The following is a 230,686-nucleotide window of genomic DNA, read 5'->3' as shown; positions in this document are numbered from 1 at the left end:
CAACATGAACTGCATCGGGCATATCAACCACGGCCTGTGGACTCATCCACGGGACACCTCGACCCAATACAAAACCCTCGAATACTGGACTGAACTGGCGCAACTGCTGGAGCGTGGCCTGTTCGACGGTTTGTTTATCGCCGATATCGTTGGCGTGTACGACGTCTATCAAGGCTCGGTCGACGTGCCGCTCAAGGAGTCCATCCAACTGCCGGTCAACGACCCGCTGCTGCTGGTCTCGGCCATGGCCGCCGTGACCAGGAACCTGGGTTTCGGCCTGACCGCCAACCTGACCTATGAGCCGCCGTATCTGTTCGCCCGGCGCATGTCCACCCTGGATCACCTGAGCCGTGGCCGGGTGGGCTGGAACATCGTCACCGGCTACCTGGACAGCGCCGCCAAGGCCATGGGCCTCACCGAACAGGTCGAGCATGACCGGCGCTACGACCAGGCCGACGAGTACTTGGAGGTGCTGTACAAGCTCTGGGAAGGCAGCTGGGAAGACGACGCGGTACTCAACGACCCGCAACAACGCATCTATGCCCAGCCGGGCAAGGTGCACAAGGTCGAGCACCATGGCGAGTTCTATCAGGTGGAGGGCTATCACCTCTGCGAGCCCTCGCCGCAGCGCACGCCGGTGCTGTTCCAGGCCGGTAGCTCGGAGCGCGGCCTGCTGTTCGCCGGGCGCCATGCCGAGTGTGTATTTATCAGCGGGCAGAACAAGGCCGCGACCAAGGTGCAAGTGGACAAGGTGCGCGCCAGCGCGGTCGAGGCCGGGCGCAACCCGCACGACATCAAGGTGTTCATGGGGCTCAACGTGATTGTCGGCGCCACCGAGGCACTGGCCTGGGCCAAGCATGCCGAGTACCTGAGCTACGCCAGTGCCGAAGCCGGCGTGGCGCACTTCAGTGCGTCTACCGCCATCGACTTTTCGCAATACGAACTGGATGAACCGATCCAGTACGTGAAGAGCAACGCCATCCAGTCAGCCACCAAGGCCTTGCAAAACAACGACTGGACCCGTCGAAAACTGCTGGAGCAGCACGCTTTGGGCGGGCGCTATATCACCCTGGTGGGTTCGCCTGCGCAGGTGGCCGATGAGCTGGAGTCCTGGATCGCCGAGACCGGCCTGGATGGCTTCAACCTGACGCGCATTGTGACGCCGGAGAGCTATGTGGATTTTATCGAGCTGGTGATTCCCGAGTTGCAAAGGCGTGGGTCGTACAAGACGGCTTATGACGCGGGCACCCTGCGCGAAAAAGTGTTCCACGGCGATGCCCATTTACCCAAACAACACACCGGCTCTCACTACCGCCACTAACCCAAAAATGTGGGAGCGGGCTTGCTCGCGAATGCGGTGTGCCAGTCACCGAATTTGCTAGCTGACACACCGCATTCGCGAGCAAGCCCGCTCCCACATTTAGATTTTTATTGCTCATACCTACACGTTACGACTGGAAATCGACCATGAAAAAAATACTGCTCTCCCACCCAGTCAAGGCACTGGCCCTGGCCCTCGGCCTGTTCAGCTCGGCGGTTTTTGCCGCCGATGCGCCGCTCAAAGTCGGCACCACCGCCGCCTTCGCCATTCCCCTGGAGGCCGCCGTCGAAGAGGCCGGCAAGCAGGGCCTGAAAGTCGAGCTGGTGGAGTTCACCGACTGGATCGCGCCCAACGTCAGCCTCGCCGCCGGCGATATCGACGTGAACTACTTCCAGCACATCCCTTTCCTGGAAAACGCCAAGGCCGCTGCCGGTTTTGACTTGGTGCCATTCAAGCCCGGGATCATCAACAACGTGGGCCTGTACTCGAAAAAATACAAAAGCTTCGATGAACTGCCCCAAGGCGCCAGCGTGGCCATCGCCAACGACCCGATCAACAGCGGGCGCGGCCTGCAACTGCTGGCCAAGGCAGGCTTGATCACCCTCAAGCCGGGCGTGGGCTACAAGGCCACCGAAGAAGACATCGTCGCCAACCCGAAAAAAATCAAGATCCTGCAAGTCGAAGCGGTGCAGCTGGTGCGCGCCTATGACGATGCCGACCTGGTGCAGGGCTACCCGGCCTATATCCGCCTGTCCAAGACCTTCAATGCCGAGTCGGCGCTGCTGTTCGACGGCCTCGACCACCCGGAATACGTGATCCAGTTCGTGACCCAGCCCAAAGGCACCAGCGACCCACGGGTGATCAAGTTCGTCGAGATCTACCAGCACTCGCCGGTGGTCCGCGCAGCCCTGGATAAATCCCTGGGCAAGCTCTACCAAGTCGGCTGGGAAGGCTGAATATGAGCGCCGCCAACGCCCAACTGCGCGACCTCGGCACACCGCCCGCGGACGCCCGGCAGACAGAGCTGCATCCGGACTTGAACCACGCCCATGTGCGTTTTATCAACCTGGGCAAAACCTATGACGGCACGGTGCACGCGCTGCAAGGCATCGACCTGGCGATCCAGCGCGGCGAAGTGTTCGGCATCATCGGCCGCAGCGGCGCTGGCAAGTCGTCGCTGATCCGCACCATCAACCGCCTGGAACAACCCAGCAGCGGCCGGGTGTTGATCGACCAGGTGGATATCGGCGACTTCGACGAAGACCGCCTGGTGGCCCTGCGGCGGCGCATCGGCATGATCTTCCAGCACTTCAACCTGATGTCGGCCAAGACCGTGTGGCAGAACGTCGAACTGCCGCTGAAAGTGGCCGGTGTGCCCAAGCCACAGCGCGAGCAAAAAGTGCGTGAGCTCCTGGAATTGGTCGGTTTGCAGGACAAGCACAAGGCGTACCCGGCGCAGTTGTCCGGCGGCCAGAAGCAACGGGTGGGCATCGCCCGCTCGCTGGTGCACGACCCGCAGATCCTGCTGTGCGACGAAGCCACCTCGGCCCTGGACCCGGAAACCACCCAGTCGATCCTCGGCCTGTTGCGCGAGATCAACCAGCGCCTGGGCCTGACCATCGTGCTGATCACCCATGAGATGGCCGTGATCCGCGAAATCTGCGACCGCGTGGTGGTGCTCGAACATGGGCGGATCGTCGAGCAAGGCCCGGTGTGGGAGGTGTTTGGCAACCCTCGGCACGAGGTCAGCAAAACCCTGCTGGCGCCCCTGCAACACGGCTTGCCCGACGAGTTGCAAAAACGCCTGCAGGCCACGCCGCAGTCGGCGCATGCGGCGGTAGTGCTGCGCCTGCAGTTTACCGGCGCCAGTGCCGATGAACCGGACCTCGCCGCGCTGTTCAGCGCCCTGGGTGGGCGCGTGCGCCTGCTGCAAGGTGGGGTCGAACGCATCCAGGGCCACGCCCTGGGGCAATTGCTGCTGGCGGTGACGGGCTCAACCCTGGACGCCGACACATTACGCACCCGCGCCACGCGCTGGGCACAACAGGTCGAGGTGCTGGGTTATGTGGTTTGATCGTTTATTGCAGGGCGCCATCGACACCTTGTTGATGGTGGGCGTGTCATCGTTGATCGCGTTGCTGGTGGGGATCCCGCTGGCGGTGTTCCTGGTGACCAGCGACAAGGGCGGCATCTACCAGGCCCCGGCGTTGAACCGGGTGCTGGGAGCGTTCGTCAATCTGTTCCGCTCCATCCCGTTCCTGATTCTGATGGTGGCGCTGATCCCCTTCACCCGGCTGATCGTCGGCACCACCTATGGCGTGTGGGCAGCGGTGGTACCGCTGACCATCGCCGCCACGCCGTTCTTTGCGCGGATCGCCGAAGTCAGCCTGCGTGAAGTCGACTACGGCCTGATCGAAGCGGCGCAGGCCATGGGCTGCCGGCGCTGGCATATCGTCTGGCATGTGCTGTTGCCGGAAGCGCTGCCGGGGATTGTCGGCGGGTTCACCATTACCCTGGTGACCATGATCAACTCCTCGGCCATGGCCGGGGCGATTGGCGCCGGTGGCCTGGGGGACATCGCCTACCGCTACGGCTACCAACGCTTCGACAGCCAGATCATGCTCACGGTGATTGTGCTGCTGGTGATTCTGGTGGCGGTGATCCAACTGGGCGGCGATCGCCTGGCGCGCGGGCTCAACAAGCGCTGAGGTATAGTCGGCACCTCTCTTTGCCCTGGTGCCGACTGCCATGAAACTCGCCCCCGACGACCTCCACCAGATTACTTCCACCACCCTGGGCCACTACAACCAGGTGGCCGAGGATTTTCGCGAAGGCACCCGCGACCATGATGTGAGCCAAAACATCGACGCGTTGCTGCGGCATATCCAGGGTGATGCACCGTTTACCGTGCTGGATTTCGGCTGTGGGCCGGGGCGCGATTTGCAGACGTTTACCCGCCTGGGACATACCGCCGTCGGGCTCGATGGCGCCGAGCGGTTTGCACAGATGGCGCGCCAGGACAGCGGCTGCGAGGTACTGCACCAGGACTTCCTCAAACTCGACCTACCGGCCGGGCGGTTCGATGGGATCTTTGCCAATGCGGTGCTGTTTCATATTCCCAAGCAGGAATTGCCGCGCATTCTCAGGCAGCTGCATGGGGCGTTGAAGCCGGGTGGCGTCTTGTTCAGCTCCAACCCCCGAGGGGAAAACCAGGAGGGCTGGAACGGGCCGCGGTATGGCTCGTACCACGACATTGCGGCCTGGCAGGGGCTGCTGACGACGGCGGGGTTTGAGGAGCTGGAGCACTACTATCGCCCGGCAGGCCTGCCGCTCGAGCAGCAGCCTTGGTTGGCCAGTGTGTGGCGTAAGGTTGGGGTTGTCTGAGCGGATGCTATCGCGGGCAAGTCGAGGCTGTTACCGACTTTCTGAATAGTCAGTAAGCTCGCCCCTAATGTCACGTCGGACACTTCCGGATTTACCTCTCTCCCGCCTATTCATCCCTTGCTGCGACATAACATCTCGCCTGTCATTTACGAACAGGGATTACGTCATGCAGGAAAGCGATCTTCATGCGGCAATCATGCGAAGCCAACTTGAGCTAGACCGAAATGGCATAGATTTCGGCTCGACTGCCAGCATGGCATTTCATCTAGGAAATACGATGACAAGCTGCCCGGCAGTCATGGCTTTGCCTAATACACCAGGCTGGACCCATGGCGCCAAGTACAAGTTACTCACACCCACCCATGCCGACTCTTCTGTACCGAACACTACTTTTGAAGAGCTCTGGAAATGCACACAGCAACACTACGGCTTGACAGCAGCAACGGTTATAACCGGCATGGCGGGCATACCTATCAGCAAAATTGCCGTGGGAACCTGGGTTCACGTTGGCTCCAGCAAAACAACAAACTTGGCTAGCCTTATTGGAATGCGCTTTTTCCCTCGGACACTGATCAGGCAGCCGACATTGGCCAGCATGGCGAAAGCTACTTTTGGTACCGTCCGGGTATTTGGCATTCTCGGGCGAGGCATTCCCTTCGTTGCTGCAGGTTTGGCTGTTTTTGATCTTATTAGTATTGGTAAGTGTGCCTATGAGGCAAGAAATGGAAAGTAACCTGACCAGGGCCGAGATCAGTGAAAAAGTGATCCGGCTTTTCGTCGATATCATTGGCTTTATCGACCTAAGCCAGGTGACAGAACAAACGGACTTCATCCACGACTTTAAGATCATTGATGAAGATCTGACCTGCTTTGTCATGCAGATCAAATGGCAATTCAAATTGCAGGCAACTCAGGATGATTGGGATCACATCACGACTATCCAGCAAGTTGTCGATTTGATAGTTCAATCTCGGCGGGGAGGCAACTGACGCCATCGCTAATCCACCTGATACACCACCGGCCCTGCCCCCACCACCAACGCCGTCACACTGCGCCCCGCATAGCCTTCCCTTTGCTCCTGCGCAAAATTGGCCACCAACCGCGTGCCATCGGCAAAGGTCGTCTGCTGCACCAGCCGGTCGCTGCTCAGCCAGCGGAAATCCGTCAGTGCCTGGGTCGCGAGGCGCTCATGCAATGGGCGAAAGAACCCATCCTGGCGCTGGATCATTGGCAAGCGCTGCTTCAACGTAGCGGCACTCAGGTGATAGAGCGGCGGCACGTTGTAAAGCAGTTGGGTCAGCTCGTTCTGCGCCTGCACATTGCTCAGTTTCAGGCTGTCGAACAACCAGTGATGGGTGGTGATGACCGAGCCATGAAAGACCGCCTGATACAACGGCAGGCGCATCGCCGGGGCGAAGTACAAGGTGCGCAGCGGCTCTTTGAGTGGCACGCGCTTGAAGAATACCGCTGGCTGTTCCGGTGGGTACCAGGCCCCAACGTAGTAAGACGATTGTTTGTCCTGGGTCATCTCGCGGTCGCCCCAGCCCATGACCGGCGTCTGCATGCCATGGGCGAACAACACACCCCGGGCGGTGGTGGCGTTGCCGTCTTCAGAGCCCACCGGCACCTGGAGGTGGCTGCCGATCCAGCGTGCCGCATCGACATTGCCTTCAGCGTTCTGCGCCTGGGTCATGCCCAGCACTGAGCGGTAGCTGTCAAACAGCATGCCGGTGGCATAGGCATCGAGAAACCAGGCATTGAAACCGGCCGCGGCCTGCACCGCTGTCACCCGCGCCTGCAGCAACGGGCGCACGCAGCGCGGGTCGGTGTAGTGCCCGGATTTCTGGAAACCCGTCTTGAGCTGGCCGTTCTTGAGCATGATCGCGCAGTCTCGGTAGGCGCGGCTGCCCAGGTGCGCGGTGATCCAATCGGGGTTTTCGCTATCCGCCAGCGCGGTTTCATAAGAGTCATAGGGCGCCATCAAGTATCCGGCCTCGACCCCCTTGCGCACAGCCTCGGGGTGCCAGAGCCCGCCTTCCCAGCCCTCCCCCAGGGTCAACAGCAGGCGTTGCAGGCCGCTGTCCTGCAGGGTCTTTATCGTGGCTGTCGACAACGTGCTGCCCCAGGCTTGAGGGGGGGAGTTCAAGGCGCTGGCAAACGCCAACGCCAGTTCCTCACGGACTGCGCCGTAGCCGGCGACGAGTGCCTGCATATCGGGCTGCACCTGGGCCTGCCAGTTCAGCCGCGCCTTTTTGTTCAGCGCCGCGTTAAGCCCTCTGAGCAGCACGCCTTGCTGATAGCGGTCCAGAAACGGCAGGGTGACTTGCACCACCTGCGCCGCTTGCGGGTCCAGCAGGCCATTGAGTTGCGCGCCCAGCCCGTCAGGGGCGCGCAGCAATGTGCGTAACTGCGCCCAATCGCGCACATCGCCCAGCCCCAGCAGGTCATTGCCCCACAGGTACACATGGCTGGCGCCCAACAGTTTTTTGCCGGCGGGGATCTGTTGCAGCTTGTCTGCCAAAGGCTCGTAGCGCCCCTGCTCTATCAGCCATTGGCGATAGCGTTTGGCGCCGGCCAGCACGTCGGCCTCGCCCAGGTTCAGGCGCAGGGTCATGGGCGCGGTGGGGTCAAGGCCGGTGAATTCATGGTGCAGCGACAAGCCCAGGCGCGAGCCCTCGGCCTGCCACTGCAAGCGATTGTTGTAGGGGTTGGTCAGCAGCCAGTTGAGGGTAAAGCTGCCGTGGTCGACGCCCCATAACGGCAGGCTCAGGTCCTGGGTGCTGTTCACGTCGCCCTGTTCGAGCAGGAAGTCTTGCCAGAGACGATTGCCGGCAGGGATGTAATGCCCCTCGGCCAAGGGCCAGATCAAACCATTGCCCATGGCGCTGGCAGGCTGGCGGATAAGCTCAAGCTCCGCGGCCTCGCGTGCGCTGACGGTGAGGATCAGGTCGCGCTGGTCGAGGGTGGCGCTGAGGCGATAGGCGCCGTTGTCCCATTGCCAATCGGCCTGTTGTTTGGACTTTTTCAACTGGCTGACCTGATGGGCCGCCACGCCACTGGCAGCTTGCACCGGTTCGTCGCCCGCCGGAGTCACGCGCACGGCCAGGGTGGCCGCGTCGAGTTCAATACGCCAATGGGGGTTTTCCAGAACGGTGCTGGCAACTGCCAGTGGCGACAGCAGCAGCACACAGATGCACAAGGCACGGCGCAAGTTAAGGGGCATGACGTGGGCCTTCACAGGAGCGAAAGCCCGAGGGTAAAACATTTCGTTGATCGGAACTTTTCCGAGGCCCATTTAAAGATTTTTCCCACTGCCAGCCCCTGTGGCAAGGGGGCTTGTCCCCTCACCACAGTTTGCGTTACGGCGCGGTCTTGGGCTCGCGGATTTTGTACCAGGCCACATACAGCGCCGGTAAAAACAGCAACGTCAGCAAGGTCGCGATGATAATGCCGCCGATCATCGCGTAAGCCATCGGCCCCCAGAACACCTCCCGCGCGATGGGGATCATGCCCAGGCTGGCCGCGGCTGCCGTCAGCAGGATCGGCCGACGCCGGTGTTCGGTGGCTTGCACCACCGCGTCCCACGGCGTGTAGCCATCACGCTCATAGGCGTCGATCTGGGTCACCAGGATCACCGAGTTGCGGATGATGATGCCGATCAGCGCCAGGATCCCCAGGATCGCCACAAAGCCCATGGGCGTGCCGGTGGGAATCAGCGCCAGCACCACGCCGATCAAGCCCAGCGGGGCCACACTGGCCACCAGGAACATCTTCTGCACGCTGTGCAACTGGATCATCAGGAAGGTCGCCATCAAGAACAGCATCAACGGCACCACGCTGGCGATCGGGCCCTGGGCCTTGCCGCTTTCTTCCACGGTACCGCCGGTTGCGACCTTGTAGCCCACCGGCAACGCGGCGCTGAACTTGTCGATTTCAGGCTTGAGCTGCTTGACCAGGTCGGTCGGCTGCATCTCGTCGCGCACGGCGGCCTTGATGGTGATGGTTGGCTTGCGATCGCGCCGCCACACCAGCGGCTGCTCCAACTCGTAGCGCACGGTGGCAAAGGCCAACAGCGGGATCGAGGTACCGCTCGGCGTGACAATCTGCAGGTTCTGCAAGGTTTCCGGGGTACCGCGTTCGGCGTCTTCGGCGCGGCCGACCACGTTGATCAAGTAGATATCGTCGTGCACCTGGGTCACGGCCGAGCCGCTGACCACGCTGTTCATCAACTGCGCCACATCTTCGGACGACAGCCCGAGCTGGCGCGCCTTGTCCTGGGCGATATCGACCCGCAGCACTTTGCCCGGCTCGTTCCAGTCGTAGATGATCTCGCCCAGGTGGCTGTTTTTATCCAGCAGTGTCGCCAGTTCGATGGCGTGTTTGCGCACCTGGTCGATGTCCTTGCCCGATACCCGGTACTGGATCGGGCGCCCGACCGGCGGGCCCATTTCCAGGGGTTGGACAAAACTGCCGACACCCACGAAGTCATCGCGCAAACGTTTTTGCAGGCGCTCGATCAACGCGCCGCGCTCTTCCAGGCCTTTGCTGACGATCACCAACTGCGCGTAGTACGGGTTCTCCAGTTGCTGGTCCAGGGGCAGGTAGAAACGGATCGCACCCTGGCCGATGTAGGTGCTCCAGCGTGCGATGTCCGGGTCGTCCTTGATGATCGCTTCAAGCCGGTCCACCGCCTTGCGGGTTTCATTGATCGAGGCATTTTGCGGCAGGTTGAGGTCGACGAGGATTTCCGGGCGATCGGACGACGGGAAAAACTGGTTCTGCACAAACTGCATGGAAAACACCGACGCCACGAACAGCAGCACCGTGAGGCCGATCGCCCACCAGCGATTGCGCATGGCCCACAACATGCCGCCATTGAATGCCCGGCCAATGCGCCCCGGCTCTTCATTGTGCGGTTTGACCTTGCTGCTGAGGATATGCACGCCAATCACCGGCGCAAACAACACGGCCACTACCCACGACACCAGCATCGCCACCGCAATCACCGCAAACAGGGTGAAGGTGTATTCGCCGGCCGAGCTGGCGTTGAGGCCAATGGGCACAAACCCGGCCACGGTCACCAGGGTGCCGGTGAGCATTGGGAACGCGGTGGAGGTGTAGGCGTAGGTCGCAGCCTGCTCCAGGGTCTCGCCTTTTTCCAGGCGGGTGATCATCATTTCCACGGTGATCATCGCGTCGTCCACCAGCAAACCAAGGGCGATGATCAACGCGCCCAGCGACACCCGCTGCATGGTGATGCCGCTGTACTCCATAAACACAAACACCAGCGCCAGCACCAGCGGGATCGAGCATGCCACCACCAACCCGGCACGCAGGCCGAGGCTGATAAAGCTCACCACCAGCACGATGATCACCGCTTCGAACAGCGCACTGGTGAAGCCGCCGACCGCTTCCTCCACCACCTCTGCCTGGTCCGACACCTTGTGCACGCCAATGCCCACCGGCAGGTCGGCCGTCAGCTCGTCCATGCGCTGGTGCAGCGCCTTGCCAAATTCCTGGATGTTGCCGCCCTTCTGCATGGCGATGGCCAGGCCGATGGCTTGCTGACCGTTGAAACGAAACATCGGCCGCGCCGGATCCACATAGCCACGGCTGATATCAGCGATATCCGCCAACCGATAGAAACGATCATTGAGCCGCAGATTGACGTCGGCCAGATCCTTTTCCGAGGCGAATTGCCCCGAGGTACGCACCGAAATCCGCTCCGGCCCGGCCTCGATCACCCCGGCCGGGGTCACCGCGTTCTGCGATTGCAGGCTCTGCACCACCTGGCGCTGGTCAATCCCCAGGGCGGCCAGTTTGCGCGTGGAAAAATTCAGGTAAATCACTTCGTCCTGCTGGCCGATCATCTCGACCTTGCCCAACCCCGGCACAGCCCGGATCTCGGCGCGCACCTGCTCGACGTAATCGCGCAACTGGCGCATCGACATGCCGTCGGCGGTAAAGGCATACACCGAGCCAAACACGTCACCAAACTCGTCGTTGAACGAAGGCCCCTGCAAGCCCTGGGGGAAGGTGCCGCGGATGTCGTCGATTTTCTTGCGCACCTGGTACCAGATCTCGGGGATCGCCTTGGCGCTGGTGGTGTCCTTGAGGAACACGAAAACCGTGGATTCACCAGGCCGGGTGTAGCTTTTCACATAGTCCAGCGAGTCCAGTTCTTCGAGCTTTTTCTCGATGCGGTCGGTGACCTGCTTGAGGGTTTCTTCCTGGGTCGCGCCCGGCCAGCGGGTCTGGATCACCATGGTCTTGATGGTGAAGGACGGATCTTCCTCGCGCCCCAGGTTCATGTAGGAAAACACGCCCATCAGCAGCGCGACGAACATCAGGTACCAGACGAAGGACTGATGCTTGAGTGCCCAGTCGGATAAGTTGAAGCTCCCTTTCATCGCGGGCTGTCCTCGTCGGTTTTGACTTTTTGTCCGGGTTTGAGGCTGTTGACGCCGGCGCTGACCACACGCTCCCCAGGCTGCACCCCGCCGTTAAGCACGACACGGCTGGCATCGCGGCTGACCAGGGTTACATCACGGGGCTGCACGCTCTGCTGCTGCGTATCGATGACCCAGATACGGGCCTTGCCTTCGACATCCTGCACCGCGCTGGCGGGCAACTCGATACGCGGGGCGATGGCCGAGCTCAAGGTCACGCTGATCGCCGTGCCCAGGCGGAACGCCGGCGGCGTCTGGGCCAGGGTCAGGCGTGCGCGCCGGGTGCGGGTTGCACTCTGCGCCTGGGGCTCGATCTCGCGCACGGTGGCGGTGGTGTTGATGCCGGGGTCCAACTGGCTGGCCACCAGAAACACCACATCGCTCGGCAGGCGCTCGGCGAGGCCGGCGGGCAGGTCGATCACCGCTTCCTTGATATCCGGGCGGGCCAGCGTCACCACTTGCTGACCGGCACTCACTACTTGGCCGGCCTCGGCATTCCAAGCGGTGACGATGCCGCCATGGTCGGTGCGCAACTCGGCGTAGTTGAGCTGATCCCTGGCCTGGTCCACCGCCGCCTTGGCCTGGTCGAGTGAGGCCTGGGTGGTTTTCAGGTCGGTCTGGGCAACGTCCAGTTGTGCCTGGGCGCCAACACCACGGTTGAACAATTCCTGCTGGCGACGGGCATTGGCCTGGGCATTGATAAATTGCGCCTGGATCCGCGCCAGGTCGCCCTGGGCGGCGCGCAGCTGGTTCTGCTGGTCAGTGGGGTCGAGCACCGCCAGCAGGGCGCCCTTGTCGACTTCGGCGCCCACATCTACCGCACGCCGCGCAATGCGCCCCGGCACCCGGAAGCCCAGGTTGCTTTCATAGCGCGCCTGGATACTGCCGGCGAAGCGCCCAAGGTGCTCCTGGTCTTCGGCTTTTACCTCGACCCAAAGCACCGGGCGCACCGGTTCCGGCGCCGGTTCTTCCTTGGAACAGGCGATCAGCAACAGGCTGCTGGCGAGGATCAGCGTCTGGCGTTTCATGGCTGCACTCCCTGGGCCTGGGCCTGGTCCGGCGCCTGGGCGATCTCCACGAGCATGCCCGGATGCAGCAATTGCCCACCGGCCACCACGACGTTTTCGCCGCCCTTGAGGCCATCGCCGATGATCACCTTACCGGTCAGGTAGCGGGCGACGGTGACCTTGTGCAGTTGCGCCTTGCCGTCGCCATCCACCAGCCACACAGCGGGCTCGCTTAGATCCTTGGTCAACGCGGCCCAAGGCAGCTCGATGCTGGCCTTGGCTTGCCCGTTGGCGGTGGCACTGACCACCGAGCCCAGTTGCATGCCCGTGGGCAAGGCATCCAGGGCGATCTTCACCTGCACGGTGCCGCTGTTGGCCGCAACGGCCGGGGTCACTTCACGCACCCGGCCCACGGCCTTGATGCTCGGGTTATCCAACAAGCTGACGGTGATCGGTACATCCGGCGCAGGTTCGGCCAGCAGCGACTCGTAGACGTTGAACACCGCGTCGCGCTCGCCATCGCGGGCCAGGCTGAAGATCGGTACGGTGGCCTGCACCACCTGGCCCACTTCGGCCTGGCGCGCGGTAATCACCCCCGGCGCTTCGGCGATCAACGCCGTATAGCCCAACTGCTCGCGGGCATTGGCCAACTGCGCCTGCGCGGCAGCCAGGGCGCTTTGACTGCTGCGCAATGCGGCCTGGGCGGCATCGTATTCACTGCGACTGGTGTAGCCCTTGGGCAGGAGTTTTTCCTGGCGCACAAAAGCCGCCGCCGTCTGTTTGACCCGCGCCTGTTCCGCCACCACCTGGGCCTGGGCGGAATCGACATTGGTCTGCAAATCCTTGGGATCGAGCTTGGCCAGCACTTGCCGGGCCGTCACGCGGTCGCCGACATCGACCATGCGCTGGATAATCTTGCCGCCCACGCGAAATGACAAATCGGTCTGCACCCGCGCCTGGATATCCCCGGTGAGGGTCACCGCCGCTGCAAAGTCGGTCGGCTGCACCGTTTGCACAAACACCCTGGAATGGGCCTTGGGCTCAGGTTTTTCCTGGCCGCAGCCGCTCAGCAGCACCAGCAGGGCAACGCTACAAATAACTGTTGAGGTGGGACCGCCCATGCAGACTCCTTTCGCGTGATACCGACGTGCCAGTGTGTATGCGACTGTGAGCTTAGTTCAGGGTTCCTTACCTGCACGCAGACGCCTGATAGTTTGCGCGCCGACCTACCCTGTTAGTTCTGACAGTAGACAGCCCTTTGCCCCCTTGTAGTCATTGAGTTCGGTCTTGCTGCGCGGGCATGCGCACGCGCTGCTGTGCAAGCACACAATGACCAACGTCGAGGTAGACGCTATGAGCAACCCAAGGCCAACAAAGCTCCCACCGCTAGTAATTGCCGAAGCCAAGCCCGTGTCGGCACCGTCCCATCAATATGAATGATCGTTAAAAGACGTCCCCAGCGACGGGGCAAACGCCAGCATTGAGCCTACCGATATAGGGACAAGCAAAGACCGCCTTCAGATCTACATCAATGGCAAGGTAGTAGTGGATGAGGAATTCAACAACAAACCGCCACAGACCATTCATGCGCGCATTCCCAGGTCTGAACTGCTTAAGAGCACCTGGGTACATCGGCAATCCACTATATGATCCGAATCGGCCAGGGAAATGGCGAGATGGGTGAATCACAAACGTACCTGATTACCCATTGATCATGGCATTGCGCCAAAGTGCTGGGGAGGTTCGATTGTGCTGGATGAGCCGGCCTGGCACTGGCCGAGTCAGGCGGTGCCTACGCAGGCAGCACAGGCTTTCAGACATTGACGAAATCCCCTGTGGCGAGCGGGCTCGCCCCGCGCTGGGCTGCGAAGCAGCCCAAAAACCAGCCGCTGCGGTGTATCTGATACACCGCATTCGGCTCACTGGGGCCGCTTCGCAGCCCAGCGCGGGGCGAGCCCGCTCGCCACAACAGCCCTATCTGCCTGGTTTTAAAATGTGTAGATATTCAATACAAGATCAACCCTGCCACTTACCCCCCTCAACAATCACACTCTCAGGCTTGGTGTCATCGCTCAGTTCTTTACGCACGTACTGGTCATACAGCTTGAGCAAGAACTTCTCTTCACCCAACTTCGCCAACTCGGCATTCACCCAGTCGCGCAGTTCGATATTGCCCTTCTTCACCGCCGGCGCAATCGGCGCTTCATCACCCAGCTTCTCTTCGAGCACGCGGTAGCCCGGGTTCTGCTTGGCCCAGCTGAACAGCACCAGGTTGTCTTGCGCATAGGCATCGCCACGCCCAGCCGACAGGGCTTGCAGCGACTCGGAGTTTTTTTCGAACTTGAGCAGTTTCCAATCCGGGTGGTTCTTGGTCAGCCAGATATCAGCCGTGGTGCCAGTGGTGACGATGGTGGTGCGGGTCGCCAGGTCGTCGAGGCTTTTGACCACGCTGTCGTTAGGCACCAGGGCCTGGACCGCGACTTTCAGGTTGGGGTTGGTGAATTCCACCGCTTCCTTGCGCTCGGGGGTCACGGTCATGTTGGCCAGGATCAGGTCGACCTTGTCGCTCTGCAGGAACGGGATGCGGCTGGCCGGCTCCACGGCCACGAACTCGACTTTGTTCTCGTCGCCCAGCAGGTCCTTGGCAAACTGGCGGCCGATGTCGGTATCAAAACCCACGTAGCGCCCGGCTTCATCGACAAAGCCAAACGGCGGCTTATCGGTAAATACGCCGACGATCAGCTTGTCGCGAGCCTTGATCTTGTCGATATAGCTCACCGCCGCCGGCACGGCAGCGGCGGGTTTGGCCGGTTCTTCGGTTTTGTTGCAGCCGGCCAGTAAGGCGAGGCCGAGCAGCGGCAGTAACAACTTGGCAGTTTTCATGACAGCTCCAGTTCCTTGATTTTCTTGGGCAGTGTTGAAACAAACGAGAATTTCTCGAGGAACTGCTGCGCGCGTGCGGTCTGCGGGTTCGTAAAGAAGGCCTCGGGGGTGTTGTGTTCGAGGATGCGGCCAGCCTCCATAAACACCACGCGGTCGGCGACGGCGCGGGCGAAGGCCATTTCATGGGTGACGATCAGCAGGGTCATGCCATCGCGCGCCAGGTCCTGGATCACCTCCAGCACTTCCTTGACCATTTCCGGGTCAAGGGCGGCGGTGACCTCATCAAACAGCATGACCTGGGGGTTCATGCACAACGAGCGGACGATGGCGATGCGTTGCTGCTGACCACCGGACAACTGGCGCGGGAACGCATCGCGCTTGTCGGCGAGCCCTACCCGCTCCAGCAGTTTTTCGGCCTGATGACGGGCCTCGCGGGGTTCGCGTTTTTGCACTTTCAGCGGGCCCAGCAGGATGTTGTCGAGCACGCTCATATGGGGGAACAGGTGATAACTCTGGAACACCATGCCCACGTCCTGGCGCACCTGGCGCCAGTCGGTGTGCTTATCCAGCAGCTCTTTGCCGGCCAGCCGCAGGCTGCCGCTGTGGGCCACTTCCAGGCCGTTCAGGCACCGCAGCAAAGTGCTTTTGCCGCAGCCGCTGGGGCCGAGGATTACCACCACTTCGCCGCTTTGCACACTCAGGTCGATGCCGTTGAGCACCTGCTGTTCGCCGAAGAATTTATTGAAACCCTGGAACTCGATCAATGCGCTCATGCTTGGGCCCAGCGCCGTTCCAGCACCTTGGAGGCGGCCGACAACGGGTAGCAGATAAAGAAGAAAAACAGGAACAGCGCGCCGTAGATCAATACCGACTCATAAGTGCGCTCGATGATTTGCTGGCCGACCTTGATCACATCCACCACGCCGATCAGCACCGCCAGGGAGCTGGTCTTGATGATCCGCGTGTAGACGTTGATGGTCGGCGGCGTCATGCGTTTGAGCGCCTGGGGCAACAGCACATAGCCGTAGAGTTGCGGCGCCGACAAACCAATCGACAGCCCCGCCTCCCGCTGCCCACGTGGCAGCGAATGCAACGCGCCGCGCACCACTTCGCCCACTTCACTGGCGCCCCACAGCGACAGCACCAGCACTGCACACCAGAAACTGGGGATGCTCAGGCCGGTAAAAATCGGCAGGCCAAAGAACAGCAGATACAGCCACACCAGCACCGGGATCGCGCGGAACAACTCCAGGTAAATGCGCAGCAGCAGGTTGATCGCACGCACATTCAACGTGCGCAGCACCCCATACGCCACCCCGCCAAGGGTGCTGAAGGCGATGCTCAAAAATGAAATCGACAGGGTTTGCGCAGCGCCCTTGCCCAGTTGCGGCAACGACACCCACAACAACTCAAGACCCGAACTGGCCATGCTGGAGCCTCCTTTCCAGGCGGCTGAGCAGCAGCGACAGCGGCAAGAACAACAACACGCAGATCAGCGTGAGCACGGCGAGCATCTCGTAAGTCTTGTAGTAGAGGGCGATGTAGCTTTTGGTGGTGTAGAGAATCTCCGGCACCGCCACCGCCGAGACCACAGTGGTCTCCTTGAGCAGGAAAATGAAATTGGCGAACAGCGCCGGCAGGCTGAGGATCCCGGCCTGGGGCAGGATCACATGGCGCAGCAGTTGCCAGTCGGACAGGCCGATGGACTTGCCCGACTCGATCTGCGCCAGCGGCACCGCCTCCACACCGGCGCGCAGCACTTCGGTGAGGTAGGCACCGCCCAAAAAGGTCATGGTGATAATCGCCGCCCAGAACCCGGAGATATTGAAACCCAGGGCCGGCAAGGCGAAGTACACGAAGAACAGCTGGATCAGCAGCGGCGTGTTACGCGCCAGCTCCACATACAACGCCACCAGGCGCGACAGGTAGGGCGTACGGAACACCAGCAAGGCTGAGTTGATCAGCGCCACCAGCAGCGAGGTGCCGATGGCGATCAAGCCCACTTGCAGAGTCACCCCAACGGCCTTGAGAAACGCCGGCAGGGTGCTGAGGATAAACGCGTAGTCAAAAGTCATTTCAAGTCCTGGGCGCCGCAGGGGTAATGCGGCGTAAACGCAGTCCGGTCCAGCGTGGGTAACGCCGGGAAGCGCTGACTTTAAAGGTATAAAAACCAAAATTTAAATACCGAAATAGCATATTGATATCACCCAAAAAGCTAACCGGTGAATTCGCCGGGTTGGCAGGTGACAGCTATGGTTCTTGGGCGTGTAGGAAGGGTCTTTTTTTCAGCGCTGAACGACAGGGATGGGCAGCGCGTGGCCAGACTGAGGGCCATTTAATCAGCGAGGGAATGACAGATGAGCGAAACCAAACCGATCGACCCGCAGGACTTGGTGAAGTGGTTGGTGGCGTTGCGCCGGGCGATCAACAGCCGGGATTAACAGGCATGACACCCAATGTGGGAGCGGGCTTGTGTGGGAGCCGGGCTTGCCCGCGATAGCATCACCTCTGTGTCACTGACACACCGAGGTGCCTGCATCGCGGGCAAGCCCAGCTCCCACAATTTTGGCCATCATTGCCCAATAAAAAACGCCAACGCTATATCAGCCGTCGGCGTTCAAACCTTGAAGGGGGTTTGGGCAATCAGAACGCTGGGACCACCGCGCCGCTGTATTTCTTCTCGATGAAGGCTTTGACTTCCGGGCTGGTCAGGGCCTTGGACAGCTTCTGGATCGCGACGCTGTCCTTGTTGTCTGGACGGGCCACCAGGAAGTTCACGTACGGCGAATCGGACGATTCAATGATCAGCGCATCCTTGGCCGGGTTCAGGCCGGCTTCCAGGGCGTAGTTGGTGTTGATCAAGTCCAGGTCAACCTGGTCGAGGACGCGGGGCAGCAGGGCCGATTCCAGTTCCTTGAACTTCAGGTTCTTCGGGTTGCTGGCGATGTCTTTTGGCGTGGCCAGGGCATTGGTCGGGTCTTTGAGAGTGATCACACCGGCCTTCTGCAGCAGCAACAGCGCGCGGCCGCTGTTGGAGCCTTCATTGGGAATGGCAACAGTGGCGCCATCTTTCAGGTCTTCGATTTTCTTGATCTTTTTCGAGTAGCCGCCAAACGGTTCAACGTGCACGCCAACGACCGTGACCAGGTTGGTGCCTTTACCCTTGTTGAAGTTTTCCAGGTACGGCAGGGTCTGGAAGTAGTTGGCATCCAGGCGCTTCTCGGCCACTTGCACGTTCGGTTGCACGTAGTCGGTGAAGACCTTGATTTCCAGGTCCACGCCTTCTTTGGCCAGGGTCGGCTTGATCAGCTCAAGGATCTCGGCGTGGGGCACTGGAGTGGCCGCGACCACCAGTTTTTCGTTGGCTTGAGCGATACCGGCAGTCAGGGCAGCCGCCAGGGCGGTGAACAACAGAACCTTTTTCATGCAGTGTCCTTAATCGAAAATCCGGGGCGTCGGTGACGACCACTTCTTATGGGGGTGCCAGCGATGTGCTATCGCGGCGTGGGATGGACAATACCGATATTTTTTATTCCCGAACAATACCTTTTATTCACTTTGATATTCCATTTTGCTCATACAGAGCCCAACCCCCCAAACAGACGCGTCAACGCTGCGCGCTCGATTTCGCTGCCGTTGCTCAGGATCTGTCGCACCTGATGCTCAATCTGCGCCACCGACACCACCGGCAGGTTCAAATGCTCCGGCAAGATTTCATCGCCGCTGCTGACCAGCAGCGCAAAGTGGATCACGTTCTCTAGCTCGCGGGTATTACCCGGCCAACTGTGCTGCTCCAGCACGCGCTGCGCGTCCTCGCTGATCAATGGCACCGGCAGGTCCAGGCGCTGGCTGTAGATACCCAGGAAGTACTCGGCCAACGACAGGATGTCACCCACCCGCTCGCGCAGGGCCGGCAGTTCCAGTTGGCCTTCGCTGAGGTAATGGAACAGGCGCTCATGGAACTTACCCACGGCCACGGCCTGGGCCAGGTCGATGCTGGTAGCGGCGACCAGGCGCACGTCCACCGGGCTCGGCTGATGGGCGCCGACACGGGTGACTTCGTGGTTTTCCAGGGCGGCGAGCAGCTTGACCTGGATCGGCAACGGCAGGTCGCCGATCTCATCGAGGTACAAGGTGCCGCCGTTGGCCGAGCCGAACCAGCCAGCCCGGCTGCTGGCCGCGCCGCTGTGGCTGCCTGCGGCATAGCCGAACAATTCAGCATCGGCATAGGTCGGGCTGATGGCGCCGCAGTTGACCGACACAAACAGGCCGCTGCGGTCACTGCCGCGATGGATATGGCGCGCCAGCAATTCCTTGCCGCTGCCGGTTTCGCCGCGAATCAACACGGGCAAGGCTCGCGGGGCCAGGCTTTCGAGGTCTTCGCGCAGCTGTCTTGAGCGGGGGTCGACAAACACCAGTGCCTTGGCGCGGATGCTCAGGGGGCTTTTTTCGGCGTCGGGGAAGGTCAGCAGTGGCTGGCCAAAGGTTTCATGCAGGCTCATGGCAGGCTCCCGCCCCAATTCCACTTAAGGGACGGGGCGTTGAAAAGGTATTAGGCGCGGCGCCGGGAGTGATGCTCCAGACGGTTTTGCAGGCGATAGAGATAGGCGAAACCCTGCTCCCAACGCTGGTGGCCGGACTTCACGTTGATATGCCCGGCCCCCGCGAGAATCCCGGCTTCAGCCCCCCAGTTACGCGCCAGTTCCAGGGCCCGAGGGGCACTGACGGCGCTGTCGTTGTCGGAGCTGACGATCTGGCTGGGGAACGGCAACAGGTCGCGGGGGATCGGCGCAAAGTTGCGCAAGGCAGGCGCACACGCCGGGCGCTCGACATCCGCCGGGGCCACCAGCAACGCACCGCGCACCTGACGCAAGAACTGCAACGGCGCGCTGGCCGCCCAGTGCGCCACGGTGATGCAACCCAGGCTATGGGCGATAAGGATCACCGGAGTGCTGTCGGCCGCAATGGCTTCGGCCAAGGCCGCCACCCAGTCTTCACGGCGCGGGGTCAGCCAGTCGGCCTGCTCCACGCGAGCGCTGTTGGGCAGGCTGTTCTGCCAATGGGTTTGCCAATGATCTTCTGGCGATCCTTGCCAGCCCGGCACGATCAGGTAACGGATCAACTCGCTGTGCATGGGTGTGCCCTCCTGCAGCGTTTAACGTTGCTGACCAGTATAGGGACGGGGCATATATTCGTTAAGGAATAAGAAGCTATTTGTTAATAACCAAAAACACAGTCCCATCAATCAAATAATGTGGGAGCGGGCTTGCCCGCGATGGCGGTGGTTCAGGCAATGCACGGGCAGCTGACACACCGTCATCGCAGGCAAGCCAGCTCCCACATTTATTTTGTGGTGTATCCAACCGATAAACCCAAGCAGCTAGTGCTCTGTGGCGAGCGGGCTTGTCGGAACGCCGCAGGCAAAAAAAAGGCCGCACCCTGCCAAGGAGACGGCCAAAAAATTGTCGAGGCTTTTGACACTAACGCGCAGTAATCACCGACAGCTTGGTAATCCCCGCTCGCTCAATCGACGCCATGGCCCGAGCCACTTCGCCATAATTCACACCATCGTCAGCCTGCAGTTGCACCCGTACCTCAGGGTCCTTCGCCTTGGCGGCCTGCAGGTTGAACTCCAGCAGGTCCGGCTGGATTTCATCCTTGTTGATAAACACCTTGCCGGCACCGTCGATGCTCACCACCAGCGGGTCTTTCTGCTCCACCGGGGCCACGGCCTCGGTCTTGGGCAGGTTGATCGGAATCGCGTTGGTCAACAGCGGGGCGGTGACGATAAACACCACCAGCAGTACCAGCATCACGTCCACCAGGGGCGTGACGTTGATCTCACTGAGTACCTCGTCGCTGTCTTGGGTAGAGAAGGCCATATCAGGACGCCTCCTTCACTTTTTGCGCGCTGCCCTGGGCAGCGTTTTTATGCAGCGCCGGGTGGACCAGCACGCGGAACGAATTTTTCTGCGCCAGGCTGTAGAAGTCATGGGCGAAGTCGTCCAGGTCGGCAGCCGTGAGCTTCAGGCGACGCAGGAAGTAGTTGTAGACCAGCACCGCGGGCACGGCGACGGCGATCCCCACACCGGTCGCGACCAGCGCCGCGCCGATCGGGCCGGCCACGGTTTCCAGGCTGGCGGAACCGGCAGCGCTGATCCCTTTCAATGCTTCCATGATCCCCCACACGGTGCCGAACAGGCCGATAAAGGGCGAGGTGCTGCCGATACTCGCGACCACAGCCAGGCCGGTTTCCAGGGAGCGCCGTTCACGCACGATCTGCTGGCGCAGGGCACGTTCGAGGCGGTCCTGATGGTTGATCGCCTGGCTCAGGTCAGCGGCGTGCGGCGCATCCCCCACCTGGATCGCGGCGTAGCCAGCCTGGGCCACACGGGCGGCGGCGCCGGGGTGGGTTTCGCTCAGCTCGGCGGCCGAATCCAGGCTCGACGCCGCCCAGAACTGTTTGTGGAACTTGCGATCCTGAGCCTTGAGGCGGGCGAACTGCACGCCCTTGAGCAGAGCCAGACCCCAGGTGGCGACGGAAAAAACCACCAGCAGCCAGATCACCGCGCTTTCGATGGATTCAAGTGGAGATGCCAGTAACGTCATGATGTGTACCTCGGTGTAAGCGATAGGGTGTCGAGCAAAGGCTCAATGAATCTTGAAATCGATGGGCACGCTGACCCAGCCATCCTGTGCCACGTCGCCCTGCTTGGCGGGCACGAAGCTCCAGCGCTTCACGGCGCTGAGGGCGGCGTCGTCGAGTTGCTGGCGACCGCTGCTCTTCTGCACCTGGATCTCACCGGGCTTGCCGCTGGCCAATACATGCACCCGCAACAACACAGTGCCTTCCCAGCCACGGCGCTGGGCCAGTGATGGGTACTCGGGCGCCGGGTTCTTCAGGTACGCGGCGTTGGCCGAAGCAGGTGTTACCGGTGCCGGCGCAGGCGGGGCTGGCGTGGGCGCCGGTGGTGCCGGCTGGGGTGGCGCGGGCGGTTGTTCGACGGCTTTTGGCGCAGGCTTGGGTTCGGGCTTGGGCACCGGTTTGGGCTTTGGTTTGGGGATCGGCTTGGGTGGCGCCGGCTTGGCCGCCAACTCATCCACCACAGGCGGCGGTGGTTCCACGACCGGTGGCGGCGGCGGTACAGGCGGCGGCGGTTCCACCACCGGTGGCGCTGGCTGGGAAAACTCGATGGTCATTGGTGGAATTTCCGGCGGCACAATCGGCAGCACCGGCACCGGTTTCTGGCTGACCCAATAGATCACCGCGCCATGCAGCGCCAGTGCCAACAGGCCCAATAAAATGCCTTCACGGCGGCTCAAGATCCCCTTGGGGGTTTTCTGCAAACGCAACTGCCCCAAGGGCGCGCGGTGCGGCCGGCCAAGGTCGACCAACTCACCACTCGGTGCCTGGCGCCACAGCGCCTCATGTGCACTGGCGGCGGTCTGGACATTGCCCATTGATTCACTCCCTGCTGTCTTCAGCGAAAAAACCGACGGGCCTGCGGGGGCGACCGTCGAGAGCTGAATCATCGGGGGCAGACGCTTATCTCTTAAAGTAATCTTTAAAGTTATACATAGACCGAACAGGAATATAAAAACTCAGCCAACCCAGCAAAGCCACGCCCCACGCGGCCTGGCGGCGAGGGGCAAAATCATGATGCTTTGCCGGCATGCAAAATATTCCTCAAAGGCATGGCTCAGCGCGGGTTGGCCTCGCATAAATCCCATAATTGACGCTGCAGGCTCTGGCCCGCCGCCCCCATCCCACTGCGCCCATACAGCGCCAGTCGCACGCCCTGCACCGCAGGTAAACCACTGTCGGCGCCGAGCACCACGTGCCCGGTCTGCACCACCCGCTCCGGCAACAGGCTGATACCCAACCCCGCCGCCACCGCAGAACACACACTGGCCAGGCTCGCGCTGGAATAGCCAATGCGCCAGCGCCAGCCACCCACCTCCAGGTGCTGGAGCATTTCATTGCGGTACAGGCCGCCCACCGGGAACGCGACCAGGGGCAATGGGTCACGGCCCAGGGCCGGCATGCGGCGGCTGTCGACCCAGCACAACGGCTCCGGCCAGGAGGCCAGGCAGTCATCGCTGTCGCCCATCTGCTTGACCAGCAACACATCGAATTCGCCGCCGCGATACTGGCGCAGCAGCGCCGGCCCCAGGCCGCTGGTGACCTCCAGGCGTACCCGTGGATAGGCCACGACAAACGCCGAAAGCAATGGCATCAAGCGCTCGGCGGCGAAGTCCTCGGGCACGCCCAGGCGTAGCACGCCATCGCTCTGCTGGTTGATCAACACATCGGCGGCTTCTTCGTTCAGCGCCAGGATGCGCCGCGCATAGGCCAGCAGGCGCTCACCCTCGACCGTCGCCACCACCCGGCGCTGATCGCGGTCAAGCAAGCGGCAGCCGACGCTGTCTTCCAGGCGGCGCAATTGCTGGCTGACGGTGGATTGGGTGAGGTGCAGGCGTTCGGCGGCGCGGGTGAAATTGGCGCAGTCGACGACGGCGATAAAACTGCGCAACAGCACGGGATCGAACATGAACACCACCATCGTGTTTGCCACTGGTTGGCATGGTTATATTTAATTTCAGAATACCCCAGGCGGTGGCCATACTTCCCGTTCATTGCACTGAAACGAGGTTCCCATGGCATGGCCTACTCCTTTCAAAACCGCCGTCCTGGCATTGGGGTTGATGGTGGCAAGTAACAGCATGGCCGCCGATAAAGGTTTGCTCGACGCCGTGCGTGCCGGGCAATTGGCGCAGGTCGAGCAACTGCTGGCCAAGGGTGCCGATCTGGATACCCGCGCCATCGATGGCAGCACGCCGCTGTTGCTGGCCACCCAGGCCAATCGCGTCGATATCGCCCGCGCGCTGATCGAGGCCGGGGCCGATGTGAACCGCAAGAACCTGATGCAAGACAGCCCTTACCTGCTGGCCGGCGCCAGCGGCCACAATCAAATCCTGGCCATGACCCTGGCCCATGGCGCCGACCTCAAGAGCACCAATCGCTACGGCGGCACCGCCCTGATCCCGGCGTGCGAGCGCGGGCACGTGGAAACGGTGCGCCTGCTGATCGATGCTGGTGTCGACGTCAACCACGTCAACCGCCTGGGCTGGACCGGGCTCATGGAAGCCATCGTGCTCTCGGATGGCGGCCTCGCCCATCAGCAAATCGTCGCCATGCTGATCGGCGCCGGTGCCAATGTGAACCTGCCCGACCGCGACGGCATCAGCCCCCTGCAACAGGCGCAAAAGCGCGGCCAGGTGGCCATCGCCAAACTGCTGCAAGAAGCAGGTGCCCAATGAGCCCACAACACGATCAAGCCTGGCTGCAACGTGCCGTCGCCCTGGCGCAGGACAACGTGGCCCGGGGCGGGCGACCGTTTGGCGCCGTGCTGGTCAAGGACGGTGCTGTGCTGGTGGAGGCGGTCAACCAGATCCACCTCGACCAGGACCCCACCGCCCATGCCGAAATGCTCGCCATCCGCCGTGCCAGCCAACAGCTCGGCCCACGCCTTGAAGGCTGTGTGATCTACGCCAGCGGCCAGCCGTGCCCAATGTGCCTGGGCGCCATGTACTTGTGTGGCGTGGCCCGCGTGGTGTTTGCCGCGAGCAATGAAATGGCCGCGCCGTTCGGGCTGTCGACTGCCGCGGTTTACCAGCAGATGAGCCTGCCGCTGACCGCCCAGCAACTGCCCGTCGAGCACCTGCCGATGCCGGCCATGCAAGCCCTTTACCGTCAATGGAAGACCCTGCATGACCCTGAATAAATCCCTCGCCGGCTGGGGCCTACTGGTGGTGCTGGGCCTTAACCTGCGGCCGATCCTCAGCTCCATCAGCCCGTTGCTCGGGGAGATCCGCCTGGCAACCGGCCTGAGCTTCCAGAGCAGTGCCTTGCTCACCAGCCTGCCGGTGGTGTGCATGGGGTTGGTGGCGCTGGTGGGCATCCGCGTCGAGGCACAGTTGGGCGAGCGACGCGGGATCGCCCTGGGCCTGATGATGATCCTGCTCGCATGCCTGGCGCGCTGGCTACTGGGCCAAGCACCGGCACTCCTGGCCACGGCGTTGCTGGGCGGGGCCGGTGTGGCACTGATCCAGGCGCTGGTGCCGGCGATGATCAAGCGCCAGTTCCACCAACGGGTGCCCCTGGCGATGGGGGTGTATTCAGCCTCGTTGATGGGTGGCGGTGGCTTGGCGGCGCTGCTCAGCCCGCTGGTGGCCAGCCATTTCCAGAATTGGCAGGCCGGCCTGGGCATCTGGCTGCTGCCGGCGCTTGGCGCGCTGCTGCTGTGGGCGTGGCTGCCATTGGGCGCGGCGAAAAACCTGCAGGTGACGCCGCCGCTCCAGGGCCTGCGCAACCGCCGCGCCTGGTTACTGGCACTGTATTTCGGCCTGGTGAACTGCGGGTATATGAGCATGGTGGCGTGGCTGCCGGCGTACTACCAGCAACTGGGTTGGGGCGTGCTGCCCAGCGGCTCGCTGCTGGCGTTCATGACGATTTTCCAGGTGATTGCCGCGCTGTTGATGCCGGCGCTGGCGCAACGCGGTATCGACCGCCGGCCCTTGCTGACCATAAGCCTGCTGGCCCAGACCGTGGGTTATCTCGGCCTGCTGTTGGCGCCGCTGCAATACCCACACCTGTGGGTGGCGCTGATCGGCTTCGGCCTGGGGGCGTGCTTTGCCCTGAGCCTGCTGCTGACCCTGGACCACCGCCGTGACCCACGGGAAGCCGGGCAACTGGCGGCATTCGTGCAGGGCGTGGGCTTCTTGATCAATGCCGTGTCGCCGTGGATGACCGGCTGGTTGCGCGAACTCACCGGCAGTTTTGTCAGCGCCTGGGCGGTGTTGACCGTGACAGTGATCGCGATGCTGGTGGTCACCCGGGTATTCAGCCCAGCCACTTACCGCAGCACCGCCGCTTGCTGATTGTGTAGGAGCGAGCTTGCTCGCGAAAAACGTCAACGATAACGCGCAGAACTAGGTTGACCGCGTCGTCTGGGGGTTCTTCGCGAGCAAGCTCGCGCCTACAGATGATTGGTGGCTAGAAGTCGTAGCGACCGTCACCACCCAGAAAGCGGCTCGCTGATTTTTGTAGGAGCGAGCTTGCTCGCGAAAAACGTCAACGATAACGCGCAAAACCAGGTTAACCGCGTCGTCTGGGCGTTCTTCGCGAGCAAGCTCGCGCCTACAGGTGATTGGTGGCTAGAAGTCGTAGCGGCCGTCACCACCCAAAAAGCGGCTCGCTGCTTTTGTAGGAGCGAGCTTGCTCGCGAAAAACTTTAACGATAACGCACAGAACCAGGTTAACCGTGTCGTCTGGGCGTTCTTCGCGAGCAAGCTCGCGCCTACAGGTGATTGGTGGCTAGAAGTCGTAGCGACCGTCACCACCCAGAAAGCGGCTCGCTGATTTTTGTAGGAGCGAGCTTGCTCGCGAAAAACGTCAACGATAACGCGCAAAACCAGGTTAACCGCGTCGTCTGGGCGTTCTTCGCGAGCAAGCTCGCTCCTACAGGTATGCACTCAAAAATCGTAGCGGCCGGTCACGCCCAGGGTGCGCGGGGTGCCCAGTAGCCCTTCATAGCCACCGTTGCCGCCTGTCCACAGGGTGGTGTAGTAGGTTTTGTCGAAGGCGTTTTTCAGCCATAACGACACATCCCATTGACCCTGCTGGAAATCGCCACGCAGGCCGGTGGACAGGTTGACCAGCCCATAACCGGGAATCTGCCCATAGTCCGAATCCTCGACTGTGCCCACCGCCTTCGAACGATAGGCATAGCTGGCGGTAACGTAGGGTTCGAAGCCGTTATCCAGGTTCCATTTGTATTCGCCGTTGGCGTTGGCAATCCACTTCGAGGCACCCACCACCTGGTGCCCGCTGAGGTCGCACGAGGCCGGTGCGCCAGGGCGCAGGCTGACTTCCGGGGGGCAGGGCGCATCTTTGTACGACAGGTAACGCACATCGTTGAACGAGCCGTTGAGGTTCAGCGTCAGGCCACGGATCGGCACCAGGGTGCTTTCCAATTCCACGCCACGGGAGCGTACGGAGCCGGCATTGGTCAGGTACTGCACGCGGTTGCCGTAGTCGTAGGCATTGGCCTGGTAGCCATTGACCTGGGTCCAGAACAGGTTGGCGTTGAGTTGCAGGCGACGGTCCCACAGGGTGCTTTTAAAGCCCAGCTCGGCGTTGTTGGCGCGCTCGGTGCCGATCAGCAGTGAGTCCGCACCAGCGGTCGGGGCCGAGCCTACCGCCAGGTTGACCCCACCGGATTTCTCGCCATGGGACAAGGTCGCATAGCCCAGCACGTCATCGCTAAAGCGATAACTGAGGTTCAGCAAACCGGACGGGCTGGTGCTGTATTGGTTGAGGTCGCCGGAGTCATACGCGCCCGTGCGCCCATTGCGCGCAGTGGCCGCCGCGCCACTTACTGCTGCGCCCCCCACAGGTGCATTGCGGCTGACCCAGGCGCTTTTTTCTTCATAGGTGCCGCGCAGGCCGGCAGTGAAATCCAGGCGTTCGGTCAGGTGCCAGGTGCCTTGGGCGAACAGGGCAAAACTGTCGGTGCGGATATGCCCGTTGCCGATGCTGGTGACATTGCTCAAGGCCCCTGTCGGCGTGCCGTTCCAGATATCAGCCTGGGGTCCGTAGTAGGCGAAGGATTTGTTGTCCAGATCAGAGCCGAAGTAGTAGGCGCCCACCACGTAATCGAAGAACCCACCGGTCGGCGACGCCAGGCGAAATTCCTGGGACCACTGTTTATCTTCCACCGACACGCCAGCGTTGTAGGACGCCGGCACGTTGAGACCATCGTCGTTGCGCGGGGTGAAATTCCACCAACGATAGGCGCTGACCGACGTCAAGGTGAAGTCGCTGGGCAGGGTCCAATTGGCCTCCAGCGAGGTACCGCCCTGGAACACCGTGACACGCTGGTCGTTGTCCAGGTTGACCTTGCGGTGGGCGCCGTTGACCAGGGTCGCCCCGGCTGCATCCGCCCGCGACTGGTAGAGGTTGGTGCCATTGATGGTCGGCCCGGTGCTGTACAGCACACGAGTGCCGGCGCTGGAGGCCTCTTCGTTGTAGTCGCCGATCCAGCGCAGGTTGAAGGCCTCGTTGGGCTTGTACAGCAGTTGCCCACGAAAGCCCTGGCGTGAACCGCCGTTGAGGTCGTGGCCGTTGTATTCGTTCTTGATATCGCCATCGCTGCGGGTGCGATAGGCAGAAAAGCGCCCGGCCAATTCATCGTTGAGCGGCCCGGAAATCGTGCCCTTGGTCTGGAAATAGCCGTCTTCGCCCACCGACGTCTCGATGCTGCGCTCCGGAGTAAAACTCGGCGCGCGGGTGCTGATATTGATCACCCCGGCCGTGGTGTTCTTGCCGAACAGGGTGCCTTGCGGGCCGCGCAAGACTTCAAGCTGCTCGATATCCATCAGGTCGAATACCGCCATGCCCGGGCGCCCGAGGTACACGTTGTCGATGTACAACCCGACACTGCCTTCCAGGCCATCGCTGGCCGGGTTATTGCCCAGCCCGCGGATCGACACACTGGACTGGCGCGCATGCATGTAGGCGACGTTGACGCTGGGCACCAGTTGCTGCAAGTCCTGGATCCGATAGACCCGCTGGCTCTCCAGGGCCTGGCCGCCGATCACGCTCATCGGCGTGGGCACTTCCTGGGCGCTTTCGGTGCGGCGGCGGGCGGTCACGGTGACCGTCTCCAGTTGCCCGCTGGCGCTCTCGCCCTTGGGCACCGGGGCGGGGGTTTCGGCGGCCTGGCTCGGCGTCCAGCCGGCACTGCCCGCCAGCAACAGCGCCAGGGGCAGGCGTTTGAGCCGCCAGAGGGAGGACGGTACAACGGGCTTCGACACACTCATAAGCGGCTCCGGTCGTGCGGAATATGTACTGCCACATATTCCATAAAGTTATTTATTTATGTTTTTACAAACATTTACTGCATAAGAGATAGCCTTTATAAGGAGTCGACCTAATGCATAGCCAATGCATTTCCCCGATATTTTTAATGTGAAAAATGCATATCGACCTGCGTCAGCTCCGTCACTTCATCGCCCTCGCCGAACAGCGCAGTTTTGTCGCCGCCGCGACCACGGTGAACCTGTCGCAATCGGCCTTCAGCCGCAGCATCCAGGCCCTGGAGCACAGTGCCGGTTGCCAACTGGTGGATCGCGGGCGCAAGGACCTGGCCCCGACCAAACAAGGCCAGGTGCTGCTGGAACATGCGCGGCGCCTGGTCAGTGGCGCGCAGCAGTTGGCCAACGAGATCAGCCAGTTCAATGGCCTGGAAGCCGGCGAGCTGCGCTTCGGTTGTGGCCCGGCCCCGGCAGCCGGCTTGATCCCGCGCGCCATCGGCAGCTTTATCGGGCGCTACCCCAAGGCTCGTGTGCAGTTCCAAGTGGATGATTGGCAAAGCCTGGGCAAGCGCCTGCTCAGTGAAGAGTTCGAGTTTTTTGTCGCCGACACCCGCCACTTCGAAGCCAACCCCGACTACCACACCCACCGCCTGCGCCCGCGCAAATGGCATTTCTGCTGCCGCAGCGGACACCCGCTGGCCCAGCGCGAAAGGGTCAGCGCCGCCGAGTTGATGAGTTATCCCCTGGCCGTGACCATCCGCCCCCCGAACCTGCGCAAGGTCATCGTCGACCTCAGCGGCCGGCCCGACTACACGCCCAATGTCGAGTGCGAGAACGGCTACAGCCTGCTGGGGGTGGTGCTGCGTTCCGACGCCATCGGTATCGTCAGCGCCAACAGCGATGCGCTGCACCTGACCCGGGGCGATCTTGTGCGCTTGACGATCGAGGGGTTGGCCGAGGACCTGGAGGAGCGCTACACCCGCTATGGCATCGTCAGCCGCGCCGGGTATCGGCTGTCACCGTTGGCCGAGGCGATGATCGAGCAGATCAAGCAGGTGGATGAGCAGGATGACGAGGTGTGTTCGCTGGAGAATGTTGCGGTCTGAGGTACCGCTATCGCAGGCAAGCCAGCTCCCACAGTGGAATGCGATCAACCTGTAGGAACCGGCTTGCCAGCGACGGCACCAGTCGTCACACCCATGCGCCGACTGCATAAACCCCATTCCCCAAATGCACTTGCCTCAACCCCCTCCAACCGGCGAAAACCCTCACCTGCCCCTCATCCGGTGACCCCCATGCCCCATGTGCGCAACGTGCTCTACATCATGTGCGACCAACTACGTCGCGATTACCTCTCCTGCTACGGCCACGCCCATCTGCACACCCCCAACATCGACCGCCTGGCCGCCGCTGGCGTGCGTTTCAGTCGCGCCTACACCCAGGGCACGATCTGCGGGCCGTCGCGCATGTCGGCCTATACCGGGCGCTATGTCAGCAGCCATCAGGTGGCCTGGAACGCAGTGCCGCTGCCCCTCGAAGAGCTGACCATCGGCGACTATCTGCGCCCCCATGGCATCCGCACCGCGCTGGTGGGCAAGACCCACGCCACGCCCAATCTCGATGCCCTGCAACGCCTGGATATCGACCCCGACAGCGCGCAGGCGCAGCCCCTCAATGAGGTGGGTTTCGAAGCGTATTTTCGCCATGACGGCATCTTCCCCGACAGCCCACTGTTCGCCGATAAACGCGAGTCCGCGCCCTATACCCATTACCTGCGCGCGCAAGGTTACGCCGGCACCAACCCTTGGCATGATTGGGCCAATGCCGCCGCCGGCGATGCCGGGGAGGTGCTGAGCGGTTGGCAGATGCGCAACGCCCACTTGCCGGCGCGGGTGGACGAGGCGCATTCGGAAACGGTCTACACCACCGACCGCGCCCTCGACTTTATCCACGAACAAGGCGAGCAACCCTGGTGCCTGCACCTGTCGTACATCAAGCCGCACTGGCCCTATATCGCGCCCGCGCCGTATCACGCGCTGTATGGCGTCGATCAGGTGCAGGCACCGATTCGCGCCGAGCCTGGGCAAGCCAGCGATCACCCGGTGTACCAAGCCTTCCGCCAACACCAGGAGAGCCTGAACTTTTCCCGCGATGAGGTGCGGCTGCGGGTGATTCCTACCTATATGGGCCTGATCAAGCAGGTGGATGACCAACTCGGTCGACTGTTCGATGCGCTGCAAAGCACAGGTCGCTGGGATGACACGCTGATTGTGTTCACCAGCGACCATGGCGACTTCCTCGGCGACCACCAACTGGGCGAAAAGGAGTTTTTGCTGGAGCCGGCGGTGGGTGTGCCGCTGATTGTCCGCGACCCACGCGCCGCGGCCGATATCAGCCGGGGCACGGTGGATCGGCGCCTGGTGGAAACCATCGACGCCCTGCCCACCTTCCTTGAGGCCCTGGGCTTGCCGAGCGCCGAGCATCGTCTGGAAGGCCGCTCATTGATCCCCCTGCTGCATGGGGTAGAAACGGACTGGCGCCGCTACGCCATCGCCGAATACGACTACGCGTTCCAGGCCCCGGCCCGCGAGCGCCTGGCGCAGCCGATCGACCGCTGCCGCATGACCATGGTGCGCAGCGAACGCTGGAAATACCTGGCCTATGACGGCTTTCGCGCGCAACTGTTCGACCTGGAAAACGACCCGCAGGAACTGCACGACCTGGGCGCAGACCCGGCGTACGCCCAGGTGCGCGAAGTGCATCAGGGTTATCTGTTCGAATGGCTACGGGGTTTGAAACGGCGTACCACCATCAGCCACGGGGAGATTGAACTGCGTGGCCAGCGGTTTCGTTATGGTGAGCCTGAGGCAGAGAAGGTGGTGCAGATCGGCGTCTGGTAAACGGGACGCGGACTTGTGTGGGAGCGGGCTTGCCCGCGATTGCGGTGGATCAGTCGACATAGGTGTTAACTGACATATCGCTATCGCGGGCAAGCCCGCTCCCACAGTGGATCTCCCACATTGGTTCGGTGGTGGGCTACAGGCCTTTGGTGGTCTGGCTGCGCTGCCCCTGCACGCTCACCGGCACATCGCCCTTGAGGGTCACGCGGCGCACGATGCGTTCCTGGGTGCCGTAGTCATCCACCGCGTAATGCTGGGTGGCGCGGTTGTCCCAGATCGCCACATCGCCGGTGCTCCAGCGCCAGCGCACGGTGTTTTCCAGGCGGGTGACGTGGCTTTGCAGCAGGTTGAACAGGTGTGCGGAATCGGCCTGCGAGTAACCCTTCAAGCGTTTGACGAAATGCCCCAGCAGCAGGGTTTTCTCGCCACTGACCGGGTGCACACGCACCACCGGATGCTCGGTCTCGTACACCGTCGAGGTGAAGATCTTGCGGTACTCCTCAAGCTTTTCCGGCGCCACATCCGGCTTGCGCGCGGCGTAATCGTATTCGTTGCTGTGCACCGCCCACAGGGTGTCGGCCAGGGCGCGCACTTCGGCGGTCAAGTCGTTGTAGGCGCTGGCGGTGTTGGCCCAGACCGTGTCGCCACCCGATGCCGGCGCCAGTACCGAACGCAGGATCGAGGCCTTGGGGTAGGCATCGACGAAGGTCACGTCGGTGTGCCACGAGTTGGCGCGCTGACCACGCCCGCCGTCCAGCTCCATCAGAAAACGCGTGCCATCGCGCACCGGTACCGTGGGGTGGGCAATCGGCTCGCCGAGCAAATGGGCGAACGCTTCCTGGCTCTGGTCATCGAGGTGCGCCTGCTCTCGAAAGAAGATCACCTTGTACTGCACCAGCGCTTGCTGGATGGCTTCGATGGTGGCGGCGTCGAGGTCGCCGGACAGTTTGATGCCCCGGATCTCGGCGCCGATACGCCCAGCGACCGGGTGGATATCCAGCGCCAGGGCGACGGGTTGAACAGCGAGTGCGGCATTGCTCATTGGATGACCCTCATGTGTCTGCTTACGGTGGGGTGACGCTGCGCCAACGCTCTATTCATATGCAATTTAGGTCTAGCAAATGAACGCATGCTTCGTTGACGGAATAAGAGCTTGCATTTAAAACCTCAGCTCCCCTGGTCGCAAATGCCTTCGACCTATTTTTAAAATGCCGGGAAAGCATATGGATCTTCGCCAACTGCGCTACTTCATCGCCCTTAACGAACACCGCAGTTTTGTTCGCGCGGCCGACGCCATGGGCATCACCCAGCCGGCGTTCAGCCGCAGCATCCAGGGCCTGGAACAGGAGTTCGGCTGCGTGCTGGTAGACCGTGGCCACAAGGATTTGCGCCCCACGCCGGAGGGCCAGGTGGTGCTGCAACATGCCCTGAGCCTGGTACACGGCGCCGCGCTGCTGAGCAGTGAAGTGACGCGCATGACCAAGCTCGACGCCGGCGAACTGCGCTTCGGTTGCGGCCCGGCGCCCGCCGTGAAACTGGTGCCGGATGCGGTGGCGCGTTTCGTCAACGCGCACCCGAAAATCCGCACGCGGTTCCAGGTGGATAACTGGGAAACCCTGAGCCGCAGCCTGAGCCGGGAAGAGATCGAATTCTTTATCGCCGACATCCGCCAGTTCGAAGCCGACCCGAACTTCCAGACCCAGGCGCTGACGCCCAAGCGCGGGGTGTTTTTCTGCCGGCCGGGGCACCCGCTGCTGGCCAAGGACAGCCTCTCGACCAACGACATGTTCGACTACCCGCTGGCGGCGCCGCTGATCTCCCAGGGCATTCGCAAACTGCTGGCGAACCTCAGTGGGCGCATGGACTTTTCACCGAGCATCCAGACCGAGCACTTTGCGGCGCTGGTGAAGATCGTGTTGCAGTCCAACGCCATCGGCGTGGGCACCGAGGAAGCCTTTGCCGAGGACATCGCCCGCGGCGCGCTGGTGCTGCTGCACTGGCGCAACCTGCCGCAGAACATGGAGACCATGAGCGCGCGTTGCGGGATAGTCAGCCGCACCGGCTCACGCTTGTCGCCGGCAGCCAAGGCGATGATCGAGACGTTGGTGGCGGTGGATCGCCAGGAAGTGGATGTGGCGGTCTGAAGGGCACCATCGCAGGCAAGCCAGCTCCCACATTTGACCGCATTCCAATGTGGGAGCTGGCTTGCCTGCGATGAGCATAGGTATCTACACAACTTTCAGACACTGACGAACTCCCCCGTGGCGAGCGGGCTTGCCCCGCGCTGGGCTGCGAAGCAGCCCCAAAAAGCCCGCCGCGTTTCTTCAGATAAACCGCGATGGCCGGGTTTAGGGCTGCTTCGCAGCCCAGCGCGGGGCTAGCCCGCTCGCCACAATAGCCCTCTCTGCACGGGTTTATGCGCTGCGGCAAATTTGTGTAGGCTGCGATGAGGCCCGTTCAGGCACTGTAGATTTCAGATCCCAGCCGCCGCCAACCCCGGCACCACCCAATCACTGACCTGGAACGGCTTGCGAATCAGCCGCTCCTTCGACGCCAGATCCACCGCATCCTGCAACTTGCCCAGGAACACCGGATCCAGGGTCGATGGGAAAATCTCGCTGAGTTTCTGGTCCTTCAAATCATTGGTCAGAATCACCGGCGGATAACTCGCCAGCCCCGACACCAGCTCGATATACGCCTGCTTGTTGTTGTCATCGGTCAACCACTGCACCGCCTGCTGCTGGGCCTTGAGCAGCTTGGCCACCACCTCGGGATGGGCGTCGACAAACTTGCCACTGCCCACCAGCACCGCCTGCACGCTGCCCGCGCCACCCAGGTCCTTGGTGGTCAGGGGGATTTCGGCCAGGCCCTTGGCCTGCAGTGAACTCAGGTTCGACCCGCCCCAGGTCGCATCGATCTGTTTGGCGGCCAGGGCGGCCACGGCGGCATTGAAGTCCAGGTTGATGATTTTCAGGTCCTTTTCACTCAAGCCCTGGCTGGCCAGGGCGCCGTTGAGGGACAGTTGGGTGGCCGTGCCGCGAAACACCGCCACGCGCTTGCCCTTCAGGTCCTGCAAGGTTTTGATCCCCGAACCCGGCACCACGCCCAGGTACTGTTTCACCCCGCGAGCGGTGGCGCTCAGCAGCCGGGTGTCGAGGCCATTGGAGCGGCCGATGATCGCAGCCAGGTCGCCCAGGTAAGCCAGGTCTACCTGGTCGTTGGCGAAGGCTTCATTGATCACGGGGCCGGCGCCCTTGAAGTAATTCCACTGGATCTTGATGCCCTGGTCGGCGAAGGCTTTTTCGAAGATCTGCTGGCTCCTCAATACATCCGTCAGGCCGCCCCCACTGTTCTGGGTGCCGGCACTCAGGTCGGGCACGGCAATACGGATTTCCTTGAGGTCGGCGGCCTGCACCAACCCGGCGAGCGCAGTGCCGGCGACCAGGGTGATCAAGCGTTTAAAGGGCAGTTTCATGGGGTGTGCTCCTGTGGGCGACGGTGGCCTGGGGAGCAGAAAGTACGCACAACGGGAACAAAACTTTAAATACTATAAATTCACTATTTAATAGCTTTTTGGACTATGCAGCCGCAGACGCCGGTTCCAGAGGGTTATGCATCAACAGCATGGAAAATATTCTTCAAATGCATTGGATGCGTGTCGGGCAGAGGCTTTTAATGGTTTTCCTTATCCCTAAATAATCTTGATTGTTTATTTATAAGATCAAAATCACATAACAAACCTGCCGACCACGGAGGTCTTCCATGGCCCGAATCTCACTGTTGAGCCTGCCCTTGGCCGCTACGCCAAAGGGCGAGCAGACCCATTGGCCGAACCTGAGTGAACGCCTGCTGCCATGGTTGCTGCCGCTCACGCTGTTTGCGCTGTGGTGGCTGGCCAGCCGTCAGCATTGGATGAGCGAACAAATCCTGCCGGCGCCCGCGCTAGTCTGGAGCAGTGCCGTGGAATTGGCCGGCGGCGAGTTGTGGAGCCACTTGGCGATCAGCCTGCAACGGCTGTTCTGGGGGCTGTTGGCCGGCATCGGGGCCGGGGCGTTACTGGGCGCGCTGCTGGGCTTTAGTGCCCGTGCCGAACGCCTGGTGTTCCCGACGTTCAGCGCCCTGTCGCAAGTCCCGACCCTGGCGTGGATCCCGCTGTTCATGGTGTTTTTCGGGATTGGCGAAACCCTCAAGCTGGTGGTGCTGGTCAAGGCGATTGTGGTGCCCGTGACCCTGCACACCCTGGTCGGCGTGCGCGATGCCCAGCCCGGTTTGCGTGAGGCCGCGCGCGTGCTGCGCTTGCCCAGCCACCTGTTGATCCGTCGGCTGATCCTGCCCGCCGCACTGCCCGCGTTCATGGCCGGGGTACGCCTGGCCCTGGCCGCCGGCTGGACCTCGCTGCTGGCCGTGGAGCTGCTGGCCTCCAGCGAAGGCATCGGCTACCTGATGGTCTGGGCGCGGCAGTTGTTCATGCTCGATATCGTGTTTGTGTGCATCGTAGTGATCGGGGTGCTGGGCGTGGCGATGGATCGCGGCATTGGCTGGCTGGACCGTAAATGGGTGCATTGGCCCCATCCGGCTACCGCGCAGATCCGCCGTGGCCCGCGCTATCAAGGCTGGCAACGCCTGCAACCCTGGTTGCTGCCCCTGGGCCTGTTGGCGCTGTGGCAGTCAGCGACGGCCCTGGACTGGGTCGATCCCAACATCCTGGTCAGCCCTTGGACCGTGCTGTACACCACCGCCAGCGGCGTATTCGATGGCAGCCTGCTCAGTGCCCTGGGCAAAAGCCTGGGACGCACCTTGAGCGGTTTGCTCCTCGGCGGCGGGCTGGGTTTTGCCCTTGGTCTGTTGTTGGGCCTGTCGCGCCGCAGTGAGCGAGTGCTCGGCCCGACCCTGGCGGCCCTGCGCCAGATCGCGATCTTTGCCTGGGTGCCGCTGCTCACCGCCTGGTTCGGCCTGGGGGAGTTGGCCAAGTCGGTGTTTATCGCCCTGGCCGCGTTTTTCCCGCTGTTCATCGCCACTCAACGCAGCGTGCTGAACCTCTCGCCGCAGCTCAATGAAGCCGCCCAGGTGCTGCGCCTGAGCCTGGCCTTGCGCCTGCGTCGCCTGGTGTTGCCAGGGGCGGCGGCGGGGATTTTCGCCGGGCTGCGCCTGAGCCTGATCTACGCCTGGCTGGGCACCATCGGCGCCGAATATTTCATGCCGTCCAATGGCGGCATCGGCAGCCTGATGATCGGCGCCCAGCAGCTGCTGCGCATGGACCTGATCATGAGCGGCATGCTGCTGGTCGGTCTCACCGGCGCGGCACTCAACCTTATCGGCCAACGCATCGAAACCCGCGCCACGCGCTGGAGACACGCATGACTGCACCTATTGTCAGCTTCAACCATGTGGGCAAGACCTTCGACGTCGATGGCTTCGAACTGGAGGCCATCCGCGAATTCAACCTGGATATCGCCGAAGGCGAGTTCGTCGCGATTGTCGGGTCCAGTGGCTGCGGCAAATCCACGTTGCTGCGCCTGCTGATCGGCCTGGACACGCAGTTTCGCGGCGAGATCCGCGTCGATGGCAAGGCCGTGGAAGGCATCGGCGGCGAGCGCGGCATCGTGTTCCAGGAACACCGTCTGTTCCCATGGCTGACGGTCGCGCAAAACATCGGCCTGGGCCTGGTCAACGAGCCGTTGAGCGAGGCCCAGCGCCAACAGCGCATCAGCGATTTTATCGAGCTGGTCGGCCTAACCGATTTCACCCGCGCCTACCCGCACCAATTGTCTGGCGGCATGGCACAACGGGTGGCGATCGCCCGTGGCCTGGTGGCCAGCCCGCGCATTCTGCTGCTGGACGAGCCCTTCGGCGCCCTCGACGCTCTGACCCGCCAACAGATGCAGGATGAACTGCTGGCGATCCGTGCCCGCGCGAAGATCACCACAGTGCTGGTGACCCACGATGTGGAAGAGGCGATTTTCCTCGCCGACCGCGTGGTGGTGATGGAGCCCCGGCCTGGGCGGATCAAGCAGGTGGTGGATATCGCCCTGCCCCATCCGCGCCAACGCAGCAGCTTTGACTTCCACCAATTGCGCGAAGAACTGCTGCACGAACTGATCAGCGACGACCACTACCAACCGCCGATGCCGGAGCAGATCCGTGACCTGCCCCTGGCCTTTATTGCCTGCTGATTGAGGAGTGTCTTGATGCCGCAACGTCCCAACTTTCTAGTGATCCTGGCCGATGACATGGGCTTCTCCGACCTCGGCGCATTTGGCGGGGAAATCGCCACGCCGCACCTGGATGCCCTGGCGCTGAACGGCCTGCGCCTGACCGACTTTCACACTGCGCCCACCTGCTCGCCGACCCGTTCGATGCTGCTCACCGGCACCGACCACCATATCGCCGGGATCGGCACCATGGCCGAAGCGCTGACCCCGGAGCTGATCGGCAAGCCGGGCTACGAAGGCTACCTCAACGACAAGGTGGTGGCCCTGCCCGAACTGCTGCGCGAGGCCGGTTACCAGACCTTGATGAGCGGCAAATGGCACCTGGGGCTGACGGCGGAACTGGCGCCCCACGCCCGTGGTTTCGAGCGTTCGTTCTCGCTGTTGCCGGGGGCGGCCAACCACTATGGTTTCGAGCCGCCCTACGACGCCAGCACGCCCGGGCTGCTCAAATCCACCCCGGCGCTGTACATCGAGGACGACACCTTCGTCGAGCAATTGCCCGAGGGCTTCTACTCCTCCGATGCCTTTGGCGACAAGCTCTTGCAGTACCTCAAGGAACGCGACCAGGCCCGGCCCTTTTTTGCCTACCTCCCGTTTTCCGCGCCGCACTGGCCGCTGCAGGCGCCGGTGGAGATCGTCGATAAATACCGTGGCCGCTACGATGCCGGCCCCGAGGTACTGCGCCTGGAGCGCCTGGCAAAACTCAAGGCCCTGGGGCTGATCGATGCCGACGTCGAGCCCCATCCGCTGATCGAGCTGAACACCCAATGGGCGGCTTTGAGCGCTGAGCAACGCCAGGTCTCGGCGCGGGCCATGGAGGTTTATGCGGCGATGGTCGAGCGCATGGACTGGAACATTGGCCGGGTGGTGGAGTACCTGCGCCAGCAGGGGCAACTGGACAATACCTTTATCCTGTTCATGTCCGACAACGGTGCCGAGGGCGCGCTGCTGGAAGCCTTCCCCAAGTTCGGCCCCGAGCTTCTGACCTACCTCAACCAGCACTACGACAACAGCCTGGGCAATATCGGCCGCGCCAATTCCTATGTCTGGTATGGGCCATCGTGGGCCCAGGTGGCGACGGCACCATCGCGCCTGTTCAAGGCCTTCACCACCGAAGGCGGGATTCGTGTGCCGGCGCTGGTGCATTACCCGCAGTTGGCACTCAAGGGGCAGATCAGCCATGGCTTCGGCACGGTGATGGACATCACCCCGACCATTCTCGACCTGGCCGGCGTGCGCCACCCCGGCAAACAGTGGCGCGGCAAGCCGATTGCACCGCTGCGGGGCAAGTCGTGGCTGGGCTTTTTGTCTGGGGAAACCGCGCAGGTGCACGACGAACATACCGTCACCGGCTGGGAGCTGTTCGGACGCCGGGCGATTCGCCAGGGGCAATGGAAGGCGGTGTATATCCCGGGGCCCGTAGGGCCGGCGACCTGGCAGTTGTATGACCTGGGGCGTGATCCTGGGGAGATCCATGACCTGGCCGTGAGCCAGCCGGAAAAGCTGGCGACCTTGATTGGGCACTGGCAGCAGTATGTGGAGGAGACGGGGGTGGTGCTCAGTGCTTCGCCGTTTCAGCCGGACTGAGGTTTTGTAGTGCTTTACTGGCCCCATCGCGGGCAAGCCCGCTCCCACATTTTTGATTTGTGAACACATTCGAATGTGGGAGCGGGCTTGCCCGCGATGGGGCCTTCCAGGCGCCGCATCAACCCTGCGCCATCTCCCGCAACCTTCCTACATCAAGTATCTCAATCTCCCCATACCCCAACCGCACAACCCCCTGCTCTTGCAACGCCTTGAGCAGCGTATTGGTCGTCTGGCGCGATACCCCCAGCATCGCCGCCAAGTCCTCCTGCGCCAATTGCACCACACGCCGCGAGCCATCGATCTCGCCATAACCCTCGGCGATCATCCACAACCGATGGGCTACCCGCACTGAGGCGGGCGCAAGGCTCAATTGCTCGATATTGATAAAGCTCAGCCGCAACTTCTGGCTCATCAGCAAGGCCATATCCCGCCAATAGGCCGGGCTTTGCGCAAGCAGTTGCAGCATCGCCGCCTGCGGTACCTGCAACAGGGTGCAAGGCCCGACCGCGCACGCGTCGTGGGTGCGTGGCAGGCCGTCGAACACAGCGATTTCACCGAACCAGAAAGGCGCCTGCGCCAGGCTCAACAACGCCTCCTTGCCCTGCTCGTTCACCGCGCTGATGCGCAGGCTGCCCTCCAGCACCGCGTACAGGCCGCACGGTGGGTCGCCACGCTTGAACAGCACCTGCCCCGCCGTCAGCTGCCGCACGCGGGCGTGGGCCAGCAGACTATGCTGCAAGGGAGCAGGCAGATGACGGTACCAGTGGCCGCTGGACAGCCGTCCATGCCAAGACTCTGCGTCCATGAGAACTCCAAAGATTGTCGCCCAGTTGACAGTTTGTCGCAGTCCTACAGGGCATGATCAAGCATCCTACAGGAGGAATAACAATGAAAAGCCTCGTCGACCATCTGAGCCAATACGCCGCCTACCACCGCGACCCGCGCAACATCGCCAGCCACTTTATCGGCATCCCCATGATCGTCGTCGCCGTCGCCGTGCTGCTGTCACGCCCCGAATGGACGGTGGCCGGCCTGTGGCTGTCGCCGGCGGTGTTGCTGGCGTTGTTTTCTGCGGGGTTCTACCTGCGCCTGGAACTGGCGCTTGGGGTGTTGATGAGCGTGCTGATGGGCTTGTCGGTATGGGCTGGGCATGTGCTGGCGGCGCAAAGCACGCTGGTGTGGCTCAGCAGCGGTATCGGCCTGTTTGTGGTGGGCTGGGTGATCCAGTTTGTCGGCCATTACTACGAAGGGCGCAAGCCTGCGTTCGTCGACGACGTGTCCGGGCTGATCGTGGGGCCGTTGTTTGTGGTGGCGGAGCTGGCGTTTCTGGTGGGGTTGCGCCATGAGCTCAAGCGGCAGATCGAGGAGCGGTCGGGGCCGGTGGCCGTGCGTCACAAGAACGCCACGGCCTGAGAGGCACCGGTAATCCCAATGTGGGAGCGGGCTTGCTCGCGAAAGCGCCGGTTCAGTCGGTACATCCAGTGACTGAACCACCGCTTTCGCGAGCAAGCCCGCTCCCACAGGTTTTTTGCAATCTTTTTAAGCCTTTTGCCAGACCTTGGGCTTGAAGAACAACGTCGCGCCCCGCGCCAGCCCGGTGAGGCTGTCGTGGTCCTTCACCACTTCGGCTTCGATCAGTTCGCTCTGGCCTTCGACCTTCAGCGTGATCCGCGTGGTGGCGCCCAGCGGGCGGATGTCGCGCACTTGCGCGGCGTGGTGGTCTTCCAGTTCATGGCGTGACAACGACACCTCGTGCGGGCGGAACAGTACGTGCTGGTCTTCGCCCAGGTGCAGGCGGTTGGAGTCGCCCAGGAAGTGGTAGACGAAATCGCTGGCCGGGTTTTCGTAGACGTCGCCCGGTGAACCGATCTGCTCGATCACGCCCTTGTTCATCACCACGATCCGGTCGGCGACTTCCATGGCTTCTTCCTGGTCGTGGGTCACGAACACCGAGGTCAGGTTGATGTCCTCGTGCAGCCGCGCCAACCAACGACGCAGCTCCTTGCGCACCTTGGCATCCAGGGCGCCGAACGGCTCGTCGAGCAGCAGCACCTTGGGTTCCACCGCCAGGGCACGGGCCAGGGCGATACGCTGGCGCTGGCCGCCGGAGAGTTGTTCCGGGTAGCGATCCGACAACCAGTCCAGTTGCACCATGTTCAGCAACTCGTGAACCTTGGCCGCGATCTGGGTTTCGTTCGGACGCTGGCTCTTGGGTTTCATGCGCAGGCCGAATGCGACGTTGTCGAATACGGTCATGTGGCGGAACAGCGCGTAGTGCTGGAACACAAACCCGACGTTGCGATCACGCACATCATGGCCGGACACGTCTTCGCCGTGGAACACGATGCTGCCGGCGTCCGGGGTTTCCAGGCCGGCAATGATGCGCAGCAAGGTGGTCTTGCCGCAGCCGGAGGGGCCCAGCAACGCCACCAGCTCGCCACTCTGGATATCCAGGTTGATGCTGTCCAGGGCCTTGAAGGCGTTGAAGTTCTTGCTGACGTTACGGACTTCGATCGACATGACTTATTCCTCAGCCGCACCGGCGCGCAGGCGGTTAATTCGGTTCTCGCTCCACTGCTTGAGCAGCAGGATGAAGAGCGCCAGGATCAGCAACAGACTCGCCACCGCAAACGCAGCGACGTGGTTGTATTCGTTGTAGAGAATCTCGACGTGCAGCGGCAAGGTGTTGGTCACGCCGCGAATGTGGCCGGACACCACCGACACCGCGCCAAACTCACCCATTGCCCGCGCAGTACACAGCACCACGCCGTAGATCAGGCCCCACTTGATGTTCGGCACGGTGACATGCCAGAACATCTGCCAGCCATTGGCGCCCAGCAGGCGCGCGGCTTCTTCTTCCTGGGTGCCCTGCTCCTGCATCAGCGGGATCAACTCGCGGGCCACGAATGGCACGGTGACGAAGATGGTCGCCAGCACGATGCCCGGCAAGGCAAAGACGATCTGGATATCGTGATCCTGCAACCACGGCCCGAAGAAGCCCTGGGCGCCGAACATCAGCACATAGACCAGGCCGGCGATCACCGGCGAGACCGAGAACGGCAGGTCGATCAGGGTCACCAGCATGCTCTTGCCACGGAACGAGTACTTGCTCACGCACCAGGCCGCACTGACGCCGAATACCAGGTTGAGCGGTACCGAGATCAGCACCGCAATCACCGTCAGCTTCAAGGCCGACAGCGCATCGGGCTCGAAGATCGCGGCAAAGAATGCGCCGAGGCCGAGCTTGAGGCCCTGGGACACCACGATAAACAGTGGCAACAGCAGGAACAGGGCGAAGATCAACCAGCCAAGGCCGATCAGGATACGTCGCGACACCGCACTGCCACGGCGGGCAGCGTTGGCCGAAGACGCGGCGGAAATAGACGATTGGGACATGTTCCGCGCCTCCTTATGGGTGTTCGATGCGCCGCTGCAACAAGTTGATCAGCAGCAGCAGGACAAAGGAAACCACCAGCATCAGCACGCCGATGGAGGTAGCGCCGGTGTAGTCGTATTGGTCGAGCTTGACCATGATCAGCAACGGCAGGATCTCGGTTTTCATCGGCATGTTGCCGGCGATGAAAATCACCGAGCCGTACTCACCCACGCCTCGGGCAAACGCCAGGGCAAACCCGGTCAGCCAGGCCGGCAGCAGCGCCGGCACGAGGATGTAGCGGAACACTTGCAAGGGCTTGGCGCCGAGGCAGGCGGCGGCTTCTTCGATTTCCCGGGGGATATCGGCCAAGACCGGCTGCACGGTACGCACCACGAAGGGCAAGGTGACGAAGGTCAGGGCCAGGGTGATGCCCAGGGGGGTGTAGGCGATCTTGAAGCCCATGTCGGTGGCGAACTGGCCAACCAGGCCGGACGGCGCGTACAGCGCGGTCAGCGCAATACCGGCCACGGCGGTGGGCAGGGCGAACGGCAGGTCGATCATCGCGTCGATGATCTTGCGCCCGGGGAAGGTGTAGCGCACCAGCACCCAAGCCAGCAGCGTACCGATCACGCCGTTGATCAGCGCGGCGTACAGGGCCGTACTGAAGCTCAGCTTCAACGCCGCCCACACGCGCGGCGCCGAGATGATGGCCCAGAACTGATCCCAGGTGAGTTGGGCGGCGTGGACGAACATGGCCGCCAGCGGTATGAGCACAATCAGGCTGAGGTACACCAAGGTGTAACCCAGCGTCAGCCCGAAGCCGGGTATGACGGGGGAGATACGACGCGACATAAAAGTCCTTGGTTAACAGGTAGATACCACTGCAAGAACAAACCTTTGTGGGAGCCGGGCTTGCCCGCGATGCAGGCACCTCGGTGTATCAGTTACACCGCGGTGATGCTATCGCGGGCAAGCCCGGCTCCCACAGAAAGCTCACGCCTGGCAGCAGTGTGGCTTACTGCGCCGTGTAGATCTGGTCGAACACGCCACCGTCATTGAAGAATTTCGGTTGGGCAGTTTTCCAGCCGCCGAAGTCTTTGTCGATAGTCACTAGGTCCAGTTTCGGGAACTGCTGGGCGTATTTGGCGGCCACATCCTTGTCACGCGGGCGGTAGAAGTTCTTTGCCGCGATCTCCTGGCCAGCCGGGCTGTACAGGTGGTTGAGGTACGCCGTGGCGATTTCGGTGTTGCCCTTTTTCTCGGCGTTCTTGTCGACCACGGCCACGGGTGGCTCGGCGAGGATCGACAGGGACGGCACGATGATGTCGAACTTGTCGGCACCGCCATCTTCCTTGAGGGCCAGGAACGCTTCGTTTTCCCAGGCCAGCAACACGTCACCCTGACCGTTGTTGACGAAGGTAATGGTCGAACCGCGCGCACCGGTGTCGAGGATCGGCACGTGCTTGAACAGTTCTTTCACGTATTCCTGGGCCTTGGCTTCGCTGCCACCGGCCTTGAGGCCATAGGCCCAGGCGGCGAGGAAGTTCCAGCGGGCACCGCCGGAGGTTTTCGGGTTCGGCGTGATCACCGACACGTCATTCTTGATCAGGTCGCCCCAGTCCTTGATGCCTTTGGGGTTGCCCTTGCGCACCAGGAACACGATGGTCGAGGTGTAAGGCGTGCTGGCCTCAGGCAGGCGGGTCTGCCAGTTCTCCGGCAGGGTCTTGCCCAGCTTGGCAATTTCGTCGATGTCGCCGGCCAGGGCCAGGGTTACCACGTCGGCGCGCAGGCCGTCGATCACCGCCCGGCCTTGCTTGCCCGAACCACCGTGGGACTGCTGGATCTTCACGTTGTCGCCAGGGTGGGCCTTTTTCCAGAAGCTGGTGAATTCGGCGTTGTAGTCCTGGTACAGCTCACGGGTCGGATCGTAGGAAACGTTGAGCAGCTCGTAATCCTTGGCCACTGCGGAACCGGCAAACACAGCGCTGGCCAGGGCGGCCAGGGCATAACGGCGAATCGACGACATAGACAAGCTCCTGAAATTCTTGGGTGTTGGCTTTTCTTATAAGTACGGGTCCCGCAATCGAAGCGCCGTGTTGCCTCAGCTCGGTTTGTTGCCCGGGCTCTGCAAGCGGAATTTCTCTTTGCGTTCGATCTGCACCACTTGGGCGTTGTGTACGGTGATTTCCACTGCGCCGAAACGCAGGTCACGCAATGCGCTTTGGATCTCGCGCAAAATGGCTGCTTCGTCCTGGCCGTCAACGCTGCGTAGAGATGCGCTCATGGTCGTGCTCCTGAAATGAGAAGTGCCTGGCAGTGGCGGCACTGCTTGCGGCGTGAGAGCGATAGTAGATAAGCGCGGATATTCTTAAAAATACTATTTAAGAATGTTTATATAACCAGAAAGAATTTTCAGGCAGGGCATGACGTTACACAGAGTGCAGATCCAAATGTGGGAGCGGGCTTGCCCGCGATGGCGGAGTGTCAGCCAATAAATCTGGCACTGATACACCGCTATCGCGGGCAAGCCCGCTCCCACATTTACTGTATTGCGGCCCCGCAGAGAGGTCAGCGGATAGCCGGGGCCCGGGCCCAATCAATGTCCGCCGCCAGCATCGGCCGCCCAAACCAGTAGCCCTGGCCGAGGTCGCACTGGTGATTGAGCAGGAACCGCGCCTGTTCCATTTGTTCGATGCCTTCGGCATGCACTTGCATGCCCATGCTCTGCGCCAAGGCGATGACCACCCGCACAATCGCCGCGTCGTCTTCATCCCACGGCAGGCCGGCGACGAAGCCCTGGTCGATTTTCAACTTCTGCACCGGCAGGCGCTTGAGGCGCAGCAGTGACGAATAGCCGGTACCAAAATCATCGATGGCCAGGCTCAGGCCCAGCTCGCGCAGGCGGTGCAGCTGTTCCAGGGCCACTTCCGGGTCATCCATCACCGCGCTTTCGGTGACTTCCAGTTCCAGCTTCGCCGGGTCCAGGCCGGTGTCGTGCAGCACCTTGGCGACCTGCTCGTACAGTTCGTGGCGGGCAAACAGTCGGCTGGAAACATTTACCGCGAGGAACGACAGCATTTTGCCTTCCTCCAGCCATCGGCACATCTGGCGACAGGCTTGGTCCATGACCCAGGCATCGATCTCGGCGATCAAGCCGGTGCGTTCGGCGATCGGGATAAATTCCGCAGGCGGCACCAGCCCACGCTGCGGGTGCTGCCAGCGCACCAAGGCCTCGACGCCAATCAGGGCGCTGGTTTGCAGATCGTGCACCGGCTGGTAATAGACGCGAAGTTCATGCTGATCCAGGGCGCGGCGCAGTTCGTTGCCGACCTCGATCCGGTTCTGCGCGTGGGCGGTCAGTTCCTCGGTGTACAAGGCGAAGCCTTCACGCCCGGAACTCTTGGCCTTGAACAAAGCGGAGTCAGCGTTGCGCAGCAGTTGTTCGGCACTCAAGGCATCGCTGGGGAACAGGCTGATGCCAATACTCACGCTGACAAACAATTGGTGACCGTCGAACACGAACGGCAGCTTCATGCTGTCGATAATCCGCTGGGCCAGGGCCGCAGCCTGGACCACCTGTGGACAACTTTCCGCCAGCACCGCGAATTCGTCGCCGCCCAGGCGTGCGAGGGTCACGCCGGGGCCGAACAGGCCTTGCAGGCGCTCGCCCACGGCCTTGAGCAACTGGTCGCCTACATTGTGGCCAAGGCTGTCGTTGATGATTTTGAAATGGTCCAGATCCAGCATCAGCAGCGCGCAGCCACGCTTGTGGATCTGCGCCGAGGCCAGCGCCTGCTCGGCGCGGTCGGTGAACAGCAGGCGATTGGGCAGGTCGGTCAACGGGTCGTGGTGAGCCAGATGGGCCAGCTCGCGCTCGGAATGCTTGATCGCGCTGATGTCGGAGAACACTGCAACGTAATGGCTGATCTGGCCCTGGTCATCATGGATGACGCGGATGGTTTGCCACTGTGGGTAAATTTCCCCACTTTTACGGCGGTTCCAGATCTCGCCGCTCCATTCCCCGTCTTGGTTGAGCGTGCGAAACATCTGCTCATAAAAAGCTGGCGAATGACGACCGGACTTGAACAGGCTCGGCTGTCGACCCATCACGTCATCTACCTGGTAACCGGTGATTTCGATGAAGGCGCGGTTGACGTGCACAATCCGCCCGCGGGCGTCGGTGACCAGCACCCCTTCGCGGGTGCAATCGAACACTGCCGCCGCCTGGCGCAGGCGCTCGCGGTTCTCTTTCAACGGTTGCTGGATACGGTGGGTACGGGCGCTGCGGGCGCACAACAAGAAGATAAACAGGGCACTGAGAACCACCCACAGGTAGCCGCGCAGCATCTGCCAGTGGACTATTTCCCTGGGTTCATCGATGAAATTGATAAATACCTGCTGACTGAGCTGTATCCACAAGACGGAAATCAGCAAGTACACCAGCCCCGCACGTAGGGCACCTCGGTATGAAAGCAGCATATGACTAGTAATCCTTACTAAAAAACAGAATCGCCCTACAAAGGCTGCGGATTATAGAATAAGTAACATCTCGTCACTCCTATTCAAAAGGGCGACTGGTTTTATCTGTACGCTTAGTGATAATGCGTGAGCTGTTCTTTTCTTTATCTGAGGGCCATACAGCCTATGTGGTACAACGGTTTTCTTGACTTGTCAGCCTGGCAACTGGTGGCAGTCACTCTGTTGATGACCCACGTGACCATCATCGGTGTCACGGTCTATCTACACCGCTATTCAGCCCACCGCTCCCTGGAGCTCAATGCTGGCCTGAAACACTTCTTCCGCTTCTGGCTGTGGTTGACCACGGCGCAGAACACCCGCGAGTGGACCGCCATCCACCGCAAACACCACGCCAAATGCGAAACCGTCGACGATCCCCATAGCCCGGTGATCAAGGGCCTGTCCACGGTCCTGCGCAAAGGGGCCGAGCTGTACCGCGCCGAGGCGGAAAACCCCGAGACCCTGCGCATCTACGGCAAGAACTGCCCGGACGACTGGATCGAGCGCAAACTCTACACCCGTTATCCGCTGCTGGGCGTGGCCCTGATGGGCGTCATCGACGTGCTGCTGTTCGGCACCATCGGCATCACCATCTGGGCGATCCAGATGATGTGGATCCCCTTCTGGGCCGCCGGTGTGATCAACGGCCTGGGGCATGCGATCGGCTATCGCAACTTCGAATGCCGCGACGCGGCGACCAACCTGGTGCCGTGGGGCATCATCGTCGGTGGCGAAGAGCTGCATAACAACCATCACACCTACCCCAACTCCGCCAAGCTGTCGGTGAAAAAGTGGGAATTCGACCTGGGCTGGGCCTGGATCAAGGTGTTCAGCTTCCTGCGCCTGGCCAAGGTTCAGCGGGTCGCGCCGATTGCCCACCGGGTTGAAGGCAAGGGCCACCTGGACATGGACACCGCCATGGCGATCCTCAACAACCGCTTCCAGATCATGGCCCAGTACCGCAAGTTGGTGATCGCGCCGTTGGTCAAGCAGGAACTGGAAAAGGTCGATCACTCGGTACGCCACCAGTTCCACCGCGCCAAGCGCCTGCTGTCGCGCGAGACCAGCCTGCTGGATGAGCGCCACCACCTGCGCATCCAGAGCATGCTGGAGCACAGCCAGGCCTTGAAAGTGATCTACGAAAAGCGCCTGGCGCTACAGCAGATCTGGCTCAAGACCAGCAGCAACGGGCATGACATGCTCGCGGCAATCAAGGAATGGGTGCACGAGGCCGAAGCCAGCGGGATCCAGTCCCTGCGCGACTTTGCCCACCAGTTGAAAACCTACTCCCTGCGCCCCACCGCCTGACCTCTGCAGGAGCCGGCTTGCCGGCGATGAGGCCTTTGAACTGTGCAGCAGATTCAAGGCCGCCATCGCTGGCAAGCCAGCTCCTGCAAGGCCCGGGTATGTTTCCAGTTGGCGCCCACAGTTTTTTGGCGTCATTTCACAGTCGCCGAATATTCCCTCTCAATCGCGACTGATAACGGAACTTAGCTGCAATTCCCCTCTCTCAAACAACACTTCGCCATCCTGGCGGGCTTGTTTTGACTGCTGTTCGATGCTGCGGCATGTCCAGAGAGAATTGTGCCGATGGTCCACGAAACGGACTCCCCAACGCCCACCACACCCGACTCGACGGATACGTCGCGTCCAGCGCCTGCCGCCACCTTGCTGGCATTGATGCACGCCCAGGGCGAAGTGGAGCGCCTGAGCGAGCGCGAACAGCTGTTGAGTTCGCTGCTGGTGAGTGTCAACGCCGTACTCTGGGCCATCGAGTGGGAAACCCGGCGCGTGCTGTACGTGAGCCCTGCCTATGAGCGCATCTTCGGGCGCTCGGCCAGCCTGCTGTTGGCCGAACACCGTGGCTGGCGTGACAGCATCCACCCCGAAGACCAGCAATATGCCGAGCAAAGCCTGGCCCAGGTACTGGAGTTGGGAGCGGTCGAGGACCGCCAGTACCGCATCATCACGGCGGACGGGCAGATCCGCTGGCTCAGCGACAAGTGCTTTACCAACCAGCAGGCTGCCCCGGGAAAACCGCTGATTGTGGTGGGCATCGCCGAAGACATCACCGAAAAGAAGCACCTGGAACTCGAACTGCAGCGCCTGGCCACCACCGACGTGCTGACCCGCAGCAGCAACCGCCGGCACTTCTTTGAATGCGCTCACCACGAATTCGAACGCGCCTGCGCCCAAGGCCTGCCCCTGGCCTTCCTGTTGCTGGACATCGATAACTTCAAGAACATCAACGACACCTACGGCCACCTGGAGGGCGATCAGGTGTTGCTGCGTATCGCCGAGAGCGGTCGCGGGGTATTGCGCCGTGGCGACCTGTTCGGGCGCATTGGTGGCGAAGAGTTTGCTGCGGTACTGCCGGGATGCGCGCCGGAAAGGGCCATGCAAGTCGCCGAACGCTTGGGGCAGGAAGTGCGGCAACTGAGTTTCAGCCATGAAGGCCAGCCCTACAGCGTGACCGTCAGCCAGGGCCTGGCCAGCCTCACCGCCGAAGATGCAACCCTGGACAGCCTCTTCGCCCGCGCCGATGCGGCGATGTATGAAGCCAAGCGCCAGGGCAAGAACCGGGTAATTGCCAGCTGAAGTCGCCGAAGATGGCCAAATAAAGCCCCCCACGCGGCATCTCGGCCAGACAACAAACCTAGGGGCACCACAAAACAAATGTAGGAGCTGGCTTGCCTGCGATGGCGGTGTATTTGCCAGCCGTGCAGTGCCTGGCCCGCCGCCATCGCGGGCAAGCCCGCTCCCACAATGGGGGGCGGTGAGGCGGGAGGCTTGGAGGCACCACAAAACAAATGTGGGAGCTGGCTTGCCTGCGATGGCGGTGTGTCTGCCAGCCGTGCAGTCTCTGGACCGCCGTCATCGCGAGCAAGCCCGCTCCCACAATGGGGGGGGCGGTGAGGCGGGAGGCTTGGAGGCACCACAAAACAAATGTGGGAGCTGGCTTGCCTGCGATGGCGGTGTGTCTGCCAGCCGTGCAGTGCCTGGCCCGCCGTCATCGCGGGCAAGCCCGCTCCCACAATGGGGGGGCGGTGAGGCGGGAGGCTTGGGGGCACCATAAAACAAATGTGGGAGCTGGCTTGCCTGCGATGGCGGTGTATTTGCCAGCCGTGCAGTCTCTGGACCGCCGCCATCGCGGGCAAGCCCGCTCCTACAGGGGCGGTGGCTGCCTGGCACCGCGCCTACATAGGCTTGCGGATGCGCATCAGCTCCGAAACCCCGACCTTGAGCAACCGCGCCGTCTTGCCCTTGGCCAACGCCTCGACACCTTCATGCTCGGTCAGCCCTGCCAATTGCGCCGCCATGTTCATCACCAGCGCCTCTCGGGAATACACCCCGCCTTCCAGGGAATAGCTCGCCGCGATCAGTTGGCGTAGTTCCAGGGGCAAGCGCCAGCGCGTACGCAGCGCCGAGCCGTAGCCGGCACCGAAGGTGGATAACGACTCGCCAATCAACTCATCGTCCAGTTCACCGCCGCCCTGGCGCCACTCCTGCAAACTGCGCAGCAGCGCAAGGTCGCCCAGGCGGTGGAGGATACCGGCGCTGTAGCAGCGTTCGTGGTCAAGGTCGAGCATGCGCGCCAAGGAGCGGGCGTATTGCGCAGTCTGCTGGGACAGTTGCCAATGGCGTTCGGCGTATTCCATCAGGCCGGGATCGCCAAGGATCACGTTGTGCTTGAGGGCTAAGCCAAGGATCAGGTTCATGCTCTGCCCGGCTGCCAGCTTGTGCAGGGCCATGGACAGCGTCTGCACCGGCGTGCCGTGATGGCCGGCGCTGTTGGCGGCGGCGATCAACACGGCGGTGATCTGTGGATCGGTTTTTACCTGCTCTTCCAGTTGCTTGAGATCCAGGCCTTCCGGCGCCAGGCTGCGTTGTACGGCAGCCTTGACGTCAACCCGCAACGGCGCGCCGTCCGACAGCTCGCGGCGCCGCTCTAGGAACACCGGCAAGGTCATGCCCGCGGCCAGGGCCGGGACCTCGCAATACACCGTTTCGCCTTCATTGAGCAGCAGGTCCTGCAGGCGTTGCGTAAGGCCTTCCATGTTCAAGGGTTTGGTCAGGTAAGCAGTCGGCGCCAACGGCAACACTTCGCGCACGCTGGCGCCGTCATTGCGCGTGCTCAACAGGATAAACGGCAAGGCCGGCACCCGCCGACGCTGACGCACGCTGCGCAACAGGCTCAGGCCATCAACGCCCGGCAGTTCCCAGTCGGCAATGATCAAATCGTAGGGTTTGTCTCGCAACAACTCGGCGGCTTGCTGCCCGTCGGCGCACACATCCAGCCGCGCGTCGCAGCGCACATTCAACAACACCTGCTTGAGCAGATCCCGCGACCAGGGGTCGGTCTCGGCAATCAGCACACGGGGTACAGCAGGTAAATCAACAGCAGTCATGCAGCACGCTCCATCGGCAATCCTTGCACCTTAGACAAAGGAAGCGCCCGCGTACAATGAACAAGGCCTGAATCGGCGCATAGCCCACAAAAAAACCCGCCGAAGCGGGTTTTTCCTGTCGATCGAGTCAGCCTGCGCTTACAGCTCGCAGAAGCACTCTTCGATGATCGCCAAGCCTTTGTCCAACTGCTCGTCCGGCGAGGTCAGCGGGACCAGTACGCGCAACACGTTGCCGTAGGTGCCGCACGACAGCAGGATCAGGCCCTTGTCACGCGCCTTGGCCACGACGGAGGCAACCGCCGCAGCGTTCGGCTTGTGGCTGTCGCCATTCTCGAACAGCTCGACCGCGATCATCGCACCCAGGGCACGCACTTCACCGATCACCGGGTACTTGGCCTGGATAGCCTTGAGGCCGGTCACCAGGCGCTCGCCAACAGCCTTGCAGCGGTCCAGCAGGTGCTCTTCTTCGAACACCTCCATCACCGCCAGGGCCGCGGCGCAAGCGATCGGGCTACCGGCATAGGTGCCGCCCAGGCCGCCTGGGGCGATGGCGTCCATGTATTCGGCCTTGCCGCACACACCGGCCAGCGGGAAGCCGCCAGCAATGGACTTGGCGAAGGTGGTCAGGTCGGCGGCTACGCCCATCTGCTCCATGGCGAAGAAGGTCCCGGTACGGCCGGCACCGGTTTGCACTTCGTCGGCGATCAGCAGGATGCCGTGCTTGTCGCACAGTTCGCGCAGGCGCTTCATGAAGGCTTTAGGCGCGACGTAGAAACCGCCTTCGCCCTGCACCGGCTCGATGATGATGGCCGCGATATCACGCGGCTCGGCATCGTTTTTGAAGATACGTTCGATGCTGGCGATGGAATCGTCGATGCTCACGCCGTGCAGCTCGTTCGGGTACAGCGCACGGAAGATGCCGCCCGGCATCAGGCCCATGCCAGCGGAGTACGGCACGACCTTGCCGGTCAGGCCCAGGGTCATCATGGTGCGGCCGTGGTACGCGCCAGTGAAGGCGATCACGCCGGCACGGCCAGTCGCGGCACGGGCGATTTTCACAGCGTTTTCAACGGCTTCGGAACCGGTGGTGACCAGCAGGGTTTTCTTGGCGAAATCACCCGGGACCTTGGCGTTGACTTTTTCGCACAGCTCCACGTAAGGCTCATAGGCCAGGACCTGGAAGCAGGTGTGGGTCAGCTTGTTCAGTTGCTCGGTCACGGCCGCGATGATTTTCGGGTGCAGGTGACCGGTGTTCAGTACAGCGATACCGCCGGCGAAGTCGATGAACTCGCGACCTTCAACGTCGGTCACCGTGGCGTTCTTCGCGGATTCGGCGAAGATCGGGTGAATCTGGCCAACACCGCGCGGTACAGCGGCTTCGCGGCGTTTCATCAAGGAAGCGTTAGTCTTGTTGCTCATAAATTCCTCATTCGCCACTCATCGGGTGGCGCGGTCCAAGGATTACGTGGCGGGGAGGCAACTACGCCAGCATGCGATGATCGACTGCCACAGCTTTCCCGGCCACTTCGAATAACGGTGTGAAACACGCAAAGGGACAGCGCTCTCGTGCCCTTTGCGTTTACAGCGATACCTTGCCGGTTAGATGCCCAGGCAGAGGTATTTGATTTCCAGGTAATCCTCGATCCCGTACTTGGAACCTTCACGGCCCAGGCCCGAAGCCTTGATCCCGCCGAACGGTGCCACTTCGTTGGAGATCAGCCCGGTGTTGACGCCGACCATACCGTATTCCAGGGCCTCGGCCACACGGAACACACGGCCCAGGTCGCGGGCATAGAAGTAGGACGCCAGGCCGAACTCGGTGTCGTTGGACATGGCGATCACTTCGGCTTCGTCTTTGAAGCGGAACAGCGGCGCCAGCGGGCCGAAGGTTTCTTCCTTGGCCACAGCGGCGTTTTTCGGCACGTTGGTGAGGATGGTCGGCTCGAAGAAGTTGCCTTCCATGACCTTACCGCCAGCCAGCAACGTCGCGCCTTTGCTCAAGGCATCGGCGATGTGTTCCTGGACCTTGGCCACGGCTTTTTCATCGATCAGGGGACCGGTGGTGGTGCCGTCTTCCAGACCGTTGCCGATCTTCAACTTGGCCACGGCCGCTTTCAGTTTTTCAGCGAACGCGTCATACACCGAGTCCTGGATATACAGGCGGTTGGCGCATACGCAGGTCTGACCGTTGTTGCGGTACTTGGAGATGATCGCGCCTTCGACGGCCTTATCCAGGTCAGCGTCGTCGAACACGATGAACGGCGCGTTGCCGCCCAGCTCCAGGGAAACTTTCTTGATGTCCTTGGCGCATTCGGCCATCAACTGGCGACCGATTTCAGTCGAGCCGGTGAAGGACAATTTACGCACGATAGGGTTGCTGGTCAGCTCGCTGCCGATATCGCCGGCGCTGCCGGAAACTACGCTGAACACGCCGTTGGGGATGCCGGCACGCTGGGCCAATTCGGCCAGGGCGAACGCCGAGAACGGGGTTTGCGACGCAGGCTTGAGGACCATGGTGCAACCGGCGGCCAGGGCCGGGCCGGCTTTACGGGTGATCATCGCGGCCGGGAAGTTCCACGGCGTAATGGCGGCGGTGACGCCGATCGGCTGCTTGATCACGATCAGGCGCTTGTCCGGCTGATGGCCAGGGATCACGTCACCGTAGACACGCTTGGCCTCTTCGGCGAACCACTCGATGAACGAAGCGGCGTAGACGATTTCGCCCTTGGCTTCGGCCAGCGGCTTGCCCTGCTCCAGGGTCATCAGGCGCGCCAGGTCATCCTGGTTCTCGATGATCAGCTCGAACCAGCGACGCAGCTTGTTCGCCCGGTCCTTGGCGGTCAGTGCGCGCCAGGCCGGCAAGGCCTTGTCGGCGGCTTCGATGGCACGACGGGTTTCGGCGGCGCCCATCTTCGGCACGGTGCCCAGGATCTCGCCAGTCGCGGGGTTGTTGACCTTGATCGTTTGACCGTTGTCCGCATCGACCCAAGCGCCATCAATAAAGGCTTGCTGGCGGAACAACTGGGTGTCTTTAAGCTGCATGTCGGCTTTCCTTAACAGCACCGCGCGCGCGCGGGGCAAATTAGAGTTGTTGAAAGGCGCCTCGAAGGCTGCCGTCAGGGAAATCAGTCACTGGGCGCAAGCTGAAACATCGCGCACGGGAGACAGAGCGTTTGAAATCTCAAACGAATCCTAGGATCAATGGGGGGGCAGGGCAATAGTCTGTTCGAAAAAAAGAACGAAAACGGCGCATTAGCCGGATTATTCTGACAAGCGTACGACAGCCCGATTCAACGCCAACGACGCACACCGCCCGGTACAGAGCCTCCCTACTCCAGAATCCCACCGGCAGACGGCCAAAAACCAGCATGGACGCCCAAGGTCGACATGGGTATGATGGCGCCCGCACAAGCATCCGTAGCTCAGCTGGATAGAGTACTGCCCTCCGAAGGCAGGGGTCGTGGGTTCGAATCCCGCCGGGTGCACCATACAAACAAAAAGCCCCAGGTCTTGCGACCTGGGGCTTTTTTGTGGGCGCTGGTTCAGCGTTTTTGCAACGCTTCCAGCCGAGCCGGCAGGTCTTCGTCGGGAAAGCGCGTGTGCAAGTCCAGCAGCTTTTCATCCGCCGCCCTGCTCTCGCCCGCCTGGCGCAGGCGCACGATTTCCTCAAGCCCTTGCTCCAGGGACTGCGGTTTGGCGGCCATCTGCTTGCTCATTTTGGCCATGGGCTCGTCAGCCATGGCACTTGCCATCTCAGCCTGGACGGGCGCGCTGTCTGCCTGTGGCACTAGCGCCAGGCGAGCCATCGGCGCGGGGGCGGCTGGGGCGGACAGTGCCTGTGGCGGCGGCGCGGCGGCGTACTGGGCGGTCTCGGGCAGGTTGAGTTCGGGCACTGGCGAGCGCAGTACTACGCCAATCAACAGTGCGACCCCGGCCACGGTGGCAAAGGCCATCTGCCAGCGTGGTCGTTGGCAGGCTTGCAGCCAGCGTTGCCACAGGCTTGGCGCGGGCGTGGGGGCTTCGCGGCGGGCGGCGGCGAGGATGAAGGCGTCGAGGGACGCGGGTGGCTCGCTGGCGCTGTGTTGGCGAAAGTGCTGGATCAGCCCTTCGTCAGTCGGATCCTGGGGGTGTCGGGAGTCAGTCATACGGGTACCTCCTCGGCCAGCAGCCGACGCAGTTTCTGCTGGGCGTAACGCAAGCGGCTTTTTACCGTTTCCAGTGGGCTGCCGGTGAGGGCGGCGATTTGCGGCAGTTCCAGCTCGCCATGCAGGCGCAGCATGAAGACTTCGCGCTGGTCTTCGGGCAGGTCTTGCAACGCTGCTTCCAGGCGGCCCTGGTCGCGGCTCAGGCTCAGTTGTTGCTCGGGGCCGGCGCTGTCGTCGGGCTTGGCGTGCAGCTGTTCGTCGTAGCTGTCGTGCAGCGGGTTGTGGATGCCGTGCTTGCGCCAATGATCGATCAGGCGGTTGCGGGCAATCTGGAACAACCAGGTACGAAAACTCGCCCGGCCTTGTGGCTCGGTAGTGCTGCGGATCAGGCTGAGCCAAGTGTCCTGGTAGATTTCCTCGGCCAGTTCGGCCTTGTTGCAAAGGCCCACGAGGAACCGGTAAAGGCCCTGGCGATGCCGGGCGTACAGGGTCTCGAACGCAGCAGCATCGCCGGAGCGGTAGCGGGCCAGCAGCGATTCGTCGCTGGGTGGATCGTCTGGTACGGCCATATCAGGTGGCGAACTCCTTTCGATGGATCAATGCAGATTAGCTGTGGGAGCCGGGCTTGCCCGCGATAGCGGTGGATCAGGCGCTATTTTCGGCGCTGACCCACCGCTATCGCAGGCAAGCCAGCTCCCACAGGGGATCTCTGTTGTGGGCAAGATCAGTGTTTGAGGCTTTGGGCCAGTTCCACCAGTTGTACGAATTCATTGCGCAGCCCGTAGGGGTCATCACCACGGGCCGAGCGGGCCAGGGTGGCGGTGTCTTTCAGGCTCATGGTGCCAGTGTAGCGGCCATCGCCCTTGAGCTGTTGGGCGAAGGCGGCCACGGCTGCCGCGAAGCGCAGGTCGTTGCTGGCAGCCTGCTGGGTGCTATTGATCGGGTGTTCGATCAAGCGACTGCTGCCTCCCGCCGCCGGCTTGTAGCGGACCCGCAACATCGCCAGTTCTGCAGCGTTACCCTCGGCAGCCGGCGCCGGGGCATAGCGCAGCGGTTCCAGCCAGCCTTTGGCGCCCTTGGGTACGATTTCATACAGCGCCGTCACGGTATGCCCGGCACCGATCTCGCCCGCGTCCACCTTGTCGTTGCTGAAATCCTCACGCTTCAAGGCGCGGTTTTCATAGCCCAGCAGGCGATATTCGCTGACTTGGGCCGGGTTGAATTCCACCTGCAGTTTCACATCCCGCGCCACCACGGCCAGGGTCGAGCTGAGTTGTTCCACCAGCACCTTGCGCGCTTCGCGCAGGTTGTCGATATAGGCGTAGTTGCCATCGCCCGCGTCGGCCAGTTGTTCCATCAGGTGTTCGTTGTAGTTGCCCACGCCAAACCCCAGGGTGGTCAGGGACACCCCGGTTTTGCGCTGGTCCACGGCCATTTGCTTGAGGCTGTCGAAGTCGCTGATGCCGACGTTGAAGTCGCCGTCAGTGGCCAGCAGGATGCGGTTGATGCCCTTATCGATAAACCCTTCGCGGGCCATCTGATAGGCCAGTTCGATACCCGACGCACCCGCCGTCGAGCCGCCGGCGGTCAATTGGTCAATGGCGTTGCGGATTTTTGCCTTGTCACGCCCGGACGTGGGTTTGAGCACTACCCGCGATTCGCCGGCATACACCACCAGGGACACGCGGTCCTGAGCACGCAGTTGGTCCACCAACAGCTTGAGGGTGCTTTTAACCAGCGGCAGGCCTTCGCGACGGTCCATGGAACCGGACACATCCACCAGGAACACCAGGTTGGCCGGCGCCAGCTCGGCCACGGCACGCTCGGAGGCCTTGATGCCGATACGCAGCAGGCGCGTGTTGGGATTCCAGGGGGCGGGCGCGACTTCAGTGGTCACGCCGAACGGCGAGCCGTCGGTCGGCAGTGCGTAGTCGTAGGGGAAGTAGTTGACCATTTCCTCAAGTCGTACAGCGCCTTCAGGCGGCAGTTGACCTTGGTTGAGGAAGCGTCTGACATTGGCGTAGCTGCCCGTGTCAACATCGACGCTGAAGGTAGAAACCGGGGTTTGGGCAACGCTGTGCACCGGGTTGTCCGGCAGGTGCTGATACTGCTCACGCGGCTCGGCGCGGTATTCCATAGCTACTGCGTCATGCATGGCCATCGGTGCCGGCATTGCCATTCTTTTGAGCATGGTTCCCTGAGCCTGGACGGGCTCGCTTTGCAGCTCGGGGACAGCAACCGCTTCGGGTGCCTTGGCTTCGTCACGGGATGACAGCCCACACCCGGCAAGTGCCACCAGCAAGGTCACGGCAAAGCCCTGGGCAGCGGGGCGCAGGAAGAGAAGAGGACGGGACATGGGTTGAACCTCGTGAGTGAATGGTGCGTTCACAAGGTCAGACGTTAGAAATGGGCGGTTCGGGTTAACTCCCGCTCAGCAAGTGGCGAGGGGGCTTGTCCCCCGCTGGGCTGCGCAGCAGCCCCAACCCTGGCCCCTCGGTGTATCTGATATAGCTCGATGGGTCTTAGAGGGGCTGCTGCGCAGCCCAGCGGGGGACAAGCCCCCTCGCCACAGCAGCCCCCTGGCCACAAAAAACCTCCTCACTACAAGGAGGCTCTTATCAGTCCGAGCCGTACTTGGGCGAGCGCGGGCCGTACAGCAGGCCGGTGCGTTGCCCGGCCGACAGCAGGCGTGCGCTGGTGATGCCGGCAATCGGATGCGCTGCGTCGGTGGAGCTGTTGATCACTTGCTTGACCGCCGCCGTGATCAGCATGCCCACCAGGCCGCCACCGTTGTTGTTGCCTTCCTCGCTGGATGCCCGCGCCGAACCGGTCCACAAGGTGGTGCCAGTACGCAGGTCGACCAGTTTGGCCGAGGCCGTCACCGAGGTGTCGCTGGTGACCAGCATGTACTTGGTGCCGTATTCGCTGACGGTGATGTACAGCGCCGCGTCCGCGCCGAAGATCTCATGCAGCTTGCCCGGTGCCACGGCCTGGATATCGTTGGCGGTGGTCAGGCCGTTCTGGCGGAAGGTTTCATCCACCAGGGCAATCGGCATCACGTAGTAGCCGGCTTCGGCCAACGGGTAAGTCACCTGCGATACCAGGCTGTAGGACGCCTGCACTTCAGGGGATTCGTTGATCGGTGGCAACACCAGGATCGACTTCGGCCGCGCCTGCTTGTACGCCGAGTAATCGACGGTCTTGGGCGCCGCGCAACCGCCCAGCAAAGCCAGGGCCAGCAAGGCGCCGGTGATTTTCAGCAGGCTCATTTGACGTCTCCGGCCTTGGCGTTCTTCAGCAAAAAGTCCATGTAGGCGGCCGACTCAGGGAACAGCGCCTTCTCGGTGCGAAACTGCTGCACCATCTGGTCATCCTTGCCCATGCTCAGGTACAGCATGCCCAAGTGGGCGTGGTAGCCCGGCGGGGCCTGGCGGCCACTGGCGTTGATCTTTTGCAGGTCGCGTTCCAGCGCTTCGACCTGGGCTTCCTTGGGCTCGCCCTTGAAGTACTCGTAAACCTGTGGCTGGTAGCTTTCCCATTGATACAGGGGTTTGGGTGCCGTCTGGCACCCTGCAACCAGCGCGGTTGCTGTCAGCATCAGCGCCAACTTCACTGCCTTGCTCATCCGTGTACTGCTCCTTGAAAACAACTAATCAGTTACGCGGGTTCCAGGCGCCGGCGTTGATGCCGTCCACCAGGCGATTGATCGCTTCGCGCATAGCCAGGTCCAGGACCTTGCCATTGAGGGTGGAGTCGTAGCTGGCGGTGCCGCCAAAGCCCACGACTTCGCGGTTCGACAGCGCGTATTCACCGGCGCCCTGGGTGGAATACACCACTTCGGAAGTGCTGATGTTGACGATATTCAGGTTGATCTTGGCGTAGGCCACCTGGGTCTTGCCACGGCCGAGGATGCCGAACAGTTGGCGGTCGCCGGTCTCTTTGCGGCCGAACTCGGTCACATCGCCGGTCACCACGTAGTCAGCGCCCTTGAGGTTTTGCGCGGTGCCTTTGATTTTCGCTTCCTGGGAGATTTCGCCCATGTTGTCGCGGTCCAGCACGCTGAAGCGGTTGGTCTGCTGCAAGTGGGTGATCAGGATGGTCTTGGCCTGGCCACCGAGGCGGTCCACGCCATCGGAGAAGATCCCGCGCATGTAGCTGGAGCGGTTATCGAACTTGCCCACGGCAATCGGCACACGTACGCCGGAATAGGCGACGTTGGCGCTGGCGACTTTTTCGATCGGCAGTGCGCGGGAGCTTTCGGTGGCGCAACCGGCCAGGGACAGCACTGCTGTAACGGTAAGGCCGGACAGGAGGATTTTTAAGAGTGATTTCACGTGGTGCTCCTAAGTGGTAAATCGAGACCGCAGGTGACGCTAGCGCGATGGAATACCGCGCAGATCGTCAACGATAAAACGGCTAAGCGCTCCGGTGTAGAAGGTCTCTACATTAGAGTTGCCGCTGTTGGTCAGCACCCCGGCCATGGTTTTCATGTTCTGCCAGTCGCCCTTGTAACCCGCAGGCATCAGCCCTTGGCGAGCCTGGGAAAAATGCAGAACCTCGGCATCGGCTTTCTTGACCTTGACCTGATAGCTGAAATCGACACTGGCAAGGATGGTGTTGTCATCGACGATGGCCGTCATAAAACCGCCCTTCGTATCTTGAATACGCCGCGTATAGATGACGCTCACCTCCAACAAGTAGTCGGCCTTTTCCTTGCTGGCGGCGTAGCGCTTGGCCTTGAGCAAGCGGTCGACCAGATCGACACCCAGTTGCTGGCGAACCTTGTCATCTGGCAGGAAGCGTTCGTTCTTGCCCACCACCTCAACGTCAAATGTATCGAGCCAATACGTGGCGTTCTTGGCAATGGTCACGGGCGCTGGAGAGATGTAGTACGCAGGCTTGGACGCACAGCCGGCCAGGAAGGACAGCGCCAGCAGTAAGGCAAAAACACGCATCTTCGAATTCATCCCTGATTAAGTGCTGCGGCATTTTACGGGGTTGAGAGCGGTTCTCAAGTTGTTTCGTCCATTCCTTTAGGCGCGAGCTTGCTCGCGAAGCACGTAAACGATAACGCGCATTTGCTGAATGAACGCGTCGTCTGGACGTTTTTCGCGAGCAAGCTCGCTCCTACAAGGACTGTTTAGAACGCGTAGCGCGCCTTGAGCATGACGCCATCGGCATCAAACCCGCTGCGGGCCTGGCGGGTGTAGCTGGCACCGACGCTGAACGCCGAGACCTGGTAGTTCACGCCCACGCTGGCTTCATAGCTGTCACGCGCGACCGATGCGCCGGTTACGCTGAACGTCGAGCCACCGTTCACAAAGCTGGACGTCTGCGCCACGCGATCACCCATCAGGTCGTGATAGGCCATCAAGGTCGCTTCCGGTTGCAGGGTACCGGCGCCCAGCGGCAGGTTGCCCGCCACACGCAGGCCAGCGCCCAGTTCACCGACTTCGTAACGCTGGGAACCGGTGTTCAGGGCCGCCGAAGAACCCTTCTCGTGCAGGCTGTCCATGTGCACGCTGGAGTAGCGCGCTGCCACACGTGGTTCGATCAGCACGCTGTCCGACGCCTTGAAGCTGTAGCCGCCGATCACGCTTGCCGACAACGCCTGGCTGTCGTAGCTGCCCTTGGCGGTGGTGCCGACGATGTGGCGCTTGCTGTCGTTGTCGTTGACGCCATAGCTCAGGCTGCCATCGACAAACCAGTTTTGCAGCGACCAGTTGCCGTACAGCGACAAGGCGTTGCCCTGCACTTCGGTCTTGTTGCCCTGGTCCGAATGGATGTTGGAGTTGAGGTAGCTGTACGCCACACCCACGCGGGTGTTGTCGTTCAAGCGCCCGTCCACGCCCACGGCCACGCCGCTGCTGTTGGCCGAGTAGCCGTTGTCGCCACCGCGACCGTCCTGGTCCATGTTGCTGCTCAGGGCTTGCACCCAAACACCGCCGCGTTCGCTGCCATCGCGTTGGCCGGCCAGGCGATTGAGGATCGCGCCGTTGATCACGGTCTGCCCGGACAGGGCCACGTCCAGCGCGCCACGGTTCACGTCCGGCTTGAGCTGTTCACCAATCTGCGCCAATTGCTGGGCAGTGCCGGCGTTGGCCACGGCCTGGAACACCGCGTCGTCCTGGCTCAGTTGCCCCAGCACTTCGTTTTTCAACAGGTTAACGGCCGTCACCGCCGAGGTCGTAGCGCCAACGCCGCCGAGGTCGGTTTGTACCTGCTCGTCTGGTTTCAGACCCACTACGGCCTTGACCGTCTGCGTATCGGCCGAGTAGCTGAGTACATCGAGCAACGACGAGCTGCTGGCAACCGTCAGGCCGTTGTTCTGCACGCTGCCGGCTTGCAGCAGGGTGTATTCGGTGCCGCTGGGTGCTGCGGTGAAATCGCCGGGCTTGGCGCTCAAGGTCACGTTGGAGCCCTGGGCGAAATTCGCGGCGCCGCTGACCGTCAGGTAAGGCGTGGTCGGCACGACGCTGTTGGACAGGCGCATATCAATCCCGGCACCGTTGGCCACATTCAGGTCGCCAGTGATCGCGGTACCGGCGCCAGACAGGTTCAACGAACCCGCGTTGATCGATACCGGGCTGCCAATGCGCGCGCCGGTAAAATCGGCCTGGCCGTTGATGTTCACACTCGTGACACCGAGTACGTCACCCACGATTTTGCCGCCGCTCCAGTTCAGGCTCGCCAGGTTGCCGCCGTCGATGGCGGTGCCGGAGTTGCTGCGGATTTCGCCGGCTTGCTGGTTGATCTCCAGGGGCGTCAACTGGTACTGCGGGTTGATCTTGATCGCCGTCGCATCGGCGCTGATCAGGCCACGGTTGACCAGGCCGCGCTCACCGCTCGGCGAGGTGGTGTTAAAGGTCGCGCCTTGCACGTTGAAAGCCATGGCGTTGCTGCCGTGGGCTTCGATGGTGCCGGTGTTGAGCAGGTAGTCGTAGGTGCCCGCATCCAGTTGCACGGCGATCGACTGCCCGCCGTTGACGGAAACCAGGCCGCTGTTTTCGATACGCAGGGGGTTGGTATCGGTTTCGATCTCGATCCCCAGGGCCTCTTCACCGGTAACGCGAATGGTCCCGGAGTTGAGCAGCTTGCCACCGATGGTGACCGGCATGTTGTTGTGGGTATCGAGGATCAGGCCGTAGCCGTAGTAGGACGTGACATCCACCACACCGCTGTTGACCACGTCGCCCGCCACGGTGGTGCCGTTGAGGTAGATACCCTCGGCGTCGGATTCATCGCCCGAACCTGGGACTTCAACCAGGGTGATATTGCCCGAGTTGATGATGCTGCCGCCCACGTTGCTGGCGCCCACTTCAAAGCCTTCAGCCCAGATCGTGTTGCTCAGGTGGATATTGCCGGCCTGAATGATATCGCCGGTGATGTTGCTGCCGGTGGTGGTGAGCATTTGATCCAGCGCCCCATCGACGATCAGGCCACGCACGGCTTTACCGCCGGCATCCAGGGTCAGGTTGGCGTCGTTGCGCAGCGTGCCCTGGATATCGGTCAGGGAAATATTCACGCCATCGGCACTGGGCTGGGTCGAGACGACATTGCGCGCGCCCACCAGGGTCACAGGCTCGTTGAACGTCTGGGAGGCCCACACGTTCTGCCCTGTGCTGACGTCAAACTCCACCGCGCTGACTTGTGCGGCAACGGCGCTGACCATCATGGCCAACAGGGTTTTCTGGAACTGCTTGCGCTTCATTTGAAACTCCATTTACTACGACAACACCGCCAATGTGCCCGGCGGTTGTAGGGTGCATGATTCAGGACGCGGGGACGGGAATACGCTGTGCGGGGTCGGTGATGTCATACACATGCTGCTCACAGCCGGCGCCGACGATCACGAACTCCACCAGGTACACCTTTTGCTTTTGCGGCTTGAACGCCGAGGTCATCGGACCGCAGGCGTAGACAATTTTTTCGGCGTAGCGGTAGTAGTTCGAGTCGTACACCCGCGACTCGCCCAACACTTCAATCGTGTGCTGCGGGTCGGCCAGCACTTCCAGCTGCGGGAAGCGCTTGACCGCCGCGCTGTTGGCCACCTCGCTCATCTTGGCGATCCAGCCGAACACCTTGCCCCGGCCCGAATCCACCACCGTGCCGAGGATCTCCGGGCGCTGGTCGGCATCGCCGCCACGGCGCACGGAGAACTGCACGGGGTAGGTAAACCCGGTGGCGCGCATGATCACCTTGGCGTGCTCGGCATCGGCCACGACGGTGTTCTGCTGCAACTGCACGCCATCTTTCAAGAGGCTGGGCGACGAGTCGCGGGCATTGGAGTGGCAGCCTGCGAGGGCCAGGGCTGCGAGGATGAAGGTAATTTTTTTCATGGGCGTTTTTAGATCCAAAGGCTTATACATCTGAGCGCCCAAACAACCGCGCCAGCCAGCCGGCTTTTTCTACGCGGGCAGGGGCTGGTGCCGGGATAACGTCTTCACTGGGGTGGAGCAAGTCGCCGGGGTAATGCTCATGCCCCAGGCAGGCGCTGTCATCGAGCCCGAACGCCTTGACCGCGGCAACCGCCTCAAAGCACCAGCGGCCGAAGTAGCTACCCATCTCAAGGGGGTGTTTTACCGGATCGCCATAGACATACCACCAGGGTTGCTGTTTACCGCGTCGGTTCAGCTCCAGGTACCAATGTTCCACGAACGCCCGCAACAGCGAGGCCTGCTGTTGCTGGGGCGCGTCGATGGCCTTGAGCAGCCTCGCATAAGGTTTGGCGTGCAATAGCTGTTCACCAATCACGCGCCCAGGCTGACGGGAGGCGATGATTCGATCCAGCAGAACGTCCTGCCCGCCTTCGCCGATCAAGGCGACCAGCCGACGCCACTGGTCGTCGGGAATCTCCAGCGCCAGCGCCAGGCTCACCAACCAGAAACACCAGATGTAGTGGTTCAGGTCCGCCAACTCGAAGGTCCAGTCACGGCAAGTCTGCAGCGCATTTTCAGCACATATCGTGTCGGACTCCCGATTGGAAAGCTCCCATGCATCCATGATGGCGGGAAAGTACGTAGCCATCGATGCAACAGGACTGCCTCGCGAGTAGACGCGAATGGCTGCACGCAAATTATCTTTGGCAAAGTCGAACGCAAATTGCGCTCTGTATACCGGATTGGCCGACGGCTGCGACAACGTTTGGCTCACGCGCTCTATCCATTGCAGATCCTTTGCCTCACGACCATCCCAATACTGTTTATCTCCCAAAGGTGCGCGAATCATGGAGAACCTCATTAACGTCTTTCGGACGGTAAAATTTTAGACGTGTCTACCGCTTTGATTTTTCCGCGGGCATCAAGCACTTCAATTTCTGTCGCGCCATCTGGACGCGTTCTCACGACCCAAGTCTCCGTGCGGTTCGCGTCCACGGCGAGCCGTACATCCATACTCTGATTCTCTCCAACCGCACGTTCCAGACGATCGCCGCCAAGAATCCATGAGGTCGAGCCTTGCTTGCCATCTTGCGTATTGCCTAACCCCGAGGAGCCAGACTTCTTGTTATCCCCAACGAACTTGTACTCGATAACAACAAAGTCGACATCCGGGCGAGTGACCTTATAAAGATCATCGACCCCTGTTTCCCCGATACCCGGCACGCGGGCCAGCTTCTGTCCTTCGGGAACGATTTGCCGCACAGAGCGCTCGCCAAACAAGTCTCCCATCACACCTTTCTGCTCCCTGGTCAAAACCCCAAGGTCCATCAGCGGCTTGCCATCAGGCCCATAGATACCGCCACTCTTGAGCAGTGCCTGCTCGGCCGCTTCGTTGATGATACCGGTGAAGCGTTTGCCCACCACCCCGGCCAGCTCGCCGGTCAGGCGGGTGGTCGTCGCGCCAGCACCACCGACACCCGCGCCGCCCAGGCCGAGGCCCACGCCGGTAGAGGTGGCGATCATCTCGTTCTGGCGCAGCACGTCGGCGCCATAGCCCTGCATGATATGCAGGGTGTCCAGATAGCCCTTGAGCCTCAGCTCTTCGGGCAAGCTCTGCACCGCCTCTACCGCCGCGATAAATTGCCGACCGCCACAGCTAGGGCAATTGACGGTACTCATCGCCCAAAGCGCCGTCTTGGAACCGAAACTGGCCAGATCCTCTACGGCATTGGCAATACCCTCGGCACTGCCCTGACCTTTGGCATTGAGGATTTCGGCCATGTTTTTCGGGTCATGCAGGTACTTGTAAGGGTCGACCAGCTCAATGTACTTGACCAGGTTTTCAACCGACGGCCGGTCTTTCATCAGGCGCGACAGACCCAGCCGTTCATTGTTGTAATCGGCCAGGCTGACCTGGAACAGGTCCGCGCTTTTGGACTGCGAAAGCTCGCTGCGCAAGAAGCTGGCCGCCGTCGTGGTGTTGCCATCCTCGACACCCAACACGGTGTTCCAGCCGCGATCGACCATCGCCGCCGCCGTTCGCAGCAGCTCTATGCGTGCTTGCTCTTCGGTGATGCCCTGCGCTTGTGCATAGCGATCGACGCGCTCCTTGTCGGAGGCGAACTTGATCTCGTCCGGGTGCAACTGACGGTTGTACCGATCCACGCTGGCCGCAGTGCCACCGGCAACAATGGCGCCGCCGGTGCCATGCCCGGAACCGACCGCCGTCCCCACGCCGGAGGCAATCAGCGTAGCCACGGCCTTACGGTCGGCCTCTTTCATGCCACTGTCTTCCAGCGCTTGCAGAATCGAGGGCATCAGCGCCGCCGAGGCGCCCGCACCCAACGCGCCGCTCTGCACATTGCCGCTGGAAAGCCCCAACGCAGCGCCCGCCAATGCGTGCAACATAACGCGCGCTGCGCCGCCTTCGGCCCAGGCGGCCTTGGTTGCGCTGTCGATGTCTTTGCGGTTTTTCTGCTCGTCGGCAAAACTGCCGATTTTATTGAAGATATCGCTGGCCGATGTATTGGCCACGATCCCCACCGCCGTACCGCCGGTAGCGCCGCCCAGCCCGGCGGCAATCAGCCCGGACGCAATATCGGCCATCAGTTTTTTGTCGCCACCCACTTGCCAGCGCAGCGCCTCGGCATTCGCCGTCTCGTACGCCTGGGCCGCAGCACCCGCCGTTGGCGAGCCCGCGGTGGCCTGGTCTTTTGCCTCTTGCCCAAGCTTCTTGGCTTCATCTGCCTTGGCTTTGGCTACCGCACCGATCACCCCACTGGCCAATTGCGCCGAGCTTTGGATCAGGTCGATGCGCTCCTGCATGGCCTTTTCGTCTGGGCGGTCGAGCTTCTGGTTGGCATTGGCGGTGTCGCGGTTGAGCCCCACCAGGTCATTGGCGCCCTCGGGGTTGCGGACCACAATCGTGCCATCGCTGACCGCACTGCGGGTGTGGCTGCGCTCGTCTTCCTTGAGCGCCACCGGAATGCTGCCACCCGGTGAGGTGCCGCCGCTGCTGCTGAATGATGCAGACAGACCCGCCGACTGGCTCTGGATCTCACTGGTGTTCTTGATATCACTGACGATCAGGCGATCGGTGCTCAAGCGGTTCTTCACCGCCGCCGCTTCGCTGGCAATCACCCCGCCCTGCAAGGTGGTGGTCTTGCCGACATTGATGTCGTAACCGCCGGCCCCCGCAAACAGGCCGGTCTGGTCGGTCACGGCCTTGTAGTCGCTGTTCATCTTGGCCGCAGCGATGCTGGCCGAGCCGGTGACGGTGGAGCCGTAGCAGAACGGCGGGATGCAGATACTCGCGCCAAAGCCTGCGCTGCTCTGCTTGCTGCGCGAAGACTCGGTGTCCTGGCGCGAGAGGATATTGAGGTCGCCACCAATGTCGGCCTGGATGCGATCGGCGCGCACCTGGGCACCGGCGAGGGTGGTGTCGCCGCCGCTTTTGAGCAGCAGCGAGCCGGTGTCCAGGGTGGTGTTGACCTGGGTTACCGAGTTGCCATTACCGTTGTTTTTCGCGCCCTGTGCACCCAGGTCGAGGGTGAAGCCGTTCTGCTCGCCGATGTTGAAGCTGGCGCCAATGGCAGTCTTGTTGGTCGAGCCATCGTTCTTGCGGTCGACGGTGTCCTGGGCGCTTTGCAGCAACACGTTGTTCTTGGCCAGCAACAAGGTGTTGGCGGCTTTCAGGCTGCTGCCGGTGATCTCGATATTGCCCTGGGTGCCAGGCGCTTCGCCGGTGGCGACAATCGACAGATCCTGCCCCGCATTGAGCGTGCTCTGGCGCGCCGTCAGGCTGTTGTACTCGCTGCTGGCCTTGCTGCGGGTGTTGGCCAGTTCGGTGCCGATCTTGATCAACGACCCGTTGCTGGGCGAACCGCCCTCTTTGTTCTTGAAGCCGGCGCTCTGGCCGTTGGCGTCCGAGGCCTGGCCACCCAGGTTGTAGGCGGCCAGCGCAGCCTGGGCGATTTTCACCGCCTTGAGGCGCGGGTCATCGGCGTTCTTCGCCGCTTCAGTGGCATCGTGGATGCTGCGCGCAGTATCAATCACCGCACCGCCAATCACCCGGCCCACGGCCAGGCTTTTGGAGCTGTCTTGCGTGGTTTGCCGCGCCGTTTCAGCACCGGCGGTGATGGTCACGTTGGAGCCACTGAGGTCCATGTTCTTGGTGCTGACCAGGTCACTGGCGACCACGTTCAACTCACGCCCGGCAATCAACGAAACATTGCCTTCGCTGGAGCCGATGGTGCTGCCGGTCAGGGTGGTTTCCTGGGCGGTGCCGTTGTGTTTGCTGCTGCTGATCGACAGGTGCTGATTGCCGGTGATGTCGTCCAGGCCCAGCTTGTTGCCGGTCAACACGCCGGTCAGGTCGCGATTTTTTTCCTTGTGCATGTCGGTGCGCGAAAAGGTGTTCTGCGCCGCATCAATGGTCAGGTCACGCCCGGCCTGCACGGCCAGGTCGCCGGTGCTGACCAGCGCCGAGCCGGTCACTTTCGCATCCTGCCCCGCCACCACGCTGACCGTCTCGCCAGAAACCATGCTGCCCACGGCCATGGTGCGTTTCTCGTCAACCTTGTCCTGGACCTTGCTCGACTTCAGCCCGCCCCAACTGCTTTTGCTTTCTTTGCGCTCATGCCGCGCACTTTCGGCGTCGGTCACGGCGACGATTTGCACATCCTTGCCCGCCACCAGTTTTGCCGCGCCTTTGTCGGCGGCAACGCTGCTGCCCGCCAGCAGCAGGTTCTCACCGGCTACCAGGGTGCTGTTACCGCCGGAGCTGACGCTGCTGCCCACGTTGTTGACGGTGTCGGTTTCATCGAGGCGGAATTTTTTCCCGGACGAACTTTTCTTGGTCTTGCTGTAGAAGCTGTAGTCCTGATCTTCGGCGGCCTTGAGGGCCAGGTTCTTGCCGGCCACCAGGTACGCTTCATTGCCAGCGCTGACGTTACTGGCGAGCAACAGCAAATCCTCGCCCGCATTCAAGGTCAGGTTGCCGCCGGCCTTGAGCACGGTGGACACCTGGCTGACATGGTCCTCGATGCTCTTGACCTTTTTCGAGTTGTACGCCGAATGCTGCTCGTTGGCCGCCGCGGCCAGGTTGACGTTGCGCACGCCACCGACGCTGATATCGCGCTTGGCTTCGATCTGGCTGCCCACTGCGCTCACATCACGCCCGGCGACCACATGGAAGTCGCGCCCGGCTTCAACCACCGAGCCTTGCTGGGTGATGATCTCGTGGCGCGAACGGTTGCCAATGGCGCCGCTGTCCAGGGTTTGTGCCGAGACGATATTCACGTCGCGCACCGCCTGGGCGGTGGTGTCGCCGCCACTCTTGAGGGCACCGCCGACGCTGTTGATATCGCGCCCGGCCTGAATCGCCAGGGTGCTGGCCGATTCGATGCGCGCCGCGTTGTCGATAAAGTCGGTGCGCTCGATGCGGTAGTCGCTGGCGCTCTGGTGCGTGGTGACGCTGCGCTCATTGAGCAGGTCGGCGCCCACCACCAGGTTGACCTGCTGCCCGGCGATGATCCCGCCGGCACGGTTGTTGAGGTTATTGCCGGTCAGCAGGTCGAGACGGTTGCCGGCTTCCATCAGCCCGCTATTGCTCAGGTTGCCGCCCACATTGGCGCCCAGGTTGCTGGTGGCGCGCAGCGTGCCGACGTTGTTGAGGTTGGCGCCAGTCATCAGGCTCAGGTCACTGCCGGAAATCAGTGCACCGTTGGGGGCCAGGCGATTGCTGGCCTGGGCCAGGTACAACACCGGTACCAGCACTTGCTGGCCGGCGACGCTGGCGTTTTCCAGCCACACGATGTCGTGGGTCAGGGCCGCCACTTGTTCGGCGGTGAGGCTCACGCCCACGGCCAGGTTCAGTTGCTGGCGCGCGCCGATGGCATTGTCCATCAGGTACTTGAACACACCGGCGTCGCTGGTCTGGCCGTCGATGAAACGCTGGCCAGTGCGGGCGACCACGGCTTGCTGGATCAGGCGCTGTTCATAGAAGCCATCGCCCAGGCGCTTCTGGCTGGTATCGGGGTCGTAGCCCAACTTGGCCAGCATGTAATCGGAACTCAAGAACTCAGCCATGTTGGTCAGCTGCGGGTTGGTCTCGATCAGGTACTTGTGCGGGTTGGCGGCAAACTGGCTGTTGGGCAGGCCCTGCACGCCGCTGCCGTCGCTGAAGTGGAACAGGCCATTCTGACCGGTGGGCAAGCTGAAGCCCGGCAGGCCCAGAGGGTTGACTTGTTGTTGGGCGACGTCCGGTGGCAACTGCCCGTTGAGGTGCACCTGGGTGGAGAAGCCGGGGGCGTTGGTGTCGGTCTTCGCGCCGCTGCCGACGTAGGTGTAGCCGCCGCGCACCACGCTGTTATCGATACCGGCCTGGGCCTGGATATTCACCGCGCCGCCCGCCTGGATCACTGCTGCGTAGCGCTGGTCCGGAGCCGCCAGCTGGGTGGTTTTGGTATCGCCCCACTGGCGCTCCATGCCGCCGATAAAGCCGGCCATCGCCGCTTCCAGGCCACCCAGATTATTGGGGTCGTAGGCTGCGCCGCCCATCGAATAACGCTGGGTAAATTGCGCAGCGGCCCGGTTGTAGCCTTCCGGGTGACGGGTACGTTCAGAAGAGAACACACGCTCGGTGAGGGTGTCGTGGGTTTCGAGACCGATGTTGGTCAACTGGTTGACCCGCGCCGTCAGGCTGCCGGCCGCAGCGATGCTACTGCTGCTGTTGAGCACATCGCCGCCGACCAACAGCAGGTTGGCGCCAGAGGTAATGCTGGAGGCCGCACTGGCGTCGGTGACCCTCAGGCGATCACGCTGGGCGATCAAGAACGGACGGTTTTCCTTGCCGCCGTCGCAGTCGCCACCGTTGACGTTTTCAATGCACTGCACCGGGCTGATCGACGCGCTATAGATCCCCGACTCGCTGGTCAACACGGTACGGATATTCTGGATAGTGCCAGCGGCCAGGCTCAGGCTGCCGTCACTCTGGATGCTCGACGAGCTGTTGATGATGCTGGTGGCCAAGGCCCCTTTGCCGTCGCGGTCGATGCTCAGGTTGCCCATGGCATAGATATCGGCACCGAGGTTTTTCAGGCGCTCGACCCGCAGGCTCATATCGCCGCCGCTGAACAGCAAACCGTTCTGGTTGAGCAGGCTGGCGGTGGTCAGGGTCATGGCGCGACCGCTGCCCAGGGTGCCGAGGTTGTTCACCGCAGCGCTGGCCAGGGTGAAGTCGGTGGCGGCGGTCAGGCGGCCGGTGTTGTTGAGGGTGCCGCCCAGGCTCAGCTCGAGGCTGCCGTTGCTGGCGATTACGCCCTGGGTGGACCAGTTCTGGCCCGTGCCTTTGATACGGTTGGCCGCGAGCAATTGCCCGGTGGTGGTTTGCTCAAGGGTGTCGACATTGACCGTGAGGTTGCCGGCCTGGATCAGGCTGCTGTTGGTCCAGTTGGTTTTATCCAGGCTCAAATCGCCTTGGGTCACCAGACTGCCGCCGACGTTATCGAGGTTGATCCCGGCGATATCGAACACCCCGGTGCCCACATGCAGCACGCTGCCGCCCTGGTTCTGGAAGGTGCCGGCGGCCAGGCTCAAGTCGGCATTGGCCGCTTCCAGCTTGCCGCCGCTGTTATCCAAGACACCGCCAATCGCCAGGCGGCTTTTGCCAGTGGTGCCCAGTGCGCGCAATTGCCCGCCCTGGTTGCTCAGGCTGGCGGCGGCGATAGCCAGGGTGCTGGCGCTTTCGATCAGGCCACGGTTGTTAAGGGCGCCCAGCAGGCTGAGGTCGACCTGCTGACCGGCGATCTGCCCGGCGTTATCGACGCTGCCGCCACTGAGGCGCACGCGCTGGCCGGCGAATACACCACCGTTACCGTTGTTGAAAACACCGGCGTTGATCAGCGCATCACCCGCCTTGGCCGAGAGCTTGCCCCCGGCATTGTTCAGGCTGCCGACCGTGAGATTCAGGCCGGCGTTTTCGCTGTGGATCAGGCCATCGTTGTCGTTTTGCACCAGGCCGCTGGTGTTCAGGATCAGCCCGGCGTTTGCCGCCAGGGTGCCGCTGTTGCGGTTGTCCAGGCTGGCCGCCAACACCGTCAGCAAGGTTTGGCTGGTGAGTTTGCCGCCCTGGTTGTCGAGGGCTGCAACACGCTCGATCGACAGCGGGCCGGCACTGGCCAGCTTGCCGTTGCGGTTGATCAGGTCGGCCAGCAGGTCGAGGGTCAGCGCGCCGTTGCCGGTCAGGCTGCCGGCGCTGTTGTCCAGGCTGTTGCCGCGCAAGGTGAAGGCGCCGGCGCTGTCGATGGCGCCGCCCTGGCTGTTGTTGAGTGCACCGCGGAGGGTCAGGGTTTGCGCGGCGGCGCTGGAAATCACGCCTTTGTTGCTGTTATCCAGGCTGTCGCCGGTCACGCTGAGGGTGTCGTGGCTGACCACCACGCCGCCCTGGTTATTGACCTGTGCAACGTTGGCCTGCAACGCGCCATCGCTGATGATTTCGCCCTGGCTGTTGTGCAGCGCAGCGGCGGTCAACTGGGTGCTGCCGCTGGTCAGCAGGCGGCCTTTGTTGCGGTTATCCACAGTGCTGGCGGTGACGTCCAGGGCCTTTCTGGCGCTGATGACGCCGCCCTGGTTATCCAGGGTCTGGCTGGCCTTGACGGTGGCGGTACGGCTGGCAACCACACTACCGTTGTTGCGGATATCGCGGGCGTCGAGACTGACGTCGCCGGTGGTGGTGCGGGTGTTATCGGCATTTACGCCGGCTTCGATAACGCCGTTGTTGGTCAACTTGCCGCCGCTGCTCAGGCGCACCGTGTCGCGGGCTGCGAGGCTTTTCTGGGTGTTCAGGTCGCCGCTGGTTTTCACCGTCAGGGCGGTGCCGGCGTAGGCCGGGCCCTTGGCGTCGAGGCTCGCCGCCTTGACGTCGATCGCGCCACTGGCCGCGGCTTGCGCCATGCTCAGGTGCCCGTTGGCATCGAGCTGGATATCGCCCGCGCTGGCCGCCAAAGTGCCGTCCAGTTTCACCCCGACACCGGCCTCGGTGCCCACCAGCTTGATCGCGCCGGCGTACATGCCGCCCAGCGCCGACGAATCGATCGCCAATTCCGGCTTGGCGCTGCCATCGTCGGCGCGCGCAGTGGTTTTTAGCGTCTGGGCCTCAACATCATTGCGCCCGGCAATCACGGTCAGGTTGCGCGCATTGATCTGCGCGTTGATCTTGGCGGTGCGGGTGATGATTTCGAAGCGGTCGACGTTGCTCGCGTTCAAGCCCTGGCCGTCGATGGTCACGGCGCCGCCATCGACCTGATAACGGTCCAGGCGACCGTTATCGAGGATCGGTTTACCGGTGGTCAGGGTCACGTTGGGGGTGTTGATAAAGCCGCAGCCATTGCAGGTCACGCCATAGGGGTTGGCGACGATGACCTTGGCCGACTGCCCCGCCACTTCGGTGTAGCCGCGCAACTGGCTGGCGCTGCCGCCGTTGACTTCGTTGAGGATGACATTCGCCGAGCCGCCCTTGAGGTTGGGGTTACCGACGATAATCCCGCCCAACTGGGTGGACTGCAACGGGCCGCCGGCGTTGTTGAGGATCACGCCATTGGGGCCGACGTTGTAGTCTTTGAAGTGGTTGTGGGACAGGCCGCTGCCATTGGGCGTGGCGATGTTGACCACCGGCACGCCATTGCCCGCTGCGCCCACTGTGGTGCCGGGGCCGCTGACCACGATGCCGTCGGCCTGGGCCAGCAGCGGTTGCCAGAACAGCGCGTTGGCCAGGATCAGCACCAGGCCGCGCTTGGGCAGGCCGCAGAACGCGTCACGACGCTTCAAGGCAGCAGAAGGCAGGCGGGCGAGGAAGGCAAACTGGCGGACGTCCATGTCAAATTCTCGATGCGGCTAGGCGTTGAATTACAGGTAGAAATCCATCCGGAAGTAGATCGGCGCTTCGCGCTCGCTCATCACTGCCGGACGTTCCAAAGAGTGGGCAAAGGTCACGCTGGTGCTGACGTTTTTGCCACGGGCGAACAGCTCCACGGAGTTGCTGGAAACCCGGCCGTGGACGATGTCGTTGTAGCGGTCATTGCGGATCACGCCCTGGTCGTAACCCAGGCTCACACCGTATTCGCCGAAGGCCGGGCGCAACCAATCCACCAGCACCGGCCGCGACCAGCGCAGGTCGTTGCGCCAGTAGCCGCCGCTGTCGCCATTGAGCTGCTGGTCCTTGAAGCCGCGCACCGAAGACGAGCCACCGAGGCTCATGCGCTGCGGGCTGAACAGCATGTCTTCACTGCGTTGGCCGGTGGCCACGCTGGTAAAGCTGAACGACTCGCCCCACAGCGTGAACGGCTGCAGGTAGCTGACGGTGGCGGTGTATTTGCGGTAGCGCGAATTGGGTTGGCGACTGCCGAATTCGCCACGTTCGTCCTGGGACTGGGCATCGAGCAGGCCAATGCCGTTCTGCATGCCCAGATCCATGTTGACGAAGGCACTGCCGACCCGCCGACCGTGGTTGATGCCGACCTGCATCTCGCTCAAGCGCGTGCTGCTGTCCAGGCGAGTGCTGAGCACGTAGTTGTTGGTACGCAAGTGGGACAGGCCGACGTTGACCGAGGTCTTGCTCACGTCATCGCGATGCACCACGCGTTCGGCGCGCAGTTGGTGGTTCTGGCTGTCGCCCGATTGCTTGAAGCTGAACGTGTCAGCCTGGCCCAGCGCGCGGTAGTCGCTCTCGCTGTAGGTGTAGCTGAAGTTCCACCAGCCCCACGGCACGTTGTAATAGAGCATGCCGTTTTTTGAAGTCTTCTGGTGATCGCTGATCGCGTCATGCCCACCGCGCAACACCAACTGGTCGGCCAGGCCCAGGGGGCTGTCCCACTCAAGGCCGGCGCCCCACTGCTGCTCGCCGGTACTTTTCTGCCCGTCGTTATTACGCGACAGGCTGGCGCGCCAGGGCTTTTGCGGGTTGTTTTTCACCAGCACCGAACTGCCGCCGATGGCATCGCCGGGGGCCAGTTCCATTTGTGCCTGGTTGGAGGGCAAACGGTTGAGCTGATCGATGGCCTGTTCGATTTCCCGCAGGTTGAGCAAGTCGCCGTTTTTACCCGGAAAAGCCATGGCCAACTCGCGTGCCGACAACGTGCTGTCGTCGGCGCCCTTCAAACCTTCGAGCTTGCCTTCCACCACCAACACTTGCAGATGCCCTTTGGACAAGTCCTGCTGCGGCAAGTAGGCACGGCTGGTGACCATGCCCTTGTCGATGTAGTGATCGGTGACGGCCTTGAGCAGTTGATTGAGCTGGGCCACGCCCAGGCACTTGTCTATATAGGGCTTGATCAAACGCTCACGCTCGGTGGCGGACAGGTTGTCGGCGCCCTTGAGCTCGATGGTCTTGATCGGGAAGCAACGGCTATCCACCGGAGCGGTGGGCGTTGCGGGTTTGACTTCTTTGCCGGGCAATTCCTTGAGGTCTTCGAGGCGCCGGCGCTGCTCTTCAAGCAGGCGGTTCTGCCGCTCGCGGATCAGGTCCTGATCACCTGGCGAAGTCGCAGCCACCGCGCTGTTAGACGCGCAGAGGGCGAACAGGGCAATACACAGTGAATACCGAATCCGTGGCAATAACGAAGGCATGTTCGATCCATCGAATAACAAGGGGCGGCAAACTAACATCGAACTTCCACCCAGCCAAAATGTTCGGCTAGTTGAAGCTAAAAATTAAATCACCTATAAGCTGCTGATAAATAACGATAAAAACTATCAGCAACAATTAAATGCTTGTATTCGGAATTTTTATTCCGACAAGCGGTATCAGTTTTGATACAGCTTTCGGCGCAACTTGAAAGTTGCCATTAGTTAGCCATCAATGTTGTGCCGAGATGGTTTAGTAGCCAAAGAGGCGGAAAAGTTCGCGGTTATTTTGTGAATTGGATCCCATTTCTGACGATAGGTACCGCAGATCCCTTCCTGTAGGAGCTGGCTAGCCAGCGATGACGGCGAGGAGACCGCCGCGGGGTGTCAGATGCCTAGCGTCATCGTTGACGACCATCGCCGGCGCCGGCTCCTACAGGGGAAATGAAAAGGGGGACAGATCACGATTAAAATTCAATCGTGGCCTGCCCCCCCCGTTTGTCTGCGCCTTGTTATTTAAAACGCATACCGCGCCTTGACCATCACCCCATCGGCGTCAAACCCGCTACGCGCCTGACGGGTGTAGCTGGCACCCACCGTCAGCGCCGACACCTGATAATTCAGGCCCAGGCTGGCTTCGTAGCTATTGCGTACCACCGAAGCGCCCGTGACGGTAAACGCCGAACCACCCATCACAAAGCTTGAAGTCTGCGCAACGCGATCACCCATTAGGTCGTGATAGGCCATCAAGGTCGCTTCCGGTTGCAGGGTACCGGCGCCCAACGGCAGGTTGCCCGCCAAGCGCACGCCCGCCCCCAACTCGCCCACTTCATAGCGCTGCGAACCAGTGCTGAGCGCTGCCGAAGAGCCCTTCTCATTGAAACCATCCATACGCACGCTGGAATAACGCGCCGCTACACGCGGTTCGATCAGCACGCTGTCCGACGGTTTGAAGCTGTAGCCGCCCAGCACGCTGGCCGACAACGCCCGGCTGTCGTAGCTGCCCTTGGCCGTGGTGCCAGCGACGTGGCGCTTGCTGTCGTTGTCGTTGAAGCCGTAGCTCAGGCTGCCATCGACAAACCAGTTTTGCAGCGACCAGTTGCCGTACAGAGACAGGGCATTGCCCTGCACTTCGGTCTTGTTGCCCAGGTCCGAGTGAATGTTAGAGTTGAGGTAACTGTACGCCGCCCCCACAGTGGTGGCGTCGTTCAAACGACCGTCCACACCTACCGCCATACCGCTGCTGTTGGCCGAGTAGCCATTGTCGCCACCGCGACCATCCTGGTCCATGTTGCTGCTAAGTCCCTGCACCCATACACCGCCACGCTCACTGCCATCGCGCTGACCGGCCAGGCGATTGAGGATCGCGCCGTTGACCACCGTCTGCCCGGACAAGGCCACGTCCAGCGCGCCACGGTTCACGTCCAGCTTGAGCTGTTCGCCAATCTGCGCCAATTGCTGGGCGGTGCCGGCGTTGGCCACGGCCTGGAACACCGCGTCGTCCTGGCTCAGTTGCCCCAGCACCTCGTTCTTCAACTGGTTGAGTGCGGTGACCGACGCCGCGCCAGCACCTACGCCCCCCAGATCCTCCTGAACCTGCTCATCGCTCTTCAAGCCCACCACCGCCTTGACGGTTTGCGCATCGGCCGAGTAGCTGAATACATCCAGCAACGACGAGCTACTGGCGACCGTCAGGCCATTGTTTTGTACGCTGGAGGCTTGCAACAGGGTGTATTCAATACCGCTAGGCACGGCTGTGAAATCACTGGGCTTAGCGCTCAAGGTCACGTTGGAGCCCTGGGCGAAATTCGCTACGCCGCTGACCGTCAAATAAGGCGTCGTCGGCACGACGCTGTTGGACAGGCGCATATCAACCCAGGCGCCGCTGGCTACATTCAGGTCGCCAGTGATCGCGGTGCCGGCGTCAGACAGGTTCAACGAACCTGCATTGATCGACACCGGGCTGGCAATGCTCTTGCCGGTAAAGTCCGCCTGGCCAGTGATATTCACACCCGTGACACCAAGCACATCACCGACGATTTTACCGCCACTCCAGTTCAGGCTCGCCAGGTTGGCAGCATCGATGGCCGTGCCGGAATTGCTACGGATTTCACCGGCTTGCTGGTTGATTTCGAAGGGGGAGGTTTGCTCGTCAATATCGGCATAAATGGCTACGCCATCGGCACTGATGATGCCTCGGTTGACGATACCGCGAGAGCCGGGCGCACTGTTCTGAGCGAAAGTTGCTCCGTGGAAGTCAAAAGCATCAGCCTTCTCGCCTTTTGCTTCGATCGTGCCGGTGTTGAGGATGTAATCGACAGTGCCGTCATAAAACACCACTCCAGCGGTAGCTGCGCCGTTCGCGGAAATCAGGCCACTGTTTTCGATCCTCAAGGGAGATGTAGGGGTTTCCACCTCGAAAGCCCAGGAGTCGTCGCCCGTGACAGACAACGTACCGGAGTTGAGAATCTTGCCGCCGATGCTGATTGGGGAGAGTCCTCCTCGGTCCAGCACCATAGCAAGCGAGTTAACTCCCGTCATTCGTACCACGCCGGTATTGGAAACGTCCCCCGCCACCGTGGTGCCATGCAACCGAATACCATCGCGAAAAGTCCAGGGATTGGATACTGGGGCTGTGGATTGGATGGTCCCGGAGTTGATCACGCTCCCGCCAATCGTAGTAGCACCAATCTCAAAAGCTTGAAACGCCCCGTTACTCTGGGTGATGTTAGCTGCCTGGATAACATCACCAGTGACGGTGCTACTCCCTGGATTGGCAGTCAGTTGCAGCGATGGGTCCACGGCAAACCCTCGGATATCGCGACCCTGACCATCCAAAATAATATCTGCACGATTGATCAACGAACCCTGAATTCTCGTATCGGCGACACTCACTCCCATCCAATTGCTAATGCCTTGGCTAGCGGTCACGTTCGTGGGCTGAGTCACCGTTCCGGTGAAGGTCAGTGATTCACTAAATATCCCGCCGCTCAAGGTACTCTTGCCTTGGCCAACGTCCACTTCAACGGCCAGCACTTGGGTGCTGATAGCCCCAACGATCAAAGCCAGCAGGCTTTTTTTAAACGGCTTTGGCTTCATGTAAAACTCCATGTATGACGGGCAAATCCGCCCACTATCTCGGTGGCTGCAGGTGTAAAACCGTAATGGCCTAATTGGCCCTCGCCTGCCGCTACCCGGCGACCTGTATATTGAGCTGATCAATGGCCTGCACAATTTTTGGCAGGTTGAATACCGGTTCGCGATCAGTGGCGGGCAGGTTGTTGGCACTGCGCTTTTTAATCTCGTGAAAGGCTCATCCGGAGAGCCAGCTAACCGATTGATTAATAACAAAAATTATAATTCGATGTTAAAAATACGCTTGGGAAGGCGGGTTAACCGCGCGATTGTCGTAGGAATGACGAGCAAGCAAAATAGGAAACTTCCTAAAAAATTAAGGAAAATCCCACTCCGTAAAATATTTTTTCTTACTCCTAATAATAAATCTGTCCCCTTTTAGTCCCAATCCGCCCCCAGAAAAATCGTAATCTGCCCCCTCGAAGCAAAAATAAATCTGTCCCCGTCTCTTTCTTGTCCCCGTCTCTTTCTAATCGACACCGTGTTCCCCCTGCGGGGCATCAGATTTCATACCTAACCGGAACATTTCAGTTGGAAATAAAGGTTTCAGTATCACCTCATCATTAAAAATAAATAGTTTTGGTGACAGAGCTACAACGTCATAAACATTCTCACAAATCAAGCTTAGCCTAGTCCTGAAAACTGGAATACTTACATCATCTGCAAAAACAAATACATCTTTATTTCCTATAGGATTTGAGTTCAACAAAGCATCAATACTTTCATATTCCGAACTATTTATTTCTGACCATATAACGTCTCCTTGCGCAAAGGGAAAGCTATGTAAAATATCGATAGCATCCTGATAAGCTTTTCCTTCAAGCACATTAAAGTCGTCACCCAGCGCCTCTTTACACTCTTCGAACAAACTCATTCACTTTACCTGTTTAGCTGTTTCAATATGGTTTCAAAGGTTCTCTCATTACCCTCAAATGGTACAACTTGCTTTATTGCTTTACCTGGCCCTTTACCTTTTGAGTAATCCCATATATTAATATGAGTACCTTTTTCCGGAAAAAGGGGACAGATTTATTTTTATCTATCGCGCCGTGGCCTACCTTGCCCTCGAGAGGCGATTCGGATTCCTGCGATACGCTCGACCTCATCGGTGAAGCGAGTAGTTCCAGTAAGTTGCCCGCGCTGTAGAGCCAGACGTATCGTTTTCAACTCATCGTTTGAAACCGCCTGATTTACGAAGCTCTTGTAACTTTCATGCCGATCCTGCTTTGTATCACCCAGTACATCAAAGCAATCATCAATATCTAACCAATCGTTATCAGGAGAACAGCCGACGCGAGCGTTATAACTTGACCATGGGTAGTCTGCCGCACTCGCCACCATATCGGCACGAACAGGATTCAGCTCGATATATCGACAGCACGCCAGAAGATATCTTTCGGACTGCACCACGCTCGACTTATAGCGACCCTCCCATAAAGTACCTGTCCGCCCTTCTATCCGGTTCCTATAGCGAGTAGCTCGTGCTGCAAGCGCCTTCATAAGCTGCCCCAAACCAGCAACCGACTCGCTTGGTGCGACTAACAAATGAATATGATTGGTCATTAAACGATAGGCATATACTTTTACGCCAAATGCCTCCTTCAGCTCCCGAAGATCCCCTACATAGCGTTGGTAATCTTCTGGCGCGGCAAATACAACCTGACGATTGTGACCACGTTGAACAATATGGTGCGGATAGTTTGGTAGAACGACACGTCCCATCCTAGGCATAATGAACCTCCTTCCTTAAGAGCTTATAGCCTAGCAAAGGGACAAAAATAAATTTTTCTTTTTCTGCTACAGCATATAAGTATCACAAAAAAGGTCGGATTTTAGCCGAATAGCTTAGTTAAAATAAACCTCCGAATACACAAAAACAAAACCAAATTATTAAAGCGCAAAGCTACGCAAGCCGCAAGACAATCATCTCCCTTAAAAACAACCTCAGAAAAATCGTAATCAGACTCCGCCACCCTCGAAGCAAAAATAAATCCGTCCCCTTTTCTACTCAAATTAGCAGGCGCAGTTCTGCCTGTCGAACCCAAGCCTAGTGGTGTGTTAACGCCTTTTGCACCAAGAAAACTTTATAAAATTAAGTATTCCCTAAATAAACGGCCCCATCCGAGAACTCCATAAGCCAAGGCTCAGTTGATGACGAACAAAATGCATTCAAGACGCGGCCGTCAGATAATTTAAAAAATGGATCAATTGGCTGAGCATCAATACGCCAACCTACCTCAACAATGGATAAGCCTAAAAACTCAGAAACATGGTCAAGGGCATCGTCATCCCAACAAGCGAACAGCAACTCCCCCCCTTAGACACACGCCACGCACTCTCAGTCCGAAAGCTCCAACCCGCCGAAAAAAGCATCAAAGTATCGCCATCCCAAAATACTCTTTCAATTTTCATAGGCAACAAAAGAGCCACAGCCTGCAAGAGTGTATTCATCATTTAGTCCACCTGTTCAATATGCGTACGCTCTCTAATCCACTGCTTCCGTTCAGCCTTCGATAAACCTTGCGGGGGCTACGGCGGCTTTCCAGTAGTCGGATCAACAGGTCCGCCATTAGCGTTCTCGAATGATGCGCGCTGGGGACTTCGACCATCCGCCTGCATCACCCGAACTCGCGAACCATCAGGCAAGATGTATTGAGTTCCGACCACGTTTCCGCTGGTCGGAGAAACTACTGGTTTTGTTGGGTACCCTGCTGCTTCAAAATCAGCAATCATCTTAGACTGACTTTTAGGAAGATTCACTCCAGAGATGTGACTAATGGACCCCACATTTGCTTTTGCACCTACAAATCATATTCTCTGCGACAGTAGATGAAGCCGTCGAGACACTCAAGACGCCCTATTGAACCAAGCACGAACTTACAATCTAAATCTATGTGAGAAATTTTTTCTTGACCAATTGAAGCTGAAATATTTGTGGCAACAACTTCTAAACTTTCCCAGTCAAAGTCTGTAGGCGACCTGTCAAGATAGTAACGAACAAGTAATGTTCCATCGTCTGACAGTGAAATAGCAATCGCCCTTATTGCAGGATATATTTCACCAATCAGAGCACGCCAAACACATAAGACCAACCAATCAGGAAAAGTATTCATGGTTTCGCTCCGACAGTAGTAGGATTTGTCGGAACAATATGCGCTCCGCTTTTACCTGAATGTATTGTTCCGTATCTTGTCGTCAAGCCTGATGTGCCATCAACACCAATATTTTTTCCAAAATCAACTATTGGCTGCCCTCTTGAACCATAACCTACGACAGGAAACTCTCCCGCATGAGCACCATTCAACAGTTTTTGAGGATCGACACCCTCTTTAAGATAGCTGCGTCCGGGAAGAAAATTGTTATGCCCCAGAACATGCTTGCCTTGCTGGCCAGCATGGATGCTACTGGCTACGTTGTCCAGCGAGGCACCTGTCGCTTTTGCACCAGTTGCCTGCCCCCCCGCTCCTCCCTTCCCCTTCCCAACAATCGAAGCAATAGACGTTTTATCACGACCTATCGAAGCACCAGAAGCAGTAAGTACTTCCTTTCCAAGCAAAGCCGCTTTTTCCCAGGCCGGCAACGAGTTGTACAACAGCCCCATATCGCTCTGGTTTTCTTCGGTAACAAACTGCTTCAGCCGTGAAGCATCCGCTTCTGAAAGGTCGAAGAACCAGTGCAAGCTACTGACACCATCAGCCGTTTGTATCCCGCCCTCATACTCCGCCTGGTAACCCACGCTGCAAAGCCCTCCTTTGCCCGCACAGCCTTCCAGCATCTCGGCCCGCTTCTCAGCACTCAGTTTTTTGTACTTTTCCCAAATGGCCTCTGTCGGCTCCCCATTCTTGGAGGCATTTGCGAGTTCCGTTCGCAAATCCACAACGTCTTTCGAACTTAGCTGGTTATTCTCAACCGCATTCTTCCCAACCTGCGCCGCCGCTACCGCACTCAGCGCATCCTTGCCCACCGCAGAACCCGCAACCCCTGCCACTAACGTCGACAACGCCGAGATCGTCTGTTTCTGCTCCGCTGTCAGCTGGTCATTACTCACATCTCCATACAGCTGATTACGGATCAACTTCGCCGTAGCCTCAGCCGCCACCGCACCACTCGCCCCAACCAGTGCCGAGTTACCACTGGCCCTAGCCAACACCGCCCCTAGCACCGCGTGCGCCATGAGGTTGGCGGTGTCATCGTCCGGCGTCATGTCCTTGACCAACTGCGCCAGGTGGGGCGCACTAGCGCCCGCGATGGCCGCGCCTACGTTGCCGCCGGCAATCCCCTGCACGATGGCGGTTACGGTTTGCGTCGTGCGCTGGAAACTGCTCCCCATGCCGTAATCACGCTCGGCCTGCTGCCTCACTTGCAAGGTGGTGGGCTCGGTGATCCCACTTTCCCGCAACTTCTGCCGGGCCGCTTTGCCGATGTCGCTGTTGGGGTCTTCAGACTCGTCAACTTTTGCCTTGGCGATGGTGCTGCCAATGGTGCGCGCCAGTTCCGCAGAGCTGTTGATCAGGTCCATGCGCTCGCGCATGGCCTTTTCATCCGGCTTGTCCAGGTGCTTGTTGGCGTTTTGTGTGTCGCGGTTGAGGCCCACCAGATCGCTGGCGCCCTCAGGGTTGCGCACCACAATCGTGCCTTCGCTGACCGCCGCTCGGGTTTTGCTGCTGTCAGACTCACTCAGTACCGCGCCCATCGGCGGGCCCATCACAAGCCCGCTGCTGCTGCCCGAGATGCCCGCGCTCGCCGAGGTGCTTTTTATCTTGCTGGTGTTCTTGATATCGCTGGTCAGCAGGCGATCGGTGTCGAGTTGGTTCTCGTCGGCACTCGCTTCACTAGCAATCACCGCACCTTGCAGCGTGGTGGTTTTACCAACGTTGATGTCATAACCACCTTGGCCCGCATACAGCCCGGTCTGGTCGGTAACCGCCTTGTAGTCGCTGTTCATGTCCCCGGCAGCCACGCTGCCGGACGCCGCGACTGTCGTGCCATAGCAGAACGGCGGCACGCAGATACTCGCCCCCGCGCCGGCGCTACTTTGCTTACTCTTCTGTGTGTCGATGTCCTGGCGCGAAGCGATGTTGAGGTCGCCGCCGATATCCGCCTTGATGCTGTCCGCTCGCACCTGGGCGCCAGCCAGCGTGGTGTCCTGGCCGCTGTTCAGAACCAGCGCGCCGGTCTCCAGCGTGGTGTTGACCTGGGTCACGGAGCTGCCAGAGCCCATGTTTTTGGCGATTTGTGCGCCAAGGTCCAGGGTGAAGCCGTTTTGCTCGCCAATGTTGAAGCTGGCGCCGATGCTGGTTTTGTCGTTTTTACTGTCGTTTTTACGCTCGGTAGTGTTTTGCGCGCTTTCCAGGATGATGTCGTTTTTGGCGACCAGCGTGGTATTGGCTGCCTTCAGGTCGCTACCAATGACATGGATATCACCTTGGGTTTCGGCGGCTTTGCCAGTGGCAACAATCGACAGGGCTTGACCTGCGTTGAGCGTGCTCTGCCGTGCCGTTTCACTGTGGTACTCGCTGCTGCTTTTGCTGCGGGTATTGCTCAGTTCAGTACCGATCTTGATCAGCGAACCGTTGCTGGCCGTACCGCCTTGCTTGTCCTTGAAACCTGAGCTCTGACCATTGGCATCAACGGCCTGGCCGCCCAGGTTGTAGGTGTTCAAGACCACCTGGGCCAGCTTCACGGCTTTGAGACGTGGATCATCGGCATCCTTGGCGGCTTCGATCCCGTCGCGAATGCTTCTGGCAGTATCAACAACCGTTCCACCGATAACCCGCCCCACAGCCAAGCTCTTGGAGCTTTCCTGGGTGGTTTGACTGGCCGTCTGTGTGCCTGCGGCAATTGTCACATCAGAGCCACCCAGTGCCATATCTTTAGTGCTGACCAAATCACTGGCTACCACACTCAACGTGCGCCCGCCCGTCAGCGAGACGTTGCCGGCGCTGGAGCCGACAGTGCTGCCGGTCAGGGTGGTTTCCTGTGCCGTCCCGTTGCGCTTCTGACTGCTGATCGACAGATGTTGATTACCCGTGATGTCGTCCAGGCCCAACTTGTTGCCCGTCAACACCCCGGTCAGGTCGCGGCTTTTTTCCTTGTGCATGTCCGTGCGCGAGAAGGTGTTCTGTGCTGCGTCGATGGTCAGGTCACGCCCGGCCTGTACCGTCAGGTCAGCGGTACTGACCAGCGCCGAGCCGGTGACTGTTACGTCTTGCCCGCCCGCCACACTGACCGTTTCACCGGAGACCATGCTGCCCACTGCAGTGGTACGCGTCTCGGCGACCTTGTCCTGGACCTTGCTCGACTTGAAGCCGCCCCAACTGCTTTTGCTCTGCTTGCGCTCATGGCGGGCGCTGTCGGAATCGCTCACCGCGAGGATCTGTACATCCTCACCCGCGACCAACTTCGCCGTGCCTTTCTCGGCATTCACCCCGCTACCGGCCAGTAGCAGGTTTTCCCCGGCAACCAGCGTGCTGTTGCCACCGGAGGTCACCAGGCTGCCAATGTTGGTGGTGCTGTCGGTTTCATCCAGGCGGAATTTTTTACCCGATGAACTCTTCTTGGTCTTGCTGTAGAAGCTGTAGTCCTGGTCCTCAGCGGACTTGAGTTCAAGGTTTTTCCCAGACACGAGATAGGCTTCATCACCCGCAGTGACCCGGCTGGCGATCAGTGCCAAATCCTGCCCGGCGCTCAGCGCCACGTCTCCACCGGCTTTCAGCGTGGTAGAGACCTGCTGAACGTGGTCTTCCTGGATCTTGAGCCTCTTGGAGTTATACCCAGAGTGCTGCTCGTTCGCCGCCGACGCCAAGGTCAGGTTATCCGTAGCCGCCATGGCAATGTCGCGCTTGGCGTCGATCTGGCTGGCGATGACATTGATATCACGACCAGCACCGACCTTCAGGTCGCGCCCAGCCTCTAGCGCGGAGCCAAATTGCTTGATGTCCTGGCTACTGATTTTGCTGTTCAGGTTCACCCGACTCATCTGTTCAGCCGAGGTTATGTTGACGTCACGCCCGCCCTGAATAGTGATGTCGGCACCACTCCTCAGAACACCACCCTGGTTGTTGACGTCGCGCCCCGCCCCAACGCTCAGATTGTTAGCCGCTTCAATCCGCGCCGCGCTGTCTGCATAACCTTGCTGAAGTTGGCGGTTGTTACCATGATCTTCCCGGTAGGTGGTAATCGTGCGTTCGTTGATCACATCACCGTTGATCGCCTTCAGGCTCACATCACGGCCTGCAATAATGCCGCCAGATTTGTTGACGATGTTGTTGCCCGCCAGCAGATCCAGACGATTACCGGCCTCGATCAGCCCACTGTTGGTCAGATCGTTATCGGCTTGGGCAGATAGGTTGTTGCTCGCACGCAGGGTGCCGGCGTTATCAAGGTTTTTCCCGGCAATCAAGCTGAGGTCATTACCGGCAATCAATGCACCGTTAGGTGCCAGACGGTTATTGGAGTGCGCTAGGTACAGCACCGGGACCAACACTTCCTCACCGTTCACTAGGTTTTTTTCAAGCCAGACAATGTCGTGGGTCAGGGCTGCAACCTGCTCTGACGTCAGGCTTACGCCCACGGCCAAATCCAACGTCTGTTTGCTCTTGAGGGCGTTATCCATCAAGTACTTGAACAACTGCTCGTCGGTGTTAACACCGGCCAGGAAACGTTGTCCGGTACGGGCCACTACGGCCTGCTGGATCAGTCGCTGCTCATAGAAGCCATCGCCCAAACGCTTCCAACTGTCATCAGGGTTGTAGCCCAATTTGGACAGCAAGTAGTCCGAGCTCATGAACTGCTTGAGGTTGGTAAGGGCCGGATTGGTTTCGATCAGGTACTTGTGCGGCTGCGACGACACTAGGTTGGTGGGCAGGCCCTGAACACGGTTGATGGTTTGTGTATCAGCAGCAGTTGCCAGAGTCCCTACAGGCGCCGCTTTCAGAGGATCGGCCGCAACCGTGCGACCTGGAAGTTCAGCGTCGCTAAGCGGTGCAGCCGGCGCGACAACGTTGAGTGAATCGATACCTGCGACAACATCGATCTTTTGACGAATGGCTTGAACCTGCTCCAGGGTGCTGGCCGATGCCTGACTGGCGTCACTCAACTGAATTTCGCGCCCAGGATTGATAGGTAGTGCTTGCTGACGCTGTTCAGTATTGATGACAGCACTGCCCATGCTCCAGCTTTGTGGGGCAAGGGTGGCCGGCGCGCTACTCTCTTGCTGACTCAGGCGGAACAGCCCGTTCTGGCCCGAGGGCAAATCGAAACCGGGAAGCGTTATTGGGTTGATTTGTTGCTGGGCAAGATCTGGAGGAAGTTGTGCATTAACAACTACCACAGCGGTCTTGTGATCGCCCACAGCGGTGTCGAGCGCGCGACCGTTGACTGCCAGAGCAGTCTTGAGCACGTTGATGTTACTGATGTCGTTACTGGCACTGAGTTTGGCGTTGCCAGCAGCCTGGATAATGGCGGGGGCGGCGATGACCCCGTTGGTTTTTATTTCAATGGGATTATTGATACCGGCAAAGATCACCGGATTGAATTTCGCCAGGAGTGCTGCAAGGGCGGCCTCATCCACCGGTGAGCTGGGCGGGTGATCACGATTGTAGATCGCGACCGCTTGAACCAGAGCATTGTGCTGGCCCTTGGGAATCTTCGGCGCAGCCGTGTACACACCATTGCCAGTTCCAGAACCCCCTATCGCCGCCTGATTAACAATGTTTACGCCCTGAATAGAGAGATCATTGGTAGCGGATACCACACTGTATTTATTGGAAAAGTTTTGGCTGGTGATACTCAGGTTACGCCCGGTACTAAGGGTCGCCGACGGAGAGTCTTCCTCGATCACACTGTCAATTGTGCGGTTCAGGGTTAACTGGGTTCTCCTGTCGCTCCAGCCTCCTCCGCAATGTTGTATGCAAGTGATGCTGAGACTGGCGGATGTCAGCTTCTGATTGAGCTGGAACTTCTCACGCTCGTTCACCACTTCATTCGCTGCAAGGGTCATATCACCCGTGCTTTGAATATTGCCCGATGTGTTACGAAAACTTTGTGCCGAGGTACCTGCGGAAAAACCTGCCACTGTCAGGCTACCCAGGCTGACGACTTCACCGTAATTATTTGTGAAGTCATTGACGTTGAACGTCGAGCTTTCACCACTGAAGGCAAAACCACGAATATTGAGATCTGCCGCGTCGCGATCATTGATCAGGCTTTGGGCAGTGATAGTGAGGTCTTCAGCCGCGCCCAAGGTGCCAATATTCTGAACGGTACCGGCTTTGATATTCAGGTCAGAGACAGAAGTGATCCGGCCACGGTTAATCAGTTGTCCCACATCAATCGATGTAGTCCCGCCCCCCGCCAGGCTCCCAGGAATGGCCAGGCTTACCTGCGTGGCACTCAACCCAAAGGTGCCCTGGCTGCTGGCCCGGCCACTGCCGCTATAGGTCCCGCCCAACGTCAACTGGAGGCTGCCGTCACTGGCAATCAGCCCGTCGTTGCTCCAGTTGCCGCCGTTACCTACTAAGGTATTGGAAGCCAGCAACTGGCCCCCTGCCGTTTGGTTGAGGGTGTTGACGTTGACCATCAACCGTCCCGCCTGGATCACGCTGCTGTTGGTCCAGTTGTCAGCCGTCAGGGTCAGGCCGCCACGGGTGACAACGTTGCCGCCCGTATTGGTCAGGTTGGCGGTACTGATATCAAACGTACCGGCCCCTACGTGCAAGACACTGCCGCCTACGTTCTGGAAGCTGCCAACGTTTAACGTCAGGTCGCTGTTGGCGGTTTCCAGGCTGCCATCACGGTTATCAAACACCCCGCCAATCTGAAACTCAGTCTTGCCACTCGGCCCCAGCGCCCGCAACTGGCCCTTCTGGTTATCCACACTGCCCGCGCTGACGCTCAGGGTGGTGTCGCTTTCAATAGCGCCCTTATGGTTGTTCAACGCACCACTGAGGTTGAGGTCAACCTGCCCGCCCGCAACCTGGCCGCGTACATCGCCGCTGTTGTCGAAGCTGCTGCCGGTGACCTTGACCGTGCCCTTGCCGTACAGGCCGCCGTCGCGGTTGTCGAAGGCTCCAGTGGTGATGATGCTGTCGCCGGTTTGCGCGGCAATGCGCCCACCGTTGTTGTTGAGGCTGGCGCTGCTCAGGTTCAGGCTTTGTGCCTGGATGGTGCCTGCCTGGCGGTTGTTGTTCAGGTCAAAGTCGTTGCGCAACCAGCCGCCAAGCGCCTTGGCTTGCAGGGCACCCTTGAGGCTTGCGAGGGTACCGCCACGGTTGTCGATGGTCGCGGCGGTGATGTCCACATCGTCGGTCTGGGCGATGACTTTGCCGCTCTGGTTATCGAGGGCGCCGCTGATCGAGAGGTTTAGGGCGCTCTGGCTCTGGACCGAGCCTTTGGCGTTGTCGAGGCTGGCAGCCTTGAGTTGCAGGTCGGCCTTCTGGCTGTAGATCAGGCCATCACTGTTGTTTTGCACGACGCCCGTGGTGGTGACGGTCACTGTACCGTTGGCGGCGACGGTGCCACGGTTGCGGTTGTCCAGGCTGCCCGCGAACAGGGTCAGCAGGCTTTGACTCACCAGTTGACCGCCCTGATTGTTGATCTGACTGCCGCGTTTAAGCAGCAGCGCACCAGCACTGGCGAGTTTGCCGTTGGTGTTGGTCAGGTCGCCAAGCAGGTCGAGGGTCACGGCGCCGTTGCCGATCAGGGCGCCGGCGCTGTTGTCGAGGGTGGTGCCGGTCAGGCCCAGGGCCTGTTGCGCATTGACCGTGCCGCCTGCGTTGTTGAGCGTTTGCACTTGCAGGTCAAGGGCAGCGCCGCTGTCGATCAGCCCACCTTGGGCGTTGTTGAGCAGACCGGTGACGTTGACGGTTTGCCCGCCAGCACTGGAAAGGATGCCTTTGTCGCTGTTGTCGAGGCTGGCTGCGGTGACGTTCAGAACTTTTTGGCTGACCAGCGCACCAGCACCGCTGTTGAGCAGGCTGCTGCTCAGGGAGGCATCGACGTTGCCATAACGGCTGGAAACGGTGCCTTGGTTGCGGTTGTCCAGGTCGACACCACTGACACTGACACCCTGCCAGCCGGACATCAGGCCGCCCTGGTTGACCAGCTTATTGCCGCTCAGGGTCAGCAGGTTGTTGCTGATCAGTTTGCCGGCGCTGTTATCCAACGTGCGACCACTGAGGTTGAGGTTCTGCGCGGTGGAGATTTCGCCGCCCTGGTTGCTCAGGTCCCGCAGGTGCTTGATGGTCAGTGGGCCGTCGGTGGTGATCAGGCCGGACGTGTTGTTCAAGTCGCCGGTGGCACTGCCAAGGTCGATGGCAATGGACTTGCCCAGTACAGAGCCGCCCTGATTGTTCAGGCCGGTGCTGTTGAGGGTCAGAACGTTAGCCGCGTTGATCAGTCCCTGGTTCTGGTTGCTGAACTGGCCGTCGACATTCAACAACGTGTCGCCACGACTGGTCAGGGTGCCGCCACCGTTGTCCAGGCTGGCGGCGCGGCCGTCGATGGACTGAGCGGCGATCAGGCCTTTGACGTTGTTCAGCGCCTGGTTGATGCGCAAGGTCAGCGCCTGGTTGCTGAGCAGTTTGCCGCTGGCGTTATCCAGGCTGTTCGCAGCCAGGATGAACGCCTGGGCACTGGAGATTTCACCGCCCTGGTTGTTCACGCCCTTGAGGTTTTTCAGCATCAACAGCGGGCCGTTGATTAGACCGTCCTGGTTGTTCAATTGGCCGTGGTTCAGGTCCAGCGCAACAGAGGTATTGCTGAACAGTTTCCCGCCCTGTTGGTCCAGGCCGCTTACCTTGGCGGTCAGGGCCTTGTTACTGGTCAGGCGGCCGCCATCCTGGTTGGTCAATTGCCCTGCACTGATGTCGAGGGTGTCACTGGTGCTGACGTTGCCGGCGTGGCTATTGTCGAACGCGCCGGTGGTGATGTTCAGGGCTGAAGTGCTGCTGAGGGTGCCTTTCTGGCTGTTATCGAGGCTGGCACTGTTCAGCGTCAAGCCTGCATCGGTGACCAGTTCCCCGCCTTGGTTATCCAGGGCGCCTGTGGTGGTGACGTTCAACGCGCCAGCACTGGACACGCGACCTTGACGGTTGTTCAAGCTGGCGGCGTCAACAGTCAGGAGGCCTTCACTGCTCACCTGACCTTGTTTGTTGTTCAGCTCGCCACTGAGTTCAAGGCCAAGGTCTTTCTGGCTGACAAGGCTGCCGCCGCTGTTGTCCAGACTGGCGCCTGTCAGGCTCACACCGCTCTGACCGCTGAGTTGGCCCTTGTTACGGTTGAGCACGTTGTCCACATTCAGTTTCAGGTCAGTTGCCGCGAGCACCAGGCCGCCATCACTGTTATCCAGCCGCTGACCGGTGAGCTGTACGGCAGCTTTGCTGGATATCTCACCACCGCGGTTATCCACTGCGCCCACGTTGATGTCGGCACGTTGGTTGGCGCCCACAAACCCATTTTTTTGATTGTCCAGCGTCTGGCCTGTAAGGGCGAGCGCACCTTGAGCGATCAGGGCGCCGTTTTGGTTGGTGATTGCCGCGATGTTCGACGTGAGATCAGCTTTGCTGGAAATCTTCCCATCGCGGTTATCCAGACTGGCAGCCGCAAGTTGCACGTTGCCATCACCAATCGCCGAGCCGCTTTGGTTCTTGAAAGCGCCACCGACCGCAACCCCCAACTCCCCACGGCTGCTGAGCATGCCGCTGCTGTTGTCCAGGCTCGCGCTATGGACTTTTAGCGCAGCAGCAGAAATCAAGCCTTTGATGTTGCTCAGGGCCTGATCGATGCGCAGCGTCAGAGCCTGAGTGCTGATGAGTTTGCCGTTGCTGTTATCCAGGTTTTTACTGCTCAGGACGAACGCCTGGGCGCTGGAAATCTCACCGCCCTGGTTGTTGACTCCGTTGAGGTTTTTAAGCATCAGCAACGGCGCGTTGATCAAGCCCAACTGGTTGTTCAGTTGGCCGTTATTGAGGTCCAGGCTCAGTGAAGTCTTGCTGTAGATCTGCCCGCCCTGCTGGTCGAACCCACTGACACTGGCGGTCAGCGCGTTATCGCTGGCAATGCGGCTGCCCGCACCACTGCTTACTTGTGCGGCCTTCAGATCAAGGGTGTCATTGCTGATCAGTTTGCCGGCCTGGGCATTGTCAAAGGCCCCGGTGGTAATACCCGCAGCGGCCTTGGCGCTGATTGTGCCGGTACGGTTGTCCAGGCTCGCGCTGTTAAGAGTCAAGCCCTGGCCGCTGGTCACTGCGCCCTTTTGGTTAGTCAATGCACCCGTGGTGCTCAACGCAATGGCCCCGGCACTCGATACCTGGCCCAACGTATTGTTCAGCCCGGCGCTCGTGGCGGTGATAGTGCCTTCGCTGGTGAGCAGACCGCCGGTGTTATTCAGGTCACCGATCAACGTCAGGCTCTGACTTTGCTGACCAGAAACCGTGCCGCCGCTGTTGTCCAGGCTCTGGCCTTGCAGGGTCACCTTGCCTTTACCGAACAACAAACCTGCACTCTGGTTGATAACTTGCGCCACCTTGAGTCCCAGGTCGGTACCGGCCAACAGCTTGCCGCTGCTGTTGTTCAAACGGCTGCCCGCAAGGCTCACGTCCATGGCGCTGGAGATTGCCCCGGCCTGGTTGTTGATGTCATCGACGGTCAGGGTTAGCGCTTTTGTCACGCCAATCAGGCCACCGCTGCTGTTGTTGAGCGTGCTGCCAGTCAGGCGCAAATTGCCTTGTGCAACCAGCTCACCTTTTTGCTGATTGAAATGGGTGACGTTGGCCGTTAGATCGCCTTGGCTGGAGATACGCCCACTGGCGTTCTCCACGGTGGTCGCGTCGATGCGTACCGGCCCTACACCACTGAGCAAACCGTCTTGGTTATGCAGGGTCGTGCCCAGGTAATGGATCGCTGCCTGCCCACTGATCAGGCCCTTTGCCTGGTTATCCAACTGACCGACATTGAGTTGCATGTCCTTGTCGGCACTGACCTTGCCCCCACGGTTATCCAGGCTGGCCGTGTTCAGGGTCAACAGGTCTTTGCCACTCAAGCTACCGCCACGGTTATCGAGGCTGCCCGCCTGCACATCCATCGCGCTTTTGGCAGAAAGCAGGCCGTTGTTCTGGTTATCCAGCAGCCCTGCGATACGCGTGGTGAGGCTACCGTCACTGAGCACTTTGCCGGTGTCGCGGTTATCCAGGCTGGCGGCTTTGATCGATGCCGTTTGGCCGCTACCAAGCACACCCTGGCGGTTGTTCAACTCGCCACGTACATCGACGTTCAACGCGGTATTGCCCGTGACCTTACCGCCGCTGTTATCCAGGCTTGCAGCATGCACTTGCGTGGCGCTGGCGCTGGAAACTTCACCGACGTTGTTGGCCAGGGCCCCGTCCAGGTCCAGCGACAGGCTGGCATCACTGGTCAGCGTACCCGTGCTGTTGTTCACACTGGACGCACGGACATCAAGCCCGTTGGCCGAGACCAGACCTTTGACGTTGGTCAGTGCCTGGTCCAGGCGCAGGGTCAGGCCCTGATCGCTGAGCAGCTTGCCGCCGGTATTGTCCAGGCTATTAGCGGTGAAGGTGAACGCCTCGGCGCTGGAGATTTCACCACTCTGGTTGCCGACGTCGACGAGGTTGTTCAACGCCAGCGTCGATCCACGGATCAAGCCGCCCTGGTTGTTCAACTGACCCTTGTTCACGTCCAGAGTCAGGCCCTTGACGCTGGTCAGTTGACCGGTGTGGTTGTTCAGGTTGGCAACGTTGGCAGTCAACGCCTGGTTGCTGGTGATAAGACCTGTGGCACTGTTATCAACAGCACCTGCGGTGATGGCCAAGGTATCCAGGCTGGTTAGTTTACCGCCCTGGTTATTGATGGAACCGCTAGCAGCGATACGCAGGCCCTGGTTGGCAGTAACCAGGCCCGCAACGTTGTCCAGCGAGGTTATGTTCAACGTGGCCGCGCCCAGGCTTGAAACCTCGCCGCTGCGATTGCTCAGTTGGCCAACGGTCGCGGTCAAAGGCCCATTGCTGGTGACCAGCCCACCTTGGTCGTTGAGCAATTGACTGGTATTCAGGCTCAGGCTGCCCGTGCTCAGTACCCGGCCTTTGTTCTGGTTGTCCAGAGTCCCCGCGCTAATGGTGGCGTGCTGTTTAGCGCTCATGGTTGCACCCTGGTTGTTCAGGGCTTGTGCCGCGCTGACGCTCAGGTTGCGGCTGGCGACCAGACTGCTGCCGTTGTTGTTGATCGCTTGCGCGCTGAGGCTGACGTCACCGGAGGTGTTGCGGCTCAGGTCCTGGTTAACCCCAGCCTCGACAATCCCGCTGTTAGTCAGTTGCCCGCCGCTGGTCAACGTAATGCGGTCACGGGCGCTCAGGTTGTTCTGGTTGTGCAGATCGCCAGCGCTTTGCACATCCAGGGTGGTGGCAGCATGAACTGCCCCTTGGGTCTGCACGCTGGCGGCCTTGATGTTGATCGCGCCGCTTTCGGTTTTAGCCTGCGCCATAGTCAACCGACCACTGGCATCCAACTGAATATCACCACCACTGGCCGCCAGGGTGCCATCCAGCTTCACCCCCACCCCAGCCTCAGTCCCCACCAACCGAATCGCTCCCGCATACATCCCACCCAGCGCCGACGAGTCAATCGCCAGTGTTGGCTTGGCGCTGCCATCATCGGCACGCGCCGTGGCATCCAAGGTCTGCGCATTCACGTCATTGCGCCCGGCGATCACGGTCAGGTTGCGTGCATTGATCTGCGCGTTGATCTTGGCCGAGCGGGTGATGATTTCGAAGCGGTCGACGTTGTCGGCATTCAAGCCCTGGCCGTCGATGCTCACCGCGCCGCCATCGACCTGATAGCGGTCCAGGCGGCCGTTGTCGAGGATGGGTTTGCCGGTGGTCAGGGTGACGTTCGGGGTGTTGATAAAGCCGCAACCGTTACAGGTGATGCCGTAGGGGTTGGCGACGATGACTTTGGCCGACTGGCCCGCCACTTCGGTGTAGCCGCGCAACTGGCTGGGGCTGCCGCCGTTGACTTCGTTGAGGATGATATTGGCGGCGCCGCCCTTGAGGTTGGGGTTGCCGAGGATGATCCCGCCCAGTTGCGTTTCTTGTGTTCGGCCCGTGGCGTTGTTGAGGATCAGGCCGTTGGCGCCGACGTTGTAGTCCTTGAATTGGTTGTGGGACAGGCCGCTGCCATTGGGGGTGGCGATGTTCACCACCGGCACGCCATTGCCTGCCGCGCCCAGCGTGGTGCCGGGGCCGCTGACTACGATGCCTTCGGCCTGGACCAGCAGCGGCTGCCAGAACAACGCGTTGGCCAGGATCAGCGCCAGGCCGCTTTTGGGCACGCCGCAGAAGGTGTCACGGTGCTTCACGGCAGCGGACGGTTGGCGGGCGAGGAATGCAAACTGGCGGACATCCATGTCAAATTCTCAATACGGCTAAACGTTGAATTACAGGTAGAAATCCATCCGGAAATAGATCGGCGCTTCGCGCTCGTTCATGGCTGCCGGACGTTCCAAAGAGTGGGCAAAGGTCACGCTGGTACTGACATGCTTGCCGCGGGCGAACAGCTCCACGGAGTTGCTGGAGACACGGCCATGTACTTCGCGGTTGTAGCGGTCGTTGCGGATCACGCCCTGGTCGTAACCCAGGCTCACGCCGTATTCGCCAAAGGCCGGGCGCAGCCAGTCCACCAGCACCGGCCGCGACCAGCGCAGGTCGTTGCGCCAGTAGCCGCCGCTGTCGCCGGTCAGTTGCTGGTCCTTGAACCCGCGCACTGAAGACGAACCGCCAAGGCTCATGCGCTGCGGGCTGAACAGCATGTCTTCACTGCGTTGGCCGGTGGCAAGGCTGGTAAAGCTGAACGACTCTCCCCACAACGTGAACGGTTGCAGGTAGCTGACGGTGGCGGTGTATTTGCGGTAGCGCGAATTGGCCTGCCGATTGCCGAAACGGTCACGTTCGTTTTCGGCCTGGGCATCAAGCAAGCCGGTACCGCTTTGCATGCCCAGGTCGACGTTGACAAAGGCATTGCCGACCCGCCGCCCGTGGTTGATGCCCCACTGCAGCTCGCTGAGGCGATGACTGCTGACATCCAGGCGGCTGCCTTCGATGTAGTTGTTGGTACGCAGGTGAGCCAGGCCAACACTGAGCGAGGTTTTGCTCAGGGCATCACGATGCACCACCCGCTCGGCCCGCAGTTGATGGTTCTGGCTGTCGCCGGTTTGCTTGAAGTCAAAACCGTCGCCCTGGATCAGCGAGCGGGTATCGCTCTGGTTGTAGCTGTAGTTGAAGTTCCACCAACCCCACGGCACGTTGTAATACAGCATGGCGTTTTTCGAGGTTTTCTGATGATCGCTGATGGCGTCGTGGCCACCGCGCAGAATCAGCTGATCCGCTAGCCCCAGGGGGCTGTCCCATTCAAAACCGGTACCCCATTGCTGTTCGCCAGAGCTTTTTTGCCCGTCGTTATTGCGTGACAGGCTGGCGCGCCAAGGCTTTTGCGGAGTGTTTTTCACCAGCACCGAACTGCCGCCCACGGCATCGCCGGGCGCCAGTTCCATTTGGGCCTGGTTGGAGGGCAAACGGTTGAGCTGGTCGATGGCCTGCTCGATTTCCCGCAGGTTCAACAACTCGCCGTTTTTGCCAGGAAAGGCCATGGCCAACTCGCGGTCCGACAGGTGGCTGTTGTCGGCGCCTTTCAAGCCTTCGAGCTTGCCCTCCACCACCAACACTTGCAGATGCCCGGTGGACAGGTCCTGTTGTGGCAGATAGGCGCGGCTGGTGACCATGCCCTTGTCGATGTAGTAGTCGGTGATCGCCTTGAGCAACGCATTGAGTTGCGAGACGCCCAGGCATTGGTCGATATAAGGCTTGAGCAAGCGTTCGCGGTCAGCCGCGGACAGGCTGTCAGCGCCCTTGAGTTCGATGTCTTTGATGGGGAAGCAGCGGGTATCCACTGGCACAACAGAAGCCGCCGGCTCAGCCGATTTACCGGGCAGGCTCTTGAGCTCTTCGAGGCGGCGTTGTTGTTCTTCCAGCAGGCGATTTTGCCGCTCGCGGATCAGCTCTTGATCGCCAGCAAACGTGGCGGCCGTTGCACTATTCAAGGCAACGCACGTCAAGCAGACGCCCAGCAGCAGCCGAATCCTTGGCACTAAAAAAGACATATTCGCTCCATCGAATTGCGAGGGATGGCAAACTAACATCGAAAAAATCGCCAGCCAATATTTTGGCTAACCCTTAATCACTCAGCCAAAACCACTTAACCGATTGATAATTATCAATAAATTATAAATGCGAAAATGTATTACTTGAAACACACTCTCAATTTCCGACAAGTGGTATCAAAAGTGATACGGGTTTTGACGAAATTTCAGTCCCGTGTCAGCCTCACTTCACATTGTCTTGTTATCTGCAAACCAACCAAATAGGACCATTCCTAAAAAATTAGAGATAACTCCTATAATTAAAGTAATCATTCCTACAGCCCTAGCCTTCCTGCCCCACCACCAGTTTCAACCCTGGCCGCCGTACCTCGCGGGAATGATGCGACGTCACCGCCTGCACCCCACCCTCCTGATCGTTATGAATCACCAACACCCCAGGCCTGCGCAGTTGCTCAAGCTCCCCCGCCGCCAACCGGAAGCTCTCGCTCAGGCCGTGGTCACTCAGCGCCTTGGTTGCCGCACGGCGCTGGGCAAATTGCTTGCCGCGCCGTTGTTGGTAGCGCGCCCAAGTGATCAGCAGCACCGCATTGAACAGGGCGATCCACAGGTAGATCTGCAAGGTGTTCAACGCGGCGAAAATCGGTGCATCGATGCGTGGGCCGCCGTTGCTATCGAGCATCGGCACCAGGCCGCGCACCAGCAGGAGTACCAGGCCAGCCCAGGCCATCAGGGTCAGGAAGATATCGATGGCCTGCATCACAGGCCGCTGCGGGGTGCGGATCAGGTTCATGGGTTCACTTCCTTGGCAGGTGCCTTGATGCCGCGATCCGGGCTGACCCAGCGCGCGCGTTTTTGATGTTGGCGGAACAGGACTTTGGGGAAGCTGACCAGGGTGGTGAACAGGCTCACCAGCCAGAACACCAGCGGGTACCAGACGGTCCAGAACAGGGTTTTCCACAGGCCGCGCTCGTAGCGCCGGTCGATCATGATGCTCACGGCAAACTGCACCAGGCACACCACCGCCAGCAGCAAGCCGGTGAAGGCCGGCGGCATCAGCGAGCCGACGGCAATCGCCTCGGGCAACGGCACGACTTTGCCCACGCCCCAGAAGATCACCGACAGCAGGAAGGTGAAGGCCCAGCCGGTGGACAGGCAGTATTCGAACAGCAGCGGCCACAGGTAGCGGTGGCGCCATTGCCAGATCCCACGGATGTTCTTGAACAGCACTTCGGCGCCGCCCTGGGCCCAGCGCAGGCGCTGTTTCCATAGGCCACCGAGGGTTTCCGGCATAAGGATCCAGCACAGCGCGCGCGGTTCGTAGAAGATGCTCCAGTGGTCCAGTTGCAGCTTCCAGCTCACGTCGATGTCTTCGGTGATCATGTCGGTGCTCCAGTAGTCGACCCGGTCCAGGGCCGCCCGCCGAAACGCCACCACCACGCCGGATACGGTGAAGATCCGCCCGAACACCCGCTGGGTACGCTTGATCAAGCCGATGATCGAAGAGAACTCGCCCACCTGCACCCGGCCGATCAAGGTCGAGCGCGTGCGGATCCGTGGGTTGCCGGTGACCGCTCCCAGACGCGGGTTGTCGAGCATCGGCGCCACCAGGTAGGCAGCGGCATTGCGGTCGAGCAAGGCGTCGCCATCGATGCACACCAGGTATTCACTGTGGGCCGCCACGGCGCCCATGCGCAGGGCCACGGCCTTGCCCTGGTTTTGCGCCAGATGCAACACGCGCAAGCGCGGCTCATGCAGCGCCAGGGCATCGAGCACCTGGGCGGTGTTGTCGCTGGAGCCGTCGTTGATCGCAATCACTTCCAGGTTGCGATAACGCTGGGCCAACGCCGCGCCAATGGTCTCGGCGGCGTTGTCGCCTTCGTTGTAGCAAGGGATCAGGATCGAGATCAGCGGCTCGCCCTTGAGCACCGGCGCCGGGGTGTCATCGGCCCATGGCCAGTGGCGTTCCCAGTGCAGCCAGAAGTACAGGCCACCGGCGATCCACAGCCCGGACATGAACAACGGGTAGAAAAACACGAACTCCATCAGGAACTGCCCAGTGACCAGGAAGATCAGGCCCAGGGGCACACCCAACACCAATGCCAAAACGAGAAGAGCTAGGATTCTGTCGAACATGAGTCAAGGATTCCATTTGTTGGAAAGGGCCGGACGCACGGTGTTCAGATCCGGCGAATTCTCCAGGAAGTTGTCGGGGTAGTAGCCAAAACTGCTAGCGCCCTGGCGCTTGAGCACGCCCATCCACTCGGCCATTTGCGCACCGGAAAGATCCGGGGCGGCCGGGGTGCGCCAATCCTTGGCCTGCAATTCGAAGACCGTGCGCTGCATCGCCCCAGGCCGGGCCTTGACCGTGGCCACGAGTTTTTCCAGCCACGCATTGGAATTTTTCAACGACTGGCCTTCCATCAATGGCATCGCCATCGGCGCGGTCCAGTCGTAGTGCTGGAGGAAGTCGTCGAGGTTCTGCGCAAACCAGGCTTCGCTGGCCGGGTTGAGCATCGGTTCGGCGAAGATGTTGCGCGCGGTGAGCACTTCCGGGCCGCGCAGGGTGCGGACCTTGGCGGTCAGTTCATGGGTGAAGTCGATCAGGTAGCGGCTCTTGAAACGGGTCCAGCGCTGCATCACCTCCGGGTCGGCGCGCAGTGCCTGGATGCTGCCCGGCAGGCCGTTGGCTGCGTAGGTTTTCAGGGCCTGGGGGCTGGCGTCTTCAAAGTCCGAAAGCACGGCGTCGTCGTGGAACAACACGCCATGGATAGCGCTGGTACGGGCGAGGTCTTCGTAGATCTCACCGATGATTTTGCGCACCTTGGGATCGAACGGCGACAGCCGCTGGTACTGCTTCGGATCGACGTCCACCTTGCCGGTGGCCGGGTCCCAACGGCTGACGCGGGGCAGCTTGGGGTCCAGGGCAAAGCTGAGCACCGGCATCCAGGCGTAGACCTTTACCAGGCCGCCACGGGTGTGCAACTGCCAGCTGACGCGGTTGAACAGGTCGGCGCGCATCGGCAGATGGCGGTTGGGGAAGTACAGCGAACGCGCCAGGCCATCGCCCTTGGGGTCCGCAAACGCCTGCAGGAACACGGTGTCGACGCCCATGTCCAGCACGCGCTGGACCAATGCGTCGAGGTTGCGCACTTCTTGCGCCTTGTCCGGGTCGTAGACCTGGTCCAGGTCCACATGCAGTACGCGCATCGGCGCTTTGACCTGCGCCGAGACCATGCTGTTGGCGAAGTCTTCGCCGTACGGGTCGTTGTCCACCAGAAAGCGCGGGCTGCTCATCAAGTTGCCGAGGTTGTCGAGGCCGTCCTCCAGGGTCAGCGCCATCTGGTAACCCTGCTCGCCCACTACCGCCAGGGAGGTGCCGTCCGCCGCCCCGTATGGCCAGACCCACACACGCGGGGCCTTGCCGGTAACGGCGCGGATTTTATTGGAAATCGCCGCGACGTCGGCGCGCATCCGCGCCTGGAACTGCGCTTCGGGCTCATAACTGCGGGTGACCGGGTCATAGCGCCGGGTAGCCGCAGCCGGCTCCATGTTGCCCTGGGGGTTGGCCAGCACACCTTTGTGAAGGGCGTCGGTATGCGCGGCGATTTCCACCAGGCCCGATTGCGCCACTTCGCGCACTTGTTGCCAGGTCAAAAACTCCCCGCGGTCACGGGGCACGCCGGCAAAATCCACCGGTTGGTTCAACGGCGTGTCGACCCAACTGCCCACCGGCGCCAGCACGGCCGGCCACTGGTAGGCACGCAGGATCGGCATCACGCGGGTGTAGAAGCTCGAATAGCCGTCGTCGAAGCTGAGCATGACGGCTTTGGGCGGCAGCTGTGGCCCACCGGCGCGGGCGGCGAGGACCTGGTCGACGCTGACCGCCTGGTAGCCGTTCTCGCGCAGCCAGGACAACTGTTCGATCAGGCGTTCGGTACGCACCGCCACCACTCTCTGGTCGGGGTCACGGTCGTTGACATCGTGGTAGGCAATGCCCAGGAAATGGTTTTTCGGCCACGGCGCTTCGTTGACCGGTTTGAGTCGTTCGGCAGGTGGCGTAAAAGGCGCGGGGGACTGGGCACAGGCACTGCTCAGCAAAAAACCCAGGGCCAGCAGGCAACGGGAAACAAGGGTCATGATCGGACTCTTCTAGAAACGGTAAGTGAGGTCGACGAGCAGGCGCACATCGCTTTCGCGCTGACCGTCATAAGGTCGGTTGATCCAGCTCAGGTTGGCGCCGGTTTCCAGTACGTCGTTCCAGCGATAACGCTGGCCGTAACTGAGCAAACCAATGGCGCCGGTGGCGTAATCGCGCTGGCTGTAGGTGCCCGCACCGGCCTGGAACTGCTGACTCCACTGGGTTTCGTAGCGGTGATAGAGCACATGGTTGACGCTCACCGTGGGGAGCACGCTGAAGTCTGAACGCGGGTTGAAATACGCGGCTTCTTCCTTGCTGTTGCGGCTGGCGGCGACTTCCAGGCCAAGGTCCACTTGCACGCCCGGCGAGCGGTAGACGCCCTCACGGCCGCTGAGCAGCGCCTCGACACGGTCGTTGCCGTCACTGAAGTGGGACGGGCTCAGCGCCAGTCTCCACTCACGGCTCTCGTTGGCGCGCCAGCGGATAAACCCGCTGCCGCCATTGGCCGTGACGTTGGCATTGAGCGCACGCAACGGTGTGCTGGCGGCCAGGTAGTCAAGACTGCCCCCGTACTGCCAGTGGTCGTTGATGTCTCGCGCAATCGCCAGGCGTGCGCCTTGCTTGGTGCCTTTGCCGTAGGAATGATTGGAGACTTCGGCCTCCAGGGTCATATCGCGGGTGCGCCGTTCCACGCCCAGACGCTGCCAGCGGTGGTGGCCAGTGCCTTCTTCAAAGTCGGCGGTGGCGTAGCCGATACCGCCGAATATCCGCCAGTCTTCATCGATGGGCGGGCTGTAGAGCAGGGTTTCGATGCCCCAGTCGCGGCTACCCGACACCGCCCCGCCGCCATGACTTTTACCGGTCTCGGCTTCGATGCGCAGCTCGGCCATTTCATGCACCTTGCGCAGGCGCTGGAGGCGTTGGACCTGGCGGTTTTCCGGGGCGCGGTCGACCACGTCATCGGCGAGCACATCAAGCTGGCGCCACTCCTGCAGCTCCAGCGCGTTGTAGCCTTGGGAGACTTCCAAGTCGATATGGCGGGGGTTCTGGTTTTCTGCGTCCTTGAGGGCAATCTCGGCACGCCGCGGCCAGGCGCGGGCGCGGAACATGTCCGCCTGGGCCACGCGCATGCCGACATTACCGGGCGAGGTGCGCACCAGGTTCTCCAGGCTTTTTTCACTGGTTGGCAGATCGGCGCCGTAGGTCGCGGCCTGAGCCGCCAGTTGCTGGGCAGCCAGCCACGCGTCGTTGGGGTTGCCGAGGGGCAGCCCCTTGAGTTCGACCCGAGGCTTTTGCGTGCTCGCCAGGTCGTTTGCGACGGCGCGGGCCTCGCCGGTCTGGTCGTTTTCCAGCAGGGAGTAGTACAGCGCGGTGCTGTCTACCACTTGGTTGCTGGGGTCGGCGTCCGGCGCGGCCACCGCTTGGCGAAACAGCGGCGCAGCCTTTTCCGGCAGGCGTTGATCGAGGTAGGCGGCGGCCACCCAGCGCAGGGCGTAGCCGGGCAGTTGCACGCCTTGAGCTTGCAAGGCTTCGTAGTCGTGGATCACCTCGGCGGTACGTGCACGGGCCTTGAGCGCACCCATCCGGTCGATACGCCAGCGCACCACATCGTCATGGGCACTGGCATCCGGGGTCCAGGTGGCGAGCAGTTGGTCGTAATCCTTGAGGGCGCGGTCGGCGATCACAAAACGTTCGCTTTCACTGCGCGTCGGGAATTCAGCCAGGCGCACACGTTCGGCAGCCAAGTCACCTTCCAGGCGGCGCTGGGTCACCGGGTCCAGCAGGCCGGGGTGCAGCGCGCTCAGGCGCAAGGCCGGTTCCGGCATACGTGCACGTTGCAGGGCGATCAGGTATTCGCGCACCACCTCGGGCTGGTTGCCGGCGCGGATAAACGCCTGGTCGAACTCGAACAGTGAATCAAACGGCTGCCCGGCACGGGACAACGCGTAGCCCAGGGCCATGCGCCGCTCGACATCCTCGGGCTTGGCCACCACCAGGGTGCGGGCACGCTGTACGGCTTCGGCGGCTTTGCCGCCATCGGCCAGGGTCAGGGCCAGGCCCAGTTGCAGCTGCGGGTTGTTCGGTTCGCGCAGCAACGCCTGGCGATACACGGCCTCGGCGGGCGCCCAACGCTGTTGATTGCGGTAGGTACGGGCCACGGTGGTCAGTGCTTGAGTGGTCAGTTGGCGCTGGCGCCCCTGGCGCTCATAGACCTTGAGTACTTCATCATCCTGGCGCGCCCAGCTGGCAATCAGCAGGTGGTCGCTGACCTGGCCAGCGGTCTGGCGTTCGGCAGTCAATTGGCGCAACAGGTTGAGCGCCGGCGTGTAGTTGCCGGTGCGGGCCTGGCGAATCAGGGAGTCGTAGGCAGGATCGGCCACGGCCAGGGTTGGCAGCAGCAGGACGGCACCGATCAGTAGACGCAGACGGCCAGGGCCGGTGGGAGAGAAATTACGCAGCATGTCGTCAGCTTCCTTACTCGGGAAAGCTGTAGCGATAGGTTCGCCTGTACAACACGCATCAGGCCGCCGGTGTCTGGGGACCCGGCCAAGCTTTCCTGGGGCGCAATATCCTTGAGAAGGGTATGGAATTGGGCAAATCAGGACAATTGTTCAGAATCGTCCTACAAAACAGTGGAGATCAGATGTGGGAGCGGGCTTGCTCGCGAATGCGGTGGGTCAGTCATGGATATGTTGACTGATACACCGCATTCGCGAGCAAGCCCGCTCCCACATTTTTGCTTCGGTGTTGGCCTACAGGGGCTTATTGCGCGCCGCTGACCGCACCCAGCTTGCCCAGTACGCCGCCGATAAACTGCTCGACGGTCATTTTCTGGCCATTGAAGGTCACTTCATTGTTGGCGTAGTGCAGCTTGGCCAGGATGTCGTTGCCTTCCAGGGTTGCCAGTTGCGTGCCCACGGCCATCCCGCTGACCATCTCGCTGGCCATCTGGGATTGCTGCTCGATGGCTTTGGGGTCGGTCACGCCACCGATCTGCGCTTGCAGTGCAGCAATGTCAGAGATCATCGGCTTGGACAGGGTCAGGTTGGCATCCAGCAGCGTAATCATCTGCTTGGCCAGTTCAACCGGTGGCAGCTCCATGGTGGACGGTTTGGTCAGGTCTACCACCAGGTTGAAGCGGCTTTCGCCATTGGCGGTCTTGAGGGCCAGGTTTTCCAGGGCCACTTGCGGTTTGGCGGCCAGCAGCAGGTCGACATTGGCCTGGGCCAGCACTTGTTCGGCTTCGCTCAGTTGCAGTTCTGGAATCGGTTGGCCGGCAGCTTGGGCAGCCTGCACCGGTTGCATCTTTTCCTGATACAGCTTGGTCAGCACCATGGCCGACGGCACGTCGATGTTCTTCATGCTCACGGCCATGGCCGCCGAACCGACTGGTTTGCCCTGGTAACCGATCTCGGCGACTTTGTAATCAACACGGCCGCTGAGGTTGTTGTCCTTGGTCTCGCTGCTGTCTTTCTGCTCGAAGCCTTTGACGGTCAGCACCGCTTGTTGTGGACCAAAGGTGAACTGGGTGTTGCTCAGCTCGACGGTGTTCTGGCCGACATAAAAGCCGAAACTGCTCTTGGACAGGTTGCTGGCCACGGTCAGGCCGTTGAGTTGCGCCTGGAACGGTGCGCCATCAGGGCCGACCAGGTCCACCTTGAGGGCGTCCATGTAGCCATTGACCTTGATCTCTTCACCCTTGGCGGTGTTGAAGTAGTCCATCTTCAGGCCAGAGAAGTTGACGCTGGTGGTGGCGTCCTTGTACTCCAGGGGCAGCAGTTCCATGTTGCCGTTCACCGAACGGTTGAAGCTGATGTTGGCCACGCCGTTGATTGGCGAAACATCCTTGGTGGCGGCGAACCATTTTTCGGTGGTCGGGTTCTTCTCAAGGGCCAGATGGCTGGTAGCCAGCACCGGCCACCACTTCAGGGTAATCAGGCGCGAGACAGGCAGCGGGCCGTGTTCGATACGGTCGACAAACAGCAGCTCGCTGTCTTTGAACTGTTCACCGAACGCCGCGCCTTCGGCCTTGAGGCGGAAGTGGCCGGTGCTGCTGAACCAGCCGCGATCCAGGGAGACCATCTCCAGGGTCATGCGGCCATCGACACCGGCCAGGGAGCGTTCCATCTCCTTGTTGGCGTCTTCGATCGTGGTTTTCAACACCCCTTCCAGCTGGCTGCCGGTGTACCAGGCACCGCCGGCACTGACCACGCCGACGGCGGCAACAAAACCCAAGAGTACAACGGCTGATTTATTCATGAAGTGTCCTGATCCAATCCTGTGCGAAGTGGGCTGTCTTCCCTGACTCCCGAAGTGGGCGTCGGCTCAAGCCCGCCGAAAACGGGGCAAGGTTAGCACTGGCGGGGGGGCTCGTTGCAATCTCTTGTGGCGAGCGCCGGGGTCCAGGGGGTGGACAGGGAACACTGTGGCGAGGGGGCTTGTCCCCCGCTGGGCTGCGAAGCAGCCCCCCCCTCGGTCTTCCTGATACACCAAGGGGGCAGGTTTTGGGGCTGCTTTGCAGCCCAGCGCGGGGCAAGCCCGCTCGCCACAGCAGGCCCGATTGCCACGGGGACGTGTTGCGCTTAGTCAGGAGTATTCCATCTCGATTTCGTCGAGTTGGTGGTCGAAGCTCTTCAGCCGGGCGGTCCAGGTGTACACCAGCACTTCAAACTCGCGGTGGATCACCGCATTGCCCGGGGTGTCGGCCTTGGGGTCGTAGAAGTCCAACTGGTAACGCTCGCGGGCCATGGCGGTGGCGACGTCGGACAGCTCCCGGGCGTTGTTCAGCCAGTGCCGCCCTTCGGCCACTTGCCGGTCGAGCAGCACGCATTGTTTTTTCAGGGCCTCGAGGCTTTTTTCGAGGGGGGTGCCGGTCAGTTCGCCCATGACTTCCTGGAACGTCCGCCCAGGCTGCCAGTAGCTGCCCCAGAAGTAGCGGTCGAACACGGTTTCGACCCGGCGCAGGGCGACCTTGGTGTCCCAGATCGCGACCCGCGTCTTGCCTTGTTCAAGGATTTTTTTCTGGGTGCGCTGGCCCTGGTAGGACGCCCAGGCCACCACGCCAACGGACAATGCGGCGATCAGCGCGCAGGCGCTGTCGAGGAACACCATGGCCTTATCCAGTTGATGGGCCAGCATGACACCGTAGAAGTAAGTCGCCGATAACAACACCAGTGCGAAGAGCACGCACCAGAAAGCGGGAGCATAAGGGTTTTTCATTATTGGAATCCCCATGAGCAACGCAGGCAGTGATCAGCGGGCCATCACGCAAGCCCGTCTGATCAAAGCATAGCAATCGCCTCAGGGTTTGCCGGGTTCTGCACCGTGCGTTCGTCCGCTTTCCCAGCCGCCGCCCAAGGCCAGGAACAGGTCGATCTGGCTCATTGCCACCTGCGTGTTGGCCTGCGCCAGTTGCGCACGCATGTCGGTGTAGGTGCGGGTGGCTTGCAGGTCGGCGAGGAACGACTCGCGGCCGGCCTGGAAGAAGCGGTGCGTCTGGTCGGCGGCCTGTTGCGCCGACTGCTCGGCCTCGGCCAGCGCATCGCGGCGCTGCAGTTGCGCGGTGTATTGCGCCAGCCCGGTCTGGGTCTCGCGGATGGCATTGAGTACCACCCCGTCGAAGTGCGCCAAAGCGCCCTGGGTCGCGGCTTCGGCTTCATGGATGCGCGCGCGCGAGCCGTTGGACGGCACCGTCCAGCTCAACAGCGGGCCGAAGCCCCAGCGGTTGGTGGCCGGCTTGCCAAGGTTGTCGATAATACCCACGGTGCCGATGGAGGCGCCGATGCTGATATCCGGGTACAACTCGCCGGTGGCCACGCCAATTCCCGCCGTCGCCGCCGCCAGCCGGCGTTCGGCCTGGCGCACGTCGGGGCGACGCTTGAGCAGGGTTGCACCGTCGCCCACCGGCAGCAACTGGGCGATATGCGGCAACTCGGCGCAATCGCGGGTGCCGGCCGGCAGTTGGTCCAGGGGCTTGGCCAGGAGCATCGACAGGCGGAACAAACCGGCCTGGCGCGCCGCCTCAAAGCGCGGCAGTTCGGCACGCAGCGACTTGAATTGGGTTTGCGAACGGGTGACCTGGGTTTCATCACCGCGCCCGGCGTCGCGCAGGCGTTGGGTCAGGCGTGTGCTTTGGGCTTGCAAATCCAGGGACTGGCGGGCGATGTGCAGCTCTTCGTTGGCCGCGCACACCTGGGTGTAGGAGCGCACCACGTCCGCCACCAGGGTGATGCGCGCGGTATCCACGGCGGCCTGGGTCGCGTCGGCGTTGGCCTGGGCGCCTTCGATACCGCGCTGCAGGGTGCCGAACAGGTCGAACTGATAAGAGGTAGTGATGCCGATATCGCCGACATTGGCCACCGGTACCTTGTCCGCCAGCAAAAAGGCTTCGCCGGACTCCTGCAAACGCTGGGCGCCGAGCTTGACCCCGCCGCTCCAACCGCCCGCCGATTGCGCTTCCTGCACCTGGAAACGCGCCCGTTGCAGGTTGGCCGCAGCCACGCGCAAGTCGGTATTGGAGGCCATGGCCTGGCGCACCAGTTCATCCAGGCGCGGGTCCTGGTACAGCTTCCACCAATCGGCGGGTACCGGGGCCGAGACCACATTGTTGCCCTGCCCGGCCAGTTGGCCCTGCAGGTCGCCACGGTTGACGGCGGCGGTGTCCGGCAACTGGTAATCCGGGCCCACTACCTGGCAGGCCGACAGCAGCAGCCCCAGCCCGGCGGTCGCCAGCAGTTGCTTCATGGCTGGTCTCCGGATTTGGGCTGATCATCGATGATCGACACGGTGGCCGTGCGCCCGGCAATCATGCGGAAGTCCGCCGGCACATCGTCAAACGCAATGCGCACCGGGATCCGCTGGGCCAGGCGCACCCAGCTGAAGGCCGGGTTGACGTTGGGCAACAGGTTGGAGCCGCTGGTGCGGTCACGGTCTTCGATCCCGGCGACGATGCTCTGCACATGCCCGCGCAAGCGCGCGCTATCGCCGACCACGCGGATATCCACGCTCTGGCCGACATGAATGCCGTCCAGCTTGGTCTCTTCAAAATAGCCGTCGATGTGGAAGGAATTGCTGTCCACCACCGACAACACCGGGCGCCCGGCGGTCACGAACTCCTGGGCCCGAGGCGCACGGTCGTTGACGTAGCCATCCACCGGGCTGCGGATCACCGAGCGGTCGAGGTTGAGCTGGGCGCTGTCCACCGTCACCTGCGCTTCGGCCAGGGCCGACTGGGCGCGGGCCACGCGGGACTGGCTTTCTTCCAGCTGCTCGCTGGCCACCAGGTTGCCCAGGCCCCGGTTGCGCTTGGCTTCACGCTGGGCCTGGGCCAGGGTTTCCTGGCGGTCGGCCACGGCCGCCTGGGCTTGGCGCAGGGCCAGCTTGAAGCGGTCCTGGTCCACCGAAAACAGCACCTGGCCACGGGTCACCAACTGGTTGTCGCGCACGTCCACTTGCTGGATCAGCCCGGACACGTCCGGGGCGATCTGCACGATGTCGGCACGGATATGCCCGTCGCGGGTCCAGGGGGCGAACATGTAATACATAACCATGCGCCAAACCACGACGCAGGCGAAGGTCACTACGAGCAACGTCAGGACCACACGGCCAATAGTCAAAAAAGGTTTTTTCATGTCATCAGGTATCGACTGAGTGAGTCCACAGCGCCCAGCAACAGCGCGTAGAGAGCCACATTGAATAATGCCCGGTGCCAGACCAGGCGATAGAAGTGGACGCGGTTCAACAGCCCGTGCACCACCAGGTAAAAGCCATACGTAATGCCCATCAGCACCAGCAGCGTGGGCAGGAACACCCCGCTGATATCCAGGTCACCGATCATAGAGGCGCTCCATCGGGCAGCGGCGCTTGCATCTGGGCGCCGCCAATGAATTCAACCCCAGGCAACAGCGCCAGGCGCAGGCCGGCCAGGGCGTGCAACAGGTGCAGGCGGGTGTCGTCCTCGCCTTGCAGGCCCTGGCCGTTGAGCGCGCGGCGCGTGCGATCGAGGGTCATCAACAGGCCGCTGGGCGCGGGCAAGCGCTCACCGGCTTTAAGGCAGGCCTTGAAGTAAGCGCCGACACCTTCGACCACCTGGTTGAGCAACACCCGTGGCACGCCGAGGATGCGCGGCGAGTAGGCCAGCAGGTCGAGCAGGTTCAGTGCCACCCGCAAATCACGCAGGGCAATGCCGGTGTCCTGGCCAGTGAGGGCCAGGCGCGGCAGGTGTTGCATCAGGCGGTCGAGCATTTGCACGGCCATGTGCCGGTGCTCGGCCAGGGTCGCAGGTTCGGTGAGGCCGACAATGTCGCGCCAGCTGAAGCGGGTCAGGCGCTTGGCCGCCAGTTCGGCGCCAAAGGGCCGGGCGATCAGCGTCCACACAAAGGCAAACAGCAGGCCCACGGGACCGGCCAGGTTGACGTTGGCGAAGTTGAGGAAGTCCGCATCATAGGCCCCCTGGATACTGATGAATGACGAAGTGTTCACCAGCGTCAGCAACATGCCCAGGTAAAAGCGCGGCTGCACGGTGAGGGTGCCGATGCAGATAAACGGCACCGCGAACGCCAGCACCAGCATCGGGAAATCGTGCAGGTTGGGCAGCACCAGAAACAGGTAGAGGCTGGCGAACAGCACCGACATTGCCGTCCAGAAAAAGAACCGATAAATCTGTGGCGCCGGGTCGTCCATCGAGGCGAAGAAGCTGCACGCCACCGCCGCCAGAATCACCGCACTGCCGCCGTCGGTCCAGCCCAGCAGAATCCATAGCACCGAGGCGACGATGATCGCGGTGACGGTGGAGAACGCCGAGTAAAACATCAGGCCACGGTCAAGAAATGGCGTGAGCCGGCCCAGCCGCCAGTGACGGTAGACGGCGCGCCAGGTGTCCTGGCTTTCGCACTCAATGGCGGCTTGCAGGCTGCGGCAGTCTTGCCACAAATCGATCCACTCACCAAGGCGGTAGAGCGCGTTGGAAAACAGCAGGGTGTGGCGATCGTCCAGCGCTTCGCCTTGGGGTTGCAGGGCGTCTAGCTGGTCACGCAAGGCGCGCCAGCTTTCCAGCGGTGCGCCTTGTTGGGTGTCTTGCAGCCATTGCTGGGTGGCTTGGAGTATCGGCGTGAGGCGATCGAGAAACTCCGGAGCGCGGTGTTCGATGGCGTACAGCGCATCATCCAGGGCATCCACCACCGGCAGCAGGTGGATCATGCGCCCACGCAGTTCCTTGGTGTTACGCACGGTCTGCGGCCGTGCGCCTTCGTGGGGCAACTGGCCGATCATCAATTCGAGAGTGTTGAAGGTGGCGACCATACCGCCGCGCAGGTTGCTGACTTCTTCAGGCTGCACATTGCGCGTCAGAAAGCGCTGGCTGTAGACCTGGGCATCGGCAAACCACTTGGCCACCGAGCCATCGAACACCGGCATCAGGCGGCGCGGCCAGAACATCGCGCCCACCACGGCGGCCACTGCGATGCCGAGGAAGATTTCTTCGGTCCGCGCCTCGGCCACATCCCACACCGCCAGGGGGTTATCCACCACCGGCAGGGCGATCAGCGGCAGGGTGTAGCCGGCCAGCATCAAGGCGTAGTTGTTGGCTGTGCGCAGGTGCATGGAGAGGAACAGCAAAGTGCCCGTCCACAACGCAATCACCACCACCAGAATGTAGGGCGACTGTACAAACATCGGCACAAAAAACACCGCCGCCGCCGCGCCCATCAAGGTGCCGATGGCGCGGTACAACGCCTTGGAACTGGTGGGGCCGACAAACGGGCTGGAGACGATATACACCGTGGCCATCGCCCAATACGGACGCGGCATTTGCATGAGCATGGCGATGTACAACGCGATCATCGAGGCGGCGAAGGTACGCACGCCGTAGAACCAGTCGCGAGCGGGCGGAAAGCCGCTGAAAAATCCGTTCAAAGCGTCGCCGCCTCAAAGGCGCGCAACACACGCAGCGCGGCCTGCATATCGGTGGGCGCAATGTCGGCCAGCACTTCACGACGCAGGCGCACCAGTTGCGCCTCCACGGCTTGCACCAGCTCCCGACCGCGCTCGGTGAGGCTCAAGGCCTTGGCGCGGCGGTCGTGGATATCTTCGGTGCGGCACACATAACCGCTGCTGCACAGTTGGTCGAGCAGGCGCACCAGGGACGGGCTTTCCATCCCCGAGGCCTGGGCCACCTTGACTTGATGCACGCCGTCGCCGAGACGGCCGATCATCAGTAAAGGCACTGCGCAGGCTTCGGAAATACCGTAGCTCACCAGGGTGCTCTGGCAGATTTTGCGCCAGTGACGGGCGCCAGCCACCATGCTGCTGCTGAGGCTCATGTGAAGGTGTTCGAGGGAGTGGGACACGGGATAATTCGCATACAGTTAGTTTGCTAACTATCAATATGATCGAGGAATGGAATCTCGTCAACTTTTGATACAAATTCCCTGATAGGCGGCGGGCGTGGCCTGTAGGAGCGAGCTTGCTCGCGAAAAACGCCAATACACCGCGTTGATCCAAGCTACCCACGCCATCGTTACCGACCTTCGCGAGTAAGCTCGCTCCTACAGGCGACTGCGGCGCAACCGCACATTCAGTTCATCCACCACGTGCGCCCAATCCGCATCCTCGAGGATTTCCTCGCGCAAAAAAGCCTTCTGGCTATCCGTCCAGAAAAACGCATCTTCCAATTTCAACTCCGCCTTGAGCGGCGAATGCACGGCAACAAAACGCTCAATGCTGAGGGCGTCATCGGGCAACCCAAGCTGTTTGAACAATGACGGCAGACTGTGAACAGGCGATTCCATGACAACTCCAAAACCAGGTAATTGCCCACAGTCTAGACCGATAAAACTCAGCGAATGGCTGCCACCGGTGCAACATCTTGCAATGTTCACGCTATCATCTTCACCTTTGCCCAGCGGCATTCGCGGACACTCGGAATAAGGACAATTCATGCGCATCGGTCTTCTGTCATCCCTGGCCCTGGCACTGTGTGCCGGCGTTTCCCTGCAGGCCCAGGCCAGTGGCGACGACTCCTGCTACCCCGACTGGCGCGTCTCCCAGGATTCGCTGACCGCCTGTAGCAACATGCCTTTTCTGAGCCCCGGCAATGACAGCCGGACCAACCTGCGCCTATTGCTCGCGGCGAAAAAGAATGCGCCCCTGACCCCCAACGCACTGGGCGAAGATGACCTGGCCCAGGGCTTTGGCCCGGTCCCGTTCCCGGTGTATCGCCTGGTGCCCCGCCCTCCCGAGGTGCAGGCGCCTGAGGAACAAGGCGCGGAGCTTGCGCAACTGCTGGCCTCGCTGGGCATCCAGCGCGAGGCCACGGCAGCGGCAGGCGATCAGTTTTTGTGGGGCGAAGGCAGCCGCTGTCGCAGCAACAATGTGCAGAGCGCCACCGAATTTGTACGCCAAGTGATCAAGGCCGATGTGCCGGCGAATGAGCGGGTGCTGCTGGCCAATGCACGCTTGAAATTACTTGGCACCTGCGACTGGCAGGGCGAAGTGCTGCTCGAACCCCAGTTGATTGCATCCACCCAGGGCCGTGAACTGACCACCTACCTGCTCGCCGCTGCCGACTTTTACAGCGGGCGCTTTGTGTATGCCGAGCGTGGGTTTGCCGCCGTCACCGTGACCACGTTGCCGTGGCTGAAGGAAACGGCGGTGTACATGATCGCCCGCGCGTCGCTCAACCATGCCCAGGAAAACGCCTTCGATGAATACGGCCTGCCCCAGCGCCAGGCTGTGGATAAGTCGGCCCTGGATGAAGCCGAGCACAGTTTTCTCAGCTACCTGAAGACTTATCCACAGGGCGACTACGCGGCCTCCGCTCGCGGCCTGCTGCGTAGGGTCCATTGGCTGGCCGGCGATGCGGCCAAGCTGGCCGACGACTACGCCTGGCAACTGACCGAGGCCAGCGATGCCGAGCGCAATGGGTCTATCGATGAACTGGTGGAAGAAACCGACAACAAGCTGCTGACCAGCTACGCCGAGACCATCCGCAACCCGCTGTTGCTGGCGATCAACGATCTGATGTGGATGCGCGCCAACAACCCGCCCAAGCTGACCCGCGCCACCCTCGACGCCCAGAAGGCTGCATTTGCCAACGAGCCGGCGCTGTACGACTACCTGCAGGCGGCGTTTGCCCTGTATGTCGAGCACCAGCCGGACACGGCGCTGAAACATCTGCCGCCAGCGCTGCCAGCGAGCCTGGATTACTTGGCATTCAGCCAGCAAACCCTGCGCGGCCTGGCCCTGGAAGCCAAGAACGACTGGAAAGGCGCAGAAACGCTGTGGCTGCAACTGCTGCCACTGGCCAAGCAACCGTTGCAGCGCGAGCAACTGGAATTGGCCCTGGCGATGAACTACGAACGCAGCGGCCAATTGGCCAAGGTGTTCGCCGCCGACTCGCCGATCCAGACTGCGCAAGTGCGCTATATCCTGCTACGCAGCGTCGCCGGCCCCGAGTTGCTGCGCCAGCAGATCAGCCAGGCCAGCGACCCGCTGGAGCGCCGTACCGCGCAATTTGTATTGCTTTACAAAGACCTGTTGCGCGGCCAGTTCGCGACTTTTGCCGAGGATTTGCAGCAACTGCCGGCCTCGCCCGCCGCAGATAAAATCGGCACTAGCCTGGGCTATGTGTACGACGGTGGCCAGGCGCTGACCTTGTTCCGCTGGAGCGGCGACAAGGCGCCGTCCGGCTACACCTGCCCGACCATCGCGCAAACCGCCAGCACCTTGCAAAACGACGCGAAAAACCCACACGCCCTCAACTGCCTGGGTGAGTTCATCCTGCGCAACGGCCTGGACGGCATGCCCCTGGAAGAGGCGCGCTCGGCCGGCAGCCTGGGCAGTACCGCATCGGGTTTCAGCGGTGAAACCTTCTCGCGGCTCGATGGCTATAAGCAGGTGATCGCCAACCCCAAGGCGCCTCGGGACGACAAGGCTTATGCGCTGTTCCGGGCGATCAACTGCTATGCACCTTCGGGCTATAACAGCTGCGGTGGCGAAGACGTCGACAAGGCGGTGCGCAAAGGCTGGTTCCGCCAGTTGAAAACCGGGTTTGCCGACACGCAGTGGGGCAAGTCGCTGCAGTACTACTGGTGAAACACCTGTGGCTAGGCTTGCTGCTGTTGGCGAGCCCGGCCTTCGCCACCGTCGACGCCCACGACTATGACGCTTTCTGGTTGTGGAGCGGCGTCGCCCCACAGCCGGTGCTCAAGCAAGCCAAGACCCTGTACATCCTCCAAGGGCAGATCAACTCGACCCGCCGCCAACCCAGCCTTGGCGTGCAGTTCATCGCCCAGGGCATAAGCGTGCCGCGCATCCGCCAGGGTGAGGTGTGGGTGGTCTACCGCGCCCACACCCTGCGTTGGCCAGAGCCGGTCTACACGAAATTGCTCGGGCAGGTGCAACGTTGGCGTGCAGCGGGTAACCCGGTGGTGGGCATCCAGATCGACTTCGATGCCCGCACCCAATACCTGCACGAATACGCCGACTTCCTCAAGGACCTGCGCCAGCGCCTGCCAAAGGATTTGCGCCTGAGCATCACCGGCCTGATGGACTGGAGCAGCAACGCCGACTCGGCCGCCATCGCCCAGCTCAACGGCGTAGTGGATGAAGTGGTGGTGCAGACCTACCAGGGGCGCCACAGCATCCCGGACTACGCGGCGTACCTGCCACGGATGAACCGGCTGGGGCTACCGTTCAAGATCGGCTTGATCCAGGGCGGGGATTGGCAGGAGCCGGAGTATTTGCAGGAGAGTGAGTGGTTTCGCGGGTATGTGGTGTTTTTGCAGAATCCCCACTGATCAACCTGTAGGAGCCGGCTTGCCGGCTCCTACAGGGTTGTGCCTTACCAGTCGTAGGTCAGGCTCGACACCACCGTGCGCCCTTCGCCGTAGTAGCAGTCCAGGTCGCTGGTGCACTGCGACACATAGGTTTTATTGGCAAGGTTCTGCACATTCATCGCCAGCTTCACGCCTTTGAGCTTGAGGGGCGAGGCGCCCAGGTCGTAGCTCAGGCTGGCATCGTAGACGGTGTAGGACGGCACCGTGAAGGCGCCGGCAAAATAGTCACCCATGCTGCTGCGCGAGTAGCGGGCACCCAGGCCTGCGCCGAGGCCGGCCAGGGGGCTGTCGCCGATCACCGTGTAGTTGACCCACAACGCCGCCGTCAGGGGTGAGATGCCCGCCGGGTGGCGGCCTTCGCGACCTTCGTCGTCCTTGGTGTACTTGATGTCGTTGCGCGCGGCCGAAGCGACCACATCCCAAGCGTCGCTCAGCACCGCCTTGGCTTCGAACTCGACGCCGCGCGAACGCATGGCCCCGCTCTGGCTGCTGACGTAGCTGAGCGGATTGGCCGTCAGGATATTTTCCTGGTCCAGTTGGTAGACCGAGACCTGCACAAAACTTTCCTGGCCCGGCGGCTGGTACTTCACGCCGACCTCATACTGGTTGCCGGTGGACGGGTCGAAGGGCTTCCGGTTGGCATCGAGGCCGGACAGCGGCAGGAAGGATTCCGAGTAGCTGATAAACGGCGCCAGGCCGTTATCGAACAGGTATACCAGGCCCGCGCGCCCCGTGAATGCCTGGTCCTTGCTGCTGGTGCGGTCGCCGCTCAGCGGCACCTTGTTGACCACGTTGGCCCAGTCATAACGCCCGCCCAGCACCAGCGCCCACTTGTCCCACTTGATCTGGTCCTGCACATACAGGCCGGTCTGGGTGATGGTGTTGTCCCAGCGGTACGGCTGGCCAAAATTCAGCGGCTGGCCGTAGACCGGCGTGAACAGGTCGATGATCGGCGGATTGCGGTCGTAGAGGCCGAGGAACTTGGAATTGAAATGGTAGTAGTCCAGGCCCACGATCAGGGTGTGGGAAAACTCGCCAGTGTTGAACTCGGCCTGGGCGATGTTATCCACGCCGATGACTTTGTTGTTCTGCCGCCAATCCACACCGAAGCGCTGCAGGTAGCGTTGATCCATGGCGCCGGTGGCCGGGTTGGCGACAAATCGATAGCCGTGCAACGGCGCCACGTAGCGGTCGTCCACTTCGGCATAGCGCGCGTTTTGCTTGAGGGTCCAGGTGTCGTTCAAACGATGGGACAACTCGTAGCCGAAGGCGACCTGTTCGCGGTTGTATTTGTTGACGCCTGGCTCACCGATAAACAGATCACGGTCGATCTTGCCGTTCGGGTTTTTCCAGATCGTCCCGGAGGCCGGCAGCCCCTGGGCTTCGGGCACGCCCTTGTCTTTCTGATATTGGGCGAAGAGGGTCAGGCTGGTGTCGTCATTGGGTCGCCAGGTCAGGCTGGGCGCGATGAATTGGCGCTTGTTTTCGAAGTAGTCGATCTCGCCCTGTTCGTCCTTGAGTCGTCCAGTAAGGCGATAGAAGAATTGGCCTTGGTCATCCAACGGGCCACTGAGGTCGAGGGCCGCGCTCTTGTGCTCGTAGGTGCCGGCTTCGAGCACCACCTGGCGCACCGGCGTCTCGCTGGGGCGCTTGCTGACCATATTGACGATGCCGCCCGGCTGGTTGTGCCCGTACAGCACCGATGCCGGGCCCTTGAGCACTTCGATGCGCTCCAGGGAATAGGGCTCGATCTGCAACGCACCGCCGGTACTGCCACCGCCGTACGGCAAGTGCAGGCCGTCGAGGTACAGGGGCGTTGGCGAGAAACCACGGGAGGTCGGCTCATCGAACAGCTTCACCCGGTCGGAAAAACCACCGGCGCTCATGCCTGGGGTGTAGAGCAACGCCTGGGTCACGCTTTGCGCACCGCGCGCCTTGATTTCGGCGGCGGTGATGACGTTGATGGTCTGGGGGATTTCCACCAGTGCCGCATCGGTCTTGCTGCCCGTGGCGCTACGCGTGGCGACGATGCCGTCGACCGGGCCCCAGGCGTTCTCCTGGGCCTGCTGGGCGCTGATCCGCGTCGCGCCCAATTGCACCGAGCCGTCCCCCGAAATCGCCTGCACCGACCAGCCACCCGCGGATTGCATCGCCACCAGGCCGCTGCCCGCCAACAACTGCTCCAATCCAGGCCCGGTGGCATAGCGACCTTGCAAGCCAGGGCTGCGTTTGCCAGAAGTCAGTGCCGCGTCCACCGAGAGCAAAATCCCCGAGGCGCTGGCGAAACGGTTCAACGCCTGGTCGAGGCTACCGGCGGGGATGTTGTATTGGCGCAAGGCTTCGCCGGCGCTCTCCTGGGCCTGAACCATGGTCGGGACGACCGGTACAGTCGCCAGCACACTGATAAACAGGCCACGGCGCAGGGCGCGGGCCAGAGGTTGGATTGGGTGGTGCGGCATTGCAGGACTCCCCCGTGAGAACGCTTCTTGATTGGCTTTCAAGAGGTATCCCGCACGGGATTGGAAAACCGACAAAAGAAAATCAGATTTTTTTCAAAGACCCTGTAGGAGCCGGCTTGCCGGCGATGGCGGTGTGTCAGGCCCTGGGTTTGATGGTGACCCAGTAACGGGTCACCGCCTGTGCCTGCACCGGTAGCGAGCGCTCCAGCGCTGCGAGGATCGCGTCGGTGTCATTCAGGGGAAATACGCCCGTCAGCAACAGGCCCGACACCGATTCATCGCAACGCAAAACCCCTGGCCGATAGCGGCTCAGTTCAGCGACAAAGCGCCCTAGCGGCTGGCGCTCGGCGATCAGGCGATTCTGGGTCCAACTGCTGGCGTTGGCATCCAGCGCGGTCACCGCCGAGGTCTGGGTTGCGCTGAACCACAGGCTGTCCCCCGCGTTCATCAGCACTGGCACCCCCTGCACCGGGCGCACCTGCACGCGCCCTTCATACAGATCAACGCGGCTACCGTCGTCCAGTTCGCGCACGGCAAACCGGGTGCCCAGGGCCTGGATATCGCCGGCGGCGGTCTCGACGATCAACGGGCGGGATGGGTCGTGGCCGCTGGTCAAAAGGATCTCGCCACGAATCAGGCGGATGCGCCGCTCAGTGGCACTGAAGCGCAGGTCGATGGCGCTGTCGCTGTTAAGGTCCAGGTGGGTGCCGTCGCTCAAGGTCAGGTGACGAATCTCGCCGGTAGCGGTGCGATGCTCGGCAAAGGCCGCCTGCCAGGGCTGGCTGCCCTGGACCCAATAACCGCTGCCACCGGCCACCAGCAGCAACCCGAGCAGTTTCAACGCGGCCCGACGCTGGGGGTCTGGCGCGTCGCGCAACACCGCACGGGCGCTGTCGACGGGCACGCCGCCCAAGGTCTGCTGTAACTGCTGCAAACGCTGCCAGGCGCGGCGATGCTCCGGGTCGGCAGCCTGCCAATGGGCAAAGGCCTGGCGCTGGGCCCCGTCGAATTCGCCGCCCCATTGCAGCATTAACCACTCGCTGGCCTGCTCGACCACAGCCGGGGCAATCGGCGCGTCATGGCGGGCTCTCATTCTTCGTAGGCCACCTGGTAGCAGGCGATGATCGCGCGGGTCATGTACTTCTGCACCGAGCTGATCGTCACCCCCAGGCGTTCGGCGATCTGCCCGTAGGTCAGGCCTTCGAACTGCGACAAGAGGAACGCGCGGCGCACGTTCTCGGGCATGCGGTCGAGCATGGCGTCGATCTGCATCAGGGTTTCGAGGATCAGGGCGCGGGTCTCCAGTGACGGCGACTGCGGCTCGGGCAAGTGCGCGATGCTTTCCAGATAGGCGCGCTCGATGCGCAGGCGCCGCCATTGGTCGATCACCAGGTTGCGCGCGATCTGCGTCAGGTAGCTGCGGCTTTCCTTGGCCCCGGGAAAACGCCCGGACACCAACAGGCGCAGGAACGTGTCCTGGGCCACATCGGCGGCGTGCTCACGGTCGCCCAGGCGCTTGCGCAGCCAGCCTTGCAGCCAGCCATGATGGTCGCGGTACAGGAGATGAAGCTGTTGCTGGCCGTCAGTCGCGGTGTCCATGAATCGCTCGGATACATTATTGAGAGCAATTATCATTACAGCTTGTGTCGCGACTGGCAAAATCTTTGTTTTCAGAGCCCCCAGATTGTGCCCCGCAGGCTTATTGTGGTGAGCCGGTTTGGTGTGGCGAGCGGGCTTGCCCCGCGCTGGGCTGCGCAGCAGCCCTAAAACCTATCTGCGCGGTGTGTCTGGAAAACAGCGGTGTGTTGTTGGGGCTGCTGCGCAGCCCAGCGCGGGGCAAGCCCGCTCGCCACACCAAGCCCGCTCACCACCACAAGCCAGTTCAACACAACAAGCCCATTACCAAACCAACAGGATCTAGCTGGACAACGGGTACACCGACTCCCAGCCCCCACCCAGTGCCTTGTACAGGCCGACCATGGCCAGGGACACGCCGGTGGAGCTTTCCACCCATTGTTCCTGGGTCGCCAGCAAAGCGCTCTGCACCGTGAGCACGTTGACGAAATCCACCACCCCTTCGACGTACTGGTGCTGGGCGGTGTCCAGGGCGATCTGGTTCTGGCGCACCGCTTCGGCGAGGCTGTCGCGGCGCAGTTGGCTGGCGTTGTAGCGAGTCAACTGGTCGTCGATCTCATGCCAGGCGCGCAGCACGGTCTGCTGGTAAGCCAGAGCCGCTTCCTGCTGCTGGGCCTCGCGCAGGTCGAGCATGCCTTGCAGGCGGCCACCGTTGAACAGCGGCAGGCTCAGCGACGGGCCGAAGGCAAAGGTGCGTGAACCCCAGGAGCCCAGATCCGACAATTGCATGGCCTGGGAACCGAGGCTGCCCGACAGGGTGATACGCGGGTAGAAGTCACCCTTGGCCACGCCAATGCTGGCGGTCGCCGCATGCAGGCGTGCTTCGGCCTGGCGGATGTCCGGGCGGCGCTGTGCCAGTTGCGACGGCAGGCCAATCGCAACCTGGCGCTGGGTCTGGGGCACTGCGCCGTCCTGCGACAGTTGCGCATGCAAGGCTTGCGGCGCCTGGCCCATCAACAGGCTCAGGGCGTTGATCAACTGGTCCTGGCGCTGCTGCAAATCCGGCAGTCGCGCTTCGATGGCGGCCACTTGCGCAGCGGCTTCAGCGACATCCAGGTGGGTCGCCACGCCATCGGCCAAACGCAGCTGCGAGAGTTTCAGGCTACGGCGGGCCACGTCGAGGTTTTGCTCGGTGACCGCACGGGTGCTTTGCACGCCGCGCAGTTGGATGTAGTCCTGGGCGGTCTCGGCCAGCACCGACAGGAGTACGCTGCGGCGGTCGTTTTCGGCCACTTGCAGGGTGGCGTCGGCAGCTTCGGTTTCGCGCCTTACCCGGCCCCAGAAATCCAGCTCCCAGGAAGCGGCAAAACCGGCGTCCCACAGGTTGAAGGCCGAACGGCCGTTGTTGCCGGACGGGTCGCTCAGGCCATTGGCGCTGTTGCGTTTGCGGCCGTAGTTGCCATCGGCGCTGACCTCTGGATAGCGCCCGGCGGTCGTCACCTGGCGCACCGCACGGCTCTGTTGCAGGCGGCTGCTGGCCAGTTTCAAGTCGAGGTTGTCGCTCAGTGCCCGGCGCACCAGGGCCGACAGTTGCCGGTCGTGGAACACGTCCCACCACTGTTCCTCCAACGGGTCGCTGACCGCGCGGCTGGCGGCCTGGCGGCCCTGGGGCTCGGCCCATTGCGTCGCCGACTGGGTGTCGGGCCGCTTAAAGTCCGGGCCGACGGTGCAAGCGCCCAGGCTGATCATGCTCAGAGTAAGCAGCGCGAGTTTTCTCATTGCTGCGCCACCTCACGTTGCTGCGCACTGGGCTGGGTGTTGACGCTGGCCTCCACCGACATACCGACCCGCAGGCGATGAATATGCGCCTGCCCTGGCTCCAGGAGGATTTTCACCGGAATACGCTGCACCACCTTGGTGAAGTTGCCGGTGGCGTTGTCTGGCTTGACCGAGGCGAAGGTCACGCCCGTGGCCGGCGCCAGGCTTTCCAGGTGGCCCTGGAGCACTTCACCGTCGAGGCTGTCGACCCGCACTTCAACCGTTTGGCCGGCATGCATGTGGGACAGTTGGTTTTCCTGGAAATTGGCCACCACATACGCGTCGGCCAGCGGCACCACGGCGAGGATCTTGCTGCCGGGTGTGACAAAGGCCCCGACCCGCACCGCACGCTCGCCAACCATGCCGTCCACCGGCGCGACGATGCGTGTGTACGACAGCTGATAGCTGGCCATTTCCAGCGCGGCCTGGGCCCGCTTCAAACCGCCTTCAGCTGCATCGCGCTGGGCCGTGAGGATTTCCACCTGCTTGCGTTCGGCGGCCAGTACCGCTGTGGCGTTGGCCAGGCGCGCATTGGCCTGGTCGATGCGGGTCTTGGCTTGCTGGGCGTTCTGCACAGTGCCGGCGCCGACACCGGCAAGGTGGTTGTAGCGGCTCAATTCGTGTTCGGCAAAGGCCACTTCGGCGCGATCGGCGGCCACGGTGGCCTGGGCCTGGGCGATCACCGAGCTTTGCCGCTCAAGGGTGGCTACTGCGTTTTTCAGTTGGGCCTGGGCCATCAGGGTCTCGGCATCGGCGGCCTGGGCGGCGGCGCGCAAATCGCGGTCATCGATCAGCGCCAGCAACTGCCCGGCCTTGACCTGTTGGTTGTCCTCTACCAGCACCTCTTTGATAAACCCGGCCACCCGTGGCGCCACCAGGGTGTAGTCGGCAGCGACGAAGGCGTCGTTGGTGGTCTGGCGCTTGCTGCCAAACACGCCCGGCGCCAGCAGGTACACCAGCACGCCCACGGCGCACACGGCGATAACAGTCACGGCAATCTGGTCTTTACGTTTCATGGGAATCCTTTGTTTCAGTCAACAATCAGGCGGGTGCGCGCGGCGGGAAAATCCGCGTCGGCATCCAGAAAATCAGCAGGATCAACGCCACCGCGACACCGGCCATGACGTAATAGAGATCCGAAGACGTCAGCACCACGGCCTGCTGGTGCAGCCGATGGGCCAGGCCCGTGGCATCGCCGTCGGCCAGGGGCGAGTTGCCTAGGGCGTCCACCAACATGGTCGAGTGGAAATGCAGGCGGTGGGTGGTCAGTACCTCGATCACGCCGGTGGCGACCACGGCGGCCAGGCCCTTGACCGTGTTGAACCAGGCCGAGGCGAACGGCCCGTCGGTGGGCACGATGCTGCCGGTAGACAGCATCAACAGCGGCAACACCGCCATCGGCTGCCCGAAAATCTGCAGCAGTTGCAGCACGTAGAACTCGTCCCGGATCCACGCCGAGGTCAGTTGCGCGCCGCCGATACACGAGAGGGTCAGCATGCCCAGGCCAATCCCCAGCACCCAGCGGCAATCCACCCAGCGCAGGTTGCACAGGGCCGCTACCAGCGGCAGGGCGATCAACTGTGGCAGGGCCATGACCAGCATTACCGGCGCGGTCTGCAGCGGCCGATAGCCCTGCACCTGCGCCAGGTAGCTGGACGGCAGGATGATCACCGCCTGCAGCACCACCAGCACCCCGGCCAGCACGATCAAGGCAAACGACAGGTTGCGCAGGCCGAGCATCTGCAACTTGAAGAACGGCATCGGGTGTGACCATTCATTGATCATGAACAGCACCAGCAACAGCACCCCGCCCACCAGCAGCGTGGTGATCAGCGGCGACTCGAACCAGTCCAGGCGATTGCCCTGCAAGATGCCGATCACCAGCATGCAGATCGCCGGGAACCCCAGCAGCAGGCCGCGCCAGTTGAATTGCTTGAGGCGCTCCAGGCGCAACGGATCCTGGGGCAGGCCGTAGGCCACGGCGGCCATCGCCAGCAGGCACGGCGCGACGATCTGCCAGAACGCCCACTGCCAACCGACATATTCGGTCCACAGCGCCGCCAGCGGTGTGCCGAGGCTGGGGCCGAAGGTAGCGGTCAGGGCGTAGCCGGCCAGGCCGTAGAGTTTGACGTTGGCCGGCAAAAAGCGCAGGGCCACGGTCATCAGCATCGGCGGTAGAGCGCCACCGGCCAGGCCTTGCAAGGTACGCAGCAGCAGCAGGCTTTCGTAGTTCGGTGCCAAGGGGCACAGCACCCCCAGCAGGGTAAACAGGCCGATGGCCCACAGGGTGAAGCGGCGCAGCGAAAACGTCACCGAACACCACGGCGCAAAGGCCATGGCCGAGACGGAGGTAGCCGTGTAGGCGGCAACCAGCCAGGTGCCTTCGTCAAACCCGATGTACAGCGCACCGCGGATATCGGCGAGGGCGACCTTGGTCACCATTTCGTTCAGGCCCGAAACCAGAACCGCCAGCAGCACGCCGACCAGGCCGATGATGATCCGCGGGCCAAACACAGGGGGGCTGACGGCGGCGGGTTTGGCTGCAGCCAAGGGAGCGGGGGCAGCGAGGGAAGTCATGAAGGTACAACTCGAAAATAGAATACCCGAGCAGTTTAATAAGGCTTAGACATGACGAAAACTGACTTATGGGAAGGTTATAACTGCATCAGACGCAATGATTGAATGTGGGAGCAGGCTTGCCTGCGATAGCGGTGTACCAGTGACAGATGCCTTAGCTGACACACCCCTATCGCAGGCAAGCCAGCTCCCACACAAGCTAGGCTAGCTCCACATATTTGGATCGAAGTTGTCAGGTGGGCTGGGCTTCACGCCAAGTCGCCGCACAGCTTTCGCGCATGGTTTCACGCAGCCATTTGTGCGCCGGGTCTTTGTCGAAACGCGGGTGCCAGGCCTGGGTCAGCACCAGGGTCGGCAGGGAGATCGGCAAGGTGAATGCGCGCAGCGGCAGTTTCAGGCGATTGGCGCTGTACAGCGCTTCCTTGGGCACCGGCAGGATCAGGTCGGAGTCGGGCAGCATGAACATCGCGCCGTGAAACCCTGGCGCGATCATCGCCACCCGGCGTTCCAGGCCCTGGGCATTGAGGGCGGTGTCGATCGGCCCACGGGCAATACCGCGCCGGGAAATGCTGATATGGGAGTAGCTGGCAAAGCGTGCGGCGGTGATTTCTTCGTCGAACAGCGGGTGGCCTTCGCGGGCCAGGCCGACGAAGGTGGTGGAGAACAGGTTCTGCACCTTCACTTCCGGGGTGATCGGCATGGTGTTGCCGACGCGCAAGTCCAGGCGCCCTTCGCGCAGGGCTTCGTCGTCGCTGTCGCCTTCGGGGACGAACCGCAGCTCGCAATGGGGTGCCATCCGCTCCATGGTGTCGAACAACCGCCCGCCATACACGCCGACAAAAAAGTCATTGGCGCGCACGCTGAAGCGCCGGCGCAGGGTGCTCAGGTCGACTTCATCCGCCGAACGAAACAACAACGCCGCCTGCTCCACCACATTGCGTACCTGGCCTTGCAACTCCAGGGCCTTGGGCGTAGGCACCAGGCCGCGCCCGGCGCGCACCAGGATCGGATCGCCCACCGCTTCGCGGATGCGCGTCAGGGTTCGGCTCATGGCGGCCGGGCTGAGGTTCATCCGCCGCGCGGCGCCCACCACGCTGCCCTCGTCGAGCAAAGCGTCGAGGGCCACCAACAGGTTCATATCCGGTAATTGCATGCCAAGCACTCATGATGGGTTTGGAGTACAGCGCACGCAATCGTAGCAGGCTTTACCGGTACTGCCCGGTGGCGAGGGGCTCCAGGCCCGCGCAAGGGTTTATCGCTGCATGCCCCAGCGCTTCACGGTGACGCGCTCCAGGGTGTCGAACACCAGGTTCTCTACGAGCAGGCCGATAAGGATCACCACCGCCAGCCCCGCGAAGACCTTGTCGGTGTACAGCTCGTTGCGGTTCTGGAAGATGTACCAGCCCAGGCCACCCTTGCCGCTGGTCGCGCCGAACACCAGTTCGGCGGCGATCAGCGTGCGCCAGGCAAAGGCCCAGCCAATCTTCAGCCCGGCGAGGATCGACGGCAACGCCGCCGGAATCAGGATAAACAGCACAAAGCGCATGCCCTTGAGGCCGTAGTTGCGGCCGGCCATGCGCAGGGTTTCCGACACGCCCATAAACCCCGAGTAAGTGTTGAGTGCCAGGGCCCACAGCACCGAGTGCACCAACACAAAAATCAGGCTGTTCTGCCCCAGGCCAAACCACAGCAACGCCAATGGCAGCAGGGCAATCGCCGGCAGCGGGTTGAACATCGAAGTCAGGGTGCTCAGCAGGTCACGGCCCATCTGGGTCGAAACCGCCAACGTGGTCAGGGCGAATGCCAGGACAATCCCGATCAGGTAGCCCTTGAGCAGCACCACCAGCGAGATACTGACCTTACCCAACAGCTCGCCACTGGCAATGCCGTCGTAGAAGGCGTGGAAGGTCTGCAGGAAACTGGGCAGCAGCAGGTCGTTGTTCTGATAGCGCGCCGCTGCTTCCCAGAGGAGCGCCAGCACGATCAGGATCAAGCCTTTGCGCAACCAGCCTTGTTGCCACAGGCGCTGGCGCAGGGGTAAGGCACGCTCCACGGGCACGCCGGGCAGCGGTTGCAGGGTGATTTCATATTCCTGGCGCATGGGCACAGTCCTTCAATAAGCGATGCGGATATCGGCAAAATCCAACTCGGTTTCTGCCTCGGGCGTTTCATCGAACAACAGGCGATGAATACGCCGCGCCGACGCCTGGAACTCCACACCGCCAAGGCTGTGCAGGTCATATTGATGGCTGTGGATTTCGGCGCGCACACGCCCTGGATGGGGCGACAGCAGCAGGATGCGGTTACCCACCACCAAGGCCTCTTCGATGGAGTGGGTGACGAACAGCAAGGTAAAACGCACCTCCTCCCACAGCAGCAGCAACTCCTCTTGCATCTTGCGCCGGGTCAGGGCGTCGAGGGCGGCGAACGGTTCGTCCATCAGCAGGATTTTCGGCTGCATGGCCAATGCCCGGGCAATCGCCACGCGGGCCTTCATGCCACCGGACAGGGTATGGGGATAGGCGTCGGCAAAGGCGCTCAAGCCGACCTTGTCGAGGTAGTACAACGCCCGTTCTTCGGCCTCGCGACGCTTGAGGGTCTTGGACGCCAGCAGCGGGAACATCACGTTCTGCTTGACGGTTTTCCACGGCGGCAACTGGTCGAACTCCTGGAACACCACGATGCGATCCGGGCCCGGCTGCTCGACCTTCTGCCCTACCAGGCGAATTTCGCCTTCGCAGGGTTTGATAAAACCGGCTACCGCCTTGAGCAGCGTGGACTTGCCGCAGCCCGAAGGCCCCAGCAGTACAAAACGGTCGGCCGGATCGATCTCGAAACTGACCTGGTGGGTGGCCCGCACTACCCGTTCGGGCGTGCGGTATTCAAGGCTGACGTGATCCACCGAGAGCAGCGCCTCAGTGGTGTTCAGGTTGCTGGCCGTGTGGCCCTGCAAGGGTGCGTTCATCTCAGCTCCCTTGCAGCGGCTTGGCATCCTGGAAGAAGTAATCCTTCCACGACTCGGGTTTGTTCTTGATCGCGCCCACGCGGTAGAGGAACTCGGCCAGCGGGTAGGTGTTTTTCGGGGTGACGCTGAATTCGAATTGCGGGTTGTCGATGATTTTCAGCAGCGCGGCACGGTCGATCTTGGCCTTGGTCACGCGAATGTAGGTGTCGGCAGCGGCGACCTTGTCGTTCTGCGCAAACTGCGCGGCCTCGGTCAGTGCGTCGATAAAGGCCTTGTAGGTTTTCGGGTTGTCGTTGCGAAACTTCTCGGTGGCGAACAGCACGGTCGGTGAGTTCGGCCCCAACAGGTCATAGGTGTTGAGCACCACATGCACGTTCGGGTTGGCCAGGGCCTGGTCCTGGAACGGCGGGTTGGAGAAGTGCCCGGTCAGCTCGGTACCGCCGGCGATCAGCGCAGCCGTGGCGTCCGGGTGCGGGACGGCGATGGTGTATTTATCCAGGCGATTGAATTCCTTGTCGCCCCATTGCTTGGCCGCCGCGTATTGCAGGAACCGCGACTGCACGGAAACCCCCACGGCCGGTACCGCGATGCGGTCTTTTTCGGTGAAGTCGGCGATGGTCTTGACCTTGGGGTTGTTGCTGACCAGGTAGTAAGGGAAGTTGCCCAGGGAAGCCACGGCCTTGACGTTCTGCTTGCCGTGGGTGCGGTCCCAGATGGTCAGCAGCGGGCCGACACCGGCGCCGGCAATGTCGATGGAGCCAGACAGCAGCGCGTCATTGACCGCCGCGCCTCCGGACAATTGGGTCCAGTCGACCTTGATGTCGATACCTTGCTGCTTGCCGTATTTTTCGATCAGGTTCTGGTCGCGCACCACATTGAGCAGCAAGTAAACGATGCCGAACTGCTCGGCAATGCGAATCTCGCCTTCGGCCTGGGCGACAGTGGGAGCAACCAGACTGCCGGCCAACAGGCTGACGCCAAGGCCAACGGTCGCGGCCAATCGTGCAAAGGGGGTTTTCCTGGACATGGTCATGCTCCGAATCAGAAGGGGGCGTCGCCCTGGATGGTGGTGCGAAACAGTTTGCGACGCAGGTGGCTGGGGCAACCGGCGGCCAGGTGGATCAGCGAGCGGTTGTCCCAGAACACCAGGTCGTGGGGCTGCCAGCTGTGGCGGTAGATGTTGTGCGGGTGGATGCTGTGGGCGAAGAGTTGGGCCAGCAGGTCGCGGCTTTCGTCTTCGGGCAGGCCGACGATACGGGTGGTGAAGCCTTCGCTGACGAACAGCGCCTGGCGCCCGTTTTCCGGGTGGGTACGCACCACCGGGTGCACCACTTCGGCGACCTGGGCCAGTTGTTCAGGGGTCAGGGTCGGGCGCCAGTTGCCTTCGAATTTGGTTTCGCTGTAGCGCGCGGTGTACGAATGCGCAGCGCTGCGACCTTCCACGGCCTTGCGCAGATGCTCGGGCAACTGGTCCCAGGCTTTGTGCATGTCGGCAAACAGCGTGTCGCCGCCTTCGGACGGCAGTTCCTGAGCGTGGAGCATCGAGCCCAGGCTCGGCAGTTCCTTGTATGACAGGTCCGAGTGCCAGAATTTGCCCGCGTCGCCCAGGCCGATGGACTGGCCGTTTTCGATGATGTTGGAAACGATGAGGATTTCCGGGTGGTTGGCCAGCAGGAACTGTTTGAGCACATGGATCTGCAACACGCCGAAGCGGCGACTGAAGGCGATCTGTTGCTCGGGGGTAATGCGCTGGTCGCGGAACACCACCACATGGTGGTCCAGGTGCGCACGGTGGATGCGGGCGAAGTCCTGGTCGTCGACCGGGCGCGACAGATCCAGGCCAATGATCTCGGCGCCTACGCTGCCGGGGAATGGGCGGATGTCGAAGGTTTGGGCGGTGGGTAAGGCGGCTGTGGCGGTGGACATGTGATCACTCCCTGGCAGTCAGGAGAGTGACTTTATAGATATAAGAATTGGAATTTAAATACCGTTAGAGAATAACGATATGGCCTTTTGAGGATAAAGGCCGGAAGCTGTGGGGAGGTTGAGGGCCCCTTCGCGAGCAAGCCCGCTCCCACATTCGACCGATTTCCAACATGGGAATGCAGTCGAATGTGGGAGCGGGCTTGCTCGCGAAAGGGCCCGCCCAGACACCGAAAATCAACGCTCCTGCAGCGACTCGGCCCGGGCCTTGATGATGGGCTTGAGCAGGTAGCTGAGGATGGTCTTCTTGCCGGTGATGATGTCGACCGAGGCGACCATGCCGGGGATGATGATCAGTGGCTTCTCATCGGTGCCCAGGTGGCTGCGGTCGGTGCGCAAGGTGATCATGTAGTAGGTGGTTTTCTTGTCTTCATCGGTGATGGTGTCGGCACCGATGCGCTCCAGCTTGGCCTTGAGGCCGCCGTAGATGGTGTAGTCGTAGGCGGTGAACTTGACCACGGCTTCTTGCCCCGGGTGCAGGAAGGCGATGTCTTGCGGGCGGATCTTGGCTTCTACCAGCAAGGTGTCATCCAGCGGCACGATTTCAACCATGTCGCTGCCCGGCTGGATCACGCCGCCAATGGTATTGACCAACAGTTGCTTGACGATCCCGCGCACCGGCGAGGTGACCAGGGTCCGGCTCACGCGGTCTTCGAGAGCTTTGCCGGTGGCCTGGGCCTTGTTCAGGTCAGTACGTGCCTCGTTGAGCTCGGTCAGCGCTTCACTGCGGTATTTACCACGCGTTTCGTCGATCTTGCGCTGTACTTCCTTGATCGCCGAGTCGGCGCGGGGGATGGCCAGGGTGGTGGCGTCCAGTTGCCCACGGGTTTCCATTTCTGCGCGCTTGAGGCGCAGCACTTCCACCGGCGACACCGCACCCTGGGCGACCAGGGGTTCGGACATGTTGATTTCCTGGCGCTGCAACGACAGTTGGTTACGGTACTGGCCTTGCTTGGAGGTGTATTCGCGCATCTCCTGCTGGCGCTGGGTCAGTTGTTCCTGCAAACCACCGATTTCATCCTTGAACTGCTGGCGCCGGCTTTCATACAGCGACTGCTCGTTGATGGCCTGGGTGGGCGCAGCGGCACGCACGTCTTCAGGAATGTTCAGCGGCCGGTCTTCGACCTGGGCGTTCAAGCGTTCGATGCGCAGCAACAGCGACAGGCGCTGGGCCTCGGTTTCCCCGGCGTTGGAGACAAAGCGCGTGTCGTCCAGGCGGATCAGCGGCGCGCCAGCCTCGACGATCTGCCCTTCCTTGACGTACAGCTCGGCGACGATGCCGCCCTCAAGGTTCTGGATCTTCTGCAACTTGGAGGATGGAATAGCCTTGCCATCACCGCGCGTCACTTCGTCGACCTTGGCAAAACCGGCCCACAGCAGCATGCACAGGAAAAACCCGATGATCCCCCAGATGGTCAACCGCACCACACGCGGGGCATCTTCGATCAGGGCCTTCTTGACCTCTGGCAGTGGCTGGCCATCCAGCGAATCGGAACCAATGAAATAGCGACGGACCGCGTCCTTGAATTTACGCAACACTGATCTGCCCCTTCTTCAACGCTTCCATCACTACGGCTTTCGGGCCATCGGCAAGGATTTGCCCACGGTCGATGACCAACAAACGGTCCACCAGGGACAACAGCGACGCACGGTGCGTCACCAGCACCACGGTCTTGTTTTCCACAACGGCTTGCAGGCGCTGTTTCAAGCGTTCTTCACCGGTGTTGTCCATGGCGCTGGTCGGTTCGTCCAGCAGCAGGATAGGCGGGTTGAGCAACAGGGCGCGGGCCAGGGCGACGTTTTGTCGCTGGCCGCCAGAGAGGTTCTGGCCGCGCTCACCCACTTGCAGCTCGTAGCCTTGTGGATGCAAGCGGGCAAATTCGTGGACGCCCGCCAGCTCAGCGGCTTGCAGTACCACTTCGTCTTCAACGTAACGGGCGCCGGAGACCAGGTTGTCGCGCAGGGTGCCGGCCAGCAGTTGGATGTCCTGGGGCACATAGCCGACGTTGTGGCGCAGTTCGCTGACGTCGATCTGGCGAATGTCCACGCCGTCCACCAGCAAGGCGCCGGAGTCGGGCTGGTAGAGGCCCACGATCAGTTTGGCCAGGGAGCTTTTACCCGAGCCGCTGCGCCCGATGATGCCGATCTTCTCGCCGGGCTTGATCACCAGGTTGATGTTCTTGAGCGCCATGTTCTGCTGGTTGGGGTAGGTGAAATTCAGGCCCCGGCACTCGATGGCGCCCTGCAGGGTACGGCGGCTCAAAGGGCGTTCTTCGAAGTTGCGCTCTTGGGGCAGCTCCATCATCTGGTCGGTGGAGACCATGGTGACCTTGGCTTGCTGGTAGCGGGTCATCAGGCCCGACAGCGACGCCAGCGGGCTGAGGGCGCGGCCACTGAGCATGTAGCAGGCAATCAGGCCGCCCATGCTGAGGTGGCCGTCGATGATCTGGTAGACCCCGAAGACAATCATGATCACACCCGCCAATTGCTGGATCAGCAGGGTGATGTTCATCGACAGCCCAGAGAGCATTTTCACCCGCAATTCAAGGCGGCTGAGGGTGCCAATGGTTTGCTCCCACTGGTATTGGCGCTCGCTTTCAGCGTTGTTGACCTTGACCGCATCCAGCCCGGCCAGGGTTTCGATCAGGCTCGACTGGCGCTCGGAGGCCAGGGCCATGGTGCGTTCCATGGTGGCGACCAGCGGCTTTTGCAGCAGGTAGCCGATGCCCAGGGCAATCGGGAAGGCCAGCATGGGGATCCACACCAGATGCCCGCCGAGGATCGCGATCACCATGAATATCAGCAGGGTAAACGGCAAGTCGATCAGGCTGGTGAGCGTCAGGGAGGCGAGGAAATCACGCAGGCTCTGAAACTCGTGGATGTTCTGGGCGAAGCTGCCGACCCGTGCCGGACGGTACTTCATCGACATGCCGACGATCCGCTCGAACAACGTGGCCGAGATGATCAGGTCGGTTTTCTTGCCGGCCAGGTCCAGGCACAGGCTGCGCAGGCTCTTGAGGACCAGGTCGAAGACGTAGGCGATGAAAATACCGGTCGCCAGCACCCACAGGGTGGCGGTGGCCTGGTTGGGCACGACGCGGTCGTAGACGTTCATCACGAACAGCGGCGCTGCCATGGCAATCAGGTTGATCAGGAAACTGGCGGCGATGGCATCGGCGTAGAGCCAGCGCGAACGCTTGAGGGTGTCACGAAACCAGGAGCGGGCCCGGGGGATCAGGGTGCCGTGGCTGACATCGAATTTGTGTTGGGGCTGGGCAAAGAACACTTTACCGGTGTAGTCATCGGCCAACGCCTGGCGCTTGACGATGGTTTCACCGCCATCGCTTTCGCTGAGCAGCACCTGCGCCTCGTCCTCACCCTGCCAGCCGAGCAGCACGGCACTACGGCCATCCTTGAGCAACAGCAGCGCCGGCATGGCAATCGGGGGGATCGAATCGAGCTTGCGTTGCAGCAGCCGCCCTTGCAAACCGGCGCGGGCCGCGGCCCGGGCCAGCAAGTCGGCGGTCAGTTGCTGTGCCGGCAATGGCAGACCGGTGGTCAGCATCGCCGCACTGGCGGGCTTCTGGTGCAGGGCGCAGAGAGCCAACAACCCGTCGAGTAACGGGTCGTCGTGCAATGTGCGTGGATCATGACTGAGATGGACTCGACTGACTTCTGATTCCACGCGGGCTCTCTCAACTAACAGATGGGACTATAAGGAATAGCTCAATTCATCCCAGGCAGTTGGACTTTCGGCTTCACATCGTTCTGGACGACGGAGGCCATCGGTGCGACCACTCCTTGGCTCTTGAGCAACTCGCCCATGGTCGCCTTGATTCGGTACTGAGTAAATAACTGAACGTTTTTTATCTCTTCCAAACGACGCGAAGCCGTGAACAGCTCGTTTTCACTGTCGAGCAAGTCAAGCAGAGTTCGTTCGCCCAGGCTGAATTGTTTCTGGTAGGCGCCGCGCACCTTGCTGCTGTGGTCGACGTATTGCTGGGCAATCGGCACCTGGGCATTGGCGTTGTTCATGGCGTTCCAGGCCAGGCCCAGTTCTTCGTTCAACTGGCGCAAGGCGTTGTTGCGGATATCCAGGGCCTGGTTGGACTGGTAGGACTTGGACTCCAGCTCAGCCTTGTTGCTGCCACCGGCGTACAGGTTGAAGCGCATGCGCAGCATGGCTTCCCAGCCGTTGTTGTGGCTGGCGTCGCCGTCGATGTTGTTGTCGGCGTTACGGCCCAACTCGGCGTCGAAACGTGGGTAGAAGGAAGACTTGGCGGCTTCGTATTGTTTTTCGGCAGCGGCGATATCGGATTCGGCCGAACGCAGGATCGGGCTGTTATCGAGCATCTGGCGACGCGCTTCATTCAGGTCTGCAGGCAGCAGCGCCATGAAGCTGGGCGGACGCTCCAACTGATCGGCTTCTTGGCCGACGGCACTGAGGTAGTTGGTCTGGGCGTCGGCCAGGTTGGTCTGCTCGGTGATCACGTTGTTACGGGCTTGGGCCAAACGGGCTTCAGCCTGGTCCAGGTCAGCCCCGCTGCCGACACCGCGCTGGGTGCGCAGTTTGATCTGGTCGTAGATGCGCTCGTGGTTACGCAGGTTGTCTTCGGCCAGACGCACGAACTCACGACGGGTCAGGACGTCCAGGTAAACCTGGGCTACCGTCAATGCAGTGCGCTCGGAAGTGCCAAGCAACGAAAAAGCGCGGGAGTTAACGGTGGCTTGTTGACGCCCTACTTCACTGGAGGTGGCAAAACCGTCAAAAACCATTTGCTGCAGGCGCAGGCTCGATTCACCGCGATTGAGGGTGTCCCAATGGCCGCCACGGGCTCGGGTGGATGAACTGTCGGTGCCTTCACGGCCATAACCCGCGTTCAGGTCGACACGGGGCAGGTAACCACCCTTGGCCGCACGCAACTGATAGTCAGCCGCGATACGAGCGTTGACACCTGCCTGAATCTCAGGGTGCACATCCAGCGCTTGCTGCATGGCCTGGGGCAGGGTTTGGGCTTGTACGAAACTGGCGGCGAGAACGAACGGTATTGCCTTAAGCAGGTGCAAACGCATTTTAAGAATCCCCAGGACTTCTTGTCTCAAGTCACAGCAACTTGGTTGTGCTGCGTTAGAAAATGGCTACCGTAATGACCGTACGTCGGAAAGTTCAAAAGCGGAACTGGTTCACACATGTAGGACGGTTCGCCGCATGAATATCAATGTGACATTAGCGAGGCGATTGTTTAGGATGGCGCCAAGAAGGTCAATAGTTTGGCATAAAGTAAATCGCCAAAAAATATAGCCAAATATTTGACGTCATCCGATTTATAAACTACGCACCTCCCAGGCTGATGAATCCCATCGGATCTCAGCCTTAGGAACACCCACAGAATGGATCGCCGGAGAAATCTTCAATGAGCAGTGTTGTTGCAATCGTCAAAAGCATTGTTGGCCAAGTTTTCGTCATTTCTCCGGAAGGCGCCCGTCGGGTGCTGGTTGAAGGTGATCGCCTGTTTGCCGGCGATCAGATAGACACCGGCATGTCGGGCTCCGTGAGCCTGGAGCTGGCCGATGGCCGTACGCTGGACCTGGGGCGTGATACCCAGTGGAGCGCCAACGCGCCCGACTCCAGCACTGACCTGGCCCAAGCCACTGCACAGGCCGCACCTTCGGTTGCCGAACTGCAGCAGGCCATTGCCGCCGGCGCTGACCCGACCACCGACCTGGAAGCCACCGCCGCAGGCGCAACAGCTTCCGGCACGGGCGCTGCCGGTGGCGGCCACAGCTTTGTGATGCTTGATGAGACCGCAGGCTCGGTCGATCCGACCATTGGTTTTCCGACTGCTGGCCTGGGTTTCGCAACCAATGCGTTGACCAACGAACTCGGCGGGCAGCCGACTGACCCACTCACGGCCGCACCGTTGCCGTCGACCCTGACCCTGGGCGCCACACCGACCATCACCGAAGCCGGCGGCGTGCTGACCTACACCGCCACAGTGACCCAGCCGTCCACCAGCAACCTGACGATCACCCTGTCCAACGGCGCGGTGATCACCATCCCGGCCGGCCAAGTGACCGGCTCCGTCAATGTGCCTTTGGCGCCCAACGACAGCCCGTACATCGATCCAGGCCAGATCAGCGTCACCGTCACCGGCACCACCGGCGGTAACAACCTGATCTTGACCGTCGACCCGACACCGGCAGTCACCCAGATCACCGACACCATCGACACCACCACTGTGACCCTGACAGCAGGCGAAACAGTGACCGAAGGCGGCCAGATCACTTACACCGCGACCCTGACCAACCCGGCACAGACCCCTGTCACCATCACCTTGAGCAACGGCTCGGTGATCACCATTGAGGCAGGCAAGTCCACCGGTACGGTGGTGGTCGATACACCGGCCAACGACGTCTACAACAATGGCAGCACGGTCAGCACCACCATTACCGGGGCAACCGGTGGCAACTTCGAAAAGCTGGAGCCCGACACCACCCCAGCTGTCACCACGATCACCGACTCGGTGGATGACACTGGCCTGACCCTCACCGCCACCAATACCGTGACCGAAGGCGGCCAGATCACCTACACCGCGACGCTGACCAACCCGGCGCAAACCCCGGTGACCGTGACGTTGTCCAACGGTTCGGTGATCACCATCAAGGCCGGCGAATCCGTCGGCACCGTGGTGGTCGATACCCCGGCGAACGACGTCTACGTCAACGGCAGCACCGTCACTACGACTATCACCGGGACCACCGGTGGCAACTTTGAAAACCTGGTGCCCAACACAACGCCAGCCGTCACGACCATCACCGATTCGGTCGACACCACCACCGTGACACTGACAGCGCCAGGCGATGTCAACGAAGGCGGCCAGATCACCTACACCGCCACGCTTTCCAATAAAGCAGACACCGACGTTACGCTGAAGCTGGATAACGGTTCGACCATCATCATCAAGGCGGGTGAAACCGTTGGCTCCGTCACCGTCGATGCTCCGGGCGATGATGTGTTTGTCGACAAAAGCACGCAAACTGTGAAGATCGTCGAGACTGATGGCGGTAACTTCGAAAAACTGGAAGTGGCCGGTGACGGCGCTACCACCACCGTGAACGACACCATCGACAAGGTCGATGTGGTCCTGACGGCGACCACCACCGTGGGCGAAGGCGGCCAGATCGTTTACACCGCGTCGCTGGTGGACAAGGCGGGTAATCCGGTCACCAACACCACCAATCCGTTGACCGTGACCCTGGACAATGGCCAGACCATTACCATTGGCGTCGGCCAATCCGCGGGCACTGCCAGCACTGTTGCGCCTAATGACGTGTATGAGGGCAACCAGACCGTCACCACCGCGATCACCAATGTGACCGGCGGCGCGCATTTCGAGAACCTGGTACCTGGCACCACGCCAGTCAACACCACCGTGACCGACACACCCGGCACCACCGACACCACCACCGTCACCCTGACCGCACCGGGCGAGGCCGACGAGGGTGGCAACATCACCTACACCGCGACCCTGAGCAACAAGGCCGGCAGCGACCTGACCCTTACCTTGAGCAATGGTGACGTCATCACTATCGCCAAGGGCGAGACCACAGGCCAAGTGACCTCCAAGGCACCGACCGACGACGTATTCAAAGATGCGGGTCCGATCAACGTCACGATCAATCCGGACTTTGTGGGTGGTGGTTTCGAGAAGCTTGATATCGCTCCGGGTGGGGCGACGACGCAGATCAACGACACCATCGACAAGGTCGATGTGGTGCTGACCGCGACCAAAACCGTGGGTGAAGGTGGTGAGATCGTTTACACCGCTACCTTGGTGGATAAGAACGGCGCACCGGTGACTAATATCACCAGCCCAGTGACTGTGACTCTGGATAACAACCAGGTCATCACCATTGGCGTGAACCAGTCGAGCGGGACTGTTTCGGTTGTGGCTCCGGATGATGTGTACAAAGGTGATCAGACTGTTACTACCGGCATCAAGGAAGTAACGGGTGGTGAGCACTTTGAAAACCTGGTTCCGGGCACTGACAAGGTCACCACGACTGTCACCGATACACCGGGCACCGATAACACCACTACCGTTACGTTGACGGCTCCGACTGAAGTAAGTGAAGGCGGCAAGATCACCTACACCGCGACGCTTTCTAATAAAGCGGATACCGACGTCACCCTGACGCTCGACAACAAGCAAACCATCACCATCAAGGCCGGCGAAACCGTTGGTACCGTGATTGTTGATGCTCCAGGCGATGACGTGTTCATCGACAAGAGCACCCAGACCGTACAGATCACCGGCACCGCTGGTGGCAACTTCGAGAAGCTCGTAGTTGCTGGCGACGGCGCTACCACCACGATCAACGACACCATCGATAAAGTCGATGTGGTCCTGACTGCCACCAAAACTGTCGGCGAAGGCGGCGAGATCGTTTACACCGCGACTTTGGTTGATAAAGACGGCAAGCCAGTCACCAACACCACCGGCCCGCTGACCATCACCCTCGATAACAAACAGGTCATCACCATCGGTGTGAACGAGTCGAGCGGTACTGTTTCGGCTGTAGCGCCGGACGATGTGTACAAAGGCGACCAAACTGTTACGACCGGCATCGAAAAAGTCACCGGTGGCGAGCACTTCGAGAACCTGGTCCCTGGTACTGACAAAGTCACGACCGTCGTCACCGACACACCGGGCACCGACAACACCACCACCGTCACCTTGACCGCGCCAGACGCCGTCAACGAAGGTGGAAAGATCACTTACACCGCTACGCTTTCTAATAAAGCGGATACCGACGTCACCCTGACGCTCGACAACAAGCAAACCATCACCATCAAGGCCGGCGAAACCGTTGGTACCGTGATTGTTGATGCCCCTGGCGATGACGTGTTCATCGACAAGAGCACCCAGACCGTCCAGATCACCGGCACCGCGGGTGGCAACTTCGAGAAGCTCGTAGTCGCTGGCGACGGCGCAACGACGCAGATCAACGACACCATCGATAAAGTCGATGTAGTCCTGACCGCGACCAAAACCGTGGGTGAAGGCGGCGAGATCGTTTACACCGCGACTTTGGTTGATAAAGACGGCAAGCCAGTCACCAACACCACTGGTCCGCTGACCATCACCCTCGATAACAAACAGGTCATCACCATTGGTGTGAACGAGTCGAGCGGTACTGTTTCGGCTGTAGCGCCAGACGACGTGTATAAAGGCGACCAAACTGTTACGACCGGCATCGAAAAAGTCACCGGTGGCGAGCACTTTGAAAACCTGGTCCCAGGTACCGATAAAGTCACCACCGTGGTGACGGATACCCCAGGTACTGATAACACCACCACTGTGACCCTGACGGCTCCGACTGAAGTGAGTGAAGGTGGAAAAATCACCTACACCGCTACGCTTTCTAATAAAGCGGATACCGACGTCACCCTGACTCTCGATAACAAGCAAACCATCACCATCAAGGCCGGCGAAACCGTTGGTACTGTGATTGTTGATGCACCAGGCGATGACGTGTTCATCGACAAGAGCACCCAAACCGTCCAGATCACCGGCACCGCGGGCGGCAACTTCGAGAAGCTTGTGGTTGCAGGCGACGGCGCGACAACGACTATCAACGACACCATCGACAAAGTTGATGTGGTGCTGACCGCCACCAAAACTGTCGGCGAAGGCGGCGAGATCGTTTACACCGCGACTTTGGTTGATAAAGACGGCAAGCCAGTTACCAATACCACTGGTCCGCTGACCATCACCCTCGATAACAAACAGGTCATCACCATTGGTGTGAACGAGTCGAGCGGTACTGTTTCGGCTGTGGCTCCGGACGATGTGTACAAAGGCGACCAGACTGTCACGACCGGCATCGAAACAGTCACCGGTGGCGAGCACTTCGAGAACCTGGTCCCTGGTACTGACAAAGTCACGACCGTCGTAACCGACACACCGGGCACCGACAACACCACTACCGTGACGTTAACGGCTCCGACTGAAGTAAGTGAAGGCGGCAAGATCACCTACACCGCTACGCTTTCTAATAAAGCGGATACCGACGTCACCCTGACGCTCGATAACAAACAAACCATCACCATCAAGGCCGGTGAAACCGTTGGTACCGTGATTGTTGATGCTCCAGGCGATGACGTGTTCATCGATAAGAGCACCCAAACCGTCAAGATCACCGGTACTGAAGGCGGTAACTTCGAGAAGCTGGTGGTTGCTGGCGACGGCGCAACGACGCAGATCAACGACACCATCGACAAGGTTGATGTAGTCCTGACCGCGACCAAAACCGTGGGTGAAGGCGGCGAGATCGTTTACACCGCGACTTTGGTTGATAAAGACGGCAAGCCAGTTACCAATACCACTGGTCCGCTGACCATCACCCTCGATAACAAACAGGTCATCACCATTGGTGTGAACGAGTCGAGCGGTACTGTTTCGGCTGTGGCTCCGGACGATGTGTACAAAGGCGACCAGACTGTCACGACCGGCATCGAAACAGTCACCGGTGGCGAGCACTTCGAGAACCTGGTCCCTGGTACTGACAAAGTCACGACCGTCGTAACCGACACACCGGGCACCGACAACACCACTACCGTGACGTTAACGGCTCCGACTGAAGTAAGTGAAGGCGGCAAGATCACCTACACCGCTACGCTTTCTAATAAAGCGGATACCGACGTCACCCTGACGCTCGATAACAAACAAACCATCACCATCAAGGCCGGTGAAACCGTTGGTACCGTGATTGTTGATGCTCCAGGCGATGACGTGTTCATCGATAAGAGCACCCAAACCGTCAAGATCACCGGTACTGAAGGCGGTAACTTCGAGAAGCTGGTGGTTGCTGGCGACGGCGCAACGACGCAGATCAACGACACCATCGACAAGGTTGATGTAGTCCTGACCGCGACCAAAACCGTGGGTGAAGGCGGCGAGATCGTTTACACCGCGACTTTGGTTGATAAAGACGGCAAGCCAGTCACAAACACCACCGGCCCGCTGACCATCACCCTCGATAACAAACAGGTCATCACCATCGGTGTGAACGAGTCGAGCGGTACTGTTTCGGCTGTAGCGCCGGACGATGTGTACAAAGGCGACCAAACTGTTACGACCGGCATCGAAAAAGTCACCGGTGGCGAGCACTTCGAGAACCTGGTCCCTGGTACTGACAAAGTCACGACCGTCGTAACCGACACACCGGGTACTGATAACACCACCACTGTGACCCTGACGGCTCCGACTGAAGTGAGTGAAGGTGGAAAAATCACCTACACCGCCACCTTGAGCAACAAGGCTGACACTGACGTCACCCTGACCCTCGATAACAAACAAACCATCACCATCAAGGCCGGCGAAACCGTTGGTACCGTGATTGTTGATGCTCCAGGCGATGACGTGTTCATCGACAAGAGCACCCAAACCGTCCAGATCACCGGCACTGAAGGCGGTAACTTCGAGAAGCTTGTGGTTGCTGGCGACGGCGCTACCACCACGATCAACGACACCATCGATAAAGTCGATGTGGTCCTGACCGCGACTAAAACTGTCGGCGAAGGCGGCGAGATCGTTTACACCGCCACCCTGGTCGACAAGGACGGCAAGCCAGTTACCAATACCACTGGTCCGCTGACCATCACCCTCGATAACAAACAGGTCATCACCATTGGTGTGAACGAGTCGAGCGGTACTGTTTCGGCTGTAGCGCCGGACGATGTGTACAAAGGCGACCAGACCGTTACTACCGGCATCGAAAAAGTCACCGGTGGCGAGCACTTTGAAAACCTGGTTCCAGGTACCGATAAAGTCACGACCGTGGTGACAGATACCCCAGGTACTGATAACACCACCACTGTGACCCTGACGGCTCCGACTGAAGTGAGTGAAGGTGGAAAAATCACCTACACCGCCACCTTGAGCAACAAGGCTGACACCGACGTCACCCTGACGCTCGATAACAAGCAAACCATCACCATCAAGGCCGGCGAAACCGTTGGTACTGTGATTGTTGATGCCCCTGGCGATGACGTGTTCATCGATAAGAGCACCCAAACCGTCCAGATCACCGGTACTGAAGGCGGTAACTTCGAGAAGCTGGTGGTTGCAGGCGACGGTGCGACTACGCAGATCAACGACACCATCGACAAGGTTGATGTAGTCCTGACCGCGACCAAAACCGTGGGTGAAGGCGGTGAAATCGTTTACACCGCAACCTTGGTTGATAAAGACGGCAAGCCAGTTACCAACACCACTGGTCCGCTGACCATCACCCTCGATAACAAACAGGTCATCACCATTGGTGTGAACGAGTCGAGCGGTACTGTTTCGGCTGTAGCGCCGGATGATGTGTACAAAGGCGACCAGACTGTTACGACCGGCATCGAAAAAGTTACCGGTGGCGAGCACTTTGAAAACCTGGTTCCAGGTACTGACAAAGTCACCACCGTCGTCACCGACACACCGGGCACCGATAACACCACTACCGTGACGTTGACGGCTCCGACTGAAGTAAGTGAAGGCGGCAAGATTACTTACACCGCTACGCTTTCTAATAAAGCGGATACCGACGTCACCCTGACCCTCGATAACAAGCAAACCATCACCATCAAGGCCGGCGAAACCGTTGGTACCGTGATTGTTGATGCCCCTGGCGATGACGTGTTCATCGACAAGAGCACCCAGACCGTCCAGATCACCGGCACCGCGGGCGGCAACTTCGAGAAGCTTGTGGTTGCAGGCGACGGCGCGACAACGACTATCAACGACACCATCGACAAGGTTGATGTGGTCCTGACCGCGACTAAAACCGTGGGTGAAGGCGGCGAAATCGTTTACACCGCAACCTTGGTTGATAAAGACGGCAAGCCAGTCACCAACACCACTGGTCCGCTGACCATCACCCTCGATAACAAACAGGTCATCACCATTGGTGTGAACGAGTCGAGCGGTACTGTTTCGGCTGTAGCACCGGATGATGTGTACAAAGGCGACCAGACTGTTACGACCGGCATCGAAAAAGTCACCGGTGGCGAGCACTTTGAAAACCTGGTTCCAGGTACCGACAAAGTCACCACAGTGGTGACGGATACCCCAGGTACTGATAACACCACTACCGTGACCCTTTCGGCTCCGACTGAAGTGAGTGAAGGCGGGAAAATCACCTACACCGCCACCTTGAGCAACAAGGCTGACACCGACGTCACCCTGACGCTCGACAACAAGCAAACCATCACCATCAAGGCCGGCGAAACCGTTGGTACTGTGATTGTTGATGCTCCAGGCGATGACGTGTTCATCGATAAGAGCACCCAGACCGTCCAGATCACCGGCACCGCGGGTGGCAACTTCGAGAAGCTCGTAGTCGCTGGCGACGGCGCAACGACTCAGATCAACGACACCATCGACAAGGTTGATGTGGTCCTGACCGCGACTAAAACTGTCGGCGAAGGCGGCCAGATCGTCTACACCGCCACCTTGGTCGACAAGGCTGGAAACGTGGTGACTAACATCACCAACCCAGTGACCGTGACTCTGGATAACAACCAGGTCATCACCATTGGCGTGAATCAGTCGAGCGGTACTGTTTCGGTAGTAGCTCCGGACGATGTGTACAAAGGCGACCAAACCGTTACTACCGGCATCAAGGAAGTAACTGGCGGCGGGCACTTCGAAAATCTGGTTCCGGGCACTGACAAGGTCACGACCGTCGTCACCGACACACCGGGCACCGATAACACCACTACCGTGACGTTGACGGCTCCGACTGAAGTAAGTGAAGGCGGCAAGATTACTTACACCGCGACGCTTTCTAATAAAGCGGATACCGACGTCACCCTGACGCTCGACAACAAGCAAACCATCACCATCAAGGCCGGCGAAACCGTTGGCACCGTGATTGTTGATGCCCCTGGCGATGACGTGTTCATCGACAAGAGCACCCAGACCGTCAAGATCACCGGTACTGAAGGCGGTAACTTCGAGAAGCTGGTGGTTGCAGGCGACGGTGCAACGACGCAGATCAACGACACCATCGACAAGGTTGATGTGGTCCTGACCGCGACCAAAACCGTGGGTGAAGGCGGCCAGATCGTCTACACCGCCACCTTGGTCGACAAGGCTGGAAACGTGGTGACTAACATCACCAACCCAGTGACCGTGACTCTGGATAACAACCAGGTCATCACCATTGGCGTGAATCAGTCGAGCGGTACTGTTTCGGTAGTAGCGCCGGACGATGTGTACAAAGGCGACCAAACCGTTACTACCGGCATCAAGGAAGTAACTGGCGGCGGGCACTTCGAAAATCTGGTTCCGGGTACCGATAAAGTCACCACCGTGGTGACGGATACCCCAGGTACTGATAACACCACCACTGTGACCCTGACGGCTCCGACTGAAGTGAGTGAAGGTGGAAAAATCACCTACACCGCCACCTTGAGCAACAAGGCTGACACTGACGTCACCCTGACCCTCGATAACAAGCAAACCATCACCATCAAAGCCGGCGAAACCGTTGGCACCGTGATTGTTGATGCCCCTGGCGATGACGTGTTCATCGACAAGAGCACCCAGACCGTCAAGATCACCGGTACTGAAGGCGGTAACTTCGAGAAGCTGGTGGTTGCAGGCGACGGTGCAACGACGCAGATCAACGACACCATCGACAAGGTTGATGTGGTCCTGACCGCGACCAAAACCGTGGGTGAAGGCGGCCAGATCGTCTACACCGCCACCTTGGTCGACAAGGCTGGAAACGTGGTGACTAACATCACCAACCCAGTGACCGTGACTCTGGATAACAACCAGGTCATCACCATTGGCGTGAATCAGTCGAGCGGTACTGTTTCGGTTGTAGCGCCGGACGATGTGTACAAAGGCGACCAAACCGTTACTACCGGCATCAAGGAAGTAACTGGCGGCGGGCACTTCGAGAACCTGGTTCCAGGTACCGATAAAGTCACCACCGTGGTGACGGATACCCCAGGTACTGATAACACCACCACTGTGACCCTGACGGCTCCGACTGAAGTCAGTGAAGGTGGAAAAATCACCTACACCGCCACCTTGAGCAACAAGGCTGACACTGACGTCACCCTGACGCTCGACAACAAGCAAACCATCACCATCAAGGCCGGCGAAACCGTTGGTACCGTGATTGTTGATGCCCCTGGCGATGACGTGTTCATCGACAAGAGCACCCAGACGGTCAAGATCACCGGTACTGAAGGCGGTAACTTCGAGAAGCTCGTAGTCGCTGGCGACGGCGCAACGACGCAGATCAACGACACCATCGACAAGGTTGATGTAGTCCTGACCGCGACTAAAACCGTGGGTGAAGGCGGCCAGATCGTCTACACCGCAACCTTAGTCGACAAGGCTGGAAACGTGGTGACTAACATCACCAACCCAGTGACCGTGACTCTGGATAACAACCAGGTCATCACCATTGGCGTGAACCAGTCGAGCGGGACTGTTTCGGTTGTGGCTCCGGATGATGTGTACAAAGGTGATCAGACTGTTACGACCGGCATCAAGGAAGTAACGGGTGGCGGGCACTTCGAAAATCTGGTTCCGGGCACTGACAAGGTCACCACGACTGTCACCGACACACCGGGCACCGATAACACCACCACCGTCACCTTGACCGCGCCAAGCGCCGTCAACGAAGGCGGGAAAATCACCTACACCGCCACCTTGAGCAACAAGGCTGACACTGACGTCACCCTGACCCTCGACAACAAGCAAACCATCACCATCAAGGCCGGCGAAACCGTTGGTACTGTGATTGTTGATGCTCCAGGCGATGACGTGTTCATCGATAAGAGCACCCAGACCGTCCAGATCACCGGCACCGCGGGCGGCAACTTCGAGAAGCTCGTAGTCGCTGGCGACGGCGCAACGACTCAGATCAACGACACCATCGACAAGGTTGATGTGGTCCTGACCGCGACTAAAACCGTGGGTGAAGGCGGCCAGATCGTCTACACCGCCACCTTGGTCGACAAAGCTGGAAACGTGGTGACTAACATCACCAACCCAGTGACCGTGACTCTGGATAACAACCAGGTCATCACCATTGGCGTGAATCAGTCGAGCGGTACTGTTTCGGTAGTAGCTCCGGACGATGTGTACAAAGGCGACCAAACCGTTACTACCGGCATCAAGGAAGTAACTGGCGGCGGGCACTTCGAAAATCTGGTTCCGGGCACTGACAAGGTCACCACGACTGTCACCGACACACCGGGCACCGACAACACCACCACCGTCACCTTGACCGCGCCAAGCGCCGTCAACGAAGGCGGGAAAATCACCTACACCGCCACCTTGAGCAACAAGGCTGACACCGACGTCACCCTGACCCTCGACAACAAGCAAACCATCACCATCAAGGCCGGCGAAACCGTTGGTACCGTGATTGTTGATGCCCCAGGCGATGACGTGTTCATCGACAAGAGCACCCAGACGGTCAAGATCACCGGTACTGAAGGCGGTAACTTCGAGAAGCTGGTGGTTGCTGGCGACGGTGCAACGACGCAGATCAACGACACCATCGACGATGTGAAGGTTGTGCTGACCGCCACCACCAACGTCGCCGAAGGCGGCCAGATCGTCTACACCGCCAGCCTCGTGGATAAGAACGGCGTTGCCGTGACCAACGTGGGTTCGGACCTGGTGATCAAGTTGGACAACGACTTGAACATCACCATCGGCAATGGCAAGACCAGCGGTACTGCCAACTTCACCGCGCCGAATGACTTCTACCTGGGCGCCAAGGACATTTCCGCCAAGATCACCAATGTGGTCAGCGGTGGCGACAAGTATGAAAACCTGATCCCGGTCGGCACGCCAGTAATCACCAAAGTGACGGACGTGACGAGCAACACCGTGATCAGTATTGCGGGCGATACCTCGGTGACCGAAGGCCAGACCGCTCACTACACGTTGAACCTGACCCAGCCGGCGCAAACCGAAGTCACGGTGACCCTGTCGTACAAAGGCGTGGCCCAGGACGGTTCAGACTTCAACGGCGTGTACACCGTGAAGATTCCGGCCGGCCAGAGCAGCGCGACGTTCGATATCAAGACCATCGACGACAAGCTGACCGAGCCTACGGAGAAGTTCGAGATCAGTATCTCGGGCACTTCCGGCGGTAACTTCGAGAACCTGGCTATCAGCACCACCAACGGCAAAATCGAAACGTCGATCATCGATAACGATGCGCCACCGGTTATCGACCTGGATGCCAACAATTCCAGTGGCGCCACCGGCAACGACTACAGGACTACGTTCACCGAAGGCGGCACTGGCGTATCGATTGCTGATACCGACATCAAGATCACCGACCCGGACAGCACCCAGCTGACTGGCGCCACGGTAGTCCTGACCAATACTCAGCCGAGCGACACGCTGGACTACAGCAAGGTCACCGGTATGAACGTGACCTCGGTCACGGACCCTGTCACCGGCAAGATCACCCTGACCCTGACCGGTACGGCGTCGCTGGCTGACTACATGCAGCAGATCAAGAACATCACGTTCGGCAACAGCAGCCACGACCCGAGCACCACGCCACGGACTATCACCGTGACGGTGACCGACGGCGGCAACTACTCGAACGTGGCAACCACCACGGTCAACGTAGTGGCGGTCAACGACGCACCGGTTGCCACCGGCGGTGCCGTCACCGGCACTGAAGACACGTCGCTGAAGCTGACCTGGGCCAACTTCGGGGTCAGCGATGTGGATTCGCCGCAGGCCAGCCTCGGGGTGAAAATCACCGAGCTGCCAGTAGCCGGCAAGCTGCAGTACCTGGCAGCGGACGGCACTACCTGGACCAACGTGACAGCCGGCCAGACCTTCACCAAGGCGCAGATCGACGGCGGCCAGTTGCGCTTCACCCCAAATGCCAACGAATCCGGAGCCGACGGCTACGGCGGCACCGGTGTGGGCAACAAGCAGGCTGATTATGCACAGTTCAAGTTCCAGCCAACCGATGGCAAGGACCTGGGCACCAGCGCCACTGTAAAAGTCGACATCACTCCGGTTGCAGACGCGCCGACCTTGAGCGTTGCCGATAACAACATCGCCTCGGTCGGCCTGACCAAGCAGAGCTGGAACAGCATTGCGAACCTGGGCACCAACGGCAATGGCGCCTCCGCGACCGTGTTGAAAAATGCCATCGACAACGCCGGCACGCCAACCAGCACGACGGTTTCGACCACCGTCCTACCTACTGCAGATGTGCCTGGCGGTGCAGGCTCGAAGACCTCCGGCCTGATCTACCTGGAAGCCGGCAAGTCGTACACCTTCAGCGGCTACGGCGATGACAGCATCCTGGTCAATATCGGCGGCAAAGATGTGGCCAGCGGTACCTGGGGCTCGAACTCCGGCCAGTTCAACGGTACGTTCACCCCAACCAGCAACGGCTACTACAGCATTGATATCTACCATGCCAACCAATCAGGTCCGGGCAGCTTTGATCTCAAGCTGTCGGTCAACGGTGGCACCGCGACCAACCTGAGCAACACCACGATGCCGATCTACACCGGCATCAACGACCTGATCAGCGCCGGCGCGCAAGTGTCGGATCTGCACGGCACAAACGGCCAGGGTTACTACGACGCGTACAAGCTCAACGAAGGGCTGGAAAACGGCACGGTCAAACTGACCAAGGTCACCACCGGCCTGACCGATACCGACGGTTCGGAAACCCTGAGCGTGAAGATTGGCAGCATCCCGGTGGGCGCAGTGCTCAGCGACGGTGCCGGGCATACCTTCACGGCGACCCAGGGCCATACCGAGGTGGACGTCACCGGTTGGAACCTCAACAACCTGAGCCTCAAGCCACTGCCTTACACCAGCGGCCAGTACAACCTGACCGTGACGTCGACCTCCACCGAAAGCCTCGGCGGCTCGGCCACAACCGTGGCCAATCTGCCGGTCAAGGTATACCCGGCAGTCTATAGCGGGAGCACGGCGACTTCGGGCGATGACAACGTCACCGGTACCAGTGGCAACGACATCATCGTGGCGGACGTTTCGGGCCTGAACGTAGTTCAGGGCAAGAACTACAACATTGCGTTCATGATCGATACGTCGGGCAGTATGGGTTCGGACTCGGTAGCGGCGGCGAAAGCCTCGCTGACCACCGTGTTCAACTCACTGAAAAACAGTATCGGCTCCAGCACCTCCGGGGTCGTGAACATCTTCCTCGCGGATTTCAGTGACCAGGTCAATCGTACGGTTACAGTCAACCTGAAAGACCCAGGTGCACTGGATGCGCTGCAGAAAGTCCTGGATAAGATGGTGTCGACCGGCGGCACCAACTACGAAGACGTGTTCAAGGCTGCATCCAACTTCTTCCAAAGTGCCCAGGCGACTGGCAACAAGGATGCAATCAACACCACGTACTTCATCACCGATGGTGAGCCGACGTTCTACCAGCGTTCCGAGCAGACCAACCCGACCTTGTACGGCAACGTCAAGCTCGATGACGTCGTTAACATGAACAACTACACCATAGGTACCGCCACTCGGATCAATATCGATTCGAATAACTACCTCGATATCAACTCTGCCGGTAAGGTGACCCTCTTTTCCTACGGCTGGGCCTACAACAAGGGCATCATCCACGCCCAAGGGGATGGCACCTATGAGATATCGGTTCTTGACGGTTATGGTAACTACACCGATACAGCCACCGCTACCAACTCCCAGAACGCGTTCGCACTGCTCAAAGGCCTGTCCACAGGCGGCGTAGAAGCCATCGGTCTTAAAAGCGGGGTCGGCCTGGAGCAGTTGGCACCGTACGACAGCGACAACAAGCCACAAAGCAACATCGATCCGAAGGACCTGGCCAACGCCATCCTCGGTCACAGCGAGGCTACCCTGCCGGGTGCCGACCGTGTCGATGGCGGTGACGGCAACGACATCCTGTTCGGCGATCTGGTGAGCTTCACGGGTGTTACCGGCGAAGGCTACAACGCCATCCAGACCTACGTGGCAGGGAAAAACGGCGTGGCGGTGTCTGCAGTCACCGGCCAGGATGTGCATAAGTACATCACCGAGCACTACAACGAGTTCAACACCTCGGGTGCCAAGGACGGCAATGACACCCTGCTGGGTGGCTCGGGAGATGACATCCTGTTCGGCCAGGGCGGCAACGACTACCTGGACGGTGGCAAGGGCAACGACATCCTGTTGGGCGGTACCGGCAACGACACGCTGATCGGCGGCCAGGGCAATGACATCCTGATCGGCGGCACCGGTGCCGATACCTTCGTCTGGAGATCCGGTGACGTCGGCAACGATGTGATCAAGGACTTCAAGGCACTGGAAGGCGACCGCATTGACCTGCGTGACCTGCTCAAGGGTGAAACCGACGGCACCATCGACAACTTCCTGAAGTTGACCACGGTGGATAACGTGACAACGCTGCAGATCAGCTCCGAAGGCAAGCTCAACGCCGCCGGCGGCCTGGCCAATGCGGATGTGACGATCAAGCTGGAAGGTAACAACTGGTCCGGCCAGACGATCAATTCGTTGATCAGTGGTGCTGACCCGACCATCAAGGTCGATCACACCTAAGCTGAACCACTGAACCGGCCGCCTCTTGAGGCGGCCGATTCATTTGCGGCCACCGTTCACTGGCATGGGGTCGCGATTGCACGGCATACTCACGCCCAATCGCGCGCCGTTGGCCTATGCTCTGACAGGCTGTCGTCAGTTCTTCTCATGAGGGATGTTCAATGTTCTACGTGCAACGTGATGCACAGGGTGAGCTGATTCGCGCCGAAGCGGTTGCCTTCGCCGAATCGACGGGCACCCTGCCCGCGGATCACCATGAGATCCAGGCCTGGTTTGCCAATGAAGAAGCGGAGCTGAGCCTCAAGCAGCTCAAGCACAGTGACTCGGAGATGATCCGGGTGCTGGAAGACTTGATTCAGGTGCTGATCCAGAAAGGCGTAATCAACCTGACGGACCTGCCGGTCGCCGCGCAAGCCAAGCTCAAGGACCGCAGCAACGCCCGGGAATCACTGGGTGGCCTGAGCCACCTGATCAATGATGATGAGACCGGCCTGATCTGAGGCCGGCCACGGCCTCAGCGCCAGGGCGCCGGCTCACCAAACAGCTGGCCCTGCACGCCAAAAATCCCCATTTCACGAATTACCTGCAACTCACCCTCGGTTTCGACCCGCTCGGCAATCAGCGGCAAGTCGATGCTGTGGGCTGCGCGCTGGATGGCTTCGATGAACAGGCGCTTGTCGCTTTCCTGGTCGATGTCGCGGATGTAGCTGCCATCGATCTTCAAGTAGGCCAGGCCCAGGCGCGCCAGGTTGCCGATCATGCTGAAGCGCCCGCCAAAACGTTGCAGGCTGAGGGAAAAGTTCAGCTCCCGCAGGCGGTGGGTCAACTGCTCCAGCACCGCCTGTTCGGGCAGTTGCTCTTCACCGATTTCCAGGGTCAGGCGCGGGCCCAGGTTGGCATGTTGGCGTAGCAGGTCGAAGATTCGGTTCAGGGCTTGCGGGTCTGCCAGGGTCGCCGCAGACAGGTTCAGGGCCAGCGAGTGCTCATGGCTGGCCATTTGTTTGAGTACCAGCTCCAACATCACCCGGTCCAGGCGCGCCGACCAGCCAAACCGCTCAAGCCAAGGCAGGAAACGGCCGGCCGGGATCGTGTGGCCATGACCGTCGACCAAGCGCGAGAGCACTTTGTAATGCAGGACCAGTTGCGGATCCTGGCTGGCCACCACCGGTTGGAAGTACAACTCGAAGCGGTGCTGGGTCAGCGCCTGGTCCAGCAGTGTGTGCCAGGCATGATGGTCGTCGCCGACGCTGGCCGCTGCGCTGTGGTCCAGGCACACCCAACTGACATCGCCCTGGGTTTCGGCCTGGGCCAGCGCCTGGTCGGCCAGGGTCAACAGGGCTTGTGGCGAATCACCATGATTGAACGGCGCCAGGCCGATACAGGCAACCGGCGAAACGTCACTGGCGCCGGTGGCTTGCAGGCTTTGCAGGGTGCTTTCCAGGTTCTGCGCCAGCTGCAACGCCTCTTCACGCATCAGCCCCGGCGCCAGCACGGCGAACTCGCCACCGCGGATACGGGTGACCAGGTTGTGGGTTTCCGGATACGGCTCGCACTGGCGCAGCAACTGTTCACCGACCGCCTGCAGCAGTTGGTCGGTGCGTTGGCCGCCGAAGCGCTGGTTGAGGCCGGCCAGGTCCTTGACCCGCAACACCAGCAGGTAGCCTGAGCTGGTTTCTTCGGGGTTGCTGACCCGCGCATTGAGTTGCATCTCGAAGTAACGGCGGTTGGCCAGGCCGGTAAGGTTGTCTTGATAGGACTCCACCCGCAGTTTTTCGCTACGCTCGGCCTGCTCCTGGAACAGGGCCTTGAGCTTTTCCACCATCTGGTTCATCGCCTGCACCACGCGGCGCAGTTCCGGGGTGCGCGGCAGATCCGGCAGGCTCAGGAATTCGCGGCGGGCAATGGCGTGGGACTGTTTGACCATGTAGTCCAAAGGTTTGAGTTGCCGGCGCAGCAACAGCGCGCCCAGCACCGCACTCACCGCGCCGCACAGCAATAACCAGCCGAGGCTGCCCAGGGCGCTCTGCCACAGCTTGGCCAGGGCGAACATCGGATGGCTGACCACCTCGACCCGCGCCGCCTGCTCCCAGCCACGGCTGACCAGGGCGTCACCACCGGCCGGTTCCAGGCCGATCAGCTTGACGAACCAGTTGGGCACGCCGTTGTTGTCGGGGATGCCACTGCGTTCGACGATGACCTGGTCGTTGGTCACATCGATCACCCGGATGCTGGCGTAATAACCACTATCGAAAATCGAGCTGACCAGCAGCTCGACCATCGCCGGGTCGTCGATATTGGGTGTCAGGGACAGCGCCAGGGCGGTCGCCGCGTCCTGCGCGTGGGAGCGCAGTTGGTTCACGTACTGGGTACGCGAGCTTTCCAGGCTGACCATGAAGCTGCCGCTGAAGGCGACCACCAGGAACAGACAGATAGCGATCAACAGCTGTTTGAACAGTGACATCTGAACAGTTACTCCTAGTTGGCCGGCTCGGCTGGGAAGCCTTCCGCACGCATTTTTTTCAACACATCCTGCCAGCGCGACAGGCGTTTGGTGTCGCCGACCTTTTTGTTGCCCTTGGCGCCCGGCAGGTACAAGCCCTCGGCGTTGAAGGAGTAGACCGGCAGCAAGTCGGTCCGTTGGCTGGCAGGCTGGATTTCATCGATCAGGCTGTCGAGTACCAAAGGCATGGCCTCTGGCGTCGAATAATAGGTCAAGACCATATGGGCGCGATTCTGCCGCAATGCCTTGACGTAGGTAATGCGCAATTTGTCGCTGGAGACGCCCAGGTGACGCAGGCTGAAATACTTGGCGATGGCATAGTCTTCACAATCACCGGCGCCTTTCCACAGGGCTTCGATGGGCGTTTCCCAATAATCGACCTGGTTCCACAAGTCGATATCTTCGACATAGCGCACGCGCTTGTTGAAGAACAGGTTGACCACCTTGAGCTGCTCCGCCTCGCTGCCTTGTTTTTGCGTGGCCAGCAGTTGCTGCCAGTCATCAATACGCTGCTGACCCGCACCCAACGGCCCGTAGAGCGCGGTGGCGCGCCGGCTGATCTGGGAGAAATCCCAATCGGCATGCAGCCCGCCAGGCAATAAGCCAGCCAGCAGCAGCGCTGAAAACAGCCAGCACAGAAACCGCGAGGGAGTAAAACGTGCCGCCAATGGTTTCAGTCCGTAGAAAGAGACGCAGAATCAATCGATGGTGAAGGGTCGGCAGGCAAAAAACAATGGCACTGTGCAATCACTCAGTCCCCATTACGCTAAAGCAACCGCGCCTTGTAAGACGCCGGCAAGCCATAATGTGCGATGAAAAACCGCGCTGTTGAGTCGCTTACAAAGGGAAACCTTGCCTGTTTGACAAGCTTGCATGCAATCTCTAGTGTTCTTTGGATCCAATTAGCCAAAACCCATTCCAACAAGAAAGGAGGATAGCGTAGTCGTGACGCACAAGCCGAACCCTTTGAGCAGCATCAAGATCAGTGGGCCCATTCCTGCTCACCTCGCTCGCTCCGTTATTGAAGAAACACTGCGCAACGCCATACTGGATGGCCGTCTGCCCTGCGGCACCGCCATGCGCCAGCAAGAGCTGGCCAGCCTGTTCGGGGTCAGCCGGATGCCGGTGCGCGAAGCCCTGCGCCAACTGGAGGCACAGTCGCTGTTGCATGTTGTGACCCATAAAGGTGCCGTGGTCGCCCCGCTGATTGAAGATAACTCGGCGGAGACTTACGCCCTGCGTATTCTCCTGGAATCGGAGGCGCTGCGCTTATCGATCCCGTTGCTCAGGCAAAGCGATATCGAGCAGGCCGACGCCTTGATCGACGCCCTTGAGCGCGAAACCGACTACAGCGAAATCGGCCGGCTTAACCGCCTGTTCCATATGGCGCTGTACGGCAAGGCCCCCAACCAGCGGCTGTTGAACCTGGTGGAGCATGGGCTGAACGAGGAGGAACGCTTCCTGCGGTTCAACCTTGAGGCCATGGGCCTGGGCGAAACCTCCCAGGAAGACCACCGTGAACTGCTGAACCTGGTTGCCCAGAAAAAGGTCGAGCAGAGCGTGCTTACCCTGCGTAATCACCTGATGCGCGGGATGGAAGTGATCACTCATTACCTGAACAGCCTTGAACAGGGCGATAAAGAGCAGCACTGATTGCTCACGACTTTGGCCGCCCAGTGCGCGACCTGGATTGCCAGGCGCCGCACACGTCCAAAGCCGGCCTCTGCTGCTGTCGCTCTTTGGACCGTTGCGGTAACAAACTCGATATTGACCGCCATGACACTTCCGGCATTGCAAATGCACTAGCGGAGTAAGTGCCAGTCATTCAGCTCAATAATTTAAACTTGCAAACAACAAGGAAAGTTCCCACATCGAATATAAAGTTCGACTACGAAACACCCCTTCCTGCAAAAAAACCTTATATAACTTAGTAAGTATTTGAACACTTAACCAAGTGATTACTCTTTAATTGGACTTGGCGCTGCAGTCGAATGCACAGCCATGGGTTTGGGCATGGCTGTGGACGGCGCTCAAGCCAATAAGACTAAGTTGCTTTGTCACTATTTGTTGCTTGCCGGGCATCCAAGCCAGCCGGGACATCTCCGTGACGGCGCGACTAAAACCAACCCCAACACACTTGGCTCTAAACAACCCTTTTAATCTGAGTCGGCATAACGACTTATAGGCATTAACCATGTTTCAACTTCAAGAACTACTCAATCATAAAAAGCTGCAACTACAAGAACATCCCATTTTCCTGGAAATCAATTCTTTTGCACAGCTGCAACATTTCATGCAAAACCATGTTTTCGCCGTATGGGATTTCATGACGCTGACCAAACGCCTGCAACAGGAACTGACCTGCATGCGCCTGCCCTGGCTGCCCCCAACAGACCCGCAGGCCGCGCGACTGATCAACGAAATTGTGCTGGATGAGGAATCCGACCGCCAGCTGGGCGACGGGTACGCCAGTCACTTCGAACTGTATCTGGAGGCCATGCGCGAGGTAGGCGCCAGTACCGCCACCATCGAACGCTTCATCGCGTTGCAGCGCGCGGGTGCAAGCGTCGATAGCGCCCTGGCAAAGATCACGATTGATCCTGCGGTAGAGCGTTTCGTCCGGCATACCCTGGACGTTGCCTTGAACGCCCCGGCCCATTGTGTAGCCGCTACCTTCCTGCATGGCCGCGAAAGTGTCATCCCGACGATGTTCAAACGCCTCCTGGAAGGCTGCAATGTCGCCCATCGGCAAGCCCCCAGCTTGTGCTACTACCTCCAGCGGCATATCGAGCTGGACGCCGAGGATCATCAGCCGGCTGCAGAGCAACTGCTGCGGCGCCTGGTCCAGGCAGACCCGCTGCACGAACAACAGGCCTGGCATGCCGCTCTGAGCGCCGTGGAGCATCGCATTGCCTTGTGGGACGGCCTGCGCCAACACGCAGCAAGCCAGGAGGTGAGCCTGTGAACGCACACTACCGCTCGTTTGCCAGCGACTGGGAGTATCAGGCGACCGTCCGTACTCGCCCGCGACGCGTGCTGGAAGAAGACGACAAGTTGATCTATCCGCTGTGTCGCCAACCGTTGGTGCTCAGTGCGGGGTTTGTTGAGCACTGCCCACAGTGGCGCGACTTTGTCCTGGTGCAGACGTTCTACAAATTCATCAATGACGTGGTGATCTTTGAAACAGAGATTGTCGATAAAACCGCACGCAACATCGCCAAGAACCGCTTTTCAATCCCCTTCCCTGCGGCCTGCCGCTACGACGCCATGACGGTGGTGGTCGATGAGGACTACCACGCGCTCGTCGCCCTGGACTTCATGCAGCAAACCCTGGAGCAAACCGGTATCGCGCCACTGGAGCTGCCCGCGGCCATCGAATTGAGCCGCGCCATACACATCGCACAGGCACAGGCGCCGACACATCTACACGATGCCGTAGAACTGATTTGCGTGGCGATTGCCGAGAATACGGTGACCCATGACGTGGCGGCGTTTGCCAAGGATGACAGCGTCAAACATTCGGTCAGGGGGTTGATGGCCGACCACCTGGCTGACGAGGGTCGCCATGCCATCTTCTGGGCCAGCCTGGTCAGGCACTACTGGCAAACGGCGAGCGATGAAGACCGCTACGGTATCGCCCAGGTCCTGCCGGTGTTCCTGCAACACTATTTGACCAATGACCTGCAAAGGGACTTCGATCTGCTCTTGATCGAGCATCTGGATATCAGCGCCGATGCCCGTCAAGTCCTGCAGGCGCAGGTAAGTGCCCTGACCTTTCCCATCACGCGTCAGCACCCGCTGATCAGCAACATCATGGGTTTGCTGCGCCGCAGCGGGCTGCTGCAAACACCTTGTGTCGCCCAAGCGCTAAGCGCCTATCTGCCCGTACCCGGGAGCCCATCATGAGACGCCTCGGGATTCGGTTGCTCGGCACCAGTGCGGCCTTGGATGAGCTGAGTCAGGCGCTGGCACCCTATGGCCATGAACTCGCCGCACAGGCGCCGACTATTGACCTGCTGATTGAAGACGGCAGCCAGCCAGTCGTGCAGGACTTAGCCAGCGTGGCCGTGATGAGCCTGCGCCTGTCCATCGGCGCCATGAGTGAGTGGGGGCTGCCGGTCCTGCAAATACGTTGCTATGACCGCCTCCAGCAATTACTGGCCGTGCTGGACATTGCTCCGCCCTCCTGCGGCAACGGCCAACAGTTGCGACGCCAGGCAATCGCACGCCTGATCGAGTGGGTCGCGCTGCAGGTCAGCGGCTTTTCGCGCAACCCTGGGCACTTTGCGCAGCGCGCAAGCGCTTCCACGGTTCCAGAGCAAAGCCTCGAAGGTCTGGACGGGCTGGCCTACCTGCATCGTTTTAACCGAACCGATGATCCGGGGCTGATGCAAAAAGCCCGGACACCACTGATCAAGCAACTGGAGCATGGCTTACGGGCCTTTGCCGACAGGCCGGCCCTGGAGATCGCCGGCCTCACCCTGAGTTATCGCCATTTGTTGCGACACAGCCTGGCCATCCAGCAGGTTTTGCAGCCGCTGCTCGGGCCTGGGCAGGCGCCCGTGGTCGGCATTTGCCTGGACAAGTCGGCTGGGTTGTACGCCAGCATTCTGGCGACCCTCGGTTGCGGCGCGGTGTATCTGCCGCTGGAACCGGGCCACCCGCTGCCGCGTCAACAAGCCATGCTGGAGAATGCCGGGGCCGTCGTGCTACTCGATGATGGCCAGCATCCCTTGCGCAGGCATTTCATGGCTGTGGATGTCAGCCGCATCGACAGCCAGCACATGGACGACAGCGCGCCCTTGGCACTTACCTCCCCCACGGCGGATAGCGCCAGCATGGTGCTTTACACCTCGGGCACCAGCGGCCAACCCAAGGGGGTCTTGCTCAGCCAGCAGAACCTGGCCCATTTCTCTGCGTGGTACAGCCAGTATGTTGAGCTCACTGAGCACAGCCGCGTCCTGCAGTTTTCGTCCCTGAGCTTTGACTCGTCACTGGTGGACCTGTTTGCGGCCCTGTGCCAAGGCGCGACCCTGATCGTGCCCAGTGAAGAACAGCGTCGCGACCCTCACCAATTGGTTGAGTTGATCCAGCAACAACGCGTGTCACACGCCTTCCTGCCGCCAGCCCTGTTGAGCGTGCTGCCACTGGATCGCCCGCTGGGCCTGAAGCACCTGCTGACCGGCGGTGACATCTGCGAGCCCCATGTCATCGCGCAGATGGCCGGGCAATGCGTCCTGCATAACCTGTATGGCCCTACAGAGGCGACGGTGCTGGTCAGTCGCCGTCGAATGCAGGCTGATGACAGCAATCTGAACCTCGGCACGCCCATCGCCAACAGCCAGGTGCTGATCCTCGACGAGCAGCGTCGGCCAGTCGAAGACCAGGTGGTGGGCGAACTGTACATTGTCGGCCCCGGGGTGAGCCTTGGTTACGTGAACCAGCCACAACAGACCGCCGAGTGCTTTGTGCGCCTTGTGCTGCCTGGCGGCCAGACCTTGCGCGCCTACCGCACGGGCGACATGGCGAAATGGACGGCAAAGGGCATCGAACTGGTCGGGCGCCGGGACCTGCAGGTGAAGATCCGTGGTTTTCGGGTCGAGCCCCAGGAGATCGAGCAGTGCTTGCGTGCCAGCCAGCTTTTTCGCCAGGTTGCGGTGGTGATTGACCGTGATCGACGAATCCTCGCGTTCGTGGCGCACGCAGATCCCAGTGACTCAGGTACGGCCCTGGCCGCGTTAAAACAACATGCCGGGCAACGGCTGCCGGACTATATGCAGCCAACCGTGTGTACAGAGTTGCCGAGCCTGCCTTATGGCAGCAATGGCAAGGTCGATCGCCAGGCCTTGCTGGCGCTGGCGGTTCAAACTGTCTCGCCGCCTCCTCAGCGCCGCCCCCAAACACCGGTGGAAGGGCAATTGCTGGACCTGTGGAGTGAGCTGCTGGGATTACCGGCCGACGAGATATCGACTGACGACAGTTTTTTTCATCTCGGCGGCCACTCCATCCTGCTATCAACCATGCTCCTGCGCATTCGCGAGTTGTACGGGCGCAGCCTGCCTCTCAATCGGTTTATCGAGGCGCCCACGGTGCAGACGCTCGCGGCGCTGATGGGCGACAATGCACCAGGTGCCGCTCCCACCGAACGGGCGATCAGCGATGCGCTGCGCACGCTGGATCTGGCGCTGTTACCAGCAGAGCGTGCCGGTGATCGTCACAAGGCTATCGTGACCGGCGCCAATAGTTTCCTGGGTATACATATCGTCGAGGCCTTGCTGATGGCCGGAGCGACCGAAGTCGCCTGCCTGGTGCGGGAACACCCAGGGCAATCGGCAACTGCACGCTTTGCCGAAGCCTTGCGTGAGTACCGCCTGGACCACCTGGACCTGAGCCGGGTGCGTGTATACACCACCGACCTGCGCCAACCGCGCATGGGGCTAGAGGCGCAGGTCTATGAGTACCTCGCCCGCCATTACGGGGTGCTGGTACACAGCGCTGCCCACGTCAATCACGTCATGGACTACGCGTCACTGGCCAAGGACAACGTGGAACCGGTGCTTGAATGCCTGCGCCTGTGCGAAACCCACTGTAAGAAAGTGCTCAACTTCGTGTCCACGTTATCTGCGTCAAGCAGCGTCGGGGCCGATGGGCAGGTGCTTGAAGCGCCTGCGGCAAGTACGCCACCGCTCTACATCAAGAACGGCTACAACCTGTCCAAATGGGTCGCTGAACGTCTGTTGGGACGTGCCGCCGTACAAGGTGCCTGGGTCAATATCTACCGCCCCGGGAACATCAGTTTCAATAGCCGCAATGGCGTCTGCCAACCCCACAAGAACCGCCTGTTGCTGATGCTCAAGGGATCGCTGCAGTTGGGCCGGGTGCCGCGCCTGGGATTGAACTTCGACCTGATGCCGGTGGATTTCCTGGCACGTTTCATCGCCTTCCACAGCGGCAATTATGTTGCCGAGCGCAGCGTCTTCAACCTGCACAACCCGCAGCCCTTGAAGTGGGAAACCTATGTCGAGTCGTTTCGCCAGGCAGGTCATGCGTTCGAGTTGGTGAGCGTAGCGGATTGGCAACACCATCTGCGCGAAGTGGATCGCGAGAATGCCCTTTTCGGTGTACTGGGGTTCTACCTCAATGGGCTGGGAGAAGACACGGGCGACATCTCCATGATCCGCCATGAGAACGCACGCCATGGTGTTGAACAGATGGGCGCGCAGTACCCCGAAAAAGAACCTGCGCTGTTACGCAGAGGGTGCCAGTACCTCAATGCCATTGGCTTTCTGTGAGCCTCGCCATCAGGAAAAACTTATGAGACAGCTGCAACCCGATACGTTGATTAAAAACCCCCAGGGCAAGCCTCTGGTGTCATCTGTGGTAATTGCCTGCAATGCTTCCAAGCTGTGGAAGGTCGTGGGGCGCTTTGAGGGGTTTGACGCGTTCATTCCTGCCCTGGCACGCATCACGATGACGGGCAGCGGCGTGGGATCGCTACGCAAGAAACACTTCCACGATGGCAATATCGCCGTGGAACAGCTCAACAGCCGCGATGAGCTGGCGATGCATATGACCTGGACGACAATCTATAACACCTTGGGCGTGGCCCGACTGTGGGCGGCAATGAGTGTCGAGTCGCTTGGGGAGAACCTGGCGCGGGCGACCTGGACCATTATCGCCGAGCCTGTCACTGCCGGTGATAACGAGGGCTTCGAACAGTTCATCCAGGATTTCGCCGACCGCGCACTGGATAACGTTTGCCATTTGCTTGGTTAAAAAAATGGCGCAGTGCACTGCTGCACTACGCCATGTTTATCGTGAGGTGATCAGATCTTGAAACTGTCGACCAACTGCTTCAAGCGATTGGCTTGTTGTGACAGCGCGTCGCAGTCCTTCAAGGTCTCGTTGAGGTTGGCCACGCCTTGCTGGTTAAGCAGGTTGATCTGGTTGATATCGACATTGAGCGTCTCCACCACGGCGGTCTGTTCCTCAGTGGCTGCCGCCACCGACTGGTTCATGCCATCGATCTCGACGATCCGCTGAGTCACACTGATCAAGCGTTCACCCGCCTGGTTGGCGACCTCGACGCTTTCTTCACTGGAGACCTGGCTGGCGTTCATCGTGGTGACCGCTTCGCGAGAGCCGATCTGCAATGAGGTGATCATCTTGTGGATCTCCTCCGCCGACTCCTGGGTACGGTGAGCCAGGTTGCGTACTTCGTCGGCCACCACGGCAAACCCTCGGCCGGCTTCACCGGCACGGGCAGCTTCAATGGCAGCATTGAGTGCCAGCAGGTTGGTTTGCTGCGAGATGCCTTTGATCACATCGAGAATATGCCCGATGTTGTCGGTGCTGGCATTCAGGGTTTCAATCTGCGTACAGGACAGGCTGATCTTCTGCGACAACTCGGACATCGCCAGGATGGTTTTCTCTACGACCTGGCGACCGTCATCGGCTTGCTCGCTGGCGCCGCTGGCATGTTGCGAGGCGTCAGCGGCGTTACGGGCGATTTCCTGAGTGGCGGCACCCAGTTCGTTAATCGCAGCGGCGACGCTGTTGGTGCGGGCGCTCTGCTCGTCGGAGCCGATAATCGAGGCGTTGGACGATGCCATCACGCGCTGGGACAGATCGTGCACATGTCTTGTCGCGGAAGACACTTCGCTGATCGAGGCGTGGATACGCTCGACAAACTGGTTGAAGGCGCCACCCAGCTCGCCGAACTCGTCCTTGCTTTCTACGACCAGGCGACGAGTCAGGTCGCCCTCGCCCTGGGCAATGTCTTGCATCGCACGGCCCATGGTTGTCAGTGGGCGCATCAGTACCTGAATCAACAGGCTCAGCAATACCGCAATCGCGGTGACGGCAATGAACATCGCGATCAAGGCGGAGGTGCGGAATTTGCTCAACGGGGCGTAGGCTTTGTCTTTGTCGATCGACAGGCCTATGTACCAATCTGCGCCCGGCAAGCCGCTGATCGGGGTGAAGGACAGGATACGGTCCTGACCATTGAGGATCACATCCTGGTTAACCTTCTCAATACGGACGCTGCTGCCTGGGTAGATGTCCTTGAGGTTTTTCATCACCTGTTCCTGGTCAGGGCTGACGATCACCTGCCCGTCGCCACTAACCAGGAATGCATGACCAATACCGCCGAAGTCGACCGAGTTGATGATCTTCACCAGGGTTTGCAGGCTCAAATCCCCCCCTACGACACCAAGCAGCTCACCATTCTTCTTGACCGGCATCGCGATGGTGACGATCAAGCCACCGACAGCGGCCATATAAGGCGGCGTCAGCATGGGTTTATCAGCCATGACCGCTTGCTTGTACCAGGGGCGCTGACGTGGATCGTAGCCATCTGGCATTTTCGCGTCAGGGCGCTGGGTGAAGACGCCGTTGGTTGAACCGACATACGTGAACTGGAAGTTCGAGGTGAGTGCCGGTTGATCAACCAAGCCAGGAAGGTCGGCATTGCTACCTTGGTGAGCAACGTTCTGCGCAAGATTTTCCAGGACTAGCACCCGACCACCGAGCCAGTTCTGCACGCTGCTGGCGGTCAGGTCACCCGACTGCTGGATGGATGATTCCAGGTTTTGCCTGATGGTATTGCGCTGCAGGTAGTCGTTGTACAACGTGAACAGCGCGAAGGCCAGAACCACGACGCCTGACGCTGCCAACAGAATTTTATGACTGAACTTGAGATTCATTTCATCGACTTCTTTTTGCCAAAAGGGGGTGAGCGTGCCGAATGCAACATTCCATGTACGGTATAGGCGAACTCTACGACCGCTCTATTTCGGTGCACGCATGGCTCATCAGGCTTTCGGCCAAGACTGGCTAAATCTTAGGAGTTTGTGGGATAGATCTTCTTTTTAAGTAGGAAACCGACAGGCGGTCTGGATAGGGCGCTCATCCCTAAAACGACAAAACCCCCGCCTGCGTTAGCAGACGGGGGCTTCGGAATTTGATCTTGACGATGACCTACTCTCACATGGGGAAACCCCACACTACCATCGGCGATGCATCGTTTCACTGCTGAGTTCGGGATGGGATCAGGTGGTTCCAATGCTCTATGGTCGTCAAGAAATTCTGTGTACCGGACCGTTGCTTTCGCATCGTGCCGATGAAATTCATGAGCTTCTACATAAAACAAAACCCCAACTGCTTTTGCAATTGGGGTTTCGGAATTTAATCTTGACGATGACCTACTCTCACATGGGGAAACCCCACACTACCATCGGCGATGCATCGTTTCACTGCTGAGTTCGGGATGGGATCAGGTGGTTCCAATGCTCTATGGTCGTCAAGAAATTCGGGTACTGAGTCGTGGCCAGTTGGCCTCGCTTCAGCAAATTGGGTATGTAATAGAAGTCGGTGTTTGCAAGAATCGAACTTTCGGTTCGTTTCGTCTTCACACACCGCAATCTGGCCTTTCGACGCAAATTGCTTGGGTGTTATATGGTCAAGCCTCACGGGCAATTAGTATTGGTTAGCTCAACGCCTCACAGCGCTTACACACCCAACCTATCAACGTCGTAGTCTTCGACGGCCCTTCAGGGAACTCAAGGTTCCAGTGAGATCTCATCTTGAGGCTAGTTTCCCGCTTAGATGCTTTCAGCGGTTATCTATTCCGAACATAGCTACCCGGCAATGCCACTGGCGTGACAACCGGAACACCAGAGGTTCGTCCACTCCGGTCCTCTCGTACTAGGAGCAGCCCCTCTCAAATCTCAAACGTCCACGGCAGATAGGGACCGAACTGTCTCACGACGTTCTAAACCCAGCTCGCGTACCACTTTAAATGGCGAACAGCCATACCCTTGGGACCGGCTTCAGCCCCAGGATGTGATGAGCCGACATCGAGGTGCCAAACACCGCCGTCGATATGAACTCTTGGGCGGTATCAGCCTGTTATCCCCGGAGTACCTTTTATCCGTTGAGCGATGGCCCTTCCATACAGAACCACCGGATCACTAAGACCTACTTTCGTACCTGCTCGACGTGTCTGTCTCGCAGTCAAGCGCGCTTTTGCCTTTATACTCTACGACCGATTTCCGACCGGTCTGAGCGCACCTTCGTACTCCTCCGTTACTCTTTAGGAGGAGACCGCCCCAGTCAAACTACCCACCATACACTGTCCTCGATCCGGATAACGGACCTGAGTTAGAACCTCAAAGTTGCCAGGGTGGTATTTCAAGGTTGGCTCCACGCAGACTGGCGTCCACGCTTCAAAGCCTCCCACCTATCCTACACAAGCAAATTCAAAGTCCAGTGCAAAGCTATAGTAAAGGTTCACGGGGTCTTTCCGTCTAGCCGCGGATACACTGCATCTTCACAGCGATTTCAATTTCACTGAGTCTCGGGTGGAGACAGCGCCGCCATCGTTACGCCATTCGTGCAGGTCGGAACTTACCCGACAAGGAATTTCGCTACCTTAGGACCGTTATAGTTACGGCCGCCGTTTACCGGGGCTTCGATCAAGAGCTTCGCGTTAGCTAACCCCATCAATTAACCTTCCGGCACCGGGCAGGCGTCACACCCTATACGTCCACTTTCGTGTTTGCAGAGTGCTGTGTTTTTAATAAACAGTCGCAGCGGCCTGGTATCTTCGACCGGCATGAGCTTACGGAGCAAGTCCTTCACCCTCACCGGCGCACCTTCTCCCGAAGTTACGGTGCCATTTTGCCTAGTTCCTTCACCCGAGTTCTCTCAAGCGCCTTGGTATTCTCTACCCAACCACCTGTGTCGGTTTGGGGTACGGTTCCTGGTTACCTGAAGCTTAGAAGCTTTTCTTGGAAGCATGGCATCAACCACTTCGTCACTCAAAGAGTAACTCGTCATCAGCTCTCGGCCTTAGAATCCCGGATTTACCTAAGATTCCAGCCTACCACCTTAAACTTGGACAACCAACGCCAAGCTGGCCTAGCCTTCTCCGTCCCTCCATCGCAATAACCAGAAGTACAGGAATATTAACCTGTTTTCCATCGACTACGCTTTTCAGCCTCGCCTTAGGGACCGACTAACCCTGCGTCGATTAACGTTGCGCAGGAAACCTTGGTCTTTCGGCGTGGGTGTTTTTCACACCCATTGTCGTTACTCATGTCAGCATTCGCACTTCTGATACCTCCAGCAAGCTTCTCAACTCACCTTCACAGGCTTACAGAACGCTCCTCTACCGCATCATCCGAAGATGATACCCGTAGCTTCGGTGTATGGTTTGAGCCCCGTTACATCTTCCGCGCAGGCCGACTCGACTAGTGAGCTATTACGCTTTCTTTAAAGGGTGGCTGCTTCTAAGCCAACCTCCTAGCTGTCTAAGCCTTCCCACATCGTTTCCCACTTAACCATAACTTTGGGACCTTAGCTGACGGTCTGGGTTGTTTCCCTTTTCACGACGGACGTTAGCACCCGCCGTGTGTCTCCCATGCTCGGCACTTGTAGGTATTCGGAGTTTGCATCGGTTTGGTAAGTCGGGATGACCCCCTAGCCGAAACAGTGCTCTACCCCCTACAGTGATACATGAGGCGCTACCTAAATAGCTTTCGAGGAGAACCAGCTATCTCCGAGCTTGATTAGCCTTTCACTCCGATCCACAGGTCATCCGCTAACTTTTCAACGGTAGTCGGTTCGGTCCTCCAGTTAGTGTTACCCAACCTTCAACCTGCCCATGGATAGATCGCCCGGTTTCGGGTCTATTCCCAGCGACTAGACGCCCTATTAAGACTCGCTTTCGCTACGCCTCCCCTATTCGGTTAAGCTCGCCACTGAAAATAAGTCGCTGACCCATTATACAAAAGGTACGCAGTCACCCAACAAAGTGGGCTCCCACTGCTTGTACGCATACGGTTTCAGGATCTATTTCACTCCCCTCTCCGGGGTTCTTTTCGCCTTTCCCTCACGGTACTAGTTCACTATCGGTCAGTCAGTAGTATTTAGCCTTGGAGGATGGTCCCCCCATATTCAGACAAAGTTTCTCGTGCTCCGTCCTACTCGATTTCATGACTAAGAGATTTTCGCGTACAGGGCTATCACCCACTATGGCCGCACTTTCCAGAGCGTTCCGCTAATCTCAAAGCCACTTAAGGGCTAGTCCCCGTTCGCTCGCCACTACTAAGGGAATCTCGGTTGATTTCTTTTCCTCAGGGTACTTAGATGTTTCAGTTCCCCTGGTTCGCCTCTTACGCCTATGTATTCAGCGTAAGATAACCATCTTATGATGGCTGGGTTCCCCCATTCAGACATCTCCGGATCAAAGTCTGTTTGCCGACTCCCCGAAGCTTTTCGCAGGCTACCACGTCTTTCATCGCCTCTGACTGCCAAGGCATCCACCGTATGCGCTTCTTCACTTGACCATATAACCCCAAGCAATCTGGTTATACTGTGAAGACGACATTCGCCGAAAATTCGAATTTCTCAACTAAGAGAACTCACAAATTTTACCTTAGCCTGATCCGTTACCAGTGAAAGTAACGTTCAGTCTATCTTTCTATCACATACCCAAATTTTTAAAGAACGAACTAGTCAAAGACTAGAAATCAACATTCACCATCACAACGATGGAATGCTCATTTCTAAGCTTTATACAAACAGAAGCAGTAGTGGTGGAGCCAAACGGGATCGAACCGTTGACCTCCTGCGTGCAAGGCAGGCGCTCTCCCAGCTGAGCTATGGCCCCGTATTTCTACAGGCGTTTCCCACACAAAATTGGTGGGTCTGGGCAGATTCGAACTGTCGACCTCACCCTTATCAGGGGTGCGCTCTAACCAACTGAGCTACAGACCCAATTTCGGGCTGCTTCTTTTCGTCTTCTTCAATGAATCAAGCAATTCGTGTGGGAACTTATGGAGCAGCTGATGTCGTCGATTAAGGAGGTGATCCAGCCGCAGGTTCCCCTACGGCTACCTTGTTACGACTTCACCCCAGTCATGAATCACACCGTGGTAACCGTCCTCCCGAAGGTTAGACTAGCTACTTCTGGTGCAACCCACTCCCATGGTGTGACGGGCGGTGTGTACAAGGCCCGGGAACGTATTCACCGCGACATTCTGATTCGCGATTACTAGCGATTCCGACTTCACGCAGTCGAGTTGCAGACTGCGATCCGGACTACGATCGGTTTTGTGGGATTAGCTCCACCTCGCGGCTTGGCAACCCTCTGTACCGACCATTGTAGCACGTGTGTAGCCCAGGCCGTAAGGGCCATGATGACTTGACGTCATCCCCACCTTCCTCCGGTTTGTCACCGGCAGTCTCCTTAGAGTGCCCACCATAACGTGCTGGTAACTAAGGACAAGGGTTGCGCTCGTTACGGGACTTAACCCAACATCTCACGACACGAGCTGACGACAGCCATGCAGCACCTGTCTCAATGTTCCCGAAGGCACCAATCTATCTCTAGAAAGTTCATTGGATGTCAAGGCCTGGTAAGGTTCTTCGCGTTGCTTCGAATTAAACCACATGCTCCACCGCTTGTGCGGGCCCCCGTCAATTCATTTGAGTTTTAACCTTGCGGCCGTACTCCCCAGGCGGTCAACTTAATGCGTTAGCTGCGCCACTAAGAGCTCAAGGCTCCCAACGGCTAGTTGACATCGTTTACGGCGTGGACTACCAGGGTATCTAATCCTGTTTGCTCCCCACGCTTTCGCACCTCAGTGTCAGTATCAGTCCAGGTGGTCGCCTTCGCCACTGGTGTTCCTTCCTATATCTACGCATTTCACCGCTACACAGGAAATTCCACCACCCTCTACCATACTCTAGTCAGTCAGTTTTGAATGCAGTTCCCAGGTTGAGCCCGGGGATTTCACATCCAACTTAACTAACCACCTACGCGCGCTTTACGCCCAGTAATTCCGATTAACGCTTGCACCCTCTGTATTACCGCGGCTGCTGGCACAGAGTTAGCCGGTGCTTATTCTGTCGGTAACGTCAAAATTGCAGAGTATTAATCTACAACCCTTCCTCCCAACTTAAAGTGCTTTACAATCCGAAGACCTTCTTCACACACGCGGCATGGCTGGATCAGGCTTTCGCCCATTGTCCAATATTCCCCACTGCTGCCTCCCGTAGGAGTCTGGACCGTGTCTCAGTTCCAGTGTGACTGATCATCCTCTCAGACCAGTTACGGATCGTCGCCTTGGTGAGCCATTACCCCACCAACTAGCTAATCCGACCTAGGCTCATCTGATAGCGCAAGGCCCGAAGGTCCCCTGCTTTCTCCCGTAGGACGTATGCGGTATTAGCGTCCGTTTCCGAACGTTATCCCCCACTACCAGGCAGATTCCTAGGCATTACTCACCCGTCCGCCGCTCTCAAGAGAAGCAAGCTTCTCTCTACCGCTCGACTTGCATGTGTTAGGCCTGCCGCCAGCGTTCAATCTGAGCCATGATCAAACTCTTCAGTTCAAACATCTTTGGGTTTTTAAGAAACCCTAAACTTGGCTCAGCAATCGTTGGTTACATCTTTGATTTCTCGCGGAGTAACTTGTGATGCTGATAATCTTGTTGACTATCAGTCTGACTCCACAAGCACCCACACGAATTGCTTGATTCAGTTGTTAAAGAGCGGTTGGCTAAGATCTTTCGTCTCAACCGAGGCGCGCATTCTACAGCAGCCTCATTTGCTGTCAAGTGGTTATTTTCAGAAGCTTTCGAGGTTTTCCTCAACAACTTCAACCACTTGCGCTTCCGATCTCTCGTCAGCGGGAGGCGAATTCTACAGCGTTACACGCTGCTGTCAACACCTCTTTTTCAACTTCCTTTTGGCTTCGATGAACTGAAGCAACTTGCTGTCGAATCTCGCATAACTCATTGTTTACCAAGGAGTTTTCCGTTTCGACTGCGCCGGAAGTGGGGCGAATTATAGACTCCCAGGATTTGCCGTCAACCCTTGTTTTTGCTTTTCTATCAATTAGTTACGATCGATTAAAAAACAACCAGCTGCGCTCATATAGAAATCCCTTCTATATAGAAGAACCCCCTCAGATAACCCCCGCCTCCTTCAAGGCAGCCACATGAGCTGCCCCCAGCCCCAGCACCTCACTGAGTACCTTAGCCGTATGCTCACCCAGCAGAGGCGGCGCACTGCGATACTCCACCGGCGTCTTGGACAGCCGCATCGGACTCCCCACCTGCGGCACCTTGCCCGCAAGCGGATGCGGCAACTCTATAGCCAGCCCGCGTGCCCGCACCTGAGGATCGGCAAACACCTGAGCCAGATCATTGATCGGCCCACACGGCACACCCACCTGCTCCAACTGGGCCACCCACTCGGCCGTGGTCTTGAACACCGTTGCTTGACGAATCAATGGAATGAGCGCTGCCCGATTGGCCACCCGCAGCTTATTAGTGGCAAACCGCGGATCATCGGCCCACTGCGGTTGCCCCGCGACCTGGGCAAACTTGCGAAATTGGCCGTCATTGCCCACGGTCAGGATGAAATCGCCATCGGCGGTGGGAAAATCCTGATACGGAACGATATTCGGATGCGCGTTCCCCAGCCGCTTGGGCGACACACCTGTCGTCAGATAATTCATGGCCTGATTGGCCAGACAGGCAACCTGTACATCCAGCAGCGCCATATCGATATGCTGACCACCACCATCATGATCGCGGTGCGCCATAGCCGCCAGAATCGCCACCGTAGAGTACAGCCCAGTCAAAATGTCGGTCAGCGCCACGCCGACCTTGACCGGACCTTCCCCCTCATCACCCTCAGGGCGCCCCGTCAGGCTCATCAACCCACCCAACCCCTGGATCATGAAGTCATAGCCAGCTCGCGCCGCATACGGCCCCGTCTGACCAAACCCGGTGATAGAGCAGTAAATCAGCTCCGGATTGAGCTCCTTGAGCGACTCGTAGTCCAGGCCATACGCCGCCAACCCGCCCACCTTGAAATTCTCGATCAAGATATCCGACTTTGCCGCCAGGTCCCGGACCAGCTTCTGCCCCTCTGGCCGGGTGAAGTCGATAGTCACCGACTCCTTATTACGATTGGCCGATAAGTAGTAGGACGCTTCACTGGTGTTCTCACCATAAGCATCCTTAAGGAAGGGCGGCCCCCAGGCGCGCGTATCGTCACCACTACCAGGCCGCTCGACCTTGATCACCTCAGCGCCGAGATCAGCAAGAATCTGCCCGGCCCAAGGCCCCGCCAGCACCCGTGACAAATCCAGTACCCGCAGATGCGATAGCGCGCCCATGGTTAACCTCCTATTAATAGAACGCCTGGATACCAGTCTGGGCGCGCCCAAGGATGAGCGCATGGACGTCATGCGTGCCTTCGTAGGTATTCACCACTTCCAGGTTGACCAGGTGCCGGGCAATCCCGAACTCATCGGAGATGCCATTGCCACCGAGCATGTCGCGAGCCATACGGGCAATATCCAGGGATTTGCCGCAGGAGTTGCGCTTCATGATCGAAGTGATCTCCACCGCCGCGGTTCCTTCATCTTTCATCCGCCCCAGACGCAGGCAACCTTGCAAGGCGAGGGTGATCTCGGTCTGCATATCAGCGAGCTTTTTCTGGATCAACTGCGTGGCGGCCAGTGGACGCCCGAACTGCTGGCGATCAAGGGTGTACTGGCGCGCCGTGTGCCAGCAGAACTCCGCAGCCCCCAAGGCGCCCCAGGAGATGCCGTAGCGTGCCGAGTTCAGGCAGGTAAAAGGACCTTTCAAGCCGCGCACATCGGGGAAGATGTTTTCTTCAGGAACAAACACGTTGTCCATGACGATTTCACCGGTGATCGAAGCGCGCAAACCGACCTTGCCATGAATCGCCGGCGCACTCAGACCTTTCCAGCCCTTCTCCAGGACAAAGCCACGGATATCGCCGGCGTCGTCCTTGCCCCAGACCACAAACACATCGGCAATCGGGCTATTGGTGATCCACATTTTGCTGCCGGTCAGGCTGTAGCCACCATCCACCTTGCGCGCCCGGGTAATCATCGCACCCGGATCCGAACCGTGGTTTGGCTCGGTCAGGCCGAAGCAACCAATCCATTCACCCGAGGCCAGCTTGGGCAAGTACTTCTGTTTTTGTGCTTCAGTGCCGAACTCATTGATAGGCACCATCACCAGGGAGGACTGCACGCTCATCATCGAGCGATAGCCAGAATCGACGCGCTCCACTTCACGGGCAATCAAGCCGTAGCTGACATAATTCAAGCCACTGCCGCCGTACTGCTCGGGAATCATCGCGCCCAGCAGGCCGGTCTCACCCATTTCACGGAAAATTGCAGGATCGGTCTTTTCATGACGGAAGGCTTCAAGCACACGCGGCGCCAACTTGTCCTGGGCGAATTGCTCGGCACTGTCGCGCACCATGCGCTCTTCTTCGGTGAGCTGCTGATCCAGCAACAGTGGATCGATCCAGTTGAAGCTTGCCTTACCGCCCATGAGTGATTCCTCGCGAAGTAAATCAAAAGTCGTGCATGGAGCCTAGGCCGGGCAGGCGAGGAGGGCAAACGAGGTTTTTGCATAGCCTTGTGCTAATTTCTCACTCCGTAGCGATTAAGAAGGGCAAAACCGCCTTTTATTAGTGAGGGTACGGTACATGCGCAGGAAGATCCCCAGCACCACGGCCTTGGTTAGTTTTGAAGCGGCGGCCCGCCACGAGAGCTTTACCAAGGCCGCACAGGAGCTTTCCATTACCCAGGGCGCGATCTGCCGACAGATCGCCGGCCTTGAGGAGTTTTTGAGTGTCGAACTGTTTCGGCGCTCGCGACGCGGAGTAAAGCTCACGGAAGCCGGGCTTTCCTACAGCCGGCGAGTGGCAACGCAACTCGACGCCGTGGAACGCGACACCCTGTCAGTGATGGGCCAGCAAGGCGCCAATGTGATCGAACTGGCGGTGGTCCCCACGTTCGGTACCCAGTGGCTGATCCCACGACTCAAGGACTTCCAGCGGCAGCACCCCGAAGTCACGGTAAACCTGACCAACCGGACCCGCCCGTTCCTGTTCGCTGACACCGAGTTCGATGCCGCAATATATTTTGGCGACGCCGACTGGTCCGGCACCGAGTCCCACAGGTTAATGGGTGAAAACCCACTGCCCGTCTGTAGTCCACGACTGCTTGGGCAGCGCTCGCATTTCAGCGCCGAAGAAATCGCGGAACTGCCGCTACTGCAGCAAACCACACGGCCCTACGCCTGGCGCCAGTGGTTCAACGCACAACAATTGAACATCCCTCGGGACATGACAGGCCCACGTTACGAGCTATTCTCCATGCTGTCCCAGGCGGCCATGCATGACATGGGCATTGCCTTGATCCCACCGTTTCTTATTCAGCGGGAATTGGGCGAGAAACAGTTGGTGATCGTCAACCAACAGGCCCTGACCAGCAGCAAGGCCTATTACCTGATGATTCCAGAGAGAAAGGTCGAATCCGCATCACTGCACGCCTTTCGAGACTGGCTGGTTGATCAGGCACAGCGTTACAGCCGGCAATTCTAGGCGCTCGCAGATTGCTGACTCTGTAGTCAACAAAACAAAAGCCCTACAGATATAACTATATGTCGCTTTTAAACAGACTGTACCGATCCACAGAAAAATGGCCTGAAAGCCAATAGCTATAAGCTCTACAGCGCTTATTCACCGCCCATGACCGACCATTCATGTCGACAATTGCAAAAATCGCCTTTTCCCTCCATAAGCCTTTAAATACCTGTATTTCAAGAGGTTATTCCAGGGGATTGCGACAATCAGTCACAGGGTGACTTGTAGTTAATTTTTCGTCACCCGTCATAATCCCTTGAAGGCCGTAAAGTTCGCCTGCAAAATGCCGCGCCCTGCTGTCATTTCAGTGGGGTCGTGCTGATCGGCCGCCCCAGTTGCGCCACTCGCGGCGCACTGGCCTTTTTACAAAAATCAAAAGCAAAAAGATCATGCAGGAGATTTGACGTGCACATTGGTGTTCCTCTCGAAACCCAGACCGGTGAAACGCGGGTTGCTGCAACCCCGGAAACCATCAAGAAGCTGATCGGCCAGGGCCATAAGGTCACTGTACAAAGCGGTGCAGGTGTCAAAGCCAGTGTCGTGGACAGTGCCTATGAAACGGCAGGCGCAACCATTGGCAGTGCCAGCGAGGCGTTTGGCGCCGAGCTGATTCTCAAGGTGGTCGCCCCCAGCGACAGCGAGCTGACGCTGATTAAAAGCGGCACCGTGCTGGTGGGCATGCTCAATCCGTTCAGCAACGAAACCATCACCCGGCTGGCCGAACATGGCATCACTGCCTTCGCCCTGGAGGCCGCCCCGCGTACCTCCCGTGCGCAGAGCCTGGATGTGCTGTCCTCCCAGGCCAACATTGCCGGCTACAAGGCGGTGCTGTTGGCGGCCCATCACTACCCGCGCTTCATGCCCATGCTGATGACCGCCGCCGGCACGGTGAAAGCCGCCCGCGTGCTGATCCTCGGCGCCGGCGTCGCCGGCCTGCAAGCCATCGCTACGGCGAAGCGTCTGGGTGCAGTCATCGAAGCGTCCGACGTACGCCCGGCCGTGAAGGAACAGATTGAGTCCCTCGGCGCCAAGTTCGTCGACGTGCCTTACGAGACCGACGAAGAGCGCGAATGCGCCGTTGGCGTCGGCGGTTACGCGCGCCCCATGCCCACCAGCTGGATGCAGCGCCAGGCCCTGGCCGTGCATGAGCGCGCCAAGCAAGCCGATATCGTCATCACCACCGCCCTGATCCCGGGTCGTAAGGCCCCGACTTTGCTGAGCGCCGAAACCGTCGCCCAGATGAAGCCAGGCTCCGTGGTGATCGACCTGGCCGCGGCCCAGGGAGGCAACTGCCCGCTGACTGTCGCCGACCAGGTGGTCGTGCAACACGGCGTGACCATTTGCGGTCCGACCAACCTTGCCGGTGCCGTCGCTGCCGATGCCTCGGCCCTGTATGCGCGCAACCTGCTGGACTTCCTGAAGCTGGTCTTCACCAAGGAAGGGCAGTTTGAAATCAACCTCGAAGACGACATCGTCGCCGCGTGCCTGATGTGCCGCGACGGCCAAGTCATCCGCAAAAACGCCTAAGCAGGGATTCAGACGATGGAAGAGCTTATCTCCCCCGGTATCTACAACCTGATCATCTTCGTGCTGGCGATTTATGTCGGTTATCACGTGGTCTGGAACGTCACCCCCGCACTGCACACGCCATTGATGGCGGTGACCAACGCAATCTCGGCGATTGTGATCGTTGGCGCCATGCTTGCGGCTGCACTCACCGTCACGCCGCTGGGCAAGACCATGGGCACCCTGGCCGTGGCCCTGGCTGCCGTTAACGTGTTCGGCGGTTTCCTGGTTACCCGTAGGATGCTTGAGATGTTCAAGAAGAAAGCGCCCAAGGCTAAAGAAGAGGTGCAGAAGTAATGAGCATGAACCTCGTTACGACGCTCTACCTGATCGCGTCGATCTGTTTCATCCAGGCCCTCAAAGGCCTGTCGCACCCAACCACATCCCGACGCGGCAACCTGTTCGGCATGCTCGGCATGGCCCTGGCGGTACTCACCACCGTTGGCCTCATCTATAAGCTCGGTGCAGAGCTCGCCACTGCGGGCATCGGCTACGTGATTGTCGGCCTGCTGATCGGCGGCACCGCCGGCTCGATCATGGCCAAGCGCGTAGAAATGACCAAGATGCCGGAGCTGGTCGCTTTCATGCACAGCATGATCGGTCTGGCCGCGGTGTTCATTGCCATTGCCGCAGTGGTCGAGCCGCAATCGCTGGGCATCGTCAAGCAACTGGGCGATGCGATTCCTGCGGGCAACCGCCTGGAACTGTTCCTCGGCGCAGCCATTGGTGCCATTACCTTCTCCGGCTCGGTGATTGCCTTCGGCAAGCTGTCGGGCAAGTACAAGTTCCGCCTGTTCCAGGGCGCACCGGTACAGTTCGGCGGCCAGCACAAGCTCAACCTGGTGCTGGGCCTGGCCACTCTAGGCCTGGGCCTGGTGTTCATGTTCACCGGCAACCTCACTGCCTTCGCCGTGATGCTGGCCCTGGCCTTTGTGCTGGGCGTGCTGATCATCATCCCGATTGGCGGCGCCGACATGCCGGTGGTCGTCTCGATGCTCAACAGCTATTCCGGCTGGGCTGCAGCGGGGATCGGCTTCTCGCTGAACAACTCGATGCTGATCATCGCCGGCTCCCTGGTGGGCTCAAGCGGCGCGATCCTCTCGTACATCATGTGCAAGGCGATGAACCGCTCCTTCTTTAACGTACTGCTCGGCGGCTTCGGCAACGCGCCGGATGCGGCAGGGCCAGCGGGCTCGAAAGAAGCGCGCCCGGTGAAGTCCGGTTCGGCCGACGACGCCACCTTCCTGCTGACCAACGCCGACACCGTGATCATCGTGCCGGGCTATGGCCTGGCAGTAGCGCGGGCGCAACACGCCCTTAAAGAGCTGACCGAGAAGCTGACCCATCGCGGTGTCACCGTGAAGTACGCGATCCATCCAGTCGCCGGCCGCATGCCTGGCCACATGAACGTGCTGCTGGCCGAGGCCGAAGTGCCTTATGACCAGGTGTTCGAGATGGAAGACATCAACTCCGAGTTCGGCCAGGCCGACGTGGTGCTGGTGCTCGGCGCCAACGACGTGGTCAACCCGGCCGCCAAGAACGATCCGAAATCGCCGATCGCCGGCATGCCGATTCTCGAGGCCTTCAAGGCCAAGACGATCATCGTCAACAAGCGCTCGATGGCCAGCGGTTATGCAGGCCTGGATAACGAATTGTTCTACCTGGACAAAACCATGATGGTCTTCGGCGATGCCAAGAAGGTCATCGAAGACATGGTCAAGGCCGTCGAATAAACACTGCTCCAGCGCAATACCCAAAACCCCGGCCTCCCGTAGGCTGGGGTTTTTTATTAACGGGAAAAACCCGACCAAAGGCTCTAAATCGCCACCTGGCATTCGACCATGGTAGCGGGACGAAAGCCTTTGAAATCACTAGACTGCCCACCTTGCCTCCGTTGCCCGAGATAACAATCCATGTACCGTGATCGTATCCGCTTGCCTTCGCTGTTGAACAAGGTCATGAGCGCCGCCGATGCTGCCGCCCTGATCGAGGACGGCATGACCGTCGGCATGAGCGGCTTTACCCGCGCCGGTGAAGCCAAGGCTGTGCCCCACGCCCTGGCTGAGCGTGCCAAGACCTCGCCCCTGAAAATCACCCTGATGACCGGCGCCAGCCTGGGCAACGACCTGGATAAGCAACTGACCGAAGCAGGCGTGCTGTCGCGTCGCATGCCATTCCAGGTCGATAGCACCCTGCGCAAGGCCATCAACGCCGGCGAAGTGATGTTTATCGACCAGCATCTGTCGGAAACCGTCGAACAACTGCGCAACAACCAGCTCAAGCTGCCGGACATCGCGGTCATCGAAGCCGTGGCCATCACCGAGCAAGGCCATATCGTGCCTACGACCTCCGTGGGCAACTCGGCCAGCTTCGCGATTTTTGCCAAGCAGGTGATCATCGAGATCAATCTGGCGCACAACCCGAATCTGGAAGGCCTGCACGACATCTATATCCCGACCTACCGCCCGACCCGCACCCCGATCCCGCTGGTCAAGGTAGATGATCGTATCGGCAGCACTGCGATCCCGATCCCGCCAGAGAAGATCGTCGCCATCGTCATCACCAACCAGGCTGATTCCGCCTCCACGGTGACGCCGCCTGACAGTGACACCCAGTGGATCGCCAATCACCTGATCAACTTCCTCAAGCAGGAAGTGGATGCCGGGCGCATGACCAACAAGCTCGGCCCGCTGCAGGCTGGGATTGGCAACATTGCCAACGCGGTGATGTGCGGCCTGATCGAGTCACCGTTCGAAGACCTGACCATGTACTCCGAAGTGCTGCAGGATTCGACCTTCGACCTGATCGACGCCGGCAAGCTGAGCTTTGCCTCCGGCAGTTCGATCACCTTGTCGCAGCGGCGCAATGCCGACGTGTTCGGCAACCTGGAGCGTTACAAGGACAAGCTGGTGCTTCGCCCACAGGAAATTTCCAATCACCCGGAAGTGGTGCGCCGCCTGGGCATCATTGGTATCAACACTGCGCTGGAATTCGACATCTACGGCAACGTCAACTCCACCCACGTCTGCGGCACGCGGATGATGAACGGCATCGGCGGCTCGGGGGATTTCGCCCGTAACGCGCACCTGGCGATCTTTGTCACCAAGTCCATTGCCAAGGGCGGGGCGATTTCCAGCGTGGTGCCGATGGTCAGCCATGTCGACCATACCGAGCATGACGTCGACATCCTTGTGACCGAGATCGGCCTGGCCGACCTGCGCGGCCTGGCGCCACGGGAGCGGGCACGGGTAATCATCGATAATTGCGTACACCCTGACTACCGCGACGCCCTCAACAACTACTACACCGCCGCCTGCGCCATCGGCGGGCACACCCCGCATATTCTGCGCGAAGCCCTGAGCTGGCACATCAACCTGGAAGAAACCGGGCATATGCTCAAAGGTTGATCAACACAGACCCGGGCGGATGCAAACACAGTTGTATTCGCCCGGATCTGCTTGCGACTCATATGGAAAAAACTGTACTGCTGTACCGGTCATTTCCTACCGTAAAACCCTACAAATCCTTCCAAGAACACCTAAAACGCACCAAATCAGTGCCGACAGGTACAGTTGCCCCATTTCTGTACAGTACAGCCCCTATAAACAGTTAACTGGCCCCTCACAATACAGGTGAACTGTATCTAGAGAGTCTTGCGCCGGAGGAGGATCATTGGCATCAGTTAAACCACTACCTAATCCCGCCACAAGCGGAAGGATGTCATCATGGAACGTACACTCAGTTCCGAACTGTTCTTCGAAGATAAAGCTGTCAACACCCAGGCTTCCCTGCCTCTGCGCGTTATCGCCAACCTGATGTTGTGGCAGCGCCGCATCTCCAGCCGCCACCAGTTGGCTCGTCTGGACTCGCGTCTGCTGGCCGATGCCGGGATCAGCGAAGCTCAACGCTACGAAGAGCTGAGCAAGCCGTTCTGGCGCTGATTTAGCGCCCGCTGGCCCTGACCTACCGGGTCCACCGCCAGCACCCCGAATTGTTGTAGCAGAACCCGCCCCGGGTAACCGGAGGCGGGTTTTGTTGTTCTGGGCGGTCGGAAAAGGCTGCTTGACGGCCTTTTCCAGCACGCCAACAAGTACAGTTTAAAAAACGCAAACACAGACCAGTACAATTTTGGATCGGTTTAATTTGTAGCGGTCAATCACCCTTTTCAGGCAGCGACTTCCCACTGCGTACTACCCGAACAGATAGGCGCCAGCTACTATCGCGTCATCAGTTCGTCTCATCCACAGGAGCCACCCATGTCCCGTCTTCGTTTGCTAAGCGCTGCAGCCCTGCTTGCCGTTGCTGCCAATGCCAGCGCCACCAGCCTGATCGTGACCACCGACTCGATCGTGGGCGCGCTCAAAGCCACTTCCGACGCCACCTCCGATGCCACATCGTCCCTTCGCGACAATAAAGTCGTGCGCGCAGCACGCGACGATGCCGCCAGCTTCGTTGCCAGCCAAGGCGCGATCCGTGGCGTGAAGCTGGAAAGCGCCCTGGCGCAGATCCGCCAGCAAGCCCCCCAACTCAACACCGCTACCGACGCGCAACTGGCCCAGGCGATCCTCGCCATCTGACCTTGACTCACTGTAGGAGCGAGCTTGCTCGCGAAGATCGCGAACGATAACGCGGGGCTCACGGCTAAAACACTGCGCTCTCAGGTTCTTCGCGAGCAAGCTCGCTTCTACAGTAGTCGGCCTGCTCGCTGGCTCTCGCCCGGGCATTGCGCTAGCCTTGGCGCTCGTTTTCAGTTGTCGAGTCCCATGGCTTTTTCATACCGTTTGTTGATTGCTCCCACAGTATTTGCCATCTGCGGCGCCGCTCCGGCCCAGGCCTTTGATCTGTCCACCCAAGGCGTCGTCGCCAGCGCTTATGCCACCAGTAAAGTGACCTCGGCGCCGTTCGATCGTAAATTGATACTGGCAGCCCAGGATGACGCTGCTGTGTTTATTGCCACTGACGGCCAATGGCGGGGCGCCCGGCTGGAGAGCGCGCTGGATTACCTGCGTCGCACCGAGCCAAAACTTAAGTCCAGTGACCTTGAACTGGCCCAGGCAATTCTCGTCCAATAATCATCTTTACCTTTTGGAGTCATTCCATGCGTCGCCCGTTGATCGCAGCTGCTCTCGGCCTGTTCCTGCTGGCAGATATCGCCCAGGCACAAACCCTCGTGGCCACCAGTAACATCATTGTTCGTGCTTTCGGCCGCACCATTGATTTCACCTCGGACACCACCACCTCCATCCGTGACTCCAAAGTCGTGCGCGCAGCCCACGATGACGCGGCCAGCTTTGTCGCCAGCAATGGCGATATCCGCGGCGCGCAACTGGAGGCCGCCTTCGACACCCTGCGAACCCGCGTGCCAGAAGCCCGCGACGCCAGCGACCAGGTCCTCGCCGAAGCCATCCTCGCATTGTGAGGCGCTTCACCGCCTGGCTATTGGCTGCGACGGTACTGCTGGCTGCCAGCGCCGCCCAGGCCAGCCTGCAACTGCGGCTCAAGACCGACGGCTTGAGCCCGGCCCAACAGCAGGCCAGCCAGGCATTGCTGGATGAAGCGATGCAGGCGCTGCCGCCGCGCTTCATCGAGCAACTGGACCGGCGCATCGACGTCGGCTGGACCGACGACATGCCCGCCAATGCCTATGGCCAGGCGTCGCTGGTCGCTGAACTGGACCTCAATCGCAAACTGCTGGCCAGCCTTACTGACGGCACCGCCGCCACCCAACAGACCCAGCGCCCCCACGGCACCGTGCGCCGGGAATTGCTCGCGACCGTTCTGCATGAACTGACCCATATCTATGATCGCGCGCGCCTGTGGCCCACGGACCAGCGCTCGTTGATCCGACGCTGCAGCCGCCAGAACAACATCACCGGCCTGGTTGGCCTGCCCGATCAATGCCGTGGCCAGAATGACCGGCGCTTCACGCTCAGCGACGATCCACGCTTGCTTGACCTGGCCGGCTGGCCGCAATACGTCGGCCGCCGTGGCGAGCGCGAGCAGCACAATCGGCAAGTGGCCCGCAGCCCGGACCTTTACGAAATCACCAACCCCAAGGAATTCGTCGCGGTCAACATGGAGTACTTCCTCCTTGACCCGAGCTACGCGTGCCGCCGTCCCGCGCTGTACCGTTACTACCAGCAACACTTCGGCTGGGCCCCGCCAGCCAAGGACGCTTGTGCCAACACCTTCGCCTTCCTCAATGCCGGCAACGATTTTGCCAAGACGCCCCTGGGCCAAGTCGACCCCGAACGCGTATACGCCATCGACTACCTGCTGGCCGAAGCCAACCAGAACCTGGTGAGCCGCTGGGGCCACAGCATGCTGCGCCTGGTGATCTGTGCGCCGGGCCGCCCACGTGGCCCGGATTGCCGCCTGGACCTGGACCAGCACCTGGTGTTGTCCTATCGCGCATTTGTCGGCGACGTACAACTGTCGAGTTGGGACGGCCTGGTAGGCAAGTACCCATCGCGCCTGTTCGTATTGCCCCTGGCCCAGGTGATCGACGAATACACCAAGACCGAACTGCGTGGCCTGGCTTCCGTGCCCCTGATTCTCACGCGCCAGGAGATCAACGACACCGTCGAACACGCCGCCGAAATGCACTGGAGCTACGACGGCAATTACTACTTCCTCTCCAACAACTGCGCCGTCGAAGGCCTGAAACTGCTGCGCAGCGGCAGCGCCAACCCGCAACTGACAGCCCTGGACAACATCACCCCCAATGGTTTGCTGGAAGTCCTCAAGGCCCGTGGGCTGGCCGACACCAGCGTGCTGGACGACCGCCGTGAGGCCTTGCGCCTGGGCTATCACTTCGACTCCTTCCGTGAGCGCTACCAGGCGATGTTCGAGGTGCTGAAGAAGCACCTGCCGATCCCGCAGACCCAGGTCGAAGACTGGCTGACCTTGAGCGCCGAGCAACGCAGGGTGTGGTTCGACAAGGCCGACCTGCGCACCAGCGCCGCATTGCTGCTGCTGGAACAGGCCAGCTTTCGCAAGCAACTGATGCTCGCCCAGGACGAGGTCAAGCAACGCTACCTCGGCGCCCGTGAACTGAAGAACGGCGGCATGGCCAAGGCCGATGCCACGCTGCAGCAGATCCTTGCCAACAGCGGCTTCCTCAGCCGCCCGGCGGAACTGCTCGGCAGCAGCGGTTATGGATTGCCCCAACCCAAGGAGTGGCAGCGCCTGGAATCAGAAAGCGCCTTGCGCCAGAAACAGCTGCAATCGTTGACCGGCGACCTGGATAAAGAGGTGAGGGCGCTGCTGGAGCCTTCGCGCGCTGCGGAAATCGCCGCATGCGAGGCCAATCTCAAGCAGGTTGGCGAACATCTGCGCGCGCTGCACAAGGCCGCTGGCGGGCTGCAACTGCCTTAAAACCGTAGGAGCGAGCGTGCTCGCGAAAAACCCGAACATACCGCGTTTACCCGGCAAACGCGCCTTATCGTTCACGACCTTCGCGAGCAAGCTCGCTCCTACAGTGAACCTCATCCACCTGAAACCTGTTTTTCCAGCGAAAGCTGGCTGAAAGCTTTCGCGATTAGGATCGCCCTCACTACCGGCAATAGACCGGTTGGCCAACCTGAGCGTTTTCATGCCCAGGGGCCCAATTAACAACAACAATGGTGATGCTGATGTCCGCTCGTACCCGCCTGTTTTTCCCGACTCCCCCCGTACGCCTCGCGCTTTTCGTTCTGCGCTGACCCCAACCCGGTTCGCCATTCCCTAGCCGCGCTACGCCTGGAGTATTCCTATGCTGACTTTCCTTGGCTTTGCCATGGTCATCACGTTCATGTTCCTGATCATGACCAAGCGCCTCTCGGCGCTGATCGCCCTGATCATCGTGCCTATCCTGTTCGCGCTGTTCGGTGGCTTTGCGCCGAAGATCGGCCCGATGATGCTCGAAGGCATCACCAAGCTGGCGCCTACCGGCGTGATGCTGATGTTTGCCATCCTCTACTTTGCCTTGATGATCGACTCCGGCCTGTTTGACCCGGCCGTGCGCAAGATCCTCAAGCTGGTCAAGGGCGACCCGCTGAAAGTCTCGGTCGGTACTGCCGTGCTGGCGCTGGTGGTGTCCCTGGACGGTGACGGCGCCACCACCTACATGATCTGCGTGGCCGCCATGCTGCCGCTGTACAAGCGCATCGGCATGAGCCCGCGAATCATGGCCGGCCTGATCATCCTCGCCGGTGGCGTGATGAACATGACCCCTTGGGGCGGCCCGACCGCTCGCGCCGCCAGTGCCCTGCACGTGGACCCATCGGACATCTTCGTACCGATGATCCCCGCCATGGCCGCCGGCGTAGTGGCCATCCTGGTGATTGCCTATATGTACGGCCTGCGCGAACGTGCCCGACTCGGCGTACTGCACCTGCAAGGCGATGAAATCGATCACAGCGAAATCAGCGTCTCACAGTTCCCGGATGCCCGTCGCCCGAAACTGATCTGGTTCAACGGCGCCCTGACCCTGGCCCTGATGTGCACCCTGATCGCCGGCCTGTTGCCGCTGCCGGTGCTGTTCATGGTGGCCTTCAGTATCGCGATGATCGTCAACTACCCGTGCCTGCAACAGCAGAAAGACCGCGTTGCCGCCCACTCGGGCAGCGTGCTGGCGGTGGTCGGCCTGATCTTCGCCGCAGGTATTTTCACCGGCATTCTGTCGGGCACCGGCATGGTCGACGCCATGTCCAAGAGCCTGCTGGCCGTCATCCCTGAAGCCCTTGGCCCGTACCTGGCGGTGATCACTGCGCTGGTGAGCATGCCGTTCACCTTCTTCATGTCCAACGATGCGTTCTACTACGGCGTATTGCCAGTACTGGCCGAAGCCGCCAGCCACTACGGCATCACCGCCGCAGAAATGGGCCGTGCCTCGATTGTTGGCCAGCCGGTCCACTTGCTCAGCCCGCTGGTGCCGTCGACTTACCTGCTGGTGGCCCTGGCCGGTATCGAATTTGGCGATCACCAGCGCTTCACCCTGAAGTGGGCAGTGCTGGTGTGCCTGTGCATAATGGTCGCCGCATTGCTGTTGGGCACATTCCCGCTGTTCAGCACTCTATAATCGTAACAACCCACTGCGCCGGCCCTCCTGCCGGCGCGGTCTAACACTCGCGCAAAGGAACACATATGGAATGGCTGACCAATCCGGAGATCTGGATTGCCTTCTTCACCCTGACGGCTCTTGAGATCGTTCTGGGCATCGATAACATCATCATGATTTCGATCCTGGTCAGCCGTATGCCCAAGCATATGCAAGCGCGCACCCGGATCTTCGGCCTGGCCCTGGCCATGATCACCCGGATCCTGCTGCTGCTGTCGATCACCTGGGTCATGCAACTGACCGCCGACCTGTTCGTGGTGTTCGGCCAGGGTATTTCCGGCCGCGACATGATCCTGTTCTTCGGCGGCCTGTTCCTGCTGTGGAAAAGCTCCCAGGAGATGTACCACGCCCTGGAAGGTGAAGACGAAACCCATGAGGAGCCGAAAGGCAAGGGTGGCAAGTTCATCTACACCATCATCCAGATCGCCATCATCGATATCGTGTTCTCCCTGGACTCGGTGATTACCGCCGTGGGTATGGTTTCCCACGTACCGGTCATGGTCGCTGCGATCATCGTTGCGGTCCTGGTGATGATGCTGGCCGCAGGCACCATCAGCGAGTTCATCGACAAGCACCCATCGTTGAAAATGCTCGCGCTGTCGTTCCTGCTGATCGTGGGTACCGTGCTGATCGCCGAATCCTTCGACGTGCATGTGCCAAAAGGCTACGTGTACTTCGCCATGGCGTTCTCCCTGGCGGTAGAAGCGGTCAACATCAAGATGCGGACCGCCATCGCGAAAAAGAAAAAGCAGCAGGATCCTGTGAAACTGCGCAAGGACATCCCGGGCCAATAACCCGCGGGCAACACCTGTAGGAGCGAGCGTGCTCGCGAAAAACGCCAACGGTAACGCGTGCTGCCTGATTGCACGCGCTGCCCTTGAGTTCTTCGCGAGCATGCTCGCTCCTACAGTCGTTTCAGGCGCCTGCAAAAAGCTGATTTCATGACAGTTTTGTTTCAAAGCCGACTTTAGCTATGCGATGCTGGCGCACAGGCCGTTCGCCAACTACAGCTTAAGTACACAACACAAAACGGCACGCGGCACTTTTTGCTCCACTTGGAGCACGACTCAATACAGGGGGCCGAGCATGCTGACCCTGCTCAATCTTCTTTCCGCCGTGACCTTGCTGATCTGGGGCACGCACATCGTCCGTACCGGCATCCTGCGGGTCTACGGCTCCAACCTGCGCCAAGTCATCGGGCAGAACATGGCCAGACGCTGGCTGGCGTTCATTGCCGGGATCCTGGTCACCGCCATGGTGCAAAGCAGCAACGCCACGGCGATGCTGGTGACCTCGTTTGTCGGCCAGGGCCTGATGGGCCTGACGCCCGCCCTGGCGACCATGCTCGGCGCCGATGTCGGTACCGCGCTGATGGCACGGGTGCTGACCCTGGATCTGTCCTGGCTGTCGCCGCTGCTGATCTTTCTCGGGGTGATCTTCTTCCTGTCGCGCAAACAGACGCGCGCCGGGCAGATGGGTCGGGTCGGTATCGGCCTGGGCCTGATCATTCTCGCCCTGCAACTGATTGTCGAAGCCGCCGGGCCGATTACCCAGGCCCAGGGCGTCAAGGTGCTGTTCGCCTCGCTGACCGGTGACATCCTGCTCGACGCCCTGGTGGGCGCGCTGTTTGCGATGATTTCCTACTCCAGCCTGGCCGCCGTGCTGCTGACCGCAACCCTGGCCGGTGCCGGGGTGATTGGCCTGCATGTGGCCATCGGCCTGGTGATCGGGGCCAATATCGGCAGCGGCGTCCTGGCGTTCCTCAGCACCAGCATGCAAAACGCCGCCGGCCGCCAAGTGGCCCTGGGCAGCCTGCTGTACAAGCTGATCGGCCTGCTGCTGATCATTCCCGTCCTGGACCCGCTGGTGCTGTGGATGGACACCCTGGACTACAGCGCCCAAGGCATGGTCATTACCTTTCACCTGCTCTACAACGTCACCCGCTGCCTGATCCTGCTGCCCACCATCGGCCCGATGGCGCGCCTGTGTGCCTGGCTGCTGCCGGAGCGCCCGGAGGCCAATGGCCTGGCCAAGCCCCGTCATCTGGACCCGACGGCGCTGACCACCCCGAGCCTGGCCCTGGCCAACGCCGCCCGGGAAACCCTGCGCCTGGGGGACCTGATCGACAACATGCTGACCGCCATGCTGGAAGTGCTGCGCGGCAAACAAACCGCCATCACCCAGGAAATGCGCAGCCTCAGTGATGACGTCGAGGCACTCTACAGCGCGATCAAGCTGTATCTGGCGCAAATGCCCCGCGAAGATCTCAGCGAACACGACAGCCGACGCTGGGCCGAAATCATCGAGCTGTCGATCAACCTGAAGCTGGCCGGCGATTTGATCGAACGTATGCTGCGTAAGGTCCAGCAGCAGAAAACCTCCCAGCGCCGCTCGTTTTCCGAAGTCGGGCTCGAAGAACTGGCCGGCCTGCATAGCCAGTTGATCTCCAACCTGCGCCTGGGCCTGTCGGTGTTCCTCAGCGCCGACCCGGAAAGCGCCCGCCAGTTGCTGCGCGAGAAGCGCCGCTTCCGCGCCCAGGAACGGCGCCTGGCCCACGCCCACGTCAGCCGCCTGCAACGCAAAATCGTGCAAAGCATCGAGACCAGTTCCCTGCACCTGGAGCTGATTGCCGACATGAAGCGCCTGAACTCGTTGTTTTGCAGCAGTGCCTATGTCGTGCTGGAAACCTCCGAGACCGGTGCGTTGGCGGTGGACAATATTGCCGACATCACCCATTCGCCCTGAACGAACCGCACACCCCGGGAGTCAGTTAAAAACACCACCTACCCAATGTAGGAGCGGGCTTGTGTGGGAGCGAGCTTGCTCGCGATAGCATCACTGCGGTGTAACTGATTCACCGAGTGCGCGCATCGCGGGCAAGCCCGCTCCCACAAAAAGCCAGTTTCAACCGTTATTGCTCGCTAGGAACCCCGTTATGCGTCGCCTGCTACTCGCCTGCCTGCTCATAGGCTCGGCCCACGCCTCTGCCTTTGATCGCTTGCAGGTCGAAGGCTACATGTTGCCCAACGGCCTGCAATTGCTGCTCAAGCCGGGCACCGAGCGCGGGCACGTGGCGATCCGCCTGGTGGTCGGCGTAGGCCTGGATGACTTCAGTTGCGAAGACAAAGAACTGCCGCACCTGCTGGAACACCTGCTGTTCAGCGGCATCGATGGCGGCGGCGAAGGCGAGCTGGAAGAACAGATGCAGGCCCTGGGCGGGGAGTGGAACGCCTACACCAGCAATGCCGACACCACCTTCGTCATCGAGGCCCCGGCGCGCAACCAGCGCAAGGTGCTGGACCTGCTGAAGGCGATCCTGACCCGGACCGAGCTGAGCGACGCCGCAATCAACGCCGCCAAGCAGGTGGTGGAGCGCGAAGATGGGGGTCACTATTCACACCTGCAACGCCTGCTGGATCGCCAGGACCTGGGCCATAACGCCAGCAATCAACTGGCGGTGGAACTGGGCCTCAAATGCGCCGAGCGGGCCGAAGTCGAACACCTGACCCGCGCGCAACTGCAGAGCGTGCGCCAGGCCTGGTACGCCCCCAACAACATGACCCTGATCATCGTCGGCGACCTCGACAAACTGCTGCCGGCCTATCTGGAGCGCACCTACGGCCAACTCGAGCCGGTCGACCCCAGCGAACACCGGGCGTTGCCGCAAACCCTGGGCGCCGCAGCGACCCATCGTGACCTGATCCGTGGCTGGGTCGGCGATGGCGCCAAGCTGCACTGGTTGTTCCCCGAACCCACGCTGGACGAGCAGCACGATGCCACCTACGACCTGCTCAAGGACTACCTGGATTGGGCGTTGTATCGCCAGTTGCGCCTGCAGCATGGCCTGTCCTACGGCCCATGGAGCGAGCGCGAAGTGCTGGGCGGCGTGGGGTTCATGAGCCTCAACGCGGACCTTGACCGCGATAACCTGCCCGAGGCCGAACGCGTTCTTGAAAGCCTCAAGACCAGGCTGCTTGAGGACGGCCTCGACCCGGCGACCTTCAGCCGCCTGCAACAAGCCGCCATCGACCGCCAGGCCTGGGCCGTGCAGGGCAATAGCGCGCTGGCCGACTACTACTGGGGCGCCTTGGCCGACTACGCCGACGGGCATCTTCGCGACCCGGCCAAGCGCCTCAAGGCCGTGAGCCTGGCGCAAACCAATCAGGCCATGCGCCAGCTGTTCAACCAGCAGGGCTACTGGCGCATCGAAAAACCGCTGCTCAGTTACGACGCCCTGGGCTGGATCGCCGCAGGCGTGCTGGGGCTGATTGCTATTGTGCTGATTGGGCTGCGCCGTTATCGCAAAGCAATTGTGCAATGACACGCCTATCCACAGGCTAAGACGTTATTCTGTCTGGGATTTTTTCCTACAAAGACTGCGAACTGCCGAATGCCAAACCTGACCCTTCTCATCCAGCGCGTCCTCGAACTGATGAAGCGCTACCCAGGGGTGATCGCACTCGGCGGTTTTATCTCGGGGGTGGGCAGCTTTATCCTGGTGGACCGCCAACAAGGCATGGCCAGTTGGATCGCGATCATCATGCTGGTGAGCTGGCTGTGGCTGATGCTGGAGAACAGCTTCACCCAGTTGTTCAGCAAGGTCTTCAAGCGGGAAATCCCCGAACCGCTGCTGCGCTACGCCACACAGATGATCCACCAGGAAAGCCTGTTCTTTGTCCTGCCGTTCTTTTTCGTCACCACCACCTGGAACAGCAGCCAGGCCATTTTCACCGGCTTGCTGGGCGCCGCCGCACTGGTCTCGATCACCGACCCGCTGTACTACAAATGGCTGGCGCCCAAGCGCTCGCTGTTTCTGGCACTGCACACCCTGACCCTGTTTGCCGCCTTGCTCACCGCACTGCCGATCATCCTGCACCTGACCACCGCCGAGAGTTACAAACTGGCGCTGGGGGTGGCGATGGCCTTGTCGATCCCCAGCCTGGCCGTGAGCCTGCCGCTGCGCAGCGTCAAGGGTTGGCTGATGTTGCTGGGCGTGACGGCGGCGATTGGCTGCGCGGGTTGGTTCCTGCGCAGCTGGGTGCCGCCGGCCACCCTGTGGATGACCGAAGTGGCAATCAGCACCCAATTGCAGGACCGCACCCCCGGCGATGACCTCAAAGAAGTCAGCGCCAGCCAACTGCGCAGCAGCGGCCTGTACGCCTATACCGCAATCAACGCACCGCGCGGGCTGGACGAGCGCATCTACCATGTGTGGCAGTTCAACGGCAAAGAGGTCGACCGCATCGCCCTGGATATCCATGGCGGACGCAAGGAAGGCTACCGGGCCTGGACCCACAAGCAGAACTTCCCGGCGAATGCCGTGGGCCGCTGGCAAGTACGGGTGCTGACCGAAGACGGCCAGGTGATCGGCGTGTTGCGCTTTAAAGTCACTGACACCGTACAAACGGACACGCCAAAGTAGGACGGATCGTGCTATTACATAGCAATTGTGGAATAGCCAAACAAGCTCGGAGCTTATGACCAGTAGCACAACGGCAGGCAATGCCCACCTGGACGCGTCCACCCAGCCGCCTCAATTGCGGGTTACCGGGGACTGGACGCTGGCCCACTACAGCGCCCTGAAAAAGCTCTCGGCAAGCCTCGACGGCCAGTACGACGCCAGCACCCGCGTCGACCTCAACGGCCTGGGCGCATTGGACACTGCCGGCGCCTCGTTGCTGGTGGAACTGCTGGGCCCGGAGCGCATTGAGCATTCGGCCGAACAAACCGACTGCAGCCTGCCCGCTGCCGACCGGGCGCTGCTCAAGACCGTCTACCGCTCCCTGAATGATTTTTGTGTGCCGGTCAAAGAGCCGCAGCAAAACGCCGGTATCCAGCTTTTGGCACGCATCGGCCGCGCGGTGGATACCGTCTGGCAAGACGCGATGACCCTGCTGGGCTTTATCGGCCTGATTCTCGAAACCTTCGCTCGCGGCGTGTTCCGGCCCAAGCGCTGGCGCCTGACGCCGATGGTGGCGCATATCGAACAGACGGGGCTGGATGCCGCGCCTATCGTCGCCTTGCTGACCTTCTTGGTGGGCGCGGTGGTCGCGTTTCTCGGCGCCACGGTGCTGGAGAGTTTCGGCGCAAGTATTTTCACCGTAGACCTCGTGGCGTTTTCCTTCTTGCGGGAGTTCGGTGTCCTACTCACCGCGATCCTGATGGCCGGCCGCACCGCCAGCGCCTTCACCGCACAAATTGGCTCGATGAAGGCCAACGAAGAAATCGACGCGATCCGCACCATGGGCCTCGACCCCATGGAGTTGCTGGTACTGCCACGCGTCCTCGCGCTGCTGGTGGCGCTGCCGATGCTGACCTTTCTCGCGATGATTTCAGGCATTGTCGGCGGCGGCGTGGTGTGCGCCGTGGCCCTGGATATTTCGCCGGCGATGTTCCTCTCGCTGCTGCAATCGGACATTGGCGTCCAGCATTTGCTGGTGGGGCTGGTCAAGGCACCGTTCTTCGCCTTCCTGATCGCGGCCATTGGCTGCCTGGAAGGCTTCAAGGTCAGCGGCAGCGCCGAATCGGTCGGCGCCCACACCACCTCCGCAGTGGTGCAATCGATTTTCGTGGTGATCGTGCTCGACGCGGTAGCCGCATTGTTCTTTATGGAGATGGGCTGGTGAGCCGTTTACAACGAGCGCCCAGCGAGGCGGTGATCGAAGTCCGTGGCCTGTGCAACCGCTTTGGCCCGCAGAGCGTGCATGAAAACCTCGACCTGGATCTGTACAAGGGCGAGATTCTCGCCGTAGTGGGCGGCTCGGGCAGCGGCAAGTCGGTGCTGCTGCGCAGCATCATCGGCCTGCGTCAGCCCAGCGAAGGCCAAGTGCGGGTATTCGGCCAGGACTTGCCGAGCCTCTCAGAACACGAGCGCTCCCTGGTGGAACGGCGTTTCGGCGTGCTGTTCCAGAAAGGCGCGCTGTTCTCCTCGCTGACGGTCACGGAAAACGTCGCCCTGCCACTGATCGAACACGCCGGCCTGAGCCGCGCCGATGCCGAGCATCTGGCGGCAGTCAAGCTTGCCCTGGCCGGGCTGCCATTGTCGGCGGCCGACAAATACCCGTCCTCGCTGTCCGGCGGGATGATCAAACGTGCGGCCCTGGCCCGCGCCCTGGCCCTCGACCCGGACATTTTGTTTCTCGACGAACCGACCGCTGGCCTCGACCCCATCGGCGCGGCGGCATTCGACCAACTGATCCTGACCCTGCGTGATGCCTTGGGCCTGAGCGTGTTGCTGATCACCCACGACCTCGACACGCTCTACACCATCACCGATCGCGTGGCCGTGCTGGCGCAGAAAAAGGTGCTGGTGGCGGATGCCATCGATGTTGTCTCGGAAACGGACGACGCCTGGATTCACGAATACTTTCATGGCCCTCGGGGCCGCGCGGCATTGGATGCCGCTCAACCGCTCAACGAGGTATGACATGGAAACCCGAGCCCATCATGTGATGATCGGTCTGTTCAGCGTGATAGTCGTGGTCGGCGCCATGCTGTTCGGCTTGTGGCTGGCCAAATCCAGCGTCGACAGCGCGTTCCAGGATTACGAAGTGATCTTCAACGAAGCGGTCAGCGGCTTGTCCCAGGGCAGCGCGGTGCAGTACAGCGGGATCAAGGTGGGTGACGTCACCAGTCTGCGCCTGGACCCGAAAGACCCGCGCCGCGTACTGGCACGTATCCGCCTGGCCGGCCAGACGCCGATCAAGGAAGACACCCAGGCCAAGCTGGCGTTGACCGGCATCACCGGCACCTCGATCATCCAACTCAGCGGCGGCACCCCGCAAAGCCCCGAACTCAAAGGCAAGAACGGCAACCTGCCGCAGATCACCGCCTCGCCATCGCCCATTGCCCGGCTGCTCAATAACAGCAACGACCTGATGACCAGCATCAACTTGCTGCTGCATAACGCCAACCGCATGTTCTCGCCCGATAACGTCGACCGCTTGAGCAGCACCCTGGCACACCTGGAGCAGACCACCGGGGCCATCGCCGAGCAGCGCGGTGATATCAAGGTGGTGATGCAGCAGTTGGCCCAGGTCAGCAAACAGGCCGGCGCCACGCTGGAGCAGACCACTGCGCTGATGCGCAACGCCAATGGCCTGCTCAACGACCAGGGCAAGCAGATGTTCGGCAGCGCCGAAGGGGCCATGCGCTCCCTGGAGCAAAGCACCGCGACTATCAACCGCTTGTTGGACGACAACAAGGATTCCCTGAACAGCGGCATGCAGGGCCTCAACGAACTGGCGCCTGCCGTACGCGAGCTGCGCGATACCCTGGGCTCCTTGCGCGCCATCTCCCGTCGCCTGGAAGCCAACCCCAGCGGCTATCTGCTGGGCAGTGACAAGAACAAGGAGTTCACGCCATGAAGCGTGCTTATAAAATGATCGTTCCGGTGGCCCTGGCGCTGGTCAGCGCCTGCTCGATCCTGCCCAAGGCCGACCCTTCCAACGTCTATCGCCTGCCCACCGCCCAAGTGACGGCCCACGGCAACCCGGTAGCCTGGTCGTTGCGCCTGGCCAAACCGCAAGCCAGCGAATTCCTCGACAGCCCGCGCATTGCCGTGGTGCCTCAGGGCGATTTGATCAGCAGCTATGCCCAGTCCCGCTGGAGCGATCCGGCGCCGGTACTGTTGCGCAACCGCCTGCTGGACGGCTTCCAGCGCGATGGCCGGGTGGCCTTGTTGAGCACTGATGACACCAATCTACAGGCGGACCTGGAACTGGGCGGGCAGTTGCAGGCCTTCCAGAGCGAGTACCGCGGCAGTGCGGTGGAGGTGGTGATCCGGCTGGATGCGCGATTGGTGCGTGGCAGTGACCAACGGATCGTGGCTGCCAAGCGTTTTGAAGTGCGCCAGCCGGTGAGTGATACCCAAGTGCCAGCGGTAGTGGCCGGGTTTGGGTTGGCGGGAGATCAGTTGACCAAGCAGGTGGTGGATTGGGTGGTGGCGCAGGGCAATACAGCACCTAAACGCTGAGGGCCTCATCCCAGGCCAGCGCCCACATTTGACTGTGTAAACAAATCAAAATGTGGGCGCTGGCTTGCCTGCGATAGCGGCCTGAAGCTTAGCCAAAGAACCAGTAGCAAACGGCAATCGCCGCCACCACGCCAGCAAACTCCGCCAGCAGCGCACACCCCACCGCATGCCGCGCGCGCTGGATGCCCACCGAGCCAAAGTACACCGCCAGTACATAGAAGGTGGTCTCGGTACTGCCCTGAATCGTCGCCGCCACCAGTGCCGGGAAGCTGTCCACGCCTTGGGTCTGCATGGTCTCGATCAGCATCGCCCGCGCCGCACTGCCGGAGAACGGCTTGACCATTGCCGTGGGCAAGGCGTCGACAAAGCGCGTGTCCAGGCCGGTCCAGGCCACCAGGTGGCGAATGCCTTCCAGACCAAACTCCAGCGCCCCGGAAGCGCGCAGCACGCCGACCGCACACAACATCGCCACCAGATACGGCAGCAGGTTCTTGGCGACGTCAAAGCCCTCTTTGGCGCCTTCGACAAACGCCTCGTAGACCTTGACCTTGCGCAACGCGCCAATCAGCAGGAACAGCATGATCAGGCCAAACAGCGTGAGGTTGCCAAGGATCGAGGACAGGCCCGCCAGGGCCGTGGCCGACATCGTCGCCAGCAAAGCCATGAAGCCGCCCAGTACCAGCGCGCCGGGGATCAGGTACGCCAGCACCACCGGGTCCCACAAGCGCAGGCGTTGCATCAGCGCCACCGACAGCAGGCCCACCAGGGTCGAGGCGCTGGTGGCCAGCAGGATTGGCAGGAACACCAGGGTCGGGTCCGGCGCGCCTTGCTGGGCGCGGTACATGAAGATCGTCACCGGCAACAGGGTCAGGGAGGACGCGTTAAGCACCAGGAACAGGATCTGCGCGTTGGTTGCGGTGTTGGGGATCGGGTTGAGCTCTTGCAGCGCCTTCATGGCCTTGAGGCCGATCGGCGTGGCCGCGTTATCCAGGCCCAGGCCGTTGGCGGCGAAGTTGAGGGTGATCAAGCCGATGGCCGGGTGACCGGCCGGGACTTCCGGCATCAAGCGCAGGAACAGCGGGCCCAGGGCCTTGGCCAGCCACTCGACGATCCCAGCCTTTTCGGCGATGCGCAGGAAGCCCAGCCACAATGTCAGGGTACCGAACAGCAGTACCATCACCTCCACCGACAGCTTGGCCATGGCGAAGATACTCTCCACCATCGCCGCAAAGATCCCGGCGTTTCCGCCCACCAGCCATTGCACCAGCGCCGATACCATTGCCACGACAAAGAAGCCAAGCCACAGGCCATTGAGCATCAGTCACACCCCTTTAAATATGTGGCGAATGATAGCGGGGCTGGCAGAAACGACAAACCCCGGATTTACCGGGGTTTGTGCGATTCAAGCGGCGCTCAGCCCTGGCTGGTCTCGCCAGCCGGCAGCGCGGTCTTGGTCCGCCAGTGTGGCAGGGAGTTCCAGTAGCGCTCGCCCTTGGCATCGTCGTACATACCTTCCCAGCGCGAGATAACCAGCACGGCCAGGGCATTGCCGATCACGTTCAGGGCGGTACGCGCCATGTCCATGATGCGGTCGACGCCGGCGATGAACGCCAGGCCTTCCAATGGGATGCCCACGCTGCCCAGGGTTGCCAGCAGTACCACGAAGGACACGCCCGGTACACCGGCGATACCTTTGGAGGTGACCATCAGGGTCAGTACCAGCATCAGTTGCTGGCCAACCGACAGATCGATGCCATACAGCTGGGCAATAAAGATCGCCGCGATGCTCTGGTACAGGGTCGAACCGTCGAGGTTGAACGAGTAACCGGTTGGCACCACGAAGCTGCAGATGGCTTTCGGTGCGCCGTAGGCTTCCATCTTCTCGATCACGCGCGGCAGCACGGTCTCGGAGCTGGCGGTGGAGTAGGCCAGTACCAGCTCATCCTTGAAGATGCGCATCAGCTTGATCACCGAGAAGCCAAACAGGCGGGCGATCAGGCCAAGAATCACGAAAGCGAAGAACAGGATGGCGACGTAGACCAGGATCACCAGCTTGGCCAGAGGCAGCAGCGAGGCGAAGCCGAAGTTGGCCACGGTCACGGCGATCAGGGCAAATACACCGATAGGGGCGTATTTCATGATCATGTGGGTGACTTTGAACATGCTCTCGGAAACGCCCTGGAACATGGTGACCAGGGGTTCGCGCAAGTCTGGCTTGAGGCTCGACAAGCCCAGGCCGAACAACACGGAGAAGAAGATGATCGGCAGCATCTCGCCACGAGCAACAGCGGCAAAGATGTTCGATGGGATCAGGTTGAGGATGGTCTCGATGAACGCATGCTCATGCTGCACCTCGGCGGCGGTCGCCTGGTACTTGGAGATGTCCACCGTACCCAGGGTACTCATGTCGATGCCGGCACCCGGGTGGAACAGGTTGGCCAACAGCAGGCCGACCACAATCGCAATGGTAGTGACCACTTCGAAGTAAACGATGGTCTTTACACCGATCCGACCGAGCTTTTTCGCGTCCCCTACACCGGCGATTCCGACAATCAGCGACGAAATCACGATCGGGATCACGATCATCTTGATCAGGCGGATAAAGATATCGCCCGCCGGCTGCAACACGTTGCTGATCCACCAGGCTTTTTCGGCGCTGAAGTGGTTGAGTACAGCACCGATTGCAATCCCTAGCACCAGACCGATGAGGATCTGCCAGGCGAGGCTTAGTTTTGCCTTCTTCATGTCATTACCCTTGTTTCAAGTGGACTCAGGCAGATGCGCCAGCTGGAACGCCCGGAAGCGAAAAAGTGTGAGCATCAGCCTCCGTAGAAGGTCACCGCAGTTGGCCGATATGGCTTACTGGCAAGCGAAAAAAGGCGCAACTATTCCCATGCGGGGGGGCATAGTCTAATGCCGTAAACGCCTACCCCATGCCGAATCGGCATGAGTTTTTGCAAATAAAACTGTCTGTTTGGTCAGTTCGAATGCGACATTTTGTCAGGCATACATGCCGTTAACCGGCCATTTCAGGCTCGCCTAGGGACGTTAGGCTTTTTTGTCGGCTGGAAAAAACTCGTGCAAATTCCTACGCATACCATCGAAAAACACGTCTGGCCGAAGACAAACTTTCTCGATAGATGGTCGCGATGTAACACCGCGAAACGGTTATGTTGAAGCAGAAGGGAATTTTGCAGCTATAGGCGGCATAAGCGCCTAGTGATGACTATCAAGCTCGCCGCAAGTCCGTCAGGCCATAACTGCCTGCGGACTTGCGTCGCAGCTTTTCTCCTGACCCGGCCCTTGCGCAGGCACTCCCTGTACCCGTAGGTCACGCCGATCCACCTTGATCAGAGCAACCCGGCCCCCTGGTCATGCACCGTCATCAGGCGGCGGTGCAAACGGAAACAGGCAGTTGGCCTGGTTCCATGTTGGCGAGGCCCGCAGAGGGGCCTAGTACCAATTCGGATCTTTCTTCAGTTGCTCCATCAGCAACTTCTGCATGCCTTCATCGGGCTTACCGATGAAGCGATAGTCCGCATGCCGTGTTGGCGACTTGTCCGCCGGAAGCCCGGCAGGAACTTCGACCAACATCGCGTAGGCATCGTCCTTATCCATGCTGAACGCGACGATCAGACGTTTATTAAGGCAGGTGTCGGCCGTTTCACACAGCGGCCCTACCAAATACCCGTCACCGTCTTCCGTTACTGCGTTCATTTGCTCAGACATGCCCGACAGGTTGATCACCCATTCAGGCAGACGCTCTTCCTTCTTGACCACGCCCTGCCAGGTTTCGCGATACTGCGGGTCGGCATTGAGCAGCTCATTGGCCCGCGCCTGGCCGTCATTGGCGGCCATGGCCAAGCCACTGCCGCCCAACAGCAGGGCGGCAGCAAGGGTTTTGAAAGACAAGTTGGCCATGTTCAGCCTCGACCGCGGCGGCCAAAGAAGAAGGAAGCGATGAACATCACCAGGAAAACGACAAAGAGAATCTTGGCGATACCCGTAGCGGTGCCCGCGATACCACCGAAGCCCAGGACTGCAGCCACAATGGCAATGATCAGGAATGTGATTGCCCAACTCAACATGGTGATTCTCCTCATGCGTCTATAGAAGTGACTGCTGTGTAGCCATCCTGTCGCACCCAACGGGGCGCCAGGTTCGTGCCTAGAACACCCAGCGTTCCTGGATCGGTTCGTCGTACAGGGCGATGTCCTGTTCAACCGCCATCATGCGTGGAGCGGTGACTTCAGCGCTGCTGCTGCCAACGGAACGGAAATGGGTCTGCGTCATGGGTGCGCGCTCGAACTGCGGGGCGGACTGTTGGCTCTGCTGCCAATGTTGCAATTGCTGACCACCGATCAAGGTCACCATCAAGGCGAGGCTGGCGAACAGCCCCTGTTGAAGGCGCAGTGGCGATACACGCAATGGCTTGAGGCTTTGGCGAGTCATCCTGAATATCTCCCGCATGTTGTTTTGTTCGTTATCACGCTTGTAGGAGAGGTATTGCAGAGTGCATGCCAGTTTTTTAATCAGATAAACATCAATAAAATCAGGTATTTGCAATATTGATCGGTTTCTTCCCAGCAGCATCCTGCACGATGCGCCTATCCTCACCGTGCGAAATGCACGATGGTCAGTGGTCGGTTCAAGGGATCAGAGCGGGCTGCAGGACTGCCGAAGGGTCAAGAAGGGTGAAAAACACGCTGCCTAGGCATGTAAGTAGGAACGGTCTCAGATAGCTGCGCGATTGGGCTTTGAATCAATCAGAATAAACCATGCAACTTGCCCGATTATTCCGGGACTAACCAAGATCAATCATTTTTACTTAAGGAGCGCGGGACAGATGGAATCAGCCAAGGAACTTCAAGGCCGCATTCTTTTAGTGGACGACGAGTCCGCAATCCTCCGCACCTTCCGTTACTGCCTGGAAGATGAAGGCTATACCGTGGCCACCGCCAACAGCGCGGCCCAAGCCGATGCCCTGCTGCAACGCCAGGTCTTCGACCTGTGCTTCCTGGACCTGCGCCTGGGCGAGGACAATGGTCTGGATGTACTGGCGCAGATGCGTATCCAGGCGCCCTGGATGCGCGTAGTGATCGTCACCGCTCATTCGGCCGTGGATACGGCCGTGGATGCGATCCAGGCAGGCGCGGCCGATTACCTGGTCAAGCCTTGCAGCCCGGACCAACTGCGCCTGGCCACCGCCAAGCAGCTCGAGGTGCGTCAGTTGTCGGCACGCCTGGAAGCGCTGGAAGGCGAAGTGCGCCAGCCCAAGGATGGCCTCGACTCCCATAGCCCGTCGATGATGGTGGTGCTGGAGACCGCCCGCCAAGTGGCCGGCACCGACGCCAATATCCTGATCCTCGGCGAGTCCGGCACCGGTAAAGGTGAGCTGGCCCGGGCTATTCACGGCTGGAGCAAAAGGGCGAAGAAGTCCTGCGTCACCATCAACTGCCCATCCCTGACCGCCGAACTGATGGAAAGCGAGCTGTTCGGCCACAGCCGAGGGGCCTTTACCGGCGCTAGCGAAAGCACCCTGGGCCGGGTCAACCAGGCCGACGGCGGCACGCTGTTCCTCGACGAGATCGGCGACTTTCCCCTGACATTGCAACCCAAGTTGCTGCGTTTTATTCAGGACAAGGAATATGAGCGGGTCGGCGACCCGGTCACCCGCCGCGCCGATGTACGTATCCTGGCGGCGACCAACCTGAACCTGGAAGACATGGTGCGCGACGGGCGTTTTCGCGAAGACTTGCTGTATCGCCTCAACGTCATCACGCTGCACCTGCCACCCCTGCGTGAACGTAGCGAAGATATCCTCGCCCTCGCCGACCGCTTCCTCGCGCGCTTCGTCAAAGAGTACGCGCGGCCAGCTCGCGGCTTCAGCGACGAGGCCCGCGAAGCACTGCTGAACTACCGTTGGCCGGGCAATATCCGCGAACTGCGCAACGTGGTGGAGCGCGCGAGCATCATCTGTGCCCAGGAGAAGGTCGAAATCAGCCATCTGGGTATGGCCGAGCAGCCGACCAATAATGCACCGCGCATCGGTGCGGCGCTGAGCCTGGATGAGCTGGAAAAGGCCCATATCGGCGCCGTCCTGGCCACCAGCGACACCCTGGACCAGGCAGCCAAGACCTTGGGCATCGATGCGTCGACGCTGTATCGCAAACGCAAGCAATACAACCTGTGAGCTGTACCTTATGAAGCTGGCGATGAAACTGCGCACGCGGCTGTTCCTGAGCATTTCTGCGCTGATCACCGTGGCGCTGCTCGGGTTGCTGCTGGGGCTGGTGAGTGTCATGCAAATGGCCAAGACCCAGGAATCCCTGATCCGCAGCAACTTCATTACCTTGGATCTGGGGCTCAAGCTGCGCCAGAGCCTGGGTGACCAACTGATTCTGATGCTTCACGACACCCCAGACCCTGTGGCGCTGAACAAGGCCAAGCAGCAATACTTCAAGCTGTTGGACGAGGGCGTCGCCCACGAAATGAGTGTCGCCAGGGTCGGCGGTTTCTCTCAAGCCAAGGCCGATTACCTGACGTTCCTTGAAGCGTTCGAAGAAAACGAAAGTACGCCGCCGTCCCTGCGCAATAACGAAAAACTCACCACCAGCTTCAACGTCTTGCGCAATGGGCTGATCAGCGAACATAAAAGAGCACTGGAAAACATCAACGACACCGAAAGCCAGTCTCGCGAACGCGCCCTGTGGATTGCCGGGCTGCTCGGGCTGGTGGGCCTGGCGGTGCTGATCATCGGCTTCATCACCGCCCATGGCATTGCCCGGCGCTTTGGCGGGCCCATCGAAGCCCTGGCCAAGGCGGCCGATAAAATCGGCCAGGGAAATTTTGATGTCACCTTGCCGATTTCTTCGGCGGCCGAAATGAACCAACTGACCCGGCGCTTCGGCATCATGGCCGAAGCCCTGCGTCAGCATCAGGCAACCAATGTCGACGAATTGCTCGCCGGCCAGCAACGCCTGCAGGCTGTACTCGACAGCATCGACGACGGTTTGCTGATGATCGACCGCCAAGGGCGCCTGGAGCATCTCAACCCGGTCGCCCAGCGCCAGTTGGGCTGGGACGAGAGCCGCCTGGGGCAGGGCCTGGGTGAAGCGTTGCAACGGCCCGAACTGGATGAGCAACTGCACCTGGTGCTGCGTGGCGGCAACCTGGAACACGCACCTGACGACCTAGAAGTTGAGGTCGAGGGTGAATCACGCCTGTTGACCTACAGCATGACGCCCGTCAGCCACCACCAAGGGCATATTCTCGGCGCCGTGATGGTGTTGCATGACGTTACCGAACAGCGGGCCTTCGAACGGGTGCGCAGCGAATTTGTGCTGCGTGCTTCCCATGAGTTGCGTACGCCAGTCACCGGTATGCACATGGCGTTCGGCCTGTTCCAGGAACGGGCGAAATTCCCTCCTGAGTCTCGCGAAGCCGACCTGTTGAATACGGTCAACGAAGAAATGCAGCGCCTGATGCAGTTGATCAACGACCTGCTCAACTTTTCCCGCTACCAGAACGGCCTGCAAAAACTCACCCTGGCGCCTTGCGACATCAATGATCTGCTTGAACATGCCCGTGCGCGCTTTGCTGAACTGGCGAATGCGCAAAACATCGACCTGCTGGTAGAAGCGCAAGCGCAACTGCCCAGGTTGCATGCCGACCAAGCGCAATTGGAGCGGGTCCTGGACAACCTGCTCGGCAATGCCCTGCGCCATACCAGCGAAGGCGGGCAGATTCGCCTGCAGGCGCGGCGCCATGGCGAACGGCTGATCATCAGCGTCGAAGACAACGGCGAAGGCATCGCCTACGGCCAGCAGGGTCGGATTTTCGAGCCTTTTGTCCAGGTAGGCCGCAAGAAAGGCGGCGCCGGCCTGGGGCTGGCGCTGTGCAAGGAGATCGTGCAGTTGCACGGTGGCCGCATGGGAGTCTATTCCCGGCCGGGGCAGGGTACGCAGTTCTATATGGCGTTACCGTTGTAACTAAGAGCCTGTCGTGGGAGGCGGGCTTAGGGCTGCTACGCAGCCCAACGGGGGACTAGCCCCCTCGCCACATTTACCGTGCCCGCCGGCCAAAGCTCCTCTTGTGGCGAGCGGGCTTGCCCCGCGCTGGGCCGCGCAGCGGCCCCAATAAGGTCGGTGAGTTTTTCAGATAAACCGAGTGGCAGGCTTAGGGCTGCTACGCAGCCCAACGGGGGACTAGCCCCCTCGCCACATTTACCGTGCCCGCCGGCCAAAGCTCCTCTTGTGGCGAGCGGGCTTGCCCCGCGCTGGGCCGCGTAGCGGCCCCAATAAGGTCGGTGAGTTGGCCGGTTTGGGGCGCTACGCAGCACAGCGAGGGACTAACCCCCTAGTCAACAACCCCACTTAGCGGTGGTTCAACACCCGCAGGATCGCTGCGCTTTGCGCATCCGGCGTGCCGTCGTACAGGGCCGGCCGGAAGCGCATCTGGAACGCGGCTAGCACACGCCGAGTCGCCACATCCAGCTCGCCGGTCTGCGGCGTGGAATACCCCAGGCGTGCCAACTCTTCCTGGAACCAGGTAATGCTTGGCAGTTGCCTGGCGTACTCGGCCTGATACCGCGCGACCGCCTGGGCCTCGGGCCAGACCCCCAAGCCTTCATCCGCCAGGCGCTTCCACGGGAACAAGGGGCCCGGATCAAGTTTACGACCGGGGGCGATATCGCTATGCCCAATAATGAACTTAGGGTTGATCCGGTTGCGCTGGCTGATGTCCTTGAGCAAGGTCACCAGGGACTGGACCTGCGCTTCGGAGTAGGGATACCAGACGCGCCCGGTGGGCGTATCGCGGTAGCCCGGGTTGACGATCTCGATACCAATGGAGCTGGAGTTGAGCCAGGTACGCCCCATCCATTCACTTTCCCCGGCATGCCAGGAGCGCTTGTCCTCATCCACCAGTTTATAGATGGTCGCACGGGCGTCGTCGCCAATCAGGTAGTGGCTGCTGACCTGGCCTTTGGTCAATAGCGCCAGCGAACCTTGAAGGTTGGTCGCGGTGTAGTGCAGCACGACGAACTGGATACGGTTATCGAAGTTCACCGAAGGGTGGGTGGTATCCAGACGCGGGCCACTCGCACAGCCGGCGAGGGTGAGGGACAGAAGAGCAGCAACGAGAAATTTCATGGCAACAGACAGTACGCTAAAGACGATAATGCAACAGTGTAACGTACCGTTTGCCGTTCAGCGGCAGGCTTACAAAATGGAACAACTTTTCAGGCCGCCTGCACCTGATTGCGTCCCGCCGCCTTGGCCCGATACAAGGCTTCGTCTGCACGCTTGAGTGCCAGGTCGCTGCGCTCGCCCGGCTGAAACTGCGCCATGCCGATGGACATGGTGATGGTCACCCGCTCGCCCTTGAAGTGAAACGGGCACGCCTCGATCGCTGCACGCAGGCGCTCGCCCAGTTCCAGCGCATCGCCCAGCGCCGAATCCGGCATCAGCAGGACAAACTCCTCACCGCCAAACCGCGCGATGAAATCCGTCGGCCGCAGGCGTTTGTTCAATACATTGGCGATGATCTTCAACACCTTGTCGCCCGCCAAATGGCCGTAGCTGTCGTTGATGCGCTTGAAGTGGTCAAGGTCCAGCATCGCCAGTGACAGACTGTTGCCCTGTTGATGCCAGGTATTGACCTCGTACTCCAGGCGTTCGCTCCAGGCCGCACGATTGGGCAAGCCGGTGAGCGGGTCGATCAGCGCTTTCTGGCGCTGGACCTCGAGATGATCACGATAACCCTGGGCCTCCTGCTCCATGCTCGCCACGCGCTCGGCCAAGCCCTGCAGCCGTGCGGCCACTTCATGTTCGCGCTGGTCACGCTGCTTTTGATGCTCGTCCATCGCGCCCAGCAGCCCCTCAAGATGACTCTCCAACACTTGCTTGAGGTCATCGAGGTCAGCCGCTTCCTGGACACTGCTTTGCAAGCCATCCATCTGCTCACGGATTTGCGTATCCATCTCGCGCGCGGCGCTGCGGCTGTCGGCGTGCCCGTCGCTGGCCGCTTGCAGATTGCTCTGGAAGGCCTCCAGCCGCTCGTTGAGACGCTTGAGGTAGGCCTCGAATTCATGCTGGCCGCTATCGGTAATAGCCAGCATCAATACCGCCAGGTCATCGAGGATCGGCAGCAATTCGTACCAGTTCAACCCATGGGCCAGGCGTTCGCGCATGGCTTCGGCCTGGGGTCGATGGTGCTCGGGCAGGTCGAGGTCGCCCAACAGGCCGAGCAGGGTGTCTTCGATATGCTTGGCGACGGAACTGTAGGATGGCTCTGGCGAGTCGGGCAGGGCGTACAGCACCTCGCCATCCATCGCGTCAGGGTCAACCTCCGCCGATTCATCCTCCAGCACCGGCGGCAACGACAGGCTGCCGATCGCCGTCGGTTGCGGCGCCTCTGGCAGGGCCTGGGGCGCCGCAACCACTGCAAGCGCAGGTTCAGGCGGCGGGGCGAGAATGACTTCGGCGGGCTGGCGCGGCTCCTGTGTTTCCAAGGCCGCGGCAGGCATCTCAACGGGCAATAACCGGGTCGTAGCAGCCTGCGGCGGTGCTGCCACGCGCTCCTCGATATCAATCTCGGGCGCAACGGTCAGCGCCGCAGGCGCAGCCTCCGGCACTGGCTGCTGCGGTGCCTGTGCTTGAGGTGCAAAAGCACGCAGCGCCTGTGCCAGCTCGGGCGCATCCTCAACGGCCTGGGCGGCCGGACTGGTTTCTACCGCAGGGGCGGGCCGGGAGACCGGGGAAACAGCAGGCTCAGCCGGCGCTACCTCTGTACCCGCCTCCTTGCCACCAAACAGGCGCTGCAACAGGCCTGGCCGAGCAGGTTCGTCATCCGACTCAAGATTACTCAGGGCCTGCCCTTGAAGCCCGCTCAACTCACTGAGCAGCAGGGGGATTTCCCGCGCCTGGCCGACGCGGCTGTCCAACTGCTTGGCGAAACTCTTCAGCGGGCGGCTGACTTCCCGCGGCAAGGGCAGCGCCTGCAGTTGCGCAACCAGCGCGGTCAGCGCCGTACTGATCTGATCAACCCGCGTTTCACGGCGCTGCTCGGAGTCCAGTACGGCCTTTTCCAGGCGTGGCAACAGGGCGGCGAGCGCGGCGTCCATGTCATCGCTGCGCACCACATCGCGCATCTCTTTCATACACTGGTCGACCGCCCGGTCCGTGCCTTCGGCCGCCAGCGTGCTGCGCACCAGCCCACGGCGCAGCAAGTCGAGGCGCGCAGCCCAACGGCGTTCGAGCTTTTCTTGTTGCTCGATGCTTAACAGGTATTTCTCTTTCCAGCGCTGGGCTTCGTCGCTCATGCAAGGGATCCGCGAGGGCCGGGGCTCAACGCGGGTAATGCATCAGCCGTGAGCGAACCCGGCAGACGAATCTCTACCGCGACCGGCAGGTGATCGGAAATGGGCTGGGCCAGTACCTGCACGCTTTCCAGGGTCAAGGTCGGGCTTAACAGGATGTGGTCAAGACAACGTTGCGGGCGCCAGCTGGGGAAAGTGGCTTCGACCTGTGGCGCCAGCAGCCCGAGGTCGCGCAACGGAGAATTCTCCAACAGGTCACTGGCGTGGGTGTTCATGTCCCCCATCAGCACCTGGTGTTTGTAATCGCCAATCAGCTCACGGATATAGGCCAACTGCATGGTCCGGGTACGCGCCCCCAGCGCCAGGTGCATCATGACCACCACGAGCGCCTCGGGCCCTTCGCCAAAACGCACGAGAATTGCCCCACGCCCTTTTGGGCCGGGCAGCGGGTGATCCTCGATCGCCCACGGCTTCAAGCGGCTGAGCACACCATTGCTGTGCTGGCCCAAACGACCGAGGTTGCGATTGAGTTGCTGGTACCAGTAGGGGAATGCACCGAGCTGGGCCAGATGCTCGACTTGATTGATGTAGCCCGAACGCAGGCTGCCGCCATCGGCCTCCTGCAGCGCCACCAGGTCGAAGTCGCCCAGCAGGTCGCCAATCTTTTGCAGATTGCCGGCCCGCCCCGTGTGGGGCAGCAAATGCTGCCAGCCACGGGTCAGGTAATGACGGTACTTCTCGGTGCTGATGCCAACCTGGATATTGAAGCTCAGCAAGCGCAGCCGGCTGTCCGCCGGCAGGCCGGTGGACGTGAGATGGTGTTCGTTGACCTGCGGATCATGCAGGCCAACGACGCGTTCTGTACCCCAGCGACGCATGGCGAGCCCCTTACTTGGCTGCGCGCTCTTTGGCGATCAACTGGTCGGCAACGTTGAGGGTCGCTTCAGGACCACCGGTAGAGCCGAGGTCAAAGCGGTATTTGCCGTTGACGATCAGGGTTGGAACGCCTTGCACGCCGTATTTCTGCGCGAGTTCCTTGGCCTGCTTGATCTGGCCCTGGATAGCGAAGGAGTTGAACGTGGCGAGGAACTTGTCCTTGTCTACGCCCTGGGTGGCGAGGAAGTCGGCCATTTGATCAGGCTTGGTCAGCGGCTTGCGATCCTTCTGGATAGCTTCGAACACGGCATTGTGGACCTTGTGCTCTACACCCATGGCTTCCAGGGTCAGGAACATCTGGCCGTGGGCGTCCCAAGGACCGCCGAACATGGCAGGAATGCGCTTGAAGTTCACGTCCGACGGCAGCTTCTCGGCCCAGGGATTGATGGTTGGCTCAAAGGAATAGCAATGCGGGCAGCCATACCAGAACAGCTCTACGACTTCGATCTTGCCCGGCACCGCAACCGGTACCGGATTGGCCAATTCAACATAGGTCTTACCCGCTTCAAGCGGCACGTCGGCGGCTTGGGCGGTCATGCCGAACAGGCTGGCACTGACGAGAGCGGCGCTGAGGATCAGATTACGCATGCTTTACTCCTGGACAAATAAAGTCGCCTCGCGCGACCTTTTTTATGACAGGTCTACACGGGCATGAGTTCGTTAGTGTAACGGTAGCGACCACAAAAAAGGGCGGCCTAAGCCACCCTTTTTATGCTTGCATCGACAGATTAATCGAGCGTTAACGTTGCCCAGGCAACCTCAGGCCATCTGCGCCTTACTTATGCAACCCCTGGATGTAGCTGGATACCGCAGCAATGTCTTCGTCGCTCAGTTTGCGGGCGATGGTGCGCATGGTCATGGCATCGCCATCGTTGCTGCGACCGACTGTAGGGTCTTCCTTACGGAAATCCGTCAGTTGCTTGGCAATGTACTGGGCGTGCTGGCCACCCAGGTGCGGGAAGCCTGCTGCAGCGTTACCCGAACCATCCGGGGAGTGGCAGCCGGTACAGGCAGGCAGGCCTTTTTCCAGGTTGCCGCCACGGAAGAGTGCTTCGCCGCGCTCGACCAACGCTTTATCGGCAGCACCCACACTGCCGGTCTGGCTGGCGAAATATGCGGCGATATCATCCAGATCCTGATCGGTGAGGTTGGTCAGCATGCCGGTCATTTCCAGGACCGTTCGCTTGCCATCCTTGATGTCGTGCATCTGCTTCTTCAGGTATCTCTCACCCTGGCCCGCCAGCTTTGGAAAGTTGGGCGCCGGGCTGTTGCCGTCCGGTCCATGGCAGGCACCACATACAGCGGCCTTTGTCTGGCCAGCAGTAGCGTCACCTGCAGCATGGGCAACACCAGTGATGCCCAAGGTCAACAGCAGACTCACGATCAATTTGTTCATCAGCTAATCCAATTACGGCTAAAGGTTATAGAGTTATGAACCGGGTCTACTCGCTCATCAAAATAATGATGGCCTGGTAATCCTCGGCACGGCATTCCATGCACAAACCACGCGACGGCATCGCCTTGAAACCCTGGGTCACGTGCTGCACCAGCGTATCCATGCCTTGCGCCAGTCTCGGCGCCCAGGCTGCCTGGTCACCCCGCTTGGGGGCCGTTGGCAGCTGTCCGGCATGGCAAGCCGCGCAAACGCGGTTGTACATAGCTTCCGGATCCTGTGTAGCCTGCGCACTGTAAAGTGGTACCAGGACACCGACAGCTAGCAGCCACTTGGTCATACGTCGACCTTTTCAGGGTTTGGAAGCGTTATGCGTTCTAATGCGCAATAAAGGTCTATCGCTCCCGTGAACTTCATCCTTCGCTGGGACAAAGCACACACAAAATCTGCGGCATTATATACTGGCGCTACTGAAACGGGAACGACACTACTTGCCGCACCCATTCCCGGCACCGCCCACATCGGAAATCCCATGCAACTCAAGAACCCCATCCTCGGTCTGTGCCAACAGTCCACCTTCATGCTCAGCGCCGCCAAAGTCGACCAATGCCCCGACGACGAAGGCTTTGAAGTGGCCTTCGCCGGGCGCTCCAACGCTGGCAAGTCCAGCGCACTCAACACCCTGACCCATGCCAGCCTGGCTCGTACCTCGAAAACCCCAGGTCGCACACAGCTCCTCAACTTCTTCAAGCTAGACGATGATCGGCGTCTGGTCGACCTGCCGGGCTACGGTTACGCGAAAGTACCTATCCCACTGAAGCTGCACTGGCAGCGTCACCTGGAAGCCTACCTGGGTGGCCGCGAAAGCCTGAAAGGTCTGATCCTGATGATGGACATCCGTCATCCAATGACCGATTTCGACCTGCTGATGCTCGATTGGGCGGTTGCCAGCGGCATGCCGATGCACATTTTGCTGACCAAGGCCGACAAGCTGACCTACGGCGCCGCCAAGAACACCTTGCTCAAAGTGCAGGCCGAAATCCGTAAGGGTTGGGGTGATGCGATCACGATCCAGCTGTTCTCGGCGCCCAAGCGCATGGGCCTGGAAGACGCCTATACCGTACTGGCAGGCTGGATGGAATTGGCCGACAAGGGCACAGAAATCGCCGAGTGACTTTGTTGCGGGCAAAAAAAATCCCGAACTTCGTATGGGGAGGGGAAGTTCGGGATCTAAGTACTCCGGACCGCTAGGGCGGGGTCCAGATATCTGCCAACACTTAACACAACATAGGAGCATTGAAGGGCTTCACCACCCATTCAGTAACTCTGAGTGACTTTTCATGGGTTAAGTTCCGGTGCCCGGGAAAACTATTGGAAATAACTGTCGGCAGTTTCCGATCTATAGGCGTCGCTGCGACTTGATGCCGCAGCAACGCCCTGTGATCAATGCGCCTCGTCCCAGTTATTCCCCACCCCAACCTCAACCAGCAGCGGCACATCCAGTTTCGCAGCACCACTCATGTGCTCACGAATCTTCTCGCTGACTTCAGCCACCAGGTCTTCACGGACCTCGACCACCAATTCATCGTGCACCTGCAGGATGACCTTGGCGTCCAGCCCCGACTCCGTCAGCCAGCTGTCAACCTTGACCATCGCTTTCTTGATGATATCGGCGGCCGTGCCCTGCATCGGCGCGTTGATCGCGGTACGTTCGGCGCCCGCGCGCTCCTGGGGTTTGTTGGAGTGGATGTCCGGCAGGTACAGCCGGCGCCCGAACAGGGTTTCCACGTAACCCTGATCGGAAGCCTGGGCGCGGGTGCGCTCCATATACTCGCGCACGCCTGGGTAGCGAGCGAAATACACATCGATATAAGCCTTGGCGGTCTTGGTATCGACACCGATATCCTTGCCCAGCTTCTGCGCGCCCATACCGTAGATCAGGCCGAAGTTGATCGCCTTGGCGCTGCGGCGTTGATCGGATGTGACCTCGCCCAACTCGACCTTGAACACCTCGGCCGCCGTGGCCGTGTGCACATCGAGGTTGTCGCGGAACGCGTTCAGCAAGCCCTCGTCCTTGGACAAGTGCGCCATGATCCGCAGTTCGATCTGCGAATAGTCCGCCGCCAACAACTTGTAGCCCTTGGGCGCGACGAATGCCTGGCGGATCCGCCGGCCTTCGGCGGTGCGCACCGGAATGTTCTGCAGGTTCGGATCACTGGACGACAAGCGCCCGGTGGCCGCCACGGCCTGGTGGTAAGAGGTGTGGATCCGCCCGGTACGTGGGTTGATCTGCTCTGGCAAGCGGTCGGTGTAGGTGCTTTTGAGTTTGCTCATGCTACGGTACTGCATCAGTACCTTAGGCAGCGGGAAGTCATCTTCAGCCAGCTTGGCCAAGACTTCCTCGGCGGTCGAGGCCTGGCCCTTGCCGGTTTTCTTCAATACCGGCAGACCGAGCTTTTCGTAGAGGATCGCCCCCAACTGCTTGGGTGAACCCAGGTTGAACTCCTCGCCGGCGATCTCATACGCCTGGCGCTCCAGTTCCACCATCTTGTTGCCCAGCTCGATGCTTTGCACGCCCAGCAGCGCGGCATCGACCAAGGCACCCTGGCGCTCAATCCGCGCCAGCACCGGCACCAACGGCATCTCGATATCCGTCAACACACTGGCCAGGCTCGGCAGCGCAGCGAGTTGTGCGTGCAAGGCCAAGTGCAGGCGCAGGGTCACATCGGCATCTTCAGCCGCGTAGGGGCCTGCCTGTTCCAGGGGGATCTGGTCGAACGTGAGTTGCTTGGCGCCCTTGCCGGCAATGTCCTGGAAGCTGACGGTGTCATGCTCCAGGTACTTCTTGGCCAGGCTGTCCATGTCGTGACGGGTCGCGGTGGAGTTCAGCACATAGGATTCGAGCATGGTGTCGAAGGCGATGCCGCGCACGGTGATGCCGTGTGCCGGGTCGCCGCCGATGGCGCAATTGGCCAGGATATTCATGTCGAACTTGGCGTGCTGGCCCACCTTGAGCTTTTGCGGGTCTTCCAGCAGCGGCTTCAAGGCCAGCAGTACCGTATCGCGATCCAGTTGCTCAGGTACGCCGATGTAGGAGTGGGTCAGCGCAATGTAGGCCGCTTCATTGGCCTGTACCGCAAACGAAACCCCTACCAGCTGCGCCTGCTGGGCATCGACACCGGTGGTTTCGGTATCGAAGGCAATCAGCTTGGCGTCATTGAGCTTCTTCAGCCACACGTCAAAACGGGCCTGGTCGAGGATGGTTTCGTACTGCGCTTCGACCGGGGCCAGCGTCTTTGCGGCCTCAGGCTCAGCCGAAGGCTGCACCGATGCTACGTCGGCAGCCGCTTTAAGCTCGACCCGCTTGGCATCGCGCTGAATCTCATCGATCCAGCTCTTGAACTCCAGCAGGGTGTACAGCTCCAGCAGCTTTTCACGATCAGGCTCGATCAAGTGCAAGTCTTCCAGGCCAACCTCCAGTGGCACGTCGACCTTGATGGTCGCCAACTGGTAAGACAGGAATGCCATCTCTTTGTGTTCTTCCAACTTGGCCGGCAGGGTCTTGGCCCCACGGATCGGCAAGGTCGGGACAATGTCGAGCTGCTCGTAAAGCTCTTTAAGGCCGCCGTTCACACCCACCAGCAAACCCGAAGCAGTCTTAGGACCAATCCCCGGAACGCCAGGGATGTTGTCGGAGGAATCGCCCATCAGCGCCAGATAATCGATGATCTGCTCGGGAGCGACGCCGAATTTCTCCTTAACGCCGTCGATGTCCATTGCACTACCGGTCATGGTGTTGACCAAGGTAATGTGCCCATCGACCAATTGCGCCATGTCCTTGTCGCCGGTAGAGATCACCACCGGGCGGTCAGCGGCCGCGCTGCTGCGGGCCAGGGTGCCGATCACATCGTCCGCTTCAACGCCTTCGACGCACAGCAGCGGGAAGCCCAGGGCAATTACGCTCTGGTGCAGCGGCTCGATCTGCACGCGCATGTCATCGGGCATGCTCGGGCGGTTGGCTTTGTATTCGGCGTACATGTCATCGCGAAATGTCCCACCCTTGGCGTCGAACACCACCGCGAACGGGCTGTCCGGGTACTGCTTGCGCAGGCTTTTGAGCATGTTCAGCACGCCCTTGACCGCACCGGTCGGCAGGCCTTTGGACGTGGTCAGCGGCGGCAGCGCGTGGAAGGCGCGGTACAGATATGAAGAACCGTCCACCAGGACGAGGGGGGCTTGGCTCATGAGCAGGATCAACCTTTTCGGCGGGTCAGGCGCTAGAATAGCCGGACCAATGACAACAAAGGGACAAGGTTATCATGCGCACATTCAATCGCCTGCTGTTGACCGGCTTGATTGCACTCGCTCCGATGGCTGCCATGGCGGCAGACGACGCTCCCTCGGGGGACCCGCAAGTCACCATTCGCACGGAAGGCGACAAGACCATCCAGGAATACCGTCAAAATGGCTTCCTGTATGCGATCAAGGTAACCCCGAAAGGCGCGCCCCCGTATTTCCTGGTGCGCGCGGACGGAACCGATGCGAACTTCATCCGCTCGGACCAGCCGGATATGCTGATCCCTTCATGGAAGATCTTCGAATGGAAATGATTTCTTAATTTCAATCGGCGCTGCGGCCCGCGGCGCCCGTAATGGCAGTTTTAACCATGTCTGTGTTCACCCCCCTGGCTCGGCCCGAGCTGGAAACCTTTCTCGCCCCTTATGGGCTCGGCCGCCTGCTCGATTTCCAGGGGATTGCCGCGGGTAGCGAAAACACCAACTTCTTTATCAGCCTGGAGCAGGGCGAATTTGTCCTGACCCTGGTTGAGCGCGGCCCCGTGGACGAAATGCCGTTCTTCATCGAACTGCTGGACGTACTCCACGACGCCGACCTGCCGGTGCCTTACGCCCTGCGCACCACCGACGGCGCGGCCCTGCGCGAATTGGCAGGCAAGCCGGCGCTGCTGCAACCGCGCCTTGCCGGCAAGCACATCAAGCACGCCAACGCCCAGCATTGCGTGCAAGTGGGTGAACTGCTCGCTCACCTGCACCTGGCCACCCAGGGCGACAAGGTGCTGGAGCGCAAGACCGATCGCGGGCTGGATTGGATGCTCGACGAAGGTGCGCAACTGATCTCGCACCTCGATGCTGAGCAACAGCGCCTGCTGCAAGCGGCCCTGGATGAAATCCAGCAGCACAAGGCACACATCCTCACGCTGCCCCGCGCCAACATTCACGCCGACCTGTTTCGCGACAACGCAATGTTCGAAGGCACCCACCTGACCGGGCTGATCGACTTCTACAACGCGTGCTCCGGCCCGATGCTGTACGACGTGGCGATTGCCCTGAATGACTGGTGCTCGGACGAAGCTGGGGTGATTGACGGCCACCGCGCCCGGGCGCTGCTGGGGGCCTACGCGGCACTGCGGCCGTTCAGCACCGGGGAAGCCGAACTGTGGCCGACGATGTTGCGCGTGGCCTGTGTGCGGTTCTGGCTGTCACGCCTGATTGCAGCCGAGACATTTGCCGGGCAGGACGTGTTGATTCACGACCCCGTGGAATTCCAGCAACGGCTGGAGCAGCGCCAGCAGGTCACTCTCCAACTGCCGCTCGCCCTCTAAATGTGGGAGCGGGCTTGCTCGCGAATGCGGTGTGTCAGCCAAGTAGCGGGTGACTGACACACCGCATTCGCGAGCAAGCCCGCTCCCACATTGGTTTGGCGCTGTGCCTACAGTGACTCCAGGCACCCTGCCAAATCATTGCCCAGCTTTTCCAGCAACTGTTCATAGCCTTGAGCGGTTGCTGGAGTGTAGCCGCCCAGGGCATCCAATTCCGCCAGTTTCACCGGCAGGCCTGCCACCAGGGTCTCGGCCAGGCGCGGGCGCAATGGCGGCTCGCTGAACACACAGGTCTTGCCCACTTCCTGCAAGCGCGTGCGCATCGCCGCCACATGTTGGGCGCCGGGTTGCACTTCGGCGGCCACGCTGAATACGCCGGTATGCTTGAGGCCATAGGCATCTTCAAAGTAGTCAAAGGCTTCGTGGAACACGAAGTAAGGCTTGCCGGCGATACCCGCCAGGCGCGCCTTGAGGCGCACATCCAGGGCATCCAGGCGAGCGTTGAACCCCTGCAGGTTGCTCTGGTAGCGCGCCGCGTTGGCCGGATCGGCTGCGCTCAAGTCCGCAGCCATTTTTGTAGCAATCACCCGCGCATTGACCGGTGACAACCACAGGTGAGCATCCAGGCTTCCCGGACGATGATCGTGATCATGGTCGTCGGCTTCTTCGCCATGGGAGTGATTATCTTCGGCGAAATGACGCAGTTTGAGCCCCGGCAACTCCTGCACCGCGAATGTCGGCAAGTGGCGCCCCTTGAGCACCCGAGGCAGGAAGCCTTCCATGTCCGGACCGATCCAGTACAGCAGATCCACCGATTGCACACGCCGTACGTCGGATGGTCGCAATGCATAGTTATGGGGCGAGGCTCCCGGCGGCAATAACACCTCTGGAACCGCCACCCCGTCCTGCACAGCGGCGGCAATCAGCTGCAAGGGCTTGATGCTGGTCAGCACCCGAACCTCGGCCTGGGCAGCCCCGGCAATCCATAAACTGGTGACAAATACGACAAAAACGGCAAAAAGTCGGGACACGATGAGCACTCAAGTCAGCAGGAACGGGTAACATAATAACGTCTCTCACAAATATCTGTCGCCGCTCATGCCTAAAACACCGCTTGCCAGCCGTCCCCACGACCACTCTCACTGCGTCCACAACGCACTGTCAGAGGCCGACGCCCTGTGCGCACGCCAAGGCCTGCGCCTGACGGCCCTGCGCCGGCGGGTGCTGGAACTGGTGTGGCAGAGCCACAAACCCCTGGGTGCCTACGACATTCTCGGCGTGCTCAGCGAGCAGGATGGCCGCCGCGCCGCGCCGCCGACGGTGTACCGTGCGCTGGACTTCCTGCTGGAAAACGGCCTGGTGCACCGTATCGCCTCGCTAAACGCCTTTGTCGGCTGCAACCACCCGGAACACGCGCACCAGGGCCAGTTCCTGATCTGCCGTGAATGCCACGCCGCCATCGAGCTTGAACAAAAAAGCATCAGCGACGCGATCATCAAGAGTGCCGGCGATGTGGGCTTCCGAGTCGAAGGGCAGACCGTCGAAGTAGTAGGCATCTGCTCGGGCTGCCAGGGGGCTTGATGAGCACTGCGCTAATCCGCCTGGAGCAGGTCGGCGTCACGTTCGCCGGCCAGAACGTGCTGGACAACATTCACCTGAGCGTCGAACCGGGGCAGATCGTTACCCTGATCGGCCCCAACGGCGCCGGCAAGACCACCCTGGTGCGTGCCGTGCTGGGCCTGCTCAAGCCCGACAGCGGCAGTGTCTGGCGCAAGCCCAAGCTGCGCATCGGCTATATGCCGCAGAAACTGCACGTCGACCCGACCTTGCCGCTTTCAGTGCTGCGCTTTTTGCGCCTGGTACCCGGCGTGGATCGCGCCCGCGCCCTGGCTGCGCTCAAGGAAGTCGGGGCCGAGCAGGTCATCGACAGCCCGGTACAAAGCATCTCCGGTGGCGAAATGCAGCGCGTCCTGCTGGCTCGTGCCCTGCTGCGCGAACCTGAACTGCTGGTGCTCGATGAGCCGGTACAGGGTGTCGATGTGGCCGGCCAGGCCGAGCTCTACAGCCTGATTACCCGCCTGCGCGACCGTCACGGCTGTGGCGTGCTGATGGTCTCCCACGACCTGCACCTGGTAATGAGCACCACCGACCAGGTGGTATGCCTCAACCGCCACGTCTGCTGTTCCGGCCATCCGGAGCAGGTCAGCGGCGACCCGGCCTTCGTCGAACTGTTCGGCAAGAACGCCCAGAGCCTGGCGATTTACCACCACCATCACGACCACGCCCATGACCTGCATGGCGCCGTGGTTGCCGATCCGGCTCCCCATACCCACGTCCACGGAGATAGCTGCAAGCATGGCTGATTTTCTGCTCTACGCCCTGCTTGCAGGCTTGGCTTTGGCGCTGGTGGCGGGCCCGCTGGGTTCGTTCGTGGTCTGGCGGCGCATGGCCTACTTTGGCGACACCTTGTCCCACGCGGCCCTGCTCGGCGTAGCCCTGGGCTTTTTGCTGGACGTCAGCCCGACCATCGCCGTGACCGTTGGCTGCCTGCTGCTCGCCGTGCTGCTGGTGACCCTGCAACAGCGCCAGCCCCTGGCTTCGGACACGCTGCTGGGGATCCTCGCACCCAGCACCCTGTCCCTGGGCCTGGTGGTCCTGAGCTTTATGCATGAAGTGCGTATCGACCTGATGGCCTACCTGTTCGGCGACCTGCTGGCGATCAGCCCCACGGACCTGGCCTGGATTCTCGGCGGCAGCGCGGCGGTATTGATCCTGCTGGTGGCCCTGTGGCGACCGCTGCTGGCAATTACCGTGCACGAACAACTGGCCACCGTCGAAGGCTTGCCCGTACCGGCGCTGCGCATGACCCTGATGTTGCTGATCGCCGTGGTGATTGCTGTCGCAATGAAGATTGTCGGCGTATTGTTGATCACGTCGCTGTTGATCATCCCCGCCGCCGCTGCCCAGCGTCATGCACGTTCACCGGAACAGATGGCGGTCGGCGCCAGTTTGCTGGGGATGCTTGCCGTGTGTGGTGGGCTGGCGCTGTCCTGGTTCAAGGACACCCCGGCCGGGCCGTCGATTGTGGTCACGGCCGCCGCACTGTTTCTGCTGAGTTTTGTCCTGCCCCGTCGAGGGGTGTAGACTTGCTCGCTTTTTGCGCAATTAGAGAGTCGCAGGAATGAAGCCGTTCACCTCCCGTTATCTGCTCCTTGCCGCATTTTCCCTGCTGCTGGGCGCCTGCCAAAGCACCCCGCCCGTCGCCCCCCAGGTTCCGGACGCGCGCGCTGCGGCCATTGCACAGCTGGAACAAAACCTGGCCAGCAGCGAGCTGGCCACCGCCGAAGACCAACTCGCCGCCCTGCAGGCCCAGTCGCCCGACGATCCGGCGCTGGAGCCTTATCAGCGCCAGTTGGCCGAGGCCTATCTGCAGCGCAGCCAGATCGTCCTGCAAAAAGGTGACGTCAACGCCGCCGCCACTGCCTTGAGCCGTGCCCGGGCCTTGATGCCCAAGGCGCCAGCGCTGACGGGCGGAGTCAACAGCGCTATCGCTCACGCGCGCAAAGCCGAGCTGGATAAAGCCGAAGCCGCCCTCAAGGCCGCCGAAGCCAAGCCACCGGCGAAGGTCATCGACCCCGCTGCCGAAAGCACCACGGTTGCGCTGAACCTCACGGATATTCAGCAATTGCGCCATCAACTGGATGCCATCGCCACCGACGTGGTGAATTACCAGTGTGATGTGAGCATCCAGGTGCCGCGCACCGAGGATTACCCGTGGCTGAACACGCTGTTGAGCAAGCGAGTGAAGCGGATTGATTCAGGGTATGACCTGAAGATTCACCGGCAGATCCTCAAGCATATTCCGGCGCAGGTTGTGCTGATTCCGCGTAAAACTGACTGACGCCAATCGCGGGCAAACCCACTCCCACATTGAAATACATTTCAAATGTTGGAGCGGGTTTGCCCGCGATGGCGCCCTATCAAACAACCAAAAACTTAAGCCGGAACCGCCTTGGCCCGAGGCTCGCGCTCCCAAACTCGATGCTGGGCAATTGCCGCAATAAACGCCTTCAACGCCTTGGCATCCCCGCCAACAATCAAGCCCGCATCCGCCTCCAGCTTCAACACCGCCAACAACTGCTTCGCCTCACCGGCCAGGGCAATTGCCTTCAAATGCTTGTAGGCCTCCAGCAGGTAATGCAACGCCACGCCATCGCCGCTCAAAGCCTGGATCGACTTCGCCCCACCCGGCACAAACACCGCGTCGAATGCCACTGACGGCAAGCCTTCCATCGAAGCATCCACCGCCAGGCTCTTGCCATCGGCCGTGGTGACCGGCGCCGAGGTCGGCCCAAGCAACTTGGCATGGGCCCCTTCTGCGGCCAGCGCCTTTTTCAACGCCGCGATGGCTGCACCATCAACACCATTGGCCGCCAGGATCGCCACCTTGCGCGTCTTGATACCCCCTGGCAGCAGGTTGGCCTGGCTCAAGGCCGGCGAGCGCTCTGGCGCGGTCTTGCGCACGGGCACGGTGCCTTTTTTCGGCACCGGCAGGCCCAGGTTCTGCGCCACGCGCTTGGCCAGCTCCAGGTCGATGTTGGCCAGGATCTCGTTGACCTGGCGCGCCCGGATAAACTCACGCTCGACCTTGCCCAGCTCAAAGCTGTAGGCCGCGATGATGTGCTCCTGCTCGTGCTTGCTCATGCTGTTGAAAAACAGCCGCGCCTGGGAAAAGTGATCGCTGAATGACTCACTGCGCTCGCGGATTTTGTGCGCGTCGATGCGCTCCGGGTAAGACTCGAAACCGCCGTCCTGCGCGGCCGGTGGCGTTTCTTTCGGCCAGCCGCCGTCGATGGAATTCGGCTCGTAAGCCGCACGGCCTTTGTCGATGGTGCTGCGGTGCATGGCATCGCGCTGGTTGTTATGCAGTGGCGTCACCGGCTGGTTGATCGGCAACTGGTGAAAGTTCGGCCCGCCTAGACGGCTGATCTGCGTATCGGTGTAGGAAAACAACCGACCTTGCAGCAGCGGGTCATTGGAGAAGTCGATACCCGGCACGATATGGCCTGGGCAGAAGGCGACCTGCTCGACTTCCGCGAAGAAGTTATCCGGGTTGCGATTGAGCACCATCTTGCCCAGCGGGGTGATGGGCACCAATTCTTCGGGAATCAGCTTGGTCGGGTCGAGGATATCGAAGTCGAAGGCATGCTCCTTATCCTCGGGAATAATCTGCACCCCCAGTTCCCACTCCGGGTAATCGCCCATCTCGATGGCGTCCCACAGGTCGCGACGGTGGTAATCGGTATCTTTACCCGCCAGTTTCTGCGCTTCGTCCCACACCAGGGAACAGGTGCCCGCCGTCGGCCGCCAGTGGAATTTGACGAAGTTGGACTTACCCTCGGCATTGACCAAGCGGAACGTATGCACACCAAAACCCTGCATGCTGCGCAGGCTTTTTGGAATGGCGCGGTCGGACATCGCCCAGATCACCATGTGCGCCGACTCCGGCTGCAGCGAGACAAAATCCCAGAACGTGTCGTGGGCCGAGCCGCCCGTAGGAATTTCGTTGTGCGGCTCAGGTTTTACCGCATGCACGAAGTCAGGAAACTTAATCGCGTCCTGAATGAAAAATACCGGCATGTTGTTGCCCACCAGGTCGAAGTTGCCTTCTTCGGTGAAGAACTTCACGGCAAAACCACGCACGTCACGCACCGTATCGCCCGAACCACGTGGGCCCTGCACCGTGGAAAAACGCGTGAACACCGGGGTTTTGTGGCCAGGGTCACGCAAAAAACCCGCCTTGGTCAGCGCCGAGTGGTTTTCATAGGTCTGGAAGTAGCCATGGGCGCCGGTGCCGCGGGCGTGCACGATGCGCTCCGGGATCCGCTCGTGGTCAAAGTGCGTGATCTTTTCACGCATGATGAAATCTTCCAGCAGCGAAGGCCCGCGTGCGCCGGCTTTCAAGGTGTTCTGGTTGTCGGAGATTTTCACCCCCTGATTGGTGCGCAGCGCCTGGCCAGTGGCATCTGAGCGAGATTTTTCCAGGCTTTGCAGCTTGGCATTGGTGTTGCCACGGTCCAGGGTATCGGTGCCAGCAAGCTCGCTCTTGGGCGCTTGGGCAGGTTTCTTGGTACTCATCAGACAAAACTCCTCGTTTGCGTAGGCCAGAGCGGTCCCTGGCTCGTTTGAGCAAAACCCCGGGCACGGCACCCGGGAAATCGAGTTGCTTAAGTAGTGACTGACACGGTTTTTGACCGTTCCTTTTTTATGACCTTTGATCGCGTTATTGCCAAATCGCTGGTTGAATACGAAATAAATGCTAAGAAACACTAGATGGACAGGCTAAAATGCGCGCCCGGCTAACCGCTGATCCCTTTTCAATGCGCCCCACAAGGTTCGCTACGTGATCGAGTTTCATAACGTCCATAAAACCTACCGGGTCGCCGGTAAGGATATCCCCGCCCTGCACCCCACCAGCCTGCGCTTCGAGAACGGCCAGGTGTTCGGCCTGATTGGCCACTCTGGTGCGGGAAAAAGTACTCTGCTGCGCCTGATAAACCGCCTGGAAGAACCTTCGGGCGGCCAGATCAAGGTCGACGGCGAAGAAGTCACCGCCCTGGATGCCAATGGCCTGCGCCGTTTCCGGCAACAGGTCGGGATGATCTTCCAGCACTTCAACCTGCTGGCCTCCAAGACCGTCGCCGACAACGTCGCGCTGCCGCTGACCCTGGCCGGTGAGTTGTCGCGCCGCGAGATCGATGCGCGCGTGGCCGAACTGCTGGACCGGGTTGGCCTGTCCGACCATGCCAAGAAGTACCCGGCGCAGTTGTCCGGCGGCCAGAAGCAGCGCGTCGGCATCGCCCGCGCCCTGGCCACCAAGCCAAAAATCCTGCTGTGCGACGAAGCCACTAGCGCCCTTGACCCGCAGACCACTGCCTCGGTCCTGCAACTGCTGGCCGAGATCAACCGCGAGCTGAACCTGACGATCGTGTTGATCACCCACGAGATGGACGTGATCCGTCGTGTCTGCGACCAGGTCGCGGTGATGGATGCCGGTGTGATCGTCGAGCAAGGCCCGGTCGCCCAGGTGTTCCTGCACCCCACGCACGCAACCACCAAACGGTTCGTGCAGGAAGCCGAGCAGGTCGATGAAGGCGAGCAGCGCGACGTCTTCGCCCATGTACCAGGCCGCATCGTGCGCCTGACGTTCCAGGGCGAAGCGACCTACGCGCCCCTGCTGGGTACCGTCGCCCGCGAAACGGGTGTGGACTACAGCATCCTGGCCGGTCGCATCGACCACATAAAAGATACCCCTTACGGGCAACTGACCCTGGCCATCACCGGCGGTGACATGGAAGCGGCATTCGCACGCTTTACCGCAGCCGATGTGCACATGGAGGTCCTGCGTTAATGGACGTGTTACTGCATTATTTCGACAACGTCGACTGGGCTGATATCTGGGTTGCCACCAGCGACACCATGTTGATGCTCAGCACTTCGCTGTTTTTCACCGTACTGGTGGGCCTGCCGCTGGGCATCCTGCTGTTCCTGTTCAGCCCACGCCAGTTGCTGGAACAGAAAACCACCTATGCCGCCCTGGCCTTCGTGGTCAACGCCATCCGCTCCTTGCCGTTTATCATTCTGCTGATTGTGATGATCCCGACGACGGTATTCCTCACGGGCACGTCGCTTGGCGTGGCCGGTGCGATTCCGCCGCTGGTGGTGGGCGCTTCGACGTTCTTCGCCCGGCTGGTGGAAACCGCCCTGCGCGAGGTCGATCGCGGCATCATCGAGGCGACCCAGGCCATGGGCGCGACCACCCGGCAGATCATCACCAAGGCGCTGCTGCCCGAGGCAAAGCCGGGCATCATTGCGGCAATCACCGTGACCGCCATTGCCCTGGTGGGCTACACCGCCATGGCCGGCGTAGTAGGTGCCGGCGGCCTGGGCGACCTGGCGATCCGTTATGGGTACCAGCGTTTCCAGGATGACGTGATGGTCGTCACCGTGGTGATGTTGATTGTGCTGGTGCAAATTCTGCAAACCATCGGCGATAAGCTGGTGACACACTACTCTCGAAAATAACGGCCATTACCGGCGCCCGCCGGCAGATGCCCGAACAAGGAGCTTGTTGGATGAAAAAACTACTGGTTGCTTTCGCCGCGGTTGTCGCGCTTTCCGCCCATGCCGACGAGACCCTGACGGTCGCCGCCACGCCGGTGCCCCACGCTGAGATCCTTGAGTTCGTGAAGCCGGCCCTGGCCGCACAAGGCGTGGACTTGAAGGTCAAGGTGTTCACCGACTACGTGCAGCCGAACGTACAAGTGGCCGAGAAGCGCCTGGACGCCAACTTCTTCCAGCACAAGCCGTACCTGGATGAGTTCAACAAGGCCAAGGGCACTCACCTGGTGAGTGTGGCCGGCGTGCACCTGGAGCCCCTGGGCGCATACTCCAGCAAGTACAAGACCCTGGCCGAGCTGCCGGACGGTGCCAACGTGGTCATCCCCAACGACGCCACCAACGGCGGCCGCGCGCTGTTGCTGCTGGCCAGCAAGGGCCTGATCACCTTGAAGGATCCGACCGATATCCTGTCGACCATCAAGGACATCACCGGTAATGAAAAGGGCCTGAAATTCCGCGAACTGGAAGCCGCCACCCTGCCACGCGTGCTGACCCAGGTCGACCTGGCGCTGATCAACACCAACTACGCCCTGGAAGCCAAGCTGGACCCTGCCAAGGATGCCCTGGCGATCGAAGGCAACGACTCGCCTTACGTCAACATCCTGGTGACCCGCGAGGACAACAAGGATTCGGACGCGGTGCAGAAACTGGTCAAAGCCCTGCACACTCCCGAGGTGAAGAAATTCATCAACGAGAAGTACAAAGGCGCAATCCTGCCGGCGTTCTGATCGAGCACTATCGCCAAAACACTGGAGATCGAATGTGGGAGCTGGCTTGCCTGCGATAGCGGTGGATCAGCGACCAAAAGGCTGGCTGACCTGACGCTATCGCAGGCAAGCCAGCTCCCACACTTGACCTGTGTTGTCAGCTGGATTTGCTCCAGAACTAGTTACGCTGCAACAACCCCGGCAACTGCGCCACCAGCTTCTGGTTGTTCAACGGCGCACGGATAAACCCACGCTGGGTGCCATCCGGGCCGATCAAGGCCAGGTTGCCGCTGTGGTCGACGGTGTAGTTCGGCTTGCTGGTATCGGCCGGAATGAACGGAATGCTCACCGCATTCGACACCTTCTGCACATCCTCCACATTCGCGCCGGTCAGGCCTGCAAATTGCGGATCGAAGTAGCCCAGGTATTGCTTGAGCTGCGTCGGAGTATCGCGATGCGGGTCAACGCTGACCAGGATCACCTGCAGCTTATCCACTACGTCCTTGGGCAGCTCGCTCTTGATCTGGCGCAGCTGGGCGAGGGTGGTCGGGCAGATGTCCGGGCAGAAGGTGTAGCCGAAGAACAGCACACTCCACTTGCCCTTCAACTCGTTGACCAGCACCGGCTGGCCGTCCTGGTTGGTCATGGTCACCGGCGGCAACTGGCGGCTTTGCGGCAGCAGGATAATGCCCGCGTCGATCAATGCCGTAGGGTCGCCCTGGCCCTTGCCGGACAGTACTTTATTGACGGTCAGGCCCATGACCAACGCCACGATGGCCACCAGGATAAAGACAGTTTTTTGAGTTCGAGTCATAGGTTCAACAATAAGTAGTGGTCTACGAGCAGGGCGATAAATAGCAGGAACAGGTACCAGATAGAGTACTTGAAGGTATTAATCGCCGCGTGCGGCCGACTGCCACGGTACAGCACCCAGGCCCATTGCAGAAAGCGTGCGCCCAGAACCAGTGCACAGCCCAGGTACAACAGCCCGCTCATATGGATCACATAGGGCATCAGGCTCACCGCCAGCAGCGCGAAGGTGTAGAGCAGGATATGCACCTTGGTGTAGTGCTCGCCGTGGGTCACCGGCAGCATCGGGATATCGGCCTTGGCGTACTCCTCCTTGCGATGAATGGCCAGGGCCCAGAAGTGCGGTGGGGTCCAGGCAAAGATGATCAGCACCAGCAGCAATGGCTCGGCACTCACATGACCGGTGACCGCTACCCAACCGAGTAACGGCGGCGCCGCACCGGCCAGGCCGCCGATCACGATGTTCTGTGGCGTCGCGCGCTTGAGGAAGCCGGTGTAGATCACCGCATAGCCCAGCAACGAGGCCAGCGTCAGCCAGGCCGCCAATGGGTTGGTAAAGGCCAGCAACAAGCCCAGCCCGGCCACCGCCAGCGCCAGGGCAAATGTCAGCGCGGCGACCGGGGACACCCGGCCTTCGGCCAGCGGCCGCTTGTGAGTACGCGCCATCAGCGCATCAATACGCCGGTCCACCACATGGTTCACCGCCGCTGCGCCACCAGCGCACAGGGCAATCCCCAGGTTGCCGAAGATCAGCACCGTCCACGGCACACCGGCGCGGGTGGCGAGAAACATGCCCACCAGTGAGGTGATCAGCATCAGCACCACCACCTTGGGCTTGGTCAGCTCCAGATAGTCACGCCAGATCGCCTGGCTGTGACGCTCGCCAATCAAGGTCGCCATGGCATCTCTCCTTTAAGGGTGATCAGGCCCGAAACGTGTTTGCGCGGGCTGAAGCGCCAACCGAACGGCACTTGATGGCGGACCCGCACCAGGCTGGTACGGGCGTGGTAATTGACCAGCACCAGGGTCAGCAGCAGCGCTGCACCGCCGGCGTTATGGGCGACCGCCACCGGCAGCGGCAAATGAAAGTACACATTGCTCAGGCCCAGGCCGATCTGCACGGCGAGCGCCACCAGCAGCAACCCGGCGAGGCGCGTCATGCCCACCGCCTTGAGCTGCCAGGCCAGCCCCAGTAGCACCACGGTGACGGCCAGCGCGCCCATGCGATGGGTCAGGTGAATCGCCGTGCGTGCGTCGCTGTCCAGTTGCCCACCCAGATAGTTGGGGCCGATATGCTGGGTCAGGTGAAAGCCATTGGCAAAGTCCGCCGCCGGCCACCACTCGCCATGGCACGTCGGCAAGTCGATACAGGCCACCGCCGCGTAGTTGGAGCTGACCCAACCACCCAGCGCCACCTGCCCGATCACCAACACCAGGCCCGCCGTGGCCCAGTACTGCAAGCGCCTGGGCACGATCAGCGCCGGCAACACCCCGGACAAACGCAGGGTCAGCAAAAACAGCAGGCTCAACGTCGCAAACCCGCCGAGCAAATGCCCGGTGACCACCTGCGGCCAGAGCTTGAGCGTCACCGTCCACATGCCAAAGGCCGCCTGGGCGAAAACCACCGCCAGCAGGAACAGCGGCAGCTTCAAGGGTTGCCCCGGATGCCGGCGATGGGTCCAGGCGCGAGCGGCCAGCAACGTGATCAGCAGCCCCAGGGTGCCTGCGGCGTAGCGGTGGGTCATCTCGTTCCAGCCTTTGTCGGCCTCCACCGGCGTATCCGGGAAATGCAGCTCGGCATGGGCCAACTGGGCCTCGCTTTTAGGCACGCTGATAAAGCCGTAGCAACCCGGCCAGTCCGGGCAACCGAGGCCGGCATGGGTCAGGCGGGTGTAGGCGCCGAGCAACACGACAATCAGCGCCAGCAGGGTGGCAAACAGCGCGAGGCGAAATCCAGGTTTGGCCATGACGATGCCCTTATCCGATATTCGACAGTTTCAGCAGATGGCGCAGGTCGTTGAGCAGATCCTTGCCCTTGACCCGCGCGTCATAGCGCAGCACCAGGTTGCCGTGGGGGTCGACGATCCACAGTTGGGCATCGCCGGGCGCGGCAGCGTTTTGCTTGAAGGTCGGCAGGTCCAGGGGCAAACGCTGCAACTGCGGATATTCGGCTTTCAGCTTGGTCTCGTATTCGGCACTGAGCGGCTGCGCACTGGCCAGGGCATGGCTGGCGCGGGACGCATCACGGCCCAGGCCGATCTGCAGTTGGCGCGCGAGGTAGACCAATTGCTGGCAATCGGCGGCGCAGGCTGCGGGGGCGGTCACCAGTAATTGCCAGCGCTGCTCGTCGGCCTGCACGCCGATATCGGCGCGGGTCTGGCCATTGCCGATCATCTCGCCGTGATCACTGCGGTTGTCCGGCACCCAGAACTGCAACTTGTACATCAGGGTCGCCAGCACCATCGGGCCGATCACCATCAGCAGGATCAGGATCAGTTGCCAGCGCCCCTTGCGCCGGTTGGGCGCCGCTGGCGTGTCAGACATGTTGAGTGGATTCATGGCCGCTCCCATGGTGCTTCTCCCTTGCGTTGTGCCATCCGAGGTAGAGGTAAAGGCCCAGCAGCGCCAACGCCATGGCGAACCACTGCACGGCATACCCCAAGTGTTTTTCCGGCCCCATGGCCACTACCGGCCACTGGGTTTCATAGGTCGCAGGGCCGGCTTCGGCCCGCAGTTCAAAGGCAAACCCGCTGCGGCCCAACTCAGCCCAAAGCACCTGTGGATGCAGCGCCGTCAGCAAGCGTGGCCATTGCGCGGCGGCCGGGTCGGCATGCAACTGGAACGTCTCGCCCGGTGCGACATACACCCAGGCATTGATATTCAAAGGCTGGTCGGGCGTGGTGAAGGCCGGCGGCGTGCGTCGATCCGGCCACGCCAGCCAGCCGCGATTGAGCAACAGCCACTGGCCGCTGGCCTGGTCATGAAAGGGTTGCAGCAACTCGACGCCGGCCTTGCCGTCACGCATGCGGTTATCCAGCAGCACGCTGTGCCCGGCATCGAACTGCCCGCGCAACTGCACCCGGCGAAAGGCTGGGTCAGCCACCCCATCCAACTGTTCAACACTGATAGGCGGCGCCGCCCGGCGCTCGGCATAACTCTGCAGCAGCGCCTGTTTTTCCTGGCCACGGGACAGTTGCCAGAAACCCAGGAACACCATCAGCGGCAGCAGCACGAGCACCACCAGCGTCGGCGCAATCCCGGGGCGAAAGGGTTTCATGGCGTTGCCGCGAAGGTGGGTGCTGCGCTGGCTATACTGAATCTCATTGCCCGCCCCTCAAAAAAACAGCCCTGGAGCCTGACCATGCTCAAAGCCGCTATTGCCCTGATGCTGATCGCTACCGTTGTGAGCCTGTTCAGTGGCTTGTTCTTTCTGGTCAAGGACGAAGGCCACTCCAATCGCCTTGTCACTGCCTTGACTGTGCGCGTGGTGCTGGCCGTGATGACCCTGGCGCTGATCACCTGGGGGTTCTTCAGCGGCCAGCTGGTTTCCCACGCGCCCTGGTAAGTCGCTACAGCACGTAGACGAAGAAAAACAAACCGATCCACACCACATCCACAAAGTGCCAATACCAACTGGCCGCCTCGAAGCCGAACTGGTGCTCGGCATTGAAATGCCCCTTGAGGATGCGCATCAGCATCACGAACAAAATGATCGTGCCGATGGTCACGTGGGCGCCGTGAAACCCGGTCAACATGAAGAAAGTCGCGCCATACACCCCCGAGCCCAAGGTCAGGCCCAGCTCTTTGTAGGCGTGGATATATTCCTCGGCCTGGAACCCCAGGAACGCCACCCCCAGCAACACAGTGAGCGCCAACCAGATCTTCAGCGCACCGCGATGGCCCTTGCGCAGGGCGTGGTGGGCGATGGTGATGGTCACGCTGGAACTCACCAGCAAGATGGTGTTGACCAGCGGCAAGCCCCACGGGCTGATAGTGCCTTCCGGCGCCGGGAACAGCTTGGGGTCGGGGTTGTTGAGCAGCGGCCAGGCGAACTCGAAATTCGGCCACAGCATGTGCGCAATGCCCTTGGAGCCTTCCCCGGCCAGCCACGGCGCCGACATATGCCGCACATAGAACAGCGCACCGAAGAAGGCGATAAAAAACATCACCTCGGAAAAGATGAACCAGGTCATGCCCCAGCGAAACGAGCGGTCCATCTGTGCGCTGTACAACCCGGCGCGGCTTTCCTTGATCACCGCGCCGAACCAGCCAAACATCATGTAGGCCAACAGCAGGCTGCCCACGAAAAAGATCAGAGGCCCGTGGGATTCCGGGCGCGCAGCCTTGAGGTCGTTGAACCACACGCCCAGGCCATACACGGTGATCAGCAGCCCAAACGTGGCAATTATTGGCCACTTGCTTTGCGCTGGTACGTAGTACGTATCATGAGTCGACATGTATCCGTTCTCCTAATCGAGCCCGCAGGCACGCCTAGCCGCCGGTATGGACAGCCACGGGCGGTTGGCGCGCAGTGATATCGAACAGCGTGTACGCCAGGGTCAAATGCTTCACATCCTTGGGCATGTCGCGGTCGACAATGAAGCGCACCGGCATCTCGATGCGCTCCCCCGGCTGCAGCACTTGCTGGGTGAAGCAAAAACACTCGGTCTTGTGGAAGTACATCGCCGCTTCGGCCGGGGAAATGCTCGGGATCGCCTGGGCCGTCATCGGCTTGTCGCTGGGGTTGAAGGCTACGAACACCATCTCGTTGACCGCGCCAGGGTTGACCACGATTTCGTCGGCCTTGGAGTGGAATTCCCAGACCATATCGATGGCATTGGTCGACAGAAACTGCACCCGCACCTGGCGCGACGGATCGACTACCTGTGAGCCTTCGTACTGCCCGGCAGTCTTGCCGTTGATGCCGAAGGCCTTGCACATCACGTCGTAGATCGGCACCAGGGCGAAGCCAAAGGCGAACATCGCCAGCACCAGGATCAGCAGGCGCGTGACCAGGCGGTTGAGGGGCACGGAATCAGCCATGGCGCCCACCCCCGCGTGACGGTTCTGTAGGAGCGAGCTTGCTCGCGAAAAACCACAGCGCGCCGCGTTTATCCAGGCAACCCGCGTTATCGCTCACGCCCTTCGCGAGCAAGCTCGCGCCTACAGACCCGCTGTTCATTTGACCTCCGGCGGCGTGGTGAAGGTGTGGTACGGCGCTGGCGAAGGAATGCTCCACTCCAGCCCTTCGGCACCATCCCACGGCTTGGCCGGCGCGGGCTTACCGCCACGGATGCACTTGATCACGATAAACAGGAAGAAAATCTGCGTGGCGCCGAACATGAAGGCGCCAATCGACGACACCATATTGAAATCGGCGAACTGCAGGTTGTAGTCCGGCACCCGGCGCGGCATGCCGGCCAGCCCGACGAAGTGCATCGGGAAGAACGCCATGTTCATCCCCACGAACGACAGCCAGAAATGCAGCTTGCCCAGGGTTTCGTCGTACATATGGCCGGTCCATTTCGGCAGCCAGTAGTAGGCCGAGGCGAAGATCCCGAAGATCGCCCCGGGCACCAGTACGTAATGGAAATGCGCCACCACAAAGTAGGTGTCGTGGTACTGGAAATCCGCCGGCGCAATGGCCAGCATCAGCCCGGAAAAGCCGCCGATGGTGAACAGGATCACGAAGGCCACGGCAAACAGCATGGGCGTTTCGAAGGTCAACGAACCTTGCCACATGGTGCTGACCCAGTTGAACACCTTGACCCCGGTGGGCACGGCGATCAGCAGGGTGGCGTACATGAAGAACAACTCACCCACCAACGGAATGCCCACCACGAACATGTGGTGCGCCCACACGATAAACGACAGGAACGCGATACTCGCGGTGGCGTAGACCATCGAGGTGTAGCCGAACAGCGGCTTGCGCGAGAAGGTCGGGATGATCGAGCTGACGGCACCAAAGGCCGGCAGGATCATGATGTACACCTCGGGATGGCCGAAGAACCAGAACACATGCTGGAACAACACCGGGTCACCGCCGCCGGCAGCGCTGAAGAAGCTGGTGCCGAAGTGGATATCCATCAGCATCATGGTCACGCAACCGGCCAGCACCGGCATCACCGCGATCAGCAGGAACGCGGTGATCAGCCAGGTCCAGACGAACAGCGGCATCTTCATCAGGGTCATGCCCGGGGCACGCAGGTTGAGGATGGTGGCGACCACGTTGATCGCGCCCATGATCGAACTGATCCCCATCAGGTGAATGGCGAAGATAAAGAACGTCACGCTTTCCGGGGCGTAGGTGGTGGAGAGCGGGGCATAGAAGGTCCAACCGAAGTTGGGCCCGCCCCCCGGGGAGAACAAGGTCGAGACCAGCAACAGGAACGCCGCCGGCAACAGCCAGAAGCTGAAGTTGTTCATGCGCGGCAGGGCCATGTCCGGCGCGCCGATCATCAGCGGGATCATCCAGTTGGCCAGGCCGACAAACGCCGGCATCACCGCGCCAAACACCATGATCAAGCCATGCATGGTGGTCATCTGGTTGAAAAACGCCGGCTCGACGATTTGCAGCCCCGGCTGGAACAACTCGGCACGGATCACCATGGCGAACGAGCCGCCGAGCAGGAACATGGCGAAGCTGAACCACAGGTACATGGTCCCGATATCTTTGTGGTTGGTGGTCAGCACCCAGCGCATCAAGCCCTTGGCGGGGCCGTGGGCGTGGTCAGCGGCATGACCGTGGTCATCGATCACAGTGCTCATGGCCGTTCTCCTGCAAGCGGATGGGCGGGGCGGGTCAGGGCATACGCAATGAAGAGGTTCATTTGCTTTCCGCCTGTTTGATGGCCAGCACGTCTTTAGGCGTGACCATGTCGCCTTTGTTGTTGCCCCAGGCGTTACGCTCGTAGGTCACGACTGCCGCAATATCGACTTCCGACAGCTGCTTGCCGAACGCCGCCATCGCGGTCCCGGGCTTGCCGTGGTAGACGATGCTCAGGTGATCTGCCGCAGGTCCGGTGGCGATTTTCGAGCCCTTGAGCGCCGGGAACATCGGCGGCAGGCCTTGGCCTTCGGCCTGGTGACAGGCGACGCAAGCGGTGTGGTAGACCTTGTCGCCACGGGCCACCAGCTCTTCAAGTGTCCACTCTTTGGAGGTCAGCTCCTTGAGCTTGGCGGCTTCTTCCTTGCGCTCGCCGAGCCAGGTTTCGTAGTCCGCCTTGGACTTGACCTCGACCACGATGGGCATGAACCCGTGGTCCTTGCCGCATAGCTCTGCGCACTGGCCGCGGTAGATGCCGGGCTTCTCGACCCGGGTCCAGGCCTCGTTGACGAAGCCGGGGATGGCATCGCGCTTGACCGCAAACGCCGGTACCCACCAGGAGTGGATCACGTCGGCGGCGGTCACCAAAAAGCGCACCTTGGCGCCCACCGGCAGCACCAGCGGCTGATCGACTTCCAGCAGGTAGTGTTCGCCCTTGGTGGCCTTGTTCTGGATCTGCTCGGCGGGGGTGGCCAGGTTGCTGAAGAACTCGACGTCCTGGCCCAGGTACTTGTAGTGCCACTTCCACTGATAGCCGGTGACCTGGATATCGATATCCGACTCACTGCTGTCGTAGATGTTGATCAGGGTCTTGGTCGCGGGAATAGCCATGGCGACGAGAATCAGCAGGGGCACGACGGTCCAGAGAATTTCGACCGTGGTACTTTCGTGGAACTTGGCCGCCACCTGGCCTGTGGAGCGCCGATGCACAATCATCGACCAGAACATGGCGCCAAACACGATGATGCCGATCACCACACAGATCCAGAAAATGGTCATGTGCAGGTCGAACACAGCGTGACTGACTTCAGTGGCCCCTGGTGCCATATTCACTGTCCAGGCGGCCTGCGCCTGGCTGAATACTGACCACAAGAGTAAGCCCATCCAAACATGTGGATGTCGCGTCATTGCGGGTTCCCCTTATCGTTCTTGTTATCCCGCCGGTTTGCACCTGCGGCCAAGGGGGCGGCTTCCAAACTGCTTACATCCGCCAAGCCTTGCCTGCCTAATGCAGTCGGGCGTCATCAGCTAATTGCGTACAAACCCGAGTATAGACAGCGACTGCGACCCCGCAATGTGTGGGGACAAATCAGTAAAAAGAGACGAACGGCGCTGGCCGGCCAGCAGATTAAAGGCCTATCCGACGAACGATGGCATTTCGATATAACAGCGGCGCATAACCATGAAATAATTATGACAAATGCGTCTTAGGGGCTCGTATAAACGAGCTACCTTATGCAATCCCCTTTCCTACGCCCGTATTCCTGGAGCTTTCATGAACACCGCCGCATTGCGCGAGCAGATTTCCCGTGCCCATCAACACGAAGCGTCCACTGGCCAATTGGCTAAACAACTGGACGCTCAGTTACCACACCTGCATTCGGCCATTTCCCTGGCCGAGGGTGATCGTAATGCCGTGATGACGCGCTTCGTCACCGCCTACATCGATCAGGTTCCGGACCTGCTGGACGCCGCCAACGACGTGGCCCGGGAAGCAGGGATTGAAAGCCAGATCAAGCCGGTGCTGAAAATCGCCGAGCATTTCTTTCTCCAGCCACCGGCCATCCTCGCCGCCCATGAAGGCCTGAACGGCCTGCTGGACGAGGCCTACCTGGCCCACCGGCTGGTGGAAGAAGTGAACGATTTGTATATCAAGCACTTCGGCCAGCCGTTGATTCCGGCGGACACCACCGTTGCCAATGTGATTGCCCACCAGTTGATCGGCGAAGATTTCGCCAACCAGCTGGATGAAGCCGTGCACCTGGCGGTGGATGAGATGCTCAATGAAGAGAGCTTTGCTCTGGAGTCCGTCGAGGCCTATCGCGAGCAGCTCAAGAGCCCGGCAACGGAAGCCGCGTGGAAGCGCTGGCCTTGCCTGTCACGCCAGCTGGGCGTGGAGTTGGAGCTGGATCAGCCGGCCTAGAGTTGCGGCCTGGCACAGAACAAAATGTGGGAGGGGTTTGTGTGGGAGCCGAGCTTGCCCACGATGCAGGCACCGGGGTGCATCAGTTACACCGCGGTGATGCTATCGCGGGCAAGCCCGGCTCCCACACAAACCCCTCCCACATTTTTATGCGGTTTCGTCAGCCCACTGACGGGGCAGAACCGATCCGGGTCGTGGTTCTTATCCGCCCTTCCAACCGACGCTTCAACCCGCGCGCCTCGATCACCAACTTCGAGCCCTTGGCCGCATTGGCCCGCCCCCATTCCTCCAGCAATTCCAGGCACGAGTGATCCACGTAGCTCAGGTTATTGAGCGGCACATGCACGGTGCTTCCCGCGGGCACTGTCGCCAGTACCTGCGTCAATGCGGGCACCTTGAGAAAGGTCGCCGCGCCTATCAACCGCAACTCCATTTCACCGTCCTGGGGCAGGTCGATCAGGCTGACTTTCAAGCGTGAAGCCTTCCACGCCAGTTTCACCAGGGTCAGGCCGAAGCCCACCAGTACACCGGTCAGCAAGTCGGTAAAGATGATCGCCAGGGCCGTGGCCGCGTAGGTGAACATCGGCATCCGACCATAGCGCCCCAGGCCACGGAACGCCTTGAGGTCCACCAACTTGATGCCGGTGTACACCAGCACACCCGCCAGGCTCGCCACCGGAATGCTTTGCAGCACGCTCGACAGCAGCAACACGAAGGCCAGCAGCCAGAGACCATGGAACATTGCCGACAGACGCGTGGTTGCGCCCGCCTGGACGTTGGCCGAACTGCGCACGATCACCCCGGTCATGGGCAATGCGCCCACCAGGCCACACAACATGTTGCCTACACCCTGGGCAGACAATTCCTTGTCGAAGTCCGAGCGTTGGCCGTTGTGCATCCGATCCACAGCTGCCGCCGAGAGCAAGGTTTCGGCACTGGCAATAAAGGCCACCGCGAAAGCAGCGATCAGCAGGTTGGGGTCGGCCAGGTTCAGCAGGTCACTGGGGCGGAGCCAGTCGATGGCATCGGCGAGGTTTTCCGGCACTTCCACGCGTTTGACCTGCAATGCCAGCATCAGGCTGGCTGCCGTCGCCAAGCCCACCCCCAGCAACGCACCCGGTACAAAGCGCAGTTTTTGCGGACGAAATTTATCCCACATCCACATCACCAGAATCGTCGACAACCCCAGCAGACCGGCTTGCCAGCCGAGACCGGGAATGGCCTGGGCCACTGCAGCGGGGAAGCCGGCAAGGTTATCTAGCCCAGACGGCTTGGGCGCTCCATCGAGCATCACATGCACCTGCGACAGGACAATCAGCACCCCGATCCCCGCCAGCATGCCGTAGACCACCGCAGGCGCCGTCACCCGGAACCAGCAGCCCAGGCGCAGGCGCCCGGCCACCAGTTGCAGGAAGCCCGCCAACAGCAGGATCGGCCCGAGCATCAGCATCCCGTGCTGGCGCACCAGTTCGAACACCAACACCGCCAGGCCGGCAGCCGGGCCACTGACTTGCAGGGGCGAGCCGGCCAGCCAACCCACCACCAGACCACCGATGATCCCGGTGATCAGGCCCTTGGCCGGCGGCATGCCCGAAGCAATGGCGATCCCCATGCAAAGTGGCAAGGCCACCAGAAACACCACCACCGAAGCCAACAGCTCCCGTGGCAGCACTGTTTTCAATTGAGCTGCACGCATAATGACTCTCCCGAGGCATTCGCCGGGCGTGGCAAGGCCTGGCTGCATCCATGGCAGCCATCGCATTACCCGGCAGGGGATTGTTTTAGAA

General features: G+C 60.6%; 163 protein-coding genes, 3 tRNA genes, 4 rRNA genes and 1 pseudogene (2 of these 171 only partly in view). 63 read left to right on the top strand and 108 right to left on the bottom strand.

Annotation, left to right across the window (positions count from 1 at the left end; translation table 11 throughout):
* The 7 genes from C5F71_RS14060 to C5F71_RS14030 all read left to right on the top strand — a co-directional run.
* Positions 1 to 1,321 carry the 3' portion of an LLM class flavin-dependent oxidoreductase gene (locus C5F71_RS14060; RefSeq protein ID WP_104911349.1) on the top strand. It extends 32 nt beyond the left edge of the window, so the window shows 1,321 of its 1,353 coding nt (coding positions 33-1,353); its start codon lies beyond the left edge, outside the window; the stop codon is at positions 1,319 to 1,321.
* A gap of 146 nt (positions 1,322 to 1,467) precedes the next feature.
* On the top strand, positions 1,468 to 2,277 hold the full coding sequence (locus C5F71_RS14055) for a MetQ/NlpA family ABC transporter substrate-binding protein (protein WP_104911348.1): 810 nt from the start codon (positions 1,468 to 1,470) through the stop codon (positions 2,275 to 2,277).
* 2 nt (positions 2,278 to 2,279) lie between these two features.
* Positions 2,280 to 3,395, top strand: a complete 1,116-nt coding sequence (locus C5F71_RS14050; RefSeq protein ID WP_070995010.1) for a methionine ABC transporter ATP-binding protein — start codon at positions 2,280 to 2,282, stop codon at positions 3,393 to 3,395.
* Positions 3,385 to 4,029 carry a methionine ABC transporter permease gene (locus C5F71_RS14045; protein WP_104911347.1) on the top strand — a complete coding sequence of 215 codons (645 nt, stop codon included), beginning with the start codon at positions 3,385 to 3,387 and terminating at the stop codon, positions 4,027 to 4,029. The genes C5F71_RS14050 and C5F71_RS14045 overlap by 11 nt, the downstream gene beginning before the upstream one ends.
* 40 nt (positions 4,030 to 4,069) lie before the next feature.
* Entirely contained in the window at positions 4,070 to 4,705 is a 636-nt protein-coding gene (locus C5F71_RS14040; protein WP_104911346.1) for a bifunctional 2-polyprenyl-6-hydroxyphenol methylase/3-demethylubiquinol 3-O-methyltransferase UbiG, read from the top strand.
* A gap of 166 nt (positions 4,706 to 4,871) precedes the next feature.
* Entirely contained in the window at positions 4,872 to 5,438 is a 567-nt protein-coding gene (locus C5F71_RS14035) for a hypothetical protein (RefSeq protein WP_104911345.1), read from the top strand.
* Positions 5,428 to 5,694 carry an acyl carrier protein gene (locus C5F71_RS14030; protein ID WP_070995008.1) on the top strand — a complete coding sequence of 89 codons (267 nt, stop codon included), beginning with the start codon at positions 5,428 to 5,430 and terminating at the stop codon, positions 5,692 to 5,694. Before C5F71_RS14035 ends, C5F71_RS14030 begins: the two co-directional genes overlap by 11 nt.
* An 8-nt stretch (positions 5,695 to 5,702) precedes the next feature.
* Here the strand turns inward: C5F71_RS14030 and C5F71_RS14025 are convergent, their stop codons facing one another.
* The 15 genes from C5F71_RS14025 to C5F71_RS13945 form a co-directional block, all read right to left on the bottom strand.
* A complete protein-coding gene (locus tag C5F71_RS14025; RefSeq protein WP_104911344.1) occupies positions 5,703 to 7,928 on the bottom strand; it encodes a glycoside hydrolase in 2,226 nt (741 codons plus the stop codon).
* Positions 7,929 to 8,064: 136 nt separating this feature from the next.
* Entirely contained in the window at positions 8,065 to 11,115 is a 3,051-nt protein-coding gene (locus C5F71_RS14020) for an efflux RND transporter permease subunit (protein WP_029299540.1), read from the bottom strand.
* Positions 11,112 to 12,182, bottom strand: a complete 1,071-nt coding sequence (locus C5F71_RS14015; protein WP_092232705.1) for an efflux RND transporter periplasmic adaptor subunit — start codon at positions 12,180 to 12,182, stop codon at positions 11,112 to 11,114. The genes C5F71_RS14020 and C5F71_RS14015 overlap by 4 nt, the downstream gene beginning before the upstream one ends.
* Positions 12,179 to 13,282, bottom strand: coding sequence for an efflux RND transporter periplasmic adaptor subunit (locus tag C5F71_RS14010; RefSeq protein ID WP_070996399.1), 1,104 nt, complete (start codon positions 13,280 to 13,282; stop codon positions 12,179 to 12,181). Before C5F71_RS14010 ends, C5F71_RS14015 begins: the two co-directional genes overlap by 4 nt.
* Positions 13,283 to 14,177: 895 nt before the next feature.
* Positions 14,178 to 15,044, bottom strand: coding sequence for a transporter substrate-binding domain-containing protein (locus C5F71_RS14000; protein WP_104911343.1), 867 nt, complete (start codon positions 15,042 to 15,044; stop codon positions 14,178 to 14,180).
* A complete protein-coding gene (locus C5F71_RS13995; protein ID WP_029299531.1) occupies positions 15,041 to 15,817 on the bottom strand; it encodes an amino acid ABC transporter ATP-binding protein in 777 nt (258 codons plus the stop codon). Before C5F71_RS13995 ends, C5F71_RS14000 begins: the two co-directional genes overlap by 4 nt.
* Positions 15,814 to 16,473, bottom strand: a complete 660-nt coding sequence (locus tag C5F71_RS13990; protein WP_029299529.1) for an amino acid ABC transporter permease — start codon at positions 16,471 to 16,473, stop codon at positions 15,814 to 15,816. The genes C5F71_RS13995 and C5F71_RS13990 overlap by 4 nt, the downstream gene beginning before the upstream one ends.
* Positions 16,454 to 17,119, bottom strand: a complete 666-nt coding sequence (locus C5F71_RS13985) for an amino acid ABC transporter permease (protein ID WP_029299527.1) — start codon at positions 17,117 to 17,119, stop codon at positions 16,454 to 16,456. Before C5F71_RS13985 ends, C5F71_RS13990 begins: the two co-directional genes overlap by 20 nt.
* Before the next feature lie 568 nt (positions 17,120 to 17,687).
* Positions 17,688 to 18,470: a MetQ/NlpA family ABC transporter substrate-binding protein gene (locus tag C5F71_RS13975; protein ID WP_029299526.1), complete on the bottom strand. Its 783-nt coding sequence runs from the start codon at positions 18,468 to 18,470 to the stop codon at positions 17,688 to 17,690.
* Between the two features lie 149 nt (positions 18,471 to 18,619).
* Positions 18,620 to 19,546: a sigma 54-interacting transcriptional regulator gene (locus tag C5F71_RS13970; protein ID WP_029299525.1), complete on the bottom strand. Its 927-nt coding sequence runs from the start codon at positions 19,544 to 19,546 to the stop codon at positions 18,620 to 18,622.
* A 50-nt stretch (positions 19,547 to 19,596) separates the two neighbouring features.
* A complete protein-coding gene (locus tag C5F71_RS13965; protein ID WP_029299524.1) occupies positions 19,597 to 20,178 on the bottom strand; it encodes an alpha/beta hydrolase in 582 nt (193 codons plus the stop codon).
* Between the two features lie 346 nt (positions 20,179 to 20,524).
* Entirely contained in the window at positions 20,525 to 20,926 is a 402-nt protein-coding gene (locus C5F71_RS13960; RefSeq protein ID WP_029299521.1) for a biopolymer transporter ExbD, read from the bottom strand.
* Position 20,927: 1 nt separating this feature from the next.
* Positions 20,928 to 21,653, bottom strand: a complete 726-nt coding sequence (locus C5F71_RS13955; RefSeq protein WP_029299520.1) for a MotA/TolQ/ExbB proton channel family protein — start codon at positions 21,651 to 21,653, stop codon at positions 20,928 to 20,930.
* 42 nt (positions 21,654 to 21,695) lie between these two features.
* Positions 21,696 to 22,505 carry an energy transducer TonB gene (locus C5F71_RS13950; protein WP_104911341.1) on the bottom strand — a complete coding sequence of 270 codons (810 nt, stop codon included), beginning with the start codon at positions 22,503 to 22,505 and terminating at the stop codon, positions 21,696 to 21,698.
* Between the two features lie 239 nt (positions 22,506 to 22,744).
* Positions 22,745 to 23,596, bottom strand: coding sequence for a LysR family transcriptional regulator (locus tag C5F71_RS13945; protein ID WP_070996557.1), 852 nt, complete (start codon positions 23,594 to 23,596; stop codon positions 22,745 to 22,747).
* A 154-nt stretch (positions 23,597 to 23,750) separates the two neighbouring features.
* On the opposite strand from C5F71_RS13945, the gene C5F71_RS13940 reads away from it, so the two are divergent.
* The 3 genes from C5F71_RS13940 to C5F71_RS13930 are packed head-to-tail and all read left to right on the top strand — an operon-like array spanning position 23,751 to position 25,985.
* Complete coding sequence (locus C5F71_RS13940; RefSeq protein ID WP_029299514.1) at positions 23,751 to 24,365, top strand: ankyrin repeat domain-containing protein; 615 nt, start codon at positions 23,751 to 23,753, stop codon at positions 24,363 to 24,365.
* Complete coding sequence (locus C5F71_RS13935; protein WP_029299512.1) at positions 24,362 to 24,829, top strand: nucleoside deaminase; 468 nt, start codon at positions 24,362 to 24,364, stop codon at positions 24,827 to 24,829. Before C5F71_RS13940 ends, C5F71_RS13935 begins: the two co-directional genes overlap by 4 nt.
* Positions 24,816 to 25,985 carry a CynX/NimT family MFS transporter gene (locus C5F71_RS13930; RefSeq protein ID WP_104911340.1) on the top strand — a complete coding sequence of 390 codons (1,170 nt, stop codon included), beginning with the start codon at positions 24,816 to 24,818 and terminating at the stop codon, positions 25,983 to 25,985. The genes C5F71_RS13935 and C5F71_RS13930 overlap by 14 nt, the downstream gene beginning before the upstream one ends.
* A gap of 594 nt (positions 25,986 to 26,579) precedes the next feature.
* Here C5F71_RS13930 and C5F71_RS13920 read toward each other — a convergent pair.
* Positions 26,580 to 28,928, bottom strand: a complete 2,349-nt coding sequence (locus C5F71_RS13920; RefSeq protein WP_104911338.1) for a TonB-dependent receptor — start codon at positions 28,926 to 28,928, stop codon at positions 26,580 to 26,582.
* Positions 28,929 to 29,083: 155 nt separating this feature from the next.
* Here C5F71_RS13920 and C5F71_RS13915 point away from each other — a divergent pair, with 155 nt between their 5' ends.
* Positions 29,084 to 30,028: a LysR family transcriptional regulator gene (locus tag C5F71_RS13915; protein ID WP_104911337.1), complete on the top strand. Its 945-nt coding sequence runs from the start codon at positions 29,084 to 29,086 to the stop codon at positions 30,026 to 30,028.
* 189 nt (positions 30,029 to 30,217) lie between these two features.
* Positions 30,218 to 31,822 carry an alkaline phosphatase family protein gene (locus C5F71_RS13910; protein WP_104911336.1) on the top strand — a complete coding sequence of 535 codons (1,605 nt, stop codon included), beginning with the start codon at positions 30,218 to 30,220 and terminating at the stop codon, positions 31,820 to 31,822.
* A gap of 136 nt (positions 31,823 to 31,958) precedes the next feature.
* On the opposite strand, the gene C5F71_RS13905 is transcribed toward C5F71_RS13910, so the two are convergent.
* Positions 31,959 to 32,864, bottom strand: a complete 906-nt coding sequence (locus tag C5F71_RS13905) for a TauD/TfdA family dioxygenase (protein WP_029299503.1) — start codon at positions 32,862 to 32,864, stop codon at positions 31,959 to 31,961.
* Between the two features lie 181 nt (positions 32,865 to 33,045).
* Between C5F71_RS13905 and C5F71_RS13900 the strand changes: the two genes are divergently transcribed.
* Positions 33,046 to 33,966 (top strand): LysR family transcriptional regulator, encoded by a 921-nt coding sequence (locus tag C5F71_RS13900; protein WP_104911335.1) that lies wholly within the window; start codon positions 33,046 to 33,048, stop codon positions 33,964 to 33,966.
* 329 nt (positions 33,967 to 34,295) lie between these two features.
* On the opposite strand, the gene C5F71_RS13895 is transcribed toward C5F71_RS13900, so the two are convergent.
* A complete protein-coding gene (locus C5F71_RS13895; RefSeq protein WP_029299501.1) occupies positions 34,296 to 35,297 on the bottom strand; it encodes an ABC transporter substrate-binding protein in 1,002 nt (333 codons plus the stop codon).
* Positions 35,298 to 35,584: 287 nt separating this feature from the next.
* On the opposite strand from C5F71_RS13895, the gene C5F71_RS13890 reads away from it, so the two are divergent.
* From C5F71_RS13890 to C5F71_RS13880, 3 genes are read left to right on the top strand one after another with little or no spacing between them, the layout of a single operon-like run.
* Positions 35,585 to 37,183, top strand: a complete 1,599-nt coding sequence (locus C5F71_RS13890) for an ABC transporter permease (RefSeq protein WP_104911334.1) — start codon at positions 35,585 to 35,587, stop codon at positions 37,181 to 37,183.
* The gene (locus C5F71_RS13885) at positions 37,180 to 37,995 is read left to right on the top strand and encodes an ABC transporter ATP-binding protein (protein ID WP_104911333.1); all 816 of its coding nucleotides are present in this window, start codon (positions 37,180 to 37,182) and stop codon (positions 37,993 to 37,995) included. The genes C5F71_RS13890 and C5F71_RS13885 overlap by 4 nt, the downstream gene beginning before the upstream one ends.
* Positions 37,996 to 38,010: 15 nt before the next feature.
* Positions 38,011 to 39,621, top strand: coding sequence for an arylsulfatase (locus C5F71_RS13880; RefSeq protein ID WP_104911332.1), 1,611 nt, complete (start codon positions 38,011 to 38,013; stop codon positions 39,619 to 39,621).
* A 118-nt stretch (positions 39,622 to 39,739) separates the two neighbouring features.
* Here C5F71_RS13880 and C5F71_RS13875 read toward each other — a convergent pair whose 3' ends face one another.
* Positions 39,740 to 40,426 carry a Crp/Fnr family transcriptional regulator gene (locus C5F71_RS13875; protein WP_029299492.1) on the bottom strand — a complete coding sequence of 229 codons (687 nt, stop codon included), beginning with the start codon at positions 40,424 to 40,426 and terminating at the stop codon, positions 39,740 to 39,742.
* 83 nt (positions 40,427 to 40,509) lie between these two features.
* Here C5F71_RS13875 and C5F71_RS13870 point away from each other — a divergent pair, with 83 nt between their 5' ends.
* On the top strand, positions 40,510 to 41,034 hold the full coding sequence (locus C5F71_RS13870) for a DUF962 domain-containing protein (protein ID WP_029299490.1): 525 nt from the start codon (positions 40,510 to 40,512) through the stop codon (positions 41,032 to 41,034).
* A 126-nt stretch (positions 41,035 to 41,160) separates the two neighbouring features.
* Here the strand turns inward: C5F71_RS13870 and C5F71_RS13865 are convergent, their stop codons facing one another.
* The 6 genes from C5F71_RS13865 to dibA form a co-directional block, all read right to left on the bottom strand.
* Complete coding sequence (locus C5F71_RS13865; RefSeq protein ID WP_029299488.1) at positions 41,161 to 42,141, bottom strand: sulfate/molybdate ABC transporter ATP-binding protein; 981 nt, start codon at positions 42,139 to 42,141, stop codon at positions 41,161 to 41,163.
* A gap of 3 nt (positions 42,142 to 42,144) precedes the next feature.
* Complete coding sequence (gene cysW / locus C5F71_RS13860) at positions 42,145 to 43,017, bottom strand: sulfate ABC transporter permease subunit CysW (protein ID WP_029299486.1); 873 nt, start codon at positions 43,015 to 43,017, stop codon at positions 42,145 to 42,147.
* A 13-nt stretch (positions 43,018 to 43,030) separates the two neighbouring features.
* A complete protein-coding gene (cysT, locus tag C5F71_RS13855) occupies positions 43,031 to 43,849 on the bottom strand; it encodes a sulfate ABC transporter permease subunit CysT (protein WP_029299485.1) in 819 nt (272 codons plus the stop codon).
* 163 nt (positions 43,850 to 44,012) lie between these two features.
* Positions 44,013 to 45,023 (bottom strand): sulfate ABC transporter substrate-binding protein, encoded by a 1,011-nt coding sequence (locus C5F71_RS13850; RefSeq protein ID WP_029299484.1) that lies wholly within the window; start codon positions 45,021 to 45,023, stop codon positions 44,013 to 44,015.
* A 75-nt stretch (positions 45,024 to 45,098) separates the two neighbouring features.
* Positions 45,099 to 45,281, bottom strand: coding sequence for a sulfur starvation response protein OscA (gene oscA, locus C5F71_RS13845; protein ID WP_029299482.1), 183 nt, complete (start codon positions 45,279 to 45,281; stop codon positions 45,099 to 45,101).
* Between the two features lie 284 nt (positions 45,282 to 45,565).
* Entirely contained in the window at positions 45,566 to 47,476 is a 1,911-nt protein-coding gene (dibA, locus tag C5F71_RS13840; RefSeq protein WP_070996178.1) for a phosphodiesterase DibA, read from the bottom strand.
* 165 nt (positions 47,477 to 47,641) lie between these two features.
* On the opposite strand from dibA, the gene desA reads away from it, so the two are divergent.
* Both desA and C5F71_RS13825 read left to right on the top strand, forming a co-directional pair.
* A complete protein-coding gene (gene desA / locus C5F71_RS13835) occupies positions 47,642 to 48,823 on the top strand; it encodes a delta-9 fatty acid desaturase DesA (RefSeq protein WP_029298885.1) in 1,182 nt (393 codons plus the stop codon).
* A gap of 282 nt (positions 48,824 to 49,105) precedes the next feature.
* A complete protein-coding gene (locus C5F71_RS13825; RefSeq protein WP_104911331.1) occupies positions 49,106 to 50,113 on the top strand; it encodes a sensor domain-containing diguanylate cyclase in 1,008 nt (335 codons plus the stop codon).
* A 599-nt stretch (positions 50,114 to 50,712) separates the two neighbouring features.
* Here the strand turns inward: C5F71_RS13825 and C5F71_RS13820 are convergent.
* The 3 genes from C5F71_RS13820 to gabD all read right to left on the bottom strand — a co-directional run bounded on the left by C5F71_RS13820 (position 50,713) and on the right by gabD (position 54,966).
* Positions 50,713 to 51,924 (bottom strand): HDOD domain-containing protein, encoded by a 1,212-nt coding sequence (locus C5F71_RS13820; RefSeq protein ID WP_104911330.1) that lies wholly within the window; start codon positions 51,922 to 51,924, stop codon positions 50,713 to 50,715.
* A 138-nt stretch (positions 51,925 to 52,062) separates the two neighbouring features.
* A complete protein-coding gene (gabT, locus tag C5F71_RS13815) occupies positions 52,063 to 53,343 on the bottom strand; it encodes a 4-aminobutyrate--2-oxoglutarate transaminase (RefSeq protein WP_104911329.1) in 1,281 nt (426 codons plus the stop codon).
* Positions 53,344 to 53,523: 180 nt separating this feature from the next.
* On the bottom strand, positions 53,524 to 54,966 hold the full coding sequence (gabD, locus tag C5F71_RS13810) for an NADP-dependent succinate-semialdehyde dehydrogenase (RefSeq protein ID WP_029298877.1): 1,443 nt from the start codon (positions 54,964 to 54,966) through the stop codon (positions 53,524 to 53,526).
* A 369-nt stretch (positions 54,967 to 55,335) separates the two neighbouring features.
* Between gabD and C5F71_RS13805 the strand changes: the two genes are divergently transcribed.
* Positions 55,336 to 55,412 (top strand) — tRNA-Arg (locus C5F71_RS13805).
* Positions 55,413 to 55,466: 54 nt separating this feature from the next.
* Here C5F71_RS13805 and C5F71_RS13800 read toward each other — a convergent pair.
* The 30 genes from C5F71_RS13800 to C5F71_RS13650 form a co-directional block, all read right to left on the bottom strand.
* The gene (locus C5F71_RS13800) at positions 55,467 to 56,069 is read right to left on the bottom strand and encodes a hypothetical protein (protein WP_104911328.1); all 603 of its coding nucleotides are present in this window, start codon (positions 56,067 to 56,069) and stop codon (positions 55,467 to 55,469) included.
* On the bottom strand, positions 56,066 to 56,638 hold the full coding sequence (locus C5F71_RS13795; protein WP_070995863.1) for an RNA polymerase sigma factor: 573 nt from the start codon (positions 56,636 to 56,638) through the stop codon (positions 56,066 to 56,068). The genes C5F71_RS13800 and C5F71_RS13795 overlap by 4 nt, the downstream gene beginning before the upstream one ends.
* Before the next feature lie 155 nt (positions 56,639 to 56,793).
* The gene (locus C5F71_RS13790) at positions 56,794 to 58,425 is read right to left on the bottom strand and encodes a VWA domain-containing protein (RefSeq protein WP_104911327.1); all 1,632 of its coding nucleotides are present in this window, start codon (positions 58,423 to 58,425) and stop codon (positions 56,794 to 56,796) included.
* Between the two features lie 262 nt (positions 58,426 to 58,687).
* On the bottom strand, positions 58,688 to 59,338 hold the full coding sequence (locus tag C5F71_RS13785) for a DUF799 domain-containing protein (RefSeq protein WP_029298845.1): 651 nt from the start codon (positions 59,336 to 59,338) through the stop codon (positions 58,688 to 58,690).
* Positions 59,335 to 59,694, bottom strand: coding sequence for a DUF4810 domain-containing protein (locus C5F71_RS13780; protein ID WP_029298843.1), 360 nt, complete (start codon positions 59,692 to 59,694; stop codon positions 59,335 to 59,337). Before C5F71_RS13780 ends, C5F71_RS13785 begins: the two co-directional genes overlap by 4 nt.
* 28 nt (positions 59,695 to 59,722) lie before the next feature.
* On the bottom strand, positions 59,723 to 60,403 hold the full coding sequence (locus tag C5F71_RS13775; protein ID WP_092232635.1) for a CsgG/HfaB family protein: 681 nt from the start codon (positions 60,401 to 60,403) through the stop codon (positions 59,723 to 59,725).
* A gap of 39 nt (positions 60,404 to 60,442) precedes the next feature.
* On the bottom strand, positions 60,443 to 61,024 hold the full coding sequence (locus C5F71_RS13770) for a hypothetical protein (RefSeq protein ID WP_104911326.1): 582 nt from the start codon (positions 61,022 to 61,024) through the stop codon (positions 60,443 to 60,445).
* 185 nt (positions 61,025 to 61,209) lie between these two features.
* The gene (locus C5F71_RS13765) at positions 61,210 to 63,780 is read right to left on the bottom strand and encodes an autotransporter outer membrane beta-barrel domain-containing protein (protein WP_104911325.1); all 2,571 of its coding nucleotides are present in this window, start codon (positions 63,778 to 63,780) and stop codon (positions 61,210 to 61,212) included.
* Positions 63,781 to 63,841: 61 nt separating this feature from the next.
* Positions 63,842 to 64,408 (bottom strand): hypothetical protein, encoded by a 567-nt coding sequence (locus tag C5F71_RS13760; protein WP_104911324.1) that lies wholly within the window; start codon positions 64,406 to 64,408, stop codon positions 63,842 to 63,844.
* Between the two features lie 22 nt (positions 64,409 to 64,430).
* Positions 64,431 to 65,297, bottom strand: a complete 867-nt coding sequence (locus C5F71_RS13755; protein ID WP_104911323.1) for a PoNi-like cognate immunity protein — start codon at positions 65,295 to 65,297, stop codon at positions 64,431 to 64,433.
* A gap of 11 nt (positions 65,298 to 65,308) precedes the next feature.
* Positions 65,309 to 74,323 carry a hemagglutinin repeat-containing protein gene (locus tag C5F71_RS13750; protein WP_104911322.1) on the bottom strand — a complete coding sequence of 3,005 codons (9,015 nt, stop codon included), beginning with the start codon at positions 74,321 to 74,323 and terminating at the stop codon, positions 65,309 to 65,311.
* A gap of 30 nt (positions 74,324 to 74,353) precedes the next feature.
* Positions 74,354 to 76,072: a ShlB/FhaC/HecB family hemolysin secretion/activation protein gene (locus C5F71_RS13745; RefSeq protein ID WP_104911321.1), complete on the bottom strand. Its 1,719-nt coding sequence runs from the start codon at positions 76,070 to 76,072 to the stop codon at positions 74,354 to 74,356.
* Between the two features lie 513 nt (positions 76,073 to 76,585).
* Positions 76,586 to 79,168, bottom strand: coding sequence for an autotransporter outer membrane beta-barrel domain-containing protein (locus tag C5F71_RS13740; protein ID WP_104911320.1), 2,583 nt, complete (start codon positions 79,166 to 79,168; stop codon positions 76,586 to 76,588).
* Between the two features lie 505 nt (positions 79,169 to 79,673).
* Positions 79,674 to 80,078, bottom strand: coding sequence for a hypothetical protein (locus C5F71_RS13735; protein ID WP_104911319.1), 405 nt, complete (start codon positions 80,076 to 80,078; stop codon positions 79,674 to 79,676).
* A 161-nt stretch (positions 80,079 to 80,239) separates the two neighbouring features.
* Positions 80,240 to 80,935, bottom strand: coding sequence for a transposase (locus C5F71_RS13730; RefSeq protein ID WP_104911318.1), 696 nt, complete (start codon positions 80,933 to 80,935; stop codon positions 80,240 to 80,242).
* A 1,070-nt stretch (positions 80,936 to 82,005) separates the two neighbouring features.
* On the bottom strand, positions 82,006 to 82,317 hold the full coding sequence (locus C5F71_RS13720) for a colicin (RefSeq protein ID WP_104911316.1): 312 nt from the start codon (positions 82,315 to 82,317) through the stop codon (positions 82,006 to 82,008).
* The gene (locus C5F71_RS13715; RefSeq protein ID WP_104911315.1) at positions 82,314 to 95,621 is read right to left on the bottom strand and encodes a hemagglutinin repeat-containing protein; all 13,308 of its coding nucleotides are present in this window, start codon (positions 95,619 to 95,621) and stop codon (positions 82,314 to 82,316) included. The genes C5F71_RS13720 and C5F71_RS13715 overlap by 4 nt, the downstream gene beginning before the upstream one ends.
* Positions 95,622 to 95,651: 30 nt before the next feature.
* The gene (locus C5F71_RS13710; RefSeq protein ID WP_104911314.1) at positions 95,652 to 97,370 is read right to left on the bottom strand and encodes a ShlB/FhaC/HecB family hemolysin secretion/activation protein; all 1,719 of its coding nucleotides are present in this window, start codon (positions 97,368 to 97,370) and stop codon (positions 95,652 to 95,654) included.
* 322 nt (positions 97,371 to 97,692) lie between these two features.
* Positions 97,693 to 98,160, bottom strand: coding sequence for a poly-beta-1,6-N-acetyl-D-glucosamine biosynthesis protein PgaD (pgaD, locus tag C5F71_RS13705; RefSeq protein ID WP_104911313.1), 468 nt, complete (start codon positions 98,158 to 98,160; stop codon positions 97,693 to 97,695).
* Positions 98,157 to 99,503, bottom strand: a complete 1,347-nt coding sequence (gene pgaC / locus C5F71_RS13700; protein WP_029298825.1) for a poly-beta-1,6-N-acetyl-D-glucosamine synthase — start codon at positions 99,501 to 99,503, stop codon at positions 98,157 to 98,159. Before pgaC ends, pgaD begins: the two co-directional genes overlap by 4 nt.
* A gap of 3 nt (positions 99,504 to 99,506) precedes the next feature.
* Positions 99,507 to 101,507, bottom strand: coding sequence for a poly-beta-1,6-N-acetyl-D-glucosamine N-deacetylase PgaB (pgaB, locus tag C5F71_RS13695; protein WP_029298824.1), 2,001 nt, complete (start codon positions 101,505 to 101,507; stop codon positions 99,507 to 99,509).
* Between the two features lie 12 nt (positions 101,508 to 101,519).
* Entirely contained in the window at positions 101,520 to 103,970 is a 2,451-nt protein-coding gene (pgaA, locus tag C5F71_RS13690) for a poly-beta-1,6 N-acetyl-D-glucosamine export porin PgaA (RefSeq protein WP_104911312.1), read from the bottom strand.
* A gap of 301 nt (positions 103,971 to 104,271) precedes the next feature.
* Positions 104,272 to 105,768: a YdgA family protein gene (locus tag C5F71_RS13685; protein ID WP_104911311.1), complete on the bottom strand. Its 1,497-nt coding sequence runs from the start codon at positions 105,766 to 105,768 to the stop codon at positions 104,272 to 104,274.
* Positions 105,769 to 106,095: 327 nt separating this feature from the next.
* Complete coding sequence (locus C5F71_RS13680) at positions 106,096 to 106,728, bottom strand: hypothetical protein (RefSeq protein ID WP_029298821.1); 633 nt, start codon at positions 106,726 to 106,728, stop codon at positions 106,096 to 106,098.
* An 81-nt stretch (positions 106,729 to 106,809) separates the two neighbouring features.
* Positions 106,810 to 108,252, bottom strand: a complete 1,443-nt coding sequence (locus C5F71_RS13675) for an efflux transporter outer membrane subunit (protein WP_104911310.1) — start codon at positions 108,250 to 108,252, stop codon at positions 106,810 to 106,812.
* Positions 108,249 to 109,139, bottom strand: a complete 891-nt coding sequence (locus tag C5F71_RS13670) for an efflux RND transporter periplasmic adaptor subunit (RefSeq protein WP_104911309.1) — start codon at positions 109,137 to 109,139, stop codon at positions 108,249 to 108,251. Before C5F71_RS13670 ends, C5F71_RS13675 begins: the two co-directional genes overlap by 4 nt.
* Complete coding sequence (locus tag C5F71_RS13665) at positions 109,136 to 109,345, bottom strand: DUF1656 domain-containing protein (RefSeq protein ID WP_029298814.1); 210 nt, start codon at positions 109,343 to 109,345, stop codon at positions 109,136 to 109,138. Before C5F71_RS13665 ends, C5F71_RS13670 begins: the two co-directional genes overlap by 4 nt.
* Positions 109,342 to 111,420, bottom strand: coding sequence for an FUSC family protein (locus C5F71_RS13660; RefSeq protein WP_104911308.1), 2,079 nt, complete (start codon positions 111,418 to 111,420; stop codon positions 109,342 to 109,344). Before C5F71_RS13660 ends, C5F71_RS13665 begins: the two co-directional genes overlap by 4 nt.
* The gene (locus C5F71_RS13655) at positions 111,417 to 111,827 is read right to left on the bottom strand and encodes a MarR family winged helix-turn-helix transcriptional regulator (RefSeq protein WP_029298811.1); all 411 of its coding nucleotides are present in this window, start codon (positions 111,825 to 111,827) and stop codon (positions 111,417 to 111,419) included. Before C5F71_RS13655 ends, C5F71_RS13660 begins: the two co-directional genes overlap by 4 nt.
* A gap of 225 nt (positions 111,828 to 112,052) precedes the next feature.
* Positions 112,053 to 112,295 carry a DUF2789 domain-containing protein gene (locus C5F71_RS13650; RefSeq protein WP_029298808.1) on the bottom strand — a complete coding sequence of 81 codons (243 nt, stop codon included), beginning with the start codon at positions 112,293 to 112,295 and terminating at the stop codon, positions 112,053 to 112,055.
* Between the two features lie 148 nt (positions 112,296 to 112,443).
* Between C5F71_RS13650 and C5F71_RS13645 the strand changes: the two genes are divergently transcribed.
* Positions 112,444 to 114,600: an outer membrane assembly lipoprotein YfiO gene (locus C5F71_RS13645; RefSeq protein WP_104911307.1), complete on the top strand. Its 2,157-nt coding sequence runs from the start codon at positions 112,444 to 112,446 to the stop codon at positions 114,598 to 114,600.
* Positions 114,597 to 115,304, top strand: a complete 708-nt coding sequence (locus C5F71_RS13640) for a DUF3142 domain-containing protein (protein WP_104911306.1) — start codon at positions 114,597 to 114,599, stop codon at positions 115,302 to 115,304. Before C5F71_RS13645 ends, C5F71_RS13640 begins: the two co-directional genes overlap by 4 nt.
* A gap of 44 nt (positions 115,305 to 115,348) precedes the next feature.
* Here the strand turns inward: C5F71_RS13640 and C5F71_RS13635 are convergent, their stop codons facing one another.
* The 14 genes from C5F71_RS13635 to C5F71_RS13565 form a co-directional block, all read right to left on the bottom strand.
* The gene (locus tag C5F71_RS13635; protein WP_104911305.1) at positions 115,349 to 117,802 is read right to left on the bottom strand and encodes a TonB-dependent siderophore receptor; all 2,454 of its coding nucleotides are present in this window, start codon (positions 117,800 to 117,802) and stop codon (positions 115,349 to 115,351) included.
* Between the two features lie 136 nt (positions 117,803 to 117,938).
* Positions 117,939 to 118,895: a FecR domain-containing protein gene (locus C5F71_RS13630; RefSeq protein WP_104911304.1), complete on the bottom strand. Its 957-nt coding sequence runs from the start codon at positions 118,893 to 118,895 to the stop codon at positions 117,939 to 117,941.
* Complete coding sequence (locus C5F71_RS13625; RefSeq protein WP_104911303.1) at positions 118,892 to 119,401, bottom strand: sigma-70 family RNA polymerase sigma factor; 510 nt, start codon at positions 119,399 to 119,401, stop codon at positions 118,892 to 118,894. Before C5F71_RS13625 ends, C5F71_RS13630 begins: the two co-directional genes overlap by 4 nt.
* Before the next feature lie 318 nt (positions 119,402 to 119,719).
* A complete protein-coding gene (locus C5F71_RS13620) occupies positions 119,720 to 121,156 on the bottom strand; it encodes an efflux transporter outer membrane subunit (protein WP_029298792.1) in 1,437 nt (478 codons plus the stop codon).
* Complete coding sequence (locus tag C5F71_RS13615) at positions 121,153 to 122,211, bottom strand: HlyD family secretion protein (RefSeq protein WP_029298789.1); 1,059 nt, start codon at positions 122,209 to 122,211, stop codon at positions 121,153 to 121,155. The genes C5F71_RS13620 and C5F71_RS13615 overlap by 4 nt, the downstream gene beginning before the upstream one ends.
* A 25-nt stretch (positions 122,212 to 122,236) precedes the next feature.
* Entirely contained in the window at positions 122,237 to 123,772 is a 1,536-nt protein-coding gene (locus C5F71_RS13610) for an MFS transporter (RefSeq protein ID WP_070995971.1), read from the bottom strand.
* 232 nt (positions 123,773 to 124,004) lie between these two features.
* Positions 124,005 to 124,925, bottom strand: a complete 921-nt coding sequence (locus C5F71_RS13605) for a LysR family transcriptional regulator (protein ID WP_092232583.1) — start codon at positions 124,923 to 124,925, stop codon at positions 124,005 to 124,007.
* 99 nt (positions 124,926 to 125,024) lie between these two features.
* Positions 125,025 to 125,873 (bottom strand): ABC transporter permease, encoded by an 849-nt coding sequence (locus tag C5F71_RS13600; RefSeq protein WP_032856477.1) that lies wholly within the window; start codon positions 125,871 to 125,873, stop codon positions 125,025 to 125,027.
* 12 nt (positions 125,874 to 125,885) lie between these two features.
* Positions 125,886 to 126,737, bottom strand: coding sequence for an ABC transporter ATP-binding protein (locus C5F71_RS13595; RefSeq protein WP_029298781.1), 852 nt, complete (start codon positions 126,735 to 126,737; stop codon positions 125,886 to 125,888).
* A gap of 1 nt (position 126,738) precedes the next feature.
* The gene (locus C5F71_RS13590) at positions 126,739 to 127,764 is read right to left on the bottom strand and encodes an ABC transporter substrate-binding protein (RefSeq protein ID WP_104911302.1); all 1,026 of its coding nucleotides are present in this window, start codon (positions 127,762 to 127,764) and stop codon (positions 126,739 to 126,741) included.
* A 14-nt stretch (positions 127,765 to 127,778) separates the two neighbouring features.
* Positions 127,779 to 128,663: a TauD/TfdA family dioxygenase gene (locus tag C5F71_RS13585; RefSeq protein WP_104911301.1), complete on the bottom strand. Its 885-nt coding sequence runs from the start codon at positions 128,661 to 128,663 to the stop codon at positions 127,779 to 127,781.
* A 234-nt stretch (positions 128,664 to 128,897) separates the two neighbouring features.
* Positions 128,898 to 130,259: an HlyD family type I secretion periplasmic adaptor subunit gene (locus C5F71_RS13575; RefSeq protein ID WP_029298775.1), complete on the bottom strand. Its 1,362-nt coding sequence runs from the start codon at positions 130,257 to 130,259 to the stop codon at positions 128,898 to 128,900.
* The gene (locus C5F71_RS13570) at positions 130,249 to 132,405 is read right to left on the bottom strand and encodes a type I secretion system permease/ATPase (RefSeq protein ID WP_092232573.1); all 2,157 of its coding nucleotides are present in this window, start codon (positions 132,403 to 132,405) and stop codon (positions 130,249 to 130,251) included. The genes C5F71_RS13575 and C5F71_RS13570 overlap by 11 nt, the downstream gene beginning before the upstream one ends.
* A gap of 41 nt (positions 132,406 to 132,446) precedes the next feature.
* On the bottom strand, positions 132,447 to 133,793 hold the full coding sequence (locus C5F71_RS13565; RefSeq protein WP_029298771.1) for a TolC family outer membrane protein: 1,347 nt from the start codon (positions 133,791 to 133,793) through the stop codon (positions 132,447 to 132,449).
* A 341-nt stretch (positions 133,794 to 134,134) separates the two neighbouring features.
* Here C5F71_RS13565 and C5F71_RS13560 point away from each other — a divergent pair, with 341 nt between their 5' ends.
* Positions 134,135 to 149,335, top strand: coding sequence for a retention module-containing protein (locus C5F71_RS13560; RefSeq protein ID WP_104911299.1), 15,201 nt, complete (start codon positions 134,135 to 134,137; stop codon positions 149,333 to 149,335).
* Between the two features lie 161 nt (positions 149,336 to 149,496).
* Entirely contained in the window at positions 149,497 to 149,835 is a 339-nt protein-coding gene (locus tag C5F71_RS13555; RefSeq protein WP_029300706.1) for a hypothetical protein, read from the top strand.
* 14 nt (positions 149,836 to 149,849) lie between these two features.
* Here C5F71_RS13555 and lapD read toward each other — a convergent pair whose 3' ends face one another.
* Both lapD and lapG read right to left on the bottom strand, forming a co-directional pair.
* The gene (lapD, locus tag C5F71_RS13550; RefSeq protein ID WP_104911298.1) at positions 149,850 to 151,796 is read right to left on the bottom strand and encodes a cyclic di-GMP receptor LapD; all 1,947 of its coding nucleotides are present in this window, start codon (positions 151,794 to 151,796) and stop codon (positions 149,850 to 149,852) included.
* A 14-nt stretch (positions 151,797 to 151,810) separates the two neighbouring features.
* Positions 151,811 to 152,503: a cysteine protease LapG gene (gene lapG / locus C5F71_RS13545; protein WP_029300701.1), complete on the bottom strand. Its 693-nt coding sequence runs from the start codon at positions 152,501 to 152,503 to the stop codon at positions 151,811 to 151,813.
* 277 nt (positions 152,504 to 152,780) lie between these two features.
* On the opposite strand from lapG, the gene C5F71_RS13540 reads away from it, so the two are divergent.
* The 6 genes and pseudogenes from C5F71_RS13540 to C5F71_RS13520 all read left to right on the top strand — a co-directional run bounded on the left by C5F71_RS13540 (position 152,781) and on the right by C5F71_RS13520 (position 159,611).
* Entirely contained in the window at positions 152,781 to 153,488 is a 708-nt protein-coding gene (locus C5F71_RS13540; RefSeq protein ID WP_104911297.1) for a GntR family transcriptional regulator, read from the top strand.
* 541 nt (positions 153,489 to 154,029) lie between these two features.
* A complete protein-coding gene (locus C5F71_RS13535; RefSeq protein WP_104911296.1) occupies positions 154,030 to 154,800 on the top strand; it encodes a DUF3050 domain-containing protein in 771 nt (256 codons plus the stop codon).
* Complete coding sequence (locus C5F71_RS13530; protein WP_104911295.1) at positions 154,797 to 155,741, top strand: diiron oxygenase; 945 nt, start codon at positions 154,797 to 154,799, stop codon at positions 155,739 to 155,741. Before C5F71_RS13535 ends, C5F71_RS13530 begins: the two co-directional genes overlap by 4 nt.
* Positions 155,738 to 157,435: pseudogene (locus C5F71_RS29690) on the top strand (amino acid adenylation domain-containing protein); the annotation flags it as partial. The gene C5F71_RS13530 and the pseudogene C5F71_RS29690, both read left to right, overlap by 4 nt.
* 306 nt (positions 157,436 to 157,741) lie before the next feature.
* Positions 157,742 to 159,127 carry a thioester reductase domain-containing protein gene (locus C5F71_RS29685; RefSeq protein ID WP_371923393.1) on the top strand — a complete coding sequence of 462 codons (1,386 nt, stop codon included), beginning with the start codon at positions 157,742 to 157,744 and terminating at the stop codon, positions 159,125 to 159,127.
* 22 nt (positions 159,128 to 159,149) lie between these two features.
* Positions 159,150 to 159,611 carry an SRPBCC family protein gene (locus tag C5F71_RS13520; RefSeq protein ID WP_104911293.1) on the top strand — a complete coding sequence of 154 codons (462 nt, stop codon included), beginning with the start codon at positions 159,150 to 159,152 and terminating at the stop codon, positions 159,609 to 159,611.
* Between the two features lie 50 nt (positions 159,612 to 159,661).
* On the opposite strand, the gene C5F71_RS13515 is transcribed toward C5F71_RS13520, so the two are convergent.
* From C5F71_RS13515 to C5F71_RS13470, 9 genes are all read right to left on the bottom strand, one after another.
* Complete coding sequence (locus tag C5F71_RS13515; RefSeq protein WP_029300688.1) at positions 159,662 to 161,542, bottom strand: methyl-accepting chemotaxis protein; 1,881 nt, start codon at positions 161,540 to 161,542, stop codon at positions 159,662 to 159,664.
* A gap of 261 nt (positions 161,543 to 161,803) precedes the next feature.
* Positions 161,804 to 161,919, bottom strand: a 5S ribosomal RNA gene (gene rrf / locus C5F71_RS13510).
* Between the two features lie 108 nt (positions 161,920 to 162,027).
* Positions 162,028 to 162,143: ribosomal RNA gene (rrf, locus tag C5F71_RS13505) — 5S ribosomal RNA — on the bottom strand.
* 150 nt (positions 162,144 to 162,293) lie between these two features.
* A 23S ribosomal RNA gene (locus C5F71_RS13500) occupies positions 162,294 to 165,187 on the bottom strand.
* Positions 165,188 to 165,434: 247 nt separating this feature from the next.
* Positions 165,435 to 165,510: transfer RNA gene (locus C5F71_RS13495), tRNA-Ala, on the bottom strand.
* Between the two features lie 30 nt (positions 165,511 to 165,540).
* Positions 165,541 to 165,617 (bottom strand) — tRNA-Ile (locus C5F71_RS13490).
* A gap of 82 nt (positions 165,618 to 165,699) precedes the next feature.
* Positions 165,700 to 167,236: ribosomal RNA gene (locus C5F71_RS13485) — 16S ribosomal RNA — on the bottom strand.
* Together the 16S, 23S and 5S rRNA genes with 2 tRNA genes alongside form the textbook arrangement of a ribosomal RNA operon.
* Positions 167,237 to 167,811: 575 nt before the next feature.
* Positions 167,812 to 169,032 (bottom strand): CaiB/BaiF CoA-transferase family protein, encoded by a 1,221-nt coding sequence (locus C5F71_RS13475; RefSeq protein ID WP_104911292.1) that lies wholly within the window; start codon positions 169,030 to 169,032, stop codon positions 167,812 to 167,814.
* A 13-nt stretch (positions 169,033 to 169,045) separates the two neighbouring features.
* On the bottom strand, positions 169,046 to 170,227 hold the full coding sequence (locus C5F71_RS13470) for an acyl-CoA dehydrogenase (RefSeq protein ID WP_029290432.1): 1,182 nt from the start codon (positions 170,225 to 170,227) through the stop codon (positions 169,046 to 169,048).
* Between the two features lie 157 nt (positions 170,228 to 170,384).
* On the opposite strand from C5F71_RS13470, the gene C5F71_RS13465 reads away from it, so the two are divergent.
* From C5F71_RS13465 to C5F71_RS13375, 19 genes are all read left to right on the top strand, one after another.
* A complete protein-coding gene (locus tag C5F71_RS13465) occupies positions 170,385 to 171,284 on the top strand; it encodes a LysR family transcriptional regulator (protein ID WP_104911291.1) in 900 nt (299 codons plus the stop codon).
* Between the two features lie 447 nt (positions 171,285 to 171,731).
* On the top strand, positions 171,732 to 172,853 hold the full coding sequence (locus C5F71_RS13460) for a Re/Si-specific NAD(P)(+) transhydrogenase subunit alpha (protein WP_029290427.1): 1,122 nt from the start codon (positions 171,732 to 171,734) through the stop codon (positions 172,851 to 172,853).
* Between the two features lie 15 nt (positions 172,854 to 172,868).
* Entirely contained in the window at positions 172,869 to 173,189 is a 321-nt protein-coding gene (locus C5F71_RS13455; protein WP_003233786.1) for an NAD(P) transhydrogenase subunit alpha, read from the top strand.
* Positions 173,189 to 174,625 (top strand): NAD(P)(+) transhydrogenase (Re/Si-specific) subunit beta, encoded by a 1,437-nt coding sequence (locus C5F71_RS13450; protein ID WP_029290421.1) that lies wholly within the window; start codon positions 173,189 to 173,191, stop codon positions 174,623 to 174,625. The genes C5F71_RS13455 and C5F71_RS13450 overlap by 1 nt, the downstream gene beginning before the upstream one ends.
* A gap of 180 nt (positions 174,626 to 174,805) precedes the next feature.
* Complete coding sequence (locus C5F71_RS13445) at positions 174,806 to 176,299, top strand: acetyl-CoA hydrolase/transferase family protein (protein WP_092232542.1); 1,494 nt, start codon at positions 174,806 to 174,808, stop codon at positions 176,297 to 176,299.
* A gap of 318 nt (positions 176,300 to 176,617) precedes the next feature.
* Complete coding sequence (locus tag C5F71_RS13440; protein ID WP_007911656.1) at positions 176,618 to 176,833, top strand: DUF1127 domain-containing protein; 216 nt, start codon at positions 176,618 to 176,620, stop codon at positions 176,831 to 176,833.
* A 315-nt stretch (positions 176,834 to 177,148) separates the two neighbouring features.
* Complete coding sequence (locus C5F71_RS13435) at positions 177,149 to 177,469, top strand: DUF2388 domain-containing protein (protein WP_029290413.1); 321 nt, start codon at positions 177,149 to 177,151, stop codon at positions 177,467 to 177,469.
* Positions 177,470 to 177,655: 186 nt separating this feature from the next.
* Positions 177,656 to 177,964, top strand: coding sequence for a DUF2388 domain-containing protein (locus C5F71_RS13430; protein WP_029290411.1), 309 nt, complete (start codon positions 177,656 to 177,658; stop codon positions 177,962 to 177,964).
* A 26-nt stretch (positions 177,965 to 177,990) separates the two neighbouring features.
* Positions 177,991 to 178,311, top strand: coding sequence for a DUF2388 domain-containing protein (locus tag C5F71_RS13425; RefSeq protein ID WP_029290409.1), 321 nt, complete (start codon positions 177,991 to 177,993; stop codon positions 178,309 to 178,311).
* The gene (locus C5F71_RS13420) at positions 178,308 to 180,269 is read left to right on the top strand and encodes a DUF4105 domain-containing protein (protein WP_092232534.1); all 1,962 of its coding nucleotides are present in this window, start codon (positions 178,308 to 178,310) and stop codon (positions 180,267 to 180,269) included. Before C5F71_RS13425 ends, C5F71_RS13420 begins: the two co-directional genes overlap by 4 nt.
* Positions 180,270 to 180,645: 376 nt before the next feature.
* Positions 180,646 to 181,953 carry a CitMHS family transporter gene (locus C5F71_RS13415; protein WP_070995498.1) on the top strand — a complete coding sequence of 436 codons (1,308 nt, stop codon included), beginning with the start codon at positions 180,646 to 180,648 and terminating at the stop codon, positions 181,951 to 181,953.
* A gap of 65 nt (positions 181,954 to 182,018) precedes the next feature.
* Positions 182,019 to 182,786, top strand: a complete 768-nt coding sequence (locus C5F71_RS13410) for a TerC family protein (protein WP_104911290.1) — start codon at positions 182,019 to 182,021, stop codon at positions 182,784 to 182,786.
* A gap of 292 nt (positions 182,787 to 183,078) precedes the next feature.
* Positions 183,079 to 184,737: a Na/Pi cotransporter family protein gene (locus tag C5F71_RS13405; RefSeq protein ID WP_029290400.1), complete on the top strand. Its 1,659-nt coding sequence runs from the start codon at positions 183,079 to 183,081 to the stop codon at positions 184,735 to 184,737.
* A gap of 190 nt (positions 184,738 to 184,927) precedes the next feature.
* On the top strand, positions 184,928 to 186,313 hold the full coding sequence (locus tag C5F71_RS13400; RefSeq protein WP_104911289.1) for a pitrilysin family protein: 1,386 nt from the start codon (positions 184,928 to 184,930) through the stop codon (positions 186,311 to 186,313).
* A gap of 69 nt (positions 186,314 to 186,382) precedes the next feature.
* Positions 186,383 to 187,414: a DUF5924 family protein gene (locus C5F71_RS13395; RefSeq protein WP_029290396.1), complete on the top strand. Its 1,032-nt coding sequence runs from the start codon at positions 186,383 to 186,385 to the stop codon at positions 187,412 to 187,414.
* A gap of 55 nt (positions 187,415 to 187,469) precedes the next feature.
* Entirely contained in the window at positions 187,470 to 188,618 is a 1,149-nt protein-coding gene (locus C5F71_RS13390) for an ABC transporter permease (RefSeq protein ID WP_029290394.1), read from the top strand.
* Positions 188,615 to 189,418 (top strand): ABC transporter ATP-binding protein, encoded by an 804-nt coding sequence (locus C5F71_RS13385; RefSeq protein WP_070995502.1) that lies wholly within the window; start codon positions 188,615 to 188,617, stop codon positions 189,416 to 189,418. The genes C5F71_RS13390 and C5F71_RS13385 overlap by 4 nt, the downstream gene beginning before the upstream one ends.
* Before the next feature lies 1 nt (position 189,419).
* The gene (locus C5F71_RS13380) at positions 189,420 to 190,358 is read left to right on the top strand and encodes an MlaD family protein (RefSeq protein ID WP_029290391.1); all 939 of its coding nucleotides are present in this window, start codon (positions 189,420 to 189,422) and stop codon (positions 190,356 to 190,358) included.
* Entirely contained in the window at positions 190,355 to 190,966 is a 612-nt protein-coding gene (locus tag C5F71_RS13375; protein WP_029290386.1) for an ABC-type transport auxiliary lipoprotein family protein, read from the top strand. Before C5F71_RS13380 ends, C5F71_RS13375 begins: the two co-directional genes overlap by 4 nt.
* 88 nt (positions 190,967 to 191,054) lie before the next feature.
* Here C5F71_RS13375 and C5F71_RS13370 read toward each other — a convergent pair whose 3' ends face one another.
* The 5 genes from C5F71_RS13370 to C5F71_RS13350 all read right to left on the bottom strand — a co-directional run bounded on the left by C5F71_RS13370 (position 191,055) and on the right by C5F71_RS13350 (position 195,418).
* Positions 191,055 to 192,284, bottom strand: a complete 1,230-nt coding sequence (locus tag C5F71_RS13370; protein ID WP_029290384.1) for a nucleoside recognition domain-containing protein — start codon at positions 192,282 to 192,284, stop codon at positions 191,055 to 191,057.
* A 95-nt stretch (positions 192,285 to 192,379) separates the two neighbouring features.
* Positions 192,380 to 193,711 carry a glutamate/aspartate:proton symporter GltP gene (gltP, locus tag C5F71_RS13365; protein ID WP_029290382.1) on the bottom strand — a complete coding sequence of 444 codons (1,332 nt, stop codon included), beginning with the start codon at positions 193,709 to 193,711 and terminating at the stop codon, positions 192,380 to 192,382.
* 708 nt (positions 193,712 to 194,419) lie between these two features.
* Entirely contained in the window at positions 194,420 to 194,887 is a 468-nt protein-coding gene (locus C5F71_RS13360; protein ID WP_104911288.1) for an inhibitor of vertebrate lysozyme family protein, read from the bottom strand.
* 2 nt (positions 194,888 to 194,889) lie between these two features.
* A complete protein-coding gene (locus C5F71_RS13355) occupies positions 194,890 to 195,054 on the bottom strand; it encodes a DUF1328 domain-containing protein (protein WP_003170804.1) in 165 nt (54 codons plus the stop codon).
* Positions 195,055 to 195,133: 79 nt separating this feature from the next.
* Positions 195,134 to 195,418, bottom strand: a complete 285-nt coding sequence (locus tag C5F71_RS13350) for a hypothetical protein (protein ID WP_104911287.1) — start codon at positions 195,416 to 195,418, stop codon at positions 195,134 to 195,136.
* A 394-nt stretch (positions 195,419 to 195,812) separates the two neighbouring features.
* Here C5F71_RS13350 and algB point away from each other — a divergent pair, with 394 nt between their 5' ends.
* A complete protein-coding gene (gene algB / locus C5F71_RS13345) occupies positions 195,813 to 197,159 on the top strand; it encodes a sigma-54-dependent response regulator transcription factor AlgB (protein WP_029290372.1) in 1,347 nt (448 codons plus the stop codon).
* Positions 197,160 to 197,169: 10 nt separating this feature from the next.
* A complete protein-coding gene (locus C5F71_RS13340) occupies positions 197,170 to 198,957 on the top strand; it encodes a KinB sensor domain-containing domain (RefSeq protein ID WP_029290370.1) in 1,788 nt (595 codons plus the stop codon).
* A gap of 384 nt (positions 198,958 to 199,341) precedes the next feature.
* Here C5F71_RS13340 and C5F71_RS13335 read toward each other — a convergent pair whose 3' ends face one another.
* From C5F71_RS13335 to C5F71_RS13310, 6 genes are all read right to left on the bottom strand, one after another.
* Positions 199,342 to 200,118 (bottom strand): N-acetylmuramoyl-L-alanine amidase, encoded by a 777-nt coding sequence (locus C5F71_RS13335; RefSeq protein ID WP_104911286.1) that lies wholly within the window; start codon positions 200,116 to 200,118, stop codon positions 199,342 to 199,344.
* A gap of 89 nt (positions 200,119 to 200,207) precedes the next feature.
* Positions 200,208 to 202,289, bottom strand: a complete 2,082-nt coding sequence (locus tag C5F71_RS13330; protein ID WP_104911285.1) for a diguanylate cyclase — start codon at positions 202,287 to 202,289, stop codon at positions 200,208 to 200,210.
* The gene (locus C5F71_RS13325; protein WP_029290363.1) at positions 202,286 to 203,164 is read right to left on the bottom strand and encodes an endonuclease/exonuclease/phosphatase family protein; all 879 of its coding nucleotides are present in this window, start codon (positions 203,162 to 203,164) and stop codon (positions 202,286 to 202,288) included. The genes C5F71_RS13330 and C5F71_RS13325 overlap by 4 nt, the downstream gene beginning before the upstream one ends.
* A 10-nt stretch (positions 203,165 to 203,174) precedes the next feature.
* Positions 203,175 to 203,810 (bottom strand): thiol:disulfide interchange protein DsbA, encoded by a 636-nt coding sequence (dsbA, locus tag C5F71_RS13320; RefSeq protein WP_092232514.1) that lies wholly within the window; start codon positions 203,808 to 203,810, stop codon positions 203,175 to 203,177.
* Between the two features lie 187 nt (positions 203,811 to 203,997).
* A complete protein-coding gene (locus C5F71_RS13315) occupies positions 203,998 to 204,618 on the bottom strand; it encodes a cytochrome c (RefSeq protein ID WP_104911284.1) in 621 nt (206 codons plus the stop codon).
* Positions 204,619 to 204,664: 46 nt separating this feature from the next.
* Positions 204,665 to 204,955 carry a cytochrome c5 family protein gene (locus tag C5F71_RS13310; RefSeq protein ID WP_104911283.1) on the bottom strand — a complete coding sequence of 97 codons (291 nt, stop codon included), beginning with the start codon at positions 204,953 to 204,955 and terminating at the stop codon, positions 204,665 to 204,667.
* Positions 204,956 to 205,147: 192 nt separating this feature from the next.
* On the opposite strand from C5F71_RS13310, the gene yihA reads away from it, so the two are divergent.
* The gene (yihA, locus tag C5F71_RS13305) at positions 205,148 to 205,789 is read left to right on the top strand and encodes a ribosome biogenesis GTP-binding protein YihA/YsxC (protein WP_029290354.1); all 642 of its coding nucleotides are present in this window, start codon (positions 205,148 to 205,150) and stop codon (positions 205,787 to 205,789) included.
* A 269-nt stretch (positions 205,790 to 206,058) separates the two neighbouring features.
* Here the strand turns inward: yihA and polA are convergent, their stop codons facing one another.
* Entirely contained in the window at positions 206,059 to 208,860 is a 2,802-nt protein-coding gene (polA, locus tag C5F71_RS13300; protein ID WP_104911282.1) for a DNA polymerase I, read from the bottom strand.
* A gap of 74 nt (positions 208,861 to 208,934) precedes the next feature.
* Here polA and C5F71_RS13295 point away from each other — a divergent pair, with 74 nt between their 5' ends.
* Both C5F71_RS13295 and C5F71_RS13290 read left to right on the top strand, forming a co-directional pair.
* Positions 208,935 to 209,225: a DUF2782 domain-containing protein gene (locus C5F71_RS13295; protein ID WP_104911281.1), complete on the top strand. Its 291-nt coding sequence runs from the start codon at positions 208,935 to 208,937 to the stop codon at positions 209,223 to 209,225.
* A 56-nt stretch (positions 209,226 to 209,281) separates the two neighbouring features.
* Positions 209,282 to 210,235: a homoserine kinase gene (locus C5F71_RS13290; protein WP_104911280.1), complete on the top strand. Its 954-nt coding sequence runs from the start codon at positions 209,282 to 209,284 to the stop codon at positions 210,233 to 210,235.
* Positions 210,236 to 210,342: 107 nt separating this feature from the next.
* On the opposite strand, the gene C5F71_RS13285 is transcribed toward C5F71_RS13290, so the two are convergent.
* Entirely contained in the window at positions 210,343 to 211,272 is a 930-nt protein-coding gene (locus tag C5F71_RS13285) for a zinc ABC transporter substrate-binding protein ZnuA (RefSeq protein ID WP_104911279.1), read from the bottom strand.
* Between the two features lie 58 nt (positions 211,273 to 211,330).
* Here C5F71_RS13285 and zur point away from each other — a divergent pair, with 58 nt between their 5' ends.
* From zur to C5F71_RS13265, 4 genes are read left to right on the top strand one after another with little or no spacing between them, the layout of a single operon-like run.
* Positions 211,331 to 211,813 (top strand): zinc uptake transcriptional repressor Zur, encoded by a 483-nt coding sequence (gene zur / locus C5F71_RS13280; RefSeq protein WP_029290345.1) that lies wholly within the window; start codon positions 211,331 to 211,333, stop codon positions 211,811 to 211,813.
* A complete protein-coding gene (gene znuC / locus C5F71_RS13275) occupies positions 211,813 to 212,595 on the top strand; it encodes a zinc ABC transporter ATP-binding protein ZnuC (RefSeq protein ID WP_029290343.1) in 783 nt (260 codons plus the stop codon). The genes zur and znuC overlap by 1 nt, the downstream gene beginning before the upstream one ends.
* Positions 212,588 to 213,376, top strand: coding sequence for a zinc ABC transporter permease subunit ZnuB (gene znuB, locus C5F71_RS13270; RefSeq protein ID WP_029290341.1), 789 nt, complete (start codon positions 212,588 to 212,590; stop codon positions 213,374 to 213,376). The genes znuC and znuB overlap by 8 nt, the downstream gene beginning before the upstream one ends.
* Positions 213,377 to 213,413: 37 nt before the next feature.
* Positions 213,414 to 214,133, top strand: a complete 720-nt coding sequence (locus tag C5F71_RS13265) for a PA5502 family lipoprotein (protein WP_104911278.1) — start codon at positions 213,414 to 213,416, stop codon at positions 214,131 to 214,133.
* 95 nt (positions 214,134 to 214,228) lie between these two features.
* Here C5F71_RS13265 and katE read toward each other — a convergent pair whose 3' ends face one another.
* Positions 214,229 to 216,370 (bottom strand): catalase HPII, encoded by a 2,142-nt coding sequence (gene katE, locus C5F71_RS13260; RefSeq protein WP_029290337.1) that lies wholly within the window; start codon positions 216,368 to 216,370, stop codon positions 214,229 to 214,231.
* A 265-nt stretch (positions 216,371 to 216,635) separates the two neighbouring features.
* On the opposite strand from katE, the gene C5F71_RS13255 reads away from it, so the two are divergent.
* From C5F71_RS13255 to C5F71_RS13245, 3 genes are read left to right on the top strand one after another with little or no spacing between them, the layout of a single operon-like run.
* Positions 216,636 to 217,643 (top strand): methionine ABC transporter ATP-binding protein, encoded by a 1,008-nt coding sequence (locus C5F71_RS13255; RefSeq protein WP_104911277.1) that lies wholly within the window; start codon positions 216,636 to 216,638, stop codon positions 217,641 to 217,643.
* Positions 217,643 to 218,317, top strand: coding sequence for a methionine ABC transporter permease (locus tag C5F71_RS13250; RefSeq protein ID WP_029290333.1), 675 nt, complete (start codon positions 217,643 to 217,645; stop codon positions 218,315 to 218,317). The genes C5F71_RS13255 and C5F71_RS13250 overlap by 1 nt, the downstream gene beginning before the upstream one ends.
* A gap of 50 nt (positions 218,318 to 218,367) precedes the next feature.
* Positions 218,368 to 219,141 (top strand): MetQ/NlpA family ABC transporter substrate-binding protein, encoded by a 774-nt coding sequence (locus tag C5F71_RS13245; protein WP_104911276.1) that lies wholly within the window; start codon positions 218,368 to 218,370, stop codon positions 219,139 to 219,141.
* Between the two features lie 157 nt (positions 219,142 to 219,298).
* Here the strand turns inward: C5F71_RS13245 and C5F71_RS13240 are convergent, their stop codons facing one another.
* The 5 genes from C5F71_RS13240 to C5F71_RS13220 are packed head-to-tail and all read right to left on the bottom strand — an operon-like array spanning position 219,299 to position 223,207.
* Positions 219,299 to 219,934, bottom strand: coding sequence for an SCO family protein (locus tag C5F71_RS13240; protein ID WP_029290329.1), 636 nt, complete (start codon positions 219,932 to 219,934; stop codon positions 219,299 to 219,301).
* Positions 219,931 to 220,830: a heme o synthase gene (gene cyoE, locus C5F71_RS13235; protein ID WP_029290327.1), complete on the bottom strand. Its 900-nt coding sequence runs from the start codon at positions 220,828 to 220,830 to the stop codon at positions 219,931 to 219,933. Before cyoE ends, C5F71_RS13240 begins: the two co-directional genes overlap by 4 nt.
* Positions 220,818 to 221,897 carry a heme A synthase gene (locus tag C5F71_RS13230; protein ID WP_104911275.1) on the bottom strand — a complete coding sequence of 360 codons (1,080 nt, stop codon included), beginning with the start codon at positions 221,895 to 221,897 and terminating at the stop codon, positions 220,818 to 220,820. The genes cyoE and C5F71_RS13230 overlap by 13 nt, the downstream gene beginning before the upstream one ends.
* Before the next feature lie 10 nt (positions 221,898 to 221,907).
* The gene (locus C5F71_RS13225; RefSeq protein ID WP_029290323.1) at positions 221,908 to 222,501 is read right to left on the bottom strand and encodes a hypothetical protein; all 594 of its coding nucleotides are present in this window, start codon (positions 222,499 to 222,501) and stop codon (positions 221,908 to 221,910) included.
* Entirely contained in the window at positions 222,467 to 223,207 is a 741-nt protein-coding gene (locus tag C5F71_RS13220; protein ID WP_029290321.1) for an SURF1 family protein, read from the bottom strand. The genes C5F71_RS13225 and C5F71_RS13220 overlap by 35 nt, the downstream gene beginning before the upstream one ends.
* A gap of 84 nt (positions 223,208 to 223,291) precedes the next feature.
* Here C5F71_RS13220 and C5F71_RS13215 point away from each other — a divergent pair, with 84 nt between their 5' ends.
* Complete coding sequence (locus C5F71_RS13215) at positions 223,292 to 223,495, top strand: twin transmembrane helix small protein (RefSeq protein ID WP_029290319.1); 204 nt, start codon at positions 223,292 to 223,294, stop codon at positions 223,493 to 223,495.
* A 4-nt stretch (positions 223,496 to 223,499) separates the two neighbouring features.
* On the opposite strand, the gene C5F71_RS13210 is transcribed toward C5F71_RS13215, so the two are convergent.
* From C5F71_RS13210 to coxB, 4 genes are all read right to left on the bottom strand, one after another.
* Positions 223,500 to 224,387, bottom strand: a complete 888-nt coding sequence (locus C5F71_RS13210; protein ID WP_029290317.1) for a cytochrome c oxidase subunit 3 — start codon at positions 224,385 to 224,387, stop codon at positions 223,500 to 223,502.
* Positions 224,388 to 224,421: 34 nt separating this feature from the next.
* Complete coding sequence (locus tag C5F71_RS13205; RefSeq protein WP_029290315.1) at positions 224,422 to 224,973, bottom strand: cytochrome c oxidase assembly protein; 552 nt, start codon at positions 224,971 to 224,973, stop codon at positions 224,422 to 224,424.
* Between the two features lie 135 nt (positions 224,974 to 225,108).
* Positions 225,109 to 226,698: a cytochrome c oxidase subunit I gene (gene ctaD, locus C5F71_RS13200; protein ID WP_029290313.1), complete on the bottom strand. Its 1,590-nt coding sequence runs from the start codon at positions 226,696 to 226,698 to the stop codon at positions 225,109 to 225,111.
* A 58-nt stretch (positions 226,699 to 226,756) separates the two neighbouring features.
* Positions 226,757 to 227,884 (bottom strand): cytochrome c oxidase subunit II, encoded by a 1,128-nt coding sequence (coxB, locus tag C5F71_RS13195; protein ID WP_104911274.1) that lies wholly within the window; start codon positions 227,882 to 227,884, stop codon positions 226,757 to 226,759.
* 367 nt (positions 227,885 to 228,251) lie between these two features.
* Between coxB and C5F71_RS13190 the strand changes: the two genes are divergently transcribed.
* Positions 228,252 to 228,899 (top strand): hypothetical protein, encoded by a 648-nt coding sequence (locus C5F71_RS13190; RefSeq protein WP_032862631.1) that lies wholly within the window; start codon positions 228,252 to 228,254, stop codon positions 228,897 to 228,899.
* Positions 228,900 to 229,059: 160 nt separating this feature from the next.
* Here C5F71_RS13190 and C5F71_RS13185 read toward each other — a convergent pair whose 3' ends face one another.
* A complete protein-coding gene (locus C5F71_RS13185; RefSeq protein ID WP_104911273.1) occupies positions 229,060 to 230,595 on the bottom strand; it encodes a SulP family inorganic anion transporter in 1,536 nt (511 codons plus the stop codon).
* A gap of 85 nt (positions 230,596 to 230,680) precedes the next feature.
* Positions 230,681 to 230,686, bottom strand: the end of a protein-coding gene (locus C5F71_RS13180) for a carbonic anhydrase (protein WP_029290302.1). 726 nt of this gene lie beyond the right edge of the window; the window shows 6 of its 732 coding nt (coding positions 727-732); its start codon lies off the right edge, out of view; the stop codon is at positions 230,681 to 230,683.

The sequence above is a fragment of the Pseudomonas sp. LG1D9 genome, assembly GCF_002949995.1.
GTDB classification, from domain to species: Bacteria; Pseudomonadota; Gammaproteobacteria; order Pseudomonadales; family Pseudomonadaceae; genus Aquipseudomonas; species Aquipseudomonas proteolytica.
The sequence above is the reverse complement of the archived record's forward strand: the minus strand, read 5'-3'. Positions and strand labels throughout refer to the sequence as shown.

Bases quoted from the DNA above. Each gene is read 5' to 3' on its own strand.
- C5F71_RS13730 (WP_104911318.1), bottom strand. From the start codon at position 80,935: ATGCCTAGGATGGGACGTGTCGTTCTACCAAACTATCCGCACCATATT.
- coxB (WP_104911274.1), bottom strand. From the start codon at position 227,884: ATGACGCGACATCCACATGTTTGGATGGGCTTACTCTTGTGGTCAGTA.
- C5F71_RS13330 (WP_104911285.1), bottom strand. From the start codon at position 202,289: ATGAGCGACGAAGCCCAGCGCTGGAAAGAGAAATACCTGTTAAGCATC.
- C5F71_RS13290 (WP_104911280.1), top strand. From the start codon at position 209,282: ATGTCTGTGTTCACCCCCCTGGCTCGGCCCGAGCTGGAAACCTTTCTC.
- C5F71_RS13535 (WP_104911296.1), top strand. From the start codon at position 154,030: ATGTTTCAACTTCAAGAACTACTCAATCATAAAAAGCTGCAACTACAA.
- katE (WP_029290337.1), bottom strand. From the start codon at position 216,370: ATGAGTACCAAGAAACCTGCCCAAGCGCCCAAGAGCGAGCTTGCTGGC.
- C5F71_RS13650 (WP_029298808.1), bottom strand. From the start codon at position 112,295: ATGGAATCGCCTGTTCACAGTCTGCCGTCATTGTTCAAACAGCTTGGG.
- C5F71_RS13605 (WP_092232583.1), bottom strand. From the start codon at position 124,925: ATGCAATTACCGGATATGAACCTGTTGGTGGCCCTCGACGCTTTGCTC.
- C5F71_RS13185 (WP_104911273.1), bottom strand. From the start codon at position 230,595: ATGCGTGCAGCTCAATTGAAAACAGTGCTGCCACGGGAGCTGTTGGCT.
- C5F71_RS13205 (WP_029290315.1), bottom strand. From the start codon at position 224,973: ATGGCTGATTCCGTGCCCCTCAACCGCCTGGTCACGCGCCTGCTGATC.
- C5F71_RS13720 (WP_104911316.1), bottom strand. From the start codon at position 82,317: ATGAATACTTTTCCTGATTGGTTGGTCTTATGTGTTTGGCGTGCTCTG.
- C5F71_RS13940 (WP_029299514.1), top strand. From the start codon at position 23,751: ATGGTGGCAAGTAACAGCATGGCCGCCGATAAAGGTTTGCTCGACGCC.
- C5F71_RS14055 (WP_104911348.1), top strand. From the start codon at position 1,468: ATGAAAAAAATACTGCTCTCCCACCCAGTCAAGGCACTGGCCCTGGCC.
- C5F71_RS13665 (WP_029298814.1), bottom strand. From the start codon at position 109,345: ATGATCGGTGACCTGGATATCAGCGGGGTGTTCCTGCCCACGCTGCTG.
- C5F71_RS14045 (WP_104911347.1), top strand. From the start codon at position 3,385: ATGTGGTTTGATCGTTTATTGCAGGGCGCCATCGACACCTTGTTGATG.
- C5F71_RS13800 (WP_104911328.1), bottom strand. From the start codon at position 56,069: ATGACTGACTCCCGACACCCCCAGGATCCGACTGACGAAGGGCTGATC.
- C5F71_RS13415 (WP_070995498.1), top strand. From the start codon at position 180,646: ATGCTGACTTTCCTTGGCTTTGCCATGGTCATCACGTTCATGTTCCTG.
- C5F71_RS13875 (WP_029299492.1), bottom strand. From the start codon at position 40,426: ATGGACGCAGAGTCTTGGCATGGACGGCTGTCCAGCGGCCACTGGTAC.
- C5F71_RS13455 (WP_003233786.1), top strand. From the start codon at position 172,869: ATGGAAGAGCTTATCTCCCCCGGTATCTACAACCTGATCATCTTCGTG.
- cyoE (WP_029290327.1), bottom strand. From the start codon at position 220,830: ATGGCGACCTTGATTGGCGAGCGTCACAGCCAGGCGATCTGGCGTGAC.
- C5F71_RS13325 (WP_029290363.1), bottom strand. From the start codon at position 203,164: ATGCGTCGCTGGGGTACAGAACGCGTCGTTGGCCTGCATGATCCGCAG.
- C5F71_RS13975 (WP_029299526.1), bottom strand. From the start codon at position 18,470: ATGAAAAAGGTTCTGTTGTTCACCGCCCTGGCGGCTGCCCTGACTGCC.
- yihA (WP_029290354.1), top strand. From the start codon at position 205,148: ATGCAACTCAAGAACCCCATCCTCGGTCTGTGCCAACAGTCCACCTTC.
- lapD (WP_104911298.1), bottom strand. From the start codon at position 151,796: ATGTCACTGTTCAAACAGCTGTTGATCGCTATCTGTCTGTTCCTGGTG.
- C5F71_RS13600 (WP_032856477.1), bottom strand. From the start codon at position 125,873: ATGCGCCAGGAATATGAAATCACCCTGCAACCGCTGCCCGGCGTGCCC.
- C5F71_RS14050 (WP_070995010.1), top strand. From the start codon at position 2,280: ATGAGCGCCGCCAACGCCCAACTGCGCGACCTCGGCACACCGCCCGCG.
- C5F71_RS14035 (WP_104911345.1), top strand. From the start codon at position 4,872: ATGCAGGAAAGCGATCTTCATGCGGCAATCATGCGAAGCCAACTTGAG.
- C5F71_RS13950 (WP_104911341.1), bottom strand. From the start codon at position 22,505: ATGGGCAATGTCCAGACCGCCGCCAGTGCACATGAGGCGCTGTGGCGC.
- C5F71_RS14015 (WP_092232705.1), bottom strand. From the start codon at position 12,182: ATGAAACGCCAGACGCTGATCCTCGCCAGCAGCCTGTTGCTGATCGCC.
- C5F71_RS13995 (WP_029299531.1), bottom strand. From the start codon at position 15,817: ATGAGCGCATTGATCGAGTTCCAGGGTTTCAATAAATTCTTCGGCGAA.
- C5F71_RS13410 (WP_104911290.1), top strand. From the start codon at position 182,019: ATGGAATGGCTGACCAATCCGGAGATCTGGATTGCCTTCTTCACCCTG.
- C5F71_RS13470 (WP_029290432.1), bottom strand. From the start codon at position 170,227: ATGGGCGGTAAGGCAAGCTTCAACTGGATCGATCCACTGTTGCTGGAT.
- C5F71_RS13755 (WP_104911323.1), bottom strand. From the start codon at position 65,297: ATGATTCGCGCACCTTTGGGAGATAAACAGTATTGGGATGGTCGTGAG.
- C5F71_RS13360 (WP_104911288.1), bottom strand. From the start codon at position 194,887: ATGGCCAACTTGTCTTTCAAAACCCTTGCTGCCGCCCTGCTGTTGGGC.
- C5F71_RS13355 (WP_003170804.1), bottom strand. From the start codon at position 195,054: ATGTTGAGTTGGGCAATCACATTCCTGATCATTGCCATTGTGGCTGCA.
- C5F71_RS13715 (WP_104911315.1), bottom strand. From the start codon at position 95,621: ATGGATGTCCGCCAGTTTGCATTCCTCGCCCGCCAACCGTCCGCTGCC.
- C5F71_RS13450 (WP_029290421.1), top strand. From the start codon at position 173,189: ATGAGCATGAACCTCGTTACGACGCTCTACCTGATCGCGTCGATCTGT.
- C5F71_RS13615 (WP_029298789.1), bottom strand. From the start codon at position 122,211: ATGAAACGTAAAGACCAGATTGCCGTGACTGTTATCGCCGTGTGCGCC.
- C5F71_RS13520 (WP_104911293.1), top strand. From the start codon at position 159,150: ATGAGACAGCTGCAACCCGATACGTTGATTAAAAACCCCCAGGGCAAG.
- C5F71_RS13960 (WP_029299521.1), bottom strand. From the start codon at position 20,926: ATGGCCTTCTCTACCCAAGACAGCGACGAGGTACTCAGTGAGATCAAC.
- C5F71_RS13560 (WP_104911299.1), top strand. From the start codon at position 134,135: ATGAGCAGTGTTGTTGCAATCGTCAAAAGCATTGTTGGCCAAGTTTTC.
- pgaA (WP_104911312.1), bottom strand. From the start codon at position 103,970: ATGCTGCGTAATTTCTCTCCCACCGGCCCTGGCCGTCTGCGTCTACTG.
- C5F71_RS13375 (WP_029290386.1), top strand. From the start codon at position 190,355: ATGAAGCGTGCTTATAAAATGATCGTTCCGGTGGCCCTGGCGCTGGTC.
- C5F71_RS13825 (WP_104911331.1), top strand. From the start codon at position 49,106: ATGGTCCACGAAACGGACTCCCCAACGCCCACCACACCCGACTCGACG.
- C5F71_RS14030 (WP_070995008.1), top strand. From the start codon at position 5,428: ATGGAAAGTAACCTGACCAGGGCCGAGATCAGTGAAAAAGTGATCCGG.
- C5F71_RS13675 (WP_104911310.1), bottom strand. From the start codon at position 108,252: ATGAAGCAACTGCTGGCGACCGCCGGGCTGGGGCTGCTGCTGTCGGCC.
- C5F71_RS13740 (WP_104911320.1), bottom strand. From the start codon at position 79,168: ATGAAGCCAAAGCCGTTTAAAAAAAGCCTGCTGGCTTTGATCGTTGGG.
- C5F71_RS13620 (WP_029298792.1), bottom strand. From the start codon at position 121,156: ATGAGAAAACTCGCGCTGCTTACTCTGAGCATGATCAGCCTGGGCGCT.
- C5F71_RS13380 (WP_029290391.1), top strand. From the start codon at position 189,420: ATGGAAACCCGAGCCCATCATGTGATGATCGGTCTGTTCAGCGTGATA.
- C5F71_RS14025 (WP_104911344.1), bottom strand. From the start codon at position 7,928: ATGCCCCTTAACTTGCGCCGTGCCTTGTGCATCTGTGTGCTGCTGCTG.
- C5F71_RS13955 (WP_029299520.1), bottom strand. From the start codon at position 21,653: ATGACGTTACTGGCATCTCCACTTGAATCCATCGAAAGCGCGGTGATC.
- C5F71_RS13315 (WP_104911284.1), bottom strand. From the start codon at position 204,618: ATGAACAAATTGATCGTGAGTCTGCTGTTGACCTTGGGCATCACTGGT.
- gltP (WP_029290382.1), bottom strand. From the start codon at position 193,711: ATGAAGAAGGCAAAACTAAGCCTCGCCTGGCAGATCCTCATCGGTCTG.
- gabT (WP_104911329.1), bottom strand. From the start codon at position 53,343: ATGAGCAACAAGACTAACGCTTCCTTGATGAAACGCCGCGAAGCCGCT.
- cysW (WP_029299486.1), bottom strand. From the start codon at position 43,017: ATGTCCCAATCGTCTATTTCCGCCGCGTCTTCGGCCAACGCTGCCCGC.
- C5F71_RS13870 (WP_029299490.1), top strand. From the start codon at position 40,510: ATGAAAAGCCTCGTCGACCATCTGAGCCAATACGCCGCCTACCACCGC.
- C5F71_RS13310 (WP_104911283.1), bottom strand. From the start codon at position 204,955: ATGACCAAGTGGCTGCTAGCTGTCGGTGTCCTGGTACCACTTTACAGT.
- desA (WP_029298885.1), top strand. From the start codon at position 47,642: ATGTGGTACAACGGTTTTCTTGACTTGTCAGCCTGGCAACTGGTGGCA.
- C5F71_RS13585 (WP_104911301.1), bottom strand. From the start codon at position 128,663: ATGTCCACCGCCACAGCCGCCTTACCCACCGCCCAAACCTTCGACATC.
- dibA (WP_070996178.1), bottom strand. From the start codon at position 47,476: ATGCTGCTTTCATACCGAGGTGCCCTACGTGCGGGGCTGGTGTACTTG.
- C5F71_RS13820 (WP_104911330.1), bottom strand. From the start codon at position 51,924: ATGACTGCTGTTGATTTACCTGCTGTACCCCGTGTGCTGATTGCCGAG.
- cysT (WP_029299485.1), bottom strand. From the start codon at position 43,849: ATGTCGCGTCGTATCTCCCCCGTCATACCCGGCTTCGGGCTGACGCTG.
- C5F71_RS13910 (WP_104911336.1), top strand. From the start codon at position 30,218: ATGCCCCATGTGCGCAACGTGCTCTACATCATGTGCGACCAACTACGT.
- C5F71_RS13790 (WP_104911327.1), bottom strand. From the start codon at position 58,425: ATGTCCCGTCCTCTTCTCTTCCTGCGCCCCGCTGCCCAGGGCTTTGCC.
- C5F71_RS13250 (WP_029290333.1), top strand. From the start codon at position 217,643: ATGGACGTGTTACTGCATTATTTCGACAACGTCGACTGGGCTGATATC.
- C5F71_RS14010 (WP_070996399.1), bottom strand. From the start codon at position 13,282: ATGGGCGGTCCCACCTCAACAGTTATTTGTAGCGTTGCCCTGCTGGTG.
- C5F71_RS13785 (WP_029298845.1), bottom strand. From the start codon at position 59,338: ATGAGCCTGCTGAAAATCACCGGCGCCTTGCTGGCCCTGGCTTTGCTG.
- C5F71_RS13210 (WP_029290317.1), bottom strand. From the start codon at position 224,387: ATGTCGACTCATGATACGTACTACGTACCAGCGCAAAGCAAGTGGCCA.
- C5F71_RS13590 (WP_104911302.1), bottom strand. From the start codon at position 127,764: ATGTCCAGGAAAACCCCCTTTGCACGATTGGCCGCGACCGTTGGCCTT.
- C5F71_RS13240 (WP_029290329.1), bottom strand. From the start codon at position 219,934: ATGACTCGAACTCAAAAAACTGTCTTTATCCTGGTGGCCATCGTGGCG.
- oscA (WP_029299482.1), bottom strand. From the start codon at position 45,281: ATGAGCGCATCTCTACGCAGCGTTGACGGCCAGGACGAAGCAGCCATT.
- C5F71_RS13515 (WP_029300688.1), bottom strand. From the start codon at position 161,542: ATGAATCTCAAGTTCAGTCATAAAATTCTGTTGGCAGCGTCAGGCGTC.
- C5F71_RS13265 (WP_104911278.1), top strand. From the start codon at position 213,414: ATGAAGCCGTTCACCTCCCGTTATCTGCTCCTTGCCGCATTTTCCCTG.
- C5F71_RS13610 (WP_070995971.1), bottom strand. From the start codon at position 123,772: ATGACTTCCCTCGCTGCCCCCGCTCCCTTGGCTGCAGCCAAACCCGCC.
- C5F71_RS13985 (WP_029299527.1), bottom strand. From the start codon at position 17,119: ATGACTTTTGACTACGCGTTTATCCTCAGCACCCTGCCGGCGTTTCTC.
- algB (WP_029290372.1), top strand. From the start codon at position 195,813: ATGGAATCAGCCAAGGAACTTCAAGGCCGCATTCTTTTAGTGGACGAC.
- C5F71_RS13795 (WP_070995863.1), bottom strand. From the start codon at position 56,638: ATGGCCGTACCAGACGATCCACCCAGCGACGAATCGCTGCTGGCCCGC.
- C5F71_RS13915 (WP_104911337.1), top strand. From the start codon at position 29,084: ATGCATATCGACCTGCGTCAGCTCCGTCACTTCATCGCCCTCGCCGAA.
- C5F71_RS13630 (WP_104911304.1), bottom strand. From the start codon at position 118,895: ATGAGAGCCCGCCATGACGCGCCGATTGCCCCGGCTGTGGTCGAGCAG.
- znuC (WP_029290343.1), top strand. From the start codon at position 211,813: ATGAGCACTGCGCTAATCCGCCTGGAGCAGGTCGGCGTCACGTTCGCC.
- pgaC (WP_029298825.1), bottom strand. From the start codon at position 99,503: ATGTTCGACAGAATCCTAGCTCTTCTCGTTTTGGCATTGGTGTTGGGT.
- polA (WP_104911282.1), bottom strand. From the start codon at position 208,860: ATGAGCCAAGCCCCCCTCGTCCTGGTGGACGGTTCTTCATATCTGTAC.
- C5F71_RS14020 (WP_029299540.1), bottom strand. From the start codon at position 11,115: ATGAAAGGGAGCTTCAACTTATCCGACTGGGCACTCAAGCATCAGTCC.
- znuB (WP_029290341.1), top strand. From the start codon at position 212,588: ATGGCTGATTTTCTGCTCTACGCCCTGCTTGCAGGCTTGGCTTTGGCG.
- C5F71_RS13865 (WP_029299488.1), bottom strand. From the start codon at position 42,141: ATGTCGATCGAAGTCCGTAACGTCAGCAAGAACTTCAACGCCTTCAAG.
- C5F71_RS13850 (WP_029299484.1), bottom strand. From the start codon at position 45,023: ATGTCGTCGATTCGCCGTTATGCCCTGGCCGCCCTGGCCAGCGCTGTG.
- C5F71_RS13645 (WP_104911307.1), top strand. From the start codon at position 112,444: ATGCGCATCGGTCTTCTGTCATCCCTGGCCCTGGCACTGTGTGCCGGC.
- C5F71_RS13745 (WP_104911321.1), bottom strand. From the start codon at position 76,072: ATGCCTTCGTTATTGCCACGGATTCGGTATTCACTGTGTATTGCCCTG.
- C5F71_RS13920 (WP_104911338.1), bottom strand. From the start codon at position 28,928: ATGAGTGTGTCGAAGCCCGTTGTACCGTCCTCCCTCTGGCGGCTCAAA.
- C5F71_RS13340 (WP_029290370.1), top strand. From the start codon at position 197,170: ATGAAGCTGGCGATGAAACTGCGCACGCGGCTGTTCCTGAGCATTTCT.
- C5F71_RS13935 (WP_029299512.1), top strand. From the start codon at position 24,362: ATGAGCCCACAACACGATCAAGCCTGGCTGCAACGTGCCGTCGCCCTG.
- pgaD (WP_104911313.1), bottom strand. From the start codon at position 98,160: ATGAACCTGATCCGCACCCCGCAGCGGCCTGTGATGCAGGCCATCGAT.
- gabD (WP_029298877.1), bottom strand. From the start codon at position 54,966: ATGCAGCTTAAAGACACCCAGTTGTTCCGCCAGCAAGCCTTTATTGAT.
- C5F71_RS13680 (WP_029298821.1), bottom strand. From the start codon at position 106,728: ATGAAAAACCCTTATGCTCCCGCTTTCTGGTGCGTGCTCTTCGCACTG.
- C5F71_RS13990 (WP_029299529.1), bottom strand. From the start codon at position 16,473: ATGGCCAGTTCGGGTCTTGAGTTGTTGTGGGTGTCGTTGCCGCAACTG.
- C5F71_RS13225 (WP_029290323.1), bottom strand. From the start codon at position 222,501: ATGGGAGCGGCCATGAATCCACTCAACATGTCTGACACGCCAGCGGCG.
- C5F71_RS13670 (WP_104911309.1), bottom strand. From the start codon at position 109,139: ATGAAAAAACCTTTTTTGACTATTGGCCGTGTGGTCCTGACGTTGCTC.
- C5F71_RS13475 (WP_104911292.1), bottom strand. From the start codon at position 169,032: ATGGGCGCGCTATCGCATCTGCGGGTACTGGATTTGTCACGGGTGCTG.
- C5F71_RS13635 (WP_104911305.1), bottom strand. From the start codon at position 117,802: ATGCCGCACCACCCAATCCAACCTCTGGCCCGCGCCCTGCGCCGTGGC.
- C5F71_RS13350 (WP_104911287.1), bottom strand. From the start codon at position 195,418: ATGACTCGCCAAAGCCTCAAGCCATTGCGTGTATCGCCACTGCGCCTT.
- C5F71_RS13770 (WP_104911326.1), bottom strand. From the start codon at position 61,024: ATGCGTGTTTTTGCCTTACTGCTGGCGCTGTCCTTCCTGGCCGGCTGT.
- C5F71_RS13395 (WP_029290396.1), top strand. From the start codon at position 186,383: ATGCCAAACCTGACCCTTCTCATCCAGCGCGTCCTCGAACTGATGAAG.
- pgaB (WP_029298824.1), bottom strand. From the start codon at position 101,507: ATGACCCTTGTTTCCCGTTGCCTGCTGGCCCTGGGTTTTTTGCTGAGC.
- C5F71_RS13655 (WP_029298811.1), bottom strand. From the start codon at position 111,827: ATGAGCCTCAGCAGCAGCATGGTGGCTGGCGCCCGTCACTGGCGCAAA.
- C5F71_RS13625 (WP_104911303.1), bottom strand. From the start codon at position 119,401: ATGGACACCGCGACTGACGGCCAGCAACAGCTTCATCTCCTGTACCGC.
- C5F71_RS13220 (WP_029290321.1), bottom strand. From the start codon at position 223,207: ATGAAACCCTTTCGCCCCGGGATTGCGCCGACGCTGGTGGTGCTCGTG.
- zur (WP_029290345.1), top strand. From the start codon at position 211,331: ATGCCTAAAACACCGCTTGCCAGCCGTCCCCACGACCACTCTCACTGC.
- C5F71_RS13215 (WP_029290319.1), top strand. From the start codon at position 223,292: ATGCTCAAAGCCGCTATTGCCCTGATGCTGATCGCTACCGTTGTGAGC.
- C5F71_RS13900 (WP_104911335.1), top strand. From the start codon at position 33,046: ATGGATCTTCGCCAACTGCGCTACTTCATCGCCCTTAACGAACACCGC.
- C5F71_RS14000 (WP_104911343.1), bottom strand. From the start codon at position 15,044: ATGAAAACTGCCAAGTTGTTACTGCCGCTGCTCGGCCTCGCCTTACTG.
- C5F71_RS13885 (WP_104911333.1), top strand. From the start codon at position 37,180: ATGACTGCACCTATTGTCAGCTTCAACCATGTGGGCAAGACCTTCGAC.
- C5F71_RS13190 (WP_032862631.1), top strand. From the start codon at position 228,252: ATGAACACCGCCGCATTGCGCGAGCAGATTTCCCGTGCCCATCAACAC.
- C5F71_RS13760 (WP_104911324.1), bottom strand. From the start codon at position 64,408: ATGAAAAAAATTACCTTCATCCTCGCAGCCCTGGCCCTCGCAGGCTGC.
- C5F71_RS13230 (WP_104911275.1), bottom strand. From the start codon at position 221,897: ATGGCCAAACCTGGATTTCGCCTCGCGCTGTTTGCCACCCTGCTGGCG.
- C5F71_RS13445 (WP_092232542.1), top strand. From the start codon at position 174,806: ATGTACCGTGATCGTATCCGCTTGCCTTCGCTGTTGAACAAGGTCATG.
- C5F71_RS13370 (WP_029290384.1), bottom strand. From the start codon at position 192,284: ATGCTCAATGGCCTGTGGCTTGGCTTCTTTGTCGTGGCAATGGTATCG.
- C5F71_RS13930 (WP_104911340.1), top strand. From the start codon at position 24,816: ATGACCCTGAATAAATCCCTCGCCGGCTGGGGCCTACTGGTGGTGCTG.
- C5F71_RS13905 (WP_029299503.1), bottom strand. From the start codon at position 32,864: ATGAGCAATGCCGCACTCGCTGTTCAACCCGTCGCCCTGGCGCTGGAT.
- C5F71_RS13295 (WP_104911281.1), top strand. From the start codon at position 208,935: ATGCGCACATTCAATCGCCTGCTGTTGACCGGCTTGATTGCACTCGCT.
- dsbA (WP_092232514.1), bottom strand. From the start codon at position 203,810: ATGCGTAATCTGATCCTCAGCGCCGCTCTCGTCAGTGCCAGCCTGTTC.
- C5F71_RS13465 (WP_104911291.1), top strand. From the start codon at position 170,385: ATGCGCAGGAAGATCCCCAGCACCACGGCCTTGGTTAGTTTTGAAGCG.
- ctaD (WP_029290313.1), bottom strand. From the start codon at position 226,698: ATGAGCACTGTGATCGATGACCACGGTCATGCCGCTGACCACGCCCAC.
- C5F71_RS13335 (WP_104911286.1), bottom strand. From the start codon at position 200,118: ATGAAATTTCTCGTTGCTGCTCTTCTGTCCCTCACCCTCGCCGGCTGT.
- C5F71_RS13890 (WP_104911334.1), top strand. From the start codon at position 35,585: ATGGCCCGAATCTCACTGTTGAGCCTGCCCTTGGCCGCTACGCCAAAG.
- C5F71_RS13595 (WP_029298781.1), bottom strand. From the start codon at position 126,737: ATGAACGCACCCTTGCAGGGCCACACGGCCAGCAACCTGAACACCACT.
- C5F71_RS13880 (WP_104911332.1), top strand. From the start codon at position 38,011: ATGCCGCAACGTCCCAACTTTCTAGTGATCCTGGCCGATGACATGGGC.
- C5F71_RS13970 (WP_029299525.1), bottom strand. From the start codon at position 19,546: ATGAGCCTGCATGAAACCTTTGGCCAGCCACTGCTGACCTTCCCCGAC.
- C5F71_RS13750 (WP_104911322.1), bottom strand. From the start codon at position 74,323: ATGGACGTCCGCCAGTTTGCCTTCCTCGCCCGCCTGCCTTCTGCTGCC.
- C5F71_RS13405 (WP_029290400.1), top strand. From the start codon at position 183,079: ATGCTGACCCTGCTCAATCTTCTTTCCGCCGTGACCTTGCTGATCTGG.
- C5F71_RS13945 (WP_070996557.1), bottom strand. From the start codon at position 23,596: ATGTTCGATCCCGTGCTGTTGCGCAGTTTTATCGCCGTCGTCGACTGC.
- C5F71_RS13735 (WP_104911319.1), bottom strand. From the start codon at position 80,078: ATGAGTTTGTTCGAAGAGTGTAAAGAGGCGCTGGGTGACGACTTTAAT.
- C5F71_RS14040 (WP_104911346.1), top strand. From the start codon at position 4,070: ATGAAACTCGCCCCCGACGACCTCCACCAGATTACTTCCACCACCCTG.
- C5F71_RS13390 (WP_029290394.1), top strand. From the start codon at position 187,470: ATGACCAGTAGCACAACGGCAGGCAATGCCCACCTGGACGCGTCCACC.
- C5F71_RS13780 (WP_029298843.1), bottom strand. From the start codon at position 59,694: ATGAGCAAGGCAGTGAAGTTGGCGCTGATGCTGACAGCAACCGCGCTG.
- C5F71_RS13685 (WP_104911311.1), bottom strand. From the start codon at position 105,768: ATGAATAAATCAGCCGTTGTACTCTTGGGTTTTGTTGCCGCCGTCGGC.
- C5F71_RS13710 (WP_104911314.1), bottom strand. From the start codon at position 97,370: ATGTCTTTTTTAGTGCCAAGGATTCGGCTGCTGCTGGGCGTCTGCTTG.
- C5F71_RS13765 (WP_104911325.1), bottom strand. From the start codon at position 63,780: ATGAAGCGCAAGCAGTTCCAGAAAACCCTGTTGGCCATGATGGTCAGC.
- C5F71_RS13430 (WP_029290411.1), top strand. From the start codon at position 177,656: ATGGCTTTTTCATACCGTTTGTTGATTGCTCCCACAGTATTTGCCATC.
- C5F71_RS13425 (WP_029290409.1), top strand. From the start codon at position 177,991: ATGCGTCGCCCGTTGATCGCAGCTGCTCTCGGCCTGTTCCTGCTGGCA.
- C5F71_RS13245 (WP_104911276.1), top strand. From the start codon at position 218,368: ATGAAAAAACTACTGGTTGCTTTCGCCGCGGTTGTCGCGCTTTCCGCC.
- C5F71_RS13435 (WP_029290413.1), top strand. From the start codon at position 177,149: ATGTCCCGTCTTCGTTTGCTAAGCGCTGCAGCCCTGCTTGCCGTTGCT.
- C5F71_RS13965 (WP_029299524.1), bottom strand. From the start codon at position 20,178: ATGCACAGCGAGTTGATCCGTTACCTGATCGTGCCGGGCTGGCAAGGA.
- C5F71_RS13400 (WP_104911289.1), top strand. From the start codon at position 184,928: ATGCGTCGCCTGCTACTCGCCTGCCTGCTCATAGGCTCGGCCCACGCC.
- C5F71_RS13565 (WP_029298771.1), bottom strand. From the start codon at position 133,793: ATGCGTTTGCACCTGCTTAAGGCAATACCGTTCGTTCTCGCCGCCAGT.
- C5F71_RS13895 (WP_029299501.1), bottom strand. From the start codon at position 35,297: ATGAAACTGCCCTTTAAACGCTTGATCACCCTGGTCGCCGGCACTGCG.
- C5F71_RS13555 (WP_029300706.1), top strand. From the start codon at position 149,497: ATGTTCTACGTGCAACGTGATGCACAGGGTGAGCTGATTCGCGCCGAA.
- C5F71_RS13440 (WP_007911656.1), top strand. From the start codon at position 176,618: ATGGAACGTACACTCAGTTCCGAACTGTTCTTCGAAGATAAAGCTGTC.